Origin of the sequence: Salinactinospora qingdaonensis, from assembly GCF_039539445.1 — a bacterium.
Taxonomy (GTDB): domain Bacteria; phylum Actinomycetota; class Actinomycetes; order Streptosporangiales; family Streptosporangiaceae; genus Salinactinospora; species Salinactinospora qingdaonensis.
In genome coordinates, this window is sequence record NZ_BAABDD010000006.1 from 57672 (window position 1) to 283967 (window position 226296).

The window sequence follows — 226296 nt, forward strand, 5'->3', positions numbered from 1 at the left end:
GTGGCTGCTGCTGGAACTGCTGGCAAAGAAGGCCGAGCGGCGCCCCGCCGACGCCGAGGAGGTGTACCAGCGGCTACTGCCGGTGGTGACCGGCCTGGGGCCGCTACCCGGCGCGCTGGCTTCGCCGGACGCCCCCAGTCCGGTGCGGATGTACGCGACGGTGCTGCAACGGGTGTTCGACGACACGACCCCGCCTCCCGCCCCGCCGGTGCCCACGCCGCGTGAGGAGGCCGCCGCCACCACCCAACGGCAGGACATGAGCCGCGCCGACCTGGAACGGGCGCGCGGCACGGCCTCCGAACTGCTCGCCGACTCGGAGTACGGTCAGGCCGCCGAGGTGCTGGAGTCCGCTGTCACGGCCGCCGAGCGGGCCTTCGGCGTGGTGGACCCCGATGTGGTGAGTCTGCGCGCGGAGTGGGCCAGGGTGCTGTTCGACGGCGGGGACTATGTCGGCGCCGCACCGGCCTACGAGGCGCTCGCGCTCGACGTGGCCAAACGCGACGGCCCCGACGACGAGCTGGTGCTGTGGTACCGGCTGCGGCACGCGACGTGCCACGCGCTCATCGGCGACACCGCTCGGGCGCTGGACATCCTGCACCGGCTGCTCACCGACGAGCAGCGCATCTACGGCGCCGACCATGCCCGGCCGCTGGAGCTGCGCCGCCAGATCGGGCTGTTGCAGTTGGGGGCGGGCCAGCGCGAACTCGCAGAGGAGACACTACGGCCGCTCTTGGCCGACCTGGAGCGGCTGCGCGGCCCCGACCACCCCTCGACGTTGGGTGTGCGCGAACTCCTGGAGGGCGTGGAGAAGTCCTGATCTCCCGCCCTCCCCCTACGGGGGCTACGTGGTATTCGTCGAACGGCTGGGGTGTGTGGGAGTGTTCTTCGGCCGCTCGTACCTCGATCGCTTCGCGATCTCGGCAGCCCAGAAGGTGGCTGGTGGGCCGGGGGTGTGGGGTGGGTGGCGTGAGGCGGCGAGGCCGGGTGGGTTCGGTTGGCTTGGGGTGGGCGCGGCTGGCCGCCGCGGGGTGGAGCTGGAGCCGGGGAGTGCCATGATCACCACGAGTGTCGTAGCGCAGTGCTTCTCGGTCACCAGTGTTGCTGAGCAGCGACACGCGCGATGATCATGGCAACGCGAAAAGCGACAAACCCCGCATAGCACCCCCAGGTGAAGGCACAAATGTCGGTTCTGGAAGGCGGGGCGCTCGTGGCGCGGGAAGGTACGACCCCGAGGGCGCGTGGGGCTTACTTGTGGCGGTCGGTGTGGCCCAGGGAGCGGTCGGGGGCGATCTGGTCGCGGACCATGCGCTTCATCTCGGGCAGTTCGGGGAAGGCGCCGCGCTCCTTGCGTGACCAGAGGGTCTCGTCGTCGAGGCGTACCTCGAAGATCCCGCCGGTGCCGGGCACGAGGGCGACCTCGCCCAGGTCGTCGCGGAACGTCGTCAGCAGCTCTTGGGCCAGCCACGCGGCGCGCAGCAGCCAGCGACACTGCGTGCAGTACTCGATCTCGATCCGAGGTGTTCGCGCCGTCACACCCCCAGTATGACCGGCAACCCTTTCCCTAGAAACAGCCGGCGCGGGCGGAAAGGCCGAGGGTGGGCGAGGCCACGTCGGCCGTTACCCGGTGCGGGCGCGGCCGGGCGTGACGGCCGCCGATGGCCGCGATTGCGGGGCAAGCGGCGAAATGAGGGATGCCGCCCCTCCTAAACATCAGACCTCAGAATGATCATTTCCAGGTCGATGACACGCTTCCTGGTATTCAGCTCCCCCACGCTTAGTAGTGCATTACCGACGCTCCGGCTCATGCACGCGATAAGACCGACGGAACAAATCGTGCGAGCAACTCCCCCTCATGTTGCCAACCAGGGAAAAAATCCACTACCAGGAAAAACCAGACTGCATACTCGGAATGCCACGGCAGCTACGGCATTGATGAGAGCATCTTCCCTTCAACCAGTCAAGAGGGAATATTTTGATCATGCTCAAGCCACCCCAATCAACCCTTTGACCAGCAGAATAAGCAATATATGCAGCTCAACCGACAACCAGAGGAAAATGATCATTCATCGACAAAGAGGATCTTCATTTACCTCTTGACGCGAAACGAATCTACGCTTATACCAGTTGGTTAACGGAATTCGCCCCCCCAGACAGGGCTTGATGATCAAAAATCCATAGTGATCAAATCTTCAACAGTCACCCGATCATCACTGTAAGTAATAAAACCTGCTCTTGGTGGCTATAACCAGCGAGAGCGGGAATCCCCCCCAACGATCGAAAACCCTTGTGAGTGAGCTTCCAGGGACCCGGCTGCTATCAAGTTCGTCGCCGATAAAACTGTCGACCTGTGCCACACGACCACACCCGAGGGCAAGCAAGAAATTAGCCGAGGTGGCTTGTGACCGTTTCTGTCCAGAACCAGCTCACATCGTACCAGCAGGACATTTGGGCAGCGAACTCACAGTTTCCCGAACTGCCGCAGTTCAACATCTTCATCTACGACAGATTCGTCGGACAGGTCGACGTAAAAGTACTCGCCGAATGCCTCAGCAGAGCAGCTCAACGCAATGAGGCCGCCCGACTGCGGTTCGGGGAGACGGCCGGAATCGCCCACCAGTGGATCGAACGCGACGCGACCGACGTCACCGTGATCGACTTTTCCCGGGAAGACGACCCGGCGACGGCCGTGAGCGAATGGATGCGGCAATCCTTTCAAACGCCCTATGACCTCACCACGGATCACCCATTCGACCTCGCCATCATCAAAGAAAGCGATTCTGTCCACTACGCCTATATGAAGTCGCACCACATCGTCTCCGACGCCTGGGGATTACACCTCTTCATGTCCCAGGTCCGAGCCGACTACGCCCACACGGTGCGAACGGGGAAACCAGCACAGCTCACGGCGCCGTCGTTTGTGCGTCAAGTCGAGGAAGACGCCCGCTACCGCGCCTCCCACCGCCACGAGGAAGATCTGGCGTTCTTCCGCGACGCCCTGGCCGGCGTCGAACCGGCACTGTTCCCGCGCCGCTTTCCCAGCGGTGCGCGCCGCACCCGGCGGCACGCCTTCACACTGGAACGCTCCCTGATCACCGAAAGCAAAAAACGCGGCGAGTCGCCCTTCACCCTCTTCTCCGCCGCCGTCGCGCTCTACCTGTCCCGCATCCACCGCACCGACGAAGTCGTGCTGGGAATCCCGCTGCTCAACCGAGCCGGGAAGGAGACCAAGCAGACCGTCGGGGAGTTCGCGAACACGCTGCCGCTGCGCGTCAACACCGCCGCGGGACAGTCAGTGACCGACCTGCTCGCCCAGCTCCGCGACGCCACCCGCACCCTGCTGCGCCACCAGCGGGCCCCACTGGGCGAAGTGGTGCGCGCGTTACGCGACAGCGGCCAGCGCACCCAGCAGCCCTTCGACACCACCATCTCCTACCTGCGCTGGCCCACCGCCCCCGAACTGCCCGGCGTCTCCTACGAGACGGTCGCCCAAACCCACGCCCACGACCAGGACGCGCTGGCGATCTGGGTCTACGAACTCGACAACGAGGCTGACGTGCTCGTCAACGTCGAGTACGGCGACGACGTGTTCGACGCTGATTTCCCCATCGAGGCGGCGGCGCGCCACATCGAGACGCTGCTGCGCGGCGCACTGCACGCCCCTGAGACACCACTGGACGAGCTACCCATGCTCTCGGCGGCAGAGCACGCCGACCTCACCCGCGCCAAAACCGCGACCGACGCCGACTTCCCCACCGAAGCCACCCTGCCCGACCTGCTGGCCGATCAGGTGGCGCGCACCCCGCAGGCGTCCGCGATCGTGACCGCCGGCGAGGAGCTGACCTTCGCCGAACTCGACAAGCGTGCCGAGCGGGTCGCCCGCGCGCTGCGCGCCGACGGCGTGGCCCCCGAGGACCGAGTCGCCGTGCTGCTGGAACGCGGCCCGCACCTGCCGGCCGCCATCCTGGGGGTGCTGCGCGCCGGTGCCGCTTACGTGCCGATCGACCCCCGCCAGCCGCACGAACGCATCCACCTGCTGCTCACCGACAGCGGCGCCACGGTAGTGCTCGTCGACGACAGCACGGCCGAGGTGGCGCGGGCGTGTACCACAGCGGCCACCCGCCACGTCGGCGCGCCGCCGGCCGTCGCCGAACCGGCCGACGGGCCGACCGGCTCCGCGGCCACCGCCGAAAACCTGGCCTACGTGATCTACACGTCGGGCTCCACCGGCACCCCCAAGGGGGTCATGGTGGAGCACCGCTCGGTGGTCAACCGACTGTGGTGGATGCAGCGCCGCTACCCGATCGGTCCGGGTGACGTGCTACTGCAAAAAACCCCGATCTCGTTCGACGTGTCGGTGTGGGAGCTGCTGTGGTGGACGTTCACCGGCGCGTGCCTGGCGGTGCCGCCGCCCGGCGCCGAACGGGACCCGCGGGAGTTGCTGGCGGCGATCGCGCGGCACCGGGTAACCGTGGCGCACTTCGTGCCCTCGATGCTCGGTCCGTTCGTGGAGCTGCTGGAAAGCGACCCACATGCGCGCCGCGACGCCGCGTCGCTGCGGCTCGTGGTGTGCAGCGGCGAGGCGCTGTCGCCGTCGCAGGTGGCGCGGTTCCGCCGCGTGTTCGGCGGCGCGGTGCAACTGGCCAACCTGTACGGCCCCACCGAGGCCACCGTCGACGTCACCGCGTTCGACTGCCCGGATGCGCCCCTGGACCGGGTGCCGATCGGGCGCCCCATCGACAACACCCAGGTCTATGTGCTGGGCCGCCACAGCGAGCCGCAGCCGGTGGGCGCGCCCGGGGAACTGTGCGTGGGCGGGGTCGGCGTGGCGCGCGGCTACCTGAACCGGCCGGAGCTGACCGCGCAGCGGTTCGTCGCCACCCCCGTCGAGCCCGGCGGCCGGCTCTACCGCACCGGTGACCTCGCCCGCTGGCTGGCCGACGGCGACCTGGAGTACCTGGGGCGGCTCGACGAGCAGGTGAAGATCCGCGGCAACCGGGTGGAGCCGGGCGAGGTGAGCAACCACCTGGCCGCGGTACCCGGGGTGCGGGACGCGGTCGTGGTCGACCGCGTCGACGCCGACCGCGGCACCCACCTGGTCGGCTACTACGTGGCCGAGGCCGAGCTCGACCCGGTGCTGCTCCGCGACGAGTTGGCCGCCCGGTTGCCGGACTTCATGGTCCCGGCCTACTTCGTGGCTGTTGCCGCGATCCCGCTGACCCCCAACGGCAAAACCGACCGGCGCGCGCTGCCCGAGCCTCGCGTGGGCGGCGAGGCGGGCCGGGCCCCGCACGGCGCGGTCGAGGAGGGGCTGGCGGCGGTGTGGGCGCAGGTGCTGGGGGTGGAATCGGTGAGCGCCCACGACGACTATTTCGCGCTGGGCGGCGACTCGATCCTGATGCTGCGGCTGCGCGCGCTCGCGGCCGAGCGCGGTTTGAGTTTCACGCTGGCCGACCTGATGGCCGCCCCGACCGTGGCAGCGCTGGCGCAACGGGTGCGGGTGCGCGCTTTTGCAGTCGATGCGACGCCCCGCCCCTTCGAGCTGGTGTCCGACGTGGACCGGCCGCGGCTGGCGTGGGCGGTCGACGCCTACCCGGTGCCGCGGCTGAGCCTGGGGCTGCTGTACCACAGCGACCAGCCCCACGAGTCCTCGCTGTACCACGACGTGTTCCGCTACACGTTGGCGTTGGCGCCGCAGTGGGACGAGGCGGCGCTACGGCGGGCCTTCGCCACGCTGGTGCGGCGCCATCCGGTGCTGCGCTCCTCGATCGACCTGGCGGGCTATTCCGAGCCGCTACAGGTCGTACACCACGAGGTCACGGGCGGGCTGGAGGTTGTCGACCTGCGCTCGTCGACGCCTGAGGCGGCCGAGGAGCGGGTGCGCGAGCACGTGGAGCAGCGGCGGTTCCACCACTATGTGTTCGAGCGGGCGCCGCTGTACCTGTTCCGGGTGCACCTGCGGCCGTCCTCGGTGGATCTGGTGTTCAGCTTCCACCACGCGATCCTGGACGGCTGGAGCGCGGCCACCCTGGTGCTGGAGCTGGTGTGGGGCTATCTGCACGAGACCGGCGCCGAGGTCGAGCCCGCTCCAACGGCGGCGCTGCCCACCGGCGCGGGCCACGTGCGCCAGGAGCGGCGGTCGCTGGCCTCGCCGGAGGACCGCGAGTACTGGCGCGAGCTGCTGGCCGGCGCGGAGGCGACCAGGCTGGAGGGGATACGGCCCCACGAGCCGCCGGTGGAGGCCACCCCCACCTCCCACCGTGTCGACGTGCCCGCCGAACTGGTCGAGCTGGTCGAGGCGACGGCGCGGCAGAGGGCGCTGCCGGTGAAGTCGCTGCTGCTGGCGGCCCACGTCCTCACGCTGTACCTGTTCGCCGGCTCCGACGACGTGACCACGGGCCTGGTGACCCACGGCCGGCCCGAGACCGGCGAGGCCGAGCAACTGACGGGGCTGTTTTTGAACACGGTGCCGCTGCGGGTGAACGTGTCCGGCCCGCGCAGATGGCTGGACGTGGTGCAGGCGGTGGCCCAGCGCGAACGCGAGGGCCACGCGCACCGCCACCACCCGCTCAGCGCGATCCAGGAGAGCACCGGCGTCACGCTGCGCACCGCGTTCAACCACGTGAACCTGCACCTGCTGGAGTCGCTGCACCGGCTTTCGGGGGTGCGGCTGCTGGACGTGGGGGTGTGGGAGGAGACCAACTTCGACCTGTTCGTCAACCTCATCGTCGACCCCGGTGGCGGCGACTGGTACGTGCGGGTCGACACCGACGGGGTCACTCTCAGCCCCACCCAGGCCGAGCTGGTGGGCCACACCTACGTGCAGGTGTTGCGCCGCCTGGCCCAACGGCCCGAGGAAGCGGTGGACTTCGGCTTCCTGGCGCCCGAGCGCGGTGTCGTACCCCGCCCCGAGCCGCTGGTCGGCGTGCTCACCCGCATCGAAAACCAGATGACGGCCACCCCTGAGGCCCCCGCGGTGGCGCTGGGGCAACAGCGGTGGAGCTACGGGGAGCTGGATCGGGTCTCGCGGGCGGTGGCGGCGAACCTGCTGGGAGCCGGGGCGCAGCCGGGCGCGCGCATCGGGGTCGCGCTGGACCGCTCCCCCGAGATGGTCGCCACCGTGCTGGGCATCCTGCGCGCGGGGCTGACGTGCGTGCCGCTGGACGTGAGTTACCCCAAGGAGCGGCTGGCGGTGATCGTCGCCGACGCCCGCCCGTTCCGGGTGATCACCCACCCCCACCACGACCACCTGGTGGGTGAGCCCGCGATCACGCTGCACGCGGCCACAGTCACCGCCGAGGCGCCGGAGGTGGAACTGCCCACGGTCGCGCTGGACGACATCGCGTGCGTGCTGTTCACCTCCGGGTCGAGTGGCCGTCCCAAGGGCGTGGAGCTGCCGCACCGGATGTGGGCCAACTACGTGCAGTGGCAACTGCGGGTGCCCAGCGGGGTGCCGGGGGCGCAGACACTCCAGTTCGCGCCGTTGAGTTTCGACATGAGCTTCCAGGAGATCTTCGCGACGCTCAGCGGCGGCGGGATGCTGCGGCTGGTGTCTGAGGAGGACCGGCTGGACTCCACCGCGCTGCTGCGGCTGCTCGACCACTACCGGGTGGAGCGGGTGCTGCTGCCGTTCGTGGCGCTGCAACGGCTGGCCGAGGCCTCCGACGCGCTGGGGATTCGGCCCAGCGGGCTGCGGGTGATCATCTCCTCGGGGGAGCAACTGCGCGCCAGCGAGGAGGTGCGGCGGCTGTGCGCGGCCCTGCCGGGGGTGCTGCTGGAGAACCAGTACGGACCCACCGAGACCCACCAGGTCGCCGCGTTCACCATGCCCGAGGACCCGGCCCGCTTCCCCAACCTGCCGCCGATCGGCACCCCGCTGGACGGGGTGGAGATCCACGTCCTGGACGCGGCGATGCGGCCGGTGCCAGTGGGGGTGAGCGGCGAGATCTACCTCGGCGGCGACTGTCTGGCCCGCGGCTATCTCGACCGGCCCGAGCTGACCCAGGAGCGGTTCCCGCCGCACCCGCTACGGCCAGAGGGGCGACTGTACCGCACCGGCGACGTGGGCCGAGTGCTGCCCAACGGTGCGGTCGTGTGGCTGGGCCGGGCCGACGACCAGGTGAAGGTGCGGGGTTTCCGGATCGAGCCGGCCGAGGTGGAGTTGGCGATCCTGCGCCAGACCGACGCGGCGGCCGGCGTGCGAGAGGCGGCGGTGGTGGCGCACCGGCGCGACGGTGTCGACGCTTTCCTGACGGCGTTCCTGGTCGGCGACCCCGAGGCGGTCGACCTGGACGAGCTGGCCAACCAACTGCGGGCGAAACTGCCCGCCCCCATGGTGCCCGCCCACTTCGTGTGGCTGGCGGCGCTACCGCTGACCCCCAGCGGCAAGCGCGACGACGCGGCGCTGCGGGCCATCCCCCCGACCGAGCGGGCACCGGCCGAACGGACCCCGCCGCGCGACACCTACGAGGAGGCGTTGGTGGAGCTGCTCGGGGAGCTGCTCGGGGCGAACGACCTGGGGGTACACGACGACTTCTTCGAGGTGGGCGGCACGTCACTGACCGCGATGCGGCTGGTCGTGACGGTGGAGAAGCGCTACGGGGTGAACATCCCGCTGGCCAGGTTCATCCAGACCCCCACCGTGGCCGGGCTCGCCGAGTGGCTGCGGGCGGGCGCGGCCGTCGCCGAGTTCGACCCGCTGGTGACGCTCCGCGCCACCGGCGAGCGGCCGCCGCTGTTCCTGGTGCACCCGCTGGGTGGGCACGTGCTGTGCTACCTGAAACTGGCCCGGCACCTGCCGCCGGAGCTGCCGGTGTATGCGCTACAGGCGGCCGGCAGCGAACCGGGCAGCGAACCGCTGACGAGCATGCGCGACATCGCCGCCAGCTACGTCGAGGCGATCCGGCGGGTCCAGCCCCACGGCCCCTACGTGCTCGGCGGCTGGTCCTTCGGCGGTTTCGTGGCCTTCGAGATGGCGCGGCAACTGCGCGCGGCCGACCCCGACAGCGTCGATCGGCTGATCGTGCTCGACTCGATCACCACCCGACGCGGCCACCCCGTGAGGATCTCCGACGACACGCTGCTGGAGTTCTTCTTCTGGGAGCTGGTGTGGTTCGAGCACAGCCGCACCCCGGCCGAGGGACTGTCGGGGCTGGCCGGGGCCACGCTCACCGAGAAATTCGAGTTCATCACCGAGCGGGCGATGCGCGCGGGCGTGCTGCCGTGGGGAACGTCGCAACGGGCGGTGCGGCGGCTGTTCACGCTGTTCAAGGCCAACTGGCAGGCACTCATCGACTACCGCCCCGACGTCGAGGCCCACGACATGGTGCTGCTGCGCGCCGAAGGGGCGCTGCCCGACTCGCTCACGCCGATGCACGACGCAGCCGGAACGTTGTACCAGGACCCGGCCAACGGCTGGCGGGACTGGACGAGCGGCCGACTGGACGTGATCAACGTCCCCGGCGACCACCTGGAGTTGATGGACGAGCCCCACATCACCGTGGTGGCCAAACACATCGCTGACCTTGTGCACGGTCCCCACCAGCACGATTGGACGCGCGCATGACCACGAACCGAACGAAGAAAGCCCTCGTGATCGGCGCCGGCATCGGTGGCCTGACCGCCGCCGCCGGGCTGGCCCGCGCCGGCTACGAAGTGGAGGTCTACGAACGGGCCAGCGGGCTGCGCCCGGCCGGCACCGCGCTGTCGCTGATGAGCAACGCTTTGACGGCGCTGGACACGATCGGGATCAAACCCGACTTCGAGGGGCGCGCGGTCGTGTTCGACTCGCTGCGGTTCCTGACCCGCACGGGACGCCCCATCCGCACCATGCACTTCGGCGAGATCGCGGCCGAGGTAGGCCAGCCCAACCTGGCCATCCACCGGGCCGACCTGCAACAGGCGCTGCTGGAACAGGCCGACGGCTGCAAGGTCGAGGTGGGGGCCACCGCCACCGGGTTCACCCGGGTCGGTGACGAGGTGCGCGTGGACTTCCAGGACGGCCGGCAGGTCTACGGGGACGTGGTGATCGGCGCCGACGGGTTCAACTCGGCGATCCGGCGCGGGCTGGTGGGCGCCGAGCAGCCCAACGACGCCGGCTACATCTGCTGGCGCGCGACCCCGCAGTTTCGCCACCCCAAGGTCACCGACGGCTACGCGGCGCACTACTGGGGGCGTGGCCAGCGGTTCGGACTCGTCGACATCGGCGGCGGCTACGTCTACTGGTGGGCCACCAAGAACATGCCCGCCGCCCAGGCCCGAGTGTGGCAGGGCGGCAAGGAGGCCATAGCGCGGCTGTTCGCCGGTTGGGCACCGGAGGTGCGCCAGACCATCGAAGCCACCCCCGCCGAGACGATCCACAGCGTCCCCGAGGAGGACCGTCCCTTTCTGGAGCGGTGGGGCGAGGGGCCGGTGACGCTGCTAGGTGACGCCGCCCACCCCATGGTCTCCAGCCTCGGCCAGGGCGCGGCCATCGCGATCGAGGACGGCGTGGTGCTGGCCCAATGCCTGGCCTCGACCGACGACGTGGCCGGCGGGCTGCGCGCCTACGAGGACCACCGGCGCGAACGCGCCCGCGCCATCGTCGAGGCGTCGCGGGGGCTGAGCCGCATCGAACAGCTCCAGCACCCGCTGTGGACGCTGGGGCGCCGGCTGTACTTCCAGTTCGCCCCCGAACGGACCTTCCGCGAACAGAACCAGGCCGCGTTGACGTTCCAAGGAGTGCCCGCATGACCGAGATTGACCGCCCCCTCTCCGGGGTGGAGCGCTGGTACTGGCTGTGCGACCAGTTCTCGCCGCTGAACGTGATAGCGCGCGTGCGGGTGCACGGCGCGCTGTCACCGGAGGCGATGCGGCGGGGCCTGGACGCGCTGCAAGCGCGCCACCCGCTGCTGCGCACCGCGATCGAGCAGGCCGACGACGGCACGTCGCCGCGCTGGGTGCCGGCCCAGGGACGCCCCATCCCGCTGCGCCACGTCACCGGCGCCGCAGACGGACAGTGGGTCGACGAGGTCAACGAACACGAGCTCGCCGAGCGGGTCGACTGGCGCACCGGCCCGATGATGCGCGCGACCATCGTCAGCGCTCCGGGCGAGGTCCACGACCTGCTCGTGATCGTGCCCCACATCATCGCCGACGGCACCACGGTGCTGACGCTGGCCCGGCAGTGGCTGGAGCTGGCCGCGACCGCCGTCACCGCGCCACCGCGGCCGGGCGCCGAGCGGGCGCTGCCGCCTCCCGACGCCATGCTGCCCGAGCGCCACCGCGGCACCGAGGGGGCCGACCGGCTCGCCGAGCAGACCGCCCGCGACGAGGCCACGATGACGCAGTACCAGCCCGGCCGGATCGAGCCGACCGTGCAGCTCCCGTTGGAGCAGCGCCGCACCAAACTGGTGCACCGGGAGCTGACGGGTGCGCAGCTCGACGCGGTGCTGCGGGCCTGCCAGCGCGAGAACACCACCGTGCACGGCGCGCTGACCGCGGCGATGGTGCAGGCCGCCGCCCGTGACGCCGACCAGGCTCACACCCACGTCGCGATCGGTTCGCCCATCGACTTCCGCGACGGCCTGGTGCCGCCGGTGGCCGGCCACGAGGTCGGTACCTACGTGGCCACGGTGCCCTCGGTGATCTCCTGCACGGCGGATCTGTGGGAGGCCGCCCGCGCGGTCAACGCCGACCTGAGCCGCCGCAAAACCGACGAGGACCACTTCTGCCTGGTCAACATGGTGTCGAGCCAGTGCCCGGAGTCGCTGGACCAGGCGCGGCCGTTCCTGGAGTTCATGGAGAAGAACGGCCCGATCAACCTGTGCGCCTCCAACATCGGCCGCTACGACTTCCCCGACACCATCGGCGACTGGCAGCTCTCCGACGCGCAGTTCCTCACCGGCATCTCCGTCAACGGCTACTTCGTGGCCACCATCAATACCAGCCACGGCCGGCTGTTTTGGAACTTCACCTACATCGCCGAGGCCATCCCCGACGCCCGCGCCCGCCACCTGGCCGACGACTGCCTGGCCACCCTGCTCTCGGCCACCGCCGAGCATGTCCACCCCACCGTCGAGCCGGAAAGTACGTGATGTTTCGCAAATCCGCACCACTGCCCCCTGACGGCAAAACCGTGGTGATCACGGGAGCCTCCACCGGCCTGGGCCGGGAGTGTGCGCTGCACCTGGCCGCGCTGGGCTTCACCGTGTTCGCCGGTGTCCGCAACCCCGAAGACGGCAAGCGGCTGGTCGACGACTCCCCTTCCGGCCGGGTGGAATACCTGCTCATCGACGTCACCGACGAGGAGTCGATCCGGGCCGCGGCCGAACAGGTCGAGTCCCGCGTGGCCGGCGACGGCCTGTGGGCGCTGATCAACAACGCCGGCGTGTGCATCTCCGCTCCGCTGGAGTGCGTCTCCTCCGACATGCTGCGCCACCAACTGGAAACCAACGTCATCGGCCAGGTCGCGGTGCTCCGCTCGTTCCTGCCGCTGCTGCGGCGCGCACGCGGGCGGGTGGTGAACGTGACCTCGGGGCTGGGCACCGTGGCGCTGCCCTACATGGGGCCCTATTCGACGGCGCAGTTCGCCAAGGAGGGCATGAGTGACGCGCTGCGGCGCGAGCTGGCCCCGATGGGGGTGGCCGTGTCGGTGGTCAGCCCCGGCGCGATCATGACCCCCATCTGGGACAAGATCTCGGCCGACGGGCTGGCCGCGCTGGCCGGCGCGCCCTCAGACGTGGCCAACCTGTACCGCCAGACGTTCGTGCGGTTCCTGCGGACCAACGAGGAGGGCGCGCGCACGAGTAAGACCCAGCCCGCCGACGTGGCCAAGGCCGTGCGGGCGGCGGTCACCGCCGCCCGGCCCAAGACCCGCTACCGCGTGGGCGCCGACGCCCGGCAGGGCAGCGTGCTGGCGCGGCTGCTGCCCGACACCGCGATCGACGCCTCCTTGCGCAAGATCGTCACGCCCGACCCCACCAGCGAGGACAACGACCATGTCAGACACTGAGCTGCGGCTGGGCGAGGAGCTGATCTCCCCCCTGCACCCCGTCTACGACGGTGTCCAGGTCCAGCAGCCGCCCGGCCCGCCCTACCAGGCGCCCGACCACCCGGTGTGGGTGGTGACCCGCTACCGTGACGCCAAGACGGTGCTGGCCCACCCCGACGTGCGCCGCGACGCCGAAGGCGCGGCCGAACTGTTCACCCGAAAGACCGGCGTGCACCGGCCCGCCATCGGCGCGGCCCTGACCGGGCACATGCTCAACGCCGACCCGCCCGACCACACCCGGCTGCGGTCGCTGGTGGGGCGGGCCTTCACGCGGCGCCAGGTCGAACGCTGCCGGCCGCGTATCGAACAGCTCACCGAGGAGCTGCTGGACCACATGGCCGCGAAGGGCCACGCCGATTTGATGGGCGACTTCTCGGTGCCGCTGACGATCGCGGTCATCTGTGAACTGATCGGCGTCCCCGAGGCCGAGCGCGGCCACATCCGCTCCTCCTGGGAGCGCCAGGCCGAACTGCTGCCTCCCGAGCAGGCCGAAGAGCTGGCCCAGGAGCAAGCCGCCTACCTGCGTTCCCTGATCGCGGCCAAACGTCGCCAACCAGCCGACGACCTGCTCACCGCGCTCATCGAGGCCGGCGACGCGGGCGAGAAGCTCACCGACAGCGAGCTGGTCGCCATGGTGCACCTGCTGCTGATGGCCGGCTTCGAGACGACGATGAACATGATCGGCAACGCCGCGGTCACCCTGCTGCGCCACCCCGACCAGCTCGCCGCGGTACGCGACGACCCGGAGCTGCTGCCCGGCGCGCTGGAGGAACTGGTGCGCTACGACAGCCCGGTGTGCGCGTCCATGCTGCGGTTCACCGCGGCCGAGGTGGAGTTGGACGAGGTAACCATCCCCGCCGGCGAGTACGTGCTGGTGTCCAACTTCGCCGCCAACCACGACCCTGACCGGTTCGACGAGCCCGACCGGTTCGACCTCACCCGCAAGCCCGAGGGCCACATCGGTTATGGCCACGGGGTGCACTACTGCCTGGGCGCCCCGCTGGCCCGCCTGGAGGCGCGCATCGCGCTAGGGCAACTGCTGCGACGGTTCCCCGACCTGACGTTGGGGGTGCCCGTCGAGGAGCTGCAATGGCTGCCCATCACCTTCCTGCGTGCCCTGATCAGCCTGCCCGTGTCGCTGGGCACGCCGGCACTGTCCGCACCTGACCGCGCCTAAGAAAGGACGAGACGCTATGGCCACCGGCAGTACCCCCCAAACCCCCGCCCAACGGATTCTGGTGCGCAGCCTGGAACTGCTGGAAAACGGGGACGCCCGCGGCTGGGTCGACCTGTTCCGGCCCGACGGGGTCCTGGAGTTTCCCTACGCCCCGGAAGGCTGGCCCAAGCGGTTCGAGGGCCGTGACGCGCTGTGGGCGCACATGAGTAAGTTCCCCGAACACCTGAGCGTGACGTTCTCCGGAATCGTCTTCCGCGAGACCGCCGACCCCTACCTGGCGATCGCCGAGTTCCACGGCAACGGCACCGCGCTCTCCTCCGGGCGCCCCTTCGTCCAGGAGTACATCTCGGTGCTGTGGAGCGACGACACCGAGATCGTGCACTACCGCGACTTCTGGAACCCGCTGCTGCACCTGCAAGCCCTGGGTGGCGCGGAGGCCGCCGCCCAAATCGTGCAGAGCTAGGTTCTGTTTTTTGAAAAGGGCGGCCAGGGGCGACGGTGGGCGCACGCGGGCAAGCGCGCCCCACCAGGCTTGCAGGATGTGGCGCACCACGCCCGGTAGGCGCACACGGGCGAGCGCGCCCGCTGTCGCCCACGCGGGCTGCCGAGATCGCGAAGCGATCGAGGCACGAGCGGACGACGAACACCGCCGCAGCCCCACCCCCAGCCGTTCGAAAAACAACAACCTAGCCCCCTCAACCTCCGATCCCCATCCCGCCATCCCGGCACCGCGGCCGGGCGGCTCTTCTACCGCCAGTCCGTCCGGCGAGCCCACCCAGGGGCGCCGGAGTCCCCTCTCACAGATGAGGATGCCTGTGAACCCCATCCTGGAAACGTTGCGCTCCATCGCCCACGAACGCAGCCAGGGAGTTCCCGACGAGGATTTCATCCTGCGCAGCATGTGGCGGGTCGACCACCGCTCCCAGCCCACTCCCTACGAGCGTTTCATGGTCTACAGCTTCGTGATGGCCCAGACCGTACGGCAGGGATGCAGCTACGCCGACTTCGACTCGATCCAACTCGGCGAGTGGAGTGACCAGCTCATCGGGCAGGACGCCCGTGAGGTGAGGGGCTCGTGCCGGGAGGAGAACATCGCGCTGCTGGACGCGGTTTTCGGCGCGCTGCCGCGCTCGCCCCACGAGACCTACACCGTCAACGGCGGGACCGTGGCCAAGCCGCTGGCCCGCTCTCGGATCGTCGTCGCCGAGGCGATGCGGCTGCTACGCCGCCACGGCGGGAACCGGGTGGCCAACGTCGGCGTGATCGGTAACTTCATCCACCACCTCAAGCAGGAGGGGGTCGACGTCACCGCCAGCGACTTCGACCCGGAGCTGATCAAGCACGGCATCCTCGACGTGCCGGTGGTGTCGGGCCGGCAGAGCCCCCAAGTGGTGGCCGAGGCCGACGTCGCGCTGGTGTGCAGCGAGACCCTGGCCAGCGACACCCTCGACGAGCTGGTGGCGGCGGCCCATGACAACGGCACCAAGCTGGTGCTGTTCGCGGTCACCGGCTGCCACTTCGCCGAAGAGTACTGCCGCACCTTCGGCATCGACGCCGTCATCTCCGAACCGCAGCCCCAGTACCTGTTCCAAGGGCCCTCCACGCTGGAGGTCTACCGGCGTGAGGATCTAGCCACGCGGGCCCTGCGCTAGGTCGTTGTTTTTCGAACGGCTGGGGGTGGGGCTGCGGCGGTGTTCGTCGTCCGCTCGTGCCTCGATCGCTTCGCGATCTCGGCAGCCCGCGTGGGCGACAGCGGGCGCGCTCGCCCGTGTGCGCCTACCGGGCGTGGTGCGCCACATCCTGCAAGCCTGGTGGGGCGCGCTTGCCCGCGTGCGCCCACCGTCGCCCCTGGCCGCCCTTTTCAAAAAACAGAACCTAGCCGATCGCAGCGAGCCGGAAGGCGGGAAACCATGGGAGACTCCACACAGCGCGGCGCCGTGCTGGCAGGGCTGGGCACCTACCTGCCCAGCTACGTACTCACCAACGACATGCTGGCCCACGTCGTGGACACCTCGGATGAATGGATTCGGACCCGCACCGGCATTCGGCAGCGCCACATCGCCGGCGACGGCGAGCGTACCGGCGACCTGGCGGTCGAGGCGGGCGGCCGAGCGCTCGCCTCGGCCGGGGTGGACACGGTGCAGGCGCTGGTCGTGGCCACCACCACCCCGGACCAGACGTGCCCGGCCACCGCGCCGCAGGTAGCCCAACGGCTGGGACTGGGCACCATCGCGGCCTTCGACGTATCGGCGGCGTGCAGCGGGTTCCTCTACGCGCTGGCGACCACGACCAGCCTGATCCGTTCCGGGCTGTTCGACAGCGTCTTGCTGATCGGCTCGGACACCTTCTCGACCACGCTGGACCCCACCGACCGCTCGACCAGGGCGCTCATCGGTGACGGCGCCGGGGCCGTGGTCGTGCGCCGCGGAGCCCCCGACGAGCCGGGGGCTCTGCTGGACTTCGATCTCGGCAGTGACGGCAGCAAGGTCGACCTGCTGCTGGTGCCGGCCGTCACCCCAACCCAGCGCGCCGAAGGCCGGGCCGACAACTACTTCCAGATGCGGGGCAAGCCGGTCTTCAGCAACGCCGTGCTGCGGATGACCGAGTCCGTGACCCGGCTACTGGCCGAGGTGGGCTGGGAGGCCGGCAAGGTCGACCACCTCGTCCCCCACCAGGCCAACGCCCGCATCCTCACCGAGGTGGCCAACCGACTCGGGATCGAGCCCGAACGCACAGTCGTCAACATCGACCAGGTCGGCAACACGGTCGCCGCCTCCATCCCGCTCGCGATGGCCCACGGCGTGCAACAGCGGCGTATCCGCCCCGGCGACCGCGTCGTTCTCACCGGTTTCGGCGCGGGGTTGACCTGGGGCACGGCCGCGCTGGAGTGGCCCAACCTGACCGACGTCTCGATCTAGAACGGAAAGGCTGTCATGGCACGTGACATCGAAAACCGGCTGCTGGTGTTGATCAGCGAGCGCAGCGAGGTGCCCGTCGACGACCTCACCCCGGAAACCGCGCTGGAGGATCTGGGGTTCGACTCGCTGGTGCAGGTGGAGTTGGCGTCGCAACTGAGTCAGGAGTTCGACACCTTCGCCGTCGACGACGAATTGGAGTTCGCCGAGACCGTGGGCGATCTGCTCACCGCGGTGCGCTCGGTCACCCCCTAGGGCTCTGTTCTTCGGAAGGGGCGGCGAGGACAAGGGGCGGTGCGAGAAGCGGGTGAGCGTCTCCGCCGTCGCCTTCGCAGGCTGCCGAGATCGCGAAGCGATCGAGGCACGAGCCAACGAAGAACACCCCCACGACCTCACCCCCAGCCGTTCGGAAAACAGGACCTGACCGAGAGGAGCGCTCATGGCACCGCAGGCTCTCCAGGTGGCCCGCGAGTTCGTGCGCACCGAGATCTTGGAGCGCGACGCCGAGCCCGACACGGGGGTGCACGCGCGGTTCCGGGAGAGTGGGGTGGCGAACTGGTGGCTGCCCGAGTCCACCGGCGGGTTGGGCCTACCGCTGGTGGAGGGGGTCGACATCGCCGCCGCGCTCGCCTACGGCGACGCGGGGCTGGCCTTCTCCTCCTTCGTGTCGATCGTGGGCACCAGCTTGCTGGAACTCTACGGTGGCCAGCGACTCCAGCGGGAATGGCTGAAGCCGCTGGCCACCACAGGCGGCTACTGCGCCGTCCTGGGCAGCGAGCGTGAGGCCGGCAGCGAACTCGACCGGATGGACACCACCGCGGCGCGCGACGGCGACACCGTGGTACTCAACGGGACGAAACTGTTCTCCACCAACGCCGACGCGGCCGATTTCTGGATCGTGTTCGCCCGGGCAACAGCGGGAATGGAACAGCCCTACGTGGCTGTGGTAGTGCCGCGAACCGCTCCGGGAGTTCGTATCGAGAAACGCTGGAACACACTCGGGCTGGCCACCTCACCGGTTTACCAGGTCTCGCTCACCGACTGCCGCGTAACAGCCGAAAATGTCCTGGCAGGGCACGGGTTACGGCTGTTGGAAATTGGCCTCAACCCCAGCCGTATTCTCATCGCGGCCACCGCGGTGGGGATAGCGCGGCGAGTTCGTGATCTGTGCATGGGGTATGCCAAGAACAAGCCGCTCAAAGGAACGACACTGGCCAAGAATCCGATCTTCGCCGACAAACTCGCGCAGATGGAGGTCGGTATCGAGGTCATGCGCTCGCAGTGTCGGGCCGCCGCCCGCGACTACGACGCGATCATGGCCGGCGCGGACCCGGCGGCCGGATTCGCCCGGCGGGGCGCGTTGAAGTCGGCGTTGGTGGCGAAAGTGTACTGCGGTCAGACCGGCTGGCAGATCGCCGGCACCGGATCGGAGGTCTTCGGCGGGCTGGGCTACACCGACGAAGTGGCGATCGGTCGACTCGTGCGCGACATGCGATTCGTGTCGCTGGTGGAAGGCGGCGACGAAGTGGTACGGGAACTGCTCTACGCCCGGCACGTGATGCCACCCGCGAAACGCTCCTGAGGCTACCGAGGAAAAGATCACGCGCCACGTCGACACGCGCAAAACAGTCCGATTACCACCTGGTTGTCCCCTTCAACGAGAGAACATCTTCGACTCCCGGTGGCCTCCCGTACCGGGCGCGTGGGGGTTTTGCGGACGAAACCGGGAGAGCAGCGGGATAATGTTACGGCATGGGGAGTTCTCTGTTCGACCAAAAAGACATCCACTGACCGGCCTCCGTTCGCTGAGTGCGGAAAAAGCCTGGTCGCCACCTACCGGGCGTGCGCCGACAGTGAACACGGCTGAAAATCACGGGGGCGGCGGTCTAACGTCGCAATCGTCGCAATCGCTTCGATTCACAGACAGGTGTTGGAAATGCCGAATGCTCTGCACAACCCCGATCCGAGTGACATTCGCATGGCCGGTGACCCGGGAACGGGGTTGATGGGCGACCAGACGACCCAGCAACTGCTGAGCCAGCGCATCGTGTTCCTCGGCCAGGAGGTCAACGACGAGATCGCCAACCGCATCGTGGGGCAGTTGCTGCTGCTGTCGGCCGAGGACCGCCACAGCGACATCACCCTCTACATCAACTCCCCCGGCGGCTCGGTGTTCGCCGGTATGGGCATCTACGACGTGATGCAGTACGTGCCCAACGACGTGCGCACCGTGGGTATCGGGTTCGCCGCGTCGATGGGCCAGTTCCTGCTGTGCGCGGGCGCACCGGGCAAGCGCTACGCCCTGCCCCACACCCGCATCGTCATGCACCAACCTCACGGCGGTGTGGGCGGCAGCGCCACCGACATCCGCATCATGGCCGATCAGATGCGCCACACCAAGGAAACCCTGATCAACCGGATCGCGATGCACACCGGCCAGACCCCGGAGCAGATCGAGAAGGACGGCGACCGCGACTACTGGTTCACCGCCGCCGAGGCCAAGGAGTACGGCTTCATCGACGAGGTGCTCGACACCACCGCCGACGTCGCCGCGGCCGGCTCGGCCTGAGCGGCCACGACGGCGGCCACCCCACGAGCGGTGCCCACCCACGTGTGGACGCGCTGTGACACGCCTGCGGTGGCCCGGCGCGTTCGCCGGTCGGAGTCGACGGCGAGTGCGCCGGGGCGGTGTGGCCGCCGCCGGCTCAGGTCAGTTCGGGGTCGTGGTCGCCGTTGGCGCGCAGCGCGGGGTTGAAGGCGTCGCGCAGCGTGTCGCCGAGCAGGCTGAAGGCGATGACGACGAGGGTGATCGCCACACCGGGGAACACCGCGGCCCACCACGCCAGCCGCAGGGTCTGCTGCGAGTCGGCGAGCATGCTGCCCAGTGAGAAGCCCGGCGGCTGCACGCCCAGCCCCAGCAGACTCAACGAGCTTTCCACCAGCACCAGCGTGCCCACGCCGGTGGACCACAGGATGATCACCGGCCCGAGGATGTTGGGGGCGATGTGGCGCAGCATCACCCGCAGCGGTGAGGCGCCGCTGGTGCGGGCGGCGGTGACGAAGTCCATGCGTTTGGTCTGCTGCACCGACGAGACGATAGTGCGCGCGTAGTTCGCCCACCCCCAAAACGCCAGGACCAGCATCAGCTTGACGACGCCGGGGCCCATGAAGGCGGCCAGCGCGATCCCCACCGCGGCGAAGGGCACCGCGAACTGGATGTCGGCCAGCCGCATGAGGGCGCCGCCGAGGAAACGCTCGTAGTAGCCGGCCAGCAGCCCCAGGGTCAGGCCGATGGCCGCGGTCGCGGTGGAGGTGAAAAAGCCGATGAGCAGGCTCAACCGTAGCCCCACCAGGATGCGGCTGAGGACGTCGCGGCCCAGCGGGTCGGTGCCGAGCAGGTGGCCGCCCTCGCCGCCCAGCCACGACGGCGGCTGGTTGACCTCGCGCAGCACCTGCTCGACGGGGTCGCGGGGCACCAGCAGGTCGGCGAAGCAGGCGATGAGCACCAGCGCGGTGATCAGCAGCACCGCGACCTTGCCCAACGGGGCGGCCCACACCCGGGCCGCGATCTCCCATCCCTGGGACCTGCTGCGGGGGGTGCGGTGCTGCTGTGGCGCCGCGGGGGTCGTGGTCGTTGTCGTCGCGTTCACCGTGCCGCCTTCGCTCGTAGCCGTGGATCGATGAGCCGGACGCTGGCGTCCATGAGGATGTTCATCACCGTGATCAGCACCGCGAGGCTGAAGACGCTGGCCTGGACCACGGGGAAGTCACGGTTGGTCACACTCTCGACCAGCAGCCCGCCCAGCCCCCTGTAGTCGAGCAGCGGTTCGAGGATGAGCAGCGCGCTGAACATCAGGGAGAACTGCACCCCCAACCACGCCAGGACCGGCGGGAGTGCGGTGGGCAGGGCGTGGGCCAGCAGCACCCGGGCGGGGCTGACGCCTTTGGAGCGGGCGGTGATGACGTGACCGTCGGTGAAGGCGTCGAGGAGTTGGCCGCGCACCAGCCGGCTCAACGTCGCCAGACCGTACAGGCTCAGCACGATCCACGGGATGACCAGCGAGGCGAAGCCGGCGTTGCCGGTGGCCGGCAGCAGGTTCAGGTTGATCGACAGCACCAGCACCAGCACGAGGGCGAGCCAGAAGTAGGGGATGCCGTCGAAGATGAACGTGACCACCATCAGGGAACGCCCCGACAGCCGGGTGGGGCGCAGCGCGGCGGCGGTGCCGATGGCCAGCGCCAACAGCAGCGTGATTCCCAGGGCGGGCAGCACGATCCACAGGCTGGGGCCGAGCCGTTCGAACACCAACTGCGCCGAAGGCACGTCGAACATGAACGACTGGCCGAAGTCCAGGGTGAAGCTGGCGGCCAGCGTGGAGACGTACTGCACGAGCAGCGGCCGGTCCAGGCCCAAGCGTTCCCGGGTCGCCTCGATCACTTCGGGGCTGGCGTCGGCCGGGGACATCAGCGTGGCCGGGTCGCCGGAGAGGCGGGCCAGCGCGAACAGCAGGGTGGCCACGCCCACCGCGACGAAGGCGATGAGGGCGAAGCGACGGAGCAGGTAGAGGGCCATACCAGCTACCGCCGGCTCTCGGGGGACGCGGTCTCGTGGGAGTCCTCGCCGCCGGCGCGGGAGGCGGCCTCGAAGATGCGGGTGAGGAAGCGTTCCCGCTCCTCGGCGAGGCGCTGGGCGTGCTCGCCCTCGGGTTGGGCGGTGTCGATGTCGTCTCGGGTGAGGGTGCCGCGCTCGTCGAGCAGGCGCTCGATGACACTGAGCCGGTCGCGCATCACCCACAGCTCCGAGGCCAGCTCCATGGTGATGGCGAACAGCGCGTCCATGTGCTGGGGCCGGGTGAGGTACACCGGGTTGTCGTTGGCGAAACCGGGCATGGTGTCATCCCTTCTCGCGGTGGGGCGGCCCGGGGGCCGCGGCCACCGGTTGCGGCTGCGCGGTGGTGGAGGAGGCGAAGGTGATGTCGGCCGGCTGTGGGCGGGCGCTGTGGGCCGCGGCCGACAGCCCCAGCTCGCCGGGGAAGTGGCAGGCTACGAACCGGCCCGGGCCAGCTTGGTGTAGCGGCGGCGCTTCCGCGGCGCAGCGCTGCCGCGCGATTGGACACCGCGTGCGGAATACGCACCCCGAGGGCGGGTCGATCGGCGAGGGGATCTCTCCGGCGGGGATGATGCGGTGCTCGGGTGTGCCGCGCGTGGAGGCCAGCACGGCCGAGTAGGGGTGCAGCGGCTCGGCGAAAAGCTGGTCGGTGGGCGACAGTTCGACGAGCCGACCTAGGTACATCACGGCGACACGGTGGCTGATGTGGCCGATCAGCGCGAGGTCGTGGGTGATGAACAGGTAGGTCAGCCCCAGCTCGCGCTGGAGGCGTTCCAGCAGGTTGACGATCTGGGCCTGCACGGAGACGTCGAGCGATGCGGTGGGCTCGTCGGCGATGATCAACGACGGGTCGGTGATCAGCGCGCGGGCGATGCCCACCCGCTGGCGCTGCCCCCCGGAGAGCTCTTGGGGGTAGCGGCTGGCCATGGCGGCGTCCAGCCCCACCAGCTCCAGCATCTGGGCGACCCGATCCCGGCGCCAGGCGGCGTCGCCCATGCGCTGCACCACGAGGGGTTCGGCCAGGGCGCTGCCCAGGCGCAGGTAGGGGTTGAGGGAGGTCGAGGGGTTCTGGAACACCATGGACATGCGGCGCCGCACGTCGCGGCGGAGCCGGGCGCCGGAGGCGCGGGTGATGTCGCGGCCCTCGAACTCGATGCGGCCGGAGGTGGGTTCGTAGAGGCGGATCAGCGTACGGCCGACGGTGGTCTTGCCGCTGCCGGACTCGCCCACCAGCCCGACCGTCTCGCCCTGGCTGATGTCCAGGGACACCCCGTCGACGGCCCGCAGGACGGTGCGCGAGCGGCCCCAGCCCCCCATGGGAAAGTGTTTCGTCAGGTCCGAGACGCGCAGCGCGACCTCGCCGGCCGCCGCGGTCTCACCAGAGGCGGTCATACCGGTGTCCTTTCGATGGGCCGGCCCGCCCCCGCGGAGCCGGCGGTGACGCGCACGCACGCCGAACGCCGCCCGGGCTGGTCGGCCAGCGGGGCGGGTGTGATCGGCGCGGTCGCGCACACGTCGCGGCGGTGCTCGCAACGCGGCGCGAAGGGGCAGCCGGTGATCGTGGCCAGCGGCGAGGGCGGCCGGCCTTCGATGGCGGCCAACTGGTGGCCCGAGCGCCGGTCGGGCGCGGCCCGCAGCAGCGACAGGGTGTAGGGGTGTTGGGGGCGGGCCATGACCTGCTCGGTGGGGCCCTCCTCGGCGACGGCTCCGGCGTACATGACGATGAGCCGGTCGGCGACGTCGGCGATGACGTCGAGGTCGTGGGTGGCGATGACGATCGATAGCCCCAGGTCGCTGTTGAGCTGCTGGAGTAGTTCCAGGATCTGGGCCTGGGTGGTGACGTCGAGGGCGGTGGTGGGCTCGTCGCACAGCAGCAGCGACGGTGAGGCCACCAGCGCCATGGCGATGACGATGCGCTGCAACTGGCCGCCGGAGACCTCGTGGGGGTAGGCGCGCAGCCGCGCCGCCGGTTCGGGGATGCCGACCCGGGTGAGCATGTCGGCGGCCAGCGCGCGGGCGTCGGCCTTGCTCAGCGTGGGGTCGGCGGCGCGGGCCGACTCGACGAGCTGGCGCCCGATCGAGTGCAGCGGGTGCAGCGCCCGCCATGGGTCCTGGAAGACCATGCGGGCGGTGTGGGCGCGGAAGCGGCGCAGTCGCTTGCCCCGCATGGGGACGACGTCCTCGCCGTCGACCACGATCGAGCCGCTGACGCGGGCACCGGGCGCCAACAGCCGCAGCGCCGCCAGCAGCGCCGTGGACTTGCCCGAGCCGGACTCGCCGGCCAGGGCGACGACCTCGCCGGGGGCCACGCGGAAGGAGACGTCGCGCAGCAGCTCGGCGGTGCCGCCCGTGGTGGTCACCGAGACGCCGACGCTGTCGAGGCGCAAAATGTCGGCGCCGCCGGTCACGACGCGCTCCCCTCTGGCTTGCGGGCCAGCGTGACCCAGGGGTAGGCCGACTCGCTGAGCGGCTCTTGGCGCACGTCGACAAACCCGGCCTCGGTGGCGACGGCGACGAGGTCGATGGTGGCGGCGGTGCGCCACCAGGGCTCGTGGCCGTTCTCGGCGTCCCAGTCGTCGTTCCAGGCGTGGTAGGGGCTACGGCGGTGGTAGGGGGCGACGTCGGAGAACACCAGGTCACCGCCGGGGCGCAGGATGCGGAAGGCTTCGGCGAAGACGTTGCGGATGGCGTGGGGCGGGATCTCGTGGAGCAGGATGAAGGAGGCGACCAGGTCGTGGCTGTCGCCGGCCAGCCCGGTGTCCTCAGCGGGAGCACGGACGAGGTCCCAGGACAGGCCGGCCTCGGCGGCGCGGCGCTGGGCGTAGCGCAGTTCGGCGATCGACAGGTCGACGCCGGTGAGGCGGGCGGTGGGGTAGCGCTGGGCGAGCTTCATCGTGAACTGGCCGGTGCCGCACCCCAGGTCGCAGATGTCGGCGTAGTCCTCGCGGGGCGCGAGGTCGGCCACGTTGGCGCGCTGCTGGAAGATGTCGCCGGGGAAGGAGGGCACCAGCAGGTAGCGGTAGACCAGCTCGTGGTGGATGAACCCCATGTGCTCGTGGCCGTCCCACCCGCCGGTGGTGCCGTGGAACTCGTAGCGCCAGTAGCGCGGGACGTGCTGCTCGCCGCGATCGGTGATGGCGGCGGCGTCGGGTGGAGCGGCCTTGGCTGTCAGCTCGGCCGAGCGGTCCTCGAAGGCGTCGACGGCGCGGGGCGTGAGCACGGCGCGGTTCCAGCGCAGGGCGGCGCCGATGAGGCCGAGGTCGCTGTCGTCGGCGAGTTCGGCATCGACCGCCGCGCGCAGCGCGGCGATGTCGCCGCTGCCCCCACTGAGCGCGGTCCCGTTTTCCAGGCGCTCGCGCAGCCGTGTCTGCATCGGCCGCAGGCCGGCGCGCATGGCTTGTAGGAACTGTAGTTCGGACCGGCCGCGCTGGGTCAGCTCGACGTCGGCCCGCATGCCGTCGGGAACGGGGGTCGGGGCGGTGGCCATGTCATTCCTCCAGTCGTGCTCCCGGGACGAACTGAGTCCCGGGGTGGGTGAGCCGGTCGACTCACCCACCCCGGGAGCCCCGGTGGTTCATCTGGTGTTAGGCGGTTTTGGTGGCCTGGTCCAACAGCAGCACGAGGCCGTCGTCGAACTCGATGCCCTCGACCCCTTCGGCGCTGGCCGAGACGGCGGGGCGGCCGAAGGTGTAGAGGACGTATGCCTGTTCGCGGACGTACTCCGCGGCTTCGATCAGCGCCTGCTCGCGGGCCGCGCGGTCCATCTCGGTGCGCTGGGCGGCGTAGAGCTCGTCCCACTGTTCGTCCTCGACGAAGGGCCGCTCACCGCTGGAGATGAAGGAGTAGGGGCGCGAGGCGTCGAAGACGCCGCTGTAGGAGGCGCCCCGGTAGAAGATGTCGGCGTCGGTGCCGTTGCGGAACTGCTCGACCCACACCCCGATCTCGTTGGCTTCGATGGTGGTCTCGAAGCCCACGGCGTCGAGTTGCTCGCCGATTGACTCCAGCAGCGCCTTGGTGCGGGCCTGGCCGGAGAGGGTGATCTCGGTGCCGACCGCGTCGGCCTCCTCCAGCAGTGCGCGCGCCTTTTCCGGGTCGTAGGGCGGGCGCTCGATGTCGGGAGAGTAGCCGAAGACGCCGGGGACGGCGACCTGACCGTCCTCCAGGATGCCGGCGCCGTAGGTGAGCGCCTCGATCATGCCGGGGGCGTCGAGTGCGGCGACGGCGGCCTGGCGGACCTTGAGGTTGTCGAAGGGCTCCTGGGTGGTGTTGAGCTGGAACATGTTCTGTAGCCCGGAGAACTCGCTGTGCACGTCGATGCCGTTGCTGCCGTCGAGGGTCTCGATGGCGCTGGAGTCGAGCTGGTGGGCGACGTCGATCTGGCCGGCCTCGAGCGCCGAGGACAGCGCGCCGGTGTCGGTGATGAAGCGCACCTCGACGTTCGTGGTGGCCGGGGCTTCGCCCCAGAAGCCGTCGTAGGCTTCGTACTCGACTCCGTCGGCGGGGTCGTAGGAGACGATCTGGTAGGGGCCCGACCCGATGGGGTCCTTGCCGAAGCCCTCGGCGCCGCCCACCTCCTGCCAGTGGGCCTTGGGCACGATGAAGATCTGGCCGATGTGGCTCAGCAGCAGCGGGTCGGGCTCGCTCGTCTCGATCTCGACAGTGCCGCCTTCGCCTTCACGGACCTCCTCGACGGTGGTGAGGTAGGCCGCGTTGGCGTACTGCTCTTCCATGACGGTGTTGAAGCTGAAGACGACGTCCTCGGCGGTGACCGGCTCGCCGTTGTGGAAGGTGGCGTCGTCGCGCAGTGTGAAGCGCCACAGCGTGTCGCTGACCTGTTCCCAGTTGACGGCCAGCCGCGGCTGGGGCTGCTCGTCGCCGCGCATCTGGCGCACCAGCGCGTCGAAGGCGTTGAACTGGAACGTGGCGTACTGCTTGTTCAACGGGTTGATGGTGTCGGCCGAGATCGAGGTGCCGATGGTGAGCGTGTCCGCGGTCTCGCCGCTGCTCTGCGAGGAGTCGTCGGGTGGGCCGCAGGCGGTGAGCAGGCCAAGGGCCAGCACCGTACCCAGGCCGGCTTTGGCCAGATGGCGGGGGCCGCGCCGGCTGTGCGCAGAGATCGGGGGGACGATCATCGATCCTCCTCGTCGTTGGCGTTCCCGTGGAAACGCGCCTTGGTGATGCCGTGAAGCCGACCGGCACGGACCGGGGTGTCCTCCGGAGTGGCTGTAGCCGCCCGAACCGGATGGGCGCTGGTTGGGGCGGCGGGTGCCGTCCCCCTGCACGGAACCGGCCGGATGCGCGGATAGGCGTCCGGGCACCGAGCCTTCCGGTGGCACGGCGGCCCCGGCGGGACCGTTGGCGCAGCGCCACCGCCGGCGACATTCGGTGATCAGGATTCGGGCGTCTTACATATTTGAAACATTGTTCCCGCAGGTGAAAACCTGTTGTCGGAAATAATGACTTTAGCGCACCTGGGAAGTCAAGGACACGAAAGTATTCATTGACACCGAAGTGGTGACGGCTATCGTGATTACATACCTAATGAAAAATGTTCCTCCTAGCGGAACGAGAAGGGATCATCGATGGACGTACCCATCCGGCAGAGAGGCCGCGCGGGGATGGAGTTCCTGGGCTCGGTGCAGGGCTACGCCGGCGGCGTGCTGCAAAAACGCGCTGCCGCGGAGTACGCCGCGGCCGTGCCCGATCCGCCCACCACGCTGCGGGAGCGCCGTGACTCGGTGGCCGAGGCCCTGGCCAACAGCAGCGCATGGCGCTTCGACCGACTCCTGACCCGCTACGTGGCCGAAGAGATCTACGTGCGCGCCATCCCGGCCGCCGAGGAGGTGCGCCCGGCCATCGAAGAGTGGCTGGAGGTCGACGAGGCTCCCGGATCGCTGACGCTCGCCCCCGACCTCACACCCCCCGACTACTGGCACAACGGCTTCCACCTCACGCCGGGCGGCTGGGACGGCCATGACCTGATGGGCGTCATCATGCAGGACTTCGGCTACCAGTACGTCCTGGCGCCGGGCGGCGTGGGCGCGGTGCGCACCGGCGAGAACCTCAACGACCAGCGCACCCTGCTGGCCATGGAGGCGCCCCGCCGCGACTACCGCCGCGTCCTGGAGCCGGGGGTGGGCACCGGCCGGTTCGCGCTGGCGGTGAGCAAGGTGTTCCCCGACGCCGAGTTCGTCGGGGTGGACCTCTCGGCGCACTCGCTGCGCTACGCCCACGCCACGGCGGCCGAGCGCGGCCTGAACTGGGAACTGATCCAGGCCCCGGCCGAACAGACCGGGCTGCCCGACGCCTCGGTGGACCTCGTGGCCGCCTACATCCTGTTCCACGAGACCCCGCCGCACGCCACCGAGGCGATCCTGCGGGAGATGTTCCGGGTGCTGGAGCCCGGCGGCGACATCGTCATCGGCGACGTGGCCCCCTACGAGCACCAGGAGGCGTTCCGCGCGGTGGTCTTGGACTGGGAGACCGAGAACCGCGGCGAACCCTACTGGCGTTCGGCACTGCAACTGGACGTGCCCGGCCTGCTCAAGCGCATCGGGTTCGTCGACGTCGAAGCCTACGGCGTGGGTCCCGGCAACTACCCGTGGGCCAACCGGGCGCGCAAGCCCGAACAGGGCTAAGGCGCCCCGACCGGTTCGAGGAGCAGGGCGCGCCACGGCCGCCCGGGAAAGCAGAGAGGACCCTTATGAGCAAGAGCACGCACTACCTGGACAACGAGCGGCTGGACGACCTCGCGCGGATGGTGACCGAGCTGGCCTCGGAGGTGTGGATTCTGCGGGACCGCACGATGGTGCTGGAGCACCTGCTGGCCGAGCAGGGCACGGTAAGCCAGGAGGCCCTCGACGAGCTGCGCCCCACCGGGGAGCTGCTGGAGCGACTGCACGCCGAGCGCAGCGCCTTCGTCGAACGTGTCTTCGGCGCGGTCCTGAGCCAGGAGGAGCGCGTCCAGGCGGCGCTGTCGCGCTGAGCGCGGAGGGCGGACACGCGGGGCCGGGCGGCCGGCCCCACCCTCGACGGCGGGGCACCGGAACACGATCCGGTGCCCCGCCGTCGTGTCACGGGGGGCGGGCCCGGGTGAGCGCGCTGCCGGCAAGCGTGCCGAAAGCGGCCTTCCCGCCGGCGCGGTGGCGCCGGGAGGCGGCGGGTACAGCCGGGGAACCTCGGATGACCTGGGCGAGAGCCGCGTCACGCCAAGGCGCGGCTTTGGTCACTGACCCAGAGGCGGTCGGCGCGAGGGCGGGGCCCATGGCTCCCAGGTGGCTTCCTGCCATGACCGGCCGCCGGAGAGGGCCCCTGGCTCTGGCCTGAGTGACACCGCTGCCGTCCACCCTCGGAGACCACCTATGACCAGCGAAAAGAATAAAATGCCCGATACCACGCACTTCAAGCGGCGGGTGGGGGACGTCTCGTGCTCGCCGGTGGCGATCGAACCGCCCGATCACCCATCCCTGAGCAGCATAGACCTAGCTGACATGCGAAAATATCCAGCGAGGCGAGCCCGTGGCCAGCGCCCCCGAGAGCCCGCCATCACGATGTTCCTACTACAGGAACACCTATCTTGATTCAAAAATGGCACGACAAATTCTTTTCGCTCCCCTGCTATAGGAAAAGCGAAAGACCACGGCCACTCTTTACTCTCGCGTCCCGGAAATCAGCGGACCGCGGCTCCGGCGAACAACCCCGTGGCTATTCTCATGACACCTCGTAATCGGGGGCTGGGGCACCGCGCGGCAGTGCGGTGCCGGGAAAGTCTCGATGCGGGAACCGCGCGACACGTGGCGGCAGGGGCGCGGGAAGGTGTCGCTGGGCCCTCGTGCCTCCTACACCACCGCGCCCCGCTCCCGTCGGGAAGGCTTCTCGCGCGGCCCGCCGGTTCCCCGGCAACCGATCACCCCCCTGCCCGCGAGGCACCACCGGCTGCGGCCGGCTCCCCCGCGCCGCGGGAGCCGGCCGCGGGGTCGAGGAACGCTCCGTAAAGGCCGGGCGCGCGGGTGGCCACCGGGTCGAGGTGGTGGCCCATCATCTTGCTGTTGGCCTCCCGCAGGTCGAGCTGGACCAACAACTGCTCCTCGAAGCCGGGCCGGGACCAGTGGCCGGTGGGGTAGCGCATGAGGGCGATCGGCTGCCCGGGCGCGAACTCGTCGGCGCGCAGCACCTGGCTGCCCACGGCCGCGGGGCTGTCCAAGCGGGTGCACGAGACAAGGTGAACCCGGTTCTCCTCGGTGCGTTCGGTGGCGGCCACGTAGGCGGCCTCGGGACGGCGCCAGTCGGTGGGGTGGGCGATGAGCTCGGCCCCCGCCAGCGTCAGCAGCCGCGCCACCTCGGGCGCCCACACCTCGTCGTCGAGCATGAGTCCGATCGTGCCGATCTCGGTGGCGACGACGTCGACGCGCTCGCCGGGGGTGGCCCAGGCGCGCTCGGCGGAGTTGAGGTGGGTCTTGCGGTAGGTGTGACGGAGTCGGCCGGCGCGGTCGAGCAGGTAGCCGGTGGAGTAGTAGCGGCCCGCGCACTCCTCGACCAGGTGGGCCACCACCCACATCCGCGCCTGGGCACAGGCCGTGCCCAGGCGCGCCAGCACCTCGGCGGAGCGCGTGGCCGCCGCGGCCGGGTCGGCGGCGACCTCCCCGGGGGCGAAGCAGAACAGGGCGGGCAGCACTCCCACATCGGCGCCGCGGCCCGCGGCGTAGTCGATCTGGGCGAGAGCGCGGGTGATCGTCCACTCGGTGTTGGGGAAGTGGCTGACCTGGAGGGTGGCTACCCGCACGGGGCGGGCCGGCATGTCGGCGGGCGCGGGGCCGCACATCGGCGCGACGGGCAGCTCGGCCAGCGGACGCGTGAGGGGCGTGTAGAGGTCGGTGCGCCGCCACGCGAAGAGGTCGCCCACCTCGGGCATCACCTTGTCGTCGGCTTCGGCGGGGTCGATGTCGGCGACCGCCAATCCCGGGGCGCGCTCGCCGGCGTCGGCCAGCCGGGTGCCGTCCGGGGCGACGATCTGGCTGCCGCCCATCCATGGCCAGGCGTCGGCGGGGCCGCCCACCGTGTTGGCGGCGACGTGGAACACCCGGTTCTCCATGGCGCGCAGCGGGACGTGGACCCGGAACTCGTCGGGGCCGCGGGAGTTCAGCGAGTTGCACAGGATCTGGGCTCCCGCCAGCGCGAGGGCCCGGGGGGTGTCGGGCACGATGCCGTCGGCGCACAGCAGGAGGCCGATCCGGCCCAGATCGGTCTCGTAGACCTGGTAAGGCTCCTCGCCGGGGACGAACAGGGTGTACTCGTAGTCCCAGAGGACGTGCTTGCGGTGGACGCCGACGATCGCGCCGTGAGGGTCGATGAGCACCGAGCAGATGTGCACGTCGGGGCGGGCGTCGCCGCGCAGGTCGACCCCGGCGGCGAGGTAGACGCCGAAGGTACGGGCGGCCTGGCACAGCCCGGTCACGAACGCGCCTCCGAGCACTTCGGCGTGCTCCCAGCACTGCTCGCGGTCGGCGTAGTCGCGCACCCGGTTGCTGTTCTCGGGCAACACCACGAGCTGGGCGCCGTCCCGGGCGGCGCGGCTGATGTAGTCCCGGCACAGTTCGAGGTTGGCGACCACGTCGGTCCCGGAGAAGAACTGGGCTGCGGCTACGCGGTGAACGGTCATCGGCTCGGCCTCCCCCACGAGGCGGTGGGCCCGAGGGCGCGTGACGCCGCGCCGGGCGTATGAACGGCGGGGAGGGTCCGCGGCTGGCGGGGACGGCGTCGGCTCACCGTGCACTCCTTCGGTCGTGGTGGACCGCCCTGGGGGAAGGGCGGCCAGACAGATCCCAGCTATTACTACATAGTGAGATCTTCATTTTCATTATTTGATAGACATTAGATGACGTGGGAAAACGCCGTCAAGGCGGCGTGACGTGGGCGGCACCGCACCACCGAGGCACGGGGCGGGGTGCCACAGCCATGGCGCGCCCCAGGAGGTGGGGGACGACCGGCGGGACGGGGCGGCTCGCGGGTGAGGCACGGGAGGTAAGACACCGAGTGGACCCGCGCGACGACCGGGTCCCCAGTCACCGCGACCGGTGGCACGGTGTGCCGGGCGAGTCGGCGGACGCCTCGGCGGGGTGGGGCGTGCCGCGGCACGGCCCACCGTCCAGCACCAGCTACACCAGCGGTCGCGCCGCGGCCCACGGGCCCCGCGCCCCCGCCGCGCGAGGGCTCCTCCGGGACGCGGTGACCCTCCATAGCGCTGTGAACCGGCGACCTCAGTTGCGGCGCACGTAGGAGCCGCGCGGCGAGCCGACCACCCGGCCGGCTTCGACGATGCGGTGGCCGCGCAGGAACACGTCGGTGACCCGCGCGTCGAGCGTGACGCCCTCGAAGGGCGTGTACTCCTGGGTCGACTCCGACTCCCCCGCGCGCACCGTCCACGGCGCGTCGGGGTCGACGAGGGCGATGTCGGCGTCGTAGCCGGGGGCGATGGTGCCCTTGGTCACCAGCCCGTAGCGCCGCGCCGGGTTCCACGCCAGCAGCCGCGCCACCTCCGGGTAGGACAGTCCCCGCCGCGCGCCTTCGGAGACCAGGCCGGGCAGCAGGTACTCCGCGCCGCCGAAGCCGGACTTGGCGAGGAAGATGTCGTCGCGGTCGGCGCCGAACTTCATCTCGTCGCGGCAGCAAGCGTGGTCGCTGACCACCCAGTCGACCTCGCCGGCCAGCACGTGGCGCCACAGCGCCTCGACGTCGTCGCGGGGCCGCAGCGGCGGGTTGACCTTGCCACCCACAGGGTGGGCGGTGTCGATGTCGGTGAGCAGGTGGCCCAGGGTGACCTCGCGGCGGAAGTCGATGTGGGGGAAGGCGTTGGCCATGGTCAGCGCCGCCTCGACCGCCTTGGCCGAGGACAGGTGCAGCAGGTTGATCGTGGGCAGGCCGGTCTCGTGGGCCAGGTAGGAGGCGATGGTCACGGCCAGGCCCTCGGAGTGGGGCGGCCGGGAGGCGCTGTAGGCGGCCAGGCCCGACAGTTCGCTCTCCTGCTCGACCATGGCGGTGTAGGCGGCCATGATCTCGGCGGTCTCGCAGTGCAGCGACAGCGACAGCCGGTCGGCCAGCTCGGGGCGCTCCTGGCGGACCCGTTGCAGGCCGCGCATCACGAACTCGAAGTGGGCGATGTCGTAGCGCTCCCCCGGCGGGGTCATGAGGAACGACGCCTGGTCCTGGGAGCGCCCGTGCAGCCCGTGGCTGCCGTAGAACATGAAGATCTTGAACGAGGTGACGCCGAACTCGTCGACCAGCGTCCCCAACTCGTCGATATGGCTGCGCTGCATCGGCGCCACGTGGAAGGCGTAGTCGACGTGGGCGCGCCCCTCGCTTTTGGCCAGCACCTCGGGGAAAAAGTCGGCGTAGTCGCCGCCCTTGTTGAGGTAGTACTGGCCGGTGCGGATGTAGGTCACTCCGGTGGTGACCCCGCCTTGGGCCGAGGCGCGGCTTTCGGACTCGCTGTCGATCTCCAGCGGGTTGTAGATCCCCCAGTGCTGGTGAGCGTCGACGGCGCCGGGGAACGCCAGCCGACCGCCGCCCTCGACCACCGTGGCCGCGGTGGTGGGGTCGATCTCGGGGCCGATCCGGGCCACGCGCCCCTGCCACACGGCGATGTCGCCGGCCTCGACGGTACCGGTGTCGGGGCGTACCACCCGAACGTCGCGGATGAGCAACTCGAATTCGGACACGCTGGTCCCTTCTCTAGGAGTGGCTTAGGAGGTCGACCGCGCCCGCGCGGTCGCGCCGCAGTGGTCGGCGGCGAGGGCGGCCAGCCCCAGTGCGGGCAGCAGGCCGTTGCCGGCGAGGTAGCCGCCGGCGCTGTGCCCGGAGATGCCGATGGCGGCCCCGCCCGAGGCGTACAGTCCCGGGATGGGAGTGGCGTCCTCGCGCAGCACTCGGGCGTCACCGTCGACGACAAGGCCGCCTTGGGTGTGGAAGAGGGCGGGTTCGACGCGCACCGCCAGGTAGGGCGGCCGGAGCGGGGCTTCCCAAGCCGTGCGGCCGAATACGTCGGCGCTGCCCTCGGCGGCGTGGCGCGCGGCGTCGGCGAGCGTGCGCTCCAGCGCCGCGGCGGGTAGGCCGCAGCGCTCAGCCAGCTCCGCGGCGTCGGCGGCACGCAGCACCACCCCTTGCTCAACGGTGGCGCGGAAGTCACCGAAGCTCGTGCACAGGTCGTGGACGCGCTGGTCGAAGACGAGCCAGCCGGTGCCGCCGGGCTGGGCGGCCAGCGTGGCGGCGTACTCGGAGTAGCCCACCGTCTCGTCGCCGAACCGGGCACCCTCGGTGTTGACGAGGACCCCGCCGTGCATGACGGTGGCCCAGCCCACGAGGGTGCCGGCGCCGCGGGCGAGGGCGGCGTGGCCCTGGTAGGCGTCGAGGTATCCGGTGGCCGCGCCCAACTCGGTGCCGATGCGCACCGCATCGCCGCGGGAGTTCTCACCGCCGTGGTAGACCGCGCCGGCGATCTCGGGCATGAGCCGTTCGACCATGGCGCGGTCGGCGCCATAGCCGTTGGTGGCCAGCAGCAGCGCACGGGTGGGGATCTCCTCGTCGGTACCGTCGGGGTACTCGACGACGGCCGCGCGCACCCCGGTCTCGTCGGTGCGGGCGCCCACCAGGCGGGCCGGCGCCAGGAAGTCGATGTTGGGGTGAGCGCGGGCGAGGGAGACGAGCCGGTCCAGCAACTCGGCGCCGGTGCGGCTGGGGACGGTGTGGCAGCGCGCCACCGAGTGGCCCGGGTAGGAGATGTCGGTGGCCAACTCCAGCGGCAGGCCGAGGTCGTCGGCGAGCCAGGTCACCAACGGGGCACTGTACTCGGCCAGCGCCGTGGCGAGGACGGGATCGGCCTGGCCGTGGGTTTTGGCGTCAATGTCGGCGCGGAACACGGCGGGCGAGTCGGCCAGACCGGCCTCGTGCTGCCAGCGGGTGCCGGCGCCGGGGATCATCGCGGTGGACATGGCGGTGTTGTTGCCGCGGCGGAACGTCTCGGCGGCCTCGACCACGATGACGTCCAGGCCGGCTCGCGCCGCACGCAGCGCGCCGGCGAGCCCCCCGCCGGCTCCGGCCACGACCAGATCGACGGATTCATCGTCGGTATGCATGGGTTCCTCATCCGGTTGATGCAGGGGTGGCCGTGGCGCCGCCTCCACGCCGCCACGGCGCTCGGTGCGGCGCGCCTACATCGGCAACACCCAGCAACGCCACTGCGTTTCGCTAATAGGAACATTGATGTGCGCTTGAGAATGCCACCGTACTGGACGAACGGTCAAGATCGAACCTACGTAACACCAGTTAAACATAGGTTTCTTGACTTTCCTGGACTGCTGGGCCATATTGCGAAGACAGTCGAACCCTGAAATATTGTTCCTATGGACGAAACAAAACGAGAACCGGCCAGCGGAACGGAAGCGGCGGTGCGCGTCATCGACGTCCTGCTGCTGTTCACGGACGGTCCCTCAACCATCGGCGTCACCCGTATCGCCCGCGAGCTGGGACTGAGCAAGGCCGTGGTGCACCGCATCCTGCAAAGCCTGGTCTCACGTTCGGCGCTGGTCTTCGACCCGGCCACCCGGGGCTACCGACTAGGGCCGGCCGTGACCGCACTGGGCGCGCGGTCGCTGCGCGACTCCGACCTGCGCCGGGCGGCGCTGCCGGTGCTGCGGCACCTGCACGCCGAAACCAACGAGACCACGACCCTGTCCGAGCTGGTCGGACACGAGCGGGTCTACATCGAACAACTGGAGTCCTCCCAAGAGATCCGTATGACCGTCGAGATCGGACGCAGGTTCCCGCTGCACGCGGGCGCCTCCAGCAAGGCGATCCTGGCCGAACTGCCAGAACCAGCACTGGAGACCGTCTTGACCGGGGCGAAGCCGGCACTGACCGAGCAGACCGTCATCGACGGCGACCGGTTGCGCGCCGAACTGGCCACTATCCGCGAACGCGGCGCCGCCACCAGCAGCGGCGAACGCCAAACCGGCGCGGCCTCCGTGGCGGCAGCCGTGCGCTGGGCCGACGGTCGAGTGGTCGGGGCGATCTCGGTGTGCGGCCCCACCATGCGGTTCGACGACCAGACCTGCCAGCGCTACGTCCCGATGATCCGGGAGGCCGCCCGCGAGGTCTCCCGCAACCTCGGATGGCGCGAAGCCTGACCCGACCCCGCCCCCTACGGCGGGCAGAAAGGACCACCCAGGTGTCAAGCCCAACGGGACCCCAGCCTCCCTCGCCCCCGCCCGCCCCCTCTCCCGTCGAGAGTGCGAAGGCCCTGCGCGACCTCGTGGTCCTCGACGTCGCGACCCTCTTCGCCGGCCCGATGGCCGCCACCATGCTCGGTGACTTCGGCGCCGAGGTGATCAAGGTCGAGCACCCCGAAAAGGGCGACCCCGTGCGCACCCACGGCGCGTCCAAAGACGGCAAGGGGCTGTGGTGGAAGATGCTCAGCCGCAACAAGTCGGCCGTGGCCCTCTACCTCGGCTCCGAAAGCGGCCAAGAGGCGTTCAAACACATGGTGGCCGGCGCCGACGTCGTCATCGAGAACTTCCGCCCCGGAACTTTGGAACGCTGGGGGTTGGGCTACGACACCCTGTCCGCCGTCAACCCCGGCATCATCCTCGCCCGTGTCACCGGCTTCGGCCAGTACGGCCCCTACGCCGGCCGCCCCGGGTTCGGCACCCTCGCCGAGGCGATGAGCGGGTTCGCCGCGATCACCGGCGAGCCCGACGGCCCGCCCACCCTGCCGCCGTTCGGCCTGGCCGACGGCATCGCCGCGCTCACCACCGCCTACGCGGTCATGACCGCCGTCCACGCCCGGCAGCACACCGGGCGCGGCCAAGAGATCGACCTCGCCATCACCGAACCCATCCTCAGCGTCCTCGGCGCCCAACCCACCGTCTACGACCAGCTCGGCACCGTCCAACAACGCCAAGGCAACCGCTCCTCCAACAACGCGCCACGCAACACCTACCGCACCGCCGACGGCACATGGGTCGCCGTCTCCACCAGCGCCCAAAGCGTCGCCGAGCGCGTGATGACCCTGGTCGGCCGCCCCGACCTGGCCCAACAACCCTGGTTCGCCACCGGCGCCGACCGCGCCCGCCACGCCGACGAGCTCGACGAGGCGGTGGGGGCCTGGATCGCCCGCCACAACCGCGACGAGGTCATCGCCGCGTTCGAGAAAGCCCAAGCCGCCGTAGCCCCGATCTACGACGTGCGCGACATCATGACCGACCCGCAGTTTGCGGCGCGCGACACCATCACCACCGTCGACGACCCCGACTTCGGACCGCTGCGGATGCAAAACGTCCTGTTCGGCCTCTCCGAAACCCCCGGCGCCATCCGCCACACCGGCCCAGAGCTGGGTGCCCACACCCGGGAGGTGCTCGCGCGCTTCGGTGTCGCCCCCGAGCTCATCGCCCGGATCACCGGGGAGCGAGAGTGAGCCCCACCCCCCGGCCCGGAGGCGGTGCCGGGGCACAGCCGGCCACGGCACCCCGCAGTTGGCTCTACGTCCCCGCCACCCACCCCGACCGCATCGCCAAAGCCCTGGCCGGCCCCGCGGAAGCCGTCGTCGTCGACCTGGAGGACGCCGTGCCCGCCGCCGCCAAAGAGAAGGCGCGGGCCACCGCCTGCGAACTCGCCACCGCCGAACGGCCTTATGTGGTGCGAGTCAACCACCTGGCCAGCCCGTGGGGAACGGCCGACCTGGCGGCCCTGGCGCACACGCCCATCGCCGGCGTGCGCCTGCCCAAGGTCGAATCCCCCGACCAGGTCCGCGAGGCCGCCGCCGCGCTGGGCGAGGCCCGACCACCGCTGTACGTACTGCTGGAGAGCGCGCTAGGTGTAGAACGCGCCTTCGAGATCGCCACCGCTCACCCCCAGGTGGCCGGGATCTCACTAGGAGAGGCCGACCTGCGCGCCTCGCTGCGCGCCAACAGCGACAGCGCCCTGGACTGGTCCCGCTCCCGCATCGTCACCGCCGCCCGCGCCGCCGGACTGCCCAGCCCGGTGCAAAGCGTCTACACCAACCTCTCCGACGACGACGGGCTGCGGGCCAGCAGCGAACAGGGCCGCGCCATGGGTTTCTTCGGCCGCTCGGTCATCCACCCCAAACAAGTGGCGACGGTCCACGCCGCCTACACCCCCAGCAGCCAGGAGCGTCAACACGCCGCCGAACTGCTGGCCGGCCTCGACACCGCAGAAACGGCGGGCAGCTCGGCCTACCTCACCGCCGACGGACGCTTCGTCGACCCCGCCGTGGTCGATGCCGCCCGCGCCGTCCTCGCCGTAGCAGAACCCGCCTCCCAACCGAAGGGTCCACCCATTGAGTGACGATCTCCTCGCCGCCGTGCGACAGGGCACCCGCACCATCGACCTGGCCCAGCCCCTGTTCACCGGCATGCCCTCCTCACCCAACCACCCGGGGTTCCGGATGACCCTCATCCGCCGCCACGGCGACATGGTGCGCCCCGACGGCGGCTCGGCCGCCAACGAGATCATCATCACCGGCGGCCACGTCGGCACCCACGTCGACGCGCTCGCCCACGTCTCTCATGAAGGGCGGCTCCACGGCGGCGTCGACGCCGGCGAGGCCACCGTCAACGGCCGCTTCGCCGAACACGGCATCGACCGGATGGACCCCCTTGTGCGCCGCGGCGTGCTCCTCGACGTCGCCGCCGCGCACGGAGTGGAGTGTCTGCGGCCCGGCTACGGCATCACCGCCGCCGACCTGGAGAAAGCCGCCGGGCACGCCGGCGCTGAGCCCGGCCCGGGCGACGTGGCACTGCTACGCACCGGCTGGGCCACCCGCTTCGACGACGCCGACGCCTACCTAGGGCAGCGCGACGGCGTCCCCGGCGCCACCGAAGAGGCCGCCCACTGGCTGGCTCAACGCGGCATCGCCGCCGCCGGAGCCGACACCACCGCCTTCGAGCACATCGTCGCCGGTGCCGGCCACAGCGTGCTGCCCGTGCACCGAATACTGCTGGTGGAGCACGGCATCCACATCATCGAGCACATGCGCCTGGAAGAACTGGCCGCCGAAGGCATCAGCGAGTTCGTGTTCGTGCTGAGCCCACTCAAGATCGTGGGCGGCACCGGCTCGCCCGTGCGCCCGCTGGCGGTGGTGCGCGCCTGACCTCCTCCGCTGCCTAAAGCGGGCTTCCAGCGCTCACCCGCTGGAGCTCCCCGCTCCGTTGCCGACTGCCCCGCCCGGGAGGTCTCCCGATGAACACCAGCACCACCGCCACGACCGGCGGCGTCCCCGTCATCGTCGACGCCGCCGCCCTGGCCCACGCCGCCTACACCACCGGCCTCTCCCCCGACCTGCGCGCCGACGTCACCCGGCGCGTCCTCGACCTGCTGGGCAACTGCCTGGCCGCCGCCGACGAAGAACCCGCCCGCATCGCCGAAGCCGTCGCCGCCGAATGGGGCGGCGCGCCCGCCGCCACCGGCTTCGGCACCGGCAACCGGCTGCCCGCCCCCTCAGCCGCGCTGGTCAACGGCACCCTTGCCCACGCGTTGGACTTCGACGACACCCACCTACCCTCGGTGCTGCACCCCTCGGCGTCGGTCATCCCCGCCGCGCTGGCCACCGCCGAGGCCCACGGCCGCACCGGCGCCCAAGCCCTCGACGCCGCCGGGCTGGGGATCGAACTGGCCGTGCGGCTGGGCATGGCCGGCTATGACGAGAAACTCGGCAACTCGATCTTCTTCGAACGCGGCCAGCACGCCACCGCCATCTGCGGCGCCGTCGGCGCTGCCATGGCCTCGGCCCTGCTCCAGGGCCTGGACGCCGCCGGCGTCGCCCACGCGGCGGGCGTGGCCGCCAGCATGGGCTCGGGATTGTTGGAGGCCAACCGCACCGGCGGCACCGTCAAGCGGGTGCACTGCGGCTGGGCCGCCCACGCCGGCGTGTCCGCCGCCGACCTCGCCCGACACGGTCTGACCGGCCCGCCCACCGTGGTGGAGGGGCGCTTCGGGTTCCTGGAGGCGTTCTGCGGCGACGCCGGCCGCGCCCAGGACGTCGTAGCCGATTTCACCGAGGAGTGGGAGCTGCCCGGGATCTTCTTCAAGCCCTACCCTTGCAACCACTTCACCCACGCCGGGATCGACGCAGCGCTGCAACTGCGCGGCGACGGGCTACCCGTGGGCGAGGTCGTCGAACTCGAACTCGGCGCGCCCACCTCAGTGCTGCGCACCATCGGCGAGCCCCCCGAAGAGAAGGCGCACCCCCGGTCGGGCTACCACGCGGCGTTCAGCGGCCCCTACACGGTGGCCGCCGCGCTGCTGGGCGGCGGTGGGCTGGGACTGTCCCACGAGGACTTCACCGACGCCGCGGCCGGCGACGCCGACCGGCTCGCGCTCGCCGCGAAGGTGCGCTGCGTGCCCGACGCCGAGTGCGACCGGGTCTTCCCCTACCAGTTCCCCGCCGTACTGACCGCCGTGCTGGCCGACGGCACGCGCCGCACCGCCCGCGTCTCAGCCAACCGGGGCGGCCCCGGCAACCCGCTGTCCGACGAGGAGCTGGCCCGCAAGTTCCGGATCAACGCCGCCCGCCGCACCAGCGCCCCCGACACCATCACCGACCTGGTGCACGAGCTGTCCCACGCCGTCTCCGTGACCCGCGTGACCGCCGCTATGGCGAGCTGCGGCTGACCCACGTGGCGACCCGACGTGCCGCCCCGCGGGAGAGCCCATATGGCGCCCGGCGGGTGCCCCGATCCCCGGTGTCGGGGAGGCGGCCACCCGGCAAGCCCCTCCCCGACACCGGACACGCCAGTGCCGGGCATACCGGTGCCGACTGCGGGTCCCCTGTACGCACGAGGCTGGAGAGTCGTGGCCGGCGAAAAAAGTCATGGCCGGCGGTAGCGGAAAAGTGCCGCCGTCCACTCGCGCCTCGATCGCTCCGCGATCTCGGCAGCCTGGGGTGGTGGGTGTGGCTGAGGAGGCAGGGGCGTCGGTGCTGTGCGCTGGGGCATTCCCGGTAGCGAAGGCAGCGAGGGTGGGGGCCGGGGTGAGTTTGTGCCGGTGCTGTGAGTTGGAGTGCGGGCGGGCGACAAGGGGCGACGACGGCCAATGGGGGGTGAGGCGGGCCGGGCGTCGGTGCTGTGCGCTGGAGCAGGGCGGGTCACGTGAGGCTGCGAGGGCGAGTGGTGGACGGGGTGGTGCCGTGCCGGTACTGCCTGTTCAGGGCGGGGCGGGCGACGGGGAGCAGCGAGGACAAGCAGTGAGTGGGGGGTGGCGTTTCGAGTGCGGGCCGGTCGGGGGCCAGTGTCGAGAGGCGACGAGGGCCGGTGGTGGCCGGGGAGATGCTGGGGCGATTCCGGCTTTGTTGGGGGTGGTAGCGGGGGCGGGGCCATGATCGCCGTGAGTGTTGCTGCGCAGCAACACTCACGGCGATCATGGGAGGCGCGCCAACACGGGCGATGATCACGGCTAGCACGAAAGAGAAAAAGCCCCCCATAGCACCCCGGCAGTAGCGGCACCCGCGCCCCACGGACGAGCCCCGCACGCGAAAACGCGCCTCCTGCCTGGATCGAGGGGCGATATGGCTGGGCAAACCGGACACCACGCGGCCGGTAGCCGCACCCAAGGCCGCCGTGATCGCTGTGAGGATGCCTGTTCGGCGATCCTCGCGGCCCAGGGTCGCTGATCAGGCATCCTCACAGCGGATTGTGCCCCGCAGGCCGCCCCCACCATGCGCCCCGCCGGAACCGACGCCGTGCCTGGCCCCACCCACCGACCGCCCTTGCTGCCCTCCGTCGCCCACCCCCACCACAGCGCACAGCACCGACACCCCCGCCTCCTCAGCCACACCCACCACCCCAGGCTGCCGAGAGCGCGAAGCGGTCGAGGTACGAGCGACACGGGAACATCCCCGCCACCCCAACCCCAACCCGCCGTCGCCACCTCACGTCACCCCCCACCCCGAACAAGCAGCACCAACCCAGGACCACCCCATCCACTGCTCGCCCTCGCCGCCCCGTTACCGCCAGCAACCCGAGAGGGGAGCACCGACGTGGCGCCTGCCCCGCCTGCCGGCGCGACTGGATCACCTGAACGCGAACCCGTCCCCCGAGGGCCACGGCTACACTGCGGGATATGCGGTCCCGAACCCTCGCCCTGCGAAATTTGCGAACTATGGGCTATTCGCCTGATTCTCAACAAGTGGTCAAAACAGCCCCACCCCGCCGATAGCGCCGCAGGTCAACGAGGGTGCTCCCCGCACGCGCGGGGATGGTCCCCAGGTTGCTCCCTTAATTCGACTCTAGCAGCGGTGCTCCCCGCACGCGCGGGGATGGTCCCGACGTGGACGACGCCTGCGACAAAGTCCACTTGTGCTCCCCGCACGCGCGGGGATGGTCCCGTCAAGCCCTGGGAGCGGGAACGGGTGCTGTCGTGCTCCCCGCACGCGCGGGGATGGTCCTCTCATTTCCATGTTCCAGCGCCTCACTGCCGAGTGCTCCCCGCACGCGCGGGGATGGTCCCTTTCCGATGTGGATCTTGCGCTGCTTCTTCGCGTGCTCCCCGCACGCGCGGGGATGGTCCCTCTTGCCCTGCAAGATACTTCCTTACAGCAGTGTGCTCCCCGCACGCGCGGGGATGGTCCCGGACGATCTCTATCGTCATTTTCTTGAAATACGTGCTCCCCGCACGCGCGGGGATGGTCCCGCCCTCGAATGGGACAACGTCGAGTTGGATCGGTGCTCCCCGCACGCGCGGGGATGGTCCCTCGCTGATCATGTCATCGAAGCGGCGCCACCAGTGCTCCCCGCACGCGCGGGGATGGTCCCGACTGAGGACGCGGCCGCGCCCAGGTCGGTGGGTGCTCCCCGCACGCGCGGGGATGGTCCCGCGTCGACCAGGGCACGGTCGAGGTGGCGCCGGTGCTCCCCGCATTCGCGGGGGTGACCTTCTGGCCGAGAGGGGTCAGTTGGAACCGGCGGGAGCCTCAGAGGGTGCGGCCGGCGAGCATGGAGGAGCGTAGGAGGTACTCGCGGGTGCGTGTCGGGTCGGCGGCGATGGCGCGCATGCGTTCCTGGCTGCGGCGGCGCTCCTGCTCGTCGGACTCGCGCAGCATCTCCCGGTTGCCGTGGGTGACGACACGGACGTAGTCGTGGGCGACCGTGCGGCGGCGCTGGTCGTAGGTGTCGACCTCGCGGTGGTCGCCGGTCAGGGCCGCCAGGATGGCCGAGGCGGCTGCCGCCGCGTCGTGGATACCGCTGTTCATTCCCATCCCGCCCAGCGGGTTGTTGATGTGGGCGGCGTCGCCGGCCAGCAGCACCCGCCCTGACCGGAACGTCTCGGCGATGCGCTGGTGGACACGGTAGGTGCGGGTGTGAGCGACCTGGTAGTCGCGCGGCAGGGCGACGATGCTCTGTAGCCGCCGCTGCACCTCGGCACCGTCGATCCCCGCGGCGTCGGCGTCGACGGGGAGCAGCACTCGCCAGTGCACGGGCGTCTGCAACAGGACGAGCCATTCCCGGGGGTCGGAGATGTAGTTGACCGAGGCGATGCCGGGCAGCAGTTCGGCGAAGTCCTCGGTGGTGGAGACGACGAGGAACCGCTCCGGGTAGGTCATCCCCTCGAAGGCCAAGCCCAGCTCGTTGCGGATCGAGCTGGAAGCGCCGTCCGCGGCCACGACCCAGTCGGCGTGGTACGCCCCGGCCATGGCCGGGGCGGTTCTATCGCCGACGGCGTCGACGTGCAGTGTCGCTCCGTCCTTACCGGGGGCGACCGACCGCACGCGGGTGCCGCGCAGGACACGGACGTTATCCATGATCGTCAGCCGGCGCTCAATGATCGCCACGAGGTTGCGCTGCTCGCTTTGCAGCCGGTAGGGGAAGCGGGTGTCCCCGGCGATGGCGGCGAGGTCGAGGTGGGCGACGCAGCCCTGCTCGCGGTCGCGGTACTGGTAGGTCGACGAGACCAGCCCAACCTGGTGTAGCTCGTCGGCGACGCCTAGCTCGTCGAGGATCTCCAGTGTCGGCGGGTGGAACGTGGAGGCCCGGGACTCGCTGAGGTCGGTGGACAGCGCTTCCGCCTCCTCGAACACCGTCACCTCGACCCCGGCCCGGGCCAGGGAGAGCGCCGCGACGGCCCCCACCGGCCCCAACCCGACGACGGCTACCCGGCCGGTTGCCGCGGGGTCTGCCTGCGTGTCATCGAAGGTCACCAATCCCCCATAGATTCTTATATTGCGAGAAAATAAATTCGCTATGTGAGAATCAAAGGTAGAGGGGTGGGCCTGGACCCGTCAATGCCCGCGTGGAGGCCGTAAACGCTGTAGGGAGACGGGAAGCCCCGTTGAACCGGAGACCAGGACCGCGACCGGCCTGGGGCGTGAGCCTTCCCACGCCCCCTCACCGGTCGGCGCTGGGCTTGTCGAGACCGGCGCCAGCCTCGCGCGAAACGACGGTCGCCTCACGCCGACGGGCCACGCTTTGCGGACGGGGGACCGCCGGGCACCTCGGCCTGGCGTCGCAGGGTGTCGGAGAGGGTGCGCGCGCCGTTGTTCACCAGTTCGATGATGCGTTCCCGGTCATCCTGGCGCAGCCGGTACAGCGGGCCTGCCAGGCCGAGGGCGGCGACCACGGTCTCGCCGTCGTGGATCGCCGCGGCGGTGCCCCATATCCCCTCGTCGACCTCGCCGAAGCTTTCGACCCAGCCGGTGCGCGCCACCGTGTCGACGTCGGCCTCGATCTGGTCGCGTTCGAGCTTGCCCAGATCGGGCAGGGTGTCGAGGTAGGCTTCGCGCTCGGCGGCGGGCATGGAGGCCAGCAGCACGCGCGCAGCCGAGCCCAAGTGCAGCGACATGGGCTGGCCAGGGTCGAACTGGAGCCGCACCGGGTGCACCGACTCCACGCGGTCGACGCAGGTGGCGCTCCAGCCGACCCGCTTGATCAGCAGCGTGGTCTCGCCACTCTCGCGGGCCACCTCCTCCAGCACCGGGCGCGCGAGCCGCTCCAGGTCGTCGGCGGCCGCGCCGGCCGCGCGCGCCAGCCCGACGAACAGCCACGACAGCCGGTACTCGCCGTGGCCGGCTTCCTCGACCAAGCCGGTGTCCTTGAGCACCGAGAGGAACCGGTAGACGGAGCTGATGGGCATGTCGAGGGCCGCGGCGAGGTCGGCGGCCGAGCGGGTGTGGTTGCGCTCGTTGAACGCGAGCATCAGGTTCAGCAGCTTGCGGGAACTCTCCGCGCCGCTGCGCCGCTGGCGGTTGTCGCTCACATCGCTCCTTGTTGGGGAAGGTCGGGGCCGGATCTTGACCGCGGAACCACGCTGGACTTACTCTCTCGCATAGAGTGCGAAAATCATTATTACATTGCAAGAATAACTGCTCAGAAGAGGTGCCGGCCAATGCTGAGACACATCGTGATGCTGCGGTGGTCCGATTCCACCACCGATGACCAGAAGGGCGACGCCGCCGCCGGCTTCCGCGCGCTCCCCGACCGGATTCCCCAGATCAAGCGGCTGACCTGCGGACCCGACCTGGGCTTGGCCGAGGGCGGCTACGACTTCGCCGCGGTGCTGGACTTCGACAGCGCCCAAGAGTGGCGGGAGTACCAGAACCACCCCGCCCACCGCGACTTCGTCGCCGCCACCCTCAAACCGATGCTCGCCGACCGGGCGGCCATCCAGTTCGACCTGGGGTAGAGCATGGCCGACCACCCCTCCGGCGCCCTCGCCGCCGACTACGAACGCGCCGGCTTCGGCGGCGAGATCGGCATGGGCCGCGCTCCGGCGCTGCTCGTCGTCGACCTGGTACGCGCCTACCTCGACCCGGACTGCTCGCTGTACGCAGGCGTCGAACACATCGTCGAACCGGTCACCCACCTGGCCGACGCCGCACGCCACGCCGGCGTGCCGGTCGTGTTCACCTACGTGCACTACCGGGCGGGCGGTGCCGACGGCGGGTGGTTCTACCGCAAGGTCCCGGCGCTGCGGCTGTTCGAGGCCGGCTCGCCGTGGGGCGACCCGCCGGCGGAACTGGCGCCCCAACCCACCGACCTCACCGTCACCAAGCAGTACCCGAGCGCCTTCGCCGGCACCTCGCTGGCCGCCGTCCTCACCAGCCTGGGCGTGGACTCCGTGGTGGTCACCGGCGTCAGCACCAGCGGATGCGTGCGCGCCACCGTCGTCGACGCCATCTCACTGGGGCTGCGGCCCATCGTCGTCTCCGACGCAGTGGGCGACCGCGACCCCGGCCCCCACGAAGCGAACCTGTTCGACATGCGAACCAAATACGCCGACCTGCGCACCAGCGAACAACTGCTGGCCACCTGGCGGGCGGAGAGCAGCGAGTGAACGCGCAGCGCCACCCCGCCGGACAGCGGCTGGCCCACCGGCTCGCCGGGGACGATCCTGTCCTCGCCGCGGGGTGCCACGACGCCCTCACCGCCCGGCTGGCCGAGGACGCCGGCTTGACCGCCCTGCACCTGTCGGGCGCGGCGATCGCGGCCACCACCCTGGGCCTGCCCGATCTGGGCTTCGTCGGCGCGGCCGACATGATCGCCGCCGTGCAGCGCATCACCGCGGCCACCACGCTGCCGGTGATCGCCGACGCCGACACCGGATACGGCGACGCATTACAGGCCGCCGAGACCACCCGCCGCTACGAGCACGCCGGCGCGGCCGCCCTGCACATCGAAGACCAGGTGATGCCCAAACGCTGCGGCCACCTCGCCGGGAAACGGCTTGTCCCCCTGGCTGAGGCGAGTGCCCGGATCGGCGCCGCGGTCGAGGCACGCGAACAGTTGCTGGTCATCGCCCGCACCGACGCGCTGTCGGTGGCCGGACTGCCCGAAGCACTGCGCCGGGTCCGCGCCTTCGCCGACCACGGCGCCGACGCGATCTTCGTCGAAGGCGCCGCCGCCCCCGCGACTCTGGCCGCCGCGAGTGAGGCCGCCGGCGGCCTCCCGCTCGTCCTCAACCGTTCCGAGGCCGGCTCCGAACCCACCGCCGACCTGGCCTCGCTGACCGCCGCCGGGGTCCGTCTCGTCATCTTCCCCGTGGCGGCGGCACTCGCGGCGGCCGACGCCGCCCGCCGGGTCTACGAGGCGATCCTGCGCGACGGCGAACCACCGCCACCAGCGATGACCTGGGACGGCTTCAACCGGATACTCGGACTGCCCGCCCTGGTGGCAGCCGAGAACCGCTGGGCCTCGCCCCCACCTGCGACCGACCCCACCGAGGAGCCACGATGACCACCACACTCGCTACCCGCGCCGCCTTCGGCGTGATCGTCCCCTCTACCAACACCGTGGTCGAGGACGAGTACTACGGGCTACGCGCCCCCGGCGTCTCCTTCCACGCCGGCCGCATCCTGATCCGTGACGCCGCGCTGGACTCCGACGAGGTGTTCGAGAGCTTCCTCGCCGGGCTGCGCGAGGAGATCGGACGCGCCGTGGAGTCGGTCATGACCTGCAAACCCGACCACCTGATCATGGGCATGAGCGCCGAGACGTTCTGGGGCGGGGTGGCGGGCAACGCCGAGTTCGAGTCGTGGATTCGCGAGATGTCGGGGGTCGGGGTCACCACCGGGGCCTCGGCCTGCCATGCGGCACTGACCGCGTTGGGCGCGCGCCGCATCGGGGTGATCACCCCCTACCAGCCGGTCGCCGACGCGCAGGTCCGGGACTTCTTCACCGAACTCGGCTATGAGGTGCACGCCGTGCGGGGCCTTAAGTGCGCGTCGGCGACCTCGATCGCCGAGGTCGAGCCCACGAGCATCCGCGCGGCGTTCGCCGATGTGGACGCCGCAGAGGTCGACGCGCTTGTTCAGGCGGGCACGAATCTGCCGGTGATCGGGGTCGGCGCTGAACTGGAGGCCGAACTGGGCAAGCCGGTCGTGCCGATCAACGCCGCCACGCTATGGCACGCCTACCGCAGCAACGGGATCACCGACCAGTTCAGCGGGGCGGGCCGGCTGTTCTCGGAGTTCTAACGCGGCCCCACCGATACCGGCGGGAACAGCCGCCCGTGCCCCCACCAGAGGGGTAGCGCGGTGCGGACCGCGGCGAGGAGCCCGCCGGCGGCTCGACCGTGGCGGTTTCTTGGGTGCCGGTCGGCACCCAAGAAACCGCACTTGAGGTTCCACTGCTGCCGGCGGCTAGGCCGGCGAACACCGGAGAGCACGGGTCATGCGGGAGCGCTAAGCGCGGCTGAAGGATGCGCCGGCCGAGGCGTGCGTGTCGGCTCCGGAGGAGGTGGCCGCGTTCCTGCCGCGCAGCGTCTGGTAGAGGCGGTCAAGCCCCAACGCACCCGATCCGGTGAAGATCAGCAGGAAGAACACCCAGCAGAACATCGCGGCCGACTCGCCGCCGTTTTGCATCGGCCACAGTCCCATGGGCTGGTGCACCACGAAGTAGGCGTAGGCCATGGAGCCCGAGCACACGAGCGCGGCGGCGCGGGTGAACAGGCCGATCATGACGAGAGCACCGCCGATGAGCTGGATCATCGCGGCATACCAGCTTGGCCAGGCTCCCAAGGCGACGGTGCCGCCGTCGGTGCCCATCGCTCCGCCGAGCACCCCGAAGAGGGTGGCGGCGCCATGGCAGGCGAAGAGCAGCCCGACGGCGATCCGGAACAGGCCGATGGCGTAGTGCTGAGCTGTGACGACACGAGGTGATACCGAAAGCACGGACACGGGGGACTCCTTCACGAATGGGGGATGTGCTGCGGCGCGGACGCCGCTGTCGGGGAGCGGGCAACGGCGTGAACAGCGGCGGGGCGCCAGGAAGGGGGATGGCACCCGAGGGGGAGTTGCCGCCGTTATCGGCCCGCCGGTATGTGAGCAGTAGAGTCACGGCGCGGTCGCGCGGTCGGTAGGAGGCCGTGGGAGGCGGTTGACAACGCCTGACGACACCGCGCGGGAGGCCCTAACCGGCCATGGCCGTGACGCGACTGTGGCTAGTGGGTGGGATGCGCGCCGTGGCCGATGACGACACGCCCACCCGCCATTACGGGCGCCTTGGGGGTGGCCGCGTACGACGATTGCGCTATCGGCGCCATAGACCGACACATAGTAATAGTCAAAAATTTCGACATCGAATAAAACGAAACTATCGCCGAGGGCAATGACTGGCTGGACTTGGGAGCACGAGATAGCCACAACCATGGAGCCGATATCACTTGCATATTGCGAGGCCACCCTCCTGACCACGAACGACGCTACAAAATGCCAAACAAGCCGTATATGGGAGCGCTCCCATATACTGGATTACATTCAGAGTAGAGACGGACGTCACAACCGTCAAGAGATCAAATGGGTCCGATGCACCGGCCGAACGACTTCACTCCTGAGTCATCGATACACCTTTTGTTTCTCGCGTTCTCCGGCGGCCGCTATGTTGAATTCGCACCGCAAATAAAGGAAAGAACCGCTTCCACTCGCTCTCCCCGCGAATCACAAAAGGCGTATCGGCGACGTGCACCTCGCCTTCCCAGCGCCCAACCCTCCGGCAGACTTCCCAATAGGACCCCCTGGCCAGCATCGATCGTGACACCTATCGGAAACAGTCCCCCCGAGGAAGACTCCTATCCGCAGAATGGAGGACGGAACAGGCGAGTAATGGGAACCATTCCTCGACTAAGACCAACCGGCGAGGCCGGTCTCACGAGTCGTCACGGCGCAGGAAAACGACCTGCTCGGCGTGGCGGCTCACCGACTCGACCCGCCACCCCGCGGCCAGCCACGCCCGCGCTTCGACCTTGTTGTCATTGGCCCACCAGGCACGGTACCGCCACGCCGACCGCGGCAACGGACCAACAAGGGCGGCAATGGCTGCGAAACTCATCGTCACCCGCCGCACCCGGCGGGAAACACCAGCCAGGTAATCCCGCAACGGGTCGTACTTAGCCACCACGCCCTCCCTGCCGAAAATCGGGCAACCAACGCATTATCGTACGCCGCTCGGCTCCCCATGAAACCGTCCTCCTATTGTCGGCTCTTTGGAAGCGGAACCACGGTATATAAAGGTCAACCAGAATCACAGAATCAGAAGAACCGAAACATGGAAAAGTACTCCTGGAGCTCTGGCTACCAAGAAGGCCGTCGCCGGATGGAGCTCCGACACTGACCGCGCGACGGGAATACGGTTGCCTGGAAACCATGTTGAGCGGCCGTACTTCCGTTCGCCCCTGTCGTTTCCACGACCAACCAGGACGAAGGCTCCGCCGGCACGTATCGATCCCCAAGAAGACCAGGATGTTCGGGGTTGCGAGGCCGAACTGGCAGTGCGGGTCCCCGAGTTCACCGCCGGCGCGAAAGAGCCGGCATATGGGGCGGGGCCGCCCGTACGTGCGTCCGTACCACGAACGGCGCGAATTCAAAATCAGGTGTCTAGTGTGGGAATGGATCGACTCGTCAAAGCTCTAACCACGCAACCCGCTGCGTCGCCTGTTCGCTCGCGGCCAGAACCGCCCCACGGCGGGGGAACTAGTCCGTGGCGGGGTCGCGCTTGGCGGCGGTGGCGGGGTTGGGGTCGAGGTGGAGAGCGCGGGAGAGACGGCGACCGAGGAGAAGGTAGCCCAGAAGGGCGCCGCTGGTGTTGAGGATGACGTCGTCGATGTCGAAGGCGCGTCCCAGAACCACCACGCCTTGGGCGGTCTCGACCATGAGCATCACGAACGCGGTGAGCAGCGTGATCTTGAAGACGCCCCGCAGCTTGGGAAAGATCAGCGGCAGCAGCACGCCGAACGGGGCGCCGAGCACGATGTTGCCGCCGACCTGCTTGAGCGCGTCACGGGCCGGGAAATCCAGGTAGAGCTGGAGCGACCACCCCGGCTGGAGGTTGACGTGGGTCTGACCGACGGCGCCGGGAACCGGGGTGAGAGTGAGCCCGGCCAGGAACACCGCGAAGGAGACCATAGCGACAAACGCCGCCAGCATCACCACGGCGCGCAGCAGGATGAAAGAGAAAGCGCGCAACCGCTCGCCGGTGGTCGGGGAATCGGCCGCCCCCGGATCGCCCTTCTGCGATGCAGAGGGGGACGCCTTGCCACTCGCCGCTCCCCGCTCCTCGTGGGGCGACCGCGCCTTACGCGCCCCCGTGCGGGTACTGTCGCCGGCTCGACCAGCTTTGCCCTTCGCCACGGTCCTCCGCACATGCCAAGACCCGAAAACAACGCTCAAGGATTCATACCGCACTCCCCCGCTCCAGGGGAATACGCGGTTGGCGCCCCTGCCGGATACGCGCGTAACATTTCGGCGCTAGCCACCCCTGTTATCCCCTTCTCACCAGCTCGAACGTGACGCGAAGGGGGCGGGAGCGCGATGTTTTCCGCCACGGAAGCACCGGTTGTGGTTCCCGCACAACCGGGACGGCTGCGGCGAATGCCTACTCCTGGGAAACCCCTGCGAGGCAGCCTGAGCAGGCTAGGTTGTTGTTTTTTGAACGGCTGGGGTGAGGGCCGTGAGCAGTGTTCTCCGTTCGCTCGTGTCTCGATCGCCGCGCGGTCTCGACAGCCCGCGGGGACGCTCGCCCGCGTGCGCCCACCGCCCTTTTCGAAAAACAGAAGCCGGCGCAAAAGCGGAGAGGAGCGTCAGCCGAGGTAGACCTCGGCCAGAGCACGCAGTGTCGAAGAACAGCCCGCGTCGACCGTGAGCGTCGCGACGGCGTCGGAGCGGGTCGCGCCCCGGTTGAGGATCACCACGGGCTTGCCCTGGTCCACGGCGTGCTTGACGAACCGGCGCCCCGAGAGCACGGTTAGCGACGAGCCCGCGACCAGGACGGCCGCCGCCTCGTCGACGAGCCGGTAGCTCGCCTGCACGCGGTCCTTGGGCACGTTCTCGCCGAAGTAGACGATGTCGGGTTTGAGCATCCCGCCGCAGGCTTCGCAGTCGGCCACCCGGAACCGCTCGGTGGCGGCCAGGACCGCGTCGGCGTCGGGGGCGATCTCGATGTCGGCAACGCCGTCGGCGAAGCCCGGGTTGAGCGCCGTGAGACGTTCGGCCAGGTGGGAGCGGGTGATGACCTGCGAGCAAGCCAGGCAGATGACCCGGTCGTAGCGGCCGTGTAGCTCGATGAGGCGTCTGCTGCCCGCCATCTCGTGCAGAGTGTCCACGTTCTGGGTGATGACGCCGGACACGACACCGGCCGTCTCAAGCTCAACCAGCGCGCGGTGGCCCTCGTTGGGCCGGGTGCGGTCCATGTGGCGCCAGCCGACGTGGTTGCGCGCCCAGTAGTGGCGGCGAAACGCCGCATCGCCGACGAACTGCTGGTAGGTCATGGGTTTGCGCGGCGGCGAGTCCGGCCCCCGGTAGTCGGGGATTCCCGAGTCCGTGGAGATGCCCGCTCCGGTCAGCGCGACCACCGGTCCCGCTCCGAGAACCTCGCGCATGCGGGCGGCCTCGGCCGTGAGAGCGCCGGCGTCGAGCGTATCGGTCACGGCTACGAGGGTACGTGCTGCGCCGGAGGAGCCCCGAAGCCACCCCGGGTGCGTACACCGTCCGGAGGTGCGCACCGCTTTCCGGCGAGGGCGACAGCGTGGCATGTACCCGGCCACCCGGGAGGCACGTCAAGAACACGGGGCCGCTGTGTTTGTGTCAAGTGGGGTGGGGAGGTGGTGGTGTTCGCTCGTGTCTTGATCACTGTGCGATCTTGGCAGCCCCGGGGTGGGGCGCCCCTGGAGATTTTGCTGTTCGCTCGTGCCTCGACCGCTTCGCGGTCTCCGCAGCTTAAAGGGGGCGCTGTGACTAAGGCGACAGGAAACGACGCAGGTGGCCACGGGGATGAAAGAATGTCGCCCTGCCCCGGGGCCTCGCTCCACCTCAGGATGTTGCTCTGATTCAGGGCGTCGCTGTAGCGCAGGATACAGCGGTGGGCGGCGAGCTTTCCGGAATGGTGGTAGAGGTAGCCCTCCCGAATGCGGTCACCCTCGGGCAGGTGACGCCCCAAAAGGCGTTAGGTCACGACACCCACTCCAGCCACGGCACCCCTCAGGCTGTCGAGATCGCGAAGCGATCGAGGCACGAGCGACGGGAAACACCACACGCTCTCCTCCCCAAAACCACGCCGCGCCCCGCGTACACGCGCGGGGGGCGGGGGCGCCCGAACGCGGTTCGGGGCGGGCTGTTAGCTTCCCGGCATCGAGCGTTCACCGGCGGGCCAAGCCGAAGGGGTTCACTGCGAGTGTCCGGCCCCGTGGTAGCCCGTTCGCTCACCCCACCCGGCGCAGGAGAGGTAGAACCACCGCATGCCATTACTGAACTTCCGCGACGTCGCCGACACCATGCCCGCCCGCCCCCCGGAGGGTGCGGGGCTGCGACGGGGGCGGCTCTTCCGCTCGGCGATGCCGTTCGATCTGACCGCCGCCGAGGCCGCCGCTGTGCACGAGAGCGGGGTGCGTACGGTGCTGGACCTGCGCTCCGACGTGGAACGCCGCGCCGAGGAGTGGTCGGCGCTGACCGGGCTGGGCGTCGAGGTGGTCCACGCGCCGCTAGGAGGCACCCCGGCCACGCGCCGCCCCGGCGGCAGTAGACGGCTAGCCACCATGCGCACCCCTGCTGACCTGGGAAACTTCTACAGTGCGCTGGCCACTCGCGCCGCGGACGACCTCGTGCAAGCGCTAGAAACGATCGCGCAGCGCGCCCCGGTGCTGGTGCAGTGCGCTGCCGGCAAGGACCGCACCGGCCTGGTCGTGGCCACCGCGCTGGCGCTGCTCGGCGTGCCACGGGAGCGCATCGTGGCCGACTACGCGCGCACCGCCGAGGCACTGCCGGAACTGCTGCCGCTGCTGGCCACCCACCGCTCCGGCGGGCAGGACGCGCCCGAGGCGGCCCAGCTTGCCGACAGGGGCGCGGTGCCCGAGGTGCTGCTGACCGCGCCGGCCGAAGCCATCGGGGTCTACCTCGACGAGCTGACCGCCGCCCCAGACGGGATCACGGGGCTGCTGGCCCGTGCCGGCGCCGCCGAGGACCTGCCGCAGCGACTGCGCGACGCACTGTGGGCCGGCGCGTGACCCGCCCCGACCCGACCGCGTTTTTCCCGGCTGACCGCGCGGCCCGCCCGGCGCGTGTCCGCGGGGCGATTCCCGCGGGCCGGCGCCCCTCGCCGTGATCGCGGCGCGACCTCCGAGCCGCGGGACCGGCCAGGGGTCAGTAGGGGCGATTCATGGCCCTGGTGCGCGCCTGGGCGACCCGCGACCCCGACTCGCGGCGCGCCATCCGGCGCAGCAGCACAGGGGCGACGAGGAAACCGACGACGCCCCACAGGCCCAGCACACCGGCGATCTCCAGGTGCTGCCAGGAGCCGGCGAGTTCGACTTGGGCCGCCTCGGCGGGCAGCAGCGCCGAACGCGCGCCCAAGCCCAACCAGTAGACCGGGAACACCTGGACGAGAGTCTGCACCCAGCCGGGCATGGCGGTGATGGGGAAGAAGATGCCCGATGCCATGGCCAGCGCCATGAAGGGGAGCATGACCAGCCCGATCATGCGTGGGTTGCTGATGAGCGAACCGATGGCGGCGCCGATGGGCACGGTCGCGAACAGACCCAGCAGGCACACCCAGACCAGGTGGAACCAGCCGGCGACCCCCTGCACTGCGAAGCCGTCGATGAGCAGCACCGGCGGCACGACGATGATGGCCACCCCCAGGGTGGTCATGAGCAGCATGTAGCAGGTCTTGCCGACGAAGTAGCCCAGCATGCCCTGCGGGACGGCCTTGGAGCGCAACAGCGTGCCATCCTCGCGCTCCATGGCCAGGATCTGGGCCACCGTCATGCCGCCGGCGATGAACACGAGGAAGCCGACCGCGCCGGCCATGATCAGAGCCCCGGCCGGTATCTGCGTCCCTGGGATCGTCTCGCCACCGACGCTGAAGGAGATGACGAGGAAAACCGCCGGCATGAGGAAGTAGCCGAGCAGGTCCTGAGCGTTGGTAAGCGACTGCCGGAACTCGACCCAGCCCCGCCATGCGCCGGCGCGAACCGCGTTCGTTGTGGTGTTCATCGGACCCCCCGGGTGAATTCGTCGGCGGCGGCGTCGACCTGACCGGTCTCGTGGCGGTGCACCATCGTGAGGTAGACGTCCTCCAAGCTGGCGCGGCGCACCTCCAAATCGGTGATCTCGCTGCCGTGACGCTCGAACAACTGCCGGACGAACTCGGTGGACTCGACTGTGGCGTGGCTGTGGCGCTCGCCGTTATGGCGCCAGTGCACCTCGCTCTCGCGCGCGACCTCGGCGGCGAGCTGTTCGGCGGAGCCGTCGGCGACAATGCGCCCGCCGGCCAGGATCAGGATGCGGTCGGCGAGCTTCTCGGCCTCGTCAAGGTCGTGGGTGGTCAACAGGATGGTGGTGTCTTCGGCGGCGGCGAGGTTGTGGACCAGTTCGTGGAAGTCGCGGCGCGCCTCCGGATCGAAGCCGGCGGTGGGCTCGTCGAGGAAGAGCAGCCTGGGGCGGCCCACGATGCCGATAGCGACGTCGAGCCGGCGGCGCTGGCCACCCGAGAGGGCGGAGATGCGTTTGTTGGCGTGTTCGGTGAGCCCGACCCGTTCGAGCAGTTCACCGGTGTCGTAGGGGCGGGGACGGTCGGGAGTGCTGTGGGGCGCGTAGAAGACGCCGAGGTAGGCGAGCAGCTCGCGCACCTTCCACTTGGCGTGGTCGCGCCACGATTGCAGCACGAGCCCGACCTGGGCGCGCCACGCCTCACCGGCGGTCGCGGGGTCGGTGCCCAGCACGGTCACCTCGCCGCCCGAGCGCAGCCGGAACCCTTCGAGGATCTCCACTGTGGTGGTCTTGCCTGCTCCGTTGGGCCCCAGCAGGCACAGCACCTCGCCGGGGTGGGCACTGAAGTCGACTCCCTTGAGGACGTCGGTGCTGCCGTAGCGCATGCGCAGGTCACGGACCTCGATCACGGTTTCGGCCGGCTGTTGCTCGACATCGTGGGTAGCCGCGCTTGCCTCAGGGGTGGTCATATTTATGCCTCATAAGTCCTTTGCATCCAACGAAAAACGGCGCGGGTGCGATCGGGATGGCGGGGACGGTTAGGTGTGTACAGTCGCGGGTGGCTACCACTGCCTCTCGTCGCTGGTGGGGTCAGGGGCGGTCGGTATGACCTCGGGAGGAGTTCGGTGGCGCCGGCATGGGAGTGTGGCGTCATCCGATGCTTCTGACGTTCGCGCTTCACCCTCGGTTCCTCACCCGCGCGGCCTCCCTCCTCCCGGGCGATCGGCAGAGCGCGCCAGTTGGACGTCACCGTAAGTGACGAAACGGTGCCGGTATATTGAGCCGGGGACGCACCGCCGTGGCCGATACCGGCTCCTGCGCCAGGGCCGCATCCGGCGCTGAACGGGCGGCCCGCGCGCCACATGGGAGGGAAACACCGCCGATGGAGGCCTCGCCGCAGAGTTCGGGAACGGTTGTCGCTGCGCCTTCACCTCGTCGCAAACACAGACGACCGCCGAGGGGGTCACGTGAGTCGGCTGACCGTCGCGCTGCTGCAACTGACGCCCCCGGGCCCCGACCTATCGGCCAACCTCGCCAGGGGCGAGGAAGCCTGCCGCCGGGCGCGGGCGCTGGATGCCGATATCGCGCTGTTCCCAGAGATGTGGAGCAACGGCTACACCAGTACCGTCCCCACCACGGCGGCCGAGGCCGACCGGTACCGCCACCCGGAGCTGTGGGAGGGCGCACCCCCGGTTGAGCAACCGCCGCCCGAAGCGGTCTGGGCCGGTGCGGCGATCGCCCACGATTCGGCCTTCGTGGCCCACTTCCGCGCCCTGGCTGCCGAACTGGACATGGCGATCGCGCTCACCTACCTGGAGCAGTGGGAGGGACCGCCGCGCAACACCGTGTCGCTGATCGACCGGCACGGTCGGCTCGTCCTCACCTACGCCAAGGTGCACACCTGCGCTTTCGCCCTGCCCGAGGCCGCTCTCACGCCGGGCGGGGAGTTCGGGGTGTGTGCCCTGGACACCGCCGCCGGCACGGTGACGGTCGGCGCGATGATCTGCTACGACCGGGAGTTTCCCGAGAGCGCCCGGGAGTTGGCGCTGGCGGGGGCCGAGGTCGTGCTGACCCCCAACGCCTGTGAGCTGGAACGCAACCGGCTCGCCCAGTTCCGGGCGCGCGCCTACGAGAACATGGCCGCGATGGCGATGGCCAACTACGCCGGTCCCGGCTTGGGCCACTCCGTGGCCTTCGACGGCATCGCCTTCGGGTCGGAGGGCTCCCGAGACATGCTCGTCACCGAGGCGGGTGAAGCCGAGGGGGTGTACCCGGCGGTGCTGGACCTGGCCGCGCTGCGGGCCTACCGGCGCGAAGGGACCTGGGGCGGTGCGTTCCGCCGCCCCGGTGCCTACCGGCGGCTGGTCGACCGCACCGTGAGCGCACCCTTCGTGCGTGTCGACCGCGACGGCGCGCGACTGCCGCGCTGAAGCGAGCACCTGAGCTGATTCGTCGTTCATCGGCCACAATGCCGGCTGTGCAGGTAGATCGTCCTAGATCGTCCCGCTCGCCCCGGGTCTGTCGCCTCATGGGCCCTTGACGGGACTCGAGTGAGCGCTAACAATAACGGGAAACCGGGCGGCAACCCACTGTAACCCGCCGCTAACATTGCCGGGTGTTCAGCAGCCGCGCTGACCCCCTTCATCCCCCAGGAGGCCAGAATCGAGCCGACACCGACGGCGTGAAATGTTAGCGCTAACAATCGGACGGCGTTGCCGCCCGGGCCACCACGATCCGCCATCCGCTCTCTCACCGCACCGTTCCTCATCCCCCTGCGGTCGCGCCCTCGCACCGGCGCGGCCAGACAAGGAGACGGCGATGACCACACACCGGATGACCACCACCCCTCTCGCGCTCCTGGCCCTGGTGACCCTGCTGGTGCCCCTGGCGCTGGCCCTGGCCGCACCACAAGCCGACGCGGCAACCTCCTACACCAACCCGATCAAGACCGAAAAGGGCGCCGACCCCTGGATTCAGTACTACGAAGGCAACTACTACCTGATCACGACGAGCTGGACCTCCGAGCTGACCATGCGGCGCTCCCCCACGCTGGAAGGGCTGCGCACCGCGCCGAGCGTGCAGGTCTATGAGGAGACCGACTCCTCCCGGTGCTGCAACATGTGGGCGCCGGAGATGTACCGGCTGGAGGGGCCGGACGGCCCGCGCTGGTACATCTACTACAGCGCCGGCGAGGACGTCACCGACTACGTGCCCACTCAACGCATCCACGTGCTGGAAAGCACCGGCGACGACCCGATGGGCCCCTACGTCTACCGGGGCGAACTGACCGATCCCGCCAACGACACCTGGCAGATCGACGGCAGCATCCTGCGCCTTGACGGTCGGATGTACCTCATGGGCAGCTACTACGGGACGGACTCGCAGAACCTGTTCATCATGCCGCTGATCGACCCCTACACCGTCGGCGGTCCCCGGGTCGAACTGGCCCGGCCCACCTACGACTGGGAACGTCAGGGTGCGCCGGTCCTCGAAGCACCCGAACCCCTTTACCACAACGGGGAAACATTCATCGTCTACTCGGCCAGCTTCTGCAACACCCCCGACTACAAGCTCGGCCTCCTCACCCATAACGGCGGCGACCCCATGAACGCCGCCTCCTGGGACAAGTCACCGGAACCGGTGTTCGAGCGCAACGACGCCGCCGGGGTCTACGGCCCCGCCCACAACGGGTTCTTCACCTCGCCCGATGGCACGGAGAGCTGGATCGTCTACCACGCCAACGACGCCGAGTCCGATGGCTGCGACAACGGCCGCACCACCCGCGCCCAGGAATTCACGTGGAACGCCGACGGGACCCCCGACTTCGGTGTCCCCGTGGCCACCGGCGTCTCACTGGCCGCCCCCTCCGGCGAGACCGCGGCCACCCCCACGGGCTACACGCTGGTCAACCGCAACAGCGGCAAGTGCTTGGAGGTGGTCGACGGCTCCGGCGCAGACGGGGTCAACGTCGCCCAGCGCGCCTGCGACGGCAGCGCGCAACAGCGGTGGAGCTTCGACGACCTCGGCGACGACACCAGCAGGATCATCAGTGCCCAAAGCGGCAAGGTGCTCGACGTCGCCAACTGCGACACCGCCGACGGCGCCGGCGTGCGCCAATGGAGCTGGCTCGACAACACCTGCCAGCGGTTCCGACTGGTCACCACCGATGAGGGCGGCTGGGTACGTGTCGAGAACGCCAACAGCGGCAAGGTGCTCGACGTCGCCAACTGCGACACCGCCGACGGCGCGGACGTGCGCCAATGGAGCTGGCTCGACAACACCTGCCAGCAGTGGCGGTTGGATGCCGTGACCTAACACCACCACACGGGAGAGCCGGCGGCATGTGGCCGGGTGCCCCCTGGGCACCCGGCCACAGAGTTGCCCGCCCCTACTCCTGCTGTGGCTCCCGCTGTGGCTTGGTGAGGCGGATCTTGGATTGGCGGTGCGGGCGTTCCTCCCAATCCGGCATGAACGCCCCGTTCAAGCCGTGCCGTGCTGCCAGTTGCAGCAGCGTGTCGACACGGTAGTAGTAGTCCTCATGGAGCACGTGGTGCTCGCGGCCGGTGGTCTGGTTAAACGTGAAATCGAAGAATCCATGCGGCTGGAGCAACCGCCCTACGTTGGCCAGGCACTCGTCGATGACCTCGATCGGACAGTGGGAGAACACGCTGTGCGCGTGGATGACCGTGAAGTGCTCGCTGGGGAGGAACTCCAGTTTGAGATCGTTGACGAGGCTCAGCCGCGGAAGCTTGTCCTGGAGTTCGTAGTGGCACAGCGTCTGCTGGGCGGCCAGCAAGATGTCGGGGGAGATATCGACGCCGTAGTAGTGGCCACGGTCCAGGTAGTTGATGAACCGCCAGCCCGCACGCAGGTTTCCGCACCCGATCTCCAGGAGATGGTCGTCTGGCTTGAGACCGTGCTCGACCAGGTAGTCGAACTGCATCTCCCCCAGCGCCAGCCATCTGTCGCGCGTGGCGCTGCCCACGGCGGAGTCGGGGTCCTCGGCGCTGTCGTGGGCCATCACCGCCCGGTAGTAGCTGACATGGTCCCGGCTGCCCAGCCGCAGCCGCATGTCCCGGGCCCACCGCCGCGCGTAGGGGTAGACCCGCTCGGGGTGGCGCGCCGCGTGCCGGACCCGCCCCAGCAGGCTCCTCGGCCCATTGCGCCGCGCTTCGCCTTCACCACTCATGCCCCTCAGTAAACCGCCCAGCCAGCCGTGAGGCGAAGCGTTCACGCCGGTGTTTTTCAAGCTCAGAGCAGTGCTGTAGGGCTGCCCGGGGGTTTACCCCCATTCGTCCGCCGAGTCGGCCCGCTGCTGGGCCGGCTCGGTCTCGCGTAGCCGGGTGTTCTCATCCTCCAGTTCGAGGATGTGGCGAACGCCGGTGAGGTTGACGCCGGCGGCGACGAGCTCGCTGATCCGGTTGAGCCGGGCAATGTCATTGTCGCTGTAACGACGGGTACCGCCTTGGGTACGAGCCGGGGTGATCAGGCCGCGTTGCTCGTAGAGCCGCAGGGTCTGTGGGGATATACCGGCTAGTTCCGCGGCCACTGAGATGGTGTACAGGGCGTGGTCGGGGCCAGGGCGTGCGTCGGTCAACGGCGTGGGTCCTTCGCTGGTGGAGGGAGGGCTTCGGCGAGTCGATTAAGGGCGGTGTGCTGCTCGGGGGCGAGGCGAGTAGGGATGTCGAGGGCGATGTGGACGACGAGGTCGCCGGCCGCCCGCTGGGCTCCTCCGGGAACACCGTGCCCGGGGAGACGCAGCCGATCACCTGGAGCGGTAGCGGGGGGAACGGTCAGATGCACCTCCTTGCCAAGCAGAGTGGTGATGGCCACGACAGCGCCGGCGACAGCCTCCGGATAGCTCAAGGTAAGACTCGTGTGCAGGTCACGCCCTACGCGCCAATAGGTGGGGTGGTCGGACACGAGCAGAGTAACCAGCAGGTCGCCGCGCGGCCCACCGTTGCGCCCGGCCTCTCCTGCGCCCCGGACGCGCAGCCGCTGCCGGTGGGTGGCACCGGCAGGGACACTGACCTGGGCCCGATCTCCACCACCGAGGTCGACGTCAACGGTAGCGCCGCCCACCGCTTCGGCAAGCCCAAGGTTGAGGCGGGCGGTGATGTCGGACCCGCGCCGTGGCGCGTCGTCGCGGACGCGCACCGGAATCCGGGTGATGCCCGGGGACCGTGGGGTGCGTGAGGAACGCGGACGGTAGGCGGCGTCGTAGGCGGCACGGCGGGCAGGATCGGCCAGCGTCTCGTAGGCGGCGCGGACGCGAGCGAAGGCATCGTGGTCACCGCCGCTGGTGTCGGGGTGATAGCGCCGAGCCAGCGCGCGGAAGGAGCGCAGGATCTGCTCCTGTGTCGCGTCGCTGCGCACCCCGAGAACCGCGTAGGGGTCTTCCGGTGACGACATGAGTACCTCCTTTCCACGCAGAAGCTTTGTTCATTATCTCTTATATGTTTATTGGCTCATGGATGTGGTATAAAACTTGCGTGAGGTTGCTTCAGGTTAGCTGAGTGAACTTCAGGAGGTGACCAACGATGCTGATGCGCACTGACCCTTTCCGCGACTTCGACCGGTTGACCCAGCGCCTGTTCAACGAGACGGCACGGCCGGCCGTGATGCCGATGGACGCCTACCGCGACGGCGACACGTTCGTGGTCCAGTTCGACCTGCCCGGGGTCCAAGCCGACTCCATCGATCTGGAGGTCGAACGCAACGTGCTCACGGTGAAGGCCGAGCGCAAGAACCTCGTCGAGGGGCACGAAGCGGTGGTGACGGAGCGGACCTCCGGCACGTACTCGCGGCAACTGTTCCTGGGCGAGACGCTGGACGCCGACAACATCGACGCTGAGTACGCCGACGGAGTTCTGACCCTGCGCATCCCCGTGGCAGAGCAGGCCAAGCCGCGCAAGATCAGCGTGGGTGCGGGTGAGGGCCAGTCCCGCCAGATCAACGCCTAATCGGTTTCCAGCGGCGCGGCCCCCGGCTTCGGCCGTGGGGAGGGCGTCGACCGGCGATCCAGCCGACCCGCGCGGGCCGGGAAACCGGCGAACCGGCCCGGCCCATCCCCTCCACCGCCCGACGAACGCAACGATGGAGGTGACTATGCGCGAGCGGAAACTGGCTAGCCTGTGGCACGCCTACCGGGAGCACGCGCAAGCCACGGTGGACAACTGGCTCATCGGCACCGGAAATCCCGGTACCGCCGCCGACAGCCCCGAGACCGGCGGCCCGCGGCACCCCGGCCGCGCTGGGGAAGCCCCGATTGGGGGAGCCGACAGCGCCCGGCCGGCGACGCTGGTGGGAGCCAGCGGCACCGGCGAGTGATGCACGGCGTGGCCGCGTGAACGGGAGGCGCGCCGATGTGACGTGAGGACAGGACGGGCCCGGCCGCGTAGGCGGCCGGGCCGGTTGTGTGGTGGGGCGGGGCGGGTTTGGTCATAACCACCCCAAAGTTACTCACCAGTAGTACCGTGGGGGTACGGTCGCTCAACGCGTCACGGAGACAATGCCCACCACCCACCCCACCCCTTTCACGGAGCCCCAATGACCGTCATCGACGTGTGGGCCCAGCACCCCACCCTGCGGTTTCTCCAGCAAGACATGCTCGCCTCCCTGCGTAGATGGGTGGGCGAGCAAATCCCCACCGAGGAACCCTCCCCAGAGCTGACGGTGGCCGCCATGGACGCCGGCGGCGTCGACCGTGCACTGCTCAGCGCCTGGTACGGCCCTGAGGGGCCCCTGATCTCCAACGACGAAGTCGCCGCCGTCGTGGCCACGGCGCCGGAGCGGTTCGCCGGCGTGGCATCGGTGGATGTGCGCCAGCCGATGGCGGCCGTGCGGGAGCTGCGCCGCGCCGTCAACGAGCTGGGGTTCAAGGCGCTGCGCATCGTGCCATGGCTGTGGGGGTTGCCGCCCAACGACCGGCGCTACTACCCGCTGTACGCCGAATGCGTCGAGCTCGGCATCCCCTTCTGCACTCAAGTCGGCCACACTGGGCCGCTGCGCACCTCCGAGACCGGCCGGCCCATCCCCTACCTGGACGACGTGGCCCTAGAGTTTCCGGAGCTGACGATCGTGGCAGGCCACATCGGTTACCCCTGGACCACCGAGATGATCGCCGTGGCCACTAAATACCCCAACGTCCACATCGACACCTCCGCCTACACCGTGCGCCGCTACCCCACCGAACTGGTGAACTACCTACGTTCCCACGGCAGGCACAAGGTGCTGTTCGGCACTAACTACCCGATGATCACCGCCGAGAAAGCACTAACGGAGTTGGCCTCGCTTGAGCTCGACGAGGAGACCACACGCCTCTTTCTCGGAGGCAACGCCCAACGGGTCTTCCAGCTCTGACCCTCGCTGCCGAGCGGGAGGTGCCTCTGCGCTGGCTGGGCCCCGCGCCCACTCTTCCCGCGCTAGGCGAGACGTGCCAGGGCCGGCTACCAGGACAACTCCTCGGTGCCCCGCCGGGACACGTTCCGCTCCTGTCCTCACCTTCCCCCAAGGGACCTGACCTGCCGCTCGCGTCTCTCTCCTCCAGCGCTGGGGCGACGACAGTCCGTACCGTTTGGACGGCACCGGTGGGGGAAGCCGATCCCCACGACAAGAGCGGAGAGCGCCTGGCGGCAGCGGCCAACGCAACCTCCTCCCGCCCCAGCGCAGGGGAAGGGCGTGAGATGTGCCGGCCGGCGCCGGCCCGCCACGCGACGCCGTACGGCAGCCGTAGGCACAGGGGGACGACATGGCCACACACCAGGAACTGGTCGACGGGATCGCCGCGCACGACATGGTGACCGACGCGGCCGAGGCGCGTCGGGCGCTGCCCAGCATCATCGCCGCGCTAGCCCGCCACCTCGACGCGGGCAGCCGTGACCAGTTGGCACGGCATCTGCCCGCGTCGCTGCGCGACGAGGTACATGGTGACGGCGCGCAACCGCTGCCGGAGTCGGGTGGCCTGGCCCAGGAGGTGGCGCTCGACCTTGGCTGCCCACCCGAACGCGCCCTGCACTTGGCGCGCGTGGTGCTGGCCGAACTCGTGTCCACGGACCCGGATCTGAAGGAGATGCTGAGTTCGGCACTACCGCGGGAGCTGGCGCAGTGGGCAGCCGACCCTGTGGGTGCGGCGGGTCGCACCGATGCCCCCACCGACACACCGACCCGCATCAGCGAGGACGATGTGGCCGCCATGCGCCAGCGACTGCCCGAATGGGAGGGCGACACCAGCCGCCTGAGCCGCTCGGTGGAACTGCCACCTGAACGTCTAAGGCCACTGTTGACGCAGGTAGACCGAGAGGCCCACGCCCTGAAGCACGGGCCGCGCTACGAGGACACCCCCGAGGGCGTGCGGTTCACGGTGCGCACCGAGTCGGTGGACGCGGTGACGGAACTCGACCTCGAACTAGCCGAACGCATCGAGGCCGCCATCACCGAAATCGGCTCGGGAGGCTGAGCCGCCGCGATCGCCGCTCACGGACGACCGGCATCCGGCGAACCGAAACCCCGGTTATGGAAATGAGCTGCCGGATCGGAGGGGTACTGCCGAACGAGAAAACAGTAGGCCTCGGAGGAGCCATCCGTATAGCGGCCAAAGTGGCGAGAGGCGCAGGAAACCGCCCGAAGGTTGCTGTGGCTCCCGGCACGGTGGTTGAGCTGGCTTGGCTCTTACACCGCCGCTCGCGCCTCGATCGCTGCGCGATTTCGGCAGCCCGAGAAGTAACGGGAGCCAGACGAGCACAGCGGAAATTCCGGAGCACGAGCTGAGCAAGCGCAGCCAGCAGACCCCCGGGAACAAAGCACCGACGACGACAAGCAGCGGCTGCGGCGCACAGCGGAAGGGGTCGATGCCACTACGCATCCACCCCTAGCGAAAGATTCCACTATCGGAATATCATCGCCTTATGGCGATGAATGCTGCTGGTATATACACCGCTGACGACGGCGGGGGCGGGTGCGAGGCCGAACTGACACCGGCGGTCTCGCTGTTCCGGTCGTTGGGGGACCCGGTGCGGCTGGCGCTGCTGCGGCACCTGGCGCACGGGGAGGCGCGCGTGGCCGACCTGACCGAGCTGCTGGGGCTGGCGCAGTCGACCGTGTCCAAGCACCTGGCGTGCCTGCGCGGGTGCGGGCTGGTCGACTACCGCCCACAGGGACGCCAGTCCTTCTACTCCGTGGCCCGCCCTGAATTGCTCGACCTGCTGGGGGCGGCCGAAAACCTGCTGGAGGGCACCGGATCGGCGGTCGCGCTGTGCCCCGCCTACGGCACCGACGCCCTCGCCGAGCAGCAACCCGACCTCCCCGAGGAGGTCACGCAATGACGGCCGCGCCGGCAGCGAGAGACAGACGGGCGATCCTGACCCGGCGGGTACGGCTGATCGTCGGGGCCACCATCGCCTACAACGTCATCGAGGCCATCGTGGCCATCACCGCCGGTGCACTCGCGTCGTCGGCGGCGCTCATCGGCTTCGGGCTGGACTCCACGATCGAGGTGGCCTCCGCACTCGCGGTGGCCTGGCAGTTCGCCGGGCGCGACCCCCAAGCGCGGGAACGGGTGGCGCTGCGCGTCATCGCGGTGTCGTTTTTCGTCCTGGCTGCCTACGTGACCTTCGAGGCCGTGCGTGGCCTGGTCAGCGGCGTGCAGGCCGAGCCGTCGAACGTGGGGCTGGGCCTGGCGACGGCCAGCGTGATCGTCATGCCGCTGCTGTCCTACATCGAGCGCCGCACCGGCAGGGAACTCGGCTCGGCCAGCGCGGTCGCCGACTCCAAGCAGACGCTGATCTGCACCTACCTGTCGGCAGTGCTGCTGGTGGGGCTGGCGCTCAACGCGCTGTTCGGCTGGTGGTTCGCCGACCCACTCGCGGCGCTGGTGATCGCGGGCTTCGCGGTCAGGGAAGGCCGGGAGGCCTGGCGCGGCGACGCCTGCTGCGCTCCCCCGCTGCTGGTCACCGCAGGCGAAGACGCGGACCACGAGCACGGCGGCTGCGACTGCTGCGACGGCGACGGCTGCTCGTGTTGACAGGGTTGCCCCGCTGACGGGACCACCGGCCACTGTGCAGGCCCGGTCGCACCCGCAATGGCGGTCGGGCGGCGCGCCTTGACGGGAGCGCCCGCGCCCACGCGAGAGGAAGAAGCCGACGACCAGCGAGCCGAATGACCGCCGCGGGCGCCACCGCAGCCGCAGCCCCGCCCTTATCAGGGGGTGGCCACGGCGCGGTCGGGGCGAAACGGCGTCAAGTCCAGCTCCGGGTCTTCACCCAGCGCCAACCGCGCCGCGACGGCTCCCTGGTACGGGCCGAAGGTCAGCCCTTGCGACCCCAGGCCCGTGGCCACGATCGCGCCCGGCAACGCCGGGAGGGGACCGAGCAATTGCTCGCCGTCGGCGCTGGCCGGCCGAAATCCCACGCGGGTCTGGGCAACCGTGGCCTCCGCGAGACCGGGGGCGGTCTCCAGCGCCAGGGACAGCACATGGCGAACCCCCGCCGCCGTCACGCGGCGATCGAATCCGGCGTCGGGCTCGAACGTAGAGCCGACCACCACCCGGTTCGGGGGGAAGGCCAACAGGTAGCAGGCCCGGTCGGAAACCCGCACGATCGGCCAGGCGCCGGTGCGCTGGTCAGGCAGGGAGAAGTGGACGAGTTGGCCGCGCATCGGGGATAGGGGAAGCTCGACGCCGAAGGGGCGCAGCAGTCCAGCCGACCACGCCCCGGCGGCGACGATGATGGCGTCGGCGCGCAACTCGTCCCCGCCCACCCGCACGCCGCTGACGCGATCGCGCTCGACGATCAGCTCGGCGTCGCCGGCGCGGCGGCGCAGTCCCCGCTCCTCGGCGGCGTACAGCAGCGCGGCGCGGGTCTGGTCGCCGTCGAGCCGCACCATACCGGCGCACCACGTCGCGGCGTAGTCCTCGCGCAGCGCGGGGAAGCGCACGGCGGGCTCCCCCGGACCGAGGCGGCTCACCGGCCCCAGCCCCTCGTAGCCGGGCCGGCCGGCCAGCTCGCTCAGCATCCGGTACTCGGCGTCGACCGTGGCAGGGTCATCGGCGACGGCGGCACCGCCGACCTGCTCGTAGCCGGTGGGCGGACCACCCTCCTCGGTGATCTCGGCCATCAGCGTGGGGTAGTGCGCGGCAGCGGCCAGGCAGAACGAGCGCGCCTGCGGGGAGGCGTCGGGAAACGGCCAGGGGAAGATCACGCCGGCGCCGGCCCCGGTGGCCTGCCCCAGATCGGCGCGGTCAACGAGCGTGGTGGCCACACCGCGCTGAGTGAGACGGTAGGCCGCGCTCACCCCGACGATGCCGCCACCGACCACGATCACCTTCATGGTTTCCTCCTGCGAGCGGCCGACGAGGACACGTGGCACCTCACCAGGTCGGCCTCGGGCGGCTTCGGCTCCCCACGGCTGGGACACCGTCGGCAAGATGCCCCGGTCAGCGTCTCTGATCAGCTAAGCGTTCCCGTGCAAGACGTCGTCTCTGGCGCGGGTTCGTTCCATCGTGGAAGGGAGCGTGGGCGTGGAGTGGAAACCCACACCACCCGGTGACGCTCCTCGCGACATGTGTCCGGTGGTGGGCGTACTGATCGCGTGCACGCCCGGGTACCGGCAAGCTGAGCCCACCAGTCCACGCGCCCCACCAGGGACGGCGCTGCCAAGGACTTCGCCGGTCTTCTCCTCCGCTCCGCAGCGCACCAGGGCACGGGCGCAGGGGGTGCGGGGGGTCTCACCGCCAAAGACTGGTAGCTCCCGGCTCATGCGCCACAGTCCTTGCCACGGTCCCGCACCACCTTGACGATTTCACCGGTGGACGTGGTCCGCGGCTCCTCCGACATGCGCAGCGACTCCACGCACGCAACTATACATACGCAATACGAGGGGGAGCCAAGGAAACTGGCAGGCCCAGACCGGCCAAGGGCGCCCGCTCGGCGCCCTTCGTGGCGATCATGGCGCCCAGAGCGGCTCCATCACCGCGCTCCGGCACCCAAGCCGAAGAGCACCCTGCATCAGGGCCGGGGCGACCAGGGGGCGTCGCTCTACCGAGGGGAAAGCCCGTCCGGGACGCCAGATCCAGACGATGCCGCCGCAGCAGGCGGCGGGTGGTCTCGTAAAGTGCCCAAGCGAGGGAGTTCACGCCTTGTCTCGCGACTCGGCGTTGAACTCCCTCGTCTCATGCCCAGGATCAGCGCCCTCGTGGAATCTCTCGTTTGGAGGAGAGGGCCGACAGTTCCGAGCGACTGGCACTGCGGGGCCTCATCTCCTGCGCGCCATGACCCAGGAGGCCACCGCCAGGCCAATGGCTCCCCACAGCAGCAGCATCGCGTAGGGCTGCCAGGAGATCCCGCCGGCGGGCACCATGAGGCTTTCCCGGACAGCTTGAGCCGTGTACGTCAGCGGCAGCGGGGCGTGGACGGCGGCCAGCCAGTCGGGCAGGCGTTCGGCGGGGAACGTGATGGGAGAGAACAGCAGCACGAAGAAGACGAGAACCTGGCTGACCACACTCACCAGCCCCGGGGGCAGCCCGTAGACGATGGCGTAGCCCAGGGCGATGCAGGCGATTGCGACGAGCGGTAGCGCCACGGCGATCATCGGGCTCAGCCGGTAGTCCAGGTCGAAACGCAGCCCCGCGGCGATCAGCCCCGCGATGATGCCGGGGATGGACACAGCGATCCAGATGGTGGCGTCGGCGGCCAGTGTCGCCAAGCGTGGCACCGGCAGGGTGCGTTGGTAGTCGAAGAACCCGTTGAGCTTGTCGTCCTTGATGATCTGCGGTGCGATCACCATGGTGACCACGATCACCCCGATCGTGGGGGCGCCGGTGGCGAGGTAGCTCGCGGATTGCTGGTCGACCTCGGGCATGAGGAACGCGAAGCCCAGCACGATCGACACCGAAAGCACGAGCTGAAGAACGGTGAAGAGCACCAGCATGCTGCGCAGTCGCAGTAGCGACCACGTCAGCAGCAGACCATAGCTACGAAACCAGTGACCCGGCCGGCTCAGCCTCATCTCCGCTGCTGACGGGCGTCCCATCCCCGTCGCCTCCGGCGCGCTCGTCGCCGTTGCTGCCGCCGGTGCCGACAAGTCCGACATAGACATCCTCCAAGCTCACAGGGGTTAGCGCGAATTCCTCGATGTCGCCGTTGGCACGGAGGTGTTGCGCCCGGTTGAGGGCTTCCTCGGCGTGATCGGCGGTGATGGGCATAGTGATACGGCGCCCGTCGCGGCGTGGGCTGCCCGCCGTTTCAATTTGGGGGAGCGGCGACTCGGGGGTGGCGGCGGTCAGCTCCAGCCGCAGCTCGCCCTCGGCCCGGGCGCGCAACTCGGCAGGCGTGCCTTCGGCCACCACGTGTCCGGCGTCGAGGATCACGAGGCGGTCGGTGCTGCGCTCGGCCTCGTTGACGTTATGGGTGACCAGCAGCACCGCGTGCCCATCGCCTGCCAGCGAGCGGATGTAGTCCCACAGCAGTCGGCGACGCACCGGGTCAACGTCGTTGGTGGGTTCGTCGAGCATGACAACGCGGCCCGGCTCGACGACCGCCATGCCAAACGCGGTCAGCCGACGAACTCCGCCGGAGAGCCGGTCGCCCGTGGTGTCGGCCCAGGCTTCGATGTCCAGTGCGCTTAGCAGGTGGTTGGTGCGTTCGCGGGCCCGGCTCTTGTCCGCCCCGCGGATGCGGGCCATCGTCGTGATGGCTTGGCGCGGTGTGATGCCCGACAGGGGCGCTTGGGCCTGGGGCATCACAGCGCAGGCGGCGCGGGCGAAGGCGGGCTCGGCCACGGCGTCGCGGCCGGCGACGTGGATCGATCCCGATGTCGGCTTGGCCAACCCCACCACCTGGTCGAGCAGTGTGGTTTTGCCTGCCCCGTTGTGGCCAAGCAGTCCTACGAACTCTCCCTCGCTGACGGCTAGGGAGATGCCGTCGTTGGCGCGTACACCGCGCCGGTACTCCTTGACCAGGTCCCGGACCTCCAGGACGGCCATCGTCGCCTCCTCATGCCAGCGTTCAAATACCAATCAGTATTCAAATACCGCAAAGTATTTGAATACTGTTGAGGATGTCAACCAGCCCGACGAGGCCCGACGACGAGGAGAGTGTGTGGTGGAGGAGCGACTGAGCCGCCAGCAACAACGCGAACACAACCGGCGCAAACTGTTGGCGGCAGCGGAACGAATCTTCGCTGAACAGGGCATCCAGGGCGCCTCACTCGACGATGTCGCCAAGGAGGCCGGGCTGACCAAGGGCGCTGTCTACTCCAACTTCGAAGGCAAGACCGACCTGATCATCCACGTGATCCGCGACCGGATCGGCCCTGAGGAGCAGCAGGGCTTCCTCCAGACCATGGCCGCGCCCGACCTCACCGAAGACGAGCGCCTGGACACATGGGGGCGGGAATGGGCGCGCATCACCGCCAGTGGCGAACGCGAACCGTTCGCCCGAATGCTGCTGGAGTTCATCCTCTACAGCCGACGCAGCGCCGAGGTCCGTCGGCAACTCCGTGAGGTGTTAGCGGCAGAGAGTGTCAAGGACCAAAGCGCCACTATGGCCGCCGCCCTCCCATCCGAGAGCGAACTCGCCCACCTGCCTCCCGAGCACATCCTGCGGCTGATCAACGCCTTGGACATCGGACTGACGATACAGAGCCTCGTTGGGCCCGACATCGTTCCCTACGACCTTTTCCGGGTGGGACTGCGACTCATGGCCGGATTGTCCGTGGCATCGCCCAAGGCCGAGACACCGCAAGCGGAGCCACCGTCGGAGGCGAGTTAGCGCACCGGGCGCGCCGCCGCCCCGTGCCGGCCACACAAAAGTGACGACGCCATGGAAACCCTTATGACAAGACACGTTTCCCTTGTCTCATCCGAGGACACAGAAACAACAATAAAAATAAAATCATAATAATTCGATCACGGAAGATGCAGTCACCACACAGGTGAAATTTCATTGACGCGCAACTCGACGCGCACCCCCAGACGGACAACCAAATAAAACGATTAAGAACCCCCGAAAATCCAGCCACAACACCGAAACAGAAAAATCATAAGCCCTGCACAACACAGACAAATGAAAAAACATGAGAAAAATTCACATCTACCAAGAAAATCGGAACCACTGACGGAGAACATTTTTCACATCTGCCTCAAAACCACGCTCACGACAGGCACACCGCCAAACAACTTACAAAAAACCTCACTACCTACTGGCCAGTACGCCTATTCAGAAAGAAGATTTCTTCCCATATTGGAAGCATGATCAATATCGTCAGCCGCGGCGAGTGGGGAGCTCGTCCGCCGCGAAACCGCAACACTGTCCCCATGGCACGGCGCACCGAGTTCGTCGTCCACCACTCTGCCGGCCCCGTCTCACAGCCGGTGCGCTCCATCCAGGACTTCCACATGGACTCCAACGGCTGGAGCGACATCGGCTACAACCTGCTCGTCGACGCCGAAGGCCGCGCCTACGAGGGACGCGGCTGGGAAACCGTGGGGGCCCACGCCAGTGGCCACAACATCTCCGGCATCGGAGTGTGCTTCATCGGCTCCGACGGCGACGCCACCGACGCCGCCCATGCCACGATCCGCGCCCTCTACGACGAAGCCTGCGACCGAGCGGGCCACACCCTGGTCAAACGGGGGCACCGTGACGTCAACGCCACCGACTGCCCCGGCGACGACCTCTACGCCTGGGTGCGCGCGGGGATGCCCACCGAGGGGCCCGGCGGCTACACCCCCACCGAACCCCGAGTCGTCGCCCCCGGCACCGAACCGCCGTATGCGTTCCCGCTCCCGGCGGGCCACTGGTTCGGCCCGCCCTCCGCCGACGAGCGCAACCACTCGGGCTACTACTGGCCCGACGACCGCCCCCACATCCGCACCTACCAGGAACACCTCGCCGAGCGAGGCTGGTCGATCGGCGTCGACGGCTACCACGGGCCGCAGACCGCCGACGTGGTGCGCGCCTTCCAACAGCAGGCCCGCGACGAAGGCCATACCGAGATCGGCCCCGCCGACGGCCTCGTCGGCGACCGCACCTGGCCCTGGATCTGGCGCAAACCCGTCACGAGCTATGGCGACTGAGACCCACGGTTGCCCCACGACACGAGCACCCCAGAAGTCAGGCAAGCGTCGCCGTGGCCAGCCACAGCGATCACCGCCGGCGACGGTGGCGCACAGCCCCTGATTCGTGTGGCGGACCGGCCGGACCCGCCGACCTGCAAGGCGGCACGCCGGGGAGTCGCCCCCTCGCGCGCATGCGCACCGTCGTGGTAGGTAGGAGCGGTAAGTATGCCCGGGGGTTAAGGGTGCGCCACACCGTGTCCGGGCCCGCTTGCCCGGCGGTGCCGCCCAAGCGGTGTGGAGACGCGCCCGCCGGCGGGGCAGACCGGCGAGCGGCCACCAGTGCCTGACCTCGTGTCGCGGTTGCTGCGGCGGTACCTTCAGGCGCCGCCCATGGCAGCCGCCTCGCGCGGCCCCTCCGGTCATACCGCCGCCTCGGCGAGCGCGGTGAGGTCTCGCCACCCCGGAACCGGCCGCCACCACAGGCGGTCACCCGCTCTGGGGCGCGCGGCAGGGCGGCTTTCGCCTACCGACCGCCGCGCGACAACGGCCATGCCAGGAGGGCAGACAAATGAAGTTCGGTGTCGCAACGTTCATCACCGACGAGGGGATCAGCCCAGCCGAACTGGGGCGCGCTCTAGAGGAGCGGGGGCTGGAGTCGCTGTTTGTAGCCGAACACACCCACATCCCCGCCAACCGGGAGACGCCCTATCCCGGCGGTGGTGAGCTGCCGCGACGCTACTACCGCACCCTTGACCCGTTCGTGCTGTTGGCCTCGGCAGCCACGGCCACCGAGCAACTGGTGGTGGGCACCGGTATCGCGCTGCTGGTGGAACGCGACCCCATCGTGGTGGCCAAAGAGGCCGCCTCGATCGACCTCATCAGCGGCGGACGTTTCGAATTGGGGGTCGGCGCCGGGTGGAACCGTGAGGAGATGCGCAACCACGGCACCGACCCCGCCGGCCGGGTGGCGTTGATGGGAGAGCGCGTCAAGGCCATCAAGCGGATCTGGACGCAAGAAAAAGCCGAGTACCACGGCGACTTCGTGGACTTCGACCCGATCTACTGCTGGCCCAAGCCGGTGCGGGAACCGCACCCGCCCGTTCTGGTCGGTGGCGAAGCGCCCACGGTCATCGACCGGGTCCTGGACTACGGCGACGGCTGGTTGCCCCGGTGGCGGGGCGAGGTCGAACCGCTGCGGGAGCGTATCGCCGAACTGCGCCGGCGCTGCGCCGCCGAAGAACACCCCCGCCTTCCGGTGACCGTGTTCGGGATGAGCGCCAAGCCGGAGACGCTTGCCACCGCCATTGCCGAGCTCGACGCCGACCGGCTGCTCGTCACCCTGCCCACGATGCCGCGCGACGAGACGTTGCGCTACCTGGACGATCTCGCCGCTACGATCGATGGCCTGGCATGACAGGGAAACGGGGTGTGCCTGTCGGCAGGCACCGGATCGGGCAGGAAAAGTCGCGGCATTTCCGGCTGCGCCGTCATGATTTTTCGCCGTTTCCGCGGGAGTGAACCGATAGTGTTTCAGTGGCGCCCGCTGCCGCACCATCCCTCTGAAGTCCTCGCATTGAGAGAGGCGTGTCCGTGACCGAAAAGGCTCATCGCTTCATCTGCCCGGTGGGACGCAAGCACGCCGAAATGTGGGGCGGCGTGGCGCTGGCCGTACTCGGGGTGGCGTTCGCCGTACTCGGCCCCACGATCTGGGTGAACCTGACGGTGGGAGCCCTCCTGCTCGTGGGCGCAGGCGTGCTGGTCGTGCACTCCCTGCGGCTGCGCGCACCGGTGCTGGAGGTCAGCGAGGGCGAGTTCCGCTACGTGCGGGGACGCTACATCGTGCGTATCCCGTTCCGCGACATCGGCTCCTACTACGTCCTACCGGGACGCACCCGGTCGCTGGGCCTGTGCGACCTCACCGGCCGTCCACGGGTCTTCCCCTCCGTGGAGGGTCGGCGCGCCAGCCGCCCCTACCTGCCGTTGACCGCCATGACCTCGCCCCAGCGGGTCGAGGCGTTCATGAACACCGCCGGCATCCCGCACCGCGACCGGTCCCTGACCTCTGGACAGTGAGCGGCGCGGACCTCCCGCGGGGGGCGGTGCCTCAGCGGTCGCACAGCGCCACCCCTGGCCCACAAGCAGCGGGCCGCGGCCCCGATTGAACGGGGACCGCGGCCCATACACGCTGTGGTGCGACGCCTAGCGCGCCGCTGAGTGGCGGGGCGGAGCGTTAGGAGGAGAAGTCCAGGCCCTCGGCGTCCTCGCCCATGATGCCGCTCAGGTAGTCGGGGTTCTCCTGGAGCCAGGCGCGGGCACCGGCCTCAGGGTCGTCCTCGTTCTCGTTGAGGATGAGGTGCTCCAGGGACTGCAACTGCGGGTCGTCCATGGCGAACTCCTGCATCCACTCGTTGACCTCCGGGAAGTCCTCGGAGAAGCCAGTGCGACCGATCGCGTGGATGCTCTCGCCTTCACCCATGGCGCCCTCGGGGTCTTCGAGGTCCTTCAGGTCGTAGTCGCTGTAGGCGATGTGGGGCCGCCACAGCGTCACGACGATCGGCTCCTCGTTCTTGATGGCGTCGTCCAACTCGGTGAGCATGGCCGAGGTAGAGGACTCCACGAGGGTGTAGTCGTCGAGACTGTAGGTGGGGATCGCCTCCTCCTTGGTGGTGCGCACCAAGCCGGAGCCGGACTCAATGCCGACGATCTCGCCGCCGAACATGTCCTCGTTGCCCTTGAGGTCGGCGATGGAGTTGACGTCCTCGACGTAGGACGGGACGGTCAGCTCCAGAGTCGCATTGTCGTACCACGAGCCGAGGTCCTCGACGTTGTCCTGGTGCTGCTCCCAGTAGTCGGCGTGAGTGCCGGGCAGCCAGGTGTCGAGGAACAGGTCGATGTCGCCCTGGGCGATGCCCTCGAACATGGGGGCCACGTCGACATTTTGCAGCTCGACGGTGTAGCCCTTCTCTTCGAGAACGACCTTCCACAGGTTACTGACGGCGATGTCCTCGTCCCAGGGGATGACGGCGATGCTGATGCTCTTCTCGCCGCCGCCGGCGCTCTCGCTCTCCGAGGACTCGGTGGAGACCCCGCCTTCCTCGCTGCCGCCGCAGGCGCTGGCAAGCAACGCGAGGGAGGCAACGGCGGCTCCGAGACCAAGCTTGCGGCCACTACGTTCGATAAATGGCACGTTCTTTCCTCTCTCTGCGTGTAATGAAGGAAGCGCCGCGAACGTATTCACGACAACTCCCGGCGGTGCCCGGCGCCCCGGGCACCTGGGGAACCGTGGAACGGAACCCTCACCTGCGTCTTAGACTCACGTCGAGGCCGCGCGCTGGGCCCGGGCCGCGGGTGAGAAACGGGTGATGGCTCCGGTCAGGCGATCGAGGAAGATCGCCAGAATAACCACCGCGATACCGCCCTCGAAGCCGATCTCGATGTCGGCCCGGGCGATGCCGGTGTAGACGTCGTTGCCCAGGCCGCCCGCGCCGACCATGCCGGCGATGACGACCATGGACAGGCTGAGCATGATCACCTGGTTGATTCCCGCCATGATCGTGGACAGCGCCAGCGGCAACTGGATACGCCGCAGGATCTGGAGGTCGGGCGCGCCGAACGCCTCACCGGCCTCCACGAGTTCAGCGTCGACCTGGCGGATTCCCAACTCGGTCAGGCGCACGCCGGGCGGCATGGAGAAGACGATCGTGGCGATGATGCCGGGCACCTGGCCGATGCCGAAGAAGGCGATCGCCGGCAGCAGGTAGACGAACGGGGGCAGCGTCTGCATGAAGTCCAAAACGGGCTTGATGAGCCTGCTGACCCGGTCGTTGTAGGCGGCGAGGATGCCGATGGGCACCGAGATGATGACCGCGATGGCGGTGGCCACCAGGATGAGCGCGAGGCTGCTCATGGCGGCCTGCCAGCTATTCATGCTGATGATGAGCAGGAAGCCGAGCAGGGTGAACACGCCCAGACGCCAGCCCGAGACGACGTAGGCCAGCCCCGCGAACAGCAGCATCATCAGCAGCGGCATTTGCACGGCGGCGATGATGTTGAGCACCAGGAACAGCAGCAGGCCGACGGAGGAGCCCGCGGCAAGGTACCACTGCCAGCGCAGGGAGGTCATGGCGAAGCTGATGGCGACGAGGGCCGCGATCAGCAGCAGCGCCAACACCAACTGCGGCGCGACGAAATCGGCGCCGAAGAGGTTCATCGCCCACAGGAACAGTGGCGCGGGAAGTGACGTGATCACCGTGGCGACGGCGCCGGTGAACAGCTCAAGCAGCGCCAGCACGGCCCACACGCCCACGGCGATCCCGGCCGGCTTGGCACGCTTGCTCGAGACCAGACCGATGGCGACCAGCGCCGCGGCGATCAGAGTGAGCTGGGTAGGGCTGGGCTCGATGAACAGCCCGCTCAGGGCGTTGACGCTGACCTCGATGACCTGGCCGATCACCTCGAAGAGAGCCGCGAGGTTGATCTGCATCCAGGTGATGATGTCGTCGAACCATTGCCCGACGGGGATTCTGGGGACGTTGACCTCGAACGGAATGAGGGAGGAACTCACTGCCGGCTCCCTTCTTCGTCGGCCACGCCGTCCTCGACAGCGGCAACAGCCTCCGGGGGCTCCTTAGCGTTGGCGTCGGACTCCTCGGACGGGGCCGGCGCGGGAGAGTCGACCGCGGTCTCGGAGGCGGCCGAGTCGGCCGCGGAACCACTGCTGTTCTGGGCCCCCAGCGCGGCCAGCAGGGTCACCCGAGGAATGACACCGACCAGCCGGCCCTCGTCGTCGACGACGGCAAGGGGGTAGGTGCTCTCTGCGGCCTGGTGGAAAAGATCGGCGACAGCGGTGTCGGGGTGCACGCGTTCGATGTCGGTGTCGATGAGACCTTCCAGGTCCTTGGCGTCGCTGCTGAGCGCCTCGCCGATGACGCCCTCGCGCACCGCGCCGACCAACTGGCGGTTACGGCGCACCACGAAGGCGGAGACGGTCTGGTTCTCCCGCATGGTGCGCAGTGCCGTGCGGGGCCCGTGGTTGGGGTCGATGACCGGTATGGGCGGCTCCATGACCGAGGAGGCGGTGAGCACGCGGGTACGGTCGACATCCTCGACGAACTGGGCCACGTAGTCGTTGGCGGGGTCGTTGAGGATCTCTTCGGCCGTACCGATCTGGGCGACGCGACCGTCGCGCAGGACGCAGATGCGGTCGCCCAGGCGCATGGCCTCGTTGAGGTCGTGGGTGATGAAGACGATGGTCTTGCCCAGTGTCGCCTGCAACTCCAGCAACTGAGACTGCATGTCGCGGCGGATCAGGGGGTCGAGGGCGCTGAACGCCTCATCCATGAGGATGATGTCGGTGTCGGCGGCCAGGGCGCGGGCGAGGCCCACCCGTTGGCGCATACCACCCGAGAGTTGCTCCGGCAGCCGGTTCTCCCACCCGTCGAGCCCCACGAGGGCGAGCGACTCGCGCGCCTTCGCCAGCCGCTCCTCGCGAGGCACGCCGCGTACCTCAAGGCCGTAGGCGGCGTTCTCCTCGACGCTGCGGTGAGGGAACAGCGCGAAGTGCTGGAACACCATACTGACCTTCTGGCTGCGCAGACGCCGCAGCGCCGCACCCGACAACTGCGTGATGTCGGTGCCGTCGATCTCGACGACGCCCGAGGTGGGCTCCAGCAGGCCGTTGAGCATGCGGATGAGGGTGGATTTGCCTGAGCCGGAGAGGCCCATGACGACGAAGATCTCGCCGGCTCGAACCTCGAAGTTCACATCGACGACAGCCGCTGTGACGTCGAGGGCGGCGATCTCGTCTCGATGGCGGCCATCGTTGAGTAGTTCGACGGCTCTACTCGCGCGCTTACCGAATATTTTGTAGAGCCTGTCTGCGCGTACTGCTGGCACGGTCTCCTCTTTAGGTCCTTCTTCGGCCGTTGGAGACGACGGCCCACCACTCGGCGAGTCCTCCCACGCCGGCTCCCACGGCATATGTAGCCGGACCCCACAGAGTGACGATCACATCTGGCCCTACTTCAGTCCCATGCCAGCTCCGACCGCCATCATGCGCACGCCACTCTGTGACATCCGTTTTTGGCCGGTAGGTCACCATACAGCCGAAGAGCTGGATATTCGTCGCGAATCGTAACGGCGAAATAACGCGTTTAAGGTTCGGGAAGTCCAAACACCGACCTATGCCAAGCCAAAGAGGCTCCAAGAGAGGGCAATTTGTGATTTACGTCACAGAACCCTCTGCTGTGAATCGAGTCACTAACTGAGGAAATTTCGCAGCTCAGATCACTACTCAACGGGCATCCACATGTCCACGACGTGAGCACTGGTTTCACATTCGCACCGCCCCTCCGCGCCCCTCCGTGCCTCTCGGAACCGCTTCACATAGAGTTGAAACTGTGACGCAGTCTCGGATACGCGGCATCCTCACCGTCATCGGCCTCACGGCGGTGATGTGGATACTGGAGTTCTTGGACGTCCTTTTTGGTAACGCCCTCGACACATACGGTATTCAACCCCGCGATATCAACGAACTCGGGGACATCTTTCTCGCCCCATTCCTGCACTTCGGATTCCAACACCTGATCGCCAACACGCTGCCGCTGCTTGTGCTCGGCGCGCTGGTGGCGTTCAGCGGGTTGGGCCGCTTCGCCGCCGCCTCACTGATCATCATCATCGTCAGTGGCTTGGGCGTGTGGTTCATCTCCCCAGCGAGCAGCACCACACTGGGCGCGAGCGGCCTGGTCTTCGGCTATTTCGGCTACCTGGTGCTGCGCGGCTTCGTTGAGCGCAAGACGAGCGACATCGTCATCATGATCTGCGTGCTCATCTTCTACGGCACGATGATCTTCGGAGTGCTGCCGGCTAACGAGGGCGTCTCCTGGCAAGCGCACCTGTTCGGCTTCCTCGGCGGCCTGCTCGCCGCCTACCTGCTCCCCAAGCGCCAGAGGCCGGCGCCGCTGACCGGCGGCTATGGAGCGAGCGGCAGCTATGGCGGCTACGGGGGCTACTGAACGAGCGGCGCTCCCGGTTTCTAGTCTCCGCCGCCTCTGTGACCCATGTGCCGCTGAGGATGGCCCCGCCCGTGGCGTGGGCCCGGCGGAGAGCGAGCAGCGACGCTAGATCCGTCTGCGCGAAAAGTTGACGTAGGAGCGCGAAGGCGTTGGACCGCGCTGGTTCTGGTAGCGAGAACCGTGACGGGGTGAACCGTAGGGGTACTCGGCGGGGGAACTGAGCCGGAACATGCACAACTGGCCGATTTTCATGCCGGGGTAGAGCTTCATCGGCAGCGTCGCCACGTTGGATAGCTCCAGTGTGACGTGGCCGGAGAAGCCGGGGTCGATGAAGCCGGCCGTGGAGTGCGTGAGCAGCCCGAGCCGCCCCAGCGAACTTTTGCCCTCCAACCGGCTGGCGAGATCGTTGGGCAGCGTGACGATCTCGTGGGTGGAGGCGAGCACGAACTCTCCCGGATGCAGGATGAACGGCTCATCGTCGTCGGGCTCGACCACGCGCGTCAGATCCTGCTGCTGCACAGCCGGGTCGATGTGGGGGTACTTGTGGTTTTCGAAGACCCGGAAGTAGCGATCCAGCCGGACGTCGATACTCGACGGCTGGATGAGTTCGGGCTCGTAGGGGTCGATGGTGACACGCCCGGACTCGATTTCGGATCTGAGGTCGCGATCGGAGAGCAGCACGCAGACGAACTTACCGGCTGCTCCGCCCGCGAGTTACCGACCACTCCCGCGCCTCAGATAAGGTAATGTTCGTTGCAGCCGCACAAACGGCTGCGGACTGCGGGTGTAGTTCAATGGTAGAACTTCAGCTTCCCAAGCTGATAACGCGGGTTCGATTCCCGTCACCCGCTCTCAGCAGAGAAAGGCCAGGTCAACCGGGACAACCCGGGACCTGGCCACACTTGTTTCAAGGGGCGCTCACGGCCCCGCGTGCCCGCTGTGTGCCCGTCGCTCAGCCGTCGGTGCCGGCCGAGGGCGAACCGTCGCCGTCGTCGTCCCCCTCTGCGTCGTCACCGTCGGTGTCGTCATCGGCGGGTTCCTCGCTTTGCCGCGCATCTTCGAGCTCCCGCGCGGCCCGCTCCCCCAGCGCGTCAGCGAGTTCCCGCGCCCGAGCGTCGCGCGCGTGCAGGTACACCATGGCCGCCCGCGTACTGGAGTGCCCGAGCCGGTTCATCAACTCCCGCAGCGAGGCCCCAGCTTCAGCGGCGTAGGTGTTGCCGGTATGGCGCAGGTCGTGCAGGTGAACATCCTCAAGGCGCCGGCGCTTCGCGCCGACGCACCCGCCCTGTGGGGTGCGCTCGGGCTGCGGGCTGCCGCCCGGTCCCGAACGCACCCCACAGGCCGACAAAGACGAAAGACGAGAGTCCCCACCGGTTTCACCGGCAACGCCCCTGAGACAGAGAGACGCGCGCCCCACGGCGCCGAGCAGGTCCGAACAGCGCCACACCATCCGCTCTCACGGGTCCTGTGGTTACTCGTGTTCTGGGACCCGTGGCACACGATCGCGCGACCCTGTCTGTCTGTGGTTACCGACCCCAGCGCGATCGAGCACCACGGACCGGAAACCGTGGTTGCTCGCTCTTGGGGTTGGGGACGGTGGCTAGGCACCGTTGCCGAGGCCCCACCGCTTGGGTTGCTACGCCGGCCACTGTGATCGAGTGATTCCAGCAGGGCAGACAAAGGCAAACGAAGGCTCACGATAGTCGCGGCTACGTTTTCGGGTAGCTAGAAAGCTTCCCCTGTCACTGCGTGATCAGGGTCAGCCCCTCATATGTGGTGAAGTCCGCGAAGTCCTTGACATTAAGCGTCGCCAGCGGCAGTCCATGCGTGAGCGCGCAGGCCGCCACCCACGTGTCGTTGATCGGACGGGGACGACCACGTCGCGTGGCAGCCGCCGATATCTGGCCCCAGGTAACCGCCACATCCTCGTCATAGGGCAACACGACTACCCCGCCGAGCCAGGTGTTCAGGGCGTCGCGGTTACGGCGCCCCCACTGCCGCAGTTCGGCCCACTGGGTCAGCTCGCCCAGCGTGACAAAGGTGACGCAGGGCTGCTTACCGATCAGCCGGGGCACCAAAGCGGAGGGCAGCCGGCGCTTCAAGCTCAACGAGGACACATCGGTGTCGAGAACGACGTAATCCACAGCGCTCAGGCGATATCGGCGTGACGCATCGCGGCCACGTGCTCAAGGAAGGCGTCCAACTCCTCATCGGTGTCGAACACGCCATCCTGCGCCAAATCCTCCGCCGAGCGGATCGGACGGACCCCCTTGCGCAGGGCCAACTCATCGATCGAAACTCGTTCGGGCTCGGGAAGCCCCTCCGGGCGATCAGCGCTACTGGCCGTCATCGTCACCTCCGTTGATACTGCCTCCAGTATGACACCCCCCACCGCCCTGGCACCGGTGAACACGGCACGCGGGAGCGTGCCCGTTGCGTGCCCGATCTCCGGAGGTTCGGCGGGGAATCGCGGCTACATTTCCGACATCCGCGCAGGTCAGCGGGAATCTCCTCTATCGTCCTCCCAAGCTGATAACGCGGGTTCGATTCCCGTCACCCGCTCTCAGCAGAGAAAGGCCAGGTCAACCGGGGCAACCCGGGACCTGGCCACACTTGTTTCAAGGGGCGCTCACGGCCCCGCGTGCCCGCTGTGTGCCCGTTGCTCAGTCTTCGGTGCCGGCGGAGGACGAACCGTCATCGTCACTGTCGTTGGTGGCGTTGCCGTCGTTGTCACGGCTCTTGCCGAGTTCTTCGGCCGCCCACGTGCGGGAGCGGCCGAGTCGGCTGGTCAGCTTCCGTAGCGAGGACCGGCTTGCGCGGCGTGGATGTTGCCTGGATGCCGGGTATCGGACAGCCGGTTGTCAGCCAAAGAGTCGTCGATAGCGGAGCACCCCTGCTTTTCGCTCACACCCCCACAAGCCGGATGGCTGCCGTTTCCTCCTTGAGGACGCGGAAGGCTTGTTGGCATGCTTCAAACTTCATGCCCATCACTTAATGAATAGGTATGATTACTAAAAGTAATCGTCGTTAGGAGAGTGTGCATGAAGCGCATCCTGCCCGTGGTGATCCTGTCGGCAGCCCTTACAGGGCCTTCCCTGGGTGCCCTCGACCCCGACTGCAACACCTACGGCAAGCAAAGCCAATACAACCCGATCTCCCTCACGCTGTGCCTACCGGATGAGCTGACCAACCCCGCGAGCGACTAGCCGGGCCGGCCGGTGCTACGGACGGGGACGTCGCCGACTTACGGGCAAGCGCGGGGTTTCATATTCATCATCAAAAGGGTTAATAAAAGAATTAATTTAAATACAAATAGTCACGATTCTTGGTTGGAGGAGTGTGCATGAGGCGCATCCTGGCAGTGCTGGCGCTCTCAGCCGCCGCCGTGGGGGTCACGGTGGTACCGGCCGCTGCCGACACCACCGAGCCTGACTGTAAAGAGACCGACGGCAAGCCGATGCTGGCCGCCTCCTGCTTCGCGGGGGACCTCATCGAGCCAGTGGTGGACTGACCGGCTTGAACACCAAGCGCCGGTAAGGGCGTCGCGCCCAGCAAGGTCCTCGGCCGAGGGCCGCGGCTCACCTTGCTGGGCCGCGGCTCACGTTAGGCGTGGCTGGTCGATCGGCCCAATTGCCGTGGTTTATTCGCTCTGTTGGCGGATCGCCGTCTCGATACGCAGGCCGGTGCCCAAAACCGTGAGGCAGAGCACTACGAGTGCTAGCTACGGCTGCGGATCGACAACGTAGACCGCGAAAAGCAGGGCGGCGAAGCCCAGAGCCGCTATGGCTCCGGCCCCGGCCTTCCTAGTGGGCCACGATTCCTGGGCTCTGTTGTTGGTCATCTCGCCCGATTCTGCCGGATAGGTGGGCGTGACGAACGCCGAAGGTGGTCGGCAGCGGGGTTCGGGGGGCTACGCCGGACCGCTTCCCGCAGGGGGCTGCGCTGGACCATCGGGAGGTGGGGCAGGTCCGGCCGAGGTCGAAGAACGGGGCATCCGCAGCAACCGCAGGAAATACTTCTCGGAAAAACCCGCTGCGAAGGCGACGAGATAGACAGTGCCCGGATTGTCGACCTGGAAGATGGTGATGACCTGCCAGGACACAAGGAGTTGCAGCACTAAGGCTGCCATGCCGCCCACCAGCAGGCTCAACGCGAGTTTGAGCATGTCGGTGCGGTAGGTGAGGAGGCTGGTGTAGGCGTCCCTGACGTGTAGCAATCGGCTGAACAGCCCACCCATGGCCCCCACGAGCACGATCGATCCCGCGAGGATGAGCGCCCCCGGGTACGAGGCGCCCCCGGGAAATGGGCTGATCATCGGTGCGACGCCCCATACCAGCAGGATCAGCAGCGAACTGTAGGCGATCAGGTGTTGCAGGCGGCGCACCTGGAGCCCGTCCTCAATGGCCTGGCGCTCGGTGAAGGCGTGGTGGGCCTGGAGCGCGGCTTCCAGGGCCACGCACCGCTGCTCGCGGCTCGCCTTGCTGTCGCTGGCGCTGCGCAGCGCCGTGGTGACCCCTGCCAGAGAAGGCGTGTCCGTGCTGTCGAGGGAGGTCAGGGTGGCGGCGCATCGGGCGGCGAGCTTGTCGTCGGGCAGCAGCCACAGTAGGAGACGGTCGGCGAGGGACAGGTAGGCGGCGATGGCGAGCGTATCGGGGCGCCTGCGGTCCAAGCCGTCGCGGGCCACGTCGAGGCACCTGCGGGTCTGGGCGATGCGCGACCAGGACTGGGGGTGGTCTTCGACGGTGGATTCCACGGCTGACAGGTCGGCCAGGATGCGCCAGTACTCCCCCAGGAGGAGAACGATCCGGGACCTGTCGTAGCGGTTCTGCATCCGGCGGCTACGCGACGGGGTCGGGAGCCTAGTAGCGGTGATCTCGCTCTCGGCCGCAGGCGGTGATGGGGTGGTCGTCACGGGCGCACCACACTTTCGGCGACCTCGATTCCGAAGGTCACGACCAGGGCGAAGGCGAAGATTTCGCCGACTACGGTGAATAGGAGCTGCACCCACGCCATGCGCCGGGTGTGGCGCGCCGAGCGCTCGTAGGCGCGCCGGGCGGGCTCTGCGGGTATGGCGATCCCGCTGAACCGGGCCATTGTTTCGGCGATGTCGAGCAGGACACGGCGGTTGCGCCGGTAGCGCGTGTGTTCAAGCAGCGGCCAAGGGCTGTTGACCACGGCCACGGAGCAGTCGGCGACGGTAGCGAGCACCGGCCCACAGGAGACGGGGTCGTAGCGGCTGGAGTAGTCGGTCCACTCGGCTACGGTCCCTTCGGGCAGGCGCAGCCGCTGTGACCACTGCGCGATCATGGCGGTGATACCGGCCCCGCGCAGTGCCGTCGCTCCCACCGCGCCACTGGCCATGGCGAGCAGGACGAGAAGCTCGGCTCGGCTCTGGGCGGCGCTGGCCTCGGCGGTGAGGCCCCACGGGTCGGTGAGCGCGAGCGTCGGGGAGCGCGCCGCCGTCGCGAAGGCGTCGAGGAAGGGCGGCGTGGAGACGAGCAGCGCAGCGATGTTCAAGGCGAGCATCAGCGTGAAGCCGAGCCCTCCCAGCCAGGCCCGCAGCGCCGACAGCGGGGAGGAGACCTGCCGGAGCGCGTGCAGCAGCCCCAGCCCGGAGCCCAGCGCGAAGAACGTGACGCGGTCCCCGGGAGCCTCCCGCTCCAGCGCGTCCCGAGTCAGCATGCCGCCCTGACTGTGGGCGACGACCAGGGTGCCGGCGCCGGGGGGAAGGTGTGCGCGCAGCCAGCGCAGGTCGCCGCGGATCGTGTCGAGCATGCGCCGCCGCGCGTGGGGTTGGAGGAGGGCGGCGAAGGAGTCGCCCGCCGTGTCGATGACGAGGGCGATGATGGGGGCACGTAGTACCGGGATCGTGCCGAGCACGGCGATGAGCGGGGCGACTGCCAGGACCAGCACCGCGGCGAGCAGCCGGGGCGCGAAGCCGAAGTAGCTGACGGCACCCAGCGCGACGATTCTGGCCGCCTGGACGGGCGAGGGGAAGCGGCCCTCAGGGGGTTGTTGCGAGGGTCGGACGGCGGTGAAGTGCTGCGCCCAGGCCGCTCCCAACTGGACCAGGACCAGCCACCACACAACGCGCCATAGCCACCAGGCGAAACGGATCGGATGGGGCAGTGGGAAACTGCGCGACCAGCACGACTCGGCGAGGAGCCAGTAGGTGACGCGGCTGGCGCCGTCCCCGCTGCGGCTGGTGACTTCCCACAGTTCGTGGCTGGGAACGCCCAGCGGCTCCGGCGGGCGGGGACGGCCCCACAACCGGGCCAGCAGCCACCGCCACGACCTCGCGGGGGAGGGCGGGTGGTGCCGGTAGACCCGGCGCACGTTGCTGATGGTGGGCACCCGCGATACGGGGGGCGTCTCGCCGGCGGTGAGGTCGTTGAACAGCGACAGCAGCGGGCCGGTGTGGCCGGCCAGGGTGCTGCCGGGGCGCTGCGCGCCGATGCCGTGGACGAACAGGGCGACGGCGTCGGGGCGGGGGCCGGCGCTCGGGCAGTCGGGGCACGAGGGCACGGGGGTGGGGGCCGGCTCCTGGGGTCCCATTGGTCACCATCCGGGGCGTGTGAGTGAGCGGGTCAGTTCCGGTGCAGCTCCTGGCCGGTGAGTTGGGCGATGGCGTGGCCGTAGTGGCGGCTGAGGTCGTCGGCGTCGGCGAATTCCCAGACGGTCACCGACTCCAGCGCGGGGTCGTCGGAGACGCCGGGCTGCTGCCAGGGCAGGCGCCACCCCGGGTCGGGAACGGCCCAGTAGACCCGCAGGTAGTCGCTGTCGGCGAAGCGGGCGGCGAGTTCGGCGATCGGGTCTTTGAGTTCGGCGTCGGTGATGACGATGAGGGTCTCGGCGGCGCAGGGCAGGCCGGAGCCGGCGTGGGCGTCGCGCAGTTCCGCCAAAGCGGGCAGGAGGAGGGTGTTTCCGGCGGCGTAGGCTCCGGTGGTCCGACCCGCGGCGAGTTCGGTGATCGGCGTCGGTGCGACAGCGATGCCCGCCTCTTCGGCGAACTCGGCGACGGTGAACACGTCGCCGGGTCGCAGGTTTCGGCCGGCGAACGTCTGGAGTTGGCGCATGGCCGCTTCACGTGCCTGGACGTGGTCACGCATCGACCCGGACATGTCGGCGGCCACGTCGAGGCACACCGGTCCCTGCGCGAGGCGGGGGCCGACCAACTGGTGGCCGTCGAGGCCGGTCTCCTGGGAGTCGTACCAGTCGAGTAGCGGCAGGAGGAGCAGTAGGGCGAGCGCCAGCGGCAGCAGGAAGCCTGCGGCCCGGCGCCATGGGCGGCGGGTGCCGGGCTTGGGGCCGGGTGGCGCGTCGGCTACGGGTGGCTGGTCGGGTGCGAGGCGCTTGCTGGAGAAGCGGGGTGCCCGCACGGGGCGGGGCGACAGTAGCGGGGGTGGTGGCTGCGACGGGTCGTGGCTGGACATGCCGGTTACTCCCGGGGGTGGTCGTCGGGGAAGCGCGCGGGAGTGCCGTTGGTGTCGGGCAGGTCGGCGAGGGCGGACGTTCCCGGAGTTGGACCGTGGCCGTTGGCGGCGACGCGGCCGTTAGCGGTGGGGGCGGCTGCCGTGGCGGTGTCCTCGGCGGGGTAGCCGAGCTTGTCGCGCCAGTCGGGTGGCCGGTAGAAGGCCAGCGCGGTGAGGACCTCACCCAAGGCGGTGCGGAGCGTCTCGGCGGTGGGGAAGTCCAGCAGGCGGGCGTGCTCGCTGTGGATGTGGCGCCAGAGCTGCTCCTCCACGCTGTCGTCGCCGCGCCGCGCGGGTTCGCCGGAGGTGGCGGGCCGGGGGTGTGGCGGTTGCCAGCCGAGAGCCTTGGGGACGGTCGCGCGGTTGTCCGCGATCTCACCGTCGATGGAGGTGTGGTGGTATTCGCTTTCACTGGCGATGTTTTGGGCGATGCCCAGCAGGTGGCGCCAGCGGTCGCCGTGTCGCGCGGCCCGCTTCTCGGCGCGGCGGCGGCTCCAGACCCGCAGCAGGTCGCGCGGGTGGTCGGGGTTGTGCTGGGCGTGGGCGGCGATGGCCATCGCCGGGACCAGGACGAAGATCAGCGAAAGCAGAAAGGCGAGCCCGCCGAGGCCGCTTCCCCCGCCGGCGGCGAGTGCGACGGCGCGAAAGAAGGCCAGGCCGCCGAGGATGCAGGTCGCCGTGCCAGCCAGAAGGAGGCAAAACTTGGACAGCGGCCCCGCGCGGTACCATATGTCGGAGAGGCGTATGGGCCTGGTGACCGGTGGGGTGTCCTCGTCGGTGTCGTCAGTCGCGCCAGGAGCGGTGTTCTTGACCGGGGGTGCGTCGTAGAGGGAGGCGCGCTTGTGGTCGGCGGAGCGCAGCAGCGGGCCGAGCCGCCAGGCCGTCAGCAGTACCAGCAGCGGCGTCAGCAGGGCTTGGGGGAGTAAGGTGAGCCAGTCGAGTGGGGTGTCCAGCGCACCTCCGGTGAGCTGCCAGGCCACGAAGTAGAAGCCGAATTCGGCGACCAGGATGAAAACGTCGATCGGCACCATGGCCCACGTGGGCAGGCCGCCTTTGGGGGCATCGGATGCCGGGGGCGCGGCGACAGTGTCGGATGCGGGGACGCGCCGGGCCGCCGCGGCGAGGGCGCGGATGGCGCCTCGGATGTCGGAGCGACGCTGCCGCACCAGCCGCAGCGGGATGTTTCTCGCCACGCTCATCCGGGAGAACTCGCGGTAGAGCGGCCTGCTCTGGTCGACAGGGTCGGGCCTCTCTGCGGGCTGCGGCCAGTCTAGGCGGGAGCTTTCCTGTTCGCCGGGGCTCTCCGAACGGCCAAGGGAGCGGCCGGGGCGGCGCAGGCGTTGCAGCAGGTTCATGAGTTTCCTCGCACGAAGTCGATCTCGACGCGCCGGTTGTGGATGGCTTTCTCCGGGATCAGCCGCCCCTCGGCGTCGGTGTCGTCGACGCGGGGCTCGCTGCTGCCGCGGCCGATCGTCTCGATGCGCTCGGGGTCGGCGCCCAACTCGGCCAGCCGCTGGGCGACGGCCTCGGCCCGACACAGGGAGAGGTCCTTGCGGTACTCGACGCTTCCCCACGTGGCGGTGTGTCCCACGACCTCGACGCGGCCGGCGGGCTCGTCGGTTAGGCGTTGCAGGACCGGTTCGAGGTGCGGGTCGGTGGCGTCGGTGTCCAGGCGACACGAACCGACGTCGAAGAGCACGTCGGGCAGCACGACGGGTTCGTTCGGCTCTTCGGTGGGACGCTGGGTGGGTCCGCTGTCGCGCATCGGGGAGAAGGAGGCGTCGTCGGGAACGTCGCGGTAGCTCCCCCGCGTCTCGGTGGGTGCGTTGTGGACCGTGACGGTCTCGGCGCCGGCGGCCTCGGCGACGGCCACCCACAGCTCCTCCACCCACCGCTGGTAGGTCACGGGAAGCTCGGGGTGCTCCGGGGCGGTGTCGCCCAGGCCGTAGAAGGTGACCGTGGCGCCGGTCAGGTCGGGCAGTGTCCCGTCCTCGCGGAGCTGGTCGACGACGGTGTCGACCTCCTGGCCTTGGGCCAATAGCCGACGCAGGTCCAGCTCGGGGGTGTTGGCCAGGCCGTTGGAGACGACGGCGACGGTGGCCGGCGGCTGCTCGGGCAGGGACCTGCCGATCTCCTGGAGGGCGCCGAGGAGGTTGGTGTTTTCCGTGCGTGGCCGTACCTGGGCGGCGTACTCCTGGACACAGTCCGCCACCCGCTCGGCTTCGAGGCGGGCTCGCCGCGCATTGGGCGGTTCGGGGTCGGCGGTGTAGTCGGTGTGGACCCAGAAGTGCGCTCCGGTGTCGCCCTGAATGGCGGCGAGGTGGAACACGTCGGGAACCTGGGCCTCGTCGTCGGCGGCGCGGCCGGCCGCCGCCTCGATGTCGGCTGTCAACTCCGAGGGCAGGTCGCGGACGGGCTGGTCGGCGGTGGTGTCGACGGCGATGACGTAGGGCCGCTGCCGGTCGATGGGGTGGGTTCGCAGCGTCTCGCACGGGTCGGCCCAGGGCTGCCAGATCCAAACGACGGCGGCGGCGAGCAGGAGCAGCACGGCGCCGACGACCCAGACGCGGGTCCGCCCGGTGTCGGTGGCCGCATCGGGAGGAAGCGGACGGAGATTCATGTGAGTCCCTCGGGAGTACAGAGCGACGCGGCGTCAGCGGGCGGTGATGTGCCAGGGGCAGGGGGGTGACGGCCGGCGGCGCGCGCTCATACTTTGCTTTAGCTGAGAACTTGTCTCAGCTAAAGGAGTTGAGAAAAATAACTGTAATGCAAGGTAAGGGCGATCTGAGTGAATAATTGGGAGCCATGACGAACCTCGAAGATCGCCTGGCCGCCATTGGCACCACGGCTGCAAGCGCATTCCGGGCGGCGGACTACCGTTCGGTGCGCGCGGAGGACATCGCCGCTCAGGTGCAGGTCAGCGAGGACAGTGCCGACAAGCCGCGCCGCACGGGGCGCAGCGCGGTCTGGCTTTACAACACCGTCAAGAGCCGCCGCGTCCTTGTGGCGTTGGCCGCCTACAGCGCATGGTGTGGCGTTCATCACTTTGAGGGTGAGGCGGCAGGTGAGGCCACGCGGGCACTGTGGACGCTGGGGCAGGCGCGCGAGGCGGTGACCCGGATACTCACCGAGATCGTGGTGTTCCAGCAGCGCGAACGGCACCTGATGACCCAGGTCGGTTCCGGCTTGGGCGACATCGCGACCTCGGAGAAGCGCCAACGCGGCGGCTCGGGGAAGGGATCGGACGAGGGCGACGCATCGGAAACGGCACCGACCTGGCCGGACGGCCCGTGGGGACGGGTGGCCGCCCAAGCATGGCAGGGGTCGCTGGGCGTGTTCGCCGACGCCCTGACCCCGGTGCTGTCGGCCGCCACCGGCGCGGTCACCGAGCCACGGGAGCCTACGGTGACCGCGGGCGCGCGTGTCCTGTCCGACCTGGCGTTTCGGGGGTTCCTGACGGCGCCCGACAGCGCGCCTGAACGGGTGGCGCGGGGACTGACCGCGTTCTGGTTCGAGCACGAACTGGTCGCCACCGCCGGCGAATGGGTCCGCGAACTCGACTCGGCCGAGCAGGCGTTGGCGGCCACGACTAAACGGGGCACGGACCCGCGCGCCGAAGCCGCGGGCCGGGCGGTGCTGATCCGGGTACTGCTGGAGGCGGGGACGCTGCACAGGCGCGGCGTCACCGAAGGGCGGCGCCTGTTGGCCACGCTCGACGAACTGGTGACGGAGAACCCCGCGCCCGGCGTGGAGAGCCCCTGGGACCGCAGGCGGGTCGACCAGGAGGCCCGCGGTGACGCGGCCGGCCGGCTGGGCCTGTCGCTGCTTCGGTGGGGGGATCTGCGGGCCGCCGAGGAGGCCTACCTGACGTCGCGGGCCGTGGCCGAACGCGACCTGGACGGCTCCCCTTCCCGGCTGGCCCGCGCCGACACCAACCTCTGCGACGTGTGGGCACAGACAGGTGAGACCGCCAAGGCCCGCACCGGGATCGAGCGGGCTGTCGAGATGCGCCGCGACCTGCTGGCCAACGCCACCGATCCGGAGGCGGCGTGGCGACGGCTCAGCCTGACCGAAGCGGCGCGGGTGCGCGTGGCAATCCACTCGGGACAGCCCACAACCGCCGTCGACCTGGCCGAGCGCCTCCTGGCCGACCGCCGCAGCAGGATCGCCGCCGAGGGTGGCCCCAACATGGCCGAAGCGCGGCTGCTGCTGGCCGAAGCGCTCCTGACGGCCGGTCAACCCGCGGCGGCGCGGTTCCAGGTGGAACAGGCCGAGCGCATGGCCGGCGGACCCGACGCCCCCGCCGGCTACCGCGCGCAGTCGACGGTGGTGCTGCGAGCGCGCATCGCGATGGCGGCGGGAGAGCACACAACAGCGTTGGACCTGCTGGAGCACAGCTCGGTGACATCGGACTGGTTCGCCGAACAGGTCTCGTTTCGCCTGGGGTTCACGGCGCGGCGGCTGCGCGGCGGCTGCCTGGTCGAACTGGGCGAGGCCGCGACCGCTCACGACCGTTTCGAGGCCGATATCGCGCACCTTCGCCAGGGGCACGGACTGGCCGACACCGACCCCTTGCTGCTGGCCTACCTGCACGACACGGCGACGGCGCTGCTCGCAACAGCATCGCCGGAGCGAGCCCGGCAGGCGGCGGGAGCGGCGTGGTCGGCCGCGGCCGACCGCGAAGACCCCTGGCGGGCGGCCACCCTGGTCGTGGCCGCCCGGTGCGCCGACGCGCTGGGCGAGCGCGCCGACGCGCTGGAGATGCTGCATAGCGCGCACGGGGTCACCGAGTTCGGGGTGGCTGCCTTTCACCCCGTGCTGCTGGAGGCTCGTTACCACGAGGCGCGGCTGTGCGAGGACAGGGCGAGGGTCGCCGCGCTCCTGGCGCCACTACTCGACCGTAAGCCGCTGGCGCACGGCTATCCCGCCCTCGGCGAGGGCCACCGGCTGTTACGGGACGCCCAAGTCCTCGCCGACGAGCGGGGACTTTCCCGGCGGGCGGACGACGACGTCGCCTGGCAGGACCTGTGATCCGCCGGGCGCGCGGGGCGGGTCCGATCGGGGCGAACCGCTGCCAACAACCGGCCACGGACGCCGCGAGGGGAACGGGGATGAGCGGGTGGCGGAAACCACGGGCGGCGAGCCGGAAGGGTCCGGCCACGTAGGCGGCGGCCAAGGTCGGCAGCTCGGTGAACTCCGGCACGGCCAGTTCCCCGGCCTCGGCCATGGCCGCCGAGTCGGGGGCGGCCCGGCGGCCCCACCGCGCCAGCCCGGGCAGTCGGGCCAGGCGTTCGACCGCGGCCCGGCGCAGGAACGCCCGCTGGGCCGCGGTGATCCCCGGCAGCGCTCCGGCCAGCCCCGCCAGTTCCACGGTCATGGCCAGTGCCTCGGCCACGAGCAGGCCAGTGCCGAATTGCAGCGCGCACGCCGTCGGCGCGTCGGTGCACCGCAGTAGCCAGACCAGGTGGTCCAGATGCGTGGCCGAGTGCAGGCCGTGCATCATCGCCGCCGCCACCGGAGTGTGGCGCTGCGGCGTGAAGACGAGGAACGCCCGGCCCTGCCCGAGGAACCAGCCGCGCCAGAGCAGCCCCGGCTCAGCGGACAGCTCGCGGCAGGGATGGCCGCCGACCCCCGCGGGACGGAGGGGGCTGAGCCGGTCCATGAGGGCGGCCACGTCGGCGGCGGCCACCGACTGGGGATCGTGGTCAGGCGCGGCGAGCACCGGTGCGCTGTCGACGAGGGCGGCGAACCGGGTGGCGGCTGCGAGCAGGCCGGGCGACACCTCCTCGCGATGTTCGCGCCGGCGCTCCCGCTGCCGCGCTGCCACAGGGTAGCCCGACGGGAGTGGCCCGCACAGGGCGCGTGCCCGCCGGAGGCGCCGGACGAAACGCTCGGGGACGGCGGGCAGCCGCGTGGTCGCCCGGTCGACATGGCGCACGAGGGCACGGTCGCGGGTCATGGCCGCCTGCACGAGAAGCTCGGCCAGGCCACGGGCTCGCCACGCGGCGGCCTCGCCCGCCTGCGCGGGCACGGCCATCGCCAGCGCCACCGTCTGTGCCGCGGTGGGCGCCGGCCCGGACGGTGTCCGGGCCGGTGCCTGCGGCTGATGCGCCCTCACCAGTCCACCACGCGAATCCGCAACAGCCGACGGTTGGGGTCGTCGAAGGTGGTCCGACCGTGCAGGACACGCCTGTTGTCGCAGATCAGCACCGCGTCGGCGGGCAGGTGCACCTGGGTGAGCAGCGGGTGGGACTCGACGTGCCGGGCGAAACGCTGGGCGTGCTCGCGCAGCGTGCCACCGACCCGCAGGTTGTCCAGCCGCCACCGGATGGTGCCGTCGCGGTGGAGAACAGGGTGGTGGCCTTCGGGGGTGCCGCCGAAGACCGCGGGTGGGTTCCACTGCCACTGCGGCGCCTGGAGTGAGGTCAACAGCTCGGGGGGCAGGCTCGCGGCGACGTGCTGGGCCGGCAGCAGCCGGGTGGCGCCGCCGTCGACGGCCGGGCGGACGCAGCAGAGCAGGAAACGCGGTTCGGGCACGCGCCGGTAGGCCGCGTCGGTGTGGAGCAGGGCATCGCCCGAGCGCTGACTGAACGTCGCCTCCTGCGCGGTCGTGGCCGGCTGCACGGGCCAGATCGCGGTGCCGCCGTCGCGCGCTGAGGGGCGCCCGAAGGCGGAGGCGATCATCGCCACGCGGGAGTGGTCGACCGACCTGCCGTCGGTGAACCCCGCCCCCGGCAGCAGGGCCCAGCCGTTCTCGGCGAGCAGCGTGCGTGCCTGTGCGATATCGCCCGCTTCAAAACCAGAATTCGGGCGAGCGGGAAAGGTCATTGTTGCCTCCGCGGCTCGGAAAAGGTGATCGTCGTATCGCCGCACCATGCGGGCACTGTTGCTGCCCGGCGGGGCGACGACATCCAGCCAAGCGGGGACACGCACATCTCCCAAGGGCATTTGCCCCGCTCACCGCAGCGCAGCAACAGGAATTTCCGATTTCGCGACGGCAAGGGCAATTGTCCTTGTTGGATTGTGAGGGGCGAGGCGAGTGTGTGGCGCATCGCTGTTTCCCCCACGAGACGAGGACGACATGGCCTTACCGCGCGATCTGCTGTTGGACGACCGGGAGTTGGCCAGATCCGTGATCCGGCGGCTGGTCGGCAATCTGGAATGGGTGGCGTTGCTGTTACAGACCAGCGAACTCGTCAAGACCGCGCTTCTCGACAAGGTGACGGAGAATGGGCAACTGGTGCTGTTCGGGCTGGCCGGCGTGCATGCGGCGGCGGCGCTGGCGGCCTACCGCTATGAAGGCCCCTTCGCCAACGGCGGTCCGTGGCCGGTGCTGTGGTTCGGCGCGACGCTGTGCATGCCGCTGGTCATGGCCCATCTCGTGGGGGCGTGGGAGTACGGGGCCAGCCCGACGTGCGTGCAGTTGTGCGGGTACCCCATCGCCCCGCTCGTGGTCTTCTCGTTCTTTCCGTGGTGGCCGGGCGAACCGCGATGGGGCGGCGGGGTGGATCTGCGGCGTGTCGTGGCGGGCGCGGTCGTGACGGCGATCCTGGTGGAGCCGCTGCTACTCGTGCTCTACCTACACCGAGATCCCGGCTTCGACAACTATCTGGGGGTCGCCATGTCGGCGCTGATCTGCTTGTTCAGTTTCATCGCAGGTAAAGCGGTAGGGCGTATCTGCCACACAGCAGTGGACAGCCAGAATCAACTGAAAAACGAGAGTTTCGGGCATTTCTACGATTTCTTGCACTCCGAGCTTAAAAACCGGTTACTGTTGGCTCGCACCGAGTTGGACGACCTCAACCAGGTCCGGGCCCGGCTCGATCAGATGAACGAGGTGATCGCGCAGGGGCGCACCGAGATGCTGCTGGCCGCCAGCCGGGTGCCGCTGGCCCACATCGTCAGCCGACGCCTGGAGATGTTCGAGAGCACGCTCGCCATCAGCGGCAGCGCGCGCGTGGGCGAGACGACGGTGGGCACCACCGTGGCCAGGGTGCTCGATCAGGCGTTGTCGGACTTGTTGAGCAACAGCGTGGCCCACGCCGGATCGGTGCGCGTGGACTGCACGGTGCACGGCGAGGGGTGGGTGCGGTTGGAGATCGTCGACGACGGTCCCGGGTTCGCGGCCACCGTCCTCGACGACGAGTCCACGAGCCTGCACCGGCTGCGACGAGCGGCCCGCGAACTCGGCGGGGACCTCACCCACACTCCGCCCGCCACCGGCGGCGCCGGCCTCACGTTGGAGCTGCCGCTGCGATCGCGCCACCGCCGCAGGAGGAGCCGATGACCGTGCGGCTCCTCATCGTCGAGGATGACGAGCAGTTGGGCGGGATGTGCGCGCGCGAGTTGTCCCGTGAACCGTACCTGCTGGCGGTCGAGTCGGTCTCCGACCCCCGCCGCGCCGTGGAGATGCTGGCCACGGACGCCTTCGACGCCGTCGTGGTCGACCTCGTGTACACGCCTCTCGTCGAGGCGTTGGACACCTACCGTTCGACGCATGCCCTGCGCCCCATGGACCGGTTCCCCCTCGTCAGCGGCTTGGCGGTGGCAGCGGCGGCGCAGGAGACGCGCACCGGGGTGGTCGTGTGGACCTCCATCGACCTGAACCGACGCCTGCACCTGGTCTTCGCCTACGAAGAACTGGGGGTGCGCGCGTTTTGCTCCAAACGGGCCGGAGGCGGCGAACTCCGTCCCCTCTACGAGGCGGTCTCGGCCGCCGCGCGGGGGCGCCCCTACAGCGAAGCCGTCATGGACCCCTACCTGCCGGCGCCCGGCGCGATCCCGCTGGGGCAGATGCTGTTCGGAGAGCAGTCCCACCGCCCGATCTGGCGCGCGCTGGCCCTGGGGCACCACACCTCCCAGGAGGTCGCGGCCGTCACCGGTTACAAGCAAAAAACCGTCCGCAACCTCACCCCGGCCATGTACCGGACACTACAGGACATGGACCACGGCATCCGGGCGCGCGGCAAGACGCAGGCGGAACTGGTCCGCTACGCCACCGACAACAGGTACTTCTTCCTCGATGAGACGGTTCGAGAGTTCTACCCCTGACGAGCCGCGACGGCGCCGGGGACGCGCATGGGCTACCGGGCTGGCCTTCCTCGCCGTGGCGGGCGCCGTGGCCGCGCTGGCGCTGACTCTGCCCGAGCCCGCGCCGGTGCCCATCCACGGCCGACTCCGGTGCGCATCGACAGCCCCCGTCGTCGGCATCTGGGTGGAATCCAGCGCGGGCGGCAACGGGTGGGCGCAGTGGCGCGTCCGCGAAGGCGACCCCTCGCAGGTGTCGTTCGACTACGAACTGCGCCGCCGAGGTGCCTACACCCTGCATGTGGGCTGCGGCGGCACCCGCACCGACTGGGCCGCCACCACCCGCTCCCCGGTGGTGTCACGCGCTCGCGTCGACATGGTCTGTCACGACGAGCACCCCGACCGGCGGTGCGTGCCCGCCGGGTGAGCCATCGGTGGTGGTCTCCTCACAAGAGACGTCGGTGCTCATGAGTGCCTTGTGTGTGCTCGCGCGGGGACGGCGAGGCGCCCGTACAGATGTCGGGGAGGCGACGCAACGGAGTGGGACGCGCGGTGCAGGTCTTCCTGCCTCGCCCGGCCTCGGAACGCAAGCGTTCCCGTCGCCGGGATGCCGCTCCCCGCAGTCGTCTCCTCCTGTTAGGAGGTCCGCCCTGGTTCCCCAGAGCCGGAACATGTGATACTCGTGTTTGTTTTGCCCACTGTCGTTCCCCCTGTATCGCCGGTTGACCGCGGCACCACGGCCTGACCGGCCGGCGGTACCTCCCACCGAGATGGCAGGCTTTCGCGATGAAACCGCTCGTAGCCGGGGGTGCGGGTGTCATCGGCCCGTACCCCGCAGACGCGCCGCTCGTTGCGCCCCGCGGCCGGACCGACGCGGTCTCGGCCCTCCTCGCAGCCAAGCCGGCGCCGCCCGTCGGGCGCGCGACGGTCCGGAACCGGGTGAGGCCGCTGCCCTGCCATGACGGGAGTGCGCGGTGAGCGGGGCGGGCGACGCGGCGGCGCGACGCTGGCTGGTGTTGGGGGCCTCCGGGCTGCTGGGCGGCGAGGTCGTCGCGGAACTGGCCGGCCGCCATGTCACCACCGCCACCAGCAGCGAGGTCGACGTGCGTGACGCCGCGACCGTGGCCGCGGCCGTCGCCGACCACGACGTGGTCGTCAACTGTGCCGGCTACACCGCCGTCGACGACGCCGAGTCCGACGAGGAGACGGCCTTCGCCGTCAACGCCGAAGGGGCCGCCAACGTGGCGCGCGCCTGCGCGGCATCGGGCGTGCGCCTGGTGCACGTTTCGACCGGCTACGTGTTCGCCGGCGAGGCGACCATGGCCTACCGGGAGAACGCCGGCACCCGGCCACGCACCGCCTACGGTCGCAGCAAGGAGGCCGGAGAGCGGGCGGTGCTCGGCCTGCTCGGCGGGACCGCCTACGTGGTGCGCACAGCCTGGCTCTACGGCGAGCGGGGCTCGTGCTTTTCCCGCACGATGCTGCGAATGGAACGCTCCCGCCCCACGATCAACGTCGTCGACGACCAGTGGGGGCAGCCCACCTGGAACCGGGATGTGGCCACGCGAATCCGTGGCTTGGTGGAGAGCGGGGCGCCTCCCGGGATCTACCACGCCACCGCGGCCGGGGAGACCACCTGGTACGGGTTTGCCCGTGCTCTGTTCGAGGAGATCGGCGCCGATCCGGGGCGGATCAGCCCCACCACGAGCGCCGCGTTCCCGCGGCCCGCCGCGCGCCCGGCCTACACGGTGCTGGCTCATGGCAACTGGGAGCGGACCCGACTGCCCTCCCCCACGGGCTGGCGGGAGATGCTGGCCGCCGCGGCGACCCACGGTGTGTTCGCCGCAGCAGAAGACGGGTGAGCGGGCGTGCTGTGGAGCGGCTCCGCGCCAAAAACGCCGCGCGCAGGGCTGAAGGGTTGCGGTTGCGGAGGCGGCAAGCGGCACCGTTCGCTCGCACCTCGATCGCTGCGCGATCTCGGCAGCCTGGGGAGGCGGTGGGTTGCGCAGGCGTGGGGGTCGGTGCTGTGGACTGGGGGTGTCGCTTGCGACGTGGGGCGGCGACGGCGGCTGGTGGGTGGGATGGAGTCTGCTGGTCGGTGTCTGTGGCCCGTGATCGCGACGAGGATGCCTCTTCGGCGGTCCTTGGCCGCGAGGACCGCCGAAGAGGCATCCTCGTCGCGATCACGGCATCATCGGGCGCGACACCCGGCCCCACCGTGTCCGGTGCCCCCGGCGACCCGCCGCCCGACCGGCACCTTCACCACCGCTGCCCCTCTCCGCCTCTCGCAACCAGCGGTAACCCCAGCACACAGCACCGACACCCGCACTCCTCAATTCAGCACCACCTCCAAGCTGCCAAGATCGCGCAGCGATCGAGGTACGGGCGACACGAAACACCCCCACCCACCGGCCGCCCCTCGCCGCTCCTCGTCACCGAGGCCCCCAGCGCACAGCACCGATACCCGCGCTCCCTCGGACCGCCGGCCGGCCCCGGTCGGCGGTAATGACGGGGGGCTCTCCACCCCGCCATCGCCGCCTGGGAGCGCCCCCCTCTCAGCGCTCCGAGGCGGCTCGGCGGGGTGGAGAGCCCACGGGCGAACAGCCCGTGGGTGAGGAGGGCCCACCCGCTGCCGTCCTTCAGCGGGTGGGCCGTTTTTCATGCGCTGGCGCCGGCGTTGACCAGCCAACCGCCGTCAACGACGATGGTCTGGCCGGTGATGTAGTCGGATGCCTCCGACGACAGCAGCACGGCGGCTCCAGCGAGGTCGCGGGGCGTGCCGGGGCGGCCCTGCGGGATGACGCTGACGGCGCTGTCGTAGAGCTCGGGGTCGGAGAAGACGGCGTCGGTCATAGCGGTCCAGAATCGGCCGGGCGCGATGGCGTTGACCTGGATGTTGTAAGGGGCCCACTCCACGGCGAAGGCACGGGTCATCTGCCGCAGCCCGCCCTTGCTCATGGCGTAGAGCGCAATGTTGGGCAACACCACCTCCGAGGACAGCGAACCGAGGTTGACGATCTTGCCTCCCCCGCTGTCGCGCATGGTCTCGGCGGCCCGCTGGCAGGCGAAGAAAGCGCCCTTGAGGTTGACCGACATGACGCTGTCCCAGTCGGCCTCGGTGTAGGTCAGCGCGGGCTGCCTGATGTTGAGTCCGGCGGCGTTGACGAGGACGTCGAGCCGGCCGAAGTGCTCGGTGGCCGAGCGGACCATGGCGTCGACGCTGTCGAGGTCGGTGACGTCGGTAGCCAGGGCCACGGCCTTGCGGCCGGCATCCTGGACGAGCCCGGTGGCTTCGGTGAGGTCGGCCGCGGAGCGGGCCGCGAGAGCGATGTCGGCGCCGGCGTGGGCCAGCGCGAGGGCCACGCCCAACCCGAGGCCGCGGCTGGCCCCGGTGACCAGGGCGACCTGGCCGTCCAGGCGCAGGCTGGGCATGGTGAACTCGTCGTCGCGGGGGCGCCGGCGAGTCATGTCGGCTCCGCCTGGCTCGGCACAGTCGCCTCCCCCAGGGCGGGATCGGCGGCTTCGGCGGCTTCGTCGAGCCCCTCGTAGTGGTCCTTGCCGAGGGTGAAACCGCCGTCGACGGTGAGCTCGGAGCCGGTGATGTAGTCGGCCTGTGGGCTGGCGAGGAAGCGCACCGCGGCGGCGACGTCGCGGGGGTGGCCCAGCCGCCCCCACGGGACGGTGGCGGCACCGGCCGCGTGGATCTCGGCCTCGGTGTAGTGGCCCCGCTCGCCCGGGGTGTCGATCCAGCCGGGGTTGACCATGTTGACGTTGATGCGGCGCGAGGTCAGTTCGGCGGCCAGGGTGCGGCCGAAGTGGTTCACGGCGGCCTTGGCCATGTTGTAGGCGGCGCTGCCACCGATGGGCAGGAAGGCGCGCACCGAGCTGACGATGATGATCTTGCCGCGGGATTCCCCGATGGGAGACTGGCGGTCCATCTGGCGCGCGGCCTGCTGGCAGGCGTAGAAGACACCGAGCTGCATCACGTCGATGGTGCGCTTGACCCCTTCGGGGGAGGCGGTGAGGACGGGCTCGCGCACGGAGTGGGCCTGGCTGGTGACCAGGACGTCGAGGCGGCCGAAGTTGGCCACGGCGGCGTCGACCATGACGCCGGCGCTGTCGGGCTCGGCGACATCGGCGGGGACAATCACCGCTTTGCGGCCCAGAGCGCGGATGCCTTCGGCGGTCTCTTTGGCGGCCGTGTCCTCGGTGAGGTCGTTGATGATCACGTGGGCACCGGAGGCGGCGAGCGCGATGGCGGCGCTCCGGCCGATCCCGCGCCCCGCCCCGGTGACGAGGGCGACCCTCTCGCTGTCGTCGGTCACCGGCTGGCTCCCTTCAGCATGTGTGTGTCGGCGACGTCGCGTAGCGCGCCGTCGATGGCGGTCAGGACCCGATCGAAGTCGGCGTCGGTGTGGACGCTGGAGAATCCGTGGTGGGCGGCGGGATGAACGTAGACGCCGCGGCGGATGCAGCCGGCGACGAAGGTCGCCAGCATCGCGGGGTCCTGCTGGGCGGCGTCGCGGTAGTTGCGCACCGGTTCGGTGCGGCCGAAGTACAGGCCGAAGCGGGCGCCGACGTGCTGTAGCCGCACCGGCACGTCGCTGGCGTCGATGAGGGATTGGAAGTCGGCGTAGAACCGCGCGCCGCGGGCGGTCAACTGCGAGTAGAACTCGGGGGCGCGGTACTGTTCGACGGCGGCTTGGGCGGCGAGCACGCTGGTGCTGTGGGCCAGGTAGGTGCCGCTCATCTCGCTCTCGCCCACGGGACGCAGGTGCGACATGACGGCGCGGGTGCCCACGAGCGCACTCAGCGGCATGCCACCGCCGATGGCCTTACCTAACACGCACAGGTCGGGGGTGACCCCCAGATGGCCTTGGGCACCGCCCAGCGCCATGCGGAACGCCGTCAGCACTTCGTCGAAGAACAGCAGCGCACCGTGCTGGTCGCACAGCCGGCGGCACAGTTCGACGAAACCCGGCTCAGGGGGGATCGTGCCGCTGTCGTAGTTGATGGGCTCCATGAACAGCGCGGCGACCTCGTCACCGCGTTCGGCGAACGCGGTTGTGAGAGCGTCGGCGTCGTTGAACGGCAGGATGACCAGTTCCGGCGTGGGGTCCTCGGCCATCCCGGCGGACTCGGGGTAGGGGCGGGGGCGCTCGGCCGGACCGGCCTGGTCCAGGGGCGGGGCGACGCTGTAGTTGAGCGCGTCGGAGTAGCCGTTGAAGTGGCCCTCGAACTTGATGATGGTGCGCCGCCCGGTGGCGGTGCGCGCCAGCCGCAGCGCGTGCATGACGGTTTCGGTTCCGGTGCCGGCGAAGCGCACCATCTCCGCGCACGGGATGACCTCGGTCAGGGTTTCGGCAAGCTGGGCCTGGTGCTCGTTTTCGTAGGCGCAGATGATGCCCATGTCGAGCGCTTTGGCGACCGCGGCCGTGATGGCGGGGTGGTTGTGGCCCAGCAGGGAGGCGCCGTGAGAGACGCACATATCGACGTAGTCTTGGCCGTCGAGATCGTAGACGCGCGCGCCCTCGCCGCGGCTGATGTACAACGGGTGTCCCAGAGCGGGGTTGGCGCGGGCGGTGGCCGACACGCCGCCGGGCAGAACCCGTCGGGCGCTCTGGTAGTGGGCGTTGACCTTCATCGGAATGACTCCTCGCACAGATGTGGCGGCGCCGGTCAGGTTGCGGGTTCGCGTGGTGTGGCGGGGGCAGCCAGGTCGGGCCACGGCTCCGGGCGGGCGGGGGTTCCCACGTGGACGACCACGCCTTCCCAGGCCGCCAGGTGCAGGCTGGTGCCCGAGATGGGGCCGCGTTCGGGCAGGTCGGTCCGGGTGGACAGCAGGACGCGGGCCGGTGGCCGCGGGTTCAGCGACAGCTCGGTCTCGCGGTCGGTGAGGTTGAGGGCGACCAGCATGGACTCATCGGGGGTCTCGCGCAGGTAGGCGAAGCAGCCGTCAGGAGCGGCGATGGAGCGGTATTCACCGCCGACAAGAGCGCGGGAGCTGCGGCGTAGCGTGAGCAGCCGGCGGTACAGCGTCAGCGGCGAAGCGGGGTCTTGGGCTTGCGCGGCGACGTGGTGCTGCCGGTTGGGTCCCAGCGGCAGCCATGGTTCGACCGTGGAGAAGCCGGCGTGGTGGCCGCCGTCCCAGGGCATGGGCGAGCGGGCGGGGTCGCGGCCCGATCCCGGCTGGCGGTCCTCCCATGGATCTTGGATCTGTTCGGGGGGAACGGTGACGTTGGTCATGCCCAACTCGTCGCCGTAGTACAGCGTGGGTGTGCCGCGCAGGGTCAGCAGGAGCAGCGCGGCCAGGCGGGCGCCGTGTTCGCCGAATCGGGAGGCGATACGGGGCAGGTCGTGGTTGCCCAGCGTGTAGTTGGGCCAGTGCTGGCCGATTTTGGTGTCGTACTCGTCGATGTAGCTGCGCAGCGCTTCGGCGGTGAAGGGCAGCGGCACCAGTCCGAAGTTGAAGGGCAGGTGGAGCTCGTCGTCGTCGCCGAAGTAGGTGAGCTGGTCGGCGAGCGGAGTGTGGAAGTCCAGCTCACCGATGGCGACGCGATCACCGTAGGAGTCGATGAGGGCCCGTAGCTCCTTGATGGCGCCGTGGCAGTCGGGGTGGTTGCTGCTGTAGATGTGCTGGTTCTGGTACCAACTGGAGTACCAGGGCTTGTCGGGGCTGGGGTCGTAGTCGAGGTTGGGGGGCTCGTCGCGGAAGTCGGCGTCTTTGACGAGGAAATCGACCATGTCGATGCGGAAGCCGTCGACGCCGCGATCCAGCCAGAACCGGACGACGTCGTGCACGGCCTCACGCACTTGCGGCTCGCGCCAGTTCAGGTCGGGTTGGAACGGCAGGAACGAGTGCAGGTAGTACTGGCCGGTGTGCTCGTCGAAGCTCCAGGCGCTGCCGCCGGTGACGCTCTGCCAGTTGTTGGGCGCTCCGCCGTCGGGTGCGGGGTCGCGCCAGATGTACCAGTTGCGGTAGGGGTCCTCTCGGGATGAGCGGGAGCGCTGGAACCAGGGGTGTTCGGCGCTGGTGTGGTTGATCACCAGGTCGAGGACGACCCGCAGCCCGCGCCCGTGCGCCTCCTTGAGGAGCTGATCCATGTCGGCCAGGGTTCCCAGTGCGGGATGGACGTCGCACAGGTCGGTGACGTCGTAGCCGGAGTCGCGCATGGGCGAGGGGTACAGCGGCGACAGCCAGATCACGTCGACTCCCAGCCACTCCAGGTAGGGCAGCCGCTGGATGACGCCCTGAACGTCGCCGACGCCGTCGCCTGAGGCGTCGGCGAAGCTGCGCAGAAAGACTTCGTAGATCACGCCCGTCTGCCACCAGCGCATCGAAGCCCCCTCTCCGTTAATCGATTAACCAGTTAATCGATTAACAACGGTAGCGTGGCAACGTGGTGGAAGCAACGGATTCGGGCCGGCCAAGTCGAACCAAGGTGACACTGGCCGATCTCGCGCGGGCCACGGGAGTGTCGACCGCGACGGTCTCGAACGCCTACAACCGTCCTGAGAAACTCTCAGCCGGCCTGCGGCAGCGCATCCTCGACACGGCGCGCAGTCTGGGCTACCCGGGCCCCGACCCCACCGCGCGGGGGCTGCGCCGCGGACACACCGGCACGCTCGGTGTGCTCTACGCCGATCGGCTGTCCTACGCTTTCGCCGACCCCGGTTACGTGCTGTTCCTGCGGGGGGTTTCGGCGGCGGCCGAGACCGCGGGGCTGGCGTTGACGCTGGTGCCCGCCGGCCCGCGCGACCGCCGCTCGGCCAGCGCAATCGACACCATCGCCGTCGACGGCTTCATCATCTACTCCATGGCGCCCGACGACCCGCTGGTTTCAGCCGCCGTCGAGCGCCGGTTGCCTATCGTGGTCACCGACCAGCCACGCCTGGAGACGGCGCCCTTCGTGGGGATCGACGACGCCTCGGCGGCTCGCTCGGCCGCCGAACACCTCCTCGGCCTGGGACACCGCCGTCTCGGGGTGATCAGCCTCGAATTGGGGGTCACCGGGCAGGGCGGCCTCGCCGACGCCGAACGGCTGCGTGCCGCGACCTCTCCCATGGTGCGCGCCCGATTGCAGGGCTACGGCGATGCCGCCACCTCCGCGGGGCTGTCCTGGCCCCGCGACGTCCCCGTCTACGAGTGTGCCGAGAACCTTCCTGAGGAGGGGGAACGGGCGGCTCGGGCGCTGCTGTCAGCGCCCGAGCCGCCCTCCGCGCTGCTGGCCATGAGTGATCAGCTCGCGCTGGGCGTCCTCGACGCCGCCGCCGGCCTGGGGCTCGCGGTGCCCGATGATCTGTCGCTGGTGGGCTTTGACGACACCACATGGGCGGAGCGAGCGGCCGACGTCGCGCTCACCACGGTGCGCCAACCCCACTTCGACAAAGGGCGCTACGCCGGCGAGGCGCTGATCGCGTCGTTGGCCGGACAGCCGGTCGAGCCCCGGCAGCTCCTCCCCACCGAGCTGGTGGCGCGTGCCACGACCCAGGCGCCGCGCGCGATCTCGCCTCCCGTGCGCGGGTGACCCACCTCCGGTGACCTCGGCATTCTCGGCCAGCGGGAGCACTCACCCGCTCGTGGCCTGCCGCCCAGGGGCCACGGGCCGGAGGTGGCGACAACCGCTCCCGATCACCGGCCGTGGGAGGCGGCCCCACCAACAGCGGCCACTATCCGCAGGTTTTTTGCCACCCGTGGGCGGGTCCTGGGGTGCAGTGTGGGCTGGGTTTGAGGGAGGCGTGTGGTGTTTCCCCGTCACTCGTGCCTCGATCGCTACGCGATCTCGGCAGCCTAGGAACGCACTGCGCCACACAATGATCACCCCACCCCCAGAGAAAACACCACCCCAACCGCCACACGACCTCAACAACCGAGGAACGCACCCCGCCACACAATGATCACCCCACCCCCAGAGAAAACACCACCCCAACCGCCACACGACCTCAACAACCGAGGAACGCACCCCGCCACACAATGATCACCCCACCCCCAGAGAAAACACCACCCGTTGTTGTGTCCCGAGCTATAGCAGTGTCCCTTCATTCGCGCTCGGCGGTGGCCTGCATTGTTTGAGGGATCGCCTCAACCACCGCGCCCCTCATCGCTCACGCCGCCTGAACCACCGCGCCCCCTTAGGCTGCTGAGATCGCGCAGCGATCGAGGCGCGAGCGAACGACGTCCATCACCACTCCCGGCTTGACACCCCCATGGAAACCCCTCTGGAGCCACCGAACGCGCCGCTTCCCACACGCGCCGCCGTCCCCGGTGAGGACCGGGGACGGCGGGGAGGGGGCTGGGCGGGTTCAGGATCGGCGCAGCCGGCGGCTGAGCACGAACGTGGCGACCATGAGACAGAGCGTGACTAGCATGGCCACGCGCAGGTCGCTCAGCTCGGCGATGCCGCCTATGACGGGTGGGCCGACGAGAAACCCCGTGTAGCCCACGGCGGAGACCGCTGCGATGGCCGAGCCGGGGTGCTTGGGGTTGTGCTGGGCGGTGTAGCTGAAGATCACCGGGATGACGGCGGCCAACCCCAGCCCAAGGAGGGCGTACCCGGCCAGCCCCGCGTAGGGGGACGGGAACCCGACGAAGACCGCGGTACCGGTGGCGCCGGTGACGGCGCAGGCCAGCAGGAAGCGAACCGTGCCGGTGCGGGCCCGAATCCGGTCGGCGGCCAGCCGACCGGCCACCATCCCGGCAGAGAACACGGCGAACCCGGCGGCGGCCGTGCTGGCGGCAGCGCCGGTGATGTCACGCAGGTAGACGGCCCCCCAATCGTTCATCACCCCTTCCCCCATCAGAGCGCAAAAAGCGATCAGCCCGCAGACCCACAGGCCGCGCTTGGGCAGCGCCAGCAGCGGTGCCCCGGAGGTGGTGCGAGCGCCGGTGGTCTCCGGCAGTAGCGCGACGACGGCCGTGCCGTAGGCAAGGGCGAGCACGAGGCTCGTGGCCAGGAAGTGCGGCCCCACAGGCACGTGGGCGACCGCGCTGCCCACCACGGCGCCGCAGATCCCTCCGAAACTGAACAAGGCGTGGAAGGTCCCCATCATGGCGCGCCGGTAGCAGCGTTCGACCAGCACGCCCTGGGTGTTCATGGCTACGTCGATACAGGTGTTGCCGCAAGCGAAGGTCGCGAGGAGAGCGGTCAGGGCCGCAAGGTTGGGGGCGACCGCCAGGAGCGGCAGCGCCCCTAAGTAGAGGGTGGCGCCCCCCAGCAACGTCAGCCGGCTACCGAACCGGGCGACGATTCCCCCCACGATCGGGAGAGCGACGAGCGCGCCGGAGCTGAGGCCGATAAGCGCGATCGCTAGCTCACCGGCCGACAGCCCCAGATTGTCGCGAACGGCGGGCACGCGGGCGGCCCACGTGGCGAAGACTGTGCCGGTACAGAAGAAGATTACGGAGACAGCACCTCGCGCCGCTCTCAGGCGTGTCCTTGAGTGGGGTGAGGCCGGCAGCGTTTGGGTACTGCGGTCACCGGTGTCGTGTGCGGGTTCCGAGTCGCTTTCCAGCATGGCTTCTCCCCGTTCGCGTGCAGATCCGCGCCCGTCGAATGGCTCGACGGCCGCTTGGTCGGGGCGCCGCGGCGGTCACCTGGTGCTTCGCGCTAGGTGACCGCCGCGGCGCTGTTAGCCCTGCCGAGCGTGCTGGGCCCGGGCCAGGGTGATGAGTTCGTCACGTTCCTCCACGAGGACCTTGTGGAAGACGTCGGCGAAGGCGCGCATCGTCTGGAGGTCGTTGGGGGGACCCAGTGAGCTGAAGCTCTGCCCCAGGACCAGGCGCCGGCGGCAGATCTCGCTTGCGACCGGATAACGCTGAGGGTCGTAGCTGTGGCCAGGGCGAGCGTGGCCGCACGACCACGGGCACCCGCGGCCGTAGCCGCGCATCTCCTGGAACAGGGTCTGCGCGGGGACCGGCTGGTGCTGCCAACGCATGATGCCCAGCCCTTCAGCCTTGACGGCTTGCTCTACGGCGTCGCGGAAGGACTCCACCGGTAGGTCGTCGATCTCCAAATCCTCGGGCTGGACGAGGAGGGGGTAGAAGAAGTACACGTGGGTGCGGTCGTCGGGCACGGCCGGCGGGCGAACGCCCGGCAGGTCGGACAGGATCTTCGACAGTGCGGCGCCGTTGGCCTGGCGTACCTGCGACATGTGTTCCAACCGGCGCAACTGGGAGCGGGTGAACGCCGCCGCGAGAACGTCGATGCGGTAGTTCCACCCCATGATCCGGGCGTTGTAGTCGCGCCCCTGGTGGGGGATCTCCTCTCCGAACATGAGCACTCGACGGGCGAGCCGGTGTTGATCGGCGTCCCAGGTGGCGAAGAGCCCCCCTTCCCCCAGAGCCGAGAGGCACTTCGAACCGTTGAGGCTGGCGCCGCTCATGTCGGCCAGCGCCCCGGCTGGTTTGCCTTGGTAGAAGGCACCGTGGGACTGGGCGGCGTCCTCGATGAGGGTGAGCCCGTGCCGGTCGGCGATCTCGCGGAGTTGAGCGTAGTCGGCCGGCAGTCCATTGAGGTCGACGGCGACGATGGCGCGGGTGCGGTCGGTGATGTGCTCGGCGACTTTGGCCGGGTCGATGTTGAAGGTTTCATAGTCGGTGTCGACGAACACCGGAATGGCGTTGGCCTGTAGTACACACGAGGCAGACGCAAGGAAAGTGTCGGAAGGGACGATCACCTCGTCTCCGGGTTCGACTCCGGCCGCGGAAATCGCCATGTGCAGCGCCGCGGTACCGGAATTCGCAGCCAGGACATGCGGCATGCCGATAAATTCGGCCCACGCTTCCTCTAACTCCGTAACGGGGTCCATCGGCCAATGCCATGGGACCGCTTTATCGATGGCGTTCGACACCGCTTCGCGGTCCTCTTCGGTCACGTAGGGCCACGGGGCCACGGTTCCTTCTGAAATTACGGGCTTCCCGCCGTTAACCGCCAACATAGCGTTTATCCTTTCGCGGCGTACTGCTCGTCTTGGGAGTCACGGCGGAATTTGGCCGCCGTCGTGGGAAGCTCCGGGAATTCCCCCAGGTCGCTGGCGAGATATCGGATTCCCTCTTGGAGGGGAATGCTGGGTTTGAAACCGAGGGAGAACAGTTTCGACGTGTCGGCCACGAGCCGGAAACTGTCTTCCAGTTGAGATTCGTCAGGTTCGAGTACGGCTTTCCTTCCGGTAGCGGCGCCGATGGTGTCGGCGAGCTCACGCATGGACACCTCCTGGCCGCTTCCCAGGTTGTAGATCTCACCGCTCTGGCCGACTTCGGCGAGTTTGATCAACGCGGCGCAGAGGTCGAAGACGTGGATGAAGTCGCGCGTCTTGCGGTCGATGTCGCCGACCACTGGGATCTTGCGTTCGTTGAGGTGCCAGCGCAGGAACTGCGACACCTCGCCGCCGGCGGTGCGGGGGTCCTCGCCCGGCCCGTAGATCACGAACGAGCGGCCGATCACCACGGGAAGGTCGGCGGTAGCTTCCAAGCTGAGCAGCGAAAACTCTCCCGAGAGCTTGGAGGCTCCATACGGCAGGAAGGGAGAGGTGGGGTGTTCCTCGGTCATCGGGACGTACTGCGGAGTGCCGTAGACGATGGCTGAGGAGAGGTACACCAGCCGCCGCACCCCCAACTGAAGGCAGGCGTTGCCGACGTTGCAGGTCGCGACCGCGTTGGTCTGGAAGTCGAGCCGTGGGTACTCCACCGACAGGGTCCCACTGGCGTTGCCGGCGATGTGGAAGACGGTGTCGACTCCCTGTAGTGCGAGGAGCACATCGCCGTAGTCACGCAGATCTGCCCGTACGTACTCGACGCCGGCGATGCGCGACTCCGCCTCCGGAGAGGGAGTCAGGTCGACGACCACCACGTTTTTTCCCAGCCGTGACAGCTCTTTGACGAGATTTCTGCCAACGAACCCAGATCCGCCTGTCACGGCGACTTTCTGGCCGCGCGAAGCAGCCAACGATCCATTGCTTGGATTGTCCATATTTATCCCCAGAGATCTTCACCTAAGTGAAACGAGAAAAAGATAACCCGCTACCGATGAATAAATGAATTGGCCCACGAAGGGACGCGGCACATCGAGAGGGAGCCGCACTTATTGACACAGATTGACACTGATGGCCTGTTTTCTATGCCTCTGCATAATTAAGTTTCGGCAAGTCCGAAAACGGATGACACCAGAGAGAGTCGACAGTTGAGACGAACTTGCCCTCTTTTGCGAAACCGAGGCCGATTCACCCGGGCCAGATCTTCTCGGCTTCGCCAAGGCGCGCACAAATAAATATAACGCCAGCACAAGGCCAGGTCAACGGCTCAATCCAAGAATTAGATACCCACCTTCCCGACGAACCATCGGGAATATATGCCAACAGCAAACCAATCCAGAATGCAAATAAAATCTTAAATCCAATGCATTAGAACCACGATTGACCCAATACCCTGTTGGTCACGATCCCTAGATATGGTCTATCCAATATCAGCGATAATGCAGGCAAAAAATCAGATCACTGGGGCGCAGCGCCCCCTAGCGCCGCACCGCCGCGCAACGCGGTGCCAGCGCCCTACAGCACGAAGCCGCCCGCGAAAGCGGGATATGGCGGGCAGGAATGTCCACAGCACGTAGTCTGCGGCGGCGAGCGCGGGCGCGATCATGAGCAGATGTCGGCCCACAAGCCGGAGGGCAGCTCCAGCACGAGCGATGTAACCGACCAGACCACCACAAGCGAGGAGATCGCTCCGGGAGACATCCCGGTGTCAGCGAACAGCAGCGCGTGGATCGGGGAGAGCGGGGCGCGGTCCTCGCAACAGGTGGAAACGTAGAGCTTACGTGCCAGGCGGGAGCGGGGGTGAACGTCGACATCGACGAGCCATGCCCCAGGGCTTGGCGCCACCGGCCGGTGCCACCAAGCCCGCAGAGCATGGCGGTCGATCCCGGGTCGCCGCCGCCAACACGGGAACACCCTAGGATGGCCGCGCCCGCACGGCCACGAAGACGACGACGCGAAGGGAGCGGCGTGCCGGAGAGGGACTGGATCACTTTCCTCACCGACTATGGGACCGCGGACGGTTTCGTGGGGATCTGCCATGGGGTGATGGCGCGCATCGCCCCTCAGGCCAGGGTGCTCGACCTGACTCACCTGGTGCCGCCGGGCGACATCGGGCATGGGGCTGAAGCACTCAGGCAGGCCATCGCCTACCTCCCGGAGGCGGTACACCTGGCCGTGGTCGATCCGGGGGTGGGAACTTCGCGCCGGCCCGTGGTGCTCTCCGCCGGTGGACACCTGCTGGTGGGTCCCGACAACGGGCTGCTGGTGCGCGCAGCCGACGAGGTGGGCGGCGTGGACAGCGCCCACGAACTCAGCGAGCCGCGTTATGCCCTGGGCGCGGTATCGCACACCTTCCACGGGCGCGACATCTTCGCTCCGGCAGCCGCGCATCTGGCCACGGGACTCGCGCCAGGGGAGCTGGGCCCGGAGGTGCCAGTGGCCGACCTGGTGCGGCTCCCCGAGCCGATCGCGCGGCGCGAGGGCGAGGAGATCCACGGCGAGATCGTGTTCGCCGACCGCTTCGGCAACCTCCAGTCCTCGCTGCCCGCCGACCTCGTGGCCCAAAGCGGGCTGTCGGTGGGGACGCGGCTGGAAGTGACGGCCAAGGGGAGTACTGTGACGTTGCCGTTCGTGACGACGTTCGCCGACGTCGCCGAGGGGGAACCACTGGCCCATGTCGATTCCGCCGACCGGCTGGCGCTGGCGGTGAACCGGGGCAGCGCCGCCACAGCACTCGATCTGGGCGAAGGGGACCGATTCACGCTGCGTGCCCGTTAGCTGGCCGGGCCGCCGCCATGTCGGTTACCACCGCGCAGGCGCTTATGAGCGCGCGATGGTAACCGCGGCGGCGGCCCGCGTTACTGTGCCCCGCTCTCGTACTGGGCGATGAGGGCACGGGTGGCGGCCTCATCGGGGAACCACGTGGCCAGGTCTTGGGGATCGTTGAACCCGTTGGCGAAGCGGTCGGCCAACCCCTGATGCCGAGACGCGGCCACCGACAGATCGGCGATGTAGGGCGGGTTGAAGTGCAACCGCGCCGCGATCTCGCCGGTGAAGTGCTGGGCGTAGTCCATGAACCGGCTGAACGCCCGGTGCATGAACGCCTCGTCGAAGGGGGCCTCGCCCTGTTCCAGGATCGCGTTGAGGTAGATTTCGGCGGCCTTGCTCGCGTTGTTGGCGTCCTGCTGGACCGCCGGCGAGGTCACCACCACCGTGTCCCCCATACCCAGCAGCAGTCCACCCGAAGGGGTGCGTGCCACCGGGTCGCGCACGAGCGGGTTGGTGTGATCCATCGTCACAGCGTCGGGCCCGGCCAGCTTGGCGTCCCGGTAGATCTCATAGCGGCTGGGCACGTACTCGCGCAACAGCGCCAGCATCCGGTCGAGGTGATCCTGGGGAGAGCAGCGCTGGGGCCATTGACCCAGGGCACTGTCGGAGGCGCCGGTGATGAACAGGACCCGGCACGGCCCGTGGATCGAGTAGGTGGGGCAGGAGATGACTTGGCCCAGGCCGGGCATGAGGTCGACGCCGACGCCGTTTTGGTCGGGGTAGTCGGCGGAGTCCTCGATGTAGGCGATGGCTGTGGCGACCGGCGGCATCCGCGCCAGCTTCCACGAGGGGTCGACCGGGAACATGTCGGCTAGCCCGCTCTGGCCCGCCGCCACCACCGTCAAGTCGTACATGCGCACCAGATAGTCCAGGTCGGAAGCGGTAGCGCCGTGGATGACCACCTTGCCGCCACGCGACTCGAACAGATCCAGCCACGCCGACATCTTCACCCGCTCATCGACCGACTGCGCGGGAGCGTCGAGCCTGCCACGCCATTCAAGTCTGGGGATGTCGCCGTCGGCGTCGGCGCCGATCCGCATGTAGGAGATCGGGGGAGCCTCGTCTTCCCAGAAGTTGAGCTTGTACTCGCGCTCAGCTTTCCGGGCAGCGTCGTAAAGGATCTGGATCGACACCGCCCTACCGTCGTAGAGCTCCTCAGGCGTGTGCACCGTCATCACGGTCACGTCATAGCCGTGCTCCAACAAACACAGCGCCAACTGCAACCCCGACTGACCACCACCGACAATCAGTATCTTGCGCATCGCTTATCGCTCCCCCAACCGCTGACAACGCGGAGCCGCACCGAAAAAAGGCCGACCTTCTATTTGTTGAACTGATCGTTATGATTTTCATTTTTGCTCTCTCGTGGAAAGATCACCGAGCAGCTATGCCTGTGAGCGAGGAGACGCCCGCACCGAACACCGCTCCAGGAGGGAGCGCGGCGGGCAGCTCTCGGGGAGGGCCGGCGCGGCGGTGACCCCGCGGCGATGTCGGAGGGCGGCAGCGGTCGAAGTACGCGCTAGAGCCGCCGGTGATCTTCGAGGCCGCGGCGCTAGCCGGTCTCCGCTCGAAGGCGCTGGTGCCGGGGGCGCCCCTCCTAGCCGGCTCCGCTTTCGTACTGGGCGATGAGGGCACGGGTGGCGGCCTCATCGGTGAACCACGTGGCCAGGTCTTGGGGATCGTTGAACCCGTTGGCGAAGCGGTCGGCCAACCCCTGATGCCGAGACGCGGCGAAGACCAGATCCTCGATATAGGGCTCGCTGGAGAACAGCCGTGCGGTGACCTCACCAGCGAAGTGCTGGGCGTAGTCCATGAACCGGCTGAACGCGCGGTGCATGAACGCCTCGTCGAAGGGGGCCTCGCCCTGTTCCAGGATCGCGTTGAGGTAGATCTCGGCGGCCTTGCTCGCGTTGTTGGCGTCCTGCTGCAACGACGGCGAGGTCACCACCACCGTGTCCCCCATACCCAGCAGCAGTCCACCCGAAGGGGTGCGTGCCACGGGGTGGCGCACCAGGGGGGTGGTGTAGTCCATGGCTACCGCGTCGTTGCCGACCAGTCGCGCGTTGCGGTAGGTCTCATAGCGGTGCGGCACGTACTCGCGCAACAGCGCCAGCATCCGGTCGAGGTGATCCTGGGGAGAGCAGCGCCGCGGCCAGTCGCGTAGCGGTCCGTCGGCGAGCGTGCTCAGGAACAGCACGCGGCAACGCCCGTGGACCGAGTAGGTGGGGCACGACACGAACGCTCCGGAAACACCGGGGATCGTGTCGCCGCCGACGCCGTTTTGGTCGGGGTAGTCGGCGGAGTCCTCGATGTAGGCGATGGCCGTGGCCAACTCCGGCATCCGCGCCGTCTCCCACGAGGGGTCGACCGGGAACATGTCGGCTAGCCCGCTCTGGCCCGCCGCCACCACCGTCAAGTCGTACATCCCGGCCAGATAGTCCAGGTCGGAAGCGGTAGCGCCGTGGATGACCACCTTGCCGCCACGCGACTCGAACAGATCCAGCCACGCCGACATCTTCACCCGCTCATCGACCGACTGCGCGGGGGCTCCCAACCGCCCTGTCCAGCCGAACGACGACTGCGAGTCCGCTACGAACTGGCTCAGCCGGAACTCGTTGATCCGGGGAGCCTCGTCTTCCCAGAAGTTGAGCTTGTACTCGCGCTCAGCTTTCCGGGCAGCGTCGTAAAGGATCTGGATCGACACCGCCCTACCGTCGTAGAGCTCCTCAGGCGTGTGCACCGTCATCACGGTCACGTCATAGCCGTGCTCCAACAAACACAGCGCCAACTGCAACCCCGACTGACCACCACCGACAATCAGTATCTTGCGCATCGCTTCCCGCTCCCCCCAGGTTGCCGGCGACACATCCCCATGCCAGAAAAAGGTGAATCTTTATACTAAAGAGAACTAATGATCATAATTTTCACTTTTTCTGTCAACCCTCAGGGATGCATCAACGTGGAAGTATTACTCATAGCGATCAATCGGCGTCATTTTGTGACTGCTTACGTTATTGCGGCAGTGTGAATCTAGGAGGCAAAGCGATCACCTCGCCAGGAAGTCGACACAGCTCCTCGGAGTCGCCCGGGAGGGCGAGACCCACCAGGGACGGCACCGCCGGATGGTCAACCTCAACGGTCACATTTCGGTTTCTTTTGATTAACCACAACAGATCACACAAACCCCGGGAAAGCGGGAAACCATGCTCTACTGCTTTTCAGAAGAAGCAACCAGCAAGAAACCAGTGGTTAACTTTAAAGAAATCTTCCTCTATTCGCAACCGACGCATAAGCCACAACAAACGACAAAACCCAGGCTGCGCCAGCAAACACCACAGATACCCACACCCGATCCCACCTCACGGGCGCAGGGCTCCAGGTGTGCGGAACCCAGCCGGGTCGGCCGCGCACCGCACACTCCCAGGTACGCCCGTTATAGCCTCAACCGCCGGCTACTGAGGGAAGCACCCGCACCTCAGCGCCATCGGTAACCGGAGTCTCCAAACCGGCACGAGAGCGACATTCGTCATCGCCGACGAAGACGTTGACGTAGCGGCGCAGCTCTCCCCGCTCGTCACGCAGCCGCCGATCCAGGCGCGGATAGCGGCGAGCTAGCTCGTCGAGGACGCGGCGCAGGGGAACCTGGCCGTCCTCTCCCAACGCGAGCGCGACCTGCGCCGCGCCGTCGGAGTCATTGCGCAGCACCTGCGGGAGAACGACATTCACTCCCATGTCCTACACCTCGATCGCGCGGACGCACAGCACATCGGGGAGGTGGGAGGCCACCTGCCGCCACTCTTCGCTGTCGTCGGTGGTTGCGTAGACGTCACCGGCGCGGGTCCCGAAGTAGAACCCGGGGACGTCGGCGCCATCGGTGCAGGCCCCGTCACGAAGCACGATGCTGTAGTAGGGCTCTCCCGGCAGCCCCTTGCTCACCGAGCGCCACGTGCCACCGGAGTCGTCAGTGCGGTACACGCGCAGGCGGTAGTCGGGCGGCAGGTGGCGAGCCTGGCTGATCACCGGAAAGCTCAGTGCCGTCGCCGGCGCGTGCGGGTGGGCGACCATAGCGAAGCCGAAGTCGCTGGGCAAGCCCGCGGCGATCGATGCCCACCCCGAGGCGGCGGGGTCGTCGCTGCGGTAGACACCGTGGTGGTTCTGGGCGTAGAAGCTGCCGTCGGCGGCGACGGCCACCTTGTGGACGCACTGGCCGTACTCAGGGTATTCGTCGGGCAGGAACACGGCGCTGATCCCCCGGTTTGCCGGTGCCCAGGTGGCACCGGCATCGCGAGTCTGGTAAACGCCGCCGGTGGACATGGCCACGGTCATGGCGTGTGGGTCCGTGCCCTCGGCGCTGACCCTGCCGGGCAGCACGGTGTGGATGGCCGCACCCCCGGCGCCGGGGAACCAGTCGCCGCGGTGCGGATGGTCCCACAGCGCCCGGACCAGTTCGAAGCTCTGCCCACCGTCGGTGGAACGGAACAGGGCCGTGGGCTCGATACCGGCGTAAACGGTGCCGGGCTCGGGGCCGAAGGCGAACTGCCAGACGCGGGTGAAGGCGGCGTCGACGTCGTCGGGAAACGCGATCGGGGCATGGTCGGGTTCGTGCCACGTGGTTCCCAGATCGTCGCTGAACCACACGCTGGGACCGAAGTGGGAGCTTTCCGCCCCCACGAGCATCCGTCGGGTGTGCGGGTCGACGCCTACGGCGTAGACGCCGGCCATGTCGACGTACTCCTGAGCGTCAAGACGGTGTGGGCCGCTCACTTCCCAGTGCTCGCGGTCGTCGCTGGTTGCGGTGAACAGTCCCTTGCGGGTGCCGATCACCAGGAGAAAAGCCATGACTGCCCCCTTGTAATGAACTGTTATCCCGCTCACTGTGTCACGGTGATGCGACATTTCGGCGCTCTTAGGAGCGAGGAGAAACGCGCGTCGCGGTTCCAGGAGGGGAGGGGCCAGCACTGCGAGACTGGAGGCATGTCTGGTTCCAGCGACGACGGGGGCGTGAGGCTGCGTATCGGCCGTGAGGAGCTTATCCTCCGTCAACGCTATGAAGTGCTCAGCATCGGCAACGACATCTTCATCGCGGTGTGGTTCATCGCCGGTAGCATCCTGTTCTTCTTCCCGGAGCTGACCGAGTGGGGCACCCTGTTCTTCCTGCTGGGCAGTATCGAACTGCTGATCCGCCCCGTCATTCGCCTGTCACGGCGGCTGCACCTGCGCCGCGTCCGCGGCCTCCACTCCGCCAGCAGCGGCGACACCGGCCAGGAGTTTTGAGTGGGCGCTTCTGTGGGGTGGCTGTGGGCGGCCACGCCGCTTGTGGAGGGCGCCATCTCCCCCTATTATGACTGACCAGTCAGTCATAATAGGGGGTGTTCGATGACACCGAAACGAATCGACCGCCAGGCGCGACGCGAGGAGATCCTCGACGCCGCCGTGCGGGTGTTCGCACGCAAGGGCTTCACCGCGAGTCGCATCGACGACGTGGCCAACGAGGCCGGGATCGGCAAAGGCAGCGTCTATCTCTACTTCGACAGCCGAGACGCCCTGCTCAACGCCGCCTTCGAGGCGTTCGCAGCACGGTCGCAGCACGTGCTCGACCAAGCGCGTAGGGGCGGCGATCCCCCGCTGGAGCGGATCTCGGCCCTAGTCCACGCCGTCCTGCGCGCCTTGTCGGAAGAGCCAGACCTCGCCCGTATCCTGCTCGATCTGTGGTCGGCGGGGCGCGAGGGCGACCTCCCGCTGGACATGGCCGGTCTCTACGCGCAGTACCGCACGGTACTCACCGAACTGCTCGCCCAAGCCGGGGCCGAGGGCAGCGCCCGACCTGGACTGGGAGAGCGCCACGCCACCGTGATCGTAGGCGCGATCGAAGGATGTCTGCTCCAGTGGCTGCTGGACCCACGGCTGCCGGTCGAGGAGATGGCCGACCCGATCCTCGACGTGTGCCTTAACGGGCTGCGCTGCCGCGATGAGTCCCAGGCGGGGAGGTGAGTGCGTTGCCCGCACGATCGGCGTCTCGCTGGTTCGACGACCGGGTGATCGGTCCGGGCGCGAGCCGCGGCGAGCGGTTCGTATGTTACGCCGGCGCCCTCGCCGGAACCGCGCTCGCCCTCGTCCTGGCGACGCTGGCGGAAATGCCGGCATTGGCCCTGCTCGTAATCGCTGTGGTGGCCTTCGACCTCTACGGAGGCGCGGTCGCCAACGCCACCGCCACCGCCACCGGGAAACGCTGGTGGCACCGCCCCGGACGCACGACCGGGCACCACTTCGTGTTCGTCGTCTGCCATATCCAGCCGTTCCTGCTGGCTCTGGTGGCCCCGGGGGTGACCTGGCTGTGGGCAGCGGTGGCCTATGGGCTGACGGTGGCCGGGACCGCGGTGGTGCTGGCGACTCCCCTCCACCTGCGGCGCCCGACCGCCTTTGCGGTGACCACACTCGCCCTGACCGTGGCCGCGGCTACTGTCGAACCGCCCCCGGCGCTGTCGTGGTTCGTCCCCGTGCTGCTGATCAAACTGCTACTCGCGCACCTGCTCTTCGAAAGGGAATGACCATGGGATTCTCGCGACCGCCGCACACCGGAGTGAAGCGCGCCCTGTTTCGGATGCCGATCTGGATCTACCGGCTGGGACTGGGCGGGCTACTCGATGGCAGGTTCGTGCTGCTGACCCACATCGGCCGCACGAGCGGGCAGCCTCGGCAGGCCGTCCTGGAGATCGTCGGCCGGCACGAGGAGTCCGGCGGGTACCTGGTCGCCTCGGGGTATGGCAGCCGTTCGCAGTGGTTCCGCAACATCCTCCGGGAGCCGCGCGTGCGCTTCCAGGTGGGGTGGCGCCACTATACGGGCACGGCCCGGCCCCTCCCCGCGGCGGAGTCCGGGCGGCGGCTCGCCGACTACGCCCGGCGGTATCCCCGGACCGCCGCCTCGCTCATGCGGATAGTCGGTCAGGACGCCGGTACCACGCCCGCTGATTACGCCCGCGTGGGCGCCGACCGCGACCACGGTGTGCCCATCGTGGCGCTATGCCCCGATCAAAGAGAGCGGTAACAGCAAAACGAAATGTCAGTACATTCTTTTTCATTGTACAATAAAAACAAAAATAAATACAACACAACCTCAAGAAAAAAACTAAATATAAATCACCCATCTATCCCAGAAATCCGCGCACCAGCCACTCGCGTCATTACCATACTTCGATGGTTTGACCAGTGGATTCGCGATGCTTGAGATAAGCTATAAATGGCGATATCCAAGCGGAGGTTCCAGGGATGCCGGCCGTCGTGGGAATCCACGGTATCGGGTGCGAAAACTATACTCCCGAGGGCCTTACCCGCACATGGAACCGGGCGATCGATAAAGGTCTACTAGAAATCGGCCATTCGACTCAGCTAGATTTCAGTTGTGTCGGTTACGGACACCTGTTCCTCACCGAACGCAAAGGACTACCCGCCCCCACCACAGTGGAAGATCTTGACGAGTTCGAGGTAGAGCTGCTGCTGGACCTGGCCCAGCCGCTGGCCGCAGCTCCCATGTCGCACAGCCGCTCCTCTCCCAAAGGAGTGGTGCGGCGCGGCTACGCCCCCAGGAATGTGCAGTGGATGCTGGAACAGCTCGCCCGTCACCCCTCGCTGGGCGAGACCGGGTTCACGTTCGTCCTGCGACTGCTACACCAGGTGCGGCTGTACCTGGCCGATCTCCCGCTACGCGAGAGCGTGCACGCAGAGGTCGAAGCCGTGGTGGGGGCCGACACCCGCGTCGTGGTGGGCCACTCGCTGGGAAGCGTCGTCGCCTACGACGCGCTGCGACGCCATCCCGAATGGCAGGTCGACACCCTCGTCACCCTGGGATCTCCGTTGGGGGTGCCGGGGTTGATGCGGCGGATGTGGCCCCCGCTGGACGGGGAGCGCTGGCCGGGCTCGGTGACGCGGTGGGTGAACGTGGCCGCCCGGGAGGACGCCGTAGCCTTGGTCAAGGAGCTGGCCACACTCTACGACCCGCCGCGAACCCACCCGCACGTGCCCCGGCTGCGTGACGACATCGTGCGCAACTCCCGGGTGCGTGCCCACCGGGCCGAGAGTTACCTGCAAGCGCGGCCCACCGCCCGAGCGATCCGTGACGGTCTCGGCGGTCGAGGGTAACCGTGTGAGAAGGGCACCGGCCGCACCGAGGCCGGCAGCACAAGTCCGCACTGGAAAACGGGGCACGACTACGACGCTGCTCGATCACAAGGGAGCGGGGCCGAGAACCCCTATTACAGCGCCCCTCCTGGGAAGCGGCCCCACGGTAACCGTGATACGCCGAAGACCGCCTCACAGCGTTGTCCCATGATCCGTTCAGCAGGCGTTCACCTTTCGAGTGGTTGACTCCCAGGTTTACCCGGAAAATATGACATATGGGGCGTTTTATAACGAGTCAATTCCCGTGGCGCGCTGTGGCCGTAATCGCGGCAGGTATCGCGCTGACCGGCTGCGGCACACCCGCCGAGCCGATGGACCAGGAATCTTACAACCTGGTTGAAGAGTACGTGGCAGAGCAGACGAGCGCGGTCGAGGAGGCGCTGGTCGATGCCGAGGCTATAGACGAAGTGGAGCGCATCAACGAAACCTACCTGACAGCCGAGGAGTGGCCCGAACGCGAAGAGATCAGCTCCTGGACGGTGAACCTCCGCACCGATGACGGCAACCTGCGCGAGATCGACGGCGGTGAGCTCTCCGAGGCGGTATACGGGCTGGCTGAAGCCTCGCGCGAGCTGGTCGACACCCTCTCGGGCGAGGGGAGCGAGATGACGGACGTGATGACGGCCCACGAGTCGGCCGAGTCCGCCGTTGCACAGGCCCGCGAGGTTCTCTACGGGGCCTAAGCCACCGCGGCGCCTTGCTCCTCCTCTTCATAGTGGTGCCCAGCTAGCGGGACGGCGCCGGCGCGCCAGATGCGCGACGGCGCCGGGAGAGCCGCTCGGCCCGTCCCCACCAGAACAGCCACAGCCGGGGGCGGGGATCGATAGCTTCACAACGATCTGCCGCCCCCATAGCCGCACGGTCAGGCGCGCTCGTCTTCAAGAATGCGGCGCAGCGCAGCGCCGGGACTGGGTGCCAGCGGGAGACGGGGCAGGACCGTGGCCTGGTAGGCGTGGTAGATATCGGGCTTTCCCGGCCACACGGTCTGGCTGGGTCGGTTGGCGGAGTCGAGTTCGTGGTGCCAACTGCCCTCGACGCGGTCGATGTGGTAGTGGGCTGCGTAGTCCCACCACGCCCGGTACCAGTGCTCGAACCTGGACTCTCCGGTGCGTTTGCACAGCGCCGCCGCGGCCAGGATCGCTTCTGCGATCACCCAGTGCATGCGCTCACGCACCACCGGTTGATCCTGCCAATCGAGGGTGTAGACGAACCCGTCGGCGCCATCGACTCCCCAGCCGCGTTCGACCGCCGCATCGAAGAGGGCCACGGCGTCGGTGAGCAGCCACTCCGGTACGGTGCCCAGCGCGCCTTCCGGTCCTGCCGCCAGCGTGGCGTCAAGGTGCAGCAGCAACCGCGACCACTCCAGCCAATGGCCGACCGTGGTGCCGTAAGGGCGGAACTGGTGGTGCTTGTCATCGATGTTGTAGTCGAGGTCGGGTTCCCAATCGGGGGTAAAGTGCTCGACAAGGCGCCAGTCGTGGCCGGCAGCCACCTGGTGGACGATGCGTTCGGCGATCCGCAGGGCCCGCCGGTGCCACACCGGGTCGCCGGTGGCGTCCCCAGCGGCGAGGAATGCCTCGATCATGTGCATGTTGCTGTTGGCCCCGCGGTAGGGCTCGCTCTGGCTCCAGGAACGGTCCCAGCTCTCCCGGCACATCCCGGCCGTGTCATCCCAGAACCGGTCCTCGACCACGCCTAGGGCGTCGGCGAGCAGGTCGACGGCTCCGGGGCGCTCGGCGGCGGTGGCGCTGCTGGCCGCGATGAGCACGAAAGCGTGCTCATAGGCCGCCTTGGTCGTGTCGATCGGCTCGGGCGAGGACTCCTGCACCGTCATGCCGGGGAACCATCCGCCATGGACACTGTCGCGCAGCGGTCCCCGCAGGGCCGCCAGGCCGCAGTCGGCAAGGGTTCCCGCGCCCGGTTCGCCCCGCAGGTGGGCCATGGCGTAGACGTGTGTCATTCTCGCGGTGATCCATGTCATCACCGGGCGCCCCGGATCGGGCCGCCCGCTGGAGTTCAGCCAGGCGAAGCCCCCGCCGTTTAGGGCGGACGCGGCGGCGAACCCGGTCAACCGCGCCTCTTCCGCGGCCAGCCAGGCGTGGTGATCAGGTAGATCCAGCCACGATCCCGACATGTATTCCCTCCGTATCACCGGCCAAGCGCGGTCTGTTCCGCGCCGCAATCGAAGATACGCACCGGACGATCACGGGCAAAAGTCGCACCCCTGGCCTGTCCTCCAGCAGCGCCGCGTGTCCCACCTGGGTCGGCAACGGGCGGCAGGGGCGTTTGCGGGCCGGGGGCGACGCACCGTGCTCGCGCCCGGCCCGCCCCGCATCGGGGGCCGGTTATCCCGAAAAATCGATGCGTAACCGATGCGACTTGCTCTCCCCTGGTGACCGGGGCGACCGTGAGAGTACGCGCTCCAAGGGGGGAATCCAGGATGAAACTCGACGAGAGGCGCCCGGCCGAACACCGGCTGAGCGTCGTCTACCGCGTGGGGGCTGGGGTGACCGGGCTCCTACTCATCGCCTTCGGGGTGCTGGGTCTGCTGATCCGGCTACCGCTCTTCGACACCGAGGGACAGGTGATCGCCGGCCTGTCCACCAACGGCGCCCTAAGCCTGATCTCTGTAACGGTGGGCTCGTTGCTGGTGGGTGGGGCGATCATCGGCGGCACGTTCGCCTCAACGCTCAACATAACCGTCGGCATCGCGTTCGTGGCCAGCGGCCTCGTCAACCTGGCTGTCATGGAGACCGACTACAACCTGCTCGCGTTCCGCATTCCCAACGTCATCTTCAGCTTCGCAGTGGGACTCATGGTGATGACCTTCGGGATGTATGGCCGGGTCAGCGGCGGCCTGCCGCACGACAACCCCTTCTGGCGGCAGCGGCACGGGCTACCGCGGCCCCCCGACGGCGAGGCCGAGCCGCAGCCGCGGCGCGTATCCACCATCGGCCTTTCCGAGTAGTCGCGATGCGTGTTCTCGTCATCGGTGCCACTGGCTACCTCGGCATACGGCTGGTGCCAGAACTGCTGCGGGAAGGACACCAGGTTCGGTGCCTCACGCGCTCACCCGAAAAACTGAGCGGCCAGCCATGGCGCGGCGAGGTCGAGGTGGTCCACGCCGACCTTGACGACCACGCCTCACTGCTGACCGCGCTCGACGACATGGAGGTGGTTTACCACCTCGTGCCCGCCCCAGGTGAGGGCCGCGCCCACGCTCGCCTGGACCGAGATCGCGCGCACCGGCTGTGCGAGGCGGCGCAGGATCGGCGCGTCGCCCGCATCGTCCACGTAGACGACCTCGCCTCCCGGCGGTTCGGCCGGTCGAAGCTCGCGCGCCACCCCCGCGATGCCGGTGCCACGTTCCTGGCCTCACCAGTGCCCAGTACCGTGCTGCGGGCCGACGTGATCCTGGGCTGCGGCTCGGTGTCCTTCGAGATGCTGCGCTATCTCGCCGAGCGCCAACCGGCGCTGGTGGCCCCCCGGTGGATGACCGGCCACGTGCAGCCGATCGCCGTCGGCGACGTGCTGGAAACGCTGCTGCGAGCGGCGCACCTACCGCCCGAGGACAACCGCGCCTCCGACATCGGCGGCCCGGCGCGGTTGAGCTATGCGGAGATGGCCGTGCGGTTCGCGCGGCTGGCGGGCCTGGCCGAGCGGGTGGTACTGCCCGTCCCGCTGTGGCTGCTCACCCTGTCCGCTCTGTGGGTAGCCCTCGTCACTCCCCTGCCTGTTGCGCTCGCTCGGTCGCTGCTGCGGTCACTGCGCCACCGCGCACGCCATGGCGCCGAGAAGGCCGAGCCGAGCCCCGACGCGCTCGCAGACGGGCAGCGCCTGGGCTTCGACGACGCAGTACGGCTGGCACTGGGCCATGGCAGGGACAACCTGGGTGGCGGCGAGGCGCCGGCGGGGTGGCCACGCTCCCCGGCGGCCCGACTGCCCACCGACCCGGCCTGGACCGGCGGCGCGCTCTACGTGGACGAGCGGGCACGCCGGGTTGACACGCCACCGGAGACACTGTGGCGCATCATCGAGGGCATCGGCGGAGAGCGCGGCTGGTACACCTGGCCGCTGGCGTGGTCGGCGCGTGGGTGGACATCGCGTCGGGTCGAGGAGCGCGGCAGGCGGCACGGCCGGCGCGACCCGGTTCACCTCAGCGCGGGTGACCCGCTGGAGCAGTGGCGGGTGGAGACGGTCGAGCCGGGACGGTTGCTGCGGCTGCGGGGGGAGATGCGGCTGCCCGGGCTGGCGTGGCTGGAGCTGCACGTGGAACGCGACGGCGACGGCCACACCAGCTACCGACAGCGCGCCCTGTTCCACCCACGCGGTCTGGGCGGGCAGCTCTACTGGTGGGCGGCGCGCCCACTGCACGGGGCCGTCTTCGGCTCTGCCGCGCGCACCATCGCCTGGACCGCCGAATCGATCTCCGTGGGACAGCCGAGCCGTCCCGTGGCCACCGAGTACCAGCCCTGAGACCGCCTTTTCTGATCCCCGCGCGGGGGACAGCGGCCCCGCCCGCACATCCCTCCGCGGTGTCGACTACGAGCGGCTGCGACAGGCCAAGGCATGCTGGGAGCCCAACAACGTTTTCTGCCGTCAAAAGTCCATCGAACTGCCCGCCCCTCGCTGAGTGCCGGGGCGGCACGGGGCCGCGTCCGGCCTTCCGTTCCCGCCCCTGCCATAGAGGTCAGCGCACGGCGACGAGAACGTAGTTGTCGCCGTGTTGCCACACCGGCGCCACCTCGGTGAAGCCGGCGGCGTGCAGCAGTTCGGTGTGGCGGGTGAGGGTGAACCCGTTGCCCCACCCTCCGGTGGCGCCACGGCGGCGCCGCTCGGCCAGCAGCTCGGCGAACTCGGGGACCTGTTCGGCCGCGTCCCACCAGGTGCGCCAGTCCTCGTGGTCGAGCACGCCGGAGCGCTCCAGTTGCGTGGCGTGCACTGCCTTGGCGATCCGGGCCAACTCGGGGCGTTCCTGTTCGAGGTGGTCGCCGTTGACGAGGACCCCGCCGGGGCGCAGGGCCGCGGCGAGGTCGCGGTAGGTGCGGGCGAGCTGTTCTTCGGGGACCCAGTGCAGCGCCGTCGTGGACACAGCCGCGTCGATCTCTCCCGGCAGGGCGAGCCGATCGAGCCAGCCCGGCTCGCCGAGGCGGGTGTCGACCAGGCGGAGTCGGTCGGGGGCCGTGGCTCGGGCGAGGGCGAGCAGGAAGGGGTCGGTGTCGACGCCGACCACCTGTGCCTTGGGGATACGCTCCAGCAGCCGTGCGGCCAGCGAGCCGGGGCCGCACCCCAGATCCACGACGACCGGGTCGGGCAGCCCTTGGGCGACGTATTCGACGACGTCGGCGATGACGGTGAACCGCTCTTCACGGTCGGCGAGATAGTGCTCCTGCTGCTTCTCCCAGCGGCGCAGCCATGCCTCGGCCAGTTCCCGGTCCAGCGCCCCATGCGCAGTAGCGCCCATCGTGTTCCCCCGTGTCATAGGTCAGCGCGGATGGCTACAGGGCGACCTTACTGCAAGTCATTCGCAACAGTGATCGGGGCATACAGCGACACACCACGGAGTGGCTACATCAGGCAGGAGAGTAACGGCAGGTCAACGGCGCGATACGGCGGCCGGTGCCGACCTCGGCCGAGGCGCTAGGCGAGACGGCGCCCCGAGCCGGCGGAAAGGGGTGAGCAAGGGTGAGGGGCCTTGCTCACGGGGTCAGCAGGGGCGGCGGCGGTCGTCGACAGAACGGGCGCGCTCGGCGAGCGCGGCCAGCCCGTCGGCGACGGTGGCCAGCGCCTCGGGGCGCAGCCGGTAGTAGGTGAAGCGCCCCTGCGGTTCGGTGTCGACGAAGCCCGCCTGGCGCAGGATCTTGAGGTGGTGGCTGATGGTGGGCTGGCGCGCCCCCGTCTCCTCGATCAGATGGCACGTGCACATCTGCTCGGTGGCCAGCAACCGCACGATCCGTGCCCGCAGCGGATCACCGAACAGCTTGACGACAGCATCCTCAGTAGCGTCCTCGTGCGCATCCTGGCCTGAGATCAGCATGCTTTGATGCCACCACGGCCCGTGGCCGGAGTCAAACCTCACTGGTCAGCGTGAGGAAACGCGGTCGCGCCGCACACCCCCTGCGGCGCGGCTGCTCAGCGCCTTCGCGTGCCTGCCGTATGTTACCGGTTTGGCATCTTCGTCTTGACAATTCACGCATTCTTCGCGAATGCTCGCCAGTCACACGGCCAAGATCGTGTGCACGGTCGTGCCGTGACCTCCGTCCCCTTTCGAAGGGCAAATGATGAACGAGTTCCTCTTCGTCCTGGTGGGCGGTGCCATCAGTCTGGTGAGCAGCGCCACCGTCACCTGGTTCCAGGGCCGGCAGCTTCACCGCCGGGAGAACCGCGCCACGGCCCGCGAATCGGTGCGCCAACTCACCGGCCTCTTGATCGCCGAGCGCGACACCCCCAGCACCACGGACAGCACCATGGGATCGTCTCCCCTCGCTGAAGCCGAGATGCTGTCGATGACCATCACCGAGCGTCGGACGCGCGAACGCCTCCGGCAGCTCATCCGGCTCCTGGGCGAGTGCCGACTGCCGGAGCTGGAGCAGCTCAGCGGCGTGAAGTCCGCGCAGGCGCGACAGGTCGTGTGCGAGCACGCCCTGGAGGTGCTGGGGGCGAACTTCCGCAACGACCGCCGGCTGCCGGCCATCCCCAAGACGGTACAGAAGCTCCTCGACACTGAGGAGGAGGCCCTCAGCGTGCGGGCCGGATCGGCGCCGCAGCCCGGCAGGGTCGCCACCGAGTGGCTCGGCATCGAAGACTCCGATGACGCCGACACCTCCTTCTCCGCTGCGGAGAGCGAGGGGACGCAGCCGGCGTCCCGGAAGGTGCGCCGCTCCCCGCGCACTACCCAACGCACCAAGAGCAAGACCGAAGGCAAGGACAACGGCGACGCGGCCACCGACTCCTCCCCGGAGAGCGCCGCGACCTGACCCTCCCCCACAACCGCCCCCGGTGCGGAAAGCGGGCCGGCAGGTCCCGGACGATCGTGTACAGGTCAGGCCCAGGCCCCGCGTACGCGGGGCCTGGGGGCGGCGTAGGGTGCGGCTGCGGAGAGCCCGCGGTGACCCCTGCCGGCTACAGCCCCTTGTCCAGGCCCGCGCGGCGCAGCGCGTCGGCGAGCGCGCCCTGTGGCTGCTCGTCGCGGCCCCCGTGGCGCTGCCCGCCCCGCTTGCTGTTGGTGCGCTTGCCGCCCTTGGGGCCGCCTTTGCCGCCCTCGGCACTCTGGTCGCGGCCACGGCCGTCTTGGGAGGTGGCCGCGGCCTGCTCGGTGTCGTCGTCTAGACGCAGCGTGAGCGAGATGCGCTTGCGCGGGATGTCGACGTCGAGGACCTTGACGCGGACGATGTCGCCGGGCTTGGCGACGTCGCGCGGGTCCTTGACGAAGCTCTTCGACATCGCCGAGACGTGGACAAGACCGTCCTGGTGCACCCCGACGTCGACGAAGGCCCCGAAGGCCGCGACGTTGGTGACCACTCCCTCCAGCACCATGCCGCGCCGCAGGTCGGCGAGTTCGTTCACGCCGTCCTTGAACGCGGCGGTCTTGAACGCCGGACGCGGATCGCGGCCGGGCTTCTCCAGCTCCTTGAGGATGTCGGTGATGGTGGGTAGCCCGAAGTTGTCGTCGACGAAGTCCTCCGGCTTGAGCTGGCGCAGCCGCGTCTCGTTGCCGATCAGGCCGGTGATGCTGGTGTCGGTGGCGTTGAGGATGCGTCGCACGACGGGGTAGGCCTCGGGGTGCACGCTGGAGGCGTCAAGGGGGTCGTCGCCGCCGGGGATGCGCAGGAAGCCGGCGCACTGCTCGAACGCCTTGGGGCCTAGCCGCGCGACATCCTTCAGGGCGGTGCGGGAGCGGAAGGGGCCGTTGCTGTCGCGGTGGAGCACGATGTTGGTGGCCAGCCCCGAGCTGATGCCGGACACGCGGGTCAACAGCGGAGCTGAGGCGGTGTTGACGTCGACTCCCACGCCGTTGACGCAGTCTTCCACGACCGCGTCGAGGGAGCGCGACAGCTTCACCTCGGAGAGGTCGTGCTGGTACTGGCCGACGCCGATCGACTTTGGGTCGATCTTGACCAGTTCGGCCAGCGGGTCCTGGAGCCGGCGCGCGATCGACACGGCGCCGCGTAGCGACACGTCCAGCTCCGGCAGTTCCTGGGAGGCATACGACGACGCCGAGTACACCGAGGCGCCGGCCTCCGACACCGTGATCTTGGTGAGCTTGAGGTCGGGGTGACGTTTGATGAGGTCACCGGCGAGTTTGTCAGTCTCGCGCGAGGCGGTGCCGTTGCCGATGGCGACGAGTTCGACCCCATGGGCGCGGGCAAGCTGTTCGAGGGTGGCGATGGCTTCGTCCCACCGCGCCTGCGGCTTGTGCGGGTAAATGGTCTCGGTGGCCACCACCTTGCCAGTGGGGTCGACCACGGCGACCTTGACGCCGGTGCGGTAGCCGGGGTCGAGCCCCATAGTGGCGCGGGTGCCGGCGGGCGCGGCCAGCAGCAGGTCGCGCAGGTTGGCGGCGAAGACGCCCACGGCCTCGTCCTCGGCAGCCTGCCATAGGCGCATCCGCAGGTCGATGTCGAGGTGGACGAAGATGCGGGTACGCCACGCCCAGCGCACGGTCTCCAGTAGCCAGGAGTCGGCGGGGCGTCCCCGATCGGCGATGTCGAAGTGGCGCGCGATGCGCTGCTCGTAGTCGCTGGGGCCGGTGGCCTGCTCGGCGGCCTCGGGCTCGGGGTCCAAGGTGAGGTCGAGGATCTCCTCCTTCTCGCCGCGGAACAGCGCGAGCACCCGGTGGGAGGGGAGTTGGGTCAGCGCCTCGCTGAAGTCGAAGTAGTCGGAGAACTTGGCGCCGGCCTCCTCCTTGTCGTCGCGCACTCGCGAGACGAGTCGGCCCTGCTCCCACATCCGTTCGCGCAGGCCGCCGATGAGGTCGGCGTCCTCAGCGAAGCGCTCCACCAGGATGGCGCGGGCGCCGGTGAGCGCGGCGGCGGCGTCGGCCACCCCGTTGTCGGGGTCGACGAAGGTTTCGGCTTCGTGGTGCGGGTCGCGGGAGGGGTCGGCGAGCAGCCCGTCGGCGAGCGGTTCCAAGCCCGCTTCGCGTGCGATCTGGGCCTTGGTGCGGCGCTTGGGCTTGTAGGGGAGGTAGATGTCCTCCAGGCGCGCCTTGGAGTCGGCCGCCATGATCTGGGCGTGCAGCTCGTCGTCGAGTTTGCCTTGGGAGCGGATCGACTCGATGATCGTGGCGCGCCGCTCCTCCAACTCGCGCAGGTAACGCAGCCGGTCCTCAAGGGTGCGCAGTTGGGTGTCGTCGAGGGCTCCGGTGGCTTCCTTGCGGTAGCGGGCGACGAACGGCACGGTGGCCCCGTCGTCGAGCAGTCCGACGGCGGCCTCCACCTGCCGCTCCCGCACACCGAGTTCCTCGGCGATCCGCTGATGAATGGACGTCGTCACGATCCTGATCCGCCTTCTCAAATCCAAGGGCATTGGGCAGGTGCCACGCACCATTGTGCTGTCGACCGGCGCCGAGTTCCGAATCGGCGGTTCGGGGGTGGGGACCATCCGCGCGCAGGTGATCCCGGCTGTGGTGGCCGCGGGGTCGTCCTCGACGCCGCCGGAGGGGTCGCTCGCTCCCGTTGGCCGGTGGGGGCGCCGCTGGGGAGGCGGGAGCCGTTGACCGAGGATGGGGCGACGAGGCTACCGTGCCGGTGACATCGTTCTCCAGTGCGTGTTCACAACCGGTGGACAGGGGTTTGGCGTTCCCGGCGGTCGCGCGCGTGTGCCGGTAAGAGCCGGCGGGGACGCCGGCGGGGGTCACCGCGCCCGGTGCACCATGGCATAGTTGCCGGTCGGGGGGAGCTTACGATGATCTCAACGGATACGCTTTTCCGGCCTCGTTAATCTCTCCGCTGTGGTCGGCCCGCTCCCACCGGCGCCAACTGCGGGGATACCCAGGAGCGACTATGCGCGTCCTCATCCTTACCCATGGCACGCGGGGCGACGTACAGCCCTTCGCCGCGCTGGCCCGTGCCTTGGATACCGCCGGGCACAGCGTTGTACTCGGCGCGCCGGCCCGATCGGCGGATCTCGCGGCCGACTACGGGCTCGACTTCACCGCCCTCGACGACGGGCCGAACCACCTGTTAGCGGAGCCCGATATCCGCGCCATGGTCGAAAACGGGTTCCGGGGGGTCCGCGGCAAGCTCGCGGTGCCGCGCATCCTGGTACGGATCAGGCCACTTATCGACCGGGTACTGGCCGACATGGTGCGGGTGGCCGAGTCGTCTGGCGCCGACGTGATCGTCCACTCCCCCACCATGCCGGCCCAGCATGTGGCGGAGTGGCTGGGGGTGCCCGCCGTGCCCGCCGTGCTCCAGCCCACGTGGGTGCCGACCCGAGCTTTTCCCTGCCCGGTGCTGCCGCTGGGGTGGGTGCCCTCGGCGTTGAATCGGGCCACCTACCTGCCCGTGCGGCTACTGCATCTGTCCATGGCCGGTGTCATCGACAAGTGGCGCCGCACAACCCTGGGGCTGGGGCGCCGCCGCGGCCGGCACGATTTCCTGCGCCGTTCCGACGGTGACCCGGCGACGGTGTTGCAGGCGTTCAGCCGGCACCTGCTGCCGCTGCCGTTGGACTGGCCCGAGCACGTGCACATCACGGGGTACTGGTTCCTCAGCGCCACCGAGTGGCGCCCGCCACAGCGGCTCAGCGACTTTCTGGCCGCCGGCCCGCCACCGGTCTATATCGGTTTCGGCAGCATGGCCGGCGGTGATCCGCAGCGCACGGGGCGCGCCGTGGTGGAGGCCGCGCGGCGGGCGGGCAAGCGCGCGGTGCTGGTGGCCGGATGGGGCGGGGTCGCCCCTGACGACTTGGACGACGACGTACTGCTGCTCGAACAGGCGCCGCACGATTGGCTGTTCCCGCGCTGTTCGGCGATCGTCCACCACGGCGGCGCCGGCACCACCGCGGCGGCGCTCGCTGCGGGCCGCCCTCAGGTGGTGTGTCCGTTCGCCGCTGACCAGCCGTTTTGGGCACGGCGTGCGCACGCGGTGGGGGTTGCCCCCGCGCCGCAGCCGCAGCATCAGCTCACCACCGAAGGGCTCGCCGCGGCGATCGGCCGCGCCGTCACCGATTCGGACATGGCCCGGCGGGCGGCCGACCTTGGGGCGCGGGTGCGCGCCGAAGAGGGAGCCGCGACAGCCGTACAGATGTTGGAGCAGGTCCACGCGGGCCAGCCGAGGGGGTGAGGCCTCCGCGCCGGCGGCGTGCCGGCGGGATCGGCCGGACTTAGGGAGTCTCGGCCACGTAGGGGGCTGGGTCGGCGACACCGACGTCGGCGAATCCCTTGAGCCGCGGCCGGCAGGCGCCACAGGCGCCGCAGGCGCGCCCCTCGGGATCGGGGTCGTAGCAACTGATGGTCAGGGCATAGTCGATGTCTAGCCGCATACCGGTGCGGATGATGTCGGCGTCGGACATGTGGATCAGCGGGGAGTGCAGCCGGATTCGGCGACCGCCGCTGACTCCGGTCTTGGTTCCGAGGTTGGCCATCGCCTCGTAGGCGTCCAGGTACTCGGGGCGGTGATCGGGAGAGCCGCTGTAGTCACCGGCGTTAACGCCGGTGAAGATGTCGGTCGCGCCAGTGACCTCGGCGTAGGCGAGGGCAAAGGATAGAAAGATCGTGTTGCGGGCGGGCACGTAGTCCACCGAGAACTCGTTGCCGCCGCCCTCGTCCAGGCTGGCGCCCTTGGGGACCTCGATATCGTCGGTCAGCGCGGAGCCGCCGAAGACGCGCAGGTCAATGGTGCTTGTGATGTGGTTCTCAACCGCCAGTTCGCGGGCGACGCGCCGGGCGGCCGTGAGTTCGACGGCGTTGCGTTGGCCGTAGTCGAAGCTGAGCGCGTAGGGCGTGAACCCCTGCTCCTTGGCCAGCGCGAGGGCGGTGGTGGAGTCGAGTCCGCCGCTGAGCAGCACAATCGCTGGTCGTCCCATGTCTTTCCCCCTGTTCGCTCATGCGGCTTTCGTTGTTGGAAGCCGTGGTGATCGGTGTCTGCTGATTCGCCCCCCGGGAGTGGTGCGCTGACCGCGACGCGGCTAGGGCCGGCGCCGCTGCTGAGGTGGCCGCGACCATGGCCACACCCCCGGGGTAGGTCGGTGGGAACGCTGTGCGGTTCGGTGTCCTGCTGGGAGGAGTCACCGAGGAGGGTTCCTTGGGCTCCCGGGACGATGGCGCGCGAAGACTGCGAACACCGGCCGGGAGTTGTGGGACCACACGCCCTCCATTTCGCCGCTGGACTCCTTCAGGCATTGGAAACCGGGGCGTTTTCTGCTGGGCGTTCCAGTGGATACGCCACGCCGACCATTCAACCCCCCAGGCACAACATTACAGAAACAGCAAGTGATGAAAAACAACCAGGAGGAACCAAAACACGGCACCCCGACGACAGCCCTGAACAGCAAAAAGAACATCCCACCCGAAAAACCCATACCCCACGCCAGCAGCATCGGACAAAACCAACAAAAGGCGATCATGCAAATCATGACCGGAATAAGATAATTTAATCCACCAAAGCTTCGCGCCTTTCTCCCGCAATCCACTAGGAGAACCACAAAAAGGTCAGATGCGGCTTCGGGCGGAAAATGATGGCGGAACGACGCACGCCGACGTTACGGACGGATCGGCGGTACGATCCATCCCTACCGAAAGCGAAGACGGCGCGGGAAACGGCTCTCGGAGGCCAGCCGAGGGAGGCGTCATCAGCACGGATTGGCATCTTTTTTGACGCTCTCCCCCGCCCCGGACGCGCGTGCGCGCCGGGAACCGACAACGGGTAAGCGCGCGAGCACGCAGGTGAGAACGCTGACTACCGTTACGCCACCCCTGCTATCGCGGGCACGCGGGGTCGTCGGACCGGCACACAGCGCGCGTTCCGCTATGGCGCGAGTGCCGCATTGACGGGTAAAACGGGCAGCATGTCCGCCACGCACGACCACACCGCAGCATGGACGCGGCTCGACGTCTCCGAGGGGCTGGGGCTGGGAGCGCTGATCGCCGAGACGGCGGGCTTCCGGCTGGAGGGCAGCGAAGTCGTGGCCGACCGCCAGGAACGCTACTCCAGCCGCTTCACCGTCGTCACCGATCTGGCGTGGAAGACCCGGCAGGCGCGGGTGGAGACTGTCTCCGCGCGCGGCGCGCACGCCATCGAACTCGTCAACAAGGGACGCTACTGGACCGTTGACGGCAAACGAGAGCCCGCTTTGGACGGGTGCATCGACGTGGATGTGGCGGCGACACCGCTGACGAACACGCTGCCGATCCGGCGGCTGGGGCTGGACCCGGGCCAGCGCCACGAGGTGGGGGTCGCCTGGATCGACGTTCCCAGCCTGACCGTGCGGCGGATGCGGCAGGGCTACACCCGACTGGTCCCCCGCGGCGGGATGGACCGCTACGAGTACCGCGACCCGGCCTTCGGGAGGTTTGAACTGACTGTGGACAGCGACGGCTTCGTCATCGACTACGAGGACTTCGCACGGCGCGTACGGTAACGCCGCACCACACCCAGATGATGCCCCAGCGCAAGCGGTTCTGTTCCCGAGGCGGCTCACGGGCTAAAGGGCGACACGAGTGTGTCTCTTCAACACCTCTGACACAGATATGGGGTAGATGTGGGGTGCATGAAACCGTACAGCGTCGCTTACGACCGCCGGGGAAGCGGTAGCCCACTGGTGCTGCTGCATGGACTAGGGCACCGCAGAGAGGCATGGCGACCGGTGGTGGGGGCGCTGGCCGAGCACCACGACGTCGTCAACGTCGACCTGCCCGGGTTCGGGGGCTCCCGCACCCCCGCCCCAGGGGTTCGGCTCGACATCCCCACACTCGTGGACGTGGTGACCTCGCTGTGCGCCTCCCTAGGGCTGGAACGGCCTCACGTGGCCGGCAACTCGCTGGGCGGCGCGCTCGCGCTGGAGCTGGGCGCACGAGGCGCGACAGCCTCGGTCACCGTGTTCTCCCCCGTGGGGTTCAGTACGCCCCTGGAGCGAGCCGCGCCGCGGCTGCTGCTGCGCGGCGCCGGCGTAGCGGGGCGGGTGCCGCCGCACGTGCGGGCGGCGGTGGCCGACAGCCAACCCGCCCGGGCGCTGGCCAAACGGGTGCTGCGCGGCGGTTCCAGCGACGGTTCCGGCGACACGCCGCGTTTCGACGCCGACGCGCTGGAGGCGGGGTCGGCGTTCGTACGGTTGGCCCCGGAAGTGCTCGACTACGAATTTCCCGCTGTCGACGTGCCGTGCCCGGTGACGATCGGCTGGGGCGAGCGCGACCGGGTCTTGCCGGCGCGCGCCGCCCGCCGCGCACTGGAGCGCATCCCCCACGCCCGTCACGTGAGCCTGCCCAACTGCGGTCACACGCCAATGGCCGAGGCGCCCGAGGAGGTCGCAGCGGCGATCCTGCGCACCTGCGGCTCGCTACCGGAGCCGCACCCGGCCCCGACAGAGCAGCCAGAGCCGGGGGAGGACGGCTCCCCGTCCGCCGCGCGGTGAGACACCCGCTGTCGCCCGCTTCACGACTGTGACCCACGGCGGCGCCCCCAAGCGCCCACCACAGGCCCCGTCGCGAAGCCACCCGTAGGCCTCGCCACGCGAATCCGACGCACCCGTGATATCCGGGCCTCGGAGCGGCGGCTCTACCAGCACGACGCCGCGCGGTCGAGGCCGAACAGGCGGAGGAGGCCGAGGAGGACGTCTTCGCCGAACTGGAACAGGCCCAGTCACGGATCGAGCGCACAAAGCGCGAGCCGTAACGGTCAGGACAGCCGCGGCCGCCTCCCAAAATTCTCCCAAAACCGGGGTTCTCCCCCTCCGGACGAGGGGAGAACCACACCGTCTTCCCTGGTCAGTCCCAGTCGAGGCCGCCGCCGGTCCGGTACTCGATGACGCGTGTCTCGAAGAAGTTCTTCTCCTTCTTGAGGTCCATCATCTCCGACATCCACGGGAAGGGGTTGTCGGTGACGCCGAAGATCGGGGCGAGTCCGATCTGCTCGGCACGGCGATCGGTGATGAAGCGCATGTACTGCTCACACAGCTCAGCGTTGAGCCCGAGGATGCCGCGCGGCATGGTCTCGCGACCGTAGGCGACCTCCAGCTCGCATGCCTCGGTGAGCATGGTGCGGACCTCGCGCTGGAACTCCTCGCTCCACAGGTGCGGGTTCTCGATCTTGATCTGGTTGACGACGTCGATGCCGAAGTTGAGGTGGATGGACTCGTCGCGCAGGATGTACTGGTACTGCTCAGCGATACCCACCATCTTGTTACGCCGCCCCAGCGACAGGACCTGCGCGAACCCGGTGTAGAACCACATGCCCTCAAAGACCACGTAGAAGGCGATGAGGTCGCGCAGGAACGCCTGGTCGGCCTCGGGCGTGCCGGTGACGAAGTCGGGGTCCTCCAGATTTTGGGTGTAGCGCAGCGCCCAGGTGTCCTTCTCGGTGATGGAGGGGATCTCCCGGTACATGTTGAACAGCTCGCCTTCGTCAAGGCCCAGACTCTCGCAGATGTACTGGAACGTGTGGGTGTGGACGGCTTCCTCGAAGGCTTGGCGCAGCAGGTACTGGCGGCACTCGGGGTTGGTGAGGTGGCGGTAGACGGCCAGCACGATGTTGTTGGCCACCAGCGACTCGGCCGTGGCGAAGAACCCCAGGTTGCGTTTGAGCATGAGCCGCTCATCGTCGGTGAGGCCGTCGGGAGACTTCCACAGCGCGATGTCGGCCTGCATGGCGACTTCGGTGGGCATCCAGTGGTTGTTACAGCCGGCAAGGTACTTCTCCCAAGCCCAGCGGTACTTCAACGGCAAGAGCTGATTCACGTCGGCGCGGGCGTTGATCATGGCCTTGTCGCCGACGTCGACGCGGGCGGCGTCGCGCTGGATCGCGCCCAGTCCGGTGGTGTCGGGACTGGCGGCGGGGTGCTGGCGGGCGGTCTCGGTCACGCTGGCTCGGGTCCTTGTCTCGTCGAGTGGGCGGTTACGAAGGTGCGCGGGCCGGGCGGGGCCTACTGGCAGGCTTCACAGTCGGGGTCGTCGATGGCGCACCTGGCCCCGTCCTCGACCGGGGTAGTGGTGGCGGTCGCCGCGTGACCGGTCTCGGGGGGCGCGCCGGGACGGTCGGCGGGCACGGCCGGCGGGGTGGCCGAGACGGCGTTGAGCCGGCCGTCGGTGCCGCGGAGCGTGCTCTTCTCTACGTGCGTGGCGCTTTGTGAACGCAGGTAGTAGGTGGTTTTCAGGCCGGCACGCCAGGCACGGCGGTACAGCGCGTCGAGCTTGCGGCCACTGGGCGCGGCCATGTACAGGTTCAGCGATTGGGCCTGGTCGAGCCATTTCTGGCGCCGCGCGGCGGCGTCGACGAGCCAGGCGGGGTCGATCTCGAAGGCGGTGGCGTAGAGCTCGCGCACATCGGCGGGGACCCGCTCGATCGCGCCGAGGCTGCCGTCGTGGCGCTTGAGCTGTTCGACCATGTCGGCGTCCCACAGCCCGCGTTCTTTGAGGTCGTGGGCGAGGTAGGGGTTGATCACCGTGAAGTCGCCGGACATGTTCGACTTGACGTAGAGGTTGCGGTAGATCGGTTCGATCGACTGGCTCACGCCGGTGATGTTGGCGATGGTGGCGGTGGGCGCGATCGCCATGACGTTGGAGTTGCGCATGCCGGTGGTGCGCACCTTCTGGCGTAGCCCCTCCCAGTCGAGGCGGGCGCTGGTGTCGATGTCGACGTCGCCGCTGCCGCGCGCGTCGGCAAGCAGCCCCAGGGAGTCGATGGGCAACACGCCGCGGCTCCACAGCGAACCCTCGAACGTCGCGTAGCGGCCCCGCTCGGCGGCGAGGTCGGCCGAGGCTTCGATGGCGTGGTAGGAGAGCAGCTCTGTGCTCTCATCAGCGAAGGCCACGGCCTCCGGCGAGGTCACGGGGCGGCGCAGCGTGAACAGCGCGTCCTGGTAGCCCATGAGGCCCAACCCCACGGGGCGGTGGCGCAGGTTGGCGCGCTCGGCCTCGGGGATGGTGTAGAAGTTCACGTCGATCACGTTGTCGAGCATGCGCACGGCGGTGCGCACTGTGCGGCGCAGCTTGGCGGTGTCCAGCCCGTCGGCGTCGATGTGGGCGGCCAGGTTGACCGAGCCCAGGTTGCACACGGCGACCTCGTCGGCGCTGGTGTTGAGCGTGATCTCGGTACACAGGTTGGAGGAGTGGACCACGCCGGTGTGGCGCTGCGGCGAGCGCAGGTTGCAGGGGTCTTTGAACGTGATCCAGGGGTGGCCGGTCTCGAACAGCAGGGTGAGCATGCGCCGCCACAGCTCTACGGCGCGCACCCGCCGCCAGACTTTGATACGGCCTTCGTCGGCGGCGCGCTCGTAGGCCATGTAGCGCGCAGCGAACTCGGCGCCGTAGCAGTCGTGCAGGTCGGGGACCTCGTCGGGGGAGAACAGTGTCCACTCGGCGTCGGCCTCGACGCGCTGGAGGAACAGGTCGGGCACCCAGTTGGCGGTGTTCATGTCGTGGGTGCGGCGCCGGTCGTCGCCGGTGTTTTTGCGCAGGTCGAGGAATTCCTCGACGTCGATGTGCCAGGTTTCCAGGTAGGCGCAGACCGCGCCCTTGCGGCGCCCGCCCTGGTTGACGGCCACGGCGGTGTCGTTGGCGATCTTAAGAAATGGCACGACGCCTTGACTCTTGCCGTTGGTGCCTTTGATGTGGGCGCCCATGCCGCGTACCGGTGTCCAGTCGTTGCCCAGGCCACCGGAGTACTTCGACAGCAGCGCGTTGTTGGAGACGCTGTGGAAGATGCCGTGCAGGTCGTCGCTGACGGTGGTGAGGAAACACGAGGAGAGCTGTGGGCGCGGGGTGCCGGCGTTGAACAGGGTGGGCGTGGAGCACATGAAGTCGAACGACGACAACAGCTCGTAGAACTCGATGGCGCGGGCCTCACGGTCGTCTTCGCGCAGCGCCAGCCCCATAGCCACCCGCATGAAGAACGCCTGCGGCAGCTCGTAGCGGGTTCCGTCGCTGTGCAGGAAGTAGCGGTCGTAGAGGGTCTGCATGCCCAGGAGGGTGAAGTTGCGGTCACGCTCGGGGCGCAGCGCCGCGCCGATGCGGTCGAGGTCGAAGGTGGCCAGCTCTGGGGAGAGCTGTTCCAGCTCGATGCCGCGGGCGACGTAGTCGGCGAAGTAGGCGGGGTAGCGGCGGGCCATCTCGGCGTGCCCGGCCTCGTCGAAGCCGCCGGCGAGGAAGGTGAGGGCTTCGCGGCGTAGCCGGTCTAGCAGTAGCCGGGCGCTGACGTAGGAGTAGCCGGGCTCGGCCTCCACGAAGGTGCGCGCCGCCATGATCAGGGCCAGTTCCAGTTCGTCGGGGCTGATACCGGGGTAGAGGGTGCGGTGGGCCTCGGCGATGACGGTCTCGGCGGACACGCCCGCGACGCCGGCGCAGGACTCCTCGATCACCCAGCGGGCCCGCTCCATAAGGTCGGCGGGCGAGGCGGACGGTGTGGCCGGTCGCGGTGTCGGGGCGATCTCGGTATCGAGGGTCAAGGTGGCTCCAACCAAAAGTGACGACAACCGTTGGGTTGCGCGGCTGGAGCACACACGGATACGGCGGGACGCGGCGCGCTGCGCGCCGGCATGGTGGTCTTCCCGACGGTTGCGGCGGCCCAAACCTCGAAGCCCCGTTCCGTGCGCGTCCAGGCGCGCACACTGGCGGCAGGTCTTCGGACTCGTGGGCCGGCTCGGGTGCGCGTGGACACCCCGCGTGCTCGCCTACTGGCCGTCGCTTCCCGGACGCCGTGGCGCCAGTGCGTGATGACGGCGGTCGTTCCCACTCACCGCTGCGGGTCAGCTCCGGATTCGCACCGGATTCCCTCTTGCCTCACCTGGGATCTCGCTCAGGTGAACCACCAGCAGCAGCGATACTACATGTTGTGCTGCCCAATACAGAACGACCCAAGATAGGGGTATGTCACTCTCACCCGAAACACGACCCCCAAAGAACGACAAGCCCGACATTTCACCTCGCTGACACACCGGCGATCCGCCACACTGCCGTAGCCGGTGCCCCGTGGCGACGCGCGTGCCCGTTTCCAGTGTTCATCACGGCCCCCTTCGCCGCTTCCGTGCGCCTGGGGCGCTTTGTGCGCGGCCTGGGGTGGGGTTTCTCAACTGGGGCGCATGTTTGCCCCCATGCCACACCGTCAGGGCCAGCACCGGTTGGTTTAGAAGGCGTTCCATGTCCAGGGGCGGGCGATGTCGCCGCGCAGGCAGGCGATCCGGTGGCGGGTCTCGTGTGCGGCGCTGTCGCTGGCGGCGGCTTTGCCCAGCACGAAGCACACCCAGCGCAGTTCCTGGATGTCGGCGAGAACCCGAAACGCGGGCCTGGCGGTCACGTCGTAGCCGCCGTAGGCGGCGACGAAGTCACGGTAATCACCGGCGCTCAACCGGGCGAAGTCGACACGGTCCACGGCCACAGGGATCAGATCCCACTCCCACGGGCCGCGGCAGACGTGCTCGAAGTCGAGCAGCACCGGTGGCGCCCCTTGGGCAACGGCGACGTTGCCCTGCCACGCATCACCGTGAATGACCCCTTCAGCGGCGTCGAGGGGAAGTCGGCGGAGGTGGCCGCGCAACTGGTCGGCGCGCTCGGCCAGCCATGCCCGATCCTCCTCGGCGAGGTGAGTCGCTGCAACGATGCGCTCCTCGATACCGGCCAAAGGGTCGAACCGCGGGAGTTCGAGCCACTCGGGCGGGGCGAGCGCATGCAGCGCCCCAAGGACGGCCCCGAGTTCCCCCGTCGTTGCCGCCCGGTGCTCCGGCAGCAGCTCCCACCAGGTCACCGGCCGAGAACCCACCATGGTCGGCTGCGCCACGCCGTCGAGTGCACGCACCACAGGCAGCCCCGAGGCCGCCAGCCAACGGGCAACCTCGACCTGGCGTACGGCGCCGGCCTGGGTCTCCTCCGGCCCGATCCAGACGACGACACTGGCAGGCAGCCGATACATCACATTGGAGCCGTCCCGGATCACCGCCGCACCCGCAGCGTCGAGACCGGCCAGGCGCGCCGCGATGGCGAGGATGTCGTCTGTCGTCGCCACAGAGGGCGTCACGGTACCGACCGTACTGGCGGCCTCAGCTGCTCGGAAGCCGCAGGCTGGTGATCTCGTGGCAGAGGTCGGCGACGTCGCCGATGTGGGTGTGCGCCGTAGCGGCCCGCGTCAAGCCGTGAAGTTCGGTCACCAGTCGCTTTGACCGCAGCGCCGCAGTGTCGCGGGTGGCTTGGCGGCCGATGGGCACCGCTTCCCGCGCATATCCGGTACTCATGTTCAGTGAGGCGAGTCGGATTCGGGAGAAGGTGCGTGAGCGGGGATAGTCCGCCGATTGCAGCCGGATGGCCGCTTCCAGGCGCTCGCTGGCTAATTCCGGTTTGTTGTTGGCGTGGGCGATCGGGATCAGCGCCTTTCCGGTGCTGCCCTGGTGTTCTGCGGCGTCGTAGTAGCACAGCCAAGGCGGGTCAGCCTCTGGTGTCCGCTCGGCGAAGTGGGCGTCAGCGCGATCGACATCGGCTCGGGCTTCGGTGTGCCTTCCGGTGAGTGCGAGGAGGCGGGCTCGGATGGTCCATAGCATCGCCTGCGCGGTCGCGGTGAGCCGGTCGGCGCGCACGTGGGCGAACTCGATCAGCGAAAGCGCGTCATCGACGTTTTCCAGGTAGGCGGCCTTGCGCGCCATTTCCGCGAGCGTGTTCGCCCGCAGTTCCCAGGAGCCGGCTTCGTCGGCGCACCAGAGCGCGAACGTGAAGCAGCGGTCGGCCGCTGTGTGGTTGGCGATGTCGAAAGCCGAGAACGCGACTACGCTTTATGCGCTGGAGACCTACACCGACCAGCAGTCGAGTCCGGCGTTTCGCGCCGAGTTCCTCCGCACCCTGGAACGATCTCGACGAAATCCGCTGGTGGATGGCACCCTCACACGGCATCGTGCACATCCGAGTTCCCTGCCCTGAATGCGGCTGGGCGGAGAAGCGTGCCGACCGAACTAAGCTCGTCCACCTCGACGAAGACGGCGCCCGCTTCGCCGCGGTCTGCCTCGACCACGGACCGTACGAGATCGACGTCGACCCCGAGAACGACGCCTACATCGACTTGGCCACCCTGTACCGCAATCTGGTCAAAGAACGTTTGCTCGTGCGCGGCGACACCACGTTACGTGTCATGCTCAAGGGCGGCGACTGGGCGTTCGGCTCCCAGCTCGTCGATGGCGCCCTCGGCGTTTTGGACACACCCGGAGCACGGATGCCGCTGCGCATCTTCACACCGCAGGTACTCGCGCCCACGGGAGTGAAGCTGTCCAAATCCCTGCTGCGCGACAAAGGCACGGATGCGTTGCCTAGCGACGTCGAACCGTGGATGCTCGATACGACCCAATGGCCGGGAAACACCGACCACTACGTTGACGCGCTGTTGTGGCTCGTCGGCGAACTGCTCACCGATCCGAAGCATTTCTTCCGAAGCTTCACCGTCAAGGAACTAGGCCGACTGATGAACTCCCGACCCGCCGACCTCGGCCAGCGCCCCCGCGCACACGAGATGGGCATCTACAAGAGGTATTTCGACCTGATCGCTTCAGGCCAGAAGACGACCGAGATCAGGGTCAACGACTCCTCGCGCAAGCGATTGAAGGAGGGGGATCTTCTCCGGTTCAAGTGCCGCGATGAGGAAGTGCTCACCCGGATCACGCGGCTCGCCCGCTATGCGGACTTCGACGAGATGTTCGAGCGCGAACTGATCTCCTCGGTCAACCCCACCGCCTCGAAGACCGACCAACTGCGCAACATCCGGGAGATCTACCCACCCGAACGTGAGGCCCTGGGCGTGGTCGCGATCGGCATCGAACTCGTCACCCCCTAGCCGCATACAACGAAGCCACAAGCATCGGGCTCGTCAGTGGCGCGCTGAACGACTCCTACGACGACCTCCAAGCAGATGTAGAGCCGCCGCAAGGAATCGAACCGACTGCGCGCCGCGCGGGGGCGACCTGGCTCGGCTGTTTTCTCCACGAGCTCTGTGGCCGAGATCCGCGAGAAACACAGCATGCCGCCCTCAGGTGGTGTCGGAGCCGGGTATCGATCGGGTTCTCATGGGAGTCACCGGGAAGAATCTCCGCGAGACCATCGTGTTCCTCCTGGGCAAGCCGGAGTAGATTTCGCGATCGCCCCTCGAAACCCGGCGACGAGGGCTCTCCCGAATGTGATGCTTGTCGGGCCTAGATGAGTATCCAGTTCCCGTCAGCCCAGTAAGCTCTCCCACCATGCCGAAGTGGAATACCAAGGCACCAGTGGTGTTGACCGAGCTGTGAAGAAGATCGGATTCCTGTCTTTCGGCCACTGGACACCGTCGCCGCGCTCCCAGGTGCGCTCAGCCTCCGACGCCCTGCTGCAATCGATCGAGTTGGCCGTCGCCGCCGAAGAGGTCGGCGCTGACGGCGCCTACTTCCGGGTGCACCACTTCGCCCGGCAGTTGGCCTCACCGTTTCCGCTACTGGCCGCGGTGGGGGCGCGGACCAGCCGCATCGAGATCGGCACGGGCGTGATCGACATGCGCTACGAGAACCCGCTCTACATGGCAGAGGACGCCGGGTCCGCTGACCTGATCGCCGGCGGGCGCTTGCAGCTCGGGATCAGCCGCGGCGCCCCGGAACAGGTCATCAAGGGGTATGAGTACTTCGGGCACCGTCCGGCGGAAGGGACCACGGACGCCGACATGGCCCGAGAGCACACCGCGACGCTGCTCGACGTCCTCAAAGGCGAGGGATTCGCCGAACCCAACCCGCAGCCGATGTTTCCCAACCCGCCCGGGCTGCTGCGGATCGAGCCGCACTCTCCCGGGCTGCGCGACCGGATCTGGTGGGGCGCCGGCACCCGCGCCACCGCGACATGGGCCGGCGAGCAGGGGATGAACCTGATGAGCTCGACCCTGCTCACCGAGGACACCGGGGTGCCGTTCCACCAGTTGCAGGCGGAACAGATCCAGCTCTTCCAGGAGGCATGGCAGGCCGCCGGCCACGCCCGCGAGCCCCGCGTCTCGGTGAGCCGCAGCATCTTCCCAATAGTGAGCGAGTTGGATCACCAGTTGTTCGGCCGGGAGACGGCCAGCACCGACAAGGTGGGCTATCTGGACGAGGGGCTGGCCCGGTTCGGTAAGACCTACGCCGCCGAACCGGACAAGCTCGCCCGGGACCTGGCGCAGGACGAGGCCGTCGCCGCCGCGGACACGCTCCTGCTCACCGTGCCCAACCAGCTAGGCGTGGACTACAACGCACATGTGCTCGACAGCCTGCTGCGCTATGTCGCCCCGGAGCTCGGGTGGCGCTGACCCCGCCGGCGATCGTCCCAGGTTCGTGGCTGCGTCCCGGTGGGCCGGTTTCGCAACTGCGCCCCGGAACGGTTTGTCCGCACGGTTCAACCCAACTGAACCGGTGAACCTGCCTCAGGTATCCCGATCCTCGCTCGCGCGGGATACCTGGGAACCCACTTCATGCTCAAGCGTCCAGGAGACGGTCCAGGTCGTCTTCGTCCATGCCGAGGTCCATGCGGACGCGGAACCTGATGCGCAGCAGCTCCATCAGCAGGTCGTGCATGTAGGGGGAGATGTCTTGGTGGCGGAAACGCTCCACGCCCAGGGTGGCCCAGGCGTGGGCGCCCTTGAGGTCGTCGTGGGCCTGCAACGTCTCGGTGATGTGGATGTAGGTGGGCAGGTTACGCGGCCCCTCGGCGCGGAGCCGGTCCATGCGGGCGTAGGCGTCCTCCACCCGGTCCAGCTCCAGCAGCGCGCCGGCCTGGAGCGCCCGCGCGTCGATGATGGTGATCCCGCCGTCGTCTATGGCGCGCTGGTAGGCAGCCGCGGCCAACTCGAACTCTTGGGCCATCTCCCACTGCTCACCGGCTCGGACGAACAGCTCGGCACGGCAGATCTCACTGTCGGCCTCGACGCTGTTGGCCAGATCGACAAGCTGCCGGGCCACCGCGGTGTGGTCCCCCGACTGCACGGCTCGGAACTCCAGCCGGTCAAGGTCGGCCGTTGTCACGCGGGTCAACTGACACCCTCCTCGTCCTTGCCGGTGCGGACCACGCCGGGGGTCAGGCGCGGGCCCGCTCCAAGGCTTCCCAGAATCCTTGCCGCAGTGCGTGGCGAACCTCGTCGCGCAGCAGGAAGTCGACTGGTAACGACGAGCCTTGCAACAGTCGGGCCTCCATGTCGGAGGGCATGCGGGGCTTGCGCGCGAGCACTGCCTCCAGCCACAGGACCGGCGCGTCGCGCGCGATGGACTCGGCGAAGTTGGTGCCTTCGCGTTGCGCGACTCCGACAGCGTCGTCGATGCCGCGGGGACCGTGCCCGCCGGAGGGCGGGTAACCGCCCTGCGACGGCGGGCCGGCATAGGGTCCGGGCTGAAATCGTTGTGCGGGCTGGGGGCCAGTAGGGGCGTTGGAGTCCTGCTGGGCTCCGGCGGCGCTCCTGGAAGCGGAATCAGTTTCCGTACTGGCCCCAAAAGTAGGGTTTGGGCCGGTGTTACCTCCAAACCCGGGATTTTCTCCCGTATTCGGCCCGTACCTGGGGTCGGCTCCCGGGGGCGCGCCGCGTGGAGGTGGCGCCTCCCGCTCGTAGTGGCCTTGGGGGCCTTGGGGACCTTGGCCCATCATCTGGTCGTGCGGGGAACCGTTGGGGTAGTGCGACTGTTGCGGCTGCTGGTGTTGTTGCGGTTGTTGCATGGGCGGGCCGGGCCGCTCGCCGCTGTAGTCGGGGCCGGGCTGCTGCGGGCCGCGCATGCTCGGGTGCGCTCCCGTGGCCGGTCCGGTGGGGTTGGGGCCGGTGGAGGGGTGCGGCGCCATACCCATGTGGCCGCCCGTGGGAGGGGCGTGCGGCGAGTTCTGGCCGTCGGCGGAGAAGCCGTGGGCCTCAGACCGCCGGTTGCCGCCCGAATTGTCGTTGCGTTGGCCGTCCATTCCGGCGCCCGGCTGGGGGGCGAGATGGTCGCCGCCGCGCTGCTGGGCGAGGCTCTGGCGCATGGCGCGCAGTTGCTCCATGGCGCTGCTGCCGGGGTTGGGCTGCCCGCCGGCCGGGGAGGGGCCGCTTTGGGGGGAGGGGCCGCTCTGCGCGGGGTGGCCACCGGTGGCGGGGTGGGCGCCCGTGGGGGGCGAGGCCGGTCCCGCTTGCGGCTGCTGGCCGTTCTGGGCGGAGTGGGCGCTGCTCGCGGCATTGGCGTTCATCGCCGTGTGGCCGCCCGTGTTGGCGAAGGCGGCCTCCATGCTGTTGCCGCTCCCGGCGGGCTCCATGCGGGAGCCGCCGACGTTGGCCGTGACAGGCATGCGCGTAGCCGGCGGCGTACCGCGGGAGCGGCCGTTGCCCATCGGGCTGTGCGCCTCAGGGGCGCCGCTGTCGTCGGACTCGGCGGCCCCGGCGACGAGGTTGACGTAGGGGCGCAGGTGACCGGCGCCGATCTCGATCAGATCGTCGCACTCGCGGCGCAGCGCCCGGGAGATCGTCCAGTTTCCCTCCACGGAAATGTGGACGACGGTGACCCGGACACCGAGGTCTTGGACGTCGGCGACGACCTGCGCCATGTCCTCGTCGCCGCTGACGAGCACGGCTTCGCACAGCACTCCCGTTCGGGCGAGTGTGGTCAGGTCCCGCTGGACATAGCTCTCGACGCCCTCCCGTCTGCCAGGACGGATACGCGCGGCTCGGAATTTGATGCCCGGGATGTCGGCGATGCCGTCCTGCTCCTGGGTGCGGCGCCCCTCAGAGGTCGCCTCGTACCAGTAGCATCGCAGCAACGGCAGTCCCGTGCGATCACGCGCCACCTCGTTGAGCAGTTGCACGAGCCCCGCGTAATCCCAAGACACGGAGTCGCGGTTGCGCGTTCCGTGCACAGCCATCGCACCGTCGGCAAGGAGGTAGCCGGCGTCAACGAACAGCGCGCAGCGATCCACGCGACACCGCCCCTTCCTCGTTCCTGTTCACCCACCCGGAAATGGGGCGGGTCTTCGATCGGCAGTCGGCACTCGACTCTACGGCCTAAAGGCAGACCGGGCCCAGCCTAGCCAAGTCTGTGCCGGTTTGTGTGCGGCCTTGCACACTGGGAGTTGTGAAGTAAGTAAAGGACCTCACTACGGACGGGCGTGACAGTATATTTACGGTACTGGGGTGATCCGCACTGACCGGGGGCGCCAAAGCAACGGACCACGAGGGGCAGGGTTTCGGGCAGACCACCACCCCAATCGAGGCATATCAGGACATTATGGGGGAGGTCACGGCCACAGCGCCAGCGAAGTAGGCGTCGCGCCGCGACACTAACAGCAGACGTGGGTGCCGCGGCAGCACGGTGCTGAACTGAGCGACGTCGGTGCCGAACGTCAACGGCGGCCCCACGGCACCGGCCGCCGAACCGATGAAAGCGTTGTCGGGGTCGCCGTCGCGGCGCCGCAGCGGGGTGTCGCCGAGGAGGACCCGGTCACCGGACAGGCCCGCGTCGCCCTCCCAAGCGACCACGTCGATCCCGGCCTGGGCTTGGGCAGAGAGCAAACCGGCCAGCGGGAGCCGCATGCCGGCGCCTGCCCCGTGCACGACGGTCGCGTTGTCGAGCACCATCGTCTGGTTGTAGTCCTCGGCGGGATCGGAGACGACGACCACCAGGCTCCAGCCGGCGTGGACGTGGGCGCCGGGGCTGGTGGGGATGTCGGCAAGCCACCACTGTCCCCCACCGGCTCGGCGCACCTGCTCGGTGACGTCGGCGAACGCCTGGTAGGCGGGAGATCCGGGCAGGTGGCGCACCGCGGTCTCGTCGGCGTCGACCGTGGTGTAGCCCTCCTGGCCGGGGCCGCGCAGTTTCGCGGTGACCCCGCCCGGCGCGCGCCCCGTGCCGGAGAAGTACAGACCCGCCCAGCGCACCGCTCCCCCAGTGGGGAGCTGCCAGCGCACGGAGCTGGACATGTGCGTGGCGGGATCGCGGTCGAGGTCGAGCGGGCGCATCGACCACAGATCGTTGTCGAGACGGTCACCTTCCCGCCGTCGGGCGCGCTCGCACGCGCCGTCGCCAAGGGGAGCAACGGTGGGCGGCTCGGGCTCTGCAAGCTGCTGGGGTGCGACGGTCGAGGGAGCGGGGGCGGCAGGGGTGCTGGACGCTGGGGCGGGCTCGGGCGTAGCCGGAAATGAGGGGGTGGACGCGAGAGAGGGCGTGGGCACGGAAACGCGAGTGGCAGTGGCCGCTGACGGCGAAGGCTGGGTGGGCGCAACGGTGGGTTTTGGGAAGCTGGAGACCACCGGCGCTGGAGCCGGCCGCTCGTCGGCCAAGGTGTCGGGTCTGGGTCGGCGGTCGCCGTCGAGGAACCCCTGCACATTCACGGAACCGGTCGTGTCGAACGGCCACGGCCAGCGTGGTTGAGGCTGGTACGAGAAGTCGTCAAGGCAGGTCATAAGGGTGTTTCCGGTGGCTATGGAGCGGACCTGGCCAGAGGTGGCATAGCGGGCCGGCGTCCCCTCGGGGTCAACCCCGTGGCTGCCCGTAGCCGCCGTGGTGACCCCGCCGACGCGCACCGACACACGCGGCGGTTCGCCCGCCCGCGCGTCGCTGGCCACGGCCACATCGAGGTGGGCCACCGCGTCCTCGCCCGCCTCGATGCCGGGGACCACACATCGGGCACCGGAGGTCTCGGGCACGCACGACCAGCCGTCGGCACCGGCCGCCATGGGGACAGCGGCGGCGCTACCGGCCTGGGCCGCGGCATCCAGGGTGACCCCTTCGGGCAGGTCGAGGTCGGCCACGACGTCGTCACTGGTGGTACCGCCGGTGTTGCGCAGCCGCATGACGACGATGCCCGGGTGGCCGGGAACGAGCGCGCCCACGGGGTTGATGGTGGCCGCGAGGGCGGGCTCCGCCTCTGGGGAGGCGGATGGGCGGGGCGGGGTGGGGACGGCCGAAGGGGTGGGCCGCGGCGGCTCGGGCGCGGCTGGGCTGGGGGGTGGACTCGGCGGCGAGGGCGCCGGTTCGGGTCCGACGGAGCGCGACGGCGCCAGCGATGGGGCTTCCGTGCCGGGAGGCGGCGGGGTGGGAGCCTGCGGCGGCGGGTCGGTGTCCGATGGCGTCGGCGGGGCCACGGCGGCGGGCCGCTCGGGAGCGGGCGGCGGTGCATTCTGGCTCACCATCGCCAGCGCCACGGCGGCGGTGACCGCGGTGGTGGCGGCCCCGGCCATCGTGGCGCGCTGCTGGGTCGTCGACATCTGGGACCACCACCCGCCGGCGAAGGCCCCGCCGGGCAGGGATGCCAGGTAGCCGGCCATGGCCGGACCGGCGATGAGGGGACCGACGACACCGCGCAGCCCGATGTTGACGTCGCTGAGTTCAGCGTAGACGGCGCGGCAGTGGGCGCAGGAGTCGAGGTGGCGGTCGACGGTGGCAGCGTCGCGCTTGGCCAGCCCACCACGCACATAAGCGCCGAGCTGGCTAAGGGCGGGGCGACACTCCTCGGTGGGCACCTCGCCGGCCAGGTGCATCTGGAGGTAGGCACGGCGCAGTCCCTCGCGGGCGCGGTAGGCCAGCGCTGAGACGCTGTTGGGGGTGAGGTTCAGCAGCGGCGCGACGTCGGCCGGTTTGGCGCCTTCGATCTCGGTGTGCCAGAGCACGCTGCGCCAGTGCTCGGGCAGCGACAAGTAGGCGCGGGCGATAAGGGAACGCTCCAGCCCCGCCAGCGCCGGGTCGACGAAGGGCTCGCCCTCGTCGAAGGTGGCCATGTCGTCGGTGGCAATCTGGCGACTGTCGGTGCGATAACGGTCGTAGACGATGTGGCGCAGCGAGGTCAGCAGGTAGGGGCGGAAGGCGACCGTGGGGCCGCTGCCACGCCGCAGCACGCTGAGGACGCGAGCGAATGCCTCGGAGACCACGTCGTCGACTTCGGCGCTGCGCACAAGCTGACGGGCGAGCCCCCGAGCGGCCTCGGCGTGGCGCCGGTACAGCGCCGCGTAGGCGCCGGAGTCACCGTCACGAACAGCCGAGATTAGCTTCTCGTCACTTTCCGACTTCTCAAAGTGATCAGACTGTGCGTCGGTCATACTCTGCCCTTCGGCCTTTTCGTGCTGTTTGCATTGTCGCTGCTGTGCCGCTCTCCACCGAGGCGCCGTCGTCCGCGCGGCCCGCCGCAAACAGGGGTACCACGGAAAATATCCGACTGGTTACATGAGGTAACGCCCCCGTAAAAAAATATCTTGGTTTTCCGCGTCATAACGCCCAGAGTTGCCCGTTGGTGTAGGTGAGAGCGCATTCAGGAGCCGCGGCTTCATGCGCGGCGCCGGGGCAGGAGCACCGACCGACCAGGGAGATGGGGAAGCTGGATGGACATCCTCGGATTCGCACGCACCCCGAGTGTGTTTTCTCCCCAGCGGTTGCGCAGCCAGTGGTACCGCCATAGCAAGCGGGCCGGCTGGACGCCGGCCGATGACTGGTGGACCCCGGCCGTGGACGACGTGTGCGAAGCGGTCGTCCACGGCGCGGATCTGGAGTCGCCCTGCACCCGATTCGGCCACGCCCGCGCCCGGATGGGAACCACCGTGGGCGCTGCGTTGGAGGACTTCGCCGCGCTGTGCGACGTGCTGGGCTGGGCCTCTTGCCCCGTGCGTCCGGTCAAGGCCATCGCCGAAGGCTGGGCGGAGGCCATCTGCCGTCTCGACGATTGCCGCGACCCGCTGACGGGACTGGCCACACCGGGTTACCTGCGGCTACGGCTGGAAGAGATTTACGCTGCGGCAGCGGAACCGCCGGAGCGAACCCACCGGCTACTCATCGTGGCCCTGGACGGGGTGGCCGACCCGTGGCGGCGCACGGCTCGGCTCATCGTGCTAGGCCATGAACTGCGCCGATTCTTCATCCATGGGGAGACGCTGGCGCTGCTCAACCGGCACCGGATCGCGGCGCTGGTTCCCCTGGCCGCGGATCTAGCCGAGCGGATAAAGCAACTACAGACGCGGCTATCGGGACAGCCGGCGGCGCATGTGTGGAGTGTGGCGCCGCCGCCGAGCCACCGGGAAGCGCTGCATCTGCTCACCGACGTGGGTCGGGTGCCGATGGGCCCCTGACCCACCCCGGACTGTCGGCACCGCGGGGCCCCGGGGAGGGGGCGGGGCCCGGGTGCCGACGGTTCGGCCGGTACCGACGTGAGCGGTGAGGGGGGCTCGCGAGGGCCGGCACCGCCGGAAGCGCAGGCTGCGGCGGGTAACCAGGTCGCGGAGGCCGGCCGACTCGTAAGAGCGGGCGAGCCGGCCGGCCCCGCTGACCGATGCGGGGAACGTGTCCACACCACGTCCCCCGCGCGGGGCGCGCCCGCCCGTTGGAGGGGAGGTGGGCGCGCCCATTGCTGTCATGGACCGCCGACGCGCCCGCATTCGGAAGCGGGAGAGCGTGAACCGTACGGCGCCACTCGCGCCTCGATCGCTCCGCGACCTCGACAGCCACCAAAATGCCCCCCACGACGAGCAAACCAACCCCACCACGCAACCCACCCGACACCCACCAGAAGACCCGAACAAACAACCATCAGCCCTGCCGGTCACAACAACCACCCTCCCCAATCCTCCCCTCAACACCCGCCGGGAGACTCGACGGGCGAGTTCGGGCGCGCGGTCACAGCGGTCCTCAGCGACCGGCCTCTCCGGCGCTCGACGCGCGGCAGACCCGACGGCGGAACACGCTACCGTCGCCAAAGCCGCCGGACTGGCGGCATCAGCCCGTGGAACGCAGGTAAGACCCGAGCACGCTCGGACACAGCGCGACGAAGCAGGAACCCACCGAGACGGTCAGCCGACCGCGGTAGGAACCCCCAGCCTTTAGGTCGGGGGACGGAAGTCAATCGCCCACCGCCCCGTGCGGTGGAAACGGCCGATACGCGGAACGCGCACTACGCCCACTAGTTTTTGGAAAGTCGGCGCGGACCAGCGGTGGGCCGCACGCGGGTGAGCACGCCCGCTGTCGCCCCCGCGGGCTGCCGAGATCGCGAAGCGATCGAGGCACGAGCGAACGAGGAACACCCCACGCACCCCGCACCCCAGCCGTTTGAAAAACAACAACCTAGCCCCCTACAGCGGAGCGTCCGGGAGGTGTGCTTCTCAGTCGCACTGTTGGGTCGAGACCGGTGCAGTGGCCGTGCGTCCCTGCTCGGCGTTGCCGGCGACCTCTTCGGCGGTGAGGACGTAACCGGTGTCCTGGTCATCGGTGGCCGCAGCGAACACCACGCCGTAGACGTCGCCGTCGGGAGCCAGCAGCGGGCCACCGGAGTTGCCGGGACGCACCGTGGCGCGTACCTGGTAGATCTCTCGGCTGACCTGCTGGGAGTGGTAGAAGTCGGGCCCCTGGGCGGTCTGCTCGGCGCGGATGCGTGCGGGGACGACGGTGAAACCGTTGTTGCGGGGGAAGCCGGCGACTACGGCGTCGTCGCCCTTCTGGGCCTGCAACTCGAAGTCCAACGGTTCGAGCTGCATGCCCGGGACGTGCAGGACGGCGATGTCCTGCTGCGGGTCGTAGAGCACGACGCTGGCCGAGAGCCGCCGGCCGGTACGGGTGGTGACGGACAGCTCATCGCGCACCCCGGCGACAACGTGAGCGTTGGTGATAACGCGCTCGGGCGCGTAGACGAAGCCGCTGCCCTCGACACGACGCTGACACGAGGGGGCGGTGCCGAGCACCTTGACGACGCTCCTGCTGGAGTCGCGCAGTTCTTCGGTGGTGAGCACGTTGGGGTTGGGGGCGGCGACCTCGGCCGGTTCACTGGCCCCTAACCCGCTAAACACTTGGGGAAACGCGCTTTGGTCGACGATGCTGCGGAACGTGGAGAACCACATCTGCGCCGAGTTGGGCAGGACGCGGTCAACCGCGTTGAGGATGTGGGAGTTACGGACCTGGGTGTCGAGGTAAGGGATGGCGGAGTTGGCCAGCGCGCTACCGATAAGCCACGCGACCAGCACCACAGAGAGGGCGCTGACCAGGGCACCACCCATAGCGTCGAGGACCCGCGCCGAGTTCCACGTGACGCGGTTGCGCACCAGCGCACCCAGGTAGGAGGCGAGGAACTGGCCCAGCGCAGCCGCGAGGAAGACTACCGCGATAGCCAGCAGCGCCTGCTGGCTGGGCCGCTCGACCAGGTTCTGGATGATGGAGGGGGCGCCGAGCGCGGCGAGTACCCCGCCGCCGATGAACCCGGCGAAACTCAGTACTCCGACGATGAACCCCTGCCGGTAGCCCGACATCGCGAAGACGAAGACGAGCACGGTCAGGAGTGCGTCGAGCACAAAGCCATCCAACATCGCGTTAGGCCGTTCCGCCCGTCGGCCGCAGGGCCACAAGCGTTTCGAGCGGCTCCTCGCGGGCGCCGCTGTGCCAGGGACGTTCCCAGCCTCCCAGAATGAGCAGTTCGTTGAGTAGACCGGCCGTGAATCCCCAGACGAGCATCTCGCGCACTCGGAAGGCGGGACCGGTGAAGCCGGCGGGGTGGCGTACCCGCAGCCGGTTGGCCGGGTCGGCGAGTTCGGCGACGGGAACGCGCGCGACCCCTGCGACCTCCAAGGTGTCGACGGGGCGCACCTCGCTGGGGGTGTGCCACCACGCCAGAACGGGGGTCACCCGGAACTGGCTGGGCGAGATGTAAAGCTCGGGCAGCGTGTCGAGCACGGTCACCCCCGCCGGGTCCAGACCGGTCTCCTCATAGGCTTCCCGCAGCGCGCACGCCGCAGGGCCGATGTCGCCCGCTTCGAGGGCGCCTCCGGGGAACGCGGGTTGCCCAGAGTGGCGCCGCAGCCCGTCGGCGCGCTGGATGAGCAGCACCTCGGGGCCGCTGTGGGCGTGGGCGAACAGCACGAGGACCGCGCTGTGACGTCCGCCCTGCCGGGGTGGGCGCAGGGCGGGGGGCACGGTCATCGTCTGGGCCGCTTCAGCGAGGTCGGTCAGCCATGACGGGACAGTGACGTTCGGGGACTGTGACTCGTTCATGAGAAAGGTCCGTTCCGCACCAGTTTGCGCGCTTGTTCTTCCTCGGTGGGCCCCTCCCCGAAGGCGGGGCACCAGTGGGCGAGCGCGCACGCGCCACAGGCCGGCTTGCGGGAGTGGCAGATACGGCGGCCGTGCCAGATCAGCCGGTGGGACAGCAGGGTCCAATCCTTGGGCGGGAACAGGTCGGCGATCTCGCGTTCGACCTTGACCGGGTCGGTCTCGGCGGTCCAGCCGAACCGGCGCACGAGCCGGCCGAAGTGAGTGTCGACGGTGAGCCCGGGCACGTCGAAGGCGTTGCCGAGCACGACGTTGGCGGTCTTGCGGCCCACCCCAGGCAGGGTGACGAGATCGTCGAGACGACGCGGCACCTCACCGCCGAACCGTTCGCACAGCTCGTGGCCCAACCCGATGATGTTGTCGGCTTTGGAGCGGTAGAAGCCCGTGGAGCGGATGATCTCGCACAGCTCATCGCGGTCGGCGGCGGCGTAGTCGGCCGCCTCGCGGTAGCGGGCGAACAGGGTGGGCGTCACCGCGTTGACACGCTTGTCGGTGCACTGCGCCGAGAGGATGGTCGCGACGAGCAGTTCCAGCGGGGTCGTGAAGTCGAGCTCGCAGTGGGCGTCGGGGTAGAGCTGGATCAACTCGCGGTTCATGCGCCGGGCGCGCCGCACCAGAGCAAGCCGGGATTCGCCGGTGGGAGTAGCGGAAACGGTGCCGGCGGCTTCGACCGTCGACCGGACTGCGCTACCGGCACCGGCGGTGGCCGCGGGCACTGCCGAGGAGGTGGAACTGTCACGAGGCACATCCATAAGCCTACGGATGAGCGACCAATCGCGGGGACCTCCCCATGGATGCGCGTGGCCAAGCTGGAAGATCGCCGGCGGGCGAGCGGCGGGCCGCCTCTTCGCGGCGGCCACACCGGATACGAGGACATATGGGCTAGTGGGGCGGGGTGGGGCGTCGAGCTGGCGCCGGAGGGCGGGCAGCCGGCCTCCCGCCGCTCGTGCCTCGATCGTTACACGGCCTCGGCAGCTCACCCGGCGGCGGCCGTGCCGGGGCAGCCGGGGCAACCACCCACGCACCACTTACCCCAGGCAACCTCTCCCACGGCCGCAACCGACGAACACCGGCCTCCTCACCACCTCCGGCCCCATGACCTTTTCGGGCGGCCCCGCACGGGAACGTCCTAACTTGGGGCCGGCATGGCTGGTCCCTGCTTGTCCACCACGATGTTGGGGTGGTGTCACCGGGTGCGAGTGCGCCCCGCGAGTGCTGCTGGAAGCACGCCCCCTCCCCCGACCGGACGGCAGGGTGGAACCGCCCCAGCGCCCGGCCTACCAGTGGTGTGCGGTCCGTGCTCCGCGCAGCGGAAGGCGAACGCCCCACGCTCCCGCTCCCCGAGATCTCGCCGTCGTGGGGACAGAGGACATGTGTGGCCCTGCCTCCGGTCAAGGCTCGGACAGACCTGGTGGCGCGGCTGTCCCCAGCGACGACGGCGAGTGGATGGGGCGCATTGGACCCCTGATTCCCGCGACGGGGGTGACGGAGATTATGTCTGGGTTATCCGGACATCAAAGGACCCTGCGGTCATGCGCCTTGTGATGCATCTAAGATCAGAAGTGCTGCCGTCAACCGAGCGAGCTGGCCGCCACTCGGGCGACAAGCCGAAGTAACGACCTGGTTTCACAACGGGATGCGATATAGGTCACACTGTTGTTGATCAGGTTGCAAGGAGGAAGTGGTGGACGAGACCAACGAGGTGCTGAGCAAGGCTCCCCTCTTCGAGGCGCTGGATGACGACGCCGCGGCGGCGCTGCGCAACTCCATCAGCGAAGTGCGGCTGGGGCGCGGACAGACGCTTTTCTCTGAGGGCGACGCGGGCGACCGGCTCTACGTCATCCTCAACGGAAAGGTCAAGCTCACCCGAACAGCCGCTGACGGGCGCGAGAACCTGCTCAGTGTCCTCGGGCCGACCGAGATGTTCGGTGAGCTGTCCCTCTTCGATCCCCGCCCGCGCACGGCTAGCGCCATCGCCGTAACTGACGTCCTGCTGGCGGGACTGGGCCATGACGACCTTCGTCCTTTCATCTCCAGCCAGCCCGAGGTGGCCATCCAGTTGCTCAGAGCGCTGGCCACACGGCTACGCCGCACCAACGACGTGATGGCCGACCTGGTATTCACCGACGTGCCCGGGCGAGTCGCTAAGGCCCTGCTCGACCTGGCCGACCGGTTCGGCAAGGAAGGCGAGGACGGCCTGCACGTGCACCACGACCTGACGCAGGAGGAGCTGGCACAGCTCGTCGGGGCGTCGCGCGAGACCGTGAACAAGGCACTGGCCGAGTTCGCGCTGCGGGGGTGGCTACGCATAGAGGCCAAGGCCGTCGTCCTGCTCGACATGGAACGGATGCGCCGCCGGGCCCGCTGATCCCCGCAGGAGATCCGGCTAGTCGAAACTCAACTCAGCGGCAATGTCGCCGCGCTCGGTCAGATAACGCAACTGGGCCCGCACAGAGGCTTGCGCCGCGGGCAGCACCGCCGGGTCGATCCCGGCGTAAACGTGCGCGACCACCTCCCCCGTGGTGCGCGCACCGGCGTCTACCGCCGAGACGACTTGGGCCAGCCGCTCCTCACGGTGCTGGATGTACTCGGTGAGCTTGCCCATCGGGTCCGTGGCGAGCGGCCCATGGCCAGGCAACAGGGTGCGGATACTTTCCGTAGCCACAAGCTCGCGCAGCCGAAACAGCGATCCCATGTAGTCGGAGAGCCCCCCGTCCGCAGCGATCACTGTGGTACCGCTACCCAACACGGTGTCGCCGGTCAGGAGCGCACCGTCAGCGGGCAGGTAGAAGGAGACCGAGTCGGCAGTGTGGCCGGGCGTGGCAACGACTCGTAGCTCCAAACCGTCGGCTTCGATCACCTCGCCGTCAGCCAGTCCACCGCCGTCGATGCGGTAGGCGGGGTCCGCCGCACGCACCGGCGCGCCGGTCAACTCCGAGAAGTAGCGCGCCCCCTCGACGTGATCGGGGTGGTGGTGGCTCAGCAGCGTGACCAACACCTGAGCACCCTGCTCCTGCACCGCACGGGCCACGCGCTCCAGATGGGACTCGTGGTGAGGGCCGGGGTCGATCACGACGACGCCGCGCGCCCCCGGCTCGCGCAGCACCCACGTGTTCGTGCCGTCGAGCGTCATAGGGCCCGGGTTGGGGCAAAGCAGACAGTTAGCGCGCTGGGTACCGGAACCGTCGATCCTCATCAAACCTCGCTCCACCGACGGCACTGCCCCGCCTCACGGCTGTGGGAGGCAGAGCAGGCCACGACCTCACGGCGAATCGTCGAAGGGCCGGGGCGCCCCTTCCGGCAGGACCGCCCGCAACGTCCCGTCCACCTCGCGAATCTCCGGCATGATCGGGCTGATCTCGCGTTCGGCCCCCAGCACGCCGTGCAGCGTGCCGCAGTCGGACAGCTCCCGGAGTGTGGCGGCCGTGGGCGGCAGCATATCCAGCTCCCCGCGCCGCCATCCGGCCAGGGCCTCACTTGGGGACAGCCAAGCCACCCGGTCGGCCTCCCCACCCACCTCACGGGGACGCTGGCCCCGCGGTAGCACAGCGGCGAAGAAGCGCGTATCGAAACGGCGCGGCTCGGCCACGGGGGTAATCCAGCGCGACCACGCCCGCAGCAGGTCCGAACGCAGCACCAGGCCGCGACGCTCCAGCAACCCGGCCAGCGACAGGGAACGGTCGAGCAGAGCACGACGATCGGCCTCCCAGTCGTCGCCGCGGGTGTCGGCCACCACCTCCGTGGCCGAGGGGCCGGCCAGCAGCACGCCGGACTCCTCAAACGTCTCTCGAACGGCCGCACACACCAAAGCGCGCGCCGACTCCTCGTCGGCGCCCAGTTGGCTCGCCCACACTGCTGGAGAGGGCCCGGCCCACCCCAACGCGGCGTCGGCGTCGCGGGGGTCGACCCCGCCGCCGGGGAAAACGTAAGCGCCCGGCGCGAAAGCCATGGCCGGCACCCGCCGCAGCAGGTAGACCTCAAGCGCGTCGCCCTGGGCACTCGCCGCCGCCCCGCGCAGCAGCATAACCGTGGCGGCGGGGCGCGCCTCGACAGGCTCAACCCGACCCGCGAGCACCGCCCGACTCCAATCGGCCGCCTCGTCCGGCGCCGGGGGTGGGGACGCCACGATTACCGACCTCCTCGATCTCCCGCCAGCCCGGTAGGGGCGCGCCACCACAGGAGCCATCCCGCTCGGCCCCACCACAGGCCACGCCCCGTTACGGCGGAGAAGCCGCGTCCGCGCCACGCGGCAACGGCACGGCTCCCCTGCGCCGGCTCTACTCTCTACTCCGCCTCAACAACCATCTCGACCTCGACCGGAGCGTCCAACGGCAGCGCCGTGACCCCCACAGCACTGCGGGCGTGCGTGCCGGCCTCGCCGAACACCTGGCCGAGCAGCTCGCTCGCCCCGTTGATGACCTGGGGTTGGCCCGTGAAACCGGGGTCGCTGGCCACGAAGCCCACGACCTTGACCACCCGCCGGACCCGAGACAGCTCGCCCACCTCGGAGCGGACCGCGGCGATGGCGTTCAACGCGCAGATGGCGGCCAACTCCTTGGCCCGCTCCGGGGACACCTCGGCGCCCACCTTGCCTGCCTCGCTGAGCGTGCCTTCCACGACCGGCACCTGGCCGGAGATGTAGACGTAATCGCCACTGCGCAACGCCGGCACGTAAGCGGCGACCGGGGCGGCCACCTCGGGCAGCGTGTAACCAAGCTCGACGATGCGTTGCTCTGGCGTCGTCACTGCTTCTCACGCTTCATGTAGGCCACGAGCTGCTGGTTACGAGGATCGTCATCCACGGAAGGCCCCGGGACCACCGAGACCAGCTCCCAGCCGTCCTCTCCCCAGTTGTCCAGAATCTGCTTGGTCGCGTGCGACAACAGCGGCACGGTCACGTACTCCCACTTCGTCATGAGCGCCACCCTATCCATCCCAACGCCACCCCCGAGCGGAGAACCCGGCTGTACCGTGCCAAAACCAATAAACTCCTTCAGGTGAGCGCACGTGATAGCGATTGGGACGGCGTCCGCCTCCATGTCGTCACGGGCAAGGGGGGCACGGGCAAGACGACACTGGCCGCCTCCTTGGCCCTGGCACTGGCCTCCGGCGGCGGGAAGGTGTTACTGGTCGAGGTGGAGGGCCGCCAAGGCATCGCGCGGCTCTTCGACTGCCCACCACTGCCCTACGAGGAGCGGCGGGTGGCGGTGGCCCCCGACGGGGGCGACGTCCACGCCCTGGCAGTCGACCCGGAAGCCGCGCTACTGGAATACCTGGAGATGTTCTACAGTGCGCGCCGCGCGGGCCAGGCGCTCACCCGGTTCGGTGTCGTCGACTTCGCCACCACCATCGCCCCCGGGATGCGCGACGTCCTCCTGACGGGCAAGGCCACCGAGGCGGCCCGGCGCCGCGTGCGGCGCGACCGCACCCGGCGCGGCGAGGACAACGCGCCATTCGTCTACGACGCCGTGGTGATCGACGCCCCGCCCACCGGACGCATTGCACAATTTCTCAACGTCAACGCCGAGATCGCCGGTCTGGCCAAGGTCGGACCCATCCGCAACCACGCCGATCGCGTCATGGAGGTCATCCGCTCGCCGGAGACGACTGTTCACTTCGCGACCGTGCTGGAGGAGATGCCGGTCCAGGAGTGCCTAGACGGTATCGACGAGGTCCGCGGCGCCGGCCTGAACGTCGGAAGCATCATGATCAACATGGTTCAGTCACCGCTGCTGGACGCCGACCTGCTCGCAGCGGCACCTAGCGAGGTCGACGTCGAACAACTCACCCGCGGCCTCAAGGCCGCCGGCCTCGACGCGACCGAGTCCACCGTCACCCAACTCAGCGCCGAACTCGTCGAGCACGCGCGCCGGCTGAGCGTGGAGGAGGGTATGCGGAAACGCCTCCTCGCTGCCGACCGGCCCCACTACGAACTGCCGTCACTGACCGACGACATGGACCTCGCCGCGCTATACCACCTGGCGGGGGCGTTGCGCGATCAAGGAGCGGCGGCATGAGCGCGCCCGCCCCCGGCCTCGACACCGATGCGCTGCTGCGCGACCGGAGTACCCGCATCATCGTGTGCTGCGGCTCCGGCGGAGTCGGCAAGACCACTACAGCCGCCGCGCTCGCCCTCTGGGCCGCCGAGCACGGCCGCGACGCTGTCGTCATCACCGTCGACCCCGCCCGGCGGCTCGCCCAAGCCATGGGGCTGACCGAACTCGACAACACGCCCCGGCCGATCCCGGTCGACGCGCCGGGGACGCTGCACGCGATGATGCTCGACATGAAGCGGACCTTCGACGAGATCGTCGAGGCCCACGCCGACCCCGAACGGGCCGCGCAGATCCTGGCCAACCCCTTCTACCAGTCGCTGTCATCGACCTTTTCCGGCACGCAGGAATACATGGCCATGGAGAAACTGGGCCAGTTGCGCCGCTCCGACGAGTGGGACCTGATCATCGTCGACACCCCGCCGAGCCGGTCGGCGCTGGACTTCCTGGATGCCCCCGAGCGGTTGGGCCGCTTCCTCGACAGCAAGCTGATGAAGTTCCTCAGTAGCTCGGAGTCGGCCAGCGGGCGGGCCTTCCGACTGCTCGGCGCGGGCTTTGGCATAGTCACCGGCATCATCGGCAAAATCGTCGGGGCACAGTTGCTGCGGGACGTCCAGACGTTCGTGACCGCCTTCGACGCTGTATTCGGCGGGTTCCAGGAGCGCGCCACTCAGACCTACCGGTTACTGCAAGCGCCGGGCACCGCGTTTCTCGTGGTGGCCGCCCCGGAAACCGACGCGATCCGGGAAGCGTCGTACTTCGTGGAACGGCTTAGTGACGAGCGCATGCCGCTGGCGGGCCTCGTGGTCAACCGAACCCACCGCAGCAAAGTGCCGCGCCTGTCGGCCGCGCGCAGCCTGGCGGCGGCCGAAGCGCTGGAGGAGACCGGCGAGCACCTCGTAACCGCGTCGGCCCTACGGCTGCACGCCGAGCGCATGCGGATTCAGGACCGGGAACTGCGCATCCGGGAAAGCTTCACGTCGGCGCACCCGTCGATCCCCGTGGTTGAGGTGCCCGCCCAACCAGAGGACGTGCACGACTTCGCGGGGCTTCGCCGGATCGGCCGCGCGCTAGCCGATCCGGAAAACCGACCCGGCGAACAGAGCACGCCGACGTGAAGGGGGTTGGGGGTTGACGTCCTGTGTCGCGGCTGTGGCCAGGGGGTCCCAGCCAGTGGCTGAGCGGATCGAATCGGCGTGCCCGTCATGGGTGGCCGCTTCACCGCCCCAACCGCGGACGCAGCGGTCGCTATCAGTGCGCGCGACCGGCGCGATCGCGCGAAATACCGATCAGCCGAAGATCATCTGGCCGTCGTTGGAGCGCTCATACTCCTCGCGTGCGTTCTCCAGCAGCTCCTTCCAGGATCGGACATCGGGTCGGCGCCGTAGCAGAGCACGCCGTTCGCGTTCGGTCATCCCTCCCCAGACACCGAACTCGATGCGATTGTCCAGCGCGTCAGCCAAGCACTCGGTGCGAACCGGGCAACCACGGCAGATGAGTTTGGCGCGATTCTGCGCGGCCCCCTGCACGAAGAGCGCATCAGGGTCGGTTTCCCGGCAGACTGCACGGGCAGTCCAATCCGTGATCCACATGTGCCCCACTCCCAAGATCATCATGTGTGTGTTGTACGTACTGCCGACGGGCGCGGTCGTCGGCGACGCGGCGACGCTCCCAGGGGACGCTGCGTCGGTAAAGATGCAGCTCCAGGGCAACAACCCCGGAGCGCGGGGGATCGGCCGATCCGACGTGCGGCCCTCCTCATCGCCGCTGGAGAAGAAATTACGGATCGTAAGGCGCGGCCAACAGGCCCCATTAGGCCCATTTCTGATATAGCCCGAGTGGGCCATTGCCTTTGCCGAAACTAGTTACCCCAAAGCTACCGAGAGTAATCGACGTTGAGTCCGAAGGTTCTACGTAACGCATTACGATCATGAAAAGATGTGCACGGAACAACGAGTTAAGGGAGGACCGAAAATTCGGGCCTCCGGGGGGTAGCCGCGGGGGCACGCTCGACTCCGCCGCCCGACGCGCTACATGTCGCACATAGTCTGGATGGGTGGGTCACGGGAGATTGCTGCAGAAAATCGGTCAATTGTTCGGTGTCGGCGTCATTGCCGGCGTACTCGTCGCCGCGCTCGCACTGCCCGCCCTCGGCGGGGTCGGTTTCACCGCGCGCAACGTCGCGACCAGCTTTCTCAACATGCCGAGTGAACTGGAGACGCCGCCACCGCCGGAACGATCAATCATCTACGACAGGGACGGCGAGGTCATCGCCGAGATCTATGACAAAAACCGGGAACTGGTGGCGCTGGAGGACATAGCTCCGGTGATGCAGGACGCCATCATCGCTATCGAGGACAGCCGATTCTACGAGCACGGCGGCATCGACCTCACGGGCACCTTCCGCGCCGCCATCCGCACAATCAACGGAAACACCGAGGGCGGCTCCTCGATCACCCAGCAATACGTCAAGAACATCCTGGTCGAAAGCGCCGACTCCCAAGAGGCGCTAGAGGAAGCACGGGAGACAACCCTCGCCCGCAAGGTGCGCGAACTGCGCTACGCCGTCACCATCGAACAGCGCATGAGCAAGGACGAGATCCTGGAGGGCTACCTCAACATCGCCTACTTCGGCGACGGCGCCTACGGTGCCGAGTCGGCCGCACGGCACTTCTTCGACATCGGCGCCGAGGAACTGAACCTGGAGCAGGCGGCGACGCTGGCCGGCCTGGTCCGCTACCCCTACTCTTACAACCCGCGCCTCAACCCCGAGACCGCCAAGGCCCGTCGCAACGTGGTGCTGGACCGCATGGTCGACACCGGCGCCATCACCGCCAAGGAGGCCGAGGAGGCCAAGGCCACCGACCTCAACCTCGATCTCAACGCCCCCAGCAACGGATGCATGCCCAGCGAGCAGCCGTTCTTCTGCGACTACGTGGTGCGCGAGATCGAAGGCAACCCCCGCTACGGCGAAACCGAGACCGAGCGCGCCCGCTGGCTGCGCACGGCCGGGCTGGCGATCCACACCACGCTCGACGCCGACATGCAACAGGCGGCCCAAGACGCAGTCGACGAGTACGTGCCGCGCAAGAACGAGTCGCGCAAGGTCGCCGCTGAGGTGCTGGTCGAGCCCGGTACTGGCCAGATCCGGGCCATGGCCCAAAGCCGCAACTACGGGCCCGACGAATCCAACCTGGGCGAGACCTCGATCAACTTCACCACCGACGCCGACGACGGCGGCAGCACCGGTTTCCAATCCGGATCGACGTTCAAGCCGTTCACGGCCGCTGCCGCGCTCGACGAGGGGCTACCGTTCAGCACCTCCTTCGACTCGCCCAGCAGCACCACCATCACCGGCCAGAAGAACTGTGACGGCCAGCCGCTGGAGCCCTGGCCGGTGAGCAACGCCGGTGACAACTCCTCAGGCCACCTCAACATGATCGAGGGCACCAAGGGGTCGGTGAACACCTACTTCGCGCAGCTACAGAAGAAGGTGGGGCTGTGCGACGTGATCAAGATGGCCGAAAAGCTAGGGGTGCACCGCGCCGACGGCGAGTCGTTCGACCGGCCCCAGACGCAGGCCAACAACTCCTTCACCCTCGGCAGCGAGGAGGTCTCGCCGCTGACGATGGCCACCGCCTACGCGACCTTCGCCTCGGGCGGGATCTTCTGCGAGCCGCAGGCCATCACCGAGATCGTCGACGAGCAGTCCGACGACACCATCAAGGTGGAGAAGTCCTGCGAGCGGCGGATCTCCGAGGAGGTCGCCCACGGGGTGAGCTACCTGCTACAGCAGACCTTTGACGGCGGCACGACCTACGGCCTAGAGATCGGCCGTCCGGCGGCGGCCAAGACGGGAACCACCGACAACTCGGCCAGCGCGTGGTTCGCGGGCTACACCCCCAACCTCGCCGCCACGGTGTTCGTCGGAGACCCGCGCGGCCCCCAGCAGCACCCGCTGCGGCGGGTGACCCTGGCCGGCAGGTACTACCCCATCGTCTACGGGGCCACCATCCCCGGCCCCATCTGGCAGCAGACGATGCGCGAGGCGGTCAAGGAGCTTGAGGTCGAGGAATTCCCGAGCGCACCCGGTAAGTTCACCGTCTCCGAGCCCGAACCCCCGCGGCCGGACAACAGCGCGGAGGAGCCCGACCAGGAGCCCGATATCGCCACCGTGCCCGACGTCGTGGGCCAGAGCCCCGACGCCGCCGTCAGCACGCTGGAGGCGGCCGGCTACCAGGTCAACCTCTCGAACAATCCGATCCGCTCGACCGAACCGGCGGGCAACGTCGCGGCGGTCAACCCCAACCCCGGCACCGAACTCCCCACCGGGGCGGCGGTCAACGTGTTCCTGAGCAACGGCGAGGGCGGCTCCGACGACGGCATCCCCACACTGCCCGTGGACGAGGCCACAGAGCTGCCGACCCTCTTCGAGTGGCCGCCGGCGCGCCAGGAGTGACCCGAGACGGGCAACGCGGCGTATGGTGCCGACGAGCATGAAGAGGCGGGTGACCACAACGGTCACCCGCCCTCAGTCGTCGGGTCGGCCGGGAATCGGCCAAAGCGCCGCTCAGGCGCTGAGCTGCCTACGGACCTCCGCAGCCACCCTGGCGCCCTCAGCACGACCCCCCACCTTGGGGGTGAGGGACTTCATGACGGTGCCCATGCCCTTGATGTCGCTGACCCCGGCTTCGGCGATCGCGGCGGCCACCAGATCGGTCAACTCGGCGTCGGAGAGCTGAGCCGGCAGGTAGTCGGCAAGAACTTCACTCTCGGCGCGCTCCTCGGCCGCCTGGTCGGGACGCCCGCCCTTATCGAAGGCTTCGGCGGCCTCACGGCGCTTCTTCGCCTCGCGGGTGAGCAGGGTGATGATCTCGTCGTCGCTGAGCTCGCGGGCTGCCTCACCGGCGGTCTCCTCGGTGCTGATCGCGCTCAACACCATTCGCAGACTCCTGGTCCGCACCTCGTCGCGGGCCTTGAGCGCGGCGGTGAGGTCGGACTGAAGGCGGGACTTGAGTTCGGCCATAGAAAGATCATATGATGCGCCCTCCGTTGGCAGAACCGGTTTTTCCGGCGCCGAGTCAGCGTGCTTACGGTCGCGGGTCCCCTGTCCAGCGCTGTCATAGCGGCCCACCCGCCCACGCTCCCTCCACGATCGGCGGTAGGGAGCGGCTGAACTGGGAATGTTCACAGACAGCCCCGGCAATGGATGTATACGCTACGTAATCAACAGCCGCGAGCACAGCATCGCGACCACACGGCTAGCGGCGTTTCGGTCACCACCCAATGAGGCGGGGACAGATCCTGGTTTTGGACAGCCACCGGCCCGGCACCGGGTCGTGGAGCCACCGAGAAACATGGAGTTACCACAGTGGGGAAAGCGTGGCGCACCGCTTCGCGCACGGCCGCGATCGCGGGAGTGCTCGGGGTGGCCGGCATCGGATACGCCTCCGTCATCGAACGCAACTGGTTCCGGCTGCGGCACTACGAGCTACCGCTGCTGCCGGCGCGGAGCCGGCGACTGCGGCTGCTGCATATCTCCGACGCGCACCTGACACCGGGACGGCGAGCGCTCATCACCTGGATTCGCGGCCTCTCCGCCTACGAGCCCGACGTGGTCATCAACACCGGTGACTCGCTGTCCCACCCCCAAGCGGTCGCCCCGTTCATCGACGCGCTCGGCCCGCTGCTGGACCTGCCGGGGGCGTTCGTCTACGGCTCCAACGACCTGTTCTCCCCGGAGCTGAAGAACCCGGCACGCTACCTATGGCGCAGCAGCAAGGCCGACTACAGCAAGCGCACCACCCCGGATCTGCCCTGGCGCGATCTGGGGGCGGCGATGGCCTCGGCCGGGTGGCTGGACCTCAACAACCACCGCGGGGAGCTCAAGGCGGGCTCGCTGAGCCTGGCGCTGGCCGGAGTGCACGACTCCCACATCGGGCTCGACCGCTACGACGCGGTCGCCGGCCCTGCTGACCCGAGCGCCGACGTGCGCATAGGTGTGCTGCACTCTCCCGAGCCGCGCAACCTCGACCGGTTCGCCGCCGACGGCTACGAGCTGCTGCTGGCCGGCCACACCCACGGCGGGCAGTTGTGCCTGCCGATCTACGGCACGCTGGTGACCAACTGCGGTATCGACCGCCGCCGCGCGTGGGGGTTGAGCCGCTACGCCGGCTCGTGGCTGCACGTCTCGGGCGGGCTGGGCACCTCCCCGACCGCGCCCGTGCGCTTCTGCTGCCGCCCCGAGGCGAGCCTGCTCGATCTCGTCCCAGCCGGCTAACCATCTGTGGTGTGCGAAGTGCCCCGGCTGTCCGTTAGACTAAATTCCGCTGCTGCGGGGTGTAGCGCAGTTTGGCAGCGCGCTTCGTTCGGGACGAAGAGGTCGTGGGTTCAAATCCCGCCACCCCGACCAGGTCAGAACGGGTGTACCCCCTCTCTGCGAGGGGGCGGGCACCGGTTTTGGGAGAATTTTGGGAGGCGATCTTGGTCGTCTCCCTTTTTTCGTGCTCACCCGTCTCCGGCCCGTGCGTCATGCCTGCGTCAGCCCGCACCACCCGCGTGGGACGGGGAGGCACGTCAGACTCGACCACCTTCCCCCTGGGGGCACCCCATCGGTGCCTGCTTTGCGCTCCTCCACCAGCAGGGGCTTTTCTGGCTCGGAAACCCCCTAGAACCAATCTCCGCACGTGTGACTCCAACCTGCTCCCAACCATGCGCTGAGGCGTTGGTCGGCACACAACGACGCGGCGTGAGGCATGAAAGCGACGCTACGAGTGACCGGCGTCTCAAAGCCCCCGCCTCGTAGGTGAATTCCAACGGTCGTTGCAACACGTGTGGTCAGTCGACGGTCTCGACGCGCTCGGCCGATCCGAGTCCGGGCTCACCCATGCCACTCCGGTTCTCGGTCTTCGAGCAGGACGAGGACCGATTACTCGACCGTGACGGTAAGCGGTTCGGAGAGGGACCACACGTCCTCGATGAGCACAGAGGTGATCTCGGTGCCTTCGGGGACGTCGACGGGGACCTCGCCGCTGACCTCGTTGCCGGGGTTGATCTGTTCCAAAAACAGCTCGGACTCGCCCAGTGTGGTCTGGCTGGAGTACTCCTTGCCGTCGGCATCGAGCAGTTTGACCGCCGAGAAGTCGAAGCTGGTCGCCTCGTCACCGGTGTTGCGCACCGTCAGGCTAACGACTTTGAACTCGCCCTGGGCGGTCTCTTCAGAAAACTCGTCGCCGTAGGTGGCGGTGGTCTCGATCCCGGTGACGGTGACCGTCCAGTCGCCGACGGTGCCGGCTTCGCCCATGGTGACTGTGTTGCCCGCCTCCTCACTGCGGCCGCCGCCGTCGGCCGGGCCGCTGTCCCCGCTATCGCCGCCGCTAAGCACGGCTATAAAGGCGACGGCGACGATGAGGATGACGACGGCGAGACCACCACAGCCCAAACACCCCCACAGCCACCAATTCTTCTTCTGGGGCTGTTGCGGTTGTGCGGGCTGCCGGGCATGGGCCATGAGGAAAAACTCCGCCTACCAGGATATTGAAGGAAACGCAACCCTGGCAAGCGGGGGCGGCCAAGGGTGGACCGTGGTCAGCCTGTCGCAGTGCGTGGCTGCCTAGCGGCGGGAAGAGACCTCAGGTGGGCAAGGGGCAAGAGGACACGTCCCGGACGGGGCGCGGCAGGGGCGGAGAGACAACCGCGCCGTGCGTAGCCGTACCGGAGCATGCCAGGAGGTGCATCAGCCCGCGCGACGGTCCCCGCCCTCCAGGTCTTCGCAGCACTGGCGATACTGGCGAAACGACCAGCCGGACCAGCGGTCGATGGCGGCGAGGATCACGGGGCCCTCGGGTGGGTCAGCGTGGTACTGCGGGTAGCGCTCGCGCAGCCGCGCGAGTGCGTGGTCGCGTTCGGTGCCTGCGTGGACGATCCGGGCCGTGCCGTCGGCGCGCGCCCACCAGAGCTGTTGCCAGTCGTCGCTGTAGTGGTCGACGAGCAAACACACGTTCGGGTTGGCCTCGATGTTGGCCAGCCGCTTGAGGTTCTTCGTGCGCTTAGGCTTGGTGTCGATGGCGACGGCGATCGTGTCGCCGATCACGGCGAAGGTGACCGGCACGAGGTGAGGCTGTCCCGTCTCGGTGACCGTCGCCAGGCGGGCGACGCGGCTCCCAGCGAAGGCGTCTCGCGTCTGCTCGGGTGTCCAACGCATGCCCGGCTCCTACCCGGCCTGTGCGCATCGATGTCGAACGCGGGCGGCGGTGGCGCAGCGCGCCGCACGCGGTGGTCCGGACGGCCTCGCCTTTCGATGGCCGCACTCACCAGGGGTCACCTCGGGGCGGCGCCCCTCCCCGTCTCCCTGTGGTACCTCTTCCCTCGCGGGTGTGCTCCAGCGAGCCACGAGGCTCCGAAGGAGCTGTGCCGCCGGTCCGCCGGCAGCGAATCGGGGTGTCGCGGTCAGGGCCTCCAGGACGGGTCGCGGCCACTGAAGCCCAGGGCGCGGTCGAACAGGGGCGCGTCGTCGGCGACATCGACGACCGGGCCGAACAAGCCTTTGCGGGCCTTGGGGTCGTCGGGCACCTGTGAAGCGAAAGCGAAGGATGCCTCGGCGCTGGCGGGGTCGCACTCGTAGGACTGTCCGGTGGCGCGCGCCAGATCCCATCCGTGGACCACCAGCTCGTTCACGGCGACCACCCCCGCCTCGTGAGCGGGCAGTTCCACCCCGCCGGCGACGGTGGTGCCCTCCCACGCCGCCGGCTCGCGCCAGGCGGCTACGAGTGCGTCGAGCCGGTACGCCAGCAGCTCGCGCCAGTCAGCGGGCAGGTTGGCCGCCGTGGGTTCGGGGGGCGGGCCGGTCTCGGGCGAGGCCGACTTCTCGGCGGCGTGGCGGAAAGCGAGCGTGAGCGCCACGACATGGTCGAGCAGATCACCCACGGAGGTTCCCTCGCACGGGGTGGGGTCGGCGAGCTGGCTGTCGGCGATGCCGCTCACCACCGCCTGCATCCGGCGAACCGCGGGTTCGAGGTCCAGTGGCTGGCTCACGGTGACCGCTCCTTACGCACATCTTCGTCGGCTGTCGGCCAGGACAGCCTAGGAGTCGGCTACGACAAAACTCGGTGCGCCGAGCCCTTTGGGGGCGACGTGCCATGGGAAGACGCGGATCACATCGGGGCGGCTCCGGCAGCGCCCACCGAGAGCGAGCGTGAGGGAACCGGCCTGCCGTGGGGGCGTCTGTGCAGGGGACCGGCCCCGTTGACTCCGGGCATGCGACGGCGGCGAAGGGCCCCGGCCTCACGGCGGCTACCGGAGATCAAAAACAGGTATCGACTCGAAAAAACAAATAATTCCGGATATCCCACCGGTTGACGCGGTGACAATTCGTGAATATCGGCACCAGTCACCCTCCCTTCTTAACAACAGAAAGAAGATTCGGTCGGGCCACTTTCTTGCAGTCCCCTTCAAAGCAATAAGGTTTTCCCCGGTTCGGGGGAGCCGTTGACACGAACTGGAGAAAGAACATGGCAGCAACAAGGACTGGTGTATTCGCGCTAATTGGGGCCTTGGCGTTACTGGCGGGGTGCGGCATGTCACCCGATTCGATTTCCCCGGGCGCCGCCTCCAGCGATAAGGCGTCGGACACCGCGGGGAACGCGGGGAGTGACGCAGCTGGTGACAGCGTTTCGGAGGGAGCGGCGGCAGCCGAGCAGGAGCCCGAGGCAGTGGAGAGCGCACCCGCCGGTGAGGCCACTTCCCCGTCCGAGACGGCCAGCGCAGTCGATGACGCCAGCCCAACCGCCAAGGCATCTGCGGACGAGGACGCCGCCGACGCGGCGAGCGCGGAACCGGCTGAGGAGACGGCCGGTACCCGCGAGGTCTATGTCCAGATCTTCCAGGACGGCGGGGAGAACTACGACACGCAGCGCCCCGTGCGCTTCTCCCTCACCGAATTCGAGACCTTCAACGACCTGAACTGGAGCCATTGGGGGCCGGACTCGGCCACGGGGCAGGGCAACCTCTCCGGAACCTGGTGCATGCCCAAGTGCCTGGACCGCCCCTACCCTGCGACGCTGACCATCACCGACCCCGTCAAGGTCGGCGACACGTGGTACTTCAGCCGTTACGACATCAGCAACGTGGCCGACCCACCCGCCGACCTCTCCGCCTCGGAGCGCACCACCATCGAGAACAGTGGTGGGCCGCTCGAATACGCGGTCCCGGCACGGCCCTGACCGGGTTGGCCTGTGCCCTGGCCCCCAGCCGAAGTGGTCGGCACGTCGCCCTCCGCCGTCGTGAGCGTGACGTGCGAGGGCAGGCGCGCACCCGCCGGTGCGTTTGTTCGCCGTGGCGAGCTAACGCGCCGGCGGGTCCGATCCGTTCAAGACCGGGATCGGCTACCGGCCTACTGTTGCGGGTATGGCACCTTTTTGCAGCATGATCGGCATCGTCACAGCCGACATGGCGACATCGCTGGCGTTCTACCGCCACCTGGGACTCGACATCGCGGCCTCGGCGGACACCCAACCCCACGTCGAGGTGGAGCTCCCGGGCGGGATGCGCCTGGCCTGGGACACCGTCGAGACCATCCGCTCCTTCAACCCCGGGTGGACGCCACCGCGCGGCGACCCCGGCATCGCTCTCGCCTTCGCCTGCGACAGTCCCGATGAGGTGGACCGGGTGTACGCCGACCTCGTCCATGCCGGATACACCGGCCGCCACGAGCCGTGGGACGCATTCTGGGGGCAGCGCTACGCGGTGATTCTCGACCCTGACGGCAACGGGATCGACCTGTTCGCGGCGTTGCCGGCTATGGCGTGAGGACGCTCAGCGGCACTCCCGTCAGGGACCGCACCTCGCGGGCCAAGTGGGGCTGGTCGGCATAACCGGCCTCGGCGGCGACGGTGGCCGGCGGGATGCCCGCACGGCTCATGGCCAACGCCCGGTTCATCCGCAGGATGCGCGCCAGGGTCTTGGGGCCATAGCCGAGAGCGGCCAGACAGCGCCGATACAGGTGACGTTCGCCCATGCCGACCGCTGCCGCCGTGGCGGCCACGGTGGCGCCCGCCCGAAGCCGGTCGACAGCGGCCAGGATCGCGGGATCGGGTGGCTCGACGCGGCGAAGCCGCCCAAACGCGATCTCCTCCAGGGCAACGCCGCGTCGCGGCGCCGCCGCGACGTGCTCGGTGAGGCGCCGCACCCGGCCGGCGGGCCACAGGTGTGCCAGCCCAACCCGCTGGTCGCGCAGCTCGTGGGCGGCCACTCCCAGGATGGTGGGGCCGGTACCGGGGGCGAACCGCAGCCCGACATAGTCACGGCCCGGCCGCCACGCCGTCAGGTGGGCCGTGGTGTCGGGGCCGGCGACCATAAGCGCGTCGTCGGCCCAGATCAGGTCCATGCAGCCGTCGGGCAGCACCCGCGCGGCGCTGACCTGGGCCGTGTCGGCCGTGGCGCGCCATACTGCCGCACCAGCCATGCGCGAGGCTCGTTCTCGGTACACCCTTCCAGTGTCACCTCCCGTCGCGGCGCTCGTCGCGGTGGCCCGGTCGAGCCCGGGGCTAGCCCGGCTTGATGTTGTGGTTGAAATGGAACACGTTCTCGGGGTCGTAGCGGGCCTTCACCGCTGCCAGGCGCGCGTAGTTGTCCGCCCCGAACCCGGCGATAACCCGCGCCTCGCCTTCGTCTCCAATGAAGTTGAGGTAGACCGCGCCGAACGACCACGGCTGCATGTCGGCGCGGATGCGGTGCACCCACCTGCGAGCCGCGTCGTCGTCGGTGGGGTCTTCCCACATCGCCAGCGGGTGGACCACCCACGGCGACCCCCGCCACGGGAGGGGGTAGTCGGTGGCGGCGCGAGCGACCGCTCCCCCCATGGGCAGCAGGGCATCCTGGGTGGGCGAGGGCACCAGCATGTCCTCAGCGGTGGCGCAGTAGCGGTCCACAGCCTCATCGGGCAGGGACGCGATGTGCTCGGCGGTCCAGTAGTTGCGGTAACTGGGTGGGTCGTCAAGCATGCACTGTAGGTCGGCATAGGGCAGTTCCGCGATCATCTCGCCCTCGGGGGCGAGGTCACGCAGCGGCTGTATGACTTCCCGCGCCTCCTCCTCGGGACCGGTGTAGGTGACCAGCATGCCCAGCGCGAGCGCGCCGACCAGGCGCTCGGGCATGAACTCCTCAGCTAGACCGGTGTGGTAGAGAATCCCTCCACCGATATCGTCGGGGGCGGTGTCGATGAAGTCCCGGTAGGCGCGGGTCACCTCCCGGCCCCGTTCCGGGGGCCAGATCAACATGGCCGCGGTCACCGCGGGAAGCTCGTGGAGCGCGAAGGTGAGCGAGGTGGCTACCCCGAAGTTGCCGCCCCCGCCGTGCAGCGCCCAGAACAACTCCGGGTTCTCATGTTCGCTGGCGCGCACGAGCTCACCGTCGGCGGTCACCAATTCCACCGAAAGCAGATTGTCGCAGGCCAGGCCAAATTTGCGGTCGAGCCAGCCCGTTCCGCCGCCCAGTGTGAAGCCCGCGACGCCGGTGGTGGAGACGCGACCGCCGGTGGTCATCAGGTGGTAGGGCTGGGTCCCCCGGTCGAGGTCGCTCATCGTGGCGCCGCCGCCCACACGGGCCGTGTACGTGTCGAGGTCGACACTCACCTGGTTCATCCGTCGCAGGTCGATGACGAGGCCGTCTTGGACCAGCGCTGTGCCCGCCACCCCGTGCCCGCCACCGCGTACCGCGATCTGGAGCCCCTGGTCACGAGCGAAACCAATGGCCTTGACCACGTCTTGGGTTGTCTCGCATTGGGCGATGACCGCGGGACGCCGATCGATCATCGCGTTGAAGATCCCTCGGGCCTGGTGGTAAGCGGGATCTTCGGGCAGCAGCACAGTGCCGGTGAAGGAGCTGCTCAGCTCGGCGCGTGCCCGCGCGTTGCGGTCCCCAGAGGCGGTGTGTGGGCCGGAACCGGTTCTGATGTCGGTCATGAAGATCTCCCCCGTCCCTCGTTCGATATGTGGGGACCCGGTTTCCTCACGTGTTATATCGAAGAAGAGCCTTCCCCCATCGTTGCTCCGGAATCGGGGCGCGAATATCTATGGCAATCCACAAAAAGTCAAACATATTAATACGTCGGCATCGCTGGTTACAGCTCACATAAAATCCAGGTCATGACACAGCAGGCGTGGGAAAGCCTCCCCAAATAGAGGCACAGCAGCGGCTGAAATTAGTCGGCCGGTGCAACCGGTGCCGCTCTCGAAAACGGGGCAGGATCATGTTCACGAGGGCAGGCAACGACGCCAGGGAGGGGTTCGTGATGAGTGGTCATTTCGACGTGGTCGTGCTGGGCGCCGGCCCCGGCGGGTACGTCGCGGCGATCCGCGCCGCCCAACTGGGGTTGCAAACGGCGGTGGTGGAGGAACAGTACTGGGGCGGGGTGTGTCTGAACGTGGGGTGTATCCCGTCGAAGGCGCTGCTGCGCAACGCCGAACTCGCCTACATCTTCCACAACGAGGCGGCCACCTTCGGCATCGAGACCGAGGGCGAGGTCACCTTCGACTACGGCGCGGCCTACAAGCGCAGCCGCACGGTGGCCGACGGCCGGGTCAAGGGCGTGCACTACCTCATGCGCAAGAACGGGATCACCGAGCTCGACGGGCGGGGCGTCTTCGTCGACGACCACACCATGGAGGTGGCGCTGTCCTCAGGCGAGACCACGCGGATCAGTTTCGACAACGCCATCGTGGCCACGGGCGCCTCGACGATCACCCTGCCGGGCACCTCGATATCGGAGCGGGTCGTCACCTACGAGGAGCAGATCCTCACCGACCAACTACCGCAGAGCATCATCATCGTAGGTGCCGGCGCGGTGGGCATCGAGTTCGCCTACATCCTGCGCAACTACGGCGTGGACGTGACGGTCGTGGAGTTCCTGGACCGGCTCGTACCCACCGAGGACGCCGAGGTGTCCGCGGAACTGGCCAAGCACTACCGCAGGCTCGGCGTCACGGCGCACACCTCGACCAAGGTCGAGGCGATCGAGGAGCCCGACAGCGCCGACGCCCCGGTGCGGGTGACGGTGTCGACCCAGGATGGCCAGCGCCAGCTCCTAACGGCCGACAAGGTACTCCAGGCCATCGGGTTCCGCCCCAATGTGGCCGGGATCGGGTTGGAAAGCGCCGGCGTGAAGCTGACCGAGGGCCGCGCCGTCGACATCGACGGTCGAGGGCGTACCAGCGCGCCACACATCTTCGCCATCGGTGACGTCACCGCCAAGCTGATGCTGGCCCACACCGCCGAGGCCATGGGCATCATCGCGGCCGAGACGATCGCCGGCGCCGAGACGCAGGAAGTGGATTACCGGATGATCCCGCGCGCCACCTACTGCCAGCCGCAGATCGCCAGCTTCGGCTACACCGAGGAGGAGGCGCGCACGGCCGGCTTTGACGTGCGCGTGGCCAAGTTCCCGCTCATGGCTAACGGCAAGGCCCACGGACTGGGCGACACGCGTGGCTTCGTGAAGGTGCTCAGCGACGCCAGCTATGGGGAGCTGCTCGGGGCGCATCTGATCGGCCCGGAGGTGACCGAGCTGCTGCCCGAGCTGACCCTGGCCCAGCAGTGGGACCTCACCGTCTACGAGGTGGCCCGCAACGTGCACGCCCACCCGTCGCTGAGTGAGGCGGTCAAGGAAGCGGTGCACGGCCTGGCCGACCACATGATCAACCTTTGACGTGGCCGGCGCGACGCAGCGGCCGGCCGGTTTGTTACCGGCGCAGGAGGCGTGCAGACGGGGCGGCGGGGAGCAAGGCCGACCAGGGGGTGACGAACAGCGGCGAAGACTGGCGATGGGTAGGGGTTCGGGTATCGGTGCTGGCTCCTGGGGGGCAGCGGTAACGGAAGGGCGGCGAAGGCCGGCGGTGGCCGGGCAGGCTCCGAGTCGGTGCTGCTGGCTGGGGTGGGGTGGTGCCGCGAGGCGGCGAGGGCAAGCGGTTGGCAGAGGGAGCCTGGGAGCGGTACTGCCGGCTGGGGCTGGCGACGAGGGGCAGCGAGGGCGGGCGGTGGGTGGGGGTTCAGGTATCAGCGCTGTGCACTGGGGCTCCCGGCGGTAATGCAGGGAAGCGAGGGTGGGTGGTGGGGCATGGCCGCTGCGATGGGTGGGGGCGGCGGTTTTCGTGGTCCGAGATCGTCGTTGGGCGATCCTGGGGGCGATTTTGGCAACGCCAAGCGCAGTCACCGGCCACGTGGCGCCCGTTTTGGTGGACTATGTCGGTTTACCCCCAGGGGAGAATATTGATTCTCGAACGAGTGTCTCGCTCGTTGGACGTTTGCACCGCCACTGCGGAGCACTATGGGTGCTTTGTCGCTTTTAGGGGGCGGTTGTGACGTGTTCGCACGCTCAGTGGCGCGCTACCCCCAGCGCTGGGCGCACCCCCTACATCCACCGTCTCATTCAGTGAGACACAGGCCGCTGTGTCCCTCCTCGCCCAAGCACCGCCGCACACGACAAGCCACCCCACTCACCGCCGGCCCTTCGCCGCCTCGCGTCGCCGACCCCAGCCCCAGCCAGCAGCATCGCTCCCAGGCCCCTTCTGCCCACCATCCGTCCTCGCTGCTTCGCCTCGCCACCCTTTGCCCTAGCCAGCAGCACCGACACGCAGCCCCCTGGCCAACCCTTGCCCTCGCCGCTCTCCATTACTGCCGGTAGCCGCAGTGCACAGCGCCGATATCCGGGCCCCTACCCACCACCTGTCCTCGCTGCCTTCGTCACCCACCCCGCCCCCGCGTACCAGCACCGCTTTGATGCCTGCTCCACCTCGGCCGCCCTCGCTGCTCCTCGTTACCGACAGCCACCCCACCCCGCCGGAGCCGACAGTCACCCCTGCCCACCACCCGTCCTCGCTGCCCTGCCTCGCCTACCCGGCCCTTGAGCCGTGGCGACGGCCTACGAGCCCATCGTGGCTAACCGGTAGTACGGGAACCGGGAGAACCGGTGGAGCTCTTGCGTTGGCCCGCCTCGACGGCGCGGCGGCGCAGTTCGGCGGTGCTGGGCATCGTCGCCCGCCGGCCGGGGCCGAACCGTACACTGGCCCGCTCGGGGCGCTCGCGGGGGACAGCGCCGCGCAGTGCGAGGTCGAGCGCTTCGGCGAGGTGGACCGCACGCCGCCCCACGCCCGCGTGGTCGATCTGGGTACGGCAACTGAAGCCGTCAGCGAGCACGAACGCCCCGCTGTCGGCACCGCGGACCGCGGGCAGCAGGCCGTCCTCGGCGCAGGCCATCGACACCGAGAAGTGGTCGCGTTCAAACCCGAAGTTGCCGGCGAGACCACAACAGCCCACGTCGAGCACGTGGGGTGCGGCACCGGCGCGGCGCAGCAACTCCTGGTCGGCGTCGTAGCCCATGATCGCGTGGTGGTGGCAGTGGGGTTGGGCCAGCACGGTGTTGCCGATCGCGGGCGGCTGCCACTGGGCGGCGTGGCTGTTGAGGAACTCGGCCAGGGTGAAGGTGGTGTCGCGCAGCCGCGCCACGTCGGGGTCGTCGGGGAACAGCTCGGGGGCGTCGGAGCGGAACACCGCGGCGCACGAGGGTTCCAGCCCGATCACGGGGATACCGGCGCGCAGGTCCTCGCGCAGGGCGGCCACGGTCTGCTGGAGGACGCGCCGCGCGAGGCTGAGCTGGCCGGTGGAGATCCACGTGAGGCCGCAGCACAGGGTGCGGCGCGGCACGCGCACGCGGAACCCGGCCGCCTCCAAGACACGCACGGCGGCGGCCCCGACGCCGGGTTGGAAATTGTCGGTGAAGGTGTCGGGCCACAGGATGACCTCGCCGCGCTCACCCGCCTGGCTCGTCTCGTTCGCGGTGCGGGCGGTGCGACGGCGGAAGGCGTCGCGGAACCGCACCGGCGCGAACTCGGGGATGGGCCGTTCCGGGGCGATACCGGCGAGCCGCTTGGCTATGGCGGCTATGGACGGTCGGCCGGTGAGGGTGTTGACCACGCCTGGAGCCAGTGACGCCGCGCGCGCCAGCGCCGGCAACCAGCCCATGGAATAGTGCGCGGCGGGGCGCAGCCGCCCTTCGTAGTGGTGGGCGAGGAACTCGGCTTTGTACGTGGCCATGTCCACGTTGACGGGGCAGTCGCTCTTGCAGCCTTTGCAGGCCAGGCACAGGTCGAGGGCGTCACCGACCTCGGTGGAGCGCCACCCGTCGGTGATGGCCTGGCCGTCGACCATCTCGAACAGCAGCCGGGCACGGCCGCGCGTGGAATGCTCCTCCTCGCGGGTGACGCGGTAGCTCGGGCACATCACACCGCCGGAGTCGTGGCGGCACTTGCCCACACCGACACAGCGCAGCGCAGCGTGGGAGAAGTCGCCCTCGTCGTCGGGGTAGGCGAAGAACGTGGCGGGCTGGGCGGGGGCGTGCTCGGGGCCGAACCGCAGGTTGTCGTCGAGGCGGTAGGGGGAGGTGCCGTCGGGGCGTACGAGCTTGCCGGGGTTCATGCGGTCGTCTGGGTCGAAGACGCGCTTGAACGCGGCGAAGGCCGCCATCAGTTCGTCGCCGAACATCTTGGGCCACAGTTCGGCGCGGGACTGGCCGTCGCCGTGCTCTCCGGAGAACGAGCCCCGGTAGGAGACGACGAGGTCGGCGGCGCGCTCGACGAACTCCCGGTAGCGTTCGACGCCGTCGTGCGACGACAACTCGAAGGGGATGCGGGTGTGCAGGCAGCCGTGGCCGAAGTGGCCGTAGAAGGCGGCCCGCTGCGCGTAGCCGAACTCGGTGAGGAGCGCGTGCAGGTCACGCAGGTACTCGCCGAAGCGTTCCGGGGCGACCGCGGAGTCCTCCCACCCCTCCCACGTGTCGCGCTCGCCGGGCACGAGGGCGGTGGCGCCCAGGGCGGACTCGCGAAGCTTCCACAGGTCGTCGTTGTTTCGGGGGTTGTCGTAGTAGCGCACGGTCGGGGCGTGCTCAGAGGCGCTGATCTCGTCGACGAAGCGTTGGGCGCGCTCGCGCACCGCGGCTCGGGTCTCGCCGCCGAACTGGACCATGAGCCAGCCGGCTCCTTCGGGCAGCAGCTTGCGCGCCTCGGGGTTGAGGCGTTTGCGGCGCTGGTAGTCGATGAGCTTGTCGTCGACGCCCTCGATGGCGAGCGGCTCGTAGGCGGCGATACCGGCGGCGGCGTCGCCGGCGGCGAAAATGTCACGGTAGCCCAAGACGACGACGTCGCGGGCGGGGGGCTCGGGCACTAGCCGTACTTTGGCGCGCAAGATGGTGGCCAGGGTGCCTTCGGAGCCGACGAGGGCGCGGGCGAGGTCGAACCCGTTCTGGGGCAGCAGGGAGTCGAGGTTGTAGCCGGAGACGCGGCGGGGAATGTCGGGGAAGCGCCGTTCGATGGCGCGGGCGTGGCGGTCGCTCAGCGCGCGCAGCCGCCGGTAGATGTCGGCGCGGCGGCCCCCTTGGGCGAGGATGTCCTCGTAGTCGGCCTCGGATGTGGCGCCCACCCACATGCGGCAGCCGTCGTAGGTGAGGATTTCGAGGCTGACCACGTTGTCCGCGGCTTTGCCGTAGGCCTGCGAGGTGGAGCCGCAGGAGTCGTTGCCCAGCATCCCGCCGATGGTGCAGCGGTCATGGGTGGAGGGTTTGGGGCCGAAGATGAGGCCGCCTTCGGCGCGGGTGCGCTCGTTGAGGTTGTCGAGGACGACGCCGGGTTCGACGATGGCGGTGCGCTCGTCGACGTCGACGCTAAGGACACGGTCGCAGTACTTGGACCAGTCGATGACGACGGCGACGTTGCAGCACTGGCCGGCCAGGCTGGTGCCGCCGCCGCGCGACAGCAAGGGGGCGTCGTGTTCTCGGGCGACCGTGGCGGCTTCGGCGCCGGCCTCCACTGAGCGTGGCACGACCACGCAGATGGGCACCTGCCGGTAGGTGGCACCGGAGGCAGCGTAGGCGGCACGGGAGCCGTTGTCGAAGCGCACCTCGCCGTCGACCCGCTCGGTCAGGGCGCGCTGGAGCGCGGCGGTGTCGACGGTGGTGCTCGGGTGCTGCTCCGCTGCGGCCGGCAGGTCCAGGCTCACGTCGGCGCCTCCTCTCGTCGGTTCTGGGAAACGGCCCCGTGGGGGCGTCGCCGCGGCTGGACGCGGTCTCGTGGGGCGACACGGTGGGCTTGCACCACCTTGGCTAACCCCTCACGTTGGGGGACAAACCTCCCCTCGGGTGGCCGCGGAGCCGGTTCAGCCGTCCCGGGGGCGGGCGGAAGTGTCGGAAGGGCGGGGGCGAGGTGGTGGGGTCGTTGGGCTGGCCGGTGGGGCGGGGCGCCGGTCTGCTGCGGGCACCGCTCGACCGGAGGCCGCGAGCCGTCCTCCCGCGACATCCGGTCAAGCGGAGTGCTCCTCTCCGTGGCGGGGAGGAGCGTTGGGGCCGCGCGCCCGCCCACCGGCGCTGGCGCAACAGCCGTGGTGAAGGCCCGACGTGGTTCGCCGGGTCCAGAGCGGGCGGGTGCGGGAGAGCCCACAGCTTCCGCAGCCGCACCCCCTCCCACCGCTTGCCCAACCGACCGGCGTTTCACTCCTGTTGCCGGCGCCCCGATACGGACACCGGGCAGACCATCGGGAAATGCGTGGTTCCACACCCGTAAGCACGGTTTTCGGTAAGGCAGATGGGACGCTAGGTGCCACTCCGATACGTCGGAGTCGCCGAGGCTGCCACCTGTGTCCCAGCGGGACGGCGACATGTCGACATCTCGATAGGCGCGGGCTCGCATCGGCGGGCTTTGGCCCCGCGAGGGCTTGAGAGCCGGGCCTGTTCCTGGCCGGGAAGACACCCCGCCGCATGCTGGTTGGAACCACGTTGGGGATATCTCACGGACGCTGGCGGGCGGCGCCTGCAAGCTGGTAGCAAAGATCCGGCCGCTGGAGGCTCCCGGCGGCGCGCGGGGAACGGAGGGACCATGGGCGCGGGTGACGGCGACGGGTGGGTGATCCTGCCCGACGGTTCGCGGCGGTGGGGCCGCTATGGGGCGTCCGGGCTGCTGCTGCACACGCGAGACCACGCCGGCACTGAGCATGTGCTACTGCAACGGCGGGCACTGTGGAGTCACCAGGGCGGCACCTGGGGCATGCCGGGCGGTGCCCGCGACAGCGGCGAGACATCGGTGGGCACGGCGCTGCGGGAGTTCGGTGAGGAGGTGCACGGCGTCGCGGGCGTGCTCGACCACGCGGTGCTGGGGGGTATCCACCGGCAAGACCACACGGTGTGGTCTTACGACACCGTGCTGGCGCGGCTGCCCGAGTTGTGGGAGTTCTCTCCCGGCAACGCCGAAAGCATCGAAATCCGCTGGACGCCGCTGGACGATGTTTTGGAGCTCCAGCTCCTGCCGGCGCTACGAGAGATCTGGCCGGAACTGCGGGCGGCACTGGCACGGCGTCTGGTGATCGTCGTCGATGCCGCCAACACGATCGGGCACCGGCCCGACGGCTGGTGGCACGACCGGCTGGCGGCCACCGGGCGGCTACGCGATCTGCTGGCGCTGCTGCCTCAGCATGGGCTGGCAGACGCGGATATCCCCGAGGGGGTGGCGCTGCCCCCGTTGTATCGGTGGCTGCCCTCGGTTGTGCTCGTCACAGAGGGCGCCGCGCGTGGGGTGGAGCCGACCCGCGGCGTGGAGGTGGTGGCCGCCCCTGGGTCGGGCGACGACACCATCGTGGGGGTCACCGCGGAGCACGCGCGGGAGACGTGTGCTGTGGTGGTCACCGCCGATCGTGAGCTGGCGGCACGCTGCCATGCCGTGGGGGCGCACGTGGCGTCGCCGAGTTGGCTGCTGCGGATGGCCGAGGCCCGCGCGTCGGCACCGCTGCCGTGACGACGGCCTCTGGCCCGAGGGTACGGGGAACTCGTCGCCCCCCAGTTTTGGCCAGACCCCAACCGAGTTGTGACCGCGAACTTATCGGGCCGCCCACCGTTGTGGTGCCGTGGTGGCAGCGGGCACTTTCCAGCGAGACCATACGTTGTCCGGATGTAGTGCCCACGAGTCCGGTGCCTCAGGATGCGACATGGGAAAACGTTACTTCGGGGGAAAGTCAGGGGCGTGCCCTGAGGTAAATCGGCCAGACGAAGGGCATTGTGGAGAGTGAGCGGCTGGACGATCCAGCCATGCACCGCTCACCGACGCAAGGAGCTGACATGACGCTGGAGCGCGGAAACGCTTTCACTCCTGTCGCCTCGGCGACGATGATCTGGCCCACAGGGATCGCAACGGGCGCAGGCGCCGTCGCCGGCGCACTATCCTTCCTCATGTCACTGGGTGATCTCTCCATCGCCGGCCCGCTGACGACGGCGATATTCTTCTTCTCCCTCGTGGGCGGCGCAGTGGCGCTGCTGGGGAAGAAGGGCGATCCGCGGGCACGGCGCTGGGCCTACCAGTACCCCTGGCGGTTCGCCGGCCCTCCGGCGGTTCTGGCTGGTGTGGGGGTCGCCGTGGTAACGCTGTTCGCTGGCGGACCGTTCGCAGCGATCTTCGCGGGACTCAGTTCCGCGGCGGTTCTCTGGGTGATCCTCGGCATCATCGGTATGGTCGCTGGGAACAAGTCCTAACCGGCCAGTAGCCGGCGTCAAACCGCACCGGACAACGGGGGAACGACCAGCGCTCTATGTCGACCGAAGCTCGTCAAAAAATGATCGAGCGTGTCCGAGGACTACTCCGCATGGCGGAGGACCCCTCGGTCACGGACGCGGAAAGCCAGGCGTTCACCGCCAAGGCCGCAGAACTGATGACCCGCCACGCCATCGCCGAAGCGGAGGCGCGGGCACAACGGGGCGAGGAGGCCGAGTCCGTCACCCGACTGGACTTCCCCGTCTCAGGGGTGGGCGGCCACGGCAAGGCGCGGGTGAAGGCTCTCGCGTCGATCGCCTCAGCCTACGGATGCCAGTCCGCGGTCCGGGGGAACACCTCGGCCAACACCGATCGGACCCTCATCATCGTCGGCACGATGACGGCGCTGGACTCGCTGCGGGTGCTGTTGCCGTCGATCAGCATGCAAATGGAGGCCTCAGCACGGTACTCGGCGCGCGAGCACGTCGCGAACCTGCGGGAGTTGCGCAACTACGACCGTTCGACGCTGGCGACCGAACGCAGCCGTTACTACCGTTCCTTTGTGCGTGCTTACGGCTATGCGGTGGCCGAGCGCATCCGCGAGTTCCGCGCGCGGCTGCGGGAGGAGCCCGAGTCCGGGGAGAACGGCGAGACCGGCGATGGCAGCAACGGCACCGAGGGGCAGAGCAGCCGGGGTGCGGAACTGGTGCTGCGCGAGGATGTCGACCGGGTCTATGAAGAGTTTGAGCGCCGCTTCCCCAAGCTGCGGCCCACTCGCCCGGAACGCACCCACCATCGGGCGGGGTACCGGGCCGGTTACGTTCGGGGACGACGCGCCCGCATCGGTACGGAGACCGCGGTGGGCGGCAACGAGACCGCCTCGCTCAGCGAGGGTGAGTGATCGGGTTCTCTCCCAGAGCGGCCGGTGCCGCGGCGGCGGAAGGTGGACTCGCTAAGGACTGAGCGGGGCCGGCCGCGCACCGATGTGGCCGTTTTCCGGTCACCTCGGGGCGGTTTAGAAGTATGTCCGTTATCGGGGCGTTGTCGGCGTCGAACAGCGAAATGTGCCCCAATACGCTCCTGCGGCAGGGAGGTTTCTTCCACAGGGGCGCAGTCAGCCTGTGGATAACTCCGGGATTCTTGGGGAAGGTCAACAAGCGGCCAATTTTCCTTGTGGATAAACCACAGTTCGTGGCCACATCCGGCCAAGCTGCATGATGGGGTAGCGCTGCCCAGCGCACGCCCTCTCACTATGGGACCGAATCCCCCGCCTTCTCCATCGCCATCCCCTGAGCGGGCCTTTCCGCCGAAGTGCGCGCGACGGTGACATCCCAGCGGCGTGCGACCCCGTCCAAAGAATTCCTGTGTTGGCAGTGACGTACCCCACTCCATGCGGGAACCTGGATAGTGAACGCTGTCGCCACTGCCAGCGTGCCCCGCAGGCAAGGAGGACCGGATGTCCACGGCCGCGCTCCTGAAGGCATTCGAGCACTACAAAACAGCTTTGCTGACCACATACCAACGCGACGGGACAACGTCGGTGGACACACCGGTCCGCATCGTCATCGACGGTGACCGGGTGCTCTTCAGCACGTGGCAGGACTCCGCCAAAGCGCGACGACTGCATGGGTACCCCGTCGCCGACCTGCGTCCCTGCACCTCCAAAGGCCACCCCACCGGCAGCCCGATCCGTGGCCAGGTCCACCTCCTCGAAGGCGCCGAGGCGCAGCGAGCCAGTCGACTGTTGAGCCGGCGCCACCCCGTGCTCCAAGGGTGGGGCGTTCCGCTGTCACACCGGCTGCTGCGCTACGAGGCCCTCCACTACGAGTTGCGCCCCTTCGACGAAGGCGCGATCGAAAGCGCCGAAGGCTGGCCGGACTAGGTTGGTGTCTTTTGGACGGGCGGCGAGGCCAGGCGGTGGGCGCACGCGGGTGAGCGCCTCCGCTGTCGCCCCACGGGCTGGCGGGAACGCGCAGCGAGCGAGGCACGAGCGAACAAAGAACACCCCCACGGCCTTCTACGCCCCAGCCGCTCGACAACAGGACCGAGCCACGGAAGCCGGCCCCCATCGGCCCTGCCATGGCGCGGCGGCGGGAAAGCAGAGGCGGCGGCCCCGGCAGCCGGGGCCGCTCAGGACACCCGCAGTGGCATCACGAGGTAGCGCAGGTCGGGCCGATCGCTCTCGTCAGCGGGCACGTTGGAGATGACCGCGGGTTTGGTGGGACTGGTGAAGCCGATGTCAGCGTGCTCGCTGTCCACCGCGCCGAGCCCGTCGAGCAGGTACTGCACGTTGAAGGCGATACTGAGCTCATCGCCCCCGAACTCCACCTGCATGGCCTCCAACGCTTGGGCGTCGTCCCCCGAGCCCGCCTCCAACACCACCTCGTGGGCGGAGAAGGACAGCCGCAGCGGTGTGCCACGCTCGGCCACGAGCGCGACCCGTTTGACGGCCTCCAGGAGCGGGGCGGTGGGCACCCGCGCCCGCGCGGAGAAGTCGCTGGGGAACCGGGCCTGGTAGTTGACGAACTCGCTGTCGATGAGCCGGGTCGTCATCTGCCGACCGGCGTTGTCGAAACCAATCATGCCCTCGCTGGGCATGGTGGAGTCCCCCGCGCCCCTCTCTGGCGAGAAGAGCGCGATCCCTACATTCGACCCGTTGACCAACGCCCGAGCAGTCTCGGCCAGCGTGCGTGCCGGCACCAAAGCGGTCGCGGCAAGGTCGGGGTGCTCGGGGTGCCACCACAGCTCGCGCACTACGATGCGGTAGCGGTCAGTGGCGGCCCAGGTCATCGAGTCCGCCGCCATCGACAGGTGGACGCCGGTGAGCATCGGCAAGGTGTCGTCACGGCTGGCGACCGGGGTCACCTGGCGGGCCGCCAAGGCGAAGGCGTCGGCGGCGACCGATCCGACCGCTGCGGGCATCTCGGGCAGCCGGGGGTAGTCCTCCAAGGGCAACGTGAGCAGGGTGAAACGCGCACCGCCGCAGGTGAGAGTGACGCGCGGACCGTCAGCGGCGACCTCTACCGGTCGGTCGGGCAGGTTACGCACGATCTCGGCCAGCAGCCGGCCCGACACCAGCACCGTGCCCGCCTCGACGGCAGCCACGTCGACCGCGGCCCGCGCCGAAACCTCGTAGTCGAAGCTGGAAAGCTGTAACCGCCCTGAGGCGGGATCGGAAAGGTCGAGGCGCATCCCCGCGAGCACGGGAACGGCCGGACGGCTGGGCAAGGCTCGGGCCGTCCACGCGACAGCGTCGGCGAACCCCTGCTGATCGACTCGGAATCTCACGCCGGCCTCCTCCTGCCTTCGTCCCACCGAACGACTCACAGCGACCGTATCCAGGGGAAGTGACAATTCGGACGAACGACGCGGAAGGCCACGAAAGCACAAAAGGCGCGACAGAGGCGCCGACGTTCCCGGGAACACCGCCCTCCGTGGCGAATGATGACGGGGAACGCCGGCGCAACGACCATCATGCACGCCCCCGGCACGCCTCACCAAGTGGACACGACAGACAGGCACGGTTTTCTGGGTTTTCTGGCGGCGTGTCGCTGTGGACGACCGGCACCGCGTGGGAAGAGCGCTACGTCCCCCGAGCGAAAAAGGCGGGAACGAAGCCCTATGTCCGGGGGCTAGCACGGTGGGTGACGTGCCAAAGTAGAAGTGCCGCGCTGCCCCAATTTCAGAAAGGACCTACGGTGAGCGTGTCCCCCGCTTCGACCGCCGACCCTACGACTAGTGGCACCAAGGTGCTCGTCGTCGACGATCATGCGTTCTTCCGGCGCGGCCTGGTTTCGGTCCTCGATGAGGAGGCCGACATCGAGGTGGTTGGAGAAGCCGGCGACGGGGCGGACGCCGTCAGCCAGGCCGCCGAGTTGCTGCCCGACGTGGTCCTGATGGATGTACAGATGCCCACCAGCGGCATCGAAGCCTGCGCTGCTGTGAAGGCGGCAGTGCCCTCGGCGCGGATCGTGATGCTGACGATCAGCGACGAGGAGGCCGACCTGTTCGAGGCGTTGAAGGCGGGCGCGACCGGTTATCTGCTCAAGGAGATTTCGATCACCGACCTGCCCGACGCGGTGCGGGCCGTGGCGGGCGGGCAGTCCTTCATCAACCCCTCGATGGCAACCAAGCTGATCGGGGAGTTCGCGGCGCTGGCCAAGAAGGACAAGACCCGGCCCCGTCAGGTGCCCACGCCACGGCTGACCGGACGCGAAACCGAGGTGTTGGGGCTAATCGCCCGCGGCCGTTCCAACCGCGAAATCGCCCGAGAGTTGCACATCGCCGAAAACACGGTGAAAAACCACGTGCGCAACATCCTGGAGAAGCTGCAACTGCACTCGCGGATGGAGGCCGCGGTCTATGCGATCCGCGAGAACGTGCTGGAGTGAGCACGCCGGGCACAGGGGAGGGCCGGGCGGGACACGTATCCGTCCGCCCCTCCCCAAAGTCCTGAAACCCGCCTAAGCGAAAAAACAGGGCATTCACGACACTCTCTGCCGGCGGATTTATCACCAGAGTGACAATCATGCTCGAAAAGACAAGCACCGCGGACAGTGGGGGCGCGTCCGTCGTCTCGTTAGATTCGGCAGTGCGATCACACCGACTCCTCCCGTGATCGCAGACGCGGTACTACGGCCGGCCCTTCCCAGGTCGTGGCTGTTTCGCGTTACTGTTACCCGCCTGGTCCTGGCGGCCTCGGCCGGGGTGACACGGGGCCACCCGTGGCTTAAGCCCCTCGTCATCCCGGCCTGTCACATTCCATCGCGCCGTTGCGCGGCGAGGCGGGCAAGCAGCCGGTGCAACGGTGGATCACGGTAGTATGGGGCGAGTGAGCACGCTGGCCGGGGAAGAGCAACAGCCCGGTCGACATCCGGACCGGCGCCGGTGCTCGGGCACCGTCCCGGCCCCGAGAGCCGATATCCCAGTGGCGCGAGCGTGGGAGCATCTGGCATCGTCTGGGATGCGTTCCGCGGTGCCGGACCCGCCGTGCTCACGGATGGGGTTTCCCGAGCCGCGGCGCGGGAGAAAAACACCATCACAAGCGTGCGAAGCGGTCAGCTTCGCTATGGAGGGTTCGCATAGCGGCCGAGTGCAGCGCTCTTGAAAAGCGCAAGGTCGGTAGCCCCGGCCTCGTGGGTTCAAATCCCACACCCTCCGCACCGATGGGGCTCTCCGAAGGTACCTTCGGAGAGCCCCACGTGTTTTTCCGTGCCGCCGATGGCTGACCGGCTCTTACCTGGTCCAGGCGAAGGCGTCGCCGACGGCGGCGGCGAGGTTGAGGTAGGCGTGGCGGGTGGTGGCGTGGAGCTGGTCGAGGTCGACCTCGGCGCCCTCCTCCAGGTGGGCGTCCCACGGGATCGTGACCACCTGGCGGCCCCGGCTGGCGAAATGCTGGGTCAGCCGGTCCACGTCCACACTGGACTTGCCGGTGGGCACCATCGACAACACCACCACCGCGTTTTGCACCAGATACCCGTAAGCGTGGGCCTCCAGCCAATCCAACGTCGCACTGGCGCTGCGCGCCCCATCCACCGACGCCGTCGAGACCAGCACGATCTGGTCGGCCAACTGCAACACCCCGCTCATCGCCGAATGCAACAAGCCGGTGCCGCAGTCGGTGAGCGTGATCGAGTAGAAGTGCTCCAACAGATCGGCCACCTGCCGATAATCGGTCTCACTGAAGGCCTCCGAGACCGCCGGGTCCCGATCGGAGGCCAAAATCTCCAACCGCGAGGCCGCCTGAGAGGTGAACCCGCGGATATCGGCATAACGACGCACCAGATGGCGCTCGTTGAGCAGATCCCGAATCGTGGCCGCCGTCTCCAACCGCACCTTGTCCGACAGCGTCCCTCGATCCGGGTTGGCATCGACCGCCAACACCCGATCGCCGCGCAGACTGGCCAGCGTCGACCCCAACGCGACCGTGGTGGTGGTCTTGCCCACCCCGCCCTTCAAACTCATGATCGCCACCCGATGGTGCCCGCCGGCCACATGCGTACGCGCCCGCGCCACCAACTCACGCCGCCGCAGCTCGGCCGGCGACTCCCCCGGATGGACCAACCCGAAGGTGGCCGCATGCACCGCCCGACGCCACCCACCCGTAGGCGGCTCCCGCCGCGACCGCACCAACGTCTCCGCCTGCAACGCCTCCGCCGTCTCCGGCACCGCGGGGCGGGGCTGTCCGCCCGAGGGCGGAGAGTCCGGTTGGACGGCGGCCTCCGGCGACGGTGGCGCCGTACCGGCGGGAGCGGCCGGCGCGCTCTCGGACGGGGCGGAAGGCGGCGCTGCCGGCTGCCCCTGATCGGTGGTGACATTGCTGCTGCCGTCCTCGGCTACCGGAGCGAACGTGCCCTCCAGCGGGGGCAACGGCTCAGGCTCGGGGAGATCGTCGTCAGGAGCGCCGTCGGCCGGAGCGTCCACTCGAACGTCCGCCCCACCAGTGGTGTCCGGAGGCGGGGTGGGCGACTCCGCGGGCGGCGACCACGGCGCGCCCGAGGGTGTGGCCACGGACACCTCGCCAACGGAACGGCCGTTGCCCTGGGGCGCCGCCCCCGCCACGGGCGACTGCTGGTGGCGGGAGTCGGCACCGCGGGCGTGCATCGGAGGCTGATAGGCCACCGACGAGTCGCTGTCTGCCTGGTGTTGAGCGTAGGGCGGCGGAGGGGGAGTGGGGGTGTCGCCGCCGAACCAGTCCTCGGGCCGCGTCTCGTTGGAGCCGTGTTCGTCGCCGTCCCGAAACTGGGCGTCGTGGCCCTGCTCTCCCGCCCCGGCGCCGCGGTCGCCTTCCTGACTGTGCGGACGACGTTTACCCGCGTGGTCGGGACCATCGCGATCTTCGTATGCCACCGAGGTTCTCCTAACGGCACGTCAAGGGCCGGGTTGCTCTCCCCGAGTGGGCACCGAGGAAAAAGGGGGAAGAGAACGGACTGTGTTTTCCACCGCCCTGCCAAGCTTCGGAACCTCTGCCACCCGGAGTCAACAACGATAAAAGTATCGGTTTAGCGAAATGGTCACACCGCTCCCCAGCAATAAATCTCGAAACGTTCTCTCACGGCGTGAGCACGGACGATCCAACAACTGCCACAACCAGGGATGGACACAGGTGAACCACACCGAATGCGCGCCGCTGCGGTCCGCTGCGGTAAGCCCGAAACCGCGGCGGCCCGCGCGGCTGTGAGCCGCGCCGGACAGCGCAGTCAGCGGCCGTCGCGCCCGGCGGGCACGGAAACGGTGGGTACGTTGAGGAGCATGCGTGCGATTGTCATCAGCGAACCTGGCGGTCCGGAACGCCTCACCCTGCGGGAGGTACCCGACCCTGAACCCGGCCCCGGGGAAGTCCTCGTCGACGTGGCGGCCACGGCGGTCAACCGGGCCGACATCAACCAACGACAGGGCAACTACCCCCCACCCCCGGGCGCCCCGGAATACCCCGGCCTGGAGTGCTCGGGACACATAGCCGCTCTGGGGCCGGAAACCGCCGCCTCCGGTTGGCACGTCGGAGACCAGGTGTGTGCGCTCCTCAGCGGTGGCGGCTACGCCGAGCGCGTGGCCGTGCCCGTTGGCCAACTGCTGCCGATACCGGCGGGGATCGGGCTGGCTGAAGCGGCCGGCCTGCCCGAGGTGGCCTGCACCGTGTGGTCGAACATCTTCATGACCGCCGGGCTGCGTTCGGGCGAGACACTGCTGGTGCACGGCGGCGGCAGCGGCATCGGAACGTTCGCGGTCCAGTTGGCGCACGCCTGGGGCGCTCGGGTGTTCACCACGGCGGGCAGCGACGAAAAACTCCAGCGCTGCCGGGAACTCGGCGCAGACGTGACAATCAACTACCGTGAGGAGGAATTCGCCGAGCGCGTCCACGCGGAGACCGACGGCGCGGGGGTCGACGTGATTCTCGACATTATGGGCGGCTCATACCTGGCCGCCAACGTGCGCTGTCTGGCCGTCAACGGACGACTGACCATCATCGGGCTCATGGGAGGACGTAGCGCCGAATTGGACTTGGGGCGAATGTTGGTCAAACGGCTGTCAGTACACGCAACGTCGCTGCGTTCCCGCCCGCGCGCCGAAAAAGCGGCGATCGTGCAGGGTGTTGCCGAGCACGTGTGGCCCTTGGTCGAAGCGGGCACCGTGCGCCCTATCGTGGACCGCGAGATGCCCTTGGCCGAAGCGGGCGAGGCACACCGCACCATGGAATCGAGCGCGCATATCGGCAAGATCGTACTTACCACCTGAGCAGCGATATCACCGATACCACCGCGATGGTCAAGGCTCGCCGACGCTCCTGGGTCTGGGGCGCGTCTCCCACAGCGGGCTCCGACAGCGAACTGAGGATAAAGAAGAGAAAGACGCTGTGAGACATCGATGAACAACGAATTCAGTGACGAAGAGCAGCAACACGTTTTGATCCTGGGTCCTGACGGCTCAGCTATGACCTCGGCCGAGCACGGCCAAGCCGACGACTCGGAGGGCGAAGGCGAGGAACAGGAGAACCGGGAGCGCTCCATAACCGAGATGGTCGAGCAACCGGCCAAGGTCATGCGCATCGGCAGCATGATCCGTCAACTCCTCGACGAGGTGAAGTCCGCTCCCTTGGACGAGGCCAGCCGGGCGCGGCTCAGGGAGATCCACGCCAGCTCGATCAAGGAACTGGAAGACGGGCTGGCGCCGGAGCTCATCAACGAACTGGAACGGCTCTCGCTGCCGCTGACCGAGGGGGAAACCCCCAGCGACGCTGAGCTGCGCATCGCACAGGCCCAGCTCGTGGGCTGGCTGGAAGGGCTGTTCCACGGTATACAGACCACGCTGTTCGCCCAGCAGATGGCTACGCGGGCCCAACTGGAGAACATGCGCAAGGCGCTTCCCTCGGGTATGCCGTCGATGCAGGGCCACGAGCAGCAAGAGGCGCAGCGCCCCTCACGCGGCGCTTCCGGGCCCTACCTGTAACGGGTTGGCCGGGGCGCGCCGCGAGCCGCAGGAGGCGCCGAGACGCCCGGAAAGCGGTGCCCGCGGTCGCGCCCCTCGCGTCCCCAACACAAACGGCGGACACGGCAGAGGAGCGCCCTCGCGCTCGTGGCGCCTCCGCTCCGTCCGAAGCGGGTCGGAGACCGACGAAGGCATCGACGACGCCGCGATGCCAGGGTGGCGCCGCCGACCTGGCCAGCCACCTTCCTGACGGTTGCGGGGCCGGGCGGAGGGCGCCTCGCGTTGTCCCGGCCGCAGCACCGCGGACCCCGCACCCCCGCGGCAACAGCCATGGCGCGCCCCGAGAATCGGTTCTAGAGTGCGAGCAGAGGAGACCCACGCGCACTGGTTCCCTACGCGACGAGAAGGACCTAACCGTGCACGACGCAGAGCAGCCCCCGTCGGGTTCCGAGCCCGACCCCGAGGCGCCCCCGGCCGATCCCGCCTCCACTGGGCAGCCCCTTCCGCCCGGGCTGGAAAGTACCCGGGTGGACCGATGGCTGTGGGCGGTGCGGCTGCTTAAGACGCGCGCGGAGGCCGCGCAGGCGTGCCGAGGCGGGCACGTGCGGGTCAACAACCGCAGGGTCAAGCCCGCCGCCGCGGTGCGAGTCGGCGACACGGTGCGTGTCCGGGCGCACGGCAAGACCCGGATCGTGGAAATCACCCACGTCATCGACAAACGGGTCGGCGCGCCGATCGCCGTACGCTGCTATATCGACAACACGCCGGCGACCCCGCCGGCGCGGGAGCAAGGCTCCGTGCCGCGGCGCGCCCCCGGGACGGGCGGCCCCAGCAAACGCGAACGCCGCCAACTCGAACGCTTCCGCCGCAAGTTCGGCTACTGAAGGACGCCCCCCTTAAAGCTGCCGAGCGAGCGAAACCGAAAGGCACGAGCGACGCACGAGCCGTCATGCCCCCGGAGAGGGCGCGTGGCGGAGTGTGGCTTTAGCCTGAGAAGAGCATGCGGTGTTTCCCGTCGCTCGTGCCTCGATCGCTTCGCGATCTCGGCAGCCTGGGGCGGACTGCGGCCAAGGTGAGACGGGCACCGCAACGGGCTGGGGAAGGGCCACGGCTCAACGCCTCCCGGGGAACCCTCTGCCACCGCCTCCGCAGAGACCGCCGCCCACCGCTGCATCCCCCGCGAAAGCGACACCCCACGCCGAAGCGACGCTGCCTCATTCCCCGAGGACCGTCCGCGTCGTTTCCGCTCGCCCCAACCACGGCGTCCCCTTAAAGCTGCCGAGCGAGCGAAACCGAAAGGCACGAGCGACGCACGAGCCGTCATGCCCCCGGAGAGGGCGCGTGGCAGCCCCCACGTACGGCCCACCCGCCGAGACTGCCGAGAACACGCAGCGATCGAGGCACGAGCGAACACCACCCAGCCCGCCCCGCTTGACCATCCCATAGAAACACCCCCGTAGCGACGGGAGTCTCCCTTTTCACGGGCCGGCGGGGAGCTACATGCCGGTGGGCTCCAGGACCTCCCGCCCCACAAACGGGCGCAGCGCCTCGGGGACGATCACGGAACCGTCGGCCTGCTGGTGATTCTCCAAGATCGCCACGATCCAGCGGGTTGTGGCGAGCGTGCCGTTGAGCGTGGCCGCGAAACGGGGCTTGCCCGCCTCGTCGCGGTAGCGAATGTTGAGCCGCCGCGCCTGGAAGTCGGTGCAGTTCGAGGTTGAGGTCAGCTCGCGGTAACGCTGCTGGCTGGGAATCCACGCCTCGCAGTCGTACTTGCGGGCCGCGCTCGTCCCCAGGTCACCACCGGCGATGTCGACCACCCGGTAAGGCAGCTCCAGCTTGTCGAGCATCTCGCGTTCCCACGCCAGCAACCGCAGGTGCTCCTCGTGCGCCTGGTCGGGGTGAGCGTAGACGAACATCTCGACCTTGTTGAACTGGTGCACCCGGATGATGCCACGCGTGTCCTTGCCGTAAGAGCCGGCCTCCCGACGGAAGCAGGTCGACCAGCCGATGTAGCGGTGGGGCAGCGCGTCGGCGGCGAGGATCTCGTCGGCGTGGTACCCGGCCAGGGGCACCTCGGAGGTACCGACGAGGTAGAGGTCGTCGGCGGGCAGGTGGTACACCTCGGCGGCGTGGGCTCCGAGGAAACCGGTGCCCTCCATGGTTTCGGGTTTGACCAGCACGGGAGGCACGGTGGGGGTGAAACCGTTGGCCACCGCCTGCTGCATGGCGAGGTTGAGCAGCCCCAGCTCCAGCATCGCGCCCACACCGGTGAGGAAGTAGAAACGCGCCCCCGAGACCTTGGCGCCGCGCTCGGTGTCGATGGCGCCGAGCTTCTCCCCCAGCTCCAGATGGTCGCGGGGGGTGAAGTCGAACGCGCGTGGCGTGCCGATCTCGTCCATCACGGTGAAGTCGTCGACACCGCCTTCGGGCGCCCCCTCCTCCACGAGGTTGGGAACCTCGGCCACAAGCTGGTCGAGCTCCTCCCCGAGACGCTCGGCCTCGGCCTCAGCCTCCTTGACCTCGGCTGACAGCGCTTTGGCTTTGGCGAGCAACTCCTCGCGTTCCTCCGGTGCGGCGGAGGAGACCGACTTTCCCACATTCTTTTGCTCGGCACGCAGCGACTCGAAGCGCGCGAGTGCGGTGCGGCGGCGCGAGTCCATGTCGAGGAGCCGGTCAACGACGGATTCGTCCTCGCCTCGGACACGCTGCGAGACGCGGAGTCGGTCAGGGTCTTCCCGTAGAGCACGCAGGTCGATCACGCATGCAGGCTACCGCCCTGTGGAAGGTGGTCACATCTCCTTCCCCGGGGCGCCGGCAGCGCTGTCGCTGCTACCGGCGTGCAGGGCGGGACAAGCGCGGGAGCCACCACCGGGGCTGCGCCGGCCCGACGACGCGCGGCAGCAGGAGTTACCCGGCTTCGCCGGCGCGGATGCGGTTGAGCCACAACTCGGCCTCATGGAAGTCGGCGTTGGTGGTGTCGCGCCTGGGCAGGAACGGCGTGAGCTCTGTGCCGGCGTCGTCGCGCGGGTAGCTGCCGAGGAAACGGATGTCCTTGCAGATACGTCGCAGCCCCATCAGCGCTTCGCCGAGGCGGGCCTCGGCGACGTGGCCGTCGGCGTCGAGACAGAAACAGTAGTTGCCCAGGCCGTCGCCGGTGGGCCGGGATTCGAGCCGGGTGAGGTTGACGCTGCGGATCGCGAACTGGTTCAGCAGTTCAACGAGCGCACCGGGGTGGTCGTTGGAGAGAAACGCCACGAGCGAGGTGCGGTCGGCGCCCGTGGGCTCGGGCAGCGCGCCGGGGCGGCGTAGGTAGATGAAGCGGGTGGCGGCGTCAGCACGGTCGCCCACCCCGGTGGCGAGCACATGCAGCTTGTAGCGCTCCGCCGCGACGCGCGCGCAGATGGCGGCGTCGTAGGGCGACCCCGGTTCGGCCACCGCTTGGGCGGCGGCGGCGGTGGAAGAGATGGTGTGGGTTTCGGCGTCGGGCAGGTGGCGCGCCAGCCAGCCGCGGCACTGCGCGAAGGCGTGGGAGTGCGTCGCGATGTGCTTGACGTCGGCGAGTTCGGTGTTGGCCTGGCCGACGAGGACGAACTCGACGGGGACGGCGACCTCGGCGGAGATCAGCAGCGGTTCCCCGTTGATGAGTTCGGCGATGGTGGCGGTGACTCCGCCCTCGACGGAGTTCTCCAGCGGCACCACCCCGCCGGTGAACTCGCCACGCCGAACCGACTCGAAGACCGTGTCGACACCGGAGCAGGGCACGAAAGCGTCGGCGGGCGTGTCGGGTTTGAGTGTGCGCAGCGCGACCTCAGTGAACGTTCCCTCAGGCCCCAGGTAGGCATAACGGTCTGGCATGTTCAGCAGAATATAACGTTCGCGATGGGTGGTGCCGGAGATACAGGGTGGCCATTGCAGGTCACAGACTTTGTGCGGGACGGGGACGGGCAGGCGAGACGGGGCTCACCTGTTGCCGGCGGTGGAGCGGTCCATGGTGGGCTGTTCGCTCTCAGCGGCAGGGTTGTGCCCGTGGCGAGGGCTGCGCCCGCGGTTGCCGCGGCGAGCGGACCGCTCAGCGTCGGCGTCGTCGCTGTGCTGACCGCGAGCGCTGTCAGCGGGGCCAAAGCCTTCGCCCGCAGGCGTGGCCGTTGCGGCAGACTCGCCTGCCTCAGCGGGGCGGGTGAGCGAGACAGTGGAGACGGCCGCGTCGCTGTCCTCAGCGACGATGTCCCCGGCTCCCTGACCCATGCGGGCCGCGCGAATGGCTTGCTGCTCCTCGGGGGAGAGCGTCTCGTTCGCGTGTCCCGCTGCGATGGCTTTGGCGTAGGTACGGGTTTCGCTACGGCCGTTGATGGAGGTCAAGACCACACCGTCGCCCGCTGCGTTGAGCATGGCGATCGAGAAGGAGCGCGCGCCCGACATGGCCTCCAGGGCGTCGTAACGCACCAGGGCGACGTCGCGCACCGCTCGGAGGTCGGCTTGGCCGTTGCCCATCTCGTTACGCAGCCGGCTGAGGACGGCATTGCTCTCGTCCACCGCGGCGCGTGCCTTGGTGTGGGCTCGGGACCCCACGACCAGTCCGCAGAGCCCGATCAGGATGCCTGTGGCAGCAAGGATCGTAGATAACACGGTGCGAGACTAACCGATACAACGGGTTATATCCTGAATACACGGTGCGTCGCGCGCGTCGTTTTCACTGTTGCCGCCGGATCTGGCGAGCTCGCCGGTAGAGCGCCCGGGAGTTGGCGCGGACCCGCTCACGTAACAGGTTCGCCCCCGCGGCGAGCGTGGGACGTAGCTGCCGCGCAGCCAACGCTTGGGCGACGTCGGCGAATTGGCGGGCGCGGTGGGTTTGGGCGCGCAGATCGGTCCCGGTGGGGAGATGCTCCAGGGGCACCTCGACTTCGGTCACCCGGAAGCCGTGGCGCAGCACATCGATGGTGAGCCCCGTCTCGACGCCGAACCCCGACGCGAGGGGGCGGGCGGCCTCAAACGCGGCTCTGGTCAGGCAACGTTGCCCGTTGAGCGGCTGCTCGGGCTCCCAACCGGTGGCGCGGCGGACACCGTCGCGGGCGAGGCGGACAACGAACCCATGGCCGCCCGAACGCAGCCGGTCGGCCGGGAACAGGGCGATGCTCATCTCGGCGTGCCCGGCACGGATGGGCTCGATGAGCGGCCCGGCGCCGGCGGCGCTGTCACCGAGATCGGCGTCGAGGAAGAGGAGGTGGCGCGGCGCCGCGATGGTACCGGAGGCGGTCTGCTGCTCTTCGAGCAGCCGGAGACCTTCGGCTCCGGTCTCCATCGCGGCACCTTTGCCGCGGTTGCGGCTATGCCGGATCAGTCGGGCGCCTGCGCTGGTGGCGGCGGGACCGGTCGTGTCCGTCGACCCGTCGTCGACCACGAGGACGAGGTCCACGCCGGGGAGCGTGCGGGCGGCGCGCACGGTGGCGCCGATCCGCCCGCTCTCGTCCTTGGCTGCGATGACAACGGCGACGTCGCCGGTTCGGCTGGTCCCACCCGAGTCACTCATACGCTGATAGGGGGCAGGTCCGTTACTGCGACGCGGCGGTTCCCGCCGCAGCGGCGATGACATCGGTCGTGGGATGGATCGTAAACACCGCGTCGAGGCCGGTGACTTCCAGGACTTTCATCACGGCCGGGCACGGAGCCACGAGTTCGAGGGCGCCCTCCTTTTCGCGGGCATGCTTCATGACCGAGAGGAGGACGTTCATGCCGGTGGAATCGCAGAACTCCACTCGGGACATGTCGACGAGCAGCCGGCGGGAGCCGTCGTTCACCGCGTCGACAAGCTTGCTGTGCAGATGCGGTGCCGTATAGAGATCAATCTCGCCACGGACAGTGACGACAGCGTAATCCGCGTGAGACTGGCTTGAGATCTTCAACTCCACATTCGAGACTGTAGCGGTCCCGGGGAGTCCGTAGCTACCTCGTACCCGGTGTTTCGTCAGACAGATGGCACGTTGGTGATTAAAACCGCGTTTTTGGGGAAGGCCTGTCCGGTTGGGGCGTGACGATACCGGCCACAGTGCTGCCGCTACCCGTTGACCGACGTCATGTGTTGGTAGGTCTCTTGACCAGCCGTACGCGAGGGCCACGTGTGGTTTTCATCGGAGGATATATCCGAGGCGGGCAGGTCGAGTACCGCCCAAACGGTGGTGGTGTTCTCGTCGACCTCGGTTCCCCACTTGGTAGCGAGATGCTGCACTATACCCAACCCGCGGCCCCCTTGAGCGGTTTCATCAGCGTGAGCGACCCGAGGGAGCGTGTCCGAGCCTCCGTCGCTGACCGAGATCTCTATCCAGGCGCTTTCGTGCGACTCCCCGGCGTCGATCGCGATATTCCACGCCACCCGCAGGCTGTCGGGAGGGAAAGGCGGCGGCAGCGGCTCGGCGTGACGCAGGGCGTTACTCAGTAGTTCGCTGATGACAAGCGCGGCATCGTCGATCTTCGCGGCGCCAATGCCCCATGTGCGTAACTCTGAGCACAGGCGTTGACGCGCGGTTGTCACGCTCGATGGCACATGTGGCAGCAGTACAGCCTTCGACACGTGCGTCTCCCGTCCTTCCGCGCGCGAGTTTGTTCCCCCGTTGCCGGTTCGGCCCGCGGCACCCACGCTCCGAGACGATCCCGAGGCGCCCCGCGATGGCCTAACGCTTGATAGACCTTCCCCTGTTCGGTGCTGTCCGATTTTCGCTATGCCGCTGTGGGTTTCTCGGGATCTACCCGCCGCACAGTGGTTGGTTCTCAGATTGGTTCTATGAACTCCGCCAGGGCCGAAATGCCCCGTCGGTTGGCCTTGGAAACCCGCTGACGGCGGTCCATCCCGAAAGCGGCGCACTTCACGACGACCTCTGGGCACTGCCAGGGGAACTCAGCAGTGCCGACCACCCTGGCCAAAGGCCGTGTCCTCGTGCGCGGTCGGATTTCCCGCGAGCGAACAGGGTATCGTGAATCTCATTCGTGTTCCATGGGGAGTATTGGGATGGGCACTGAGGTCGCCCCCTTGAGCGCGAGCGAGCCTGCGCGCGATGTAGAGCCCCAGGCCGATACCGCCGAATCTGCGGCGATCCCCGACGTCGCCTTGGACGAACCGGTCGAATATGCGCTCCGCGTCACAGGCGGCCACCCCCACCCCCTCGTCGCTGACCTCGACAACCAAGGACTCCCCTGCCACATCGGCGCTCACGGTGACCGTTCCCCCCTCAGGGGAGTACTTGAGCGCGTTCTCCAGTAGTTGACCGATGACGACGTCAGTGGCGACAGGATCGCCGAGCGCCATGGACAGGGAGTCGGGGGCATCAAGCAGCACCTGATGGTGCTCGGAGAGAGGACGGAATGCGGCCGTCGTCTCCCGCAGCAGCGGCACGACGTCAAAAGGCGACTTGTCGACGGTGAGTTCGCCACTGCCGGCGGCCGAGCCCATGAGCAGATTCTCCACCAAGTACGACAGGCGGGTGGAACGTTCGGCGATCGTCGAGATGGCCTCGTAGCGAGCGGTGTCGTCGAGCCTGTCCCACTGGCGCGCCAGGGTCGTGGCAAACCCTCGAACCACGGTGATGGGCGTCCGCAGTTCGTGCCCGGCCGTCGCCAGGAACAGGTCCTTCTCCTGCTCCAGCGCCTTGGCCTGGGTGACGTCGCGAAAATCCACCACCTGCTCCCCGGTTTCGGGGATGTCGGCGATCAGGATCTCCAGCCATCGGCCGTTCTCCAACTGGTGGGTGAGCGACCCACGATGCTGATCGGGCAGGGGGAACGGCGGAGGCGTCCCGATCATATCGGCGAAAGCGTAGCCGGTCAGCTCGGCGGCGGTCCGGTTCCACTTGCGCACGCGACCGGCCCGGTCGAGGACGGCGATGCCGTCGTCGCTGGAGTCGACAACGGCCCGCTCATGGGCGCGGCGTCGGACCATCTCCTGATAAGCCATGGCGTTGCCTAAGGCGACACCGGCGTGCGCGGCGAGCAGTTCGAGCAGCTCCAACTCGACGTGGCCGACTCTGCCTCTGCTGTACAGGGCGTACAGTGCACCGTAGGGGCGCCCCTGGACGTTGGAGACCCCTAGCGCGATCGTGTGCAACCCCTGCAAGTCCGACCAGATCAGGTCGTCGAGCGACCTGGTGTCGTCCGTGGCCAGCAGCACTGTCTTGCCGCTGCGAAGCAGCTCGCCGAACAGGCTCGTCTCTAGGGGCGCGCTGTAGCCGCGCAAGTGGTCGGAGAGCTGAGTGAGGCTGACCAGCCGGAGCTGATCCTCCTCGATGAGGACGAAGCCCCCCGCGTCGGCTCCGGTGAGTTCGGTGAGGCTATGGGCGATACGGTCCAGGACCGACGACAGGTCGAGGTCGACGTTGATGTCGGCGACCACGTCGGTCAGGCGGCGGACGAGTTGGGCACGCTGGGCCACATGGTTGTGGATAGTCGCGGCGTCCTCGACGGCGTTGAACAGGCTCACCCAACCCGCGTTGTTGCCCTGCTCGTCGGTGAGCAGACTGGTGACGACCCGAACGTGCAGGCTGTGGCCGTCACGGTGGTGGCGGCGGGTGTGAACCGCCACCGGGCCCGCGGCGCGTACCCGTTCCAGCACAGCGTGGTGCTCGGCCATGAGCTCGTCGGGAACGATCGGCGCCCGGTCACCGACGACCTCAGCGAAACGCCACCCGAACATGCGCTCGGCCGCCGGATTCCACTGCACGACACGCAGGTCGGGGTCGACCGCCACGATCGGGTCGGCCGCACTGGCCAGGACCGCGTCGGCGGTGAGGGGCGCTGAGGTCACGTGGTCATAGTGCCATTCAGAACACGGTGCGCGACGCGCGAATGGCGAGGTTCGACGGAATCTGGGGCAACAGTGCAGCCGGGACTCGCCGCCCCGGCTCACGGTCGGTTGGTCGCACTCAGGCCACCCGCGGCTCCTCGCCGGTCTCGCTGACCATCTCGCGGCCGGCCACAGCCCAGGCGGTCATGCCGCCGGCGACGTTGGCGGCGCGCCACCCGGCGTCGTTGAGCGCCTGCACTGCCTGCGCTGAGCGCCCACCGACCCGGCAAATAACGTATACCTGTTGGTCCTGCGGGACCTCGCCGGCGCGCTGAGCCAACTCCGTCAGGGGGATGTGCACGGCGTGCGGCGCGTGCCCGGCCTGCCACTCGTCGATCTCGCGGACGTCGAGCAGGTAGCCGTCAGCGGGGACGGTGGTGACCTCAACCACCGGCATATTCTCCCCGAGCAACCGAATCATCCTCCTATGACCCGTTGTGAAACTTATGCCGCGAAGAGGAACCTGTGTTCTGTTCAGCGGTGTACCACAGGGTATGTCCATACGTATGCGGGAGGTCACGGCAGCCCAGTCGTGGGTCCTGGTGGGGATGCTGGCGACGGGGTGCGGCACCGCTATTGGCGGGGGCGGCTTGGCGAAGGTCTGCCCCCGCCCGTCGGGCCCACATCCGCGGTGCAGCCCCGCCCACTGCCGTCCTCACCGCATTGCGTGGCCGCCGGTCATCACCCCCCGGCCGACAGTACCGGCAGCATGAGGGTTTCCCGTCGCTCGTGCCTCGATCGCTGCGCGATCTCGACAGCCAGGGCCGGACTGAGGCCGGGGCTGGTGCCACGGCTTGCGGGATTCAACCCATAACAACCCACGACAGGCGGGCTATACGCCTCGGGCAAAGGCCGCACCCGGCGCCCGCCCGAGAGGTCACCCCCTTATGTTCAAAGTGGGCTATCGCCAGGGCTGGTGCCCCGCTTTGCCCTGTGGCGGGGCTGCCTGCGCCTCGGAGGGCTGCGCCGATCCGGTGCCGTGTCGCGGGAGGTCACCCGTTGTCGTGTCCTAAGGCAACAGCGACGCCTTCGCTCCAGAAGCTACCGGCCCCGCTTCACCTCACTTCAGCGACCGCGCCCCCTCAAGCTACTGAGATCGCGCAGCGATCGAGGTACGAGCGAACGGCATCCGGCTGGGCAAACGCACAGAGGCCTGGAAAAACACCAACGGCCCACCGGGAAGATAGCCAACAGCCATCGACCGTGGTGGGCCAGCCACAACAAACCCCACCCCAACCACGCGGGGCAAAGCCCCGCACCGGGGGGACCGGGGGGTCGCACCCCCGAAAAACACCAACGGCCCACCGGGAAGATAGCCAACAGCCATCGACCGTGGTGGGCCAGCCACAACAAACCCCACCCCAACCACGCGGGGCAAAGCCCCGCACCGGGGGGACCGGGGGGTCGCACCCCCGAAAAACACCAACGGCCCACCGGGAAGATAGCCAACAGCTATCGACCATGGTGGGCCAGCTCGTGGGCGAGGAGGGATTTGAACCCTCACGTCCGTTAGGACACACGGACCTGAACCGTGCGCGTCTACCGTTCCGCCACCCGCCCGAGTGACATATACCTGTAGTGTCCCTTGCGTGTGGGCTTTGCTGGCCTTCCGCTTGGCGACAGAGATAAGGCTAGCACGGGTGCGGGATGGCTCGTGCACGGAAATGTTCAGCGTCTGGTTAGGCGAAGTACGGGGCGCGGGTGAATCAAAGGGCACCATTGCGCGGTTACGATCGTCATACATCGGGAGTGGAGTAAGGGAGGTACCTCGTGGGAGTGCTCCAACGCTTCGAGCGAAGGCTTGAAGGGATGATCGAAGGCACCTTCGCGCGGGCCTTCAAATCGGAGCTTCAGCCCGTCGAGGTCGCGAGCGCTGTGCAGCGTGAGATGGATGAGCGCGCTGCGATCGTCGCGCAGGGGCGGACGTTGGTGCCCAATGACTTTGTGGTGGAGGTCGCGGGTACCGATCGGGAGCGGCTGGAAGTTTACTCGGACAGTTTGGGCCAAGAGCTGTCGAAGCTTGCGCGGGAGTACGCGACCGAGCAGGGGTACTCGTTCGTGGGCCCGGTTCGGGTGCGGTTCGATACGGCGGATGACTTGCAGACGGGCCGGTTTCGGATTCGTTCCGGGGTGATCCGCGGTTCGACGGTGGAGAGCGGAGAGATTCGCCAACCGGTGAGCGATCATCCGGGGGGCCGGCAGGCGAGTCCGGGGAATCCGCGGTTGTTGCTGTCGGCCGGTGGCAGTGCCTATGACGGCAGCCCGGAGTCGCAGGGGATGCAGCAGTCTTTTGAGTTGAACACTCAGGTAACGCTACTGGGTCGGGGGACGGACTGCGATCTGCGTCTGGTCGATAACGGGGTTTCTCGCCACCACGCTGAGATCCGGGTTGCCGACGACGAGGCGGTGCTGGTGGACCTGGGGTCGACGAACGGCACTTTCGTCAACGGCCAACAGGTCAAGCGGGCGCGTCTTGTGGACGGGACGCGGATCAGCCTGGGGCGGACCACGATGACGTTCCGGCGCGACTGAAGGCAGGAGGAGGCTGCTGGCCCACCGATCCCGCGTGTTTTGGGCCGGTTTCAGACCGTGTCTGAGGTGCCGGTCCCGACGACTCCCGTACTCCCATATCGGAACATTCCCGGAATATCACCAGGCCAGGAGGACAACCTCCCAAAGACTTGACCAATCGGGCACAATAACCGCGTCTAACGGGTTTACTTAATTTTTCGGCGCGGTTCGGTACGGTTCCAGCGAAGATGACACGCCGGTGCCGGCCAGCAGCGCCCAGCCGGAGCACGACAGGGGCTAAAGAGCACTTCAATGTCCGACTTGACCCTCATGCTGATCAAGCTCGCGTTCCTCGCGGTGCTGTGGCTGTTCGTGATCATGGCGGTCGGAGTGATCCGCACCGACTTGTTCGGTCCTGCCACGAACAACAAGAAGAAGCGGTCTAGGAGTTCCGAGCCACGTCGGTCGAAGCCGGCCCCCACCCGCGGCCGGCGCAACGAACCGCGGTCCCTTGTCGTGACCAAGGGTCCCTTGGCCGGCACCACACTCGACCTCACCTCGCAGCCCATCGTCGTCGGCCGTGCCCGGGAAGCGACGCTGGTCATCAACGACGACTACGCCTCCGGCCGCCACGCGCGGATCTTCTCTGAGGATGGCCGGTGGCTCGTAGAAGACCTTGGTTCGACAAATGGCACCTACCTCGGCCAGCAGCGCCTGACCCGCCCCCAGCCGGTGTCCGTCGGACAACCCATCCGAATCGGCAAAACCGTCCTGGAACTGCGCAAATGACAATCGCTCTCCGATACGCGGCGTACTCCGACGTAGGATGCCTCCGCGAAGGCAACGAAGACTCCGCCTACGCCGGCCCGTACCTTTTGGCGGTCGCTGACGGCATGGGGGGGCATGCCGGCGGCGAGATCGCCAGTGCGATAGCCATCTCCACTCTGATGCCGTTGGACGACGACGTTCCCGGCAATGAGATGGTCCGCTCCCTGGAGATCGCTGTGGAGCAGGCTAACAATACTCTCGCACAGCGCGTGCGAGACGAGCCCCGCCTGGAGAACATGGGCACCACCCTGACCGCGATGCTGTGGTCGGGAGCCCGAGTGGCGCTCATCCACGTCGGCGACTCCCGGGGCTACATGCTGCGTGAGGGCGAGTTCAGCCAGATCACCCACGATCACACGCTCGTGCAAACACTCGTCGACGAAGGCAAGATCACCGAAGACGAGGTCCACACCCACCCGCAACGCTCCCTGTTGTTGCGCGCCCTGGACGGACGCAGCCACGTCGAGCCCGACATCTCGGTGCGCGAAGCCCAAGTCGGAGACCGTTACCTGCTGTGCTCCGACGGCCTGTCCGGCGTGGTCAGTACGGACACCATCGGCGAGACGCTGCGCTCGGAGTCGGGTCCCGACGCCGCGGCGCGGCGGCTGATCGACCTCGCCAACCGGGGCGGCGGTCCCGACAACATTACCGCCGTCGTGGCCGACGTCATCGACACCGCGACCGACCCGCAGGGACCTACGGCGGCTCCGTCGATCGTCGGCGCGGCCGACCAGCGCCGCGAACCGATCATGACCCCCGACACTCCCGCGGGACGCGCCCAAGGGCTGGCACGCAGCAGTAGCGACACCGCCGAGATGGAGCGGCCTCCCGAGTTCGAGCGCGCCAAGGAGGCCGGGCCCGAGCGCAGGACCCGGCGGTGGTGGCCCATGGTGCTCACCTTCGTCCTCGTGGTCCTCGCCGTCGGCGGCGCGGGAACCTACCTCGCGCTGCGCTACATCAACAGCCAGTACTTCATCGGCCCTACCGCCAACGAGGCCAACGTCGCCATATACCGGGGCATCAGCTCTGACGTGGCCGGGTACAGTCTCTCCGAAGAGCTGGAGGACACCGGTATCCCCTTGGAACTGCTTCCGGAGAACGAGCGGGAAGCCGTCTCCTCCACCATCGCGTTGGAGAGCCAAGAACAGGCCCAGCAGCGCGTCTCCGAACTACGCACCAAGGCCGAGGAGTGCGAGAGCGACCCCGAGTCCTGCGGCCTGGCCGGTGGGACCGGCAGCGAGCTTTCCACGTCTCCACAACCCTCGAACTCTCAGGAGGAGCCGGGCGCTGAGGAGGCCAGCCCCCAGGAGGGTGCCACAGCGACCCCCGCTGTCGGCTCCGGCACCCGCGGCACCCCCGAAGGAGGCCGGTGAATGAGCGAGGTCGTCACCGAGGAGAAGAGCGCACCCAAGAGCGCGAACGCTCCCACGGCGCTGCCACCTATCAAGCGCCGCAACGCCGAACTGGTCATGTTGCTCATGGCGATCGGCATCACGCTGTTCGCGTTCGCCGAGGCGGGGTTGACCCGCGACGGCACACTACCCACGGGCCTGTTCGGCTATGGCCTGACCTTCTCCGGTCTCGCCGTGTTGGCCCACATCTTCATCCGGTTCTCCGCGCCGTGGGCCGACCCGCTGCTGCTACCGCTGGCCACGCTGCTCAACGGGCTGGGGCTGGCCATGATCTGGCGGCTGCTCGACGCCACCGGCGAGACCGAGGGCGGCGGCGCACTGAGCCAGATCCTGTTCAGCGCGCTGAGCATGGCGGTCTTCGCGGCGATCGTGTTCTTTCTCAAGGAGCCGCGCACCCTGCAACGCTACCCCTACATCATGGCGTTGAGCGCGGTCATCCTGCTGTTGCTGCCGCTGACCCCTGGGTTGGGGCTGACCATCAACGGTGCCCGGCAGTGGATCGGCATTCCGGGCCTGGGCACCCTGCAACCCTCGGAGTTCGCCAAGATCGCGCTGGTGATCTTCTTGTCGGGCTACATGGTGACCAAGCGCGACGTGCTCTCGCTGGCCGGCAAGCGGGTGCGGCTGGGGCCGATCAAGATCATCGACTTGCCGCGGATGCGCGACCTGATGCCAATGAGCATCATGTGGGGTTTCTGCATCATCGTGCTGGTCATCCTGATGAACGACCTGGGGACGTCGCTGATGCTGTTCGGCACGTTCCTGGCGATGATCTACGTGGCCACCCAGCGCGCCTCGTGGATCGCGATCGGGCTGACCGCGTTCTTCGGCGCGTGCGCCCTGCTCTACCCGATCGTCCCCCACTTCCGGGTGCGCATGGTCACCTGGCTGGACGCCTTCAACCCCGACATCTACAACGGGGTCAACGGCTTCGACAGCCAGCAGTTGGTGCGCGGACTGTTCGCCATGGGTGAGGGCGGCGTGCTGGGCACGGGCCTGGGCGGCGGCAGCCCCGAAGAGTACGTGCCCGAGGTGGAAAACGACTTCATCTTCACCGCGTTCGGCGAGGAGCTGGGGCTGACCGGCTGCATGGTGCTGCTGCTGGCGCTGGCCCTGCTGGTGGAACGCGGCATGCGCATTGCGCTGGCTTCCCGCGAGCTGTTCATCAAGATGTTCGCCTCGGGGATCTCGTTCCTGCTGGCGTTCCAGACCTTCGTCGTGGTCGGCGGTGTCAGCCGGGTCATCCCCATGACCGGCGCGACCATCCCATTCGTCGCCAAAGGCGGCTCGGCGTTGTTATCGAGCTACATCATGCTCGCCCTGCTGGTACGCATGAGCAACAACGCGCGTAAGCCGGCTCCGCAGGCTATCCAGGACGAGGGCGCGACTCAGGTGATCTCACGATGAACACTCCCATCCGTCGCCTCGCGCTGTTCACGATGGCGCTGTTCGGCGTGCTGCTGCTCAACATCACCTGGATTCAGGCGATCCAGGGGGAGTCGCTGCGCGAGCACCCGTTCAACAACCGCCAGTACGCCGAGCGGCTGGAGTCGCCCCGCGGGCCGATCGTGATCGGCAACGAGCAGGTGGCCCACTCCGAGTTGAATGAGGAGGAGGAGCAGTACCAGCGCATCTACGAGCAGGGAGAGTTGTACGCCCACGTCGTGGGCACGTTCAGGCCCACCGGCGCCAGCGGGATCGAAGAGACCGAGAACGCGCTGCTCAACGGCTCCGACAGCCGGCTGTTCGTCCGCAACTTCATCGACACGCTCACGGGGGAGGAGAGTGAGGGCGCCACCGTCAACCTCACCATCGCCCCCAAGGTGCAGCAAGCGGCGTTGAACGGCCTGCGCAACACCGGTAACAACGGCGCCGCTGTGGCGCTGGACCCCTCGACGGGGGCGGTGCTGGCCTCGGTGTCGCTTCCGACCTACAACCCCAACCCGCTGGTCGACGTCGCCAACGAGCAGCAGGCCTTCAACGACTTCACGGCGCTGGCCGAAAGCGAAGAGCAGCCGCTGCTCAACCGCGCGTTCCAGCAAACCTATCCGCCAGGTTCGACCTTCAAGATCGTCACCGCCTCGGCGGCGCTGGAAAACGGCGCCACCCCTGACAGCACCCAAGAGGCGCCGGCCGTCCTGGATCTTCCCCAGGGCGGCAGCCTGCCCAACGCCTGGGACGGCCCCTGCAACAACGGTGAGCCCGACACGCTGCGGCACTCCATCGAGATCTCCTGCAACACCTCGATGGCCAACTGGGCGATCGAGCTGGGCGAGCAGAACATGGCCGAGCAGGCCGAAGGTTATGGCTTCAACACCGGTGAGATGTCGGTTCCGGTGCCGGTGGCCGAGAGCCACTACCCGCGGGACCTGGGCGGCAGCTCGCTGGGCCAAACCGGCATCGGCCAGTTCGACGTGCGCGCCACGCCGTTGCAGATGGCGATGGTGGCCGCGGGGGTCGCCAACGACGGCGATGTCATGAAGCCCTACCTCATCGACTCGGTGCAGGGCCCCGACCTTTCCGAGATCGTCGGCTCCGACCCCGACGTCTACAGCGAGGCCATCAGTTCGAGCACCGCCGAAGATCTGACAGAGATGATGATCCAGGTCACCGAAGGCGACGAAGCCAGCGGCCCGGGGGCCAAGATCAACGGCGTACAGGTGGCCGGCAAGACCGGCACCGCCGAGGCCGGCGAGGGTGTGCCGACCCACAACTGGTTCATCTCGTTCGCTCCGGCCAACGATCCGGAGATCGCTGTGGCAGTGGTCGTCGAAAACGGCGGTGGCAGTGGTGGCACCGTCGCGGCGCCCATCGCCAAACAGATGATGGAAGCAGTGATCAACGAGTGAGCGGCAACGGCGAGTCCGACACTCCGGTGGGCGGCGGGGACTCCAGCCGTGCCGAGAGCCAGGCGGGGAGCACACTCAGCGGGCGCTACCGGCTGGAGGAGCAGATCGGCTCCGGCGGCATGGGGGAAGTGTGGCGCGGCACCGACATCCTGCTGAGCCGTCCCGTGGCGATCAAGCTGCTGCACGGGACGCAGATGGCCGAGCCGACCTCGCGCGAACGGTTCCGTACCGAAGGGCGCATCACCGCCGGACTGTCCCACCCCAACATCGCCCAGGTCTACGACTACGGCGAGCAGGACGAGCGCGCCTTCCTCGTCATGGAGTTGGTGCCGGGGGAGCCCCTGTCGTCGATCCTCAAGCGCAACAACGGTTTGGAAGCCGGCGTCACGCTCGACATCCTCACCCAGGCCGCCAAGGCGCTCAGCGCCGCGCACGCCCACGGGGTGGTCCACCGCGACATCAAGCCGGGCAACCTGCTGGTGACCGAAGAGGGCACCGTCAAGCTCACCGACTTCGGGATCGCCCGCGGCGACACCTCGGTCACGCTCACCCAGACCGGCATGGTCATGGGCACCGCCCAGTACATCTCGCCGGAGCAGGCCTCAGGCAGCTCGGCCACGCACTCCTCGGACTTGTACGCTTTGGGGGTCGTCGCCTACGAGTGCCTGGCCGGGCGGCCGCCGTTCACCGCCGACACCCCGCTGGCACTGGCGCTGGCCCACACGCGAGAACCACCTCCGCCGCTGCCGTCGAGCGTGCCCGCGCCGGTGCGTTCTCTCGTGGAACGCATGCTGGAGAAATCGCCCAGCGACCGACCGAGTTCGGCGGGTGAAGTCGCCCATAGCGCACAGCGGATGCGCGGTGGACTGGGAACGGCGCTGGGCGGCGCCACCACAGCAATGGATCTGCCCGATGTCGACAGCACTGTGGCAGCGGGATACCCCGACTACGACGACGCGCCGCGTACGCGGCCCACGGGAGCTGTACCCTCGCCGGAGGTGGCATCGAACGGGGCAGCGTCCCCGGTCACAGCTCCTGGTGCCTATTCACCAGGGTCGGGGCCACGCTCGGATAAGCTGTCCTCCGGCTCTATGTCCCGCCGTGGGGCACGCCGATCGGTAGTGATCGCCACCGTGGTGGCGTTGGCTATGGTCGCGTTGGGAGCCGTGCTGATCGCACAGACATGGAACGGCACCGACGCCGAGAACCAACGTACGGGGTTCAGCGGCGAGGTTTCCGACAGCCCGAGTCCGGTGACGGAGACGAGCCCGTCCACGAGTGCACCAAATACGCAAGCCCCTAACAGGACCGAGCCGCGCGCACAGGTCGGGGAGGAGAACCAACCGTCCGTCTCAAGCCCTCACACATCCGCAGAGCCTTCCAGCTCGCCGTCTGAACCCAGCGCCTCACCCACGTCGTCGACTTCGACCAGCGCGGAGCCCGATGACACTGAGGCGACAGGCGACAGTGATGGAACCTCAACCGGCGGGGGCGACAATTCCAGTGGTGGCACCGACACCAACGGGGAGGAGCCGGACGAGAGTCCGGGGACGGCGCCGACGCCCTCGGAAGACGAAGCTGACTAGGTGGTATGGAGTTTCCGTAGTCACCGAAAGATACGAGGAACAGTTCACGACATGTCTCAGCCACGGCTGCTCGGTGGCCGCTACGAGCTCGAAGCACTGGTCGGACGCGGAGGAATGGCCGAGGTCCACCGCGCCCGCGACCTCAGGCTCGACCGCATGGTGGCCGTCAAGACGCTGCGTTCCGACCTCGCACGCGACCATACGTTCCAAGCCCGGTTCCGGCGCGAGGCGCAGTCCGCGGCTTCGTTGAACCATCCCTCGATCATCGCCGTGTACGACACCGGCGAGGACATGATCGACGATCTCTCCATCCCCTACATCATCATGGAGTACGTCGACGGGCGCACGCTCAAGGAGCTGCTCGACGACGACCGGCGGCTGCTGCCTGAGCGGGCGGTTGAGATCGCCGACGGTATTCTGCGCGCGCTGGAGTACAGCCACCGCAACGGGATCGTGCACCGCGACATCAAGCCAGCCAACATCATGTTGACCCGCCAGGCCGAGGTCAAGGTGATGGATTTCGGCATCGCGCGGACCATGGACGACAACCAGGCCACGATGACGCAGACTTCGCAGGTCATCGGCACGGCCCAGTACCTGTCGCCGGAGCAGGCCCGCGGGGAGCGAGTCGACCCGCGCAGCGACATCTACTCCACCGGCTGTGTCCTCTACGAGCTGCTGACGGGGCGGCCACCGTTCACCGGTGACTCGCCGGTCTCGATCGCCTACCAGCACGTGCGTGAGGAGCCCGAGCCGCCCTCCGATGTCGATCCGGAGGTTCCCGAGTGGATCGAGGACATCGTCTTGCGGGCGATGACCAAGGACCGCGAGGAGCGTTACCAAAGCGCCGCGGAGATGCGCTCCGACATCCAGCGCGGCATGCAGGGCATGCCCACCGAAGCGTCGACCATGGCCATGCAGCCGGCGGCCGGGCCGCCGCCCGTCCCGCCCGCGGAGGAGCGTCGGGACGACTACCGGCGCTACGACGACCGTTATAACGGCCGCTACGACGACCGGCGCGGCGGCAACCGGGCGGCGGCGGCGCTGTGGGTCCTGCTCGGGGCCGCAGTGCTCGGTGGGATCGTCTTCCTCTGGTTTATCCTCAACAACTCGGCTAATGACCCGGAGACGGCGATCGTGCCCGATGTCGCGGGCATGGCGGAGGAGGCCGCCATAGCGGAGTTGGAGAGGGTCGGCTTCTCCAGCATCGAAACCGAAGAAGAGGCCAGCGACGAGTATCCCGCGGGCCAGGCCATCGGCACCGAGCCCGATGTCGAGAGCAGCGAGACGATCGACACCGAGATCACGCTCTTCATCTCCAGCGGCCCTTCTTCGACCACGGTTCCCGAGATCATCGGAATGCCGCAAAGCGAGGCCATCCAGGAGTTGGATGACGCCGGACTGAGTTACGGCGGCAACGAGGAGCGCGAAACCAGCGAGGCCGACCCCGGCACGGTGTTGGAGACCACGCCCGCCGTGGGGCAAAACGTCGATATCGGCACAGAAGTGACGCTGGTCATCGCCAAGGGGCCGGCCAAGGTCGCCGTTCCCAGCGTGACCGGGCTGACGCGCCAGGAGGCCAAAGCGGAGCTGGAGCGGGTCGATCTGACCCCCAACTTCACCGAGGAGGTCAACGGTGAAGTGGAGCCGGGACGGGTGCTCCGCCAGTCACCGCAGACCAACGAGCAGGTCAACGAGGGATCGACCGTGGACGTAGTGGTGGCGAAGGCGCCAGAGGGCCAGCCGAGCAACACCGCGACCGACGAGCCGACCGCCTCGGAGGAGCCTGGAAACGGCGGCGGCAACGGCGGCGGTGGTAACGGCGATGGCGGCGGCGGTGAGCCCTCCGAGAGCGCCGAGCCGGGGCAGCAAAACGACGGCGTCTGGTGGCAGGACGCCTACGAGGAGTACGTGCGGTGACCTGGCGGAGCGGGCGCGCCAGCATCCCTTGCCGCGCCCGCTCCGCCAGGGATGCTGGCGCCAAAACCCCCGAAGCTCTTACCCTGCTCTTGTCCCGTCACCACGAACCGGGGCCTAGACTGGGGGGTCATCCCCCAGATCAGATCCAGTTGTTTTTGGAGCAGCGACCGTGCCCAAGTCCCGCAGCGATCGTAAGAAGAAGGCCGTCTACACCCCGCCGCCGGCGGCGCAGAAGCCGAAGGTGACCCCACGGTGGGTGGTGCCGGCGTTCATCACCTTCGGTCTCCTCGGCATTTTGTGGATCGGGGTGTACTACATCGCCGGCAGCATGGTGCCGTACATGCAGGAACTAGGGCAGTGGAACCTCGGCATCGGCTTCGGGGGCATCATCATCGCAGTGATTTTGTCCACACAGTGGCGATGACATAGTTTTCCCAGTTCACTGGGGTTATCCCGCTAGTCGTCCACAATCGCCACCGCAGTTGTCCACAGAGTTATCCACAAGCTGTGGGCATGGTGGCGACGTATGTCCGATTTCGGTTCGGTCGCGGCGTGGTCAGCGGATACGCCGCCCCGAACACACAGGGCGGCCCGGGGTCCAGCAGAAGCCCCGGGCCGCCCTGTGTGTGTCATTGTGTGTCGTGGGCGTGGTCGGCTGTTGCTCAGGCGCCGGTGAGCGCCACTAGCCACCACACGAGGATCGCCGCCAGCACGAGTGCGTAGCCGGCGACCGCTGCCGTATGCGTGATCGTCTGTGCCCGCCCCCTGTCGCCGGCGGCAACGCCGACGGGCAGGTAAGCGTAGGCGGCAGCCAGCACGATCCCGCTGGCCAGCCCGCCGATGTGGGCAGTCCAGGCGATGCCGGGCACCAGGAAGGTGATCAGCAGGTTCACCACGAGCAAGCCCACGACGAACCGGATGTCCAGGCGCATCCGCCGCCCCAGGATCAAGATCGCCCCGAATATCCCGAAAATGGCGCCCGAAGCGCCAACTGATGCTTGGGCCGGGTCGACGAGTGCGCTGAGCACCGAACCGCCCACGGCGCTGAGTACCCACAGGGCCAGGAAGCGGACGTGGCCCAGCCAGCGTTCCAGCGGCGGGCCCAAGAGGTACATGGCGAAGCCGTTGAACAGCAGATGCATGATGTTGGCGTGCAAGAACGCCGAGGTCAGCAGCCGCTCCCATTGGCCGTTGTAGACGAGACCCCCGCCCCACATGCTGAACCGGGCAGTGACCGTCCCACCAAGCAACTGCTGGACCACGAACCCGACGAGGATGAGCCCGATGATCCCCCACGTGACGTAGGGGTGAGTTGTGGGCTTGCCCCCGAACGGGGTGCGCGCCTGCCGGACCTCGCGGTTGCCCTTGGCCACACACTCCACGCAGTGGAACCCCACCGATGCCTGCACCATGCAGTCAGGACAGATCGGGCGGTCGCAGCGCACGCAGCGAACGTAGGTTTCCCGCTTGGGGTGGCGGAAGCAGGTGGGGACCGCCTCCGCTTCGGACGGTGGCTGGGTGGGAGACGAGGAGTCTGTCATCGACCGTGGTCCCTACCGGCGCTCGATGGTGACCGACTCGATGGCGACATCCTCCACCGGCCGGTCCTCCGGGTCGGTGTTGAGCTGGGAAATGGTCTCGACAACGTCGGTGCCTTCGACGACTTCGCCGAAGATCGTGTGCTTGCCGTTGAGCCAGTCAGGGGTGCCAACGGTGATGAAGAACTGCGAACCGTTGGTGTTGGGACCGGCGTTGGCCATCGCCAGCAGGTAGGGGCGGTCGAACCGCAGCGAGGGGTGGATCTCGTCCTCGAACTTGAAGCCGGGACCGCCCCTGCCGTTACCCAGCGGGTCGCCGCCCTGGATGATGAAGCCCTTGATGACGCGGTGGAAGATCGTGCCGTTGTACAGCGGCTCGTTGGTGGGCTTGCCGGTACGGGGATCTGCCCACTGCTTGGTGCCCTCGGCGAGGCCAACGAAGTTCTCAACCGTCTTGGGCGCCTCGTTGGCGAAGAGCTTGAGGACGACCGTTCCCTTGGTGGTATTCAGCCGCGCGTAGAGCTGAGCATTGGCGTCGGACACCTGGGTGCCTTTCCGTCGTTTTCGCTTACGGCCTCCACGTTACCGGGCACTTCTCCGCCAAGGGACTGTCTCGGACGCCCACGCGCTCCGGTTCGCCCCGAACGGACGTGTCGCGTGTCACGGCGTGGCGTGTCCTGATTCGGGGAGATATGTTGCAAAACATAAGGTCAACGGTACGACCCGAAGCGCACCACGAACGCGCCCCCACGTACTGGTCGCATACTGGGTGGGGAAGCGGGCAGGGTGTAGAGGAACCCTTACAGGTAAGGAGGTCGACACGTGGCCATCACGTTGCAGCGTCGTAAGGTCAACAACGAGACAGAGGCGGCGATCGCGCGGCTACAGGAGTTCGCGCGAGAGCAGGCCGAGCGGCTTGGGCCTTACGCCGACCAGGCCAGGCACACAGCGGCGCACGGATTCCGCCAGGCCCGCGGTTGGACCGCCCCACGGCTGGAGACCGCCGCAGATCGTGTCGAGGACACAGTGGCCCCCCGAGTTGCTGACCTCCTCAACGCGGCTGCCCAGCGGGTGGACCCGCGTCCCGTCAAGCAGGGCTGGATCTCCCTCAAGCGTGGGGGGCGGCGCCGGCCGCGCGCAGCCGTCATCCTCGGAGCGAGCGCGGTCACGGCCGCGGCGGTCTACGGTGCGCTGCGCCTGCGCCAAATGACGCAGGAGGCCGAGTGGCAGAACAACCTCAACAACGCGCGCGAGCAGGTGCGCGAGACAAAGGGCCAACTCGCCACGAAGGCCAAGGAGACCCAGCACCGGCTGCGGAGCATGGGCCGTAAGACCACGGAAGAAGAGGCCGAGGCCGAAAGCGGCCCGGAATCTACCAGTGAACTCAATGGGCGGGTGACGAGCTAACTCTCCCGCATGGAGCCGGCTGGCGATCGACACCTCGAACCGACTGTGGCCCCGGAGGAACATTCCTCCGGGGCCACAGTCGTGACGGGCGGGCGCGGCGACGATACCCGCCGGTTCCCGCACGTCAGCCCTGCCGGTCCCATATCTGATTGCCGTGGTCCTTGATCAGCCGCACCGTGAAGGGGTAGCGCCAGTTCCACCCGATCGCGGCGGCGAAGCCGGCGATCGCCGGCAGGATGAACCACCCAACGAACATGAACGCATAGACGACGAAGCCCACCCCGAGGGTGAGGACCCCGACAATGGGCACCGCCAGTGTCGCGATGAGGAAGTTGAGCTGGTAGTTGAGCGCTTCCAGAGCCTGGCGACGCACGTAGGGCGAAGTGTTGCCCTTCAGCAGCAGCGTGAGGAACGGCCCCAGAGCCAAGACGAAGTAGCCCGAGAAGTGGGTACCCGCCGCCCACAGGCGCTCCTCTGAGGCAGGTTCGGCCCCCGTGGTGCTTTCAACCCCCAGGTCCTGCACGAGCGGCACCAAGTCGGCGCCGACCTTGGCGTTCATGGCGAGCTCGAGCCGGTGGTCGAACTCGTCATGGTCGAGTTGGCCCGCGCCGTAGGCGTCCTTGAGCATATCGGCGGCGAAGTCGCGTTCCTCGTCGGTGAGTCTGCGGGAGGCGGCCTGCCCCTTCCAGGCCGCCGGCCCCCGGCGCCGGTCGTCTCCCGGCCTGGGAGCGGGAGTCGGGTCGTACACAGCCACATGCCCTCCTTGCCACATCAGCGGTGAGGCCACCGCGTGTGGTTACGCCAGAAGCCCTACTTCCATCATGCGTGGGCACGGCCCGCGATGGCTAAGACATCGCCCCTGAATGCCCCCTGATTTCACTCGGGGGCGCCCCTCATGCGGCCCCCGACTCCCGCCGAACACGCCCGTCGCTCTTCCCTCGCCGCAGCGGATGTGCCCAGGGAAGACCCAGCCAAGGAAAGGCCATTTTCTGTTACAATCCAGCTACCCAATGTGACTGCATGATATGGATAACACTATTCCTGAGCACGAGAACGACGAGCTCGCGCGCCTCAGCACGGAGTTTCCCGGTTGGCACATCTGGCGCAGCGTCGACAAGCATGGCAACACAGCGGCGTGGGTAGCGACGAACCGCCGAGACGACGGCTACTCCCCCACCCTGCACGAGGACACCGCCGAGCGGCTCGAAACGGTACTGCGGCACCCCCCGCGCGGTTACGCTCGGCCGGTCAACCCGCCGCGTAGCGCGACGGGGGCACCATGAGTGACCCCCCAAGGCAGTTGACATCGGCAGAACTCGCCAGGCTCGTGGAGCCGGGCGCGATCCGGGTCGAGGTCACCCCCGACGCGACCACAGTCATCCTGCACCTCGGCCCCCGCGAACCGCTGGTGTTCACCCCCAACGGCGCCAACGCCAAGGACGCCACCGACATCGCCCGCAAGCTCGCAGCGGCCGGGCACTACTTGAGCGTGCTGCTATCTTCGCCGGCCGAGCGGCAGCGGGCCGCCGAAGGGTTAGCCAACGCCCACTGGATGAAGCCGCAACGTTAGGGGCTGTTTTTCGGAAGGGCGGCGAGGGCCGGCGGTGGGCACAAGCGGGTGAGCGCCTCCACAGGCTGCCGAGATCGCGCAGCGATCGAGGCACGAACGAAGAACATCCCCACAACCCAGCCGTCCGAAAAACAACAACCTAGCTGGAGCAACACCGGGACGGGCACCGCAGCGAAAGGGGCATCGTGCGGTTACCCTCGGCGTCGGCGCGCCCGCCATGCGCCGTGGGCCCTGACGCGGCCCACCGTGCCCCCTCAATCGGCCTGCCGCCAGTGCGGCACGTCTCCGGCCGCAAGACCGCGATAGTCGGGCGCGCCCTCCAGATCGGTCTCCGAGCCGCCGGGCGCATAGGTCACAATGAGCCGCAACGGCCGCCACGTCGTGTTGTACGTCGAGTGTTCCTCGTTGACGGGGATGCGCACCAGATCCCCTTCGGTGATGGCGAAGGGGCCCTCGTCACCGACTGTCTGCTCGCCGCGGCCCGAGACCACATAGATCAGCTCCTCGGAGCGGGGGTGGCGGTGCCGGGCGTGCCCCTTGCCCGGGTTGACGATCACTTCTCCCTGGGTGACCGCGGTACCGGGGACGGTGTCGGGGGTCACGAACCATTTGATCGCGCCCCAGTCGAAGCTGATGCCGGGGATGTCGTCGGGGTGGATGTGCATCCGTGCTCTCCTGTTCGAGGCGGGGCTGTCTCGGCGGGTCTTGGACGGTTTCAGCTTCGGACGTGCTTGAAAGCGCGGATCTGGCCGGTGATCGCTTGCTCGGTGGGCAGCCGCTCCACCGACGAGGCGCCGAAGAACCCGGCCACCCCTGTCGCGCGCTCCAGCACGTAGCGGGCATCCTCTGGCTCGGCGATGGGGCCGCCATGACATAGCACGATGATGTCGGCCCGCACCTCCACCGCGGCGTCACGCATCTCCTGCACCCGCTGCGTCGCCTCGTCCAAGGTGAGTGCGGTGGCCGCGCCGATGCTGCCCTTCGTGGTCAACCCCACGTGGGGGACCAAGACGTCGGCGCCGGCCCGGGCCATGGCGCGGGCCTGATCGGCGTCGAACACGTAGGGGGCGGTGAGCAGATCCCGCTGGGCCGCTTGGCGGATCATCTCCACCTCCAGGTCGAACCCCATCCCGGTCTCTTCAAGGTTCTGGCGAAACACCCCGTCGTAGAGGCCGACCGTGGGGAAGTTCTGCACGCCACAGAACCCCATGCGGGCCAGCTCGTCGAGGAACACCGGCATTATCCGGAACGGATCGGTACCGCAGACTCCGGCGAGTACGGGTGTGTCACGCACCACCGGCAGCACCTCGGCGGCCATATCGACCACGACCTGGTTGGCGTCGCCGTAGGGCAGCAACCCCGCCAGCGACCCCCGCCCGGCCATCCGGTAACGGCCCGAGTTGTAGATGATGATCAGGTCCGTACCGCCGGCTTCAGCGCACTTGGCGCTGAGCCCGGTCCCGGCGCCCGCCCCGATGATCGGTTCGCCACGATCGATGGCCGCCCGCAGCCGGGTGAGCGCTTCCTTCCTGTTCATTGGCCCTCTCCACGTTTCTCGATCAGCATGTGCAGTCGGTCGGCCATCGCCACCGCGAAGGCGGGATCGTTGATGTGGCGGTCGAGTTCGATGAACTCCACATCACCGCCGGCCAGGGCGGTGTGCGCGGCCTCACGGCAGCGCTGGTCGGCCGCCGGGTCGTGGAACGGCATCCCCTCGGCGTCCAGGGCGGACACGCCACGCAGCGGCCAGAACAGCGCGGTCGGCCCCGCGGCGTCGTGTAACCGCTGCCCCACGATCTCGCCCAACTCGGTCATCTCGGTGGCGCTGGTGCGCATGAGCGTGACGGTGGGGTTGTGCTCGTAGAGGGTGCGTTCGGCGAAACGCTCCGGGACGGTGTCTTTAGGGCCGAAGTTGACCATATCCAGCGCACCGGGCGCGACCACCTGGGGCAGGCGGCGCCGTCCCGCGGCCCGCAACCGGTCAGGGCCGGCCGACAGCACCCCGCCGACGAGTTCGTCGGCCAATTCCGTGGTGGTCAGATCCAGCACGCCGTGCAGGAGTCCACTCTCGGCCAGCGACTCCAGGGCGCGCCCACCGGCACCCGTGGCGTGGAACACCAAAACCTCGTAACCGAGCTCTTCCAACCGGGCGCGGGCGGCTTCCACCGCGGGAGTGGTGACGCCGAACATGGAGGCGGCGACCAGGGGAGCTGTGGGGCGCTCAGAGGGGGCGGGGCGCGCGTACTCGCGGGCCATGCCCACGATCGCGGCGGCGGCGTTGCCCAAGATCCGTTCGGAGACGCGGTTCACTCCGGCGATGTCGACGACGCTGTACATCACCGTGACGTCCTTGGCGCCGACGTAGGGTGCGACGTCGCCGGAGGCCATCGTGGACACCAGCAGCTTGGGAACACCCAGCGGGAGGTCGCGCACGGCGCGCGCGGCGATCGAGGAACCTCCGCTGCCGCCGACGGCGAGCACGGCGTCGCCGCGTCCCTCGTCGATCAGCCGCTCGACGATCCGGGCGGCACCTTCTCCCATGAGGCGTACCGCTTCGCCGCGATCGCCGGCGGCGCGCAGCCCTGCGACGTCGGCTCCGGCCGCGGCTGCCACCTCGTCGTGAGCGACGTCGGGGGTGATGCCGACCGGTTCGCCCACCCCGGCGTCGATGGCGCGTACGCCGCACCCCAACTCACCGATGCGGTCGCGTAGCCACGTGTACTCGACGCCTTTGGTGTCGAATGTCCCCACGAGTAGCACAGTGGGCATGTCAACTCACCTCCGTCCTGGTCGCTACAGCCGTATGCCGCGCCTCCCGGTCCGCTGCCGGTGCCGCTGGCAAGCGGCGGACCGGCGTGCCGGCGTTTCGCGGGAGTGTTGTGAGGTGGTCCTACCCCACGGTAGGTGAAGCTAAGAATACGGCTGTCGGAGACGTGGGTGACTGAGCGTGACGGGGTGTGTCACGGGAGCCCGCCGAGGCGGGGCGGAGCTGCCGCCCGATCGGGGCCGGCCCTCCCCCAGGGCCGACCCCGATCGGGCGAGCACGACAGATTTTCTCTCAAACAATTCTTCGCGACCATTTCCATACCGCTGAACATATGAGCCAATAAATAGTCAAGCACAACCAAAACAGGCACACTCACAACGGAACACAGCGAACCCTGAGCGCCTCACACCCACCCAGCGCCACGTTCGCTCTGCACCCCACACGAGCCGCATCACCCCAAAAAGCGCAGCACACCGCCAAATCAGGATCATTTTCACCATCGTCAGAATAAGAAAATTATTCACAGGATTGCCAGCCACATTTTCAGTGGTATATTCATTTCTAGCTCCGACGGTGTCGCATCCTCTCAACATCACCCACCAACACGCCATTTCAAAACTCCCCATAGTTCGCAACCCCTCTTTCAACCGTCACAGGGAGTTTTCATGGACTTCGCGATGTCGCGCGATGATCGGGAAACATTCCTCGCCGAGGCGCGCGTCGGGATTCTTGGCGTTACCGACCTGCGCGGGGAGCACGGCCCGGTTTTGGCCCCGGTGTGGTATTCCTACGAGCCCGGCGGAGAGCTCGTCGTCACCACAGGCCGCACCTCGCTGAAAGGGCGGCTCATCAGGCAGGCGGGACGGTTCAGTCTGTGCGTCCAAGACGAGACCCCGCCCTACCGCTACGTCAGCGTCGAAGGCCCCGCGACGTTTGAAGACCACGTCGCCCCCGCCGAGCGCGCGGCGCTGGCCCACCGTTATCTCGACCCCGAGACCGCGGCGGCCTACCTCGACGCCACCAAAGAGCAACTCACCACCGATGTCACCTTCCGAATGCGCCCCCAACGATGGCGGACAGCCGACTTCAGCCAGTTCGCGAAAGGGTTCAGCTAGCCCGCCCGCTCCGTGCCGGAAGGAACACGACGTGACCACCCCGGGCGCCACCTCGACCTCGCTCACCCCAACAGCGGGTGGGATGAGGACCGCTTACCCCCGACACTCCTGCCTGCACCACCTGTTCGACGCCCAGGCCCACACCCGCCCGCACGCCCCAGCCGCGATCCACGACGACCGGGCCATCAGCTACGGTGAACTGCGCTCCCGCGCCACGAGCCTGGCCGCCCGCCTACACGCCGCCGGAGTGGGCCACGGCGACCGGGTGGGCGTGTGCGGCAGCCGCTGCTTGGAAGCGCTGGTGGCGATTGTGGCCATCCTGAAAACCGGGGCCGCCTACGTGCCACTGGACGACACGCTGCCCCCGGCTCGGTTGCAGGCGATGACCGAAGACGCCGGCGTACAGGTCGCGGTGCGGCTGCCGGGCAGCACCGCGCAACCGCGGCGACTCCGCACCTGTATCGACCTCGCCGGCCCGCCCTCCCCCGACCTCGGCGCTCCCCCGGCCGTCGAGACGACGGCCCTCGACCGCGCCTACGTCATGTTCACCTCCGGCACCAGCGGCCGCCCCAAACCCGTCGCCATCCCCCACCGGGGTGTGGTGCGGCTCGCCCTTTCCGACCCCACCCTGGCCCCGCCCGGCCCGGCGGACCGGGTGCTGCACGCCTACGACCTCTCCTCGGACGCCTCAACCATCGAAATCTGGTCGACCCTGCTCGGCGGCGCCTGCCTGGTGCTGATCGACCGGGAGGAACTGCTGTCGGCAGCGGCTCTGGAACAGCGGCTCCACACCCACGCGGTCACCATGGCCTACCTGACCACCAGCGTCTTCCACGCCGTGGCCCGCACCCGGCCCACCGCCCTGAGCGGGCTGCGCTGGGTCTCGGCCGGCGGCGAGGTGATGGACCCCGACCTGGCCCGCGCGATCGTGACCGCCTGCCCCGACACCACCGTGGCCAACCTCTACGGCCCCACCGAAAACACCGTGGTGTCACTGGCCCACATCGTCGACGACGTGCCCACCGGGACGACGAGCGTGCCCATCGGCCGGCCGATCGCCAACTCCACATGCTTCGTCGTGCGCGACGACGGCACGCTCGCCGACCTCGGCGAGGAAGGGGAACTCCTCGTGGGAGGCGACGGCCTGGCGCTGGGCTACCTGGACGACCCCGAATTGACGGCGCGACGCTTCGGAGCCGCCCCCCACGATCCGAACATCCAGATCTACCGCACCGGCGACCGCGCCCGCCAATTGCCCGACGGCACGCTGGAGTACCGGGGCCGCCACGACCGCCAGATCAAGCTACGCGGGCAGCGCATCGAACTCGACGAGATCGAGACCCAACTGCGCAACCACCCCGACGTCGGCGAAGCCGTGGTGGAGCCCCGCGGCGACAGCGACCGCCCCAGCAGACTCATCGCCTACCTCACCGCCGCCGCCCCCGACCGCCCGGTGCCCGTCGAAGGGCTGCGCCAGGAGTTGGCCGCCTGGCTGCCGGCCCAAGCGATCCCGGCCCGGCTGGTCGAAATGGCGCGGTTTCCCGTCAACAGCGCCGGCAAGGTCGACCGGGCGAAACTCGCCACACTGGCCACCCCCGCCGCCCGGGCCGCCGAAGCACCCGACAGCCCCACCGGCGCGCCCGCCCCGGCCGAGCGCCCCCACCACCCCCATGGACTGCTGGCCGGAGTGTGGGAAACGGTGCTGCGCGTACGGCCTGGCCCGTCGCAGGACTTCTTCGCGCTGGGCGGCGACTCGCTGCTGGCCGCCGAAGTCGTCACCCGCACCCTCACCGCGCTCGGCCTCGACCTCGCCCACGGCAGCGACCTCATCCGCTGCCTGCTGGACAACCCCACCCTGGCCGGCTATGCCGCAGCCGTGGCACGATTGCGCGGCACCGGCGGGGCCACCGACACACCACCCCCCGACTGGGAGGCCGAAGCCCAGCTAGGTTTCACCCTGCCGCGACCTCACGGCGACGAGCCGCGCTGGCAGCACCCGCGCGACGTGGTCCTCACCGGCGCCAGCGGCTTCTTCGGCGCCTTCCTGCTCGACCGGCTGCTGCGCGCCACCAACGCCCGCATCCACTGCCCGGTGCGCGCCCGCGACGCCACCCACGCTCGCAAACGCATCCGCGGTTGCTTTGAACGCTACGGCCTGGACCCCACCCTGGTGGCCGACCGGGTGAACTGCTTCCCCTACGACCTCACCGCGCCCGGGCTGGGCCTGGACCACCGGCACCGTGACGACCTGGCCGCCACCCTCGACTTGATCGTGCACGCCGCCTCCCAGGTCAACTTCTTGTACCCCTACAGTGCGCTACGCGCCGCCAACGTCGACAGCCTCCGCACGCTCGTCGAGATGGCCGCACCACGGCGGGTCCCGCTGCACTTCGTGTCCACGATCGCCGTCGTGGCCGGGTTCGGCACCGCAGGCACACGGCACGTGACCGAGGAGACCCCGCTCGCCCACGCCGACCGGCTCACCATGGGTTATGCCGAAAGCAAATGGGTCGCCGAACGAGTCCTCCAGGACGCCGCCGAGCAGGGACTGCCCCTCGCCATCCACCGCCCCTACGAGATCACCGGCGACCAGCACAACGGCGCCTGCAACACCGAGACCGCGATCTGCTCACTGTTTCGCACCGTCGCTGAGACCGGGCTCGCCCCCGACATCGCGCTGCCAATGGACTTCGTGCCGGTGGACTACGCCGCCGACGCCCTCGTCCACATCGCCACCCACCAGCGCCCCACCCGGCGGGTCTACCACCTAACCAACCCGGCTCCGGCCCGCTTCGCCGACATGCTCGAACGTATGCGCGCCGCCGGCTACCCCATCACGCTGCTGGGCTACCAGGAGTGGGTAGCCGAACTGGTGCGCCACGTCGCCGCCCACCCCACCTGCCCCACCGCACCGTTCGTGTCGCTATGCGTGGACCGCAGCAACAAGGCCGACATCTCGGTCAAGGAGATGTACTTCGCGGAGACCTTCCCGAGCCTGGGCCGCGACAACATCGAAAGTGCGCTGGCCGGCAGCGGCCTGCACTGCCCACCCGTCGACCACGCCCTCCTCGACCGGTACCTGGACTACTTCCGCCACGTGGGCTACCTGCCCCACCCCGAAGCCGCCTGACCCTGCCTCGCGACCGAGAGGACCGCCGTGCCCGAGACACCCCTCACTCCCATCGACGCCTCTCACGCACCCCCCGTCGACTCGGCCCTACCCACCGACCGGCCGCCCACGATCGCCGAGATCTACGGGCAGGCCTACCTGCTGGTCGAACACACCGGAGGGCAGCAGGGCCTCACCCACCTGGTCTACGAGTTGGAGAACCGCTGCCGTTACAGCGAGGACGCCGCGAGCTACTTCGGCGGCCCGCAGTCGTGGTTTCCCGCTGACGTCGTGGGCTGCGAAAAGGCGCGCGGACGGGTCCTGGACCTGGGCTGCGGCGCGGGCCGGCACGCCCTGGCGCTCCAAGCCGCCGGCCACAAGGTGGTGGGGGTGGAGCCCTCGGCGGCGGCTGCGGTGGCGCGGCGACGCGGAGTCGACGCCCGCCGCGGTGACCTGTGGGACCTCCCTACTGATCTGGGCCGCTTCGACACTTTCCTGCTGTTGGGCGGCAACCTTGGAATGCTGATCGGCGACCCGCGCAGGCAGGCGGCGCTGACCGCGCTCGCAGCACTGGCCGCCCCCGACGCCCAACTGCTGGGCTCGGACTTCGAGGACCCCGACGCCGATGAGCCTGCCCGCCTGCGGGCGCGCATCGAGCACGGCGGCTACCGCTCCCCGTGGAGCCACTGGTCCGGCGGGGAGCCCTACCTGCCCGCTGAGCGACTTCCGGAGGTGCTGCACGGCACCGGCTGGCGGTTGGCCGGTATCCACCGCGTCGAAGGCGAACCCCCCGGCGGCTACCTGGTACGGCTGCGGCTAGCCAAGGCCCCACCGCACTCGCCCACCGCCGCCCACCCCCACGGAGAGGATGCCCCATGACCGCTGGCAACCGGAACGGACCACCCCCCACCTGCCCCACCGACACGGCACTACCGGGGTTTCCCCTCCCGCCCGAAGGCTCCATGGGGCCGCCCGCCGAGTATGAACGACTGCGCACCGAATGCCCCTTCGCGCGGGTGCGCCACCCCACCGGCGCCGCCGGCTGGTTCGTCACCCGCTACGAGGACGTGCGCGCCCTCTTGGGGGACCCGCGGTTGACTCGGCCGGCGGTCAATGAGTGGCCCACCGGCCCGCAGTGGCCCTCGCCCACGGGTCCGGCTCTGGTGACCATGATGGAACTGGAAGGGCCGCGCCACACGGCGCTGCGTCAAGCCACCGCCGAAGCGTTCAGCCTGCGCTCGGTACGCTCGCTACGTCCCCGAATCCGCGACCTCGCCGACGAGATCCTCGACGACCTCGACGCCTCCGGCAGCCCCGGCGACCTGGTCACCGGATTCGCCGAGCCGTTCCCACTGCGGGTGGCCTGCGAGATGACCGGACTGCCCTACCGGCAGCGACACCGGTTCCTCGGGCCGGCCGACGCGGCGCTGGGCGCGATGCTGACGCTGGACCAGGGACGCGCCTCCATCGAGTTCCTGCGGGGCTTCATCGGCGAAGTCGCCGACCACAAACGCCGCGAACCCGGCGACGACATCCTCAGCGACCTCGTGGCCCGCCAGGACGCGGGGGAGCTGACCGAGGAGGACGTCATCTGCTTCGGGCTGTCCATCCTCGTCGCCGGCTACCGCACCCCCACAATGTTCCTGGCCAACGCGGTGCTGACCCTGCTCACCCACCCCGGCCACCTCGACGCGCTGCGCGCCGACCCCGCTCTGCTGCCCAATGCGGTCGAGGAGCTGCTGCGCTACCTGCCGGTGATGAACGCGCCGGTGGTCATGGTGGCCACCGAGGACATCGACGTCAACGGCCACCGCATCGACGCGGGCGAGGCGGTGTTCCCCGCGATCGCCGCCGCCAACCGTGACGAGACGGTCTTCGCCGCGGCCGACACGTTCGACATCACGCGGGAGCACAACCCCCACCTGGTCTTCGGCCGCGGCGAGCACAACTGCGTGGGCTCCCACGTGGGACGCGCCGAACTGGAGATCGCCCTGGCCGCCTTGCTGGAGCGGTTCCCGCGCCTGGAGTTGGCCGTCGACCCCGGCGAGCTTCCCTGGGAGGACGACTCCCCGATCAAATCGCCCCTGTCCCTGCCGGTGCGCTGGTGAACCGAGCAGCGCGCCGGCCCCGACGAGCACGGGCAGCCAGAAACCGAACTACCGAGGGAGGCTGTGATGGCAGCCCCAGCCACGAAAAGCTACCGAGGCATCCGATTCGCCAAGCTGACCGTCCGCTGGTACGCCTCTCTGGCCAACAGAAACAGCCACGAGTACCACGAGCAGGCCCGCCAGGTCGCCGAGCGCGCCCCACGCGGCAGCGAACTGCTGGAGGTCGCCTCGGGGCCGGGACTGTTGGCGATCCTGCTGGCCGGCACCGGCGACTACACGGTGACAGCCGTCGAACTCAGCGACGACTTCGTGGCCACCGCGCGCCGGGCCGCGGCCGAAGCCGGAGCGCCGGTGGACTTCCGCCAGGCCGACGCCTCGGCGCTGCCCTTCCCCGACGCCAGCTTCGACTTCGTCGCCTGCTGCAACGCCATTAAGAACTTCGCTGCCCCGGTGAGCGCGCTGCGGGAGATGCACCGGGTGCTGCGGCCCGGCGGTGGAGCGTTCGTCAGCGACCTGCGCCCCGACCTGTCGCGGCGGGCCCTGAACCACGAGGGCAAGCAGATGGGGATGGGACCGCTGGCCCGCGCGTGCAGCAGCGCCGTGCTGCGCTACTACGCCCACCGGCTGAGCTACAGCCGAAGCGACCTCGAACGGATGGTTGCCGCTTCCCCCTTCACGCTGCACAACAGTTGGGACAGCCCCTTGTTCGTAACCGTGGAACTGCGGAAATAATCCAGGGCACGGTGGCCGCGGCCGTTCTCGGTTCGCTGAGCTGGGCTCATGTGGGTGGAGCCAAGGGGAGTCGAACCCCTGACCTCCGGTATGCAAAACCGGCGCTCTGCCTGCTGAGCTATGGCCCCTGAAATAAGGGTAGACCGCACACGGTCGCTTCGGGCGGTACCCCCAGAAAGCATACCGCTCTTGCGCATGGGGCGAATCCGTGTCGGGTCCGCGCAACGAGCTGAGGTGGAGCGACCGTGTGTGGAGCGCGGCCCGGGAGGGGTAAGGAGTCACCCACTGTCCGCGGTCCGGACAAGCGACAGCCACTGGCACGTCCAGGACGTGCCGTGGCTGGCCCGCTTGTGCAACTAGTTGTCGCCGGCCGCCGTGGCTTCCGTCCACAGGTCAAGCTCGGCCCGGTCAGCCTGGATCTTCCGGTAGATGGCGAACGCCCCGAGGGCCACCAGCACCAGAACGATGATCTTCTTCACGGCGTGGACCCCTTCTTCCTTTTCAAGGAGTACGGATCAGGTCTGGATACATGACTCAACACGGGTCCTGTGCGCCGAAGCCGCACCGACCAGTGTGATTCGAGCGAAAGACGTCAACCCGACTCTATGGGTTTGTCCCCAAGCAGAATAGCAACACGTTACTCCCTGATCCCGCGTGCATCCGGCGCTTCGCTCAGGGGAGAACACGAACAGCGGCGCGAACTGGCACAGTTGTACGGCGTCCACTTTCGGCCACGCTCGCGGGCTCGAGGTACCGCTCGATGACAAGGCGCCAGACTCCGTGCCATCGTTGTGCATGGGCCGTCACCAATGCGCTTTTTGCCAGATCGCAGGAGAGCATACCGAGGACGCGATCGTGGTGCACCGCGATGAGCGTGTCATCGCGTTCATGGACACCTCTCCAGTGACGCCTGGGCACGTCCTGGTCGCGCCGCGGGAGCACGCCAACGGTCTTGAGGACCTCAACCCCCACCTGGGCGCGCACACCTGGCTCGTAGCGCACCGCGTGGCTCGCGGCCTGCGGCGCTCAGGACTGCGGTGCGACGGTGTCAATATTCTTCTCTCAGACGGCTCCGCGGCCTTCCAGGACGTGTTCCATGTCCATCTCCACGTGATCCCGCGCTACCACCGCGACAGTTTCCGGATCGAGGCCGAGTGGCTAGAACGCGACTCCGACATGCTGGAAAGCGACGCGGTGGCGGTACGGGCGGGACTACGGGACCTCATGTCAGAAGGTCCAGTCGTTTCAACATAACCAGAGTGGACTGTTGGGGCAGGGCGACGTCGGTGAGCCTGTGCCACACCTCGACGCATTTGGCCACCGCGTCGTCGGCCTCTACGATCGCCCCACCGTGCGCGGCGTCGACGAAGGCCAGGGAACTCTCGCCCTCGTCGAACTCCAGCACGGTGAAGGGGCCGGAGGTGGCGGCATGCAGCCCCGACGAGGTGGGCATGAGTTGGACCGTGATGGGGTTGTCCTCGTCCTCAGCTACCTCGATCAGTCGACGAAGCTGCCGGTGGAGCAGTTCGGAGTCAGCGGCGACCCGGCGCAGCGCGTCCTCCTCGATCACCGCGTGGTACCGCTCCAGGTTGTCGCGCTCAAGCACTTCCTGACGTTTGAGAAAAGCCGCGACCATACGCTCCACTGTGGCTGCGTCGCGTCCCTGCGCACGGGCAAGGGCCGCTGTGTACTCCGGGGTCTGGAGAAGATCGGGAACGAGTATGCCAGCGTAGGTGTCGATGGCGATGGCCCCGGCCTCGTTTCCGACGTAAGCGGATGAAAGGACGTCTTCGTATTCGGTCCACCATGGGCGCAGCCGAGATTCGCGCACCATAGTCAAAATGGCCTCACGCTGCCCGCCAGTGACTCCATAAAGCCTGAGCAACGCCGATACCTCCATGACCGAAGGCCATTTGCGAATACCAGTCTCAATGTGCCCGAGCTTGGCTGGCGACCACTCAAGCACATCAGCGACATCACTAAGGGTCATTCCTGCTTGTACACGTCGCCTACGCAGCTCGGCGGAAAGACGACGGCGGCGGACTGTAGGGCTGGTCATCGTGGCTAATCCATACACGCAGAGTGCCGATGCTGTAGCACCAGAGAAGCACTCGATCTAGCCTCTAGCAATGAGTTTCTACAAATTAACCGGGAAATCGCTGATTTTCTTCGTCTCCCGAGGTCCGGAACTCGTGTCATTCCACGATTGGTGTGTCTCAAAACCATCTATGTGGCCCAAGAGGATAATCACCACATGACGGACGGGGAGATAACCCTTGGCCAGGTCCGTTCTTGCAGCGAAAGCAGCGCGCCGCGGGGCGCGTTAGATGTCAGTGCAGCAGCTTCAGGCCGACGGCCCCGGCCACAATCAGCACAAGACACACGGCCTTCCCGAGCCCCACTGGCTCACCAAGCCACACGATCCCTACCGCCCCGCCCCCGCCCATACCGCAGAGCCGGTCTCTAGCGGGATCGAGCGCAGCACCACAGCCAGGCCGGGCCATATTCAGCGCTAGGGTGAGGAGGGAGAGGATTGTGGGCAGGGGGACGGGTGAGACTCTTAGACGCTGCCAGGGCGACCGCCTACGCAGTTTCCATCAGTCCGGAAAGAACCAGCAATATCCACGCCATCATGTGCCTCCAGAACGAGCGTCTTTACGCGCCGTCTTGTCCTAACCGGGTATGACGCACCTCATCCGGGGGCGGCCAGCACCGTGCCCACGCCACAGCCGGCGCACCTGCTCGCGGTCCTGACGTATTCCTCGCTCAAGCCTTCACAGCGGGCGCGCGCAACGAGCAGAGGCATTCGGAAACATATTGGATACTATTCAGAGCCGAACCTGGCGCTGTTCGTGGCATATACGACGTAACATGCACAGATGGATGACCAGGGACACCAACTGTCCCTTGCGCGGACCTAGGAAACCGATGAGCTATCCCATTGAAGACGCCGAAGACCTGATTGCGAACGCTGAGGAAGAGCTTCCCCCTTCGATCCGGTCCCGGCTGATCGCAAAGCTGCGCACGGGAGCCCATATCGACGACGCCGCCAAGGATCTGGGCGTGAGTCCGCAGCGCGTGTTCGCGGCAGCGCGGATTCTCAGCGACTTCGGCGAACAGCTCGACGCCACCCTCACCTCGGAACGTGACCCTGAGCTTCCCCACGGTACGATCACCGGCTACAACCGTCGCTGCCGCTGCCCTCAATGCCGAGCGGCGATCAATCGACGGATGTGATCAGCGGTTCACCGTCCCGAGACGAAGCACGAACCCGCAGCTCACAGGCGCAAGGGGAGTAACGAAGCGAACGCTCGCCGGATTTTACCTAGAATTCCCGGCTCATGAACGGTGTTGCGTGCTTATCGATCTTGTCTACGGGGAAACCGGAGGACATGAACGAGCGTGTGGACTGGGCCGCGATGAGCGACGAAGACTTCATGGCGCTGGTACGCCAGCTCATGGAGACCCCCGAAGGCACCGACTCCGACGAGGAATGACCTCTCCGCAGGCCGTCTGGACCTGCGGAGTCCCATAACTCCACCACGTTAGCGTCAGATGAGAGAGGCACCCGGCCAGTTGCCGAGGTGTCCTGCACAGAGCTGCGCCCGGCGCGGTATAGCTGTGCCGGGCACTATCCGCCAGCCTCACCGACCTGTCGATTTCCGGTGCCTCGGTGTCAGGTACAGCGAGGTCTCACGGGTTCGTTCGACTGGTAGGGAGAAGCGACGTGTCTCCCAATATGCCCCATACGCCTCATTGCGAGGGAGCGGCGCGCCGGGCAGTCGGCGCGTACTGCTGGGGTCGAAGAAGTTCAAGCACCAGTTCGCGGAGTTGGCTGGTGGAGGGGTGGGTGTGTTTTCTATGCGCAGGTGGTGTGTAGTGATCAGGGGCTGCGCATGAAAGTGGGGGGCGGCTGAGGGGGTCTGGCCCCGGGGAAGGAAAACCTCTCGGGACGGGACCGCTGCTCAGCCGCCCCCCACTGTTGGGGATTGTGTGCGGCGGTGTCCTACTCTCCCACCCCGCACCATGGAGGCAGTACCATCGGCGCTGGT

General features: G+C 68.6%; 191 protein-coding genes, 5 tRNA genes, 1 pseudogene, 1 CRISPR repeat array and 2 riboswitches (1 of these 200 cut by a window edge). Of the genes and pseudogenes, 100 read left to right on the forward strand and 97 right to left on the reverse strand.

Translation table 11 applies throughout. From position 1 onward, the window contains the following. Positions 1-817: the 3' portion of a serine/threonine-protein kinase gene (locus ABD848_RS08245; protein WP_344969222.1), read on the forward strand. Its footprint begins 809 nt before the window's first position; only the last 817 of its 1626 coding nucleotides appear in the window; the start codon falls outside the window, past its left edge; it ends in the stop codon at positions 815-817. A 428-nt stretch (positions 818-1245) separates the two neighbouring features. Here ABD848_RS08245 and ABD848_RS08250 read toward each other — a convergent pair whose 3' ends face one another. Beyond that, positions 1246-1533 (reverse strand): Rdx family protein, encoded by a 288-nt coding sequence (locus ABD848_RS08250; RefSeq protein WP_344969225.1) that lies wholly within the window; start codon positions 1531-1533, stop codon positions 1246-1248. Between the two features lie 865 nt (positions 1534-2398). On the opposite strand from ABD848_RS08250, the gene ABD848_RS08255 reads away from it, so the two are divergent. The 11 genes from ABD848_RS08255 (at position 2399) to ABD848_RS08305 (ending at position 19688) form a co-directional block, all read left to right on the forward strand. Beyond that, a complete protein-coding gene (locus ABD848_RS08255) occupies positions 2399-9562 on the forward strand; it encodes an amino acid adenylation domain-containing protein (protein WP_344969227.1) in 7164 nt (2387 codons plus the stop codon). Beyond that, complete coding sequence (locus ABD848_RS08260; RefSeq protein ID WP_344969229.1) at positions 9559-10728, forward strand: FAD-dependent monooxygenase; 1170 nt, start codon at positions 9559-9561, stop codon at positions 10726-10728. The genes ABD848_RS08255 and ABD848_RS08260 overlap by 4 nt, the downstream gene beginning before the upstream one ends. Then, positions 10725-12071 (forward strand): condensation domain-containing protein, encoded by a 1347-nt coding sequence (locus ABD848_RS08265; protein ID WP_344969231.1) that lies wholly within the window; start codon positions 10725-10727, stop codon positions 12069-12071. The genes ABD848_RS08260 and ABD848_RS08265 overlap by 4 nt, the downstream gene beginning before the upstream one ends. Next, a complete protein-coding gene (locus ABD848_RS08270; protein WP_344969233.1) occupies positions 12071-12988 on the forward strand; it encodes an SDR family NAD(P)-dependent oxidoreductase in 918 nt (305 codons plus the stop codon). Before ABD848_RS08265 ends, ABD848_RS08270 begins: the two co-directional genes overlap by 1 nt. Next, positions 12975-14204, forward strand: a complete 1230-nt coding sequence (locus ABD848_RS08275) for a cytochrome P450 family protein (protein WP_344969236.1) — start codon at positions 12975-12977, stop codon at positions 14202-14204. The genes ABD848_RS08270 and ABD848_RS08275 overlap by 14 nt, the downstream gene beginning before the upstream one ends. A 16-nt stretch (positions 14205-14220) precedes the next feature. Beyond that, on the forward strand, positions 14221-14667 hold the full coding sequence (locus ABD848_RS08280) for a nuclear transport factor 2 family protein (RefSeq protein WP_344969239.1): 447 nt from the start codon (positions 14221-14223) through the stop codon (positions 14665-14667). A 340-nt stretch (positions 14668-15007) separates the two neighbouring features. Then, positions 15008-15856 (forward strand): Rossmann-like domain-containing protein, encoded by an 849-nt coding sequence (locus tag ABD848_RS08285; RefSeq protein WP_344969242.1) that lies wholly within the window; start codon positions 15008-15010, stop codon positions 15854-15856. A 258-nt stretch (positions 15857-16114) separates the two neighbouring features. After that, the gene (locus tag ABD848_RS08290) at positions 16115-17122 is read left to right on the forward strand and encodes a beta-ketoacyl-ACP synthase III (protein WP_344969244.1); all 1008 of its coding nucleotides are present in this window, start codon (positions 16115-16117) and stop codon (positions 17120-17122) included. Between the two features lie 15 nt (positions 17123-17137). Then, positions 17138-17374 (forward strand): acyl carrier protein, encoded by a 237-nt coding sequence (locus ABD848_RS08295; protein WP_344969246.1) that lies wholly within the window; start codon positions 17138-17140, stop codon positions 17372-17374. Between the two features lie 184 nt (positions 17375-17558). Beyond that, positions 17559-18701, forward strand: a complete 1143-nt coding sequence (locus ABD848_RS08300) for an acyl-CoA dehydrogenase family protein (protein ID WP_344969248.1) — start codon at positions 17559-17561, stop codon at positions 18699-18701. Positions 18702-19124: 423 nt separating this feature from the next. Next, the gene (locus tag ABD848_RS08305) at positions 19125-19688 is read left to right on the forward strand and encodes a ClpP family protease (protein WP_344969676.1); all 564 of its coding nucleotides are present in this window, start codon (positions 19125-19127) and stop codon (positions 19686-19688) included. 136 nt (positions 19689-19824) lie between these two features. On the opposite strand, the gene ABD848_RS08310 is transcribed toward ABD848_RS08305, so the two are convergent. The 7 genes from ABD848_RS08310 to ABD848_RS08340 all read right to left on the reverse strand — a co-directional run bounded on the left by ABD848_RS08310 (position 19825) and on the right by ABD848_RS08340 (position 26860). Continuing rightward, positions 19825-20769 carry an ABC transporter permease gene (locus tag ABD848_RS08310; RefSeq protein WP_344969250.1) on the reverse strand — a complete coding sequence of 315 codons (945 nt, stop codon included), beginning with the start codon at positions 20767-20769 and terminating at the stop codon, positions 19825-19827. Beyond that, the gene (locus ABD848_RS08315; RefSeq protein ID WP_344969252.1) at positions 20766-21692 is read right to left on the reverse strand and encodes an ABC transporter permease; all 927 of its coding nucleotides are present in this window, start codon (positions 21690-21692) and stop codon (positions 20766-20768) included. Before ABD848_RS08315 ends, ABD848_RS08310 begins: the two co-directional genes overlap by 4 nt. A gap of 5 nt (positions 21693-21697) precedes the next feature. Further along, positions 21698-22009: a hypothetical protein gene (locus ABD848_RS08320; RefSeq protein ID WP_344969254.1), complete on the reverse strand. Its 312-nt coding sequence runs from the start codon at positions 22007-22009 to the stop codon at positions 21698-21700. A 4-nt stretch (positions 22010-22013) separates the two neighbouring features. After that, positions 22014-23120 (reverse strand): ABC transporter ATP-binding protein, encoded by a 1107-nt coding sequence (locus ABD848_RS08325; RefSeq protein ID WP_344969257.1) that lies wholly within the window; start codon positions 23118-23120, stop codon positions 22014-22016. Then, positions 23117-24136: an ABC transporter ATP-binding protein gene (locus ABD848_RS08330; protein WP_344969260.1), complete on the reverse strand. Its 1020-nt coding sequence runs from the start codon at positions 24134-24136 to the stop codon at positions 23117-23119. The genes ABD848_RS08325 and ABD848_RS08330 overlap by 4 nt, the downstream gene beginning before the upstream one ends. Then, complete coding sequence (locus ABD848_RS08335) at positions 24133-25215, reverse strand: class I SAM-dependent methyltransferase (RefSeq protein WP_344969262.1); 1083 nt, start codon at positions 25213-25215, stop codon at positions 24133-24135. Before ABD848_RS08335 ends, ABD848_RS08330 begins: the two co-directional genes overlap by 4 nt. 97 nt (positions 25216-25312) lie before the next feature. Next, positions 25313-26860, reverse strand: coding sequence for an ABC transporter substrate-binding protein (locus tag ABD848_RS08340; protein ID WP_344969264.1), 1548 nt, complete (start codon positions 26858-26860; stop codon positions 25313-25315). 450 nt (positions 26861-27310) lie between these two features. Between ABD848_RS08340 and ABD848_RS08345 the strand changes: the two genes are divergently transcribed. Both ABD848_RS08345 and ABD848_RS08350 read left to right on the forward strand, forming a co-directional pair. Continuing rightward, positions 27311-28366 (forward strand): class I SAM-dependent methyltransferase, encoded by a 1056-nt coding sequence (locus ABD848_RS08345; protein WP_344969267.1) that lies wholly within the window; start codon positions 27311-27313, stop codon positions 28364-28366. Positions 28367-28431: 65 nt separating this feature from the next. Beyond that, entirely contained in the window at positions 28432-28713 is a 282-nt protein-coding gene (locus ABD848_RS08350) for a hypothetical protein (protein WP_344969269.1), read from the forward strand. A 921-nt stretch (positions 28714-29634) separates the two neighbouring features. On the opposite strand, the gene ABD848_RS08355 is transcribed toward ABD848_RS08350, so the two are convergent. The 3 genes from ABD848_RS08355 to ABD848_RS08365 form a co-directional block, all read right to left on the reverse strand. Continuing rightward, positions 29635-31386 (reverse strand): carbon-nitrogen hydrolase family protein, encoded by a 1752-nt coding sequence (locus ABD848_RS08355; protein WP_344969271.1) that lies wholly within the window; start codon positions 31384-31386, stop codon positions 29635-29637. A gap of 598 nt (positions 31387-31984) precedes the next feature. Then, positions 31985-33442 carry a dihydroorotase gene (locus ABD848_RS08360; RefSeq protein ID WP_344969273.1) on the reverse strand — a complete coding sequence of 486 codons (1458 nt, stop codon included), beginning with the start codon at positions 33440-33442 and terminating at the stop codon, positions 31985-31987. 24 nt (positions 33443-33466) lie between these two features. Beyond that, entirely contained in the window at positions 33467-34855 is a 1389-nt protein-coding gene (locus ABD848_RS08365; protein ID WP_344969275.1) for an FAD-dependent oxidoreductase, read from the reverse strand. Positions 34856-35122: 267 nt separating this feature from the next. Here ABD848_RS08365 and ABD848_RS08370 point away from each other — a divergent pair, with 267 nt between their 5' ends. From ABD848_RS08370 to ABD848_RS08390, 5 genes are all read left to right on the forward strand, one after another. Beyond that, positions 35123-35905 (forward strand): IclR family transcriptional regulator, encoded by a 783-nt coding sequence (locus ABD848_RS08370; protein ID WP_344969277.1) that lies wholly within the window; start codon positions 35123-35125, stop codon positions 35903-35905. Between the two features lie 41 nt (positions 35906-35946). After that, positions 35947-37191, forward strand: a complete 1245-nt coding sequence (locus tag ABD848_RS08375) for a CaiB/BaiF CoA transferase family protein (RefSeq protein WP_425567470.1) — start codon at positions 35947-35949, stop codon at positions 37189-37191. After that, positions 37188-38081, forward strand: coding sequence for an HpcH/HpaI aldolase/citrate lyase family protein (locus ABD848_RS08380; protein WP_344969279.1), 894 nt, complete (start codon positions 37188-37190; stop codon positions 38079-38081). Before ABD848_RS08375 ends, ABD848_RS08380 begins: the two co-directional genes overlap by 4 nt. Beyond that, positions 38074-38886, forward strand: coding sequence for a cyclase family protein (locus ABD848_RS08385; protein ID WP_344969281.1), 813 nt, complete (start codon positions 38074-38076; stop codon positions 38884-38886). Before ABD848_RS08380 ends, ABD848_RS08385 begins: the two co-directional genes overlap by 8 nt. 89 nt (positions 38887-38975) lie before the next feature. Next, positions 38976-40406, forward strand: coding sequence for an MmgE/PrpD family protein (locus ABD848_RS08390; RefSeq protein WP_344969283.1), 1431 nt, complete (start codon positions 38976-38978; stop codon positions 40404-40406). 1560 nt (positions 40407-41966) lie between these two features. After that, a CRISPR array of direct repeats spans positions 41967-42605; the repeat unit is 29 nt; unit sequence GTGCTCCCCGCACGCGCGGGGATGGTCCC. Positions 42606-42702: 97 nt separating this feature from the next. Here the strand turns inward: ABD848_RS08390 and ABD848_RS08395 are convergent. After that, on the reverse strand, positions 42703-43926 hold the full coding sequence (locus ABD848_RS08395; protein WP_344969285.1) for an FAD-dependent oxidoreductase: 1224 nt from the start codon (positions 43924-43926) through the stop codon (positions 42703-42705). Between the two features lie 248 nt (positions 43927-44174). After that, positions 44175-44981 (reverse strand): IclR family transcriptional regulator, encoded by an 807-nt coding sequence (locus ABD848_RS08400; RefSeq protein WP_344969287.1) that lies wholly within the window; start codon positions 44979-44981, stop codon positions 44175-44177. A gap of 129 nt (positions 44982-45110) precedes the next feature. On the opposite strand from ABD848_RS08400, the gene ABD848_RS08405 reads away from it, so the two are divergent. From ABD848_RS08405 to ABD848_RS08420, 4 genes are read left to right on the forward strand one after another with little or no spacing between them, the layout of a single operon-like run. Continuing rightward, positions 45111-45407, forward strand: a complete 297-nt coding sequence (locus tag ABD848_RS08405; protein WP_344969289.1) for a Dabb family protein — start codon at positions 45111-45113, stop codon at positions 45405-45407. 3 nt (positions 45408-45410) lie between these two features. Then, positions 45411-46058 (forward strand): isochorismatase family protein, encoded by a 648-nt coding sequence (locus ABD848_RS08410; RefSeq protein WP_344969291.1) that lies wholly within the window; start codon positions 45411-45413, stop codon positions 46056-46058. Then, entirely contained in the window at positions 46055-46957 is a 903-nt protein-coding gene (locus tag ABD848_RS08415; protein WP_344969293.1) for an isocitrate lyase/PEP mutase family protein, read from the forward strand. The genes ABD848_RS08410 and ABD848_RS08415 overlap by 4 nt, the downstream gene beginning before the upstream one ends. Next, on the forward strand, positions 46954-47697 hold the full coding sequence (locus ABD848_RS08420; RefSeq protein ID WP_344969295.1) for a maleate cis-trans isomerase family protein: 744 nt from the start codon (positions 46954-46956) through the stop codon (positions 47695-47697). Before ABD848_RS08415 ends, ABD848_RS08420 begins: the two co-directional genes overlap by 4 nt. Positions 47698-47904: 207 nt before the next feature. On the opposite strand, the gene ABD848_RS08425 is transcribed toward ABD848_RS08420, so the two are convergent. The 4 genes from ABD848_RS08425 to ABD848_RS08440 all read right to left on the reverse strand — a co-directional run bounded on the left by ABD848_RS08425 (position 47905) and on the right by ABD848_RS08440 (position 52142). Then, positions 47905-48399: a DoxX family protein gene (locus tag ABD848_RS08425; RefSeq protein WP_344969297.1), complete on the reverse strand. Its 495-nt coding sequence runs from the start codon at positions 48397-48399 to the stop codon at positions 47905-47907. Positions 48400-49366: 967 nt separating this feature from the next. Next, positions 49367-49615, reverse strand: coding sequence for a DUF7662 domain-containing protein (locus ABD848_RS08430; protein ID WP_344969299.1), 249 nt, complete (start codon positions 49613-49615; stop codon positions 49367-49369). A 575-nt stretch (positions 49616-50190) separates the two neighbouring features. Beyond that, entirely contained in the window at positions 50191-50847 is a 657-nt protein-coding gene (locus tag ABD848_RS08435) for a VanZ family protein (RefSeq protein ID WP_344969301.1), read from the reverse strand. Between the two features lie 449 nt (positions 50848-51296). Further along, positions 51297-52142, reverse strand: a complete 846-nt coding sequence (locus tag ABD848_RS08440) for an NAD-dependent protein deacetylase (protein WP_425567471.1) — start codon at positions 52140-52142, stop codon at positions 51297-51299. A gap of 807 nt (positions 52143-52949) precedes the next feature. On the opposite strand from ABD848_RS08440, the gene ABD848_RS08445 reads away from it, so the two are divergent. Then, positions 52950-53714, forward strand: a complete 765-nt coding sequence (locus ABD848_RS08445) for a tyrosine-protein phosphatase (RefSeq protein WP_344969303.1) — start codon at positions 52950-52952, stop codon at positions 53712-53714. Positions 53715-53850: 136 nt separating this feature from the next. On the opposite strand, the gene ABD848_RS08450 is transcribed toward ABD848_RS08445, so the two are convergent. Next, entirely contained in the window at positions 53851-54702 is an 852-nt protein-coding gene (locus ABD848_RS08450) for an ABC transporter permease (protein WP_344969305.1), read from the reverse strand. Further along, positions 54699-55667 (reverse strand): ABC transporter ATP-binding protein, encoded by a 969-nt coding sequence (locus ABD848_RS08455; RefSeq protein WP_344969307.1) that lies wholly within the window; start codon positions 55665-55667, stop codon positions 54699-54701. Before ABD848_RS08455 ends, ABD848_RS08450 begins: the two co-directional genes overlap by 4 nt. A gap of 498 nt (positions 55668-56165) precedes the next feature. On the opposite strand from ABD848_RS08455, the gene ABD848_RS08460 reads away from it, so the two are divergent. Together ABD848_RS08460 and ABD848_RS08465 are read left to right on the forward strand one after the other, a co-directional pair. Continuing rightward, a complete protein-coding gene (locus ABD848_RS08460; RefSeq protein ID WP_344969309.1) occupies positions 56166-57128 on the forward strand; it encodes a carbon-nitrogen hydrolase family protein in 963 nt (320 codons plus the stop codon). A gap of 388 nt (positions 57129-57516) precedes the next feature. After that, a complete protein-coding gene (locus tag ABD848_RS08465) occupies positions 57517-59013 on the forward strand; it encodes a family 43 glycosylhydrolase (protein WP_344969311.1) in 1497 nt (498 codons plus the stop codon). A 73-nt stretch (positions 59014-59086) separates the two neighbouring features. On the opposite strand, the gene ABD848_RS08470 is transcribed toward ABD848_RS08465, so the two are convergent. The 3 genes from ABD848_RS08470 to ABD848_RS08480 form a co-directional block, all read right to left on the reverse strand. Further along, on the reverse strand, positions 59087-59887 hold the full coding sequence (locus tag ABD848_RS08470; RefSeq protein ID WP_344969314.1) for a class I SAM-dependent methyltransferase: 801 nt from the start codon (positions 59885-59887) through the stop codon (positions 59087-59089). A gap of 93 nt (positions 59888-59980) precedes the next feature. After that, positions 59981-60295 carry a heat shock protein transcriptional repressor HspR gene (locus ABD848_RS08475; RefSeq protein WP_344969316.1) on the reverse strand — a complete coding sequence of 105 codons (315 nt, stop codon included), beginning with the start codon at positions 60293-60295 and terminating at the stop codon, positions 59981-59983. Further along, positions 60292-61110 (reverse strand): DnaJ C-terminal domain-containing protein, encoded by an 819-nt coding sequence (locus ABD848_RS08480; RefSeq protein ID WP_344969319.1) that lies wholly within the window; start codon positions 61108-61110, stop codon positions 60292-60294. Before ABD848_RS08480 ends, ABD848_RS08475 begins: the two co-directional genes overlap by 4 nt. A 128-nt stretch (positions 61111-61238) precedes the next feature. Between ABD848_RS08480 and ABD848_RS08485 the strand changes: the two genes are divergently transcribed. The 6 genes from ABD848_RS08485 (at position 61239) to ABD848_RS08510 (ending at position 65719) form a co-directional block, all read left to right on the forward strand. Beyond that, complete coding sequence (locus ABD848_RS08485) at positions 61239-61661, forward strand: Hsp20/alpha crystallin family protein (RefSeq protein ID WP_344969323.1); 423 nt, start codon at positions 61239-61241, stop codon at positions 61659-61661. Positions 61662-61806: 145 nt separating this feature from the next. After that, entirely contained in the window at positions 61807-62028 is a 222-nt protein-coding gene (locus ABD848_RS08490; RefSeq protein ID WP_344969327.1) for a hypothetical protein, read from the forward strand. A 219-nt stretch (positions 62029-62247) separates the two neighbouring features. Continuing rightward, positions 62248-63060, forward strand: coding sequence for an amidohydrolase family protein (locus tag ABD848_RS08495; protein ID WP_344969329.1), 813 nt, complete (start codon positions 62248-62250; stop codon positions 63058-63060). A gap of 388 nt (positions 63061-63448) precedes the next feature. Then, entirely contained in the window at positions 63449-64156 is a 708-nt protein-coding gene (locus ABD848_RS08500) for a 4a-hydroxytetrahydrobiopterin dehydratase (RefSeq protein WP_344969334.1), read from the forward strand. A 448-nt stretch (positions 64157-64604) separates the two neighbouring features. Next, positions 64605-65021 (forward strand): ArsR/SmtB family transcription factor, encoded by a 417-nt coding sequence (locus tag ABD848_RS08505; protein WP_425567472.1) that lies wholly within the window; start codon positions 64605-64607, stop codon positions 65019-65021. After that, positions 65018-65719 (forward strand): cation transporter, encoded by a 702-nt coding sequence (locus ABD848_RS08510; RefSeq protein ID WP_344969336.1) that lies wholly within the window; start codon positions 65018-65020, stop codon positions 65717-65719. The genes ABD848_RS08505 and ABD848_RS08510 overlap by 4 nt, the downstream gene beginning before the upstream one ends. Before the next feature lie 176 nt (positions 65720-65895). On the opposite strand, the gene ABD848_RS08515 is transcribed toward ABD848_RS08510, so the two are convergent. The 3 genes from ABD848_RS08515 to ABD848_RS08525 form a co-directional block, all read right to left on the reverse strand. Continuing rightward, positions 65896-67023: an NAD(P)/FAD-dependent oxidoreductase gene (locus ABD848_RS08515; protein WP_344969338.1), complete on the reverse strand. Its 1128-nt coding sequence runs from the start codon at positions 67021-67023 to the stop codon at positions 65896-65898. Between the two features lie 924 nt (positions 67024-67947). Further along, positions 67948-68700, reverse strand: coding sequence for an ABC transporter permease (locus ABD848_RS08520; protein WP_344969340.1), 753 nt, complete (start codon positions 68698-68700; stop codon positions 67948-67950). Beyond that, on the reverse strand, positions 68666-69676 hold the full coding sequence (locus ABD848_RS08525) for an ABC transporter ATP-binding protein (RefSeq protein WP_344969342.1): 1011 nt from the start codon (positions 69674-69676) through the stop codon (positions 68666-68668). The genes ABD848_RS08520 and ABD848_RS08525 overlap by 35 nt, the downstream gene beginning before the upstream one ends. Before the next feature lie 58 nt (positions 69677-69734). Between ABD848_RS08525 and ABD848_RS08530 the strand changes: the two genes are divergently transcribed. From ABD848_RS08530 to ABD848_RS08545, 4 genes are all read left to right on the forward strand, one after another. Beyond that, entirely contained in the window at positions 69735-70463 is a 729-nt protein-coding gene (locus tag ABD848_RS08530) for a TetR/AcrR family transcriptional regulator (RefSeq protein WP_344969345.1), read from the forward strand. A 479-nt stretch (positions 70464-70942) separates the two neighbouring features. Next, entirely contained in the window at positions 70943-71770 is an 828-nt protein-coding gene (locus tag ABD848_RS08535; protein WP_344969347.1) for a peptidoglycan recognition protein family protein, read from the forward strand. A gap of 550 nt (positions 71771-72320) precedes the next feature. Beyond that, positions 72321-73166, forward strand: coding sequence for an LLM class F420-dependent oxidoreductase (locus tag ABD848_RS08540; RefSeq protein WP_344969350.1), 846 nt, complete (start codon positions 72321-72323; stop codon positions 73164-73166). A 230-nt stretch (positions 73167-73396) separates the two neighbouring features. Further along, positions 73397-73825, forward strand: coding sequence for a hypothetical protein (locus tag ABD848_RS08545; protein ID WP_344969687.1), 429 nt, complete (start codon positions 73397-73399; stop codon positions 73823-73825). A gap of 157 nt (positions 73826-73982) precedes the next feature. On the opposite strand, the gene ABD848_RS08550 is transcribed toward ABD848_RS08545, so the two are convergent. The 3 genes from ABD848_RS08550 to ABD848_RS08560 all read right to left on the reverse strand — a co-directional run bounded on the left by ABD848_RS08550 (position 73983) and on the right by ABD848_RS08560 (position 77647). Beyond that, positions 73983-74939 (reverse strand): glycine betaine ABC transporter substrate-binding protein, encoded by a 957-nt coding sequence (locus tag ABD848_RS08550; protein WP_344969352.1) that lies wholly within the window; start codon positions 74937-74939, stop codon positions 73983-73985. A gap of 126 nt (positions 74940-75065) precedes the next feature. Further along, complete coding sequence (locus ABD848_RS08555) at positions 75066-76316, reverse strand: ABC transporter permease (protein ID WP_344969354.1); 1251 nt, start codon at positions 76314-76316, stop codon at positions 75066-75068. Beyond that, entirely contained in the window at positions 76313-77647 is a 1335-nt protein-coding gene (locus tag ABD848_RS08560; protein WP_425567473.1) for a quaternary amine ABC transporter ATP-binding protein, read from the reverse strand. The genes ABD848_RS08555 and ABD848_RS08560 overlap by 4 nt, the downstream gene beginning before the upstream one ends. Before the next feature lie 503 nt (positions 77648-78150). On the opposite strand from ABD848_RS08560, the gene ABD848_RS08565 reads away from it, so the two are divergent. Continuing rightward, on the forward strand, positions 78151-78765 hold the full coding sequence (locus ABD848_RS08565) for a rhomboid family intramembrane serine protease (RefSeq protein ID WP_344969356.1): 615 nt from the start codon (positions 78151-78153) through the stop codon (positions 78763-78765). Positions 78766-78870: 105 nt separating this feature from the next. Here the strand turns inward: ABD848_RS08565 and dcd are convergent, their stop codons facing one another. Beyond that, positions 78871-79446, reverse strand: coding sequence for a dCTP deaminase (gene dcd / locus ABD848_RS08570; RefSeq protein ID WP_344969358.1), 576 nt, complete (start codon positions 79444-79446; stop codon positions 78871-78873). A gap of 99 nt (positions 79447-79545) precedes the next feature. On the opposite strand from dcd, the gene ABD848_RS08575 reads away from it, so the two are divergent. Continuing rightward, a tRNA-Gly gene (locus ABD848_RS08575) sits at positions 79546-79616 on the forward strand. A 101-nt stretch (positions 79617-79717) separates the two neighbouring features. Here the strand turns inward: ABD848_RS08575 and ABD848_RS08580 are convergent. From ABD848_RS08580 to ABD848_RS08590, 3 genes and pseudogenes are all read right to left on the reverse strand, one after another. After that, positions 79718-80020: pseudogene (locus ABD848_RS08580) on the reverse strand (tyrosine-type recombinase/integrase); the annotation flags it as partial. A gap of 487 nt (positions 80021-80507) precedes the next feature. Beyond that, on the reverse strand, positions 80508-80909 hold the full coding sequence (locus ABD848_RS08585; protein WP_344969362.1) for a type II toxin-antitoxin system VapC family toxin: 402 nt from the start codon (positions 80907-80909) through the stop codon (positions 80508-80510). Positions 80910-80914: 5 nt separating this feature from the next. Beyond that, the gene (locus ABD848_RS08590) at positions 80915-81115 is read right to left on the reverse strand and encodes a hypothetical protein (protein WP_344969364.1); all 201 of its coding nucleotides are present in this window, start codon (positions 81113-81115) and stop codon (positions 80915-80917) included. Between the two features lie 691 nt (positions 81116-81806). Between ABD848_RS08590 and ABD848_RS08595 the strand changes: the two genes are divergently transcribed. Together ABD848_RS08595 and ABD848_RS08600 are read left to right on the forward strand one after the other, a co-directional pair. Beyond that, a complete protein-coding gene (locus ABD848_RS08595; RefSeq protein WP_344969366.1) occupies positions 81807-81971 on the forward strand; it encodes a hypothetical protein in 165 nt (54 codons plus the stop codon). A gap of 137 nt (positions 81972-82108) precedes the next feature. Continuing rightward, positions 82109-82276 (forward strand): hypothetical protein, encoded by a 168-nt coding sequence (locus ABD848_RS08600; protein WP_344969368.1) that lies wholly within the window; start codon positions 82109-82111, stop codon positions 82274-82276. A 399-nt stretch (positions 82277-82675) separates the two neighbouring features. Here the strand turns inward: ABD848_RS08600 and ABD848_RS08605 are convergent, their stop codons facing one another. The 5 genes from ABD848_RS08605 to ABD848_RS08625 are packed head-to-tail and all read right to left on the reverse strand — an operon-like array spanning position 82676 to position 88857. Beyond that, positions 82676-83677 carry a hypothetical protein gene (locus tag ABD848_RS08605; protein WP_344969370.1) on the reverse strand — a complete coding sequence of 334 codons (1002 nt, stop codon included), beginning with the start codon at positions 83675-83677 and terminating at the stop codon, positions 82676-82678. Beyond that, positions 83674-85320 carry a hypothetical protein gene (locus tag ABD848_RS08610; protein ID WP_344969372.1) on the reverse strand — a complete coding sequence of 549 codons (1647 nt, stop codon included), beginning with the start codon at positions 85318-85320 and terminating at the stop codon, positions 83674-83676. The genes ABD848_RS08605 and ABD848_RS08610 overlap by 4 nt, the downstream gene beginning before the upstream one ends. A gap of 32 nt (positions 85321-85352) precedes the next feature. Further along, positions 85353-86198, reverse strand: a complete 846-nt coding sequence (locus tag ABD848_RS08615; RefSeq protein ID WP_344969374.1) for a vWA domain-containing protein — start codon at positions 86196-86198, stop codon at positions 85353-85355. 5 nt (positions 86199-86203) lie between these two features. Then, positions 86204-87592: a hypothetical protein gene (locus ABD848_RS08620; protein ID WP_344969376.1), complete on the reverse strand. Its 1389-nt coding sequence runs from the start codon at positions 87590-87592 to the stop codon at positions 86204-86206. Further along, on the reverse strand, positions 87589-88857 hold the full coding sequence (locus tag ABD848_RS08625) for an OmpA family protein (protein WP_344969378.1): 1269 nt from the start codon (positions 88855-88857) through the stop codon (positions 87589-87591). The genes ABD848_RS08620 and ABD848_RS08625 overlap by 4 nt, the downstream gene beginning before the upstream one ends. A 185-nt stretch (positions 88858-89042) precedes the next feature. Here ABD848_RS08625 and ABD848_RS08630 point away from each other — a divergent pair, with 185 nt between their 5' ends. After that, on the forward strand, positions 89043-91268 hold the full coding sequence (locus ABD848_RS08630) for a hypothetical protein (protein ID WP_344969380.1): 2226 nt from the start codon (positions 89043-89045) through the stop codon (positions 91266-91268). Positions 91269-92351: 1083 nt separating this feature from the next. On the opposite strand, the gene ABD848_RS08635 is transcribed toward ABD848_RS08630, so the two are convergent. Then, positions 92352-93065 carry a TauD/TfdA family dioxygenase gene (locus ABD848_RS08635; protein WP_344969382.1) on the reverse strand — a complete coding sequence of 238 codons (714 nt, stop codon included), beginning with the start codon at positions 93063-93065 and terminating at the stop codon, positions 92352-92354. 253 nt (positions 93066-93318) lie between these two features. On the opposite strand from ABD848_RS08635, the gene ABD848_RS08640 reads away from it, so the two are divergent. From ABD848_RS08640 to rfbD, 4 genes are all read left to right on the forward strand, one after another. After that, complete coding sequence (locus ABD848_RS08640; RefSeq protein WP_344969384.1) at positions 93319-94524, forward strand: ATP-binding protein; 1206 nt, start codon at positions 93319-93321, stop codon at positions 94522-94524. After that, a complete protein-coding gene (locus ABD848_RS08645) occupies positions 94521-95288 on the forward strand; it encodes a hypothetical protein (RefSeq protein WP_344969386.1) in 768 nt (255 codons plus the stop codon). Before ABD848_RS08640 ends, ABD848_RS08645 begins: the two co-directional genes overlap by 4 nt. Further along, positions 95260-95691, forward strand: a complete 432-nt coding sequence (locus ABD848_RS08650) for a hypothetical protein (protein WP_344969388.1) — start codon at positions 95260-95262, stop codon at positions 95689-95691. The genes ABD848_RS08645 and ABD848_RS08650 overlap by 29 nt, the downstream gene beginning before the upstream one ends. Before the next feature lie 547 nt (positions 95692-96238). After that, entirely contained in the window at positions 96239-97126 is an 888-nt protein-coding gene (gene rfbD, locus ABD848_RS08655; protein ID WP_344969390.1) for a dTDP-4-dehydrorhamnose reductase, read from the forward strand. Between the two features lie 796 nt (positions 97127-97922). Here rfbD and ABD848_RS08660 read toward each other — a convergent pair. From ABD848_RS08660 to ABD848_RS08675, 4 genes are read right to left on the reverse strand one after another with little or no spacing between them, the layout of a single operon-like run. Beyond that, entirely contained in the window at positions 97923-98732 is an 810-nt protein-coding gene (locus tag ABD848_RS08660; RefSeq protein ID WP_344969392.1) for an SDR family NAD(P)-dependent oxidoreductase, read from the reverse strand. After that, complete coding sequence (locus tag ABD848_RS08665; protein WP_344969394.1) at positions 98729-99589, reverse strand: SDR family NAD(P)-dependent oxidoreductase; 861 nt, start codon at positions 99587-99589, stop codon at positions 98729-98731. The genes ABD848_RS08660 and ABD848_RS08665 overlap by 4 nt, the downstream gene beginning before the upstream one ends. Next, positions 99586-100908: an aspartate aminotransferase family protein gene (locus ABD848_RS08670; RefSeq protein WP_344969396.1), complete on the reverse strand. Its 1323-nt coding sequence runs from the start codon at positions 100906-100908 to the stop codon at positions 99586-99588. The genes ABD848_RS08665 and ABD848_RS08670 overlap by 4 nt, the downstream gene beginning before the upstream one ends. 35 nt (positions 100909-100943) lie before the next feature. Beyond that, a complete protein-coding gene (locus ABD848_RS08675) occupies positions 100944-102602 on the reverse strand; it encodes an alpha-amylase family glycosyl hydrolase (RefSeq protein WP_344969398.1) in 1659 nt (552 codons plus the stop codon). 62 nt (positions 102603-102664) lie between these two features. On the opposite strand from ABD848_RS08675, the gene ABD848_RS08680 reads away from it, so the two are divergent. Further along, complete coding sequence (locus tag ABD848_RS08680) at positions 102665-103792, forward strand: LacI family DNA-binding transcriptional regulator (RefSeq protein WP_344969400.1); 1128 nt, start codon at positions 102665-102667, stop codon at positions 103790-103792. Positions 103793-104567: 775 nt separating this feature from the next. Here the strand turns inward: ABD848_RS08680 and ABD848_RS08685 are convergent. The 4 genes from ABD848_RS08685 to ABD848_RS08700 form a co-directional block, all read right to left on the reverse strand. Beyond that, positions 104568-105779, reverse strand: coding sequence for an MFS transporter (locus ABD848_RS08685; RefSeq protein ID WP_344969403.1), 1212 nt, complete (start codon positions 105777-105779; stop codon positions 104568-104570). A 114-nt stretch (positions 105780-105893) separates the two neighbouring features. After that, positions 105894-107156, reverse strand: a complete 1263-nt coding sequence (locus ABD848_RS08690; protein ID WP_344969404.1) for a DegT/DnrJ/EryC1/StrS family aminotransferase — start codon at positions 107154-107156, stop codon at positions 105894-105896. Positions 107157-107206: 50 nt separating this feature from the next. Further along, entirely contained in the window at positions 107207-108178 is a 972-nt protein-coding gene (locus ABD848_RS08695; RefSeq protein ID WP_344969405.1) for an NAD-dependent epimerase/dehydratase family protein, read from the reverse strand. 718 nt (positions 108179-108896) lie between these two features. Beyond that, positions 108897-109139, reverse strand: coding sequence for a hypothetical protein (locus ABD848_RS08700; protein WP_344969407.1), 243 nt, complete (start codon positions 109137-109139; stop codon positions 108897-108899). A 123-nt stretch (positions 109140-109262) separates the two neighbouring features. Between ABD848_RS08700 and ABD848_RS08705 the strand changes: the two genes are divergently transcribed. Continuing rightward, positions 109263-110072 carry an SAM hydrolase/SAM-dependent halogenase family protein gene (locus ABD848_RS08705; RefSeq protein ID WP_344969411.1) on the forward strand — a complete coding sequence of 270 codons (810 nt, stop codon included), beginning with the start codon at positions 109263-109265 and terminating at the stop codon, positions 110070-110072. Positions 110073-110152: 80 nt separating this feature from the next. On the opposite strand, the gene ABD848_RS08710 is transcribed toward ABD848_RS08705, so the two are convergent. The 4 genes from ABD848_RS08710 to ABD848_RS08725 form a co-directional block, all read right to left on the reverse strand. Next, positions 110153-111385 carry a styrene monooxygenase/indole monooxygenase family protein gene (locus tag ABD848_RS08710; RefSeq protein WP_344969415.1) on the reverse strand — a complete coding sequence of 411 codons (1233 nt, stop codon included), beginning with the start codon at positions 111383-111385 and terminating at the stop codon, positions 110153-110155. Between the two features lie 335 nt (positions 111386-111720). Then, complete coding sequence (locus ABD848_RS08715; RefSeq protein WP_344969417.1) at positions 111721-112956, reverse strand: styrene monooxygenase/indole monooxygenase family protein; 1236 nt, start codon at positions 112954-112956, stop codon at positions 111721-111723. 608 nt (positions 112957-113564) lie between these two features. Next, entirely contained in the window at positions 113565-113855 is a 291-nt protein-coding gene (locus tag ABD848_RS08720) for a MoaD/ThiS family protein (RefSeq protein WP_344969419.1), read from the reverse strand. A gap of 3 nt (positions 113856-113858) precedes the next feature. After that, positions 113859-114962 (reverse strand): WD40/YVTN/BNR-like repeat-containing protein, encoded by a 1104-nt coding sequence (locus ABD848_RS08725; protein WP_344969421.1) that lies wholly within the window; start codon positions 114960-114962, stop codon positions 113859-113861. Positions 114963-115097: 135 nt separating this feature from the next. On the opposite strand from ABD848_RS08725, the gene ABD848_RS08730 reads away from it, so the two are divergent. From ABD848_RS08730 to ABD848_RS08755, 6 genes are all read left to right on the forward strand, one after another. Then, on the forward strand, positions 115098-115397 hold the full coding sequence (locus ABD848_RS08730; RefSeq protein ID WP_344969425.1) for a YrhK family protein: 300 nt from the start codon (positions 115098-115100) through the stop codon (positions 115395-115397). A gap of 102 nt (positions 115398-115499) precedes the next feature. Next, on the forward strand, positions 115500-116114 hold the full coding sequence (locus ABD848_RS08735; RefSeq protein ID WP_344969427.1) for a TetR/AcrR family transcriptional regulator: 615 nt from the start codon (positions 115500-115502) through the stop codon (positions 116112-116114). 5 nt (positions 116115-116119) lie between these two features. After that, entirely contained in the window at positions 116120-116671 is a 552-nt protein-coding gene (locus ABD848_RS08740) for a hypothetical protein (protein WP_344969431.1), read from the forward strand. Between the two features lie 2 nt (positions 116672-116673). Further along, positions 116674-117168: a nitroreductase family deazaflavin-dependent oxidoreductase gene (locus tag ABD848_RS08745; RefSeq protein ID WP_344969434.1), complete on the forward strand. Its 495-nt coding sequence runs from the start codon at positions 116674-116676 to the stop codon at positions 117166-117168. Positions 117169-117389: 221 nt separating this feature from the next. After that, entirely contained in the window at positions 117390-118259 is an 870-nt protein-coding gene (locus ABD848_RS08750; protein WP_344969436.1) for an alpha/beta hydrolase, read from the forward strand. Positions 118260-118552: 293 nt separating this feature from the next. Next, positions 118553-118981 carry a hypothetical protein gene (locus ABD848_RS08755; RefSeq protein ID WP_344969439.1) on the forward strand — a complete coding sequence of 143 codons (429 nt, stop codon included), beginning with the start codon at positions 118553-118555 and terminating at the stop codon, positions 118979-118981. Positions 118982-119160: 179 nt separating this feature from the next. Here ABD848_RS08755 and ABD848_RS08760 read toward each other — a convergent pair whose 3' ends face one another. After that, positions 119161-120432: an AGE family epimerase/isomerase gene (locus ABD848_RS08760; protein WP_344969443.1), complete on the reverse strand. Its 1272-nt coding sequence runs from the start codon at positions 120430-120432 to the stop codon at positions 119161-119163. A gap of 306 nt (positions 120433-120738) precedes the next feature. On the opposite strand from ABD848_RS08760, the gene ABD848_RS08765 reads away from it, so the two are divergent. Genes ABD848_RS08765 through ABD848_RS24995 form a run of 3 tightly spaced genes read left to right on the forward strand, consistent with a single transcriptional unit; the run spans position 120739 to position 122931 of the window. Next, positions 120739-121266 carry a DUF4383 domain-containing protein gene (locus ABD848_RS08765; protein WP_344969445.1) on the forward strand — a complete coding sequence of 176 codons (528 nt, stop codon included), beginning with the start codon at positions 120739-120741 and terminating at the stop codon, positions 121264-121266. 5 nt (positions 121267-121271) lie between these two features. Continuing rightward, positions 121272-122774 (forward strand): SDR family oxidoreductase, encoded by a 1503-nt coding sequence (locus tag ABD848_RS08770; RefSeq protein WP_344969447.1) that lies wholly within the window; start codon positions 121272-121274, stop codon positions 122772-122774. After that, positions 122689-122931 carry a BBE domain-containing protein gene (locus tag ABD848_RS24995; RefSeq protein ID WP_425567480.1) on the forward strand — a complete coding sequence of 81 codons (243 nt, stop codon included), beginning with the start codon at positions 122689-122691 and terminating at the stop codon, positions 122929-122931. The genes ABD848_RS08770 and ABD848_RS24995 overlap by 86 nt, the downstream gene beginning before the upstream one ends. Before the next feature lie 57 nt (positions 122932-122988). On the opposite strand, the gene ABD848_RS08775 is transcribed toward ABD848_RS24995, so the two are convergent. After that, a complete protein-coding gene (locus tag ABD848_RS08775) occupies positions 122989-123762 on the reverse strand; it encodes a methyltransferase domain-containing protein (RefSeq protein ID WP_344969449.1) in 774 nt (257 codons plus the stop codon). Positions 123763-124005: 243 nt separating this feature from the next. Then, positions 124006-124335, reverse strand: coding sequence for an ArsR/SmtB family transcription factor (locus ABD848_RS08780; protein ID WP_344969451.1), 330 nt, complete (start codon positions 124333-124335; stop codon positions 124006-124008). 244 nt (positions 124336-124579) lie between these two features. Here ABD848_RS08780 and ABD848_RS08785 point away from each other — a divergent pair, with 244 nt between their 5' ends. Further along, a complete protein-coding gene (locus ABD848_RS08785; protein WP_344969453.1) occupies positions 124580-125275 on the forward strand; it encodes a hypothetical protein in 696 nt (231 codons plus the stop codon). Between the two features lie 145 nt (positions 125276-125420). On the opposite strand, the gene ABD848_RS08790 is transcribed toward ABD848_RS08785, so the two are convergent. After that, the gene (locus ABD848_RS08790) at positions 125421-127793 is read right to left on the reverse strand and encodes a Tex family protein (RefSeq protein ID WP_344969455.1); all 2373 of its coding nucleotides are present in this window, start codon (positions 127791-127793) and stop codon (positions 125421-125423) included. On the opposite strand from ABD848_RS08790, the gene ABD848_RS08795 reads away from it, so the two are divergent. Further along, positions 127780-128016, forward strand: coding sequence for a hypothetical protein (locus ABD848_RS08795; protein WP_344969458.1), 237 nt, complete (start codon positions 127780-127782; stop codon positions 128014-128016). The two genes, ABD848_RS08790 and ABD848_RS08795, sit on opposite strands and share 14 nt — an antisense overlap. Positions 128017-128302: 286 nt before the next feature. Next, complete coding sequence (locus tag ABD848_RS08800) at positions 128303-129586, forward strand: glycosyltransferase (RefSeq protein WP_344969461.1); 1284 nt, start codon at positions 128303-128305, stop codon at positions 129584-129586. A gap of 40 nt (positions 129587-129626) precedes the next feature. Here the strand turns inward: ABD848_RS08800 and queC are convergent, their stop codons facing one another. Next, positions 129627-130328 (reverse strand): 7-cyano-7-deazaguanine synthase QueC, encoded by a 702-nt coding sequence (queC, locus tag ABD848_RS08805; RefSeq protein WP_344969463.1) that lies wholly within the window; start codon positions 130326-130328, stop codon positions 129627-129629. A 981-nt stretch (positions 130329-131309) separates the two neighbouring features. Here queC and ABD848_RS08810 point away from each other — a divergent pair. Further along, positions 131310-131882: a putative glycolipid-binding domain-containing protein gene (locus ABD848_RS08810; protein ID WP_344969465.1), complete on the forward strand. Its 573-nt coding sequence runs from the start codon at positions 131310-131312 to the stop codon at positions 131880-131882. A gap of 129 nt (positions 131883-132011) precedes the next feature. Next, positions 132012-132872: an alpha/beta fold hydrolase gene (locus tag ABD848_RS08815; RefSeq protein WP_344969468.1), complete on the forward strand. Its 861-nt coding sequence runs from the start codon at positions 132012-132014 to the stop codon at positions 132870-132872. 352 nt (positions 132873-133224) lie between these two features. On the opposite strand, the gene ABD848_RS08820 is transcribed toward ABD848_RS08815, so the two are convergent. The 4 genes from ABD848_RS08820 to ABD848_RS08835 form a co-directional block, all read right to left on the reverse strand. Next, the gene (locus ABD848_RS08820) at positions 133225-134316 is read right to left on the reverse strand and encodes a ribonucleotide-diphosphate reductase subunit beta (RefSeq protein WP_344969471.1); all 1092 of its coding nucleotides are present in this window, start codon (positions 134314-134316) and stop codon (positions 133225-133227) included. A 62-nt stretch (positions 134317-134378) separates the two neighbouring features. Then, positions 134379-136898: a ribonucleoside-diphosphate reductase subunit alpha gene (locus ABD848_RS08825; protein ID WP_425567474.1), complete on the reverse strand. Its 2520-nt coding sequence runs from the start codon at positions 136896-136898 to the stop codon at positions 134379-134381. Positions 136899-137048: 150 nt separating this feature from the next. Beyond that, positions 137049-137277, reverse strand: a riboswitch (cobalamin riboswitch). Positions 137278-137575: 298 nt separating this feature from the next. Next, on the reverse strand, positions 137576-138451 hold the full coding sequence (locus tag ABD848_RS08830; protein WP_344969474.1) for a phosphotransferase enzyme family protein: 876 nt from the start codon (positions 138449-138451) through the stop codon (positions 137576-137578). A gap of 34 nt (positions 138452-138485) precedes the next feature. After that, positions 138486-139082, reverse strand: a complete 597-nt coding sequence (locus ABD848_RS08835; RefSeq protein ID WP_344969476.1) for a hypothetical protein — start codon at positions 139080-139082, stop codon at positions 138486-138488. Between the two features lie 224 nt (positions 139083-139306). Between ABD848_RS08835 and ABD848_RS08840 the strand changes: the two genes are divergently transcribed. Together ABD848_RS08840 and ABD848_RS08845 are read left to right on the forward strand one after the other, a co-directional pair. Further along, a complete protein-coding gene (locus tag ABD848_RS08840) occupies positions 139307-140257 on the forward strand; it encodes an ASCH domain-containing protein (protein ID WP_344969479.1) in 951 nt (316 codons plus the stop codon). A 444-nt stretch (positions 140258-140701) separates the two neighbouring features. After that, positions 140702-141721 carry an LLM class flavin-dependent oxidoreductase gene (locus ABD848_RS08845; protein WP_344969482.1) on the forward strand — a complete coding sequence of 340 codons (1020 nt, stop codon included), beginning with the start codon at positions 140702-140704 and terminating at the stop codon, positions 141719-141721. 166 nt (positions 141722-141887) lie between these two features. Here the strand turns inward: ABD848_RS08845 and ABD848_RS08850 are convergent, their stop codons facing one another. The 3 genes from ABD848_RS08850 to ABD848_RS08860 all read right to left on the reverse strand — a co-directional run bounded on the left by ABD848_RS08850 (position 141888) and on the right by ABD848_RS08860 (position 147451). Beyond that, on the reverse strand, positions 141888-142442 hold the full coding sequence (locus ABD848_RS08850) for a hypothetical protein (protein WP_344969484.1): 555 nt from the start codon (positions 142440-142442) through the stop codon (positions 141888-141890). 43 nt (positions 142443-142485) lie between these two features. Beyond that, a complete protein-coding gene (locus ABD848_RS08855) occupies positions 142486-144336 on the reverse strand; it encodes an NYN domain-containing protein (protein WP_344969487.1) in 1851 nt (616 codons plus the stop codon). A gap of 298 nt (positions 144337-144634) precedes the next feature. Next, complete coding sequence (locus ABD848_RS08860) at positions 144635-147451, reverse strand: sigma-70 family RNA polymerase sigma factor (RefSeq protein WP_344969490.1); 2817 nt, start codon at positions 147449-147451, stop codon at positions 144635-144637. 279 nt (positions 147452-147730) lie between these two features. Here ABD848_RS08860 and ABD848_RS08865 point away from each other — a divergent pair, with 279 nt between their 5' ends. Continuing rightward, positions 147731-148471, forward strand: a complete 741-nt coding sequence (locus ABD848_RS08865; RefSeq protein WP_344969492.1) for a hypothetical protein — start codon at positions 147731-147733, stop codon at positions 148469-148471. A 1026-nt stretch (positions 148472-149497) separates the two neighbouring features. On the opposite strand, the gene ABD848_RS08870 is transcribed toward ABD848_RS08865, so the two are convergent. The 3 genes from ABD848_RS08870 to nth are packed head-to-tail and all read right to left on the reverse strand — an operon-like array spanning position 149498 to position 152047. Beyond that, positions 149498-150676 carry a MarP family serine protease gene (locus ABD848_RS08870; RefSeq protein ID WP_344969503.1) on the reverse strand — a complete coding sequence of 393 codons (1179 nt, stop codon included), beginning with the start codon at positions 150674-150676 and terminating at the stop codon, positions 149498-149500. Between the two features lie 19 nt (positions 150677-150695). Further along, positions 150696-151373 carry an NUDIX hydrolase gene (locus ABD848_RS08875; protein ID WP_344969506.1) on the reverse strand — a complete coding sequence of 226 codons (678 nt, stop codon included), beginning with the start codon at positions 151371-151373 and terminating at the stop codon, positions 150696-150698. Then, complete coding sequence (gene nth, locus ABD848_RS08880) at positions 151370-152047, reverse strand: endonuclease III (RefSeq protein WP_344969692.1); 678 nt, start codon at positions 152045-152047, stop codon at positions 151370-151372. Before nth ends, ABD848_RS08875 begins: the two co-directional genes overlap by 4 nt. Before the next feature lie 1064 nt (positions 152048-153111). Here nth and ABD848_RS08885 point away from each other — a divergent pair. Continuing rightward, a complete protein-coding gene (locus ABD848_RS08885; RefSeq protein WP_344969508.1) occupies positions 153112-153798 on the forward strand; it encodes a Crp/Fnr family transcriptional regulator in 687 nt (228 codons plus the stop codon). Between the two features lie 18 nt (positions 153799-153816). Here ABD848_RS08885 and ABD848_RS08890 read toward each other — a convergent pair whose 3' ends face one another. The 4 genes from ABD848_RS08890 to ABD848_RS08905 form a co-directional block, all read right to left on the reverse strand. Continuing rightward, positions 153817-154626, reverse strand: coding sequence for an MBL fold metallo-hydrolase (locus tag ABD848_RS08890; RefSeq protein ID WP_344969510.1), 810 nt, complete (start codon positions 154624-154626; stop codon positions 153817-153819). A gap of 66 nt (positions 154627-154692) precedes the next feature. After that, the gene (locus tag ABD848_RS08895) at positions 154693-155454 is read right to left on the reverse strand and encodes an NUDIX hydrolase (protein ID WP_344969695.1); all 762 of its coding nucleotides are present in this window, start codon (positions 155452-155454) and stop codon (positions 154693-154695) included. A 260-nt stretch (positions 155455-155714) separates the two neighbouring features. Beyond that, on the reverse strand, positions 155715-156176 hold the full coding sequence (locus ABD848_RS08900; protein ID WP_344969512.1) for a RidA family protein: 462 nt from the start codon (positions 156174-156176) through the stop codon (positions 155715-155717). After that, a complete protein-coding gene (locus ABD848_RS08905; protein ID WP_344969514.1) occupies positions 156173-156346 on the reverse strand; it encodes a DUF4177 domain-containing protein in 174 nt (57 codons plus the stop codon). Before ABD848_RS08905 ends, ABD848_RS08900 begins: the two co-directional genes overlap by 4 nt. 81 nt (positions 156347-156427) lie before the next feature. Here ABD848_RS08905 and ABD848_RS08910 point away from each other — a divergent pair, with 81 nt between their 5' ends. Both ABD848_RS08910 and ABD848_RS08915 read left to right on the forward strand, forming a co-directional pair. Continuing rightward, complete coding sequence (locus ABD848_RS08910; RefSeq protein ID WP_344969517.1) at positions 156428-157447, forward strand: ArsA-related P-loop ATPase; 1020 nt, start codon at positions 156428-156430, stop codon at positions 157445-157447. Continuing rightward, positions 157444-158601: an ArsA family ATPase gene (locus ABD848_RS08915; RefSeq protein WP_344969519.1), complete on the forward strand. Its 1158-nt coding sequence runs from the start codon at positions 157444-157446 to the stop codon at positions 158599-158601. The genes ABD848_RS08910 and ABD848_RS08915 overlap by 4 nt, the downstream gene beginning before the upstream one ends. Before the next feature lie 171 nt (positions 158602-158772). Here ABD848_RS08915 and ABD848_RS08920 read toward each other — a convergent pair whose 3' ends face one another. Further along, on the reverse strand, positions 158773-159075 hold the full coding sequence (locus tag ABD848_RS08920) for a WhiB family transcriptional regulator (protein ID WP_344969697.1): 303 nt from the start codon (positions 159073-159075) through the stop codon (positions 158773-158775). Positions 159076-159554: 479 nt separating this feature from the next. Between ABD848_RS08920 and ABD848_RS08925 the strand changes: the two genes are divergently transcribed. Beyond that, a complete protein-coding gene (locus ABD848_RS08925; protein ID WP_344969522.1) occupies positions 159555-161942 on the forward strand; it encodes a penicillin-binding protein in 2388 nt (795 codons plus the stop codon). 111 nt (positions 161943-162053) lie between these two features. Here the strand turns inward: ABD848_RS08925 and ABD848_RS08930 are convergent, their stop codons facing one another. Further along, entirely contained in the window at positions 162054-162509 is a 456-nt protein-coding gene (locus tag ABD848_RS08930) for a GatB/YqeY domain-containing protein (RefSeq protein WP_344969524.1), read from the reverse strand. A 345-nt stretch (positions 162510-162854) separates the two neighbouring features. Between ABD848_RS08930 and ABD848_RS08935 the strand changes: the two genes are divergently transcribed. After that, on the forward strand, positions 162855-163763 hold the full coding sequence (locus tag ABD848_RS08935; RefSeq protein WP_344969527.1) for a metallophosphoesterase: 909 nt from the start codon (positions 162855-162857) through the stop codon (positions 163761-163763). A gap of 55 nt (positions 163764-163818) precedes the next feature. Then, positions 163819-163895, forward strand: a tRNA-Pro gene (locus ABD848_RS08940). 516 nt (positions 163896-164411) lie between these two features. Here the strand turns inward: ABD848_RS08940 and ABD848_RS08945 are convergent. The 3 genes from ABD848_RS08945 to ABD848_RS08955 form a co-directional block, all read right to left on the reverse strand. Beyond that, positions 164412-164993 (reverse strand): DUF4352 domain-containing protein, encoded by a 582-nt coding sequence (locus ABD848_RS08945; protein WP_344969530.1) that lies wholly within the window; start codon positions 164991-164993, stop codon positions 164412-164414. Between the two features lie 225 nt (positions 164994-165218). Further along, entirely contained in the window at positions 165219-165686 is a 468-nt protein-coding gene (locus tag ABD848_RS08950) for a TIGR03668 family PPOX class F420-dependent oxidoreductase (RefSeq protein WP_344969533.1), read from the reverse strand. 245 nt (positions 165687-165931) lie between these two features. Next, the gene (locus ABD848_RS08955) at positions 165932-166516 is read right to left on the reverse strand and encodes a TIGR03086 family metal-binding protein (RefSeq protein ID WP_344969535.1); all 585 of its coding nucleotides are present in this window, start codon (positions 166514-166516) and stop codon (positions 165932-165934) included. Between the two features lie 677 nt (positions 166517-167193). On the opposite strand from ABD848_RS08955, the gene ABD848_RS08960 reads away from it, so the two are divergent. Next, on the forward strand, positions 167194-167703 hold the full coding sequence (locus ABD848_RS08960; protein WP_344969538.1) for a hypothetical protein: 510 nt from the start codon (positions 167194-167196) through the stop codon (positions 167701-167703). A gap of 184 nt (positions 167704-167887) precedes the next feature. After that, entirely contained in the window at positions 167888-168289 is a 402-nt protein-coding gene (locus ABD848_RS08965) for a VOC family protein (protein ID WP_344969541.1), read from the forward strand. Here ABD848_RS08965 and ABD848_RS08970 read toward each other — a convergent pair. Together ABD848_RS08970 and ABD848_RS08975 are read right to left on the reverse strand one after the other, a co-directional pair. Then, positions 168279-168944 carry a helix-turn-helix domain-containing protein gene (locus ABD848_RS08970; RefSeq protein WP_344969544.1) on the reverse strand — a complete coding sequence of 222 codons (666 nt, stop codon included), beginning with the start codon at positions 168942-168944 and terminating at the stop codon, positions 168279-168281. The two genes, ABD848_RS08965 and ABD848_RS08970, sit on opposite strands and share 11 nt — an antisense overlap. 82 nt (positions 168945-169026) lie before the next feature. Beyond that, a complete protein-coding gene (locus ABD848_RS08975) occupies positions 169027-170442 on the reverse strand; it encodes an FAD-binding oxidoreductase (protein ID WP_344969548.1) in 1416 nt (471 codons plus the stop codon). Between the two features lie 329 nt (positions 170443-170771). On the opposite strand from ABD848_RS08975, the gene lpdA reads away from it, so the two are divergent. Next, positions 170772-172184 (forward strand): dihydrolipoyl dehydrogenase, encoded by a 1413-nt coding sequence (lpdA, locus tag ABD848_RS08980; protein WP_425567475.1) that lies wholly within the window; start codon positions 170772-170774, stop codon positions 172182-172184. Positions 172185-173413: 1229 nt separating this feature from the next. Here the strand turns inward: lpdA and ABD848_RS08985 are convergent. Further along, positions 173414-176524 (reverse strand): FAD-binding and (Fe-S)-binding domain-containing protein, encoded by a 3111-nt coding sequence (locus ABD848_RS08985; RefSeq protein ID WP_344969556.1) that lies wholly within the window; start codon positions 176522-176524, stop codon positions 173414-173416. 872 nt (positions 176525-177396) lie between these two features. Between ABD848_RS08985 and ABD848_RS08990 the strand changes: the two genes are divergently transcribed. From ABD848_RS08990 to ABD848_RS09005, 4 genes are all read left to right on the forward strand, one after another. Beyond that, positions 177397-178308, forward strand: a complete 912-nt coding sequence (locus ABD848_RS08990; protein WP_344969560.1) for an NUDIX domain-containing protein — start codon at positions 177397-177399, stop codon at positions 178306-178308. Positions 178309-178628: 320 nt separating this feature from the next. Continuing rightward, positions 178629-179039, forward strand: coding sequence for a hypothetical protein (locus tag ABD848_RS08995; RefSeq protein WP_344969564.1), 411 nt, complete (start codon positions 178629-178631; stop codon positions 179037-179039). An 80-nt stretch (positions 179040-179119) separates the two neighbouring features. Next, positions 179120-179938: a DUF2786 domain-containing protein gene (locus ABD848_RS09000; RefSeq protein ID WP_425567476.1), complete on the forward strand. Its 819-nt coding sequence runs from the start codon at positions 179120-179122 to the stop codon at positions 179936-179938. Between the two features lie 555 nt (positions 179939-180493). Beyond that, positions 180494-180919 (forward strand): PPOX class F420-dependent oxidoreductase, encoded by a 426-nt coding sequence (locus tag ABD848_RS09005; protein WP_344969569.1) that lies wholly within the window; start codon positions 180494-180496, stop codon positions 180917-180919. A 248-nt stretch (positions 180920-181167) separates the two neighbouring features. Here the strand turns inward: ABD848_RS09005 and dnaN are convergent, their stop codons facing one another. Beyond that, complete coding sequence (gene dnaN / locus ABD848_RS09010; RefSeq protein ID WP_344969573.1) at positions 181168-182325, reverse strand: DNA polymerase III subunit beta; 1158 nt, start codon at positions 182323-182325, stop codon at positions 181168-181170. Positions 182326-182735: 410 nt separating this feature from the next. Between dnaN and ABD848_RS09015 the strand changes: the two genes are divergently transcribed. Both ABD848_RS09015 and ABD848_RS09020 read left to right on the forward strand, forming a co-directional pair. Beyond that, positions 182736-183428: a response regulator transcription factor gene (locus ABD848_RS09015; protein ID WP_344969576.1), complete on the forward strand. Its 693-nt coding sequence runs from the start codon at positions 182736-182738 to the stop codon at positions 183426-183428. Between the two features lie 679 nt (positions 183429-184107). Next, positions 184108-184197: transfer RNA gene (locus tag ABD848_RS09020), tRNA-Ser, on the forward strand. A gap of 75 nt (positions 184198-184272) precedes the next feature. Here the strand turns inward: ABD848_RS09020 and ABD848_RS09025 are convergent. Then, positions 184273-185886, reverse strand: coding sequence for a nucleotide-binding protein (locus ABD848_RS09025; RefSeq protein ID WP_344969578.1), 1614 nt, complete (start codon positions 185884-185886; stop codon positions 184273-184275). Between the two features lie 402 nt (positions 185887-186288). On the opposite strand from ABD848_RS09025, the gene ABD848_RS09030 reads away from it, so the two are divergent. From ABD848_RS09030 to ABD848_RS09040, 3 genes are all read left to right on the forward strand, one after another. Beyond that, positions 186289-187272, forward strand: a complete 984-nt coding sequence (locus tag ABD848_RS09030; protein ID WP_344969581.1) for an NAD(P)H-quinone oxidoreductase — start codon at positions 186289-186291, stop codon at positions 187270-187272. Positions 187273-187401: 129 nt separating this feature from the next. Next, a complete protein-coding gene (locus tag ABD848_RS09035; protein WP_344969583.1) occupies positions 187402-187983 on the forward strand; it encodes a bacterial proteasome activator family protein in 582 nt (193 codons plus the stop codon). Positions 187984-188378: 395 nt separating this feature from the next. Next, entirely contained in the window at positions 188379-188846 is a 468-nt protein-coding gene (locus ABD848_RS09040) for an RNA-binding S4 domain-containing protein (protein WP_425567477.1), read from the forward strand. A gap of 612 nt (positions 188847-189458) precedes the next feature. Here the strand turns inward: ABD848_RS09040 and serS are convergent. The 9 genes from serS to ABD848_RS09085 all read right to left on the reverse strand — a co-directional run bounded on the left by serS (position 189459) and on the right by ABD848_RS09085 (position 198352). Beyond that, complete coding sequence (gene serS, locus ABD848_RS09045; protein ID WP_344969586.1) at positions 189459-190724, reverse strand: serine--tRNA ligase; 1266 nt, start codon at positions 190722-190724, stop codon at positions 189459-189461. A 148-nt stretch (positions 190725-190872) separates the two neighbouring features. After that, positions 190873-191820, reverse strand: a complete 948-nt coding sequence (gene pheA, locus ABD848_RS09050) for a prephenate dehydratase (RefSeq protein ID WP_344969588.1) — start codon at positions 191818-191820, stop codon at positions 190873-190875. Positions 191821-191925: 105 nt separating this feature from the next. Next, complete coding sequence (locus ABD848_RS09055; RefSeq protein ID WP_344969591.1) at positions 191926-192591, reverse strand: DUF4446 family protein; 666 nt, start codon at positions 192589-192591, stop codon at positions 191926-191928. A 64-nt stretch (positions 192592-192655) separates the two neighbouring features. Then, the gene (locus tag ABD848_RS09060) at positions 192656-193492 is read right to left on the reverse strand and encodes a glycosyltransferase family 2 protein (protein ID WP_344969593.1); all 837 of its coding nucleotides are present in this window, start codon (positions 193490-193492) and stop codon (positions 192656-192658) included. A 22-nt stretch (positions 193493-193514) separates the two neighbouring features. After that, positions 193515-193871, reverse strand: a complete 357-nt coding sequence (locus ABD848_RS09065) for an STAS domain-containing protein (protein WP_344969596.1) — start codon at positions 193869-193871, stop codon at positions 193515-193517. A gap of 146 nt (positions 193872-194017) precedes the next feature. Next, entirely contained in the window at positions 194018-194491 is a 474-nt protein-coding gene (locus tag ABD848_RS09070) for an ATP-binding protein (RefSeq protein WP_344969599.1), read from the reverse strand. A gap of 363 nt (positions 194492-194854) precedes the next feature. Then, complete coding sequence (locus ABD848_RS09075) at positions 194855-196753, reverse strand: sensor histidine kinase (RefSeq protein ID WP_344969601.1); 1899 nt, start codon at positions 196751-196753, stop codon at positions 194855-194857. Positions 196754-196871: 118 nt separating this feature from the next. Further along, positions 196872-197189 (reverse strand): rhodanese-like domain-containing protein, encoded by a 318-nt coding sequence (locus ABD848_RS09080; protein WP_344969604.1) that lies wholly within the window; start codon positions 197187-197189, stop codon positions 196872-196874. 1080 nt (positions 197190-198269) lie between these two features. After that, positions 198270-198352, reverse strand: a tRNA-Leu gene (locus tag ABD848_RS09085). A gap of 210 nt (positions 198353-198562) precedes the next feature. Here ABD848_RS09085 and ABD848_RS09090 point away from each other — a divergent pair. The 8 genes from ABD848_RS09090 (at position 198563) to ABD848_RS09125 (ending at position 208322) form a co-directional block, all read left to right on the forward strand. Continuing rightward, positions 198563-199324 carry an FhaA domain-containing protein gene (locus ABD848_RS09090; RefSeq protein ID WP_425567478.1) on the forward strand — a complete coding sequence of 254 codons (762 nt, stop codon included), beginning with the start codon at positions 198563-198565 and terminating at the stop codon, positions 199322-199324. 291 nt (positions 199325-199615) lie between these two features. Further along, positions 199616-200092: an FHA domain-containing protein FhaB/FipA gene (locus ABD848_RS09095; protein ID WP_344969606.1), complete on the forward strand. Its 477-nt coding sequence runs from the start codon at positions 199616-199618 to the stop codon at positions 200090-200092. Then, positions 200089-201504: a protein phosphatase 2C domain-containing protein gene (locus ABD848_RS09100; protein ID WP_344969610.1), complete on the forward strand. Its 1416-nt coding sequence runs from the start codon at positions 200089-200091 to the stop codon at positions 201502-201504. Before ABD848_RS09095 ends, ABD848_RS09100 begins: the two co-directional genes overlap by 4 nt. Next, positions 201505-202950, forward strand: a complete 1446-nt coding sequence (locus ABD848_RS09105; protein WP_344969613.1) for an FtsW/RodA/SpoVE family cell cycle protein — start codon at positions 201505-201507, stop codon at positions 202948-202950. It abuts the gene before it with no gap. Beyond that, positions 202947-204392 (forward strand): peptidoglycan D,D-transpeptidase FtsI family protein, encoded by a 1446-nt coding sequence (locus tag ABD848_RS09110; RefSeq protein WP_344969616.1) that lies wholly within the window; start codon positions 202947-202949, stop codon positions 204390-204392. The genes ABD848_RS09105 and ABD848_RS09110 overlap by 4 nt, the downstream gene beginning before the upstream one ends. 26 nt (positions 204393-204418) lie before the next feature. After that, the gene (locus ABD848_RS09115) at positions 204419-205978 is read left to right on the forward strand and encodes a serine/threonine-protein kinase (RefSeq protein ID WP_344969704.1); all 1560 of its coding nucleotides are present in this window, start codon (positions 204419-204421) and stop codon (positions 205976-205978) included. A gap of 51 nt (positions 205979-206029) precedes the next feature. After that, entirely contained in the window at positions 206030-207898 is a 1869-nt protein-coding gene (pknB, locus tag ABD848_RS09120) for a Stk1 family PASTA domain-containing Ser/Thr kinase (protein ID WP_344969619.1), read from the forward strand. 169 nt (positions 207899-208067) lie between these two features. After that, positions 208068-208322, forward strand: a complete 255-nt coding sequence (locus tag ABD848_RS09125; protein ID WP_344969622.1) for a cell division protein CrgA — start codon at positions 208068-208070, stop codon at positions 208320-208322. Positions 208323-208560: 238 nt separating this feature from the next. Here the strand turns inward: ABD848_RS09125 and ABD848_RS09130 are convergent, their stop codons facing one another. Together ABD848_RS09130 and ABD848_RS09135 are read right to left on the reverse strand one after the other, a co-directional pair. Then, positions 208561-209439 (reverse strand): rhomboid family intramembrane serine protease, encoded by an 879-nt coding sequence (locus ABD848_RS09130; protein WP_344969625.1) that lies wholly within the window; start codon positions 209437-209439, stop codon positions 208561-208563. 12 nt (positions 209440-209451) lie between these two features. Next, positions 209452-209979 carry a peptidylprolyl isomerase gene (locus ABD848_RS09135; protein WP_344969627.1) on the reverse strand — a complete coding sequence of 176 codons (528 nt, stop codon included), beginning with the start codon at positions 209977-209979 and terminating at the stop codon, positions 209452-209454. A 279-nt stretch (positions 209980-210258) separates the two neighbouring features. Here ABD848_RS09135 and ABD848_RS09140 point away from each other — a divergent pair, with 279 nt between their 5' ends. Next, positions 210259-210843, forward strand: coding sequence for a hypothetical protein (locus ABD848_RS09140; protein ID WP_344969630.1), 585 nt, complete (start codon positions 210259-210261; stop codon positions 210841-210843). Positions 210844-210967: 124 nt separating this feature from the next. On the opposite strand, the gene ABD848_RS09145 is transcribed toward ABD848_RS09140, so the two are convergent. Next, positions 210968-211597 (reverse strand): DUF1707 and DUF4870 domain-containing protein, encoded by a 630-nt coding sequence (locus ABD848_RS09145; RefSeq protein ID WP_344969632.1) that lies wholly within the window; start codon positions 211595-211597, stop codon positions 210968-210970. Positions 211598-211868: 271 nt separating this feature from the next. Here ABD848_RS09145 and ABD848_RS09150 point away from each other — a divergent pair, with 271 nt between their 5' ends. Both ABD848_RS09150 and ABD848_RS09155 read left to right on the forward strand, forming a co-directional pair. After that, positions 211869-212126, forward strand: coding sequence for a hypothetical protein (locus ABD848_RS09150; protein ID WP_344969634.1), 258 nt, complete (start codon positions 211869-211871; stop codon positions 212124-212126). Further along, a complete protein-coding gene (locus ABD848_RS09155) occupies positions 212123-212413 on the forward strand; it encodes a hypothetical protein (protein ID WP_344969636.1) in 291 nt (96 codons plus the stop codon). Before ABD848_RS09150 ends, ABD848_RS09155 begins: the two co-directional genes overlap by 4 nt. Positions 212414-212667: 254 nt before the next feature. On the opposite strand, the gene ABD848_RS09160 is transcribed toward ABD848_RS09155, so the two are convergent. Genes ABD848_RS09160 through ABD848_RS09170 form a run of 3 tightly spaced genes read right to left on the reverse strand, consistent with a single transcriptional unit; the run spans position 212668 to position 215182 of the window. After that, the gene (locus tag ABD848_RS09160; protein ID WP_344969638.1) at positions 212668-213078 is read right to left on the reverse strand and encodes a cupin domain-containing protein; all 411 of its coding nucleotides are present in this window, start codon (positions 213076-213078) and stop codon (positions 212668-212670) included. Between the two features lie 50 nt (positions 213079-213128). Next, a complete protein-coding gene (locus ABD848_RS09165) occupies positions 213129-213950 on the reverse strand; it encodes a phosphoenolpyruvate hydrolase family protein (protein WP_344969640.1) in 822 nt (273 codons plus the stop codon). Then, positions 213947-215182: a Tm-1-like ATP-binding domain-containing protein gene (locus tag ABD848_RS09170; RefSeq protein WP_344969643.1), complete on the reverse strand. Its 1236-nt coding sequence runs from the start codon at positions 215180-215182 to the stop codon at positions 213947-213949. Before ABD848_RS09170 ends, ABD848_RS09165 begins: the two co-directional genes overlap by 4 nt. 663 nt (positions 215183-215845) lie before the next feature. Between ABD848_RS09170 and ABD848_RS09175 the strand changes: the two genes are divergently transcribed. The 5 genes from ABD848_RS09175 (at position 215846) to ABD848_RS09195 (ending at position 222244) form a co-directional block, all read left to right on the forward strand. Continuing rightward, positions 215846-216295 (forward strand): pyridoxamine 5'-phosphate oxidase family protein, encoded by a 450-nt coding sequence (locus ABD848_RS09175; protein WP_344969646.1) that lies wholly within the window; start codon positions 215846-215848, stop codon positions 216293-216295. Between the two features lie 31 nt (positions 216296-216326). Then, positions 216327-219425: an amino acid adenylation domain-containing protein gene (locus ABD848_RS09180; RefSeq protein WP_344969649.1), complete on the forward strand. Its 3099-nt coding sequence runs from the start codon at positions 216327-216329 to the stop codon at positions 219423-219425. Between the two features lie 27 nt (positions 219426-219452). After that, entirely contained in the window at positions 219453-220283 is an 831-nt protein-coding gene (locus ABD848_RS09185) for a class I SAM-dependent methyltransferase (RefSeq protein WP_344969652.1), read from the forward strand. Next, positions 220280-221512 (forward strand): cytochrome P450, encoded by a 1233-nt coding sequence (locus tag ABD848_RS09190; protein WP_344969663.1) that lies wholly within the window; start codon positions 220280-220282, stop codon positions 221510-221512. The genes ABD848_RS09185 and ABD848_RS09190 overlap by 4 nt, the downstream gene beginning before the upstream one ends. A 66-nt stretch (positions 221513-221578) precedes the next feature. Next, entirely contained in the window at positions 221579-222244 is a 666-nt protein-coding gene (locus tag ABD848_RS09195) for a class I SAM-dependent methyltransferase (RefSeq protein ID WP_344969665.1), read from the forward strand. Between the two features lie 55 nt (positions 222245-222299). Here the strand turns inward: ABD848_RS09195 and ABD848_RS09200 are convergent. Then, positions 222300-222372, reverse strand: a tRNA-Ala gene (locus ABD848_RS09200). 228 nt (positions 222373-222600) lie between these two features. Beyond that, positions 222601-222723, reverse strand: coding sequence for a DLW-39 family protein (locus ABD848_RS09205; RefSeq protein ID WP_344969667.1), 123 nt, complete (start codon positions 222721-222723; stop codon positions 222601-222603). Between the two features lie 316 nt (positions 222724-223039). Here ABD848_RS09205 and ABD848_RS09210 point away from each other — a divergent pair, with 316 nt between their 5' ends. Continuing rightward, the gene (locus ABD848_RS09210; protein WP_344969669.1) at positions 223040-223498 is read left to right on the forward strand and encodes an HIT family protein; all 459 of its coding nucleotides are present in this window, start codon (positions 223040-223042) and stop codon (positions 223496-223498) included. On the opposite strand, the gene ABD848_RS09215 is transcribed toward ABD848_RS09210, so the two are convergent. Continuing rightward, positions 223467-224234 carry a helix-turn-helix domain-containing protein gene (locus ABD848_RS09215; RefSeq protein ID WP_344969672.1) on the reverse strand — a complete coding sequence of 256 codons (768 nt, stop codon included), beginning with the start codon at positions 224232-224234 and terminating at the stop codon, positions 223467-223469. The two genes, ABD848_RS09210 and ABD848_RS09215, sit on opposite strands and share 32 nt — an antisense overlap. 666 nt (positions 224235-224900) lie before the next feature. After that, positions 224901-224960, reverse strand: a riboswitch (guanidine-III (ykkC-III) riboswitch). Between the two features lie 212 nt (positions 224961-225172). Here ABD848_RS09215 and ABD848_RS09225 point away from each other — a divergent pair. After that, a complete protein-coding gene (locus ABD848_RS09225) occupies positions 225173-225481 on the forward strand; it encodes a hypothetical protein (RefSeq protein ID WP_344969674.1) in 309 nt (102 codons plus the stop codon). Positions 225482-226296: the final 815 nt, after the last annotated feature.

Coding starts and splice junctions, on each gene's coding strand:
- ABD848_RS08645 (WP_344969386.1), top strand. CDS start 94,521: ATGACCGTGCGGCTCCTCATCGTCGAGGATGACGAGCAGTTGGGCGGG.
- ABD848_RS09000 (WP_425567476.1), top strand. CDS start 179,120: ATGATCGAGCGTGTCCGAGGACTACTCCGCATGGCGGAGGACCCCTCG.
- ABD848_RS08355 (WP_344969271.1), bottom strand. CDS start 31,386: ATGACCGTTCACCGCGTAGCCGCAGCCCAGTTCTTCTCCGGGACCGAC.
- ABD848_RS08510 (WP_344969336.1), top strand. CDS start 65,018: ATGACGGCCGCGCCGGCAGCGAGAGACAGACGGGCGATCCTGACCCGG.
- ABD848_RS08750 (WP_344969436.1), top strand. CDS start 117,390: ATGCCGGCCGTCGTGGGAATCCACGGTATCGGGTGCGAAAACTATACT.
- ABD848_RS08930 (WP_344969524.1), bottom strand. CDS start 162,509: ATGGCCGAACTCAAGTCCCGCCTTCAGTCCGACCTCACCGCCGCGCTC.
- ABD848_RS08950 (WP_344969533.1), bottom strand. CDS start 165,686: ATGCGTTGGACACCCGAGCAGACGCGAGACGCCTTCGCTGGGAGCCGC.
- ABD848_RS09170 (WP_344969643.1), bottom strand. CDS start 215,182: ATGCCCACTGTGCTACTCGTGGGGACATTCGACACCAAAGGCGTCGAG.
- ABD848_RS08920 (WP_344969697.1), bottom strand. CDS start 159,075: ATGTGGATCACGGATTGGACTGCCCGTGCAGTCTGCCGGGAAACCGAC.
- ABD848_RS08635 (WP_344969382.1), bottom strand. CDS start 93,065: ATGACCTTTCCCGCTCGCCCGAATTCTGGTTTTGAAGCGGGCGATATC.
- ABD848_RS09215 (WP_344969672.1), bottom strand. CDS start 224,234: ATGACCCTTAGTGATGTCGCTGATGTGCTTGAGTGGTCGCCAGCCAAG.
- ABD848_RS08540 (WP_344969350.1), top strand. CDS start 72,321: ATGAAGTTCGGTGTCGCAACGTTCATCACCGACGAGGGGATCAGCCCA.
- ABD848_RS08745 (WP_344969434.1), top strand. CDS start 116,674: ATGGGATTCTCGCGACCGCCGCACACCGGAGTGAAGCGCGCCCTGTTT.
- ABD848_RS09030 (WP_344969581.1), top strand. CDS start 186,289: ATGCGTGCGATTGTCATCAGCGAACCTGGCGGTCCGGAACGCCTCACC.
- ABD848_RS09105 (WP_344969613.1), top strand. CDS start 201,505: ATGAGCGAGGTCGTCACCGAGGAGAAGAGCGCACCCAAGAGCGCGAAC.
- ABD848_RS08420 (WP_344969295.1), top strand. CDS start 46,954: ATGACCACCACACTCGCTACCCGCGCCGCCTTCGGCGTGATCGTCCCC.
- ABD848_RS09060 (WP_344969593.1), bottom strand. CDS start 193,492: ATGAGTGACTCGGGTGGGACCAGCCGAACCGGCGACGTCGCCGTTGTC.
- ABD848_RS09225 (WP_344969674.1), top strand. CDS start 225,173: ATGAGCTATCCCATTGAAGACGCCGAAGACCTGATTGCGAACGCTGAG.
- ABD848_RS08505 (WP_425567472.1), top strand. CDS start 64,605: ATGGCGATGAATGCTGCTGGTATATACACCGCTGACGACGGCGGGGGC.
- ABD848_RS08525 (WP_344969342.1), bottom strand. CDS start 69,676: ATGGCCGTCCTGGAGGTCCGGGACCTGGTCAAGGAGTACCGGCGCGGT.
- ABD848_RS08290 (WP_344969244.1), top strand. CDS start 16,115: ATGGGAGACTCCACACAGCGCGGCGCCGTGCTGGCAGGGCTGGGCACC.
- ABD848_RS08340 (WP_344969264.1), bottom strand. CDS start 26,860: ATGATCGTCCCCCCGATCTCTGCGCACAGCCGGCGCGGCCCCCGCCAT.
- ABD848_RS08760 (WP_344969443.1), bottom strand. CDS start 120,432: ATGTCGGGATCGTGGCTGGATCTACCTGATCACCACGCCTGGCTGGCC.
- ABD848_RS09210 (WP_344969669.1), top strand. CDS start 223,040: ATGGGCCGTCACCAATGCGCTTTTTGCCAGATCGCAGGAGAGCATACC.
- ABD848_RS09005 (WP_344969569.1), top strand. CDS start 180,494: ATGTCCACGGCCGCGCTCCTGAAGGCATTCGAGCACTACAAAACAGCT.
- ABD848_RS09095 (WP_344969606.1), top strand. CDS start 199,616: ATGTCCGACTTGACCCTCATGCTGATCAAGCTCGCGTTCCTCGCGGTG.
- ABD848_RS09175 (WP_344969646.1), top strand. CDS start 215,846: ATGGACTTCGCGATGTCGCGCGATGATCGGGAAACATTCCTCGCCGAG.
- ABD848_RS08775 (WP_344969449.1), bottom strand. CDS start 123,762: ATGGGCGCTACTGCGCATGGGGCGCTGGACCGGGAACTGGCCGAGGCA.
- ABD848_RS08675 (WP_344969398.1), bottom strand. CDS start 102,602: ATGCGCTGGTGGCAGACGGGCGTGATCTACGAAGTCTTTCTGCGCAGC.
- ABD848_RS09165 (WP_344969640.1), bottom strand. CDS start 213,950: ATGAACAGGAAGGAAGCGCTCACCCGGCTGCGGGCGGCCATCGATCGT.
- ABD848_RS08865 (WP_344969492.1), top strand. CDS start 147,731: ATGGACATCCTCGGATTCGCACGCACCCCGAGTGTGTTTTCTCCCCAG.
- ABD848_RS08470 (WP_344969314.1), bottom strand. CDS start 59,887: ATGAGTGGTGAAGGCGAAGCGCGGCGCAATGGGCCGAGGAGCCTGCTG.
- ABD848_RS09150 (WP_344969634.1), top strand. CDS start 211,869: ATGGATAACACTATTCCTGAGCACGAGAACGACGAGCTCGCGCGCCTC.
- ABD848_RS08810 (WP_344969465.1), top strand. CDS start 131,310: ATGTCCGCCACGCACGACCACACCGCAGCATGGACGCGGCTCGACGTC.
- ABD848_RS08625 (WP_344969378.1), bottom strand. CDS start 88,857: ATGAATCTCCGTCCGCTTCCTCCCGATGCGGCCACCGACACCGGGCGG.
- ABD848_RS08765 (WP_344969445.1), top strand. CDS start 120,739: ATGAAACTCGACGAGAGGCGCCCGGCCGAACACCGGCTGAGCGTCGTC.
- ABD848_RS08365 (WP_344969275.1), bottom strand. CDS start 34,855: ATGCATACCGACGATGAATCCGTCGATCTGGTCGTGGCCGGAGCCGGC.
- queC (WP_344969463.1), bottom strand. CDS start 130,328: ATGGGACGACCAGCGATTGTGCTGCTCAGCGGCGGACTCGACTCCACC.
- ABD848_RS08795 (WP_344969458.1), top strand. CDS start 127,780: ATGGACGTCGTCACGATCCTGATCCGCCTTCTCAAATCCAAGGGCATT.
- ABD848_RS08660 (WP_344969392.1), bottom strand. CDS start 98,732: ATGACTCGCCGGCGCCCCCGCGACGACGAGTTCACCATGCCCAGCCTG.
- ABD848_RS09110 (WP_344969616.1), top strand. CDS start 202,947: ATGAACACTCCCATCCGTCGCCTCGCGCTGTTCACGATGGCGCTGTTC.
- ABD848_RS08670 (WP_344969396.1), bottom strand. CDS start 100,908: ATGAAGGTCAACGCCCACTACCAGAGCGCCCGACGGGTTCTGCCCGGC.
- ABD848_RS08975 (WP_344969548.1), bottom strand. CDS start 170,442: ATGACCGACATCAGAACCGGTTCCGGCCCACACACCGCCTCTGGGGAC.
- ABD848_RS08640 (WP_344969384.1), top strand. CDS start 93,319: ATGGCCTTACCGCGCGATCTGCTGTTGGACGACCGGGAGTTGGCCAGA.
- ABD848_RS08970 (WP_344969544.1), bottom strand. CDS start 168,944: ATGGCTGGTGCGGCAGTATGGCGCGCCACGGCCGACACGGCCCAGGTC.
- ABD848_RS08485 (WP_344969323.1), top strand. CDS start 61,239: ATGCTGATGCGCACTGACCCTTTCCGCGACTTCGACCGGTTGACCCAG.
- ABD848_RS08780 (WP_344969451.1), bottom strand. CDS start 124,335: ATGCTGATCTCAGGCCAGGATGCGCACGAGGACGCTACTGAGGATGCT.
- ABD848_RS08685 (WP_344969403.1), bottom strand. CDS start 105,779: ATGCTGGAAAGCGACTCGGAACCCGCACACGACACCGGTGACCGCAGT.
- ABD848_RS08535 (WP_344969347.1), top strand. CDS start 70,943: ATGATCAATATCGTCAGCCGCGGCGAGTGGGGAGCTCGTCCGCCGCGA.
- ABD848_RS08315 (WP_344969252.1), bottom strand. CDS start 21,692: ATGGCCCTCTACCTGCTCCGTCGCTTCGCCCTCATCGCCTTCGTCGCG.
- ABD848_RS08725 (WP_344969421.1), bottom strand. CDS start 114,962: ATGGCTTTTCTCCTGGTGATCGGCACCCGCAAGGGACTGTTCACCGCA.
- ABD848_RS08730 (WP_344969425.1), top strand. CDS start 115,098: ATGTCTGGTTCCAGCGACGACGGGGGCGTGAGGCTGCGTATCGGCCGT.
- ABD848_RS08840 (WP_344969479.1), top strand. CDS start 139,307: ATGGCACCCTCACACGGCATCGTGCACATCCGAGTTCCCTGCCCTGAA.
- ABD848_RS08500 (WP_344969334.1), top strand. CDS start 63,449: ATGGCCACACACCAGGAACTGGTCGACGGGATCGCCGCGCACGACATG.
- ABD848_RS08590 (WP_344969364.1), bottom strand. CDS start 81,115: ATGACGGCCAGTAGCGCTGATCGCCCGGAGGGGCTTCCCGAGCCCGAA.
- ABD848_RS08815 (WP_344969468.1), top strand. CDS start 132,012: ATGAAACCGTACAGCGTCGCTTACGACCGCCGGGGAAGCGGTAGCCCA.
- ABD848_RS09035 (WP_344969583.1), top strand. CDS start 187,402: ATGAACAACGAATTCAGTGACGAAGAGCAGCAACACGTTTTGATCCTG.
- ABD848_RS08895 (WP_344969695.1), bottom strand. CDS start 155,454: ATGCTGCTGCGCGGGGCGGCGGCGAGTGCCCAGGGCGACGCGCTTGAG.
- ABD848_RS08445 (WP_344969303.1), top strand. CDS start 52,950: ATGCCATTACTGAACTTCCGCGACGTCGCCGACACCATGCCCGCCCGC.
- ABD848_RS08455 (WP_344969307.1), bottom strand. CDS start 55,667: ATGACCACCCCTGAGGCAAGCGCGGCTACCCACGATGTCGAGCAACAG.
- ABD848_RS08490 (WP_344969327.1), top strand. CDS start 61,807: ATGCGCGAGCGGAAACTGGCTAGCCTGTGGCACGCCTACCGGGAGCAC.
- ABD848_RS08295 (WP_344969246.1), top strand. CDS start 17,138: ATGGCACGTGACATCGAAAACCGGCTGCTGGTGTTGATCAGCGAGCGC.
- ABD848_RS09080 (WP_344969604.1), bottom strand. CDS start 197,189: ATGCCGGTGGTTGAGGTCACCACCGTCCCCGCTGACGGCTACCTGCTC.
- ABD848_RS08265 (WP_344969231.1), top strand. CDS start 10,725: ATGACCGAGATTGACCGCCCCCTCTCCGGGGTGGAGCGCTGGTACTGG.
- ABD848_RS08350 (WP_344969269.1), top strand. CDS start 28,432: ATGAGCAAGAGCACGCACTACCTGGACAACGAGCGGCTGGACGACCTC.
- ABD848_RS08600 (WP_344969368.1), top strand. CDS start 82,109: ATGAGGCGCATCCTGGCAGTGCTGGCGCTCTCAGCCGCCGCCGTGGGG.
- ABD848_RS08715 (WP_344969417.1), bottom strand. CDS start 112,956: ATGCGCAAGATACTGATTGTCGGTGGTGGTCAGTCGGGGTTGCAGTTG.
- ABD848_RS08915 (WP_344969519.1), top strand. CDS start 157,444: ATGAGCGCGCCCGCCCCCGGCCTCGACACCGATGCGCTGCTGCGCGAC.
- ABD848_RS08305 (WP_344969676.1), top strand. CDS start 19,125: ATGGGCGACCAGACGACCCAGCAACTGCTGAGCCAGCGCATCGTGTTC.
- ABD848_RS08630 (WP_344969380.1), top strand. CDS start 89,043: ATGACGAACCTCGAAGATCGCCTGGCCGCCATTGGCACCACGGCTGCA.
- ABD848_RS08270 (WP_344969233.1), top strand. CDS start 12,071: ATGTTTCGCAAATCCGCACCACTGCCCCCTGACGGCAAAACCGTGGTG.
- ABD848_RS08785 (WP_344969453.1), top strand. CDS start 124,580: ATGAACGAGTTCCTCTTCGTCCTGGTGGGCGGTGCCATCAGTCTGGTG.
- ABD848_RS08515 (WP_344969338.1), bottom strand. CDS start 67,023: ATGAAGGTGATCGTGGTCGGTGGCGGCATCGTCGGGGTGAGCGCGGCC.
- ABD848_RS09100 (WP_344969610.1), top strand. CDS start 200,089: ATGACAATCGCTCTCCGATACGCGGCGTACTCCGACGTAGGATGCCTC.
- ABD848_RS08370 (WP_344969277.1), top strand. CDS start 35,123: ATGGACGAAACAAAACGAGAACCGGCCAGCGGAACGGAAGCGGCGGTG.
- ABD848_RS08545 (WP_344969687.1), top strand. CDS start 73,397: ATGTGGGGCGGCGTGGCGCTGGCCGTACTCGGGGTGGCGTTCGCCGTA.
- ABD848_RS08410 (WP_344969291.1), top strand. CDS start 45,411: ATGGCCGACCACCCCTCCGGCGCCCTCGCCGCCGACTACGAACGCGCC.
- ABD848_RS08325 (WP_344969257.1), bottom strand. CDS start 23,120: ATGACCGCCTCTGGTGAGACCGCGGCGGCCGGCGAGGTCGCGCTGCGC.
- ABD848_RS08735 (WP_344969427.1), top strand. CDS start 115,500: ATGACACCGAAACGAATCGACCGCCAGGCGCGACGCGAGGAGATCCTC.
- ABD848_RS08450 (WP_344969305.1), bottom strand. CDS start 54,702: ATGAACACCACAACGAACGCGGTTCGCGCCGGCGCATGGCGGGGCTGG.
- ABD848_RS08835 (WP_344969476.1), bottom strand. CDS start 139,082: ATGGCGCGCAAGGCCGCCTACCTGGAAAACGTCGATGACGCGCTTTCG.
- ABD848_RS08595 (WP_344969366.1), top strand. CDS start 81,807: ATGAAGCGCATCCTGCCCGTGGTGATCCTGTCGGCAGCCCTTACAGGG.
- ABD848_RS08720 (WP_344969419.1), bottom strand. CDS start 113,855: ATGGGAGTGAATGTCGTTCTCCCGCAGGTGCTGCGCAATGACTCCGAC.
- ABD848_RS09130 (WP_344969625.1), bottom strand. CDS start 209,439: ATGACAGACTCCTCGTCTCCCACCCAGCCACCGTCCGAAGCGGAGGCG.
- ABD848_RS08990 (WP_344969560.1), top strand. CDS start 177,397: ATGGGCGCGGGTGACGGCGACGGGTGGGTGATCCTGCCCGACGGTTCG.
- ABD848_RS08260 (WP_344969229.1), top strand. CDS start 9,559: ATGACCACGAACCGAACGAAGAAAGCCCTCGTGATCGGCGCCGGCATC.
- pknB (WP_344969619.1), top strand. CDS start 206,030: ATGTCTCAGCCACGGCTGCTCGGTGGCCGCTACGAGCTCGAAGCACTG.
- ABD848_RS08320 (WP_344969254.1), bottom strand. CDS start 22,009: ATGCCCGGTTTCGCCAACGACAACCCGGTGTACCTCACCCGGCCCCAG.
- ABD848_RS08620 (WP_344969376.1), bottom strand. CDS start 87,592: ATGAACCTGCTGCAACGCCTGCGCCGCCCCGGCCGCTCCCTTGGCCGT.
- ABD848_RS08610 (WP_344969372.1), bottom strand. CDS start 85,320: ATGGGACCCCAGGAGCCGGCCCCCACCCCCGTGCCCTCGTGCCCCGAC.
- ABD848_RS08965 (WP_344969541.1), top strand. CDS start 167,888: ATGGCACCTTTTTGCAGCATGATCGGCATCGTCACAGCCGACATGGCG.
- pheA (WP_344969588.1), bottom strand. CDS start 191,820: ATGCCAGACCGTTATGCCTACCTGGGGCCTGAGGGAACGTTCACTGAG.
- ABD848_RS08905 (WP_344969514.1), bottom strand. CDS start 156,346: ATGACGAAGTGGGAGTACGTGACCGTGCCGCTGTTGTCGCACGCGACC.
- ABD848_RS08890 (WP_344969510.1), bottom strand. CDS start 154,626: ATGAGGATCGACGGTTCCGGTACCCAGCGCGCTAACTGTCTGCTTTGC.
- lpdA (WP_425567475.1), top strand. CDS start 170,772: ATGAGTGGTCATTTCGACGTGGTCGTGCTGGGCGCCGGCCCCGGCGGG.
- ABD848_RS08995 (WP_344969564.1), top strand. CDS start 178,629: ATGACGCTGGAGCGCGGAAACGCTTTCACTCCTGTCGCCTCGGCGACG.
- ABD848_RS08800 (WP_344969461.1), top strand. CDS start 128,303: ATGCGCGTCCTCATCCTTACCCATGGCACGCGGGGCGACGTACAGCCC.
- ABD848_RS08300 (WP_344969248.1), top strand. CDS start 17,559: ATGGCACCGCAGGCTCTCCAGGTGGCCCGCGAGTTCGTGCGCACCGAG.
- ABD848_RS09160 (WP_344969638.1), bottom strand. CDS start 213,078: ATGCACATCCACCCCGACGACATCCCCGGCATCAGCTTCGACTGGGGC.
- ABD848_RS08875 (WP_344969506.1), bottom strand. CDS start 151,373: ATGAACGAGTCACAGTCCCCGAACGTCACTGTCCCGTCATGGCTGACC.
- ABD848_RS08345 (WP_344969267.1), top strand. CDS start 27,311: ATGGACGTACCCATCCGGCAGAGAGGCCGCGCGGGGATGGAGTTCCTG.
- ABD848_RS08405 (WP_344969289.1), top strand. CDS start 45,111: ATGCTGAGACACATCGTGATGCTGCGGTGGTCCGATTCCACCACCGAT.
- ABD848_RS08285 (WP_344969242.1), top strand. CDS start 15,008: ATGAGGATGCCTGTGAACCCCATCCTGGAAACGTTGCGCTCCATCGCC.
- ABD848_RS08280 (WP_344969239.1), top strand. CDS start 14,221: ATGGCCACCGGCAGTACCCCCCAAACCCCCGCCCAACGGATTCTGGTG.
- ABD848_RS08275 (WP_344969236.1), top strand. CDS start 12,975: ATGTCAGACACTGAGCTGCGGCTGGGCGAGGAGCTGATCTCCCCCCTG.
- ABD848_RS09195 (WP_344969665.1), top strand. CDS start 221,579: ATGGCAGCCCCAGCCACGAAAAGCTACCGAGGCATCCGATTCGCCAAG.
- ABD848_RS08480 (WP_344969319.1), bottom strand. CDS start 61,110: ATGTCGTCACCGGAAGACCCCTACGCGGTTCTCGGGGTGCGCAGCGAC.
- ABD848_RS08615 (WP_344969374.1), bottom strand. CDS start 86,198: ATGTCCAGCCACGACCCGTCGCAGCCACCACCCCCGCTACTGTCGCCC.
- ABD848_RS08465 (WP_344969311.1), top strand. CDS start 57,517: ATGACCACACACCGGATGACCACCACCCCTCTCGCGCTCCTGGCCCTG.
- ABD848_RS08770 (WP_344969447.1), top strand. CDS start 121,272: ATGCGTGTTCTCGTCATCGGTGCCACTGGCTACCTCGGCATACGGCTG.
- ABD848_RS08495 (WP_344969329.1), top strand. CDS start 62,248: ATGACCGTCATCGACGTGTGGGCCCAGCACCCCACCCTGCGGTTTCTC.
- ABD848_RS09155 (WP_344969636.1), top strand. CDS start 212,123: ATGAGTGACCCCCCAAGGCAGTTGACATCGGCAGAACTCGCCAGGCTC.
- ABD848_RS08945 (WP_344969530.1), bottom strand. CDS start 164,993: ATGGCCCATGCCCGGCAGCCCGCACAACCGCAACAGCCCCAGAAGAAG.
- ABD848_RS08710 (WP_344969415.1), bottom strand. CDS start 111,385: ATGCGCAAGATACTGATTGTCGGTGGTGGTCAGTCGGGGTTGCAGTTG.
- ABD848_RS08650 (WP_344969388.1), top strand. CDS start 95,260: ATGAGACGGTTCGAGAGTTCTACCCCTGACGAGCCGCGACGGCGCCGG.
- ABD848_RS09190 (WP_344969663.1), top strand. CDS start 220,280: ATGACCGCTGGCAACCGGAACGGACCACCCCCCACCTGCCCCACCGAC.
- ABD848_RS08335 (WP_344969262.1), bottom strand. CDS start 25,215: ATGGCCACCGCCCCGACCCCCGTTCCCGACGGCATGCGGGCCGACGTC.
- ABD848_RS08520 (WP_344969340.1), bottom strand. CDS start 68,700: ATGAGGCTGAGCCGGCCGGGTCACTGGTTTCGTAGCTATGGTCTGCTG.
- ABD848_RS08860 (WP_344969490.1), bottom strand. CDS start 147,451: ATGACCGACGCACAGTCTGATCACTTTGAGAAGTCGGAAAGTGACGAG.
- ABD848_RS08390 (WP_344969283.1), top strand. CDS start 38,976: ATGAACACCAGCACCACCGCCACGACCGGCGGCGTCCCCGTCATCGTC.